This is a genomic window from Methylobacterium currus (assembly GCF_003058325.1).
Lineage (GTDB): Bacteria > Pseudomonadota > Alphaproteobacteria > Rhizobiales > Beijerinckiaceae > Methylobacterium > Methylobacterium currus.
This window is the reverse complement of record NZ_CP028843.1, coordinates 5,268,295-5,495,068: the sequence shown is the minus strand read 5'-3', so window position 1 is coordinate 5,495,068 and position 226,774 is coordinate 5,268,295. Positions and strand designations below refer to the sequence as shown.

The 226,774-nt window shown below is 69.5% G+C and carries 202 protein-coding genes, 2 tRNA genes and 9 pseudogenes (2 of these 213 running past the window's edge); 111 read left to right on the top strand and 102 right to left on the bottom strand.

From position 1 onward, the window contains the following. The 4 genes from DA075_RS25335 to DA075_RS25325 form a co-directional block, all read right to left on the bottom strand. A protein-coding gene (locus tag DA075_RS25335; protein WP_099955581.1) for a 3' terminal RNA ribose 2'-O-methyltransferase Hen1 crosses the window boundary here: on the bottom strand, positions 1–1,061 show its 5' portion. Its footprint begins 343 nt before the window's first position; the window shows 1,061 of its 1,404 coding nt (coding positions 1–1,061); it begins with the start codon at positions 1,059–1,061; the stop codon falls past the left edge of the window. Between the two features lie 1,100 nt (positions 1,062–2,161). After that, positions 2,162–3,238, bottom strand: coding sequence for a right-handed parallel beta-helix repeat-containing protein (locus DA075_RS25330; protein ID WP_099955580.1), 1,077 nt, complete (start codon positions 3,236–3,238; stop codon positions 2,162–2,164). Beyond that, positions 3,216–3,773, bottom strand: a complete 558-nt coding sequence (locus tag DA075_RS38620; protein ID WP_123834422.1) for a hypothetical protein — start codon at positions 3,771–3,773, stop codon at positions 3,216–3,218. Before DA075_RS38620 ends, DA075_RS25330 begins: the two co-directional genes overlap by 23 nt. Before the next feature lie 377 nt (positions 3,774–4,150). Further along, the gene (locus tag DA075_RS25325) at positions 4,151–5,275 is read right to left on the bottom strand and encodes an IS630 family transposase (protein WP_164712485.1); all 1,125 of its coding nucleotides are present in this window, start codon (positions 5,273–5,275) and stop codon (positions 4,151–4,153) included. A gap of 640 nt (positions 5,276–5,915) precedes the next feature. Between DA075_RS25325 and DA075_RS25320 the strand changes: the two genes are divergently transcribed. Then, the gene (locus DA075_RS25320) at positions 5,916–7,082 is read left to right on the top strand and encodes a DUF1972 domain-containing protein (protein ID WP_099955579.1); all 1,167 of its coding nucleotides are present in this window, start codon (positions 5,916–5,918) and stop codon (positions 7,080–7,082) included. Here DA075_RS25320 and DA075_RS25315 read toward each other — a convergent pair. Then, the gene (locus DA075_RS25315; protein WP_164712484.1) at positions 7,069–7,524 is read right to left on the bottom strand and encodes a serine O-acetyltransferase; all 456 of its coding nucleotides are present in this window, start codon (positions 7,522–7,524) and stop codon (positions 7,069–7,071) included. The genes DA075_RS25320 and DA075_RS25315 overlap by 14 nt on opposite strands. Positions 7,525–7,673: 149 nt before the next feature. After that, positions 7,674–9,110 carry an oligosaccharide flippase family protein gene (locus tag DA075_RS25310; protein WP_099955577.1) on the bottom strand — a complete coding sequence of 479 codons (1,437 nt, stop codon included), beginning with the start codon at positions 9,108–9,110 and terminating at the stop codon, positions 7,674–7,676. 80 nt (positions 9,111–9,190) lie between these two features. Here DA075_RS25310 and DA075_RS38230 point away from each other — a divergent pair, with 80 nt between their 5' ends. After that, positions 9,191–10,018, top strand: a complete 828-nt coding sequence (locus DA075_RS38230; RefSeq protein WP_099955576.1) for a class I SAM-dependent methyltransferase — start codon at positions 9,191–9,193, stop codon at positions 10,016–10,018. Between the two features lie 527 nt (positions 10,019–10,545). Then, the gene (locus DA075_RS25300) at positions 10,546–11,616 is read left to right on the top strand and encodes a glycosyltransferase family 4 protein (protein WP_099955575.1); all 1,071 of its coding nucleotides are present in this window, start codon (positions 10,546–10,548) and stop codon (positions 11,614–11,616) included. A 357-nt stretch (positions 11,617–11,973) separates the two neighbouring features. On the opposite strand, the gene DA075_RS25295 is transcribed toward DA075_RS25300, so the two are convergent. Continuing rightward, positions 11,974–12,765: a GntR family transcriptional regulator gene (locus tag DA075_RS25295; protein ID WP_099955574.1), complete on the bottom strand. Its 792-nt coding sequence runs from the start codon at positions 12,763–12,765 to the stop codon at positions 11,974–11,976. A 177-nt stretch (positions 12,766–12,942) separates the two neighbouring features. On the opposite strand from DA075_RS25295, the gene DA075_RS25290 reads away from it, so the two are divergent. The 5 genes from DA075_RS25290 to DA075_RS25270 are packed head-to-tail and all read left to right on the top strand — an operon-like array spanning position 12,943 to position 16,395. Then, the gene (locus tag DA075_RS25290; protein WP_099955573.1) at positions 12,943–13,611 is read left to right on the top strand and encodes an amino acid ABC transporter permease; all 669 of its coding nucleotides are present in this window, start codon (positions 12,943–12,945) and stop codon (positions 13,609–13,611) included. Between the two features lie 10 nt (positions 13,612–13,621). Beyond that, the gene (locus DA075_RS25285) at positions 13,622–14,263 is read left to right on the top strand and encodes an amino acid ABC transporter permease (RefSeq protein WP_099955572.1); all 642 of its coding nucleotides are present in this window, start codon (positions 13,622–13,624) and stop codon (positions 14,261–14,263) included. Between the two features lie 34 nt (positions 14,264–14,297). Next, positions 14,298–15,131: a transporter substrate-binding domain-containing protein gene (locus DA075_RS25280; RefSeq protein ID WP_099955571.1), complete on the top strand. Its 834-nt coding sequence runs from the start codon at positions 14,298–14,300 to the stop codon at positions 15,129–15,131. Between the two features lie 10 nt (positions 15,132–15,141). Then, a complete protein-coding gene (locus tag DA075_RS25275) occupies positions 15,142–15,906 on the top strand; it encodes an amino acid ABC transporter ATP-binding protein (protein WP_174800120.1) in 765 nt (254 codons plus the stop codon). Between the two features lie 36 nt (positions 15,907–15,942). After that, positions 15,943–16,395 carry a type II 3-dehydroquinate dehydratase gene (locus DA075_RS25270; protein WP_099955569.1) on the top strand — a complete coding sequence of 151 codons (453 nt, stop codon included), beginning with the start codon at positions 15,943–15,945 and terminating at the stop codon, positions 16,393–16,395. A 352-nt stretch (positions 16,396–16,747) separates the two neighbouring features. On the opposite strand, the pseudogene DA075_RS25265 reads toward DA075_RS25270, so the two are convergent. Together DA075_RS25265 and DA075_RS38790 are read right to left on the bottom strand one after the other, a co-directional pair. Continuing rightward, a pseudogene (locus tag DA075_RS25265) lies at positions 16,748–17,152 on the bottom strand (chemotaxis protein CheW); the annotation flags it as partial. Between the two features lie 98 nt (positions 17,153–17,250). Next, a complete protein-coding gene (locus tag DA075_RS38790; RefSeq protein ID WP_123834420.1) occupies positions 17,251–17,535 on the bottom strand; it encodes a lyase family protein in 285 nt (94 codons plus the stop codon). Between the two features lie 217 nt (positions 17,536–17,752). On the opposite strand from DA075_RS38790, the gene DA075_RS25255 reads away from it, so the two are divergent. Continuing rightward, a complete protein-coding gene (locus DA075_RS25255) occupies positions 17,753–17,995 on the top strand; it encodes a hypothetical protein (RefSeq protein WP_099955567.1) in 243 nt (80 codons plus the stop codon). Positions 17,996–18,105: 110 nt separating this feature from the next. Here DA075_RS25255 and DA075_RS25250 read toward each other — a convergent pair whose 3' ends face one another. Beyond that, positions 18,106–18,315 (bottom strand): hypothetical protein, encoded by a 210-nt coding sequence (locus tag DA075_RS25250; RefSeq protein ID WP_099955566.1) that lies wholly within the window; start codon positions 18,313–18,315, stop codon positions 18,106–18,108. Between the two features lie 211 nt (positions 18,316–18,526). After that, complete coding sequence (locus DA075_RS25245; RefSeq protein WP_099955565.1) at positions 18,527–19,966, bottom strand: peptidoglycan-binding protein; 1,440 nt, start codon at positions 19,964–19,966, stop codon at positions 18,527–18,529. A gap of 269 nt (positions 19,967–20,235) precedes the next feature. Here DA075_RS25245 and DA075_RS25240 point away from each other — a divergent pair, with 269 nt between their 5' ends. Then, entirely contained in the window at positions 20,236–25,521 is a 5,286-nt protein-coding gene (locus tag DA075_RS25240; protein WP_099955564.1) for an alpha-2-macroglobulin family protein, read from the top strand. Positions 25,522–25,579: 58 nt separating this feature from the next. Here DA075_RS25240 and DA075_RS38225 read toward each other — a convergent pair whose 3' ends face one another. From DA075_RS38225 to DA075_RS38215, 3 genes and pseudogenes are all read right to left on the bottom strand, one after another. After that, entirely contained in the window at positions 25,580–25,825 is a 246-nt protein-coding gene (locus DA075_RS38225) for a DUF418 domain-containing protein (RefSeq protein ID WP_099955563.1), read from the bottom strand. Next, positions 25,788–25,997 (bottom strand): EAL domain-containing protein, encoded by a 210-nt coding sequence (locus tag DA075_RS38220; RefSeq protein WP_276330917.1) that lies wholly within the window; start codon positions 25,995–25,997, stop codon positions 25,788–25,790. The genes DA075_RS38225 and DA075_RS38220 overlap by 38 nt, the downstream gene beginning before the upstream one ends. Positions 25,998–26,185: 188 nt before the next feature. Further along, positions 26,186–26,638: pseudogene (locus DA075_RS38215) on the bottom strand (EAL domain-containing protein); the annotation flags it as partial. Positions 26,639–26,700: 62 nt separating this feature from the next. Here DA075_RS38215 and DA075_RS25225 point away from each other — a divergent pair. Next, positions 26,701–27,133 (top strand): annotated as a pseudogene (locus tag DA075_RS25225) (DDE-type integrase/transposase/recombinase); the annotation flags it as partial. Between the two features lie 142 nt (positions 27,134–27,275). Here the strand turns inward: DA075_RS25225 and DA075_RS25220 are convergent. Continuing rightward, a complete protein-coding gene (locus DA075_RS25220) occupies positions 27,276–28,112 on the bottom strand; it encodes an alpha/beta fold hydrolase (RefSeq protein WP_164712483.1) in 837 nt (278 codons plus the stop codon). A 258-nt stretch (positions 28,113–28,370) separates the two neighbouring features. On the opposite strand from DA075_RS25220, the pseudogene DA075_RS38615 reads away from it, so the two are divergent. The 4 genes and pseudogenes from DA075_RS38615 to DA075_RS25200 form a co-directional block, all read left to right on the top strand. After that, positions 28,371–28,448: pseudogene (locus DA075_RS38615) on the top strand (hypothetical protein); the annotation flags it as partial. Between the two features lie 282 nt (positions 28,449–28,730). After that, positions 28,731–28,806 (top strand) — tRNA-Thr (locus tag DA075_RS25210). A gap of 945 nt (positions 28,807–29,751) precedes the next feature. Further along, on the top strand, positions 29,752–31,134 hold the full coding sequence (locus DA075_RS25205) for an MFS transporter (RefSeq protein WP_099955561.1): 1,383 nt from the start codon (positions 29,752–29,754) through the stop codon (positions 31,132–31,134). A gap of 117 nt (positions 31,135–31,251) precedes the next feature. Further along, entirely contained in the window at positions 31,252–31,560 is a 309-nt protein-coding gene (locus DA075_RS25200) for a putative quinol monooxygenase (RefSeq protein ID WP_099955560.1), read from the top strand. Positions 31,561–31,590: 30 nt separating this feature from the next. Here the strand turns inward: DA075_RS25200 and DA075_RS25195 are convergent, their stop codons facing one another. After that, positions 31,591–32,508, bottom strand: a complete 918-nt coding sequence (locus DA075_RS25195) for an NAD(P)-dependent oxidoreductase (protein WP_099955559.1) — start codon at positions 32,506–32,508, stop codon at positions 31,591–31,593. Further along, positions 32,505–33,041, bottom strand: a complete 537-nt coding sequence (locus DA075_RS25190) for a carboxymuconolactone decarboxylase family protein (protein ID WP_099955558.1) — start codon at positions 33,039–33,041, stop codon at positions 32,505–32,507. Before DA075_RS25190 ends, DA075_RS25195 begins: the two co-directional genes overlap by 4 nt. A gap of 214 nt (positions 33,042–33,255) precedes the next feature. Between DA075_RS25190 and DA075_RS25185 the strand changes: the two genes are divergently transcribed. The 13 genes from DA075_RS25185 (at position 33,256) to DA075_RS25125 (ending at position 48,766) form a co-directional block, all read left to right on the top strand. After that, positions 33,256–34,524, top strand: coding sequence for an MFS transporter (locus tag DA075_RS25185; protein WP_099955557.1), 1,269 nt, complete (start codon positions 33,256–33,258; stop codon positions 34,522–34,524). A gap of 129 nt (positions 34,525–34,653) precedes the next feature. After that, on the top strand, positions 34,654–35,859 hold the full coding sequence (locus tag DA075_RS25180) for an ABC transporter substrate-binding protein (protein WP_099955556.1): 1,206 nt from the start codon (positions 34,654–34,656) through the stop codon (positions 35,857–35,859). A gap of 547 nt (positions 35,860–36,406) precedes the next feature. Next, on the top strand, positions 36,407–37,336 hold the full coding sequence (locus tag DA075_RS25175) for a MurR/RpiR family transcriptional regulator (RefSeq protein ID WP_099955555.1): 930 nt from the start codon (positions 36,407–36,409) through the stop codon (positions 37,334–37,336). Beyond that, positions 37,333–38,277 (top strand): isoaspartyl peptidase/L-asparaginase family protein, encoded by a 945-nt coding sequence (locus DA075_RS25170; protein ID WP_099955554.1) that lies wholly within the window; start codon positions 37,333–37,335, stop codon positions 38,275–38,277. Before DA075_RS25175 ends, DA075_RS25170 begins: the two co-directional genes overlap by 4 nt. A gap of 11 nt (positions 38,278–38,288) precedes the next feature. After that, positions 38,289–40,181 (top strand): dipeptide ABC transporter ATP-binding protein, encoded by a 1,893-nt coding sequence (locus DA075_RS25165; protein ID WP_232387187.1) that lies wholly within the window; start codon positions 38,289–38,291, stop codon positions 40,179–40,181. A gap of 24 nt (positions 40,182–40,205) precedes the next feature. Further along, complete coding sequence (gene gsiB / locus DA075_RS25160) at positions 40,206–41,735, top strand: glutathione ABC transporter substrate-binding protein GsiB (RefSeq protein ID WP_099955552.1); 1,530 nt, start codon at positions 40,206–40,208, stop codon at positions 41,733–41,735. A gap of 75 nt (positions 41,736–41,810) precedes the next feature. Beyond that, on the top strand, positions 41,811–42,731 hold the full coding sequence (gene gsiC / locus DA075_RS25155; RefSeq protein WP_099955551.1) for a glutathione ABC transporter permease GsiC: 921 nt from the start codon (positions 41,811–41,813) through the stop codon (positions 42,729–42,731). Positions 42,732–42,738: 7 nt separating this feature from the next. Further along, positions 42,739–43,641, top strand: coding sequence for a glutathione ABC transporter permease GsiD (gene gsiD, locus DA075_RS25150; RefSeq protein ID WP_099955550.1), 903 nt, complete (start codon positions 42,739–42,741; stop codon positions 43,639–43,641). After that, positions 43,638–44,714 carry a DmpA family aminopeptidase gene (locus DA075_RS25145; RefSeq protein ID WP_099955549.1) on the top strand — a complete coding sequence of 359 codons (1,077 nt, stop codon included), beginning with the start codon at positions 43,638–43,640 and terminating at the stop codon, positions 44,712–44,714. Before gsiD ends, DA075_RS25145 begins: the two co-directional genes overlap by 4 nt. After that, positions 44,711–45,526 (top strand): M55 family metallopeptidase, encoded by an 816-nt coding sequence (locus DA075_RS25140; RefSeq protein ID WP_099955548.1) that lies wholly within the window; start codon positions 44,711–44,713, stop codon positions 45,524–45,526. Before DA075_RS25145 ends, DA075_RS25140 begins: the two co-directional genes overlap by 4 nt. Positions 45,527–45,801: 275 nt before the next feature. Beyond that, a complete protein-coding gene (locus DA075_RS25135; RefSeq protein ID WP_164712556.1) occupies positions 45,802–47,028 on the top strand; it encodes a PQQ-dependent sugar dehydrogenase in 1,227 nt (408 codons plus the stop codon). Further along, the gene (locus DA075_RS25130) at positions 47,025–47,654 is read left to right on the top strand and encodes a c-type cytochrome (RefSeq protein ID WP_232387191.1); all 630 of its coding nucleotides are present in this window, start codon (positions 47,025–47,027) and stop codon (positions 47,652–47,654) included. Before DA075_RS25135 ends, DA075_RS25130 begins: the two co-directional genes overlap by 4 nt. Positions 47,655–47,770: 116 nt before the next feature. Continuing rightward, positions 47,771–48,766 carry an aldo/keto reductase gene (locus DA075_RS25125; protein WP_420813079.1) on the top strand — a complete coding sequence of 332 codons (996 nt, stop codon included), beginning with the start codon at positions 47,771–47,773 and terminating at the stop codon, positions 48,764–48,766. Between the two features lie 5 nt (positions 48,767–48,771). On the opposite strand, the gene fghA is transcribed toward DA075_RS25125, so the two are convergent. The 7 genes from fghA to DA075_RS25090 form a co-directional block, all read right to left on the bottom strand. Continuing rightward, complete coding sequence (fghA, locus tag DA075_RS25120; RefSeq protein WP_099955546.1) at positions 48,772–49,608, bottom strand: S-formylglutathione hydrolase; 837 nt, start codon at positions 49,606–49,608, stop codon at positions 48,772–48,774. Between the two features lie 152 nt (positions 49,609–49,760). After that, complete coding sequence (locus tag DA075_RS25115) at positions 49,761–50,894, bottom strand: S-(hydroxymethyl)glutathione dehydrogenase/class III alcohol dehydrogenase (protein ID WP_099955545.1); 1,134 nt, start codon at positions 50,892–50,894, stop codon at positions 49,761–49,763. 181 nt (positions 50,895–51,075) lie between these two features. Continuing rightward, positions 51,076–52,053 (bottom strand): plasmid partitioning protein RepB, encoded by a 978-nt coding sequence (gene repB, locus DA075_RS25110; protein WP_099955544.1) that lies wholly within the window; start codon positions 52,051–52,053, stop codon positions 51,076–51,078. Between the two features lie 57 nt (positions 52,054–52,110). Then, positions 52,111–53,316 (bottom strand): plasmid partitioning protein RepA, encoded by a 1,206-nt coding sequence (gene repA, locus DA075_RS25105; RefSeq protein ID WP_164712482.1) that lies wholly within the window; start codon positions 53,314–53,316, stop codon positions 52,111–52,113. Between the two features lie 249 nt (positions 53,317–53,565). Next, a complete protein-coding gene (locus DA075_RS25100) occupies positions 53,566–54,543 on the bottom strand; it encodes a GGDEF domain-containing protein (protein ID WP_164712481.1) in 978 nt (325 codons plus the stop codon). Between the two features lie 163 nt (positions 54,544–54,706). After that, positions 54,707–55,897 (bottom strand): N-methyl-L-tryptophan oxidase, encoded by a 1,191-nt coding sequence (gene solA / locus DA075_RS25095; protein ID WP_099955541.1) that lies wholly within the window; start codon positions 55,895–55,897, stop codon positions 54,707–54,709. 107 nt (positions 55,898–56,004) lie between these two features. Continuing rightward, the gene (locus DA075_RS25090) at positions 56,005–57,021 is read right to left on the bottom strand and encodes a TRAP transporter substrate-binding protein (protein WP_244936329.1); all 1,017 of its coding nucleotides are present in this window, start codon (positions 57,019–57,021) and stop codon (positions 56,005–56,007) included. Between the two features lie 521 nt (positions 57,022–57,542). Here DA075_RS25090 and DA075_RS25085 point away from each other — a divergent pair. Both DA075_RS25085 and repC read left to right on the top strand, forming a co-directional pair. Then, on the top strand, positions 57,543–57,740 hold the full coding sequence (locus DA075_RS25085) for a hypothetical protein (protein ID WP_099955540.1): 198 nt from the start codon (positions 57,543–57,545) through the stop codon (positions 57,738–57,740). A gap of 193 nt (positions 57,741–57,933) precedes the next feature. Continuing rightward, positions 57,934–59,079 carry a plasmid replication protein RepC gene (gene repC / locus DA075_RS25080; RefSeq protein ID WP_338067988.1) on the top strand — a complete coding sequence of 382 codons (1,146 nt, stop codon included), beginning with the start codon at positions 57,934–57,936 and terminating at the stop codon, positions 59,077–59,079. Between the two features lie 26 nt (positions 59,080–59,105). Here the strand turns inward: repC and DA075_RS25075 are convergent, their stop codons facing one another. Beyond that, positions 59,106–60,011: a LysR substrate-binding domain-containing protein gene (locus tag DA075_RS25075; protein ID WP_099955538.1), complete on the bottom strand. Its 906-nt coding sequence runs from the start codon at positions 60,009–60,011 to the stop codon at positions 59,106–59,108. 167 nt (positions 60,012–60,178) lie between these two features. On the opposite strand from DA075_RS25075, the gene DA075_RS25070 reads away from it, so the two are divergent. The 9 genes from DA075_RS25070 (at position 60,179) to DA075_RS25030 (ending at position 68,993) form a co-directional block, all read left to right on the top strand. After that, a complete protein-coding gene (locus DA075_RS25070; protein ID WP_099956798.1) occupies positions 60,179–61,216 on the top strand; it encodes an ABC transporter substrate-binding protein in 1,038 nt (345 codons plus the stop codon). Between the two features lie 390 nt (positions 61,217–61,606). Beyond that, complete coding sequence (locus tag DA075_RS25065; protein ID WP_099955537.1) at positions 61,607–62,668, top strand: ABC transporter ATP-binding protein; 1,062 nt, start codon at positions 61,607–61,609, stop codon at positions 62,666–62,668. Between the two features lie 23 nt (positions 62,669–62,691). Beyond that, positions 62,692–63,582: an ABC transporter permease gene (locus DA075_RS25060; protein ID WP_420813159.1), complete on the top strand. Its 891-nt coding sequence runs from the start codon at positions 62,692–62,694 to the stop codon at positions 63,580–63,582. After that, positions 63,579–64,379 carry an ABC transporter permease gene (locus tag DA075_RS25055; RefSeq protein ID WP_099955536.1) on the top strand — a complete coding sequence of 267 codons (801 nt, stop codon included), beginning with the start codon at positions 63,579–63,581 and terminating at the stop codon, positions 64,377–64,379. Before DA075_RS25060 ends, DA075_RS25055 begins: the two co-directional genes overlap by 4 nt. 38 nt (positions 64,380–64,417) lie before the next feature. Next, complete coding sequence (locus tag DA075_RS25050; protein WP_099955535.1) at positions 64,418–65,557, top strand: NAD(P)/FAD-dependent oxidoreductase; 1,140 nt, start codon at positions 64,418–64,420, stop codon at positions 65,555–65,557. A 233-nt stretch (positions 65,558–65,790) separates the two neighbouring features. Then, positions 65,791–66,087, top strand: coding sequence for a (2Fe-2S)-binding protein (locus DA075_RS25045; RefSeq protein WP_099955534.1), 297 nt, complete (start codon positions 65,791–65,793; stop codon positions 66,085–66,087). After that, positions 66,084–67,517, top strand: coding sequence for an FAD/NAD(P)-dependent oxidoreductase (locus DA075_RS25040; RefSeq protein ID WP_099955533.1), 1,434 nt, complete (start codon positions 66,084–66,086; stop codon positions 67,515–67,517). Before DA075_RS25045 ends, DA075_RS25040 begins: the two co-directional genes overlap by 4 nt. After that, a complete protein-coding gene (locus DA075_RS25035; protein WP_099955532.1) occupies positions 67,514–68,626 on the top strand; it encodes an NAD(P)/FAD-dependent oxidoreductase in 1,113 nt (370 codons plus the stop codon). Before DA075_RS25040 ends, DA075_RS25035 begins: the two co-directional genes overlap by 4 nt. A gap of 19 nt (positions 68,627–68,645) precedes the next feature. Beyond that, positions 68,646–68,993 (top strand): RidA family protein, encoded by a 348-nt coding sequence (locus tag DA075_RS25030; protein ID WP_099955531.1) that lies wholly within the window; start codon positions 68,646–68,648, stop codon positions 68,991–68,993. 165 nt (positions 68,994–69,158) lie between these two features. Here the strand turns inward: DA075_RS25030 and nadC are convergent, their stop codons facing one another. The 9 genes from nadC to DA075_RS24985 all read right to left on the bottom strand — a co-directional run bounded on the left by nadC (position 69,159) and on the right by DA075_RS24985 (position 79,079). Beyond that, positions 69,159–70,037, bottom strand: a complete 879-nt coding sequence (nadC, locus tag DA075_RS25025) for a carboxylating nicotinate-nucleotide diphosphorylase (protein WP_099955530.1) — start codon at positions 70,035–70,037, stop codon at positions 69,159–69,161. Continuing rightward, positions 70,034–71,566: an L-aspartate oxidase gene (locus DA075_RS25020; RefSeq protein ID WP_099955529.1), complete on the bottom strand. Its 1,533-nt coding sequence runs from the start codon at positions 71,564–71,566 to the stop codon at positions 70,034–70,036. The genes nadC and DA075_RS25020 overlap by 4 nt, the downstream gene beginning before the upstream one ends. A gap of 8 nt (positions 71,567–71,574) precedes the next feature. After that, entirely contained in the window at positions 71,575–72,576 is a 1,002-nt protein-coding gene (gene nadA, locus DA075_RS25015) for a quinolinate synthase NadA (RefSeq protein ID WP_099955528.1), read from the bottom strand. A gap of 135 nt (positions 72,577–72,711) precedes the next feature. Continuing rightward, positions 72,712–73,671, bottom strand: coding sequence for an NUDIX hydrolase (locus DA075_RS25010; RefSeq protein ID WP_099955527.1), 960 nt, complete (start codon positions 73,669–73,671; stop codon positions 72,712–72,714). An 83-nt stretch (positions 73,672–73,754) separates the two neighbouring features. Beyond that, complete coding sequence (locus DA075_RS25005) at positions 73,755–75,080, bottom strand: glycosyltransferase family 87 protein (RefSeq protein WP_099955526.1); 1,326 nt, start codon at positions 75,078–75,080, stop codon at positions 73,755–73,757. Next, complete coding sequence (locus tag DA075_RS25000) at positions 75,077–76,081, bottom strand: glycosyltransferase family 2 protein (protein WP_099955525.1); 1,005 nt, start codon at positions 76,079–76,081, stop codon at positions 75,077–75,079. Before DA075_RS25000 ends, DA075_RS25005 begins: the two co-directional genes overlap by 4 nt. A 135-nt stretch (positions 76,082–76,216) precedes the next feature. Then, positions 76,217–77,587: an ATP-binding protein gene (locus tag DA075_RS24995; RefSeq protein WP_099955524.1), complete on the bottom strand. Its 1,371-nt coding sequence runs from the start codon at positions 77,585–77,587 to the stop codon at positions 76,217–76,219. 77 nt (positions 77,588–77,664) lie between these two features. After that, positions 77,665–78,396 (bottom strand): response regulator, encoded by a 732-nt coding sequence (locus DA075_RS24990; protein WP_099955523.1) that lies wholly within the window; start codon positions 78,394–78,396, stop codon positions 77,665–77,667. Then, positions 78,393–79,079: a MarR family winged helix-turn-helix transcriptional regulator gene (locus DA075_RS24985; RefSeq protein WP_420813078.1), complete on the bottom strand. Its 687-nt coding sequence runs from the start codon at positions 79,077–79,079 to the stop codon at positions 78,393–78,395. Before DA075_RS24985 ends, DA075_RS24990 begins: the two co-directional genes overlap by 4 nt. A gap of 147 nt (positions 79,080–79,226) precedes the next feature. Between DA075_RS24985 and DA075_RS24980 the strand changes: the two genes are divergently transcribed. From DA075_RS24980 to DA075_RS24970, 3 genes are all read left to right on the top strand, one after another. Next, a complete protein-coding gene (locus DA075_RS24980) occupies positions 79,227–80,114 on the top strand; it encodes a branched-chain amino acid aminotransferase (RefSeq protein WP_099955522.1) in 888 nt (295 codons plus the stop codon). Between the two features lie 191 nt (positions 80,115–80,305). Then, positions 80,306–80,617: a DUF3072 domain-containing protein gene (locus DA075_RS24975; RefSeq protein WP_099955521.1), complete on the top strand. Its 312-nt coding sequence runs from the start codon at positions 80,306–80,308 to the stop codon at positions 80,615–80,617. 331 nt (positions 80,618–80,948) lie between these two features. Next, a complete protein-coding gene (locus DA075_RS24970) occupies positions 80,949–81,143 on the top strand; it encodes a Flp family type IVb pilin (RefSeq protein WP_414468086.1) in 195 nt (64 codons plus the stop codon). A gap of 63 nt (positions 81,144–81,206) precedes the next feature. Here the strand turns inward: DA075_RS24970 and DA075_RS24965 are convergent, their stop codons facing one another. Further along, complete coding sequence (locus tag DA075_RS24965) at positions 81,207–82,097, bottom strand: LysR substrate-binding domain-containing protein (protein ID WP_099955519.1); 891 nt, start codon at positions 82,095–82,097, stop codon at positions 81,207–81,209. A 146-nt stretch (positions 82,098–82,243) separates the two neighbouring features. On the opposite strand from DA075_RS24965, the gene DA075_RS24960 reads away from it, so the two are divergent. Beyond that, positions 82,244–82,576, top strand: a complete 333-nt coding sequence (locus DA075_RS24960) for a DUF1127 domain-containing protein (RefSeq protein WP_099955518.1) — start codon at positions 82,244–82,246, stop codon at positions 82,574–82,576. 308 nt (positions 82,577–82,884) lie between these two features. On the opposite strand, the gene DA075_RS24955 is transcribed toward DA075_RS24960, so the two are convergent. The 4 genes from DA075_RS24955 to DA075_RS24940 all read right to left on the bottom strand — a co-directional run bounded on the left by DA075_RS24955 (position 82,885) and on the right by DA075_RS24940 (position 87,888). Then, positions 82,885–83,286, bottom strand: coding sequence for a response regulator (locus DA075_RS24955; RefSeq protein ID WP_099955517.1), 402 nt, complete (start codon positions 83,284–83,286; stop codon positions 82,885–82,887). Between the two features lie 16 nt (positions 83,287–83,302). After that, complete coding sequence (locus DA075_RS24950; protein ID WP_099955516.1) at positions 83,303–84,535, bottom strand: HWE histidine kinase domain-containing protein; 1,233 nt, start codon at positions 84,533–84,535, stop codon at positions 83,303–83,305. Positions 84,536–84,614: 79 nt separating this feature from the next. Then, complete coding sequence (locus tag DA075_RS24945) at positions 84,615–86,036, bottom strand: MATE family efflux transporter (RefSeq protein WP_099955515.1); 1,422 nt, start codon at positions 86,034–86,036, stop codon at positions 84,615–84,617. Beyond that, complete coding sequence (locus DA075_RS24940; protein ID WP_099955514.1) at positions 86,029–87,888, bottom strand: monovalent cation:proton antiporter-2 (CPA2) family protein; 1,860 nt, start codon at positions 87,886–87,888, stop codon at positions 86,029–86,031. The genes DA075_RS24945 and DA075_RS24940 overlap by 8 nt, the downstream gene beginning before the upstream one ends. 177 nt (positions 87,889–88,065) lie before the next feature. On the opposite strand from DA075_RS24940, the gene DA075_RS24935 reads away from it, so the two are divergent. The 3 genes from DA075_RS24935 (at position 88,066) to DA075_RS24925 (ending at position 91,441) form a co-directional block, all read left to right on the top strand. Continuing rightward, complete coding sequence (locus DA075_RS24935; protein ID WP_099955513.1) at positions 88,066–89,259, top strand: MFS transporter; 1,194 nt, start codon at positions 88,066–88,068, stop codon at positions 89,257–89,259. A 63-nt stretch (positions 89,260–89,322) separates the two neighbouring features. Then, on the top strand, positions 89,323–90,324 hold the full coding sequence (gene ispH / locus DA075_RS24930; RefSeq protein WP_099955512.1) for a 4-hydroxy-3-methylbut-2-enyl diphosphate reductase: 1,002 nt from the start codon (positions 89,323–89,325) through the stop codon (positions 90,322–90,324). 142 nt (positions 90,325–90,466) lie between these two features. Then, positions 90,467–91,441 (top strand): homoserine kinase, encoded by a 975-nt coding sequence (locus tag DA075_RS24925; protein ID WP_099955511.1) that lies wholly within the window; start codon positions 90,467–90,469, stop codon positions 91,439–91,441. A 538-nt stretch (positions 91,442–91,979) separates the two neighbouring features. Here DA075_RS24925 and DA075_RS24915 read toward each other — a convergent pair. The 5 genes from DA075_RS24915 to DA075_RS24895 all read right to left on the bottom strand — a co-directional run bounded on the left by DA075_RS24915 (position 91,980) and on the right by DA075_RS24895 (position 96,624). After that, a complete protein-coding gene (locus DA075_RS24915) occupies positions 91,980–92,768 on the bottom strand; it encodes an SHOCT domain-containing protein (RefSeq protein WP_099955509.1) in 789 nt (262 codons plus the stop codon). A 90-nt stretch (positions 92,769–92,858) separates the two neighbouring features. After that, on the bottom strand, positions 92,859–94,016 hold the full coding sequence (locus DA075_RS24910; RefSeq protein WP_099955508.1) for a glycosyltransferase family 61 protein: 1,158 nt from the start codon (positions 94,014–94,016) through the stop codon (positions 92,859–92,861). A gap of 32 nt (positions 94,017–94,048) precedes the next feature. Continuing rightward, complete coding sequence (locus tag DA075_RS24905) at positions 94,049–95,425, bottom strand: sensor histidine kinase (RefSeq protein ID WP_232388525.1); 1,377 nt, start codon at positions 95,423–95,425, stop codon at positions 94,049–94,051. A gap of 113 nt (positions 95,426–95,538) precedes the next feature. Beyond that, positions 95,539–96,216: a response regulator transcription factor gene (locus tag DA075_RS24900; protein WP_048450520.1), complete on the bottom strand. Its 678-nt coding sequence runs from the start codon at positions 96,214–96,216 to the stop codon at positions 95,539–95,541. A gap of 30 nt (positions 96,217–96,246) precedes the next feature. Next, a complete protein-coding gene (locus DA075_RS24895; protein ID WP_099955507.1) occupies positions 96,247–96,624 on the bottom strand; it encodes a PepSY domain-containing protein in 378 nt (125 codons plus the stop codon). Between the two features lie 222 nt (positions 96,625–96,846). Between DA075_RS24895 and DA075_RS24890 the strand changes: the two genes are divergently transcribed. Continuing rightward, positions 96,847–97,260: a hypothetical protein gene (locus tag DA075_RS24890; protein WP_099955506.1), complete on the top strand. Its 414-nt coding sequence runs from the start codon at positions 96,847–96,849 to the stop codon at positions 97,258–97,260. Positions 97,261–97,356: 96 nt separating this feature from the next. Then, positions 97,357–97,974 carry an HAD family hydrolase gene (locus DA075_RS24885; RefSeq protein ID WP_099956794.1) on the top strand — a complete coding sequence of 206 codons (618 nt, stop codon included), beginning with the start codon at positions 97,357–97,359 and terminating at the stop codon, positions 97,972–97,974. A 30-nt stretch (positions 97,975–98,004) separates the two neighbouring features. Here the strand turns inward: DA075_RS24885 and DA075_RS37060 are convergent, their stop codons facing one another. After that, a complete protein-coding gene (locus DA075_RS37060) occupies positions 98,005–98,331 on the bottom strand; it encodes a BrnA antitoxin family protein (protein ID WP_099955505.1) in 327 nt (108 codons plus the stop codon). A 22-nt stretch (positions 98,332–98,353) separates the two neighbouring features. Then, positions 98,354–98,584 (bottom strand): annotated as a pseudogene (locus tag DA075_RS38210) (BrnT family toxin); the annotation flags it as partial. Positions 98,585–98,808: 224 nt separating this feature from the next. Here DA075_RS38210 and DA075_RS24870 point away from each other — a divergent pair. The 6 genes from DA075_RS24870 (at position 98,809) to DA075_RS24845 (ending at position 104,932) form a co-directional block, all read left to right on the top strand. Continuing rightward, positions 98,809–99,564 (top strand): S1 family peptidase, encoded by a 756-nt coding sequence (locus DA075_RS24870; protein ID WP_244936326.1) that lies wholly within the window; start codon positions 98,809–98,811, stop codon positions 99,562–99,564. Between the two features lie 131 nt (positions 99,565–99,695). Then, positions 99,696–100,577 (top strand): S1 family peptidase, encoded by an 882-nt coding sequence (locus DA075_RS24865; RefSeq protein ID WP_099955503.1) that lies wholly within the window; start codon positions 99,696–99,698, stop codon positions 100,575–100,577. 164 nt (positions 100,578–100,741) lie between these two features. Beyond that, a complete protein-coding gene (locus tag DA075_RS24860; RefSeq protein ID WP_099955502.1) occupies positions 100,742–101,131 on the top strand; it encodes a DoxX family protein in 390 nt (129 codons plus the stop codon). A 106-nt stretch (positions 101,132–101,237) separates the two neighbouring features. Further along, positions 101,238–102,230, top strand: a complete 993-nt coding sequence (locus DA075_RS24855; protein ID WP_099955501.1) for a sensor histidine kinase — start codon at positions 101,238–101,240, stop codon at positions 102,228–102,230. Positions 102,231–102,296: 66 nt separating this feature from the next. Then, complete coding sequence (locus DA075_RS24850) at positions 102,297–102,725, top strand: SufE family protein (protein ID WP_099955500.1); 429 nt, start codon at positions 102,297–102,299, stop codon at positions 102,723–102,725. Positions 102,726–102,796: 71 nt separating this feature from the next. Next, positions 102,797–104,932 (top strand): S9 family peptidase, encoded by a 2,136-nt coding sequence (locus DA075_RS24845; protein ID WP_099955499.1) that lies wholly within the window; start codon positions 102,797–102,799, stop codon positions 104,930–104,932. A 219-nt stretch (positions 104,933–105,151) separates the two neighbouring features. Here the strand turns inward: DA075_RS24845 and DA075_RS24840 are convergent, their stop codons facing one another. Beyond that, positions 105,152–105,802 (bottom strand): HdeD family acid-resistance protein, encoded by a 651-nt coding sequence (locus DA075_RS24840; RefSeq protein WP_099955498.1) that lies wholly within the window; start codon positions 105,800–105,802, stop codon positions 105,152–105,154. 258 nt (positions 105,803–106,060) lie between these two features. On the opposite strand from DA075_RS24840, the gene DA075_RS24835 reads away from it, so the two are divergent. The 3 genes from DA075_RS24835 (at position 106,061) to DA075_RS24825 (ending at position 110,015) form a co-directional block, all read left to right on the top strand. Further along, a complete protein-coding gene (locus DA075_RS24835; RefSeq protein WP_244936324.1) occupies positions 106,061–107,344 on the top strand; it encodes an HlyD family secretion protein in 1,284 nt (427 codons plus the stop codon). Positions 107,345–107,421: 77 nt separating this feature from the next. Beyond that, positions 107,422–108,957 (top strand): DHA2 family efflux MFS transporter permease subunit, encoded by a 1,536-nt coding sequence (locus DA075_RS24830; RefSeq protein ID WP_099956792.1) that lies wholly within the window; start codon positions 107,422–107,424, stop codon positions 108,955–108,957. A 116-nt stretch (positions 108,958–109,073) separates the two neighbouring features. Next, entirely contained in the window at positions 109,074–110,015 is a 942-nt protein-coding gene (locus DA075_RS24825; RefSeq protein WP_099955497.1) for a cation diffusion facilitator family transporter, read from the top strand. A 131-nt stretch (positions 110,016–110,146) separates the two neighbouring features. Here DA075_RS24825 and DA075_RS24820 read toward each other — a convergent pair whose 3' ends face one another. Then, positions 110,147–111,391 (bottom strand): transglycosylase SLT domain-containing protein, encoded by a 1,245-nt coding sequence (locus tag DA075_RS24820; RefSeq protein ID WP_099955496.1) that lies wholly within the window; start codon positions 111,389–111,391, stop codon positions 110,147–110,149. A gap of 333 nt (positions 111,392–111,724) precedes the next feature. Here DA075_RS24820 and DA075_RS24815 point away from each other — a divergent pair, with 333 nt between their 5' ends. The 11 genes from DA075_RS24815 (at position 111,725) to DA075_RS24765 (ending at position 124,006) form a co-directional block, all read left to right on the top strand. Next, entirely contained in the window at positions 111,725–112,915 is a 1,191-nt protein-coding gene (locus tag DA075_RS24815; RefSeq protein WP_099955495.1) for an inositol-3-phosphate synthase, read from the top strand. A gap of 2 nt (positions 112,916–112,917) precedes the next feature. Beyond that, positions 112,918–113,859, top strand: a complete 942-nt coding sequence (locus tag DA075_RS24810) for an HD domain-containing protein (RefSeq protein WP_174800119.1) — start codon at positions 112,918–112,920, stop codon at positions 113,857–113,859. Between the two features lie 109 nt (positions 113,860–113,968). Continuing rightward, positions 113,969–115,141 carry a class I SAM-dependent methyltransferase gene (locus DA075_RS24805; RefSeq protein WP_099955494.1) on the top strand — a complete coding sequence of 391 codons (1,173 nt, stop codon included), beginning with the start codon at positions 113,969–113,971 and terminating at the stop codon, positions 115,139–115,141. Then, complete coding sequence (locus DA075_RS24800) at positions 115,141–116,202, top strand: Gfo/Idh/MocA family protein (protein ID WP_099955493.1); 1,062 nt, start codon at positions 115,141–115,143, stop codon at positions 116,200–116,202. Before DA075_RS24805 ends, DA075_RS24800 begins: the two co-directional genes overlap by 1 nt. Before the next feature lie 24 nt (positions 116,203–116,226). After that, entirely contained in the window at positions 116,227–117,783 is a 1,557-nt protein-coding gene (locus tag DA075_RS24795) for a YcaO-like family protein (RefSeq protein ID WP_244936322.1), read from the top strand. Then, positions 117,780–118,604, top strand: a complete 825-nt coding sequence (locus DA075_RS24790; RefSeq protein WP_099955491.1) for a sugar phosphate isomerase/epimerase family protein — start codon at positions 117,780–117,782, stop codon at positions 118,602–118,604. The genes DA075_RS24795 and DA075_RS24790 overlap by 4 nt, the downstream gene beginning before the upstream one ends. Then, entirely contained in the window at positions 118,601–119,836 is a 1,236-nt protein-coding gene (locus tag DA075_RS24785; protein WP_099956790.1) for a glycosyltransferase family 4 protein, read from the top strand. The genes DA075_RS24790 and DA075_RS24785 overlap by 4 nt, the downstream gene beginning before the upstream one ends. 71 nt (positions 119,837–119,907) lie before the next feature. Continuing rightward, positions 119,908–120,657: a PIG-L deacetylase family protein gene (locus tag DA075_RS24780; RefSeq protein WP_099955490.1), complete on the top strand. Its 750-nt coding sequence runs from the start codon at positions 119,908–119,910 to the stop codon at positions 120,655–120,657. Then, positions 120,654–121,292, top strand: a complete 639-nt coding sequence (locus tag DA075_RS24775; protein ID WP_099955489.1) for a uracil-DNA glycosylase — start codon at positions 120,654–120,656, stop codon at positions 121,290–121,292. Before DA075_RS24780 ends, DA075_RS24775 begins: the two co-directional genes overlap by 4 nt. Positions 121,293–121,473: 181 nt before the next feature. Beyond that, entirely contained in the window at positions 121,474–122,613 is a 1,140-nt protein-coding gene (locus DA075_RS24770; RefSeq protein ID WP_099955488.1) for a lysylphosphatidylglycerol synthase domain-containing protein, read from the top strand. A gap of 55 nt (positions 122,614–122,668) precedes the next feature. Further along, the gene (locus tag DA075_RS24765; RefSeq protein WP_099956789.1) at positions 122,669–124,006 is read left to right on the top strand and encodes an ATP-binding protein; all 1,338 of its coding nucleotides are present in this window, start codon (positions 122,669–122,671) and stop codon (positions 124,004–124,006) included. A gap of 6 nt (positions 124,007–124,012) precedes the next feature. Here the strand turns inward: DA075_RS24765 and DA075_RS24760 are convergent, their stop codons facing one another. Next, positions 124,013–124,651, bottom strand: a complete 639-nt coding sequence (locus DA075_RS24760) for a DUF1007 family protein (RefSeq protein WP_099955487.1) — start codon at positions 124,649–124,651, stop codon at positions 124,013–124,015. A gap of 135 nt (positions 124,652–124,786) precedes the next feature. Between DA075_RS24760 and DA075_RS24755 the strand changes: the two genes are divergently transcribed. Both DA075_RS24755 and DA075_RS24750 read left to right on the top strand, forming a co-directional pair. Beyond that, positions 124,787–127,210 (top strand): heavy metal translocating P-type ATPase, encoded by a 2,424-nt coding sequence (locus DA075_RS24755; protein WP_099955486.1) that lies wholly within the window; start codon positions 124,787–124,789, stop codon positions 127,208–127,210. A gap of 270 nt (positions 127,211–127,480) precedes the next feature. Beyond that, on the top strand, positions 127,481–128,785 hold the full coding sequence (locus DA075_RS24750; protein ID WP_338067987.1) for a diguanylate cyclase domain-containing protein: 1,305 nt from the start codon (positions 127,481–127,483) through the stop codon (positions 128,783–128,785). A gap of 120 nt (positions 128,786–128,905) precedes the next feature. Here the strand turns inward: DA075_RS24750 and DA075_RS24745 are convergent, their stop codons facing one another. Further along, positions 128,906–129,994 (bottom strand): mandelate racemase/muconate lactonizing enzyme family protein, encoded by a 1,089-nt coding sequence (locus DA075_RS24745; RefSeq protein WP_099955484.1) that lies wholly within the window; start codon positions 129,992–129,994, stop codon positions 128,906–128,908. A gap of 316 nt (positions 129,995–130,310) precedes the next feature. On the opposite strand from DA075_RS24745, the gene DA075_RS24740 reads away from it, so the two are divergent. The 4 genes from DA075_RS24740 to DA075_RS36095 all read left to right on the top strand — a co-directional run bounded on the left by DA075_RS24740 (position 130,311) and on the right by DA075_RS36095 (position 135,823). Then, complete coding sequence (locus DA075_RS24740) at positions 130,311–131,690, top strand: ABC transporter substrate-binding protein (protein ID WP_099955483.1); 1,380 nt, start codon at positions 130,311–130,313, stop codon at positions 131,688–131,690. 193 nt (positions 131,691–131,883) lie between these two features. Beyond that, entirely contained in the window at positions 131,884–132,753 is an 870-nt protein-coding gene (locus DA075_RS24735; protein WP_099955482.1) for a carbohydrate ABC transporter permease, read from the top strand. After that, positions 132,750–133,664, top strand: a complete 915-nt coding sequence (locus DA075_RS24730; RefSeq protein ID WP_244936321.1) for a carbohydrate ABC transporter permease — start codon at positions 132,750–132,752, stop codon at positions 133,662–133,664. Before DA075_RS24735 ends, DA075_RS24730 begins: the two co-directional genes overlap by 4 nt. Before the next feature lie 419 nt (positions 133,665–134,083). Then, on the top strand, positions 134,084–135,823 hold the full coding sequence (locus DA075_RS36095; protein WP_123834418.1) for a hypothetical protein: 1,740 nt from the start codon (positions 134,084–134,086) through the stop codon (positions 135,821–135,823). Between the two features lie 229 nt (positions 135,824–136,052). Here the strand turns inward: DA075_RS36095 and DA075_RS24725 are convergent, their stop codons facing one another. The 5 genes from DA075_RS24725 to DA075_RS24705 form a co-directional block, all read right to left on the bottom strand. After that, positions 136,053–137,099: an ABC transporter ATP-binding protein gene (locus DA075_RS24725; RefSeq protein ID WP_420813077.1), complete on the bottom strand. Its 1,047-nt coding sequence runs from the start codon at positions 137,097–137,099 to the stop codon at positions 136,053–136,055. Next, on the bottom strand, positions 137,096–138,079 hold the full coding sequence (locus DA075_RS24720) for an ABC transporter ATP-binding protein (protein WP_099955481.1): 984 nt from the start codon (positions 138,077–138,079) through the stop codon (positions 137,096–137,098). The genes DA075_RS24725 and DA075_RS24720 overlap by 4 nt, the downstream gene beginning before the upstream one ends. 5 nt (positions 138,080–138,084) lie before the next feature. Further along, positions 138,085–139,041, bottom strand: a complete 957-nt coding sequence (locus DA075_RS24715; RefSeq protein WP_099955480.1) for an ABC transporter permease — start codon at positions 139,039–139,041, stop codon at positions 138,085–138,087. A gap of 15 nt (positions 139,042–139,056) precedes the next feature. Beyond that, entirely contained in the window at positions 139,057–140,037 is a 981-nt protein-coding gene (locus tag DA075_RS24710) for an ABC transporter permease (RefSeq protein ID WP_099955479.1), read from the bottom strand. A 132-nt stretch (positions 140,038–140,169) separates the two neighbouring features. Beyond that, positions 140,170–141,780, bottom strand: coding sequence for an ABC transporter substrate-binding protein (locus tag DA075_RS24705; protein WP_099955478.1), 1,611 nt, complete (start codon positions 141,778–141,780; stop codon positions 140,170–140,172). A 289-nt stretch (positions 141,781–142,069) separates the two neighbouring features. On the opposite strand from DA075_RS24705, the gene DA075_RS24700 reads away from it, so the two are divergent. Beyond that, positions 142,070–143,239, top strand: coding sequence for a M20 aminoacylase family protein (locus tag DA075_RS24700; protein ID WP_099955477.1), 1,170 nt, complete (start codon positions 142,070–142,072; stop codon positions 143,237–143,239). Positions 143,240–143,570: 331 nt separating this feature from the next. On the opposite strand, the gene amaB is transcribed toward DA075_RS24700, so the two are convergent. Further along, entirely contained in the window at positions 143,571–145,118 is a 1,548-nt protein-coding gene (gene amaB / locus DA075_RS24695; protein WP_099955476.1) for an L-piperidine-6-carboxylate dehydrogenase, read from the bottom strand. A gap of 106 nt (positions 145,119–145,224) precedes the next feature. Continuing rightward, positions 145,225–146,259, bottom strand: a complete 1,035-nt coding sequence (locus DA075_RS24690) for an aspartate-semialdehyde dehydrogenase (protein ID WP_099955475.1) — start codon at positions 146,257–146,259, stop codon at positions 145,225–145,227. A 427-nt stretch (positions 146,260–146,686) separates the two neighbouring features. On the opposite strand from DA075_RS24690, the gene DA075_RS24685 reads away from it, so the two are divergent. Then, on the top strand, positions 146,687–147,574 hold the full coding sequence (locus DA075_RS24685) for a hypothetical protein (protein WP_099955474.1): 888 nt from the start codon (positions 146,687–146,689) through the stop codon (positions 147,572–147,574). A gap of 97 nt (positions 147,575–147,671) precedes the next feature. Then, the gene (locus tag DA075_RS24680; protein WP_099955473.1) at positions 147,672–148,085 is read left to right on the top strand and encodes a hypothetical protein; all 414 of its coding nucleotides are present in this window, start codon (positions 147,672–147,674) and stop codon (positions 148,083–148,085) included. 147 nt (positions 148,086–148,232) lie between these two features. Here DA075_RS24680 and DA075_RS24675 read toward each other — a convergent pair whose 3' ends face one another. From DA075_RS24675 to DA075_RS24665, 3 genes are all read right to left on the bottom strand, one after another. Then, on the bottom strand, positions 148,233–148,811 hold the full coding sequence (locus DA075_RS24675; protein ID WP_099955472.1) for an LOG family protein: 579 nt from the start codon (positions 148,809–148,811) through the stop codon (positions 148,233–148,235). A gap of 31 nt (positions 148,812–148,842) precedes the next feature. Then, positions 148,843–149,949, bottom strand: a complete 1,107-nt coding sequence (gene leuB, locus DA075_RS24670) for a 3-isopropylmalate dehydrogenase (protein ID WP_099955471.1) — start codon at positions 149,947–149,949, stop codon at positions 148,843–148,845. Between the two features lie 67 nt (positions 149,950–150,016). Next, positions 150,017–150,958: a polyprenyl synthetase family protein gene (locus DA075_RS24665; protein ID WP_099955470.1), complete on the bottom strand. Its 942-nt coding sequence runs from the start codon at positions 150,956–150,958 to the stop codon at positions 150,017–150,019. Between the two features lie 134 nt (positions 150,959–151,092). On the opposite strand from DA075_RS24665, the gene mtgA reads away from it, so the two are divergent. From mtgA to DA075_RS24650, 3 genes are all read left to right on the top strand, one after another. Continuing rightward, the gene (gene mtgA, locus DA075_RS24660) at positions 151,093–151,812 is read left to right on the top strand and encodes a monofunctional biosynthetic peptidoglycan transglycosylase (RefSeq protein ID WP_099955469.1); all 720 of its coding nucleotides are present in this window, start codon (positions 151,093–151,095) and stop codon (positions 151,810–151,812) included. 200 nt (positions 151,813–152,012) lie between these two features. Continuing rightward, positions 152,013–152,984 (top strand): DUF4424 domain-containing protein, encoded by a 972-nt coding sequence (locus tag DA075_RS24655; protein WP_244936318.1) that lies wholly within the window; start codon positions 152,013–152,015, stop codon positions 152,982–152,984. A gap of 158 nt (positions 152,985–153,142) precedes the next feature. Further along, positions 153,143–153,484 carry a hypothetical protein gene (locus DA075_RS24650; RefSeq protein ID WP_099955467.1) on the top strand — a complete coding sequence of 114 codons (342 nt, stop codon included), beginning with the start codon at positions 153,143–153,145 and terminating at the stop codon, positions 153,482–153,484. A gap of 85 nt (positions 153,485–153,569) precedes the next feature. Here the strand turns inward: DA075_RS24650 and DA075_RS24645 are convergent, their stop codons facing one another. Next, the gene (locus DA075_RS24645) at positions 153,570–154,811 is read right to left on the bottom strand and encodes an argininosuccinate synthase (RefSeq protein WP_099955466.1); all 1,242 of its coding nucleotides are present in this window, start codon (positions 154,809–154,811) and stop codon (positions 153,570–153,572) included. Positions 154,812–155,000: 189 nt separating this feature from the next. Between DA075_RS24645 and DA075_RS24640 the strand changes: the two genes are divergently transcribed. Beyond that, on the top strand, positions 155,001–155,627 hold the full coding sequence (locus tag DA075_RS24640) for a 2-hydroxychromene-2-carboxylate isomerase (RefSeq protein WP_099955465.1): 627 nt from the start codon (positions 155,001–155,003) through the stop codon (positions 155,625–155,627). Between the two features lie 4 nt (positions 155,628–155,631). On the opposite strand, the gene DA075_RS24635 is transcribed toward DA075_RS24640, so the two are convergent. The 3 genes from DA075_RS24635 to DA075_RS24625 all read right to left on the bottom strand — a co-directional run bounded on the left by DA075_RS24635 (position 155,632) and on the right by DA075_RS24625 (position 159,331). Then, positions 155,632–156,999, bottom strand: a complete 1,368-nt coding sequence (locus DA075_RS24635; protein ID WP_099955464.1) for an MFS transporter — start codon at positions 156,997–156,999, stop codon at positions 155,632–155,634. A gap of 259 nt (positions 157,000–157,258) precedes the next feature. Further along, positions 157,259–158,230 (bottom strand): PDR/VanB family oxidoreductase, encoded by a 972-nt coding sequence (locus DA075_RS24630; protein ID WP_099955463.1) that lies wholly within the window; start codon positions 158,228–158,230, stop codon positions 157,259–157,261. 6 nt (positions 158,231–158,236) lie between these two features. Next, on the bottom strand, positions 158,237–159,331 hold the full coding sequence (locus DA075_RS24625) for an aromatic ring-hydroxylating dioxygenase subunit alpha (protein WP_099955462.1): 1,095 nt from the start codon (positions 159,329–159,331) through the stop codon (positions 158,237–158,239). 295 nt (positions 159,332–159,626) lie between these two features. Between DA075_RS24625 and DA075_RS24620 the strand changes: the two genes are divergently transcribed. After that, positions 159,627–160,532, top strand: a complete 906-nt coding sequence (locus tag DA075_RS24620; RefSeq protein WP_099955461.1) for a helix-turn-helix domain-containing protein — start codon at positions 159,627–159,629, stop codon at positions 160,530–160,532. A 70-nt stretch (positions 160,533–160,602) separates the two neighbouring features. On the opposite strand, the gene DA075_RS24615 is transcribed toward DA075_RS24620, so the two are convergent. Together DA075_RS24615 and DA075_RS24610 are read right to left on the bottom strand one after the other, a co-directional pair. Continuing rightward, a tRNA-Asn gene (locus DA075_RS24615) sits at positions 160,603–160,678 on the bottom strand. Between the two features lie 81 nt (positions 160,679–160,759). Beyond that, positions 160,760–161,194, bottom strand: a complete 435-nt coding sequence (locus tag DA075_RS24610) for a hypothetical protein (RefSeq protein ID WP_099955460.1) — start codon at positions 161,192–161,194, stop codon at positions 160,760–160,762. 224 nt (positions 161,195–161,418) lie between these two features. Here DA075_RS24610 and DA075_RS24605 point away from each other — a divergent pair, with 224 nt between their 5' ends. After that, positions 161,419–161,778, top strand: coding sequence for a hypothetical protein (locus DA075_RS24605; protein WP_099955459.1), 360 nt, complete (start codon positions 161,419–161,421; stop codon positions 161,776–161,778). A gap of 3 nt (positions 161,779–161,781) precedes the next feature. Then, positions 161,782–164,283 (top strand): PBP1A family penicillin-binding protein, encoded by a 2,502-nt coding sequence (locus DA075_RS24600; RefSeq protein ID WP_099955458.1) that lies wholly within the window; start codon positions 161,782–161,784, stop codon positions 164,281–164,283. A 59-nt stretch (positions 164,284–164,342) separates the two neighbouring features. On the opposite strand, the gene DA075_RS24595 is transcribed toward DA075_RS24600, so the two are convergent. From DA075_RS24595 to DA075_RS24590, 3 genes are all read right to left on the bottom strand, one after another. Beyond that, positions 164,343–164,897: a hypothetical protein gene (locus DA075_RS24595; protein ID WP_099955457.1), complete on the bottom strand. Its 555-nt coding sequence runs from the start codon at positions 164,895–164,897 to the stop codon at positions 164,343–164,345. A gap of 92 nt (positions 164,898–164,989) precedes the next feature. Continuing rightward, positions 164,990–165,136 (bottom strand): hypothetical protein, encoded by a 147-nt coding sequence (locus tag DA075_RS36760; RefSeq protein WP_164712169.1) that lies wholly within the window; start codon positions 165,134–165,136, stop codon positions 164,990–164,992. A 104-nt stretch (positions 165,137–165,240) separates the two neighbouring features. Further along, positions 165,241–165,474, bottom strand: coding sequence for a hypothetical protein (locus DA075_RS24590; protein ID WP_099955456.1), 234 nt, complete (start codon positions 165,472–165,474; stop codon positions 165,241–165,243). A 261-nt stretch (positions 165,475–165,735) separates the two neighbouring features. Here DA075_RS24590 and DA075_RS24585 point away from each other — a divergent pair, with 261 nt between their 5' ends. Beyond that, complete coding sequence (locus DA075_RS24585) at positions 165,736–165,954, top strand: DUF6894 family protein (protein ID WP_099956786.1); 219 nt, start codon at positions 165,736–165,738, stop codon at positions 165,952–165,954. A gap of 438 nt (positions 165,955–166,392) precedes the next feature. Here DA075_RS24585 and glyS read toward each other — a convergent pair whose 3' ends face one another. After that, positions 166,393–168,510, bottom strand: a complete 2,118-nt coding sequence (gene glyS / locus DA075_RS24580) for a glycine--tRNA ligase subunit beta (protein WP_099955455.1) — start codon at positions 168,508–168,510, stop codon at positions 166,393–166,395. A gap of 98 nt (positions 168,511–168,608) precedes the next feature. Next, on the bottom strand, positions 168,609–169,583 hold the full coding sequence (locus DA075_RS24575; protein ID WP_099955454.1) for a glycine--tRNA ligase subunit alpha: 975 nt from the start codon (positions 169,581–169,583) through the stop codon (positions 168,609–168,611). Between the two features lie 190 nt (positions 169,584–169,773). On the opposite strand from DA075_RS24575, the gene DA075_RS24570 reads away from it, so the two are divergent. Further along, positions 169,774–169,989 carry a hypothetical protein gene (locus DA075_RS24570; protein WP_099955453.1) on the top strand — a complete coding sequence of 72 codons (216 nt, stop codon included), beginning with the start codon at positions 169,774–169,776 and terminating at the stop codon, positions 169,987–169,989. Positions 169,990–170,219: 230 nt separating this feature from the next. On the opposite strand, the gene DA075_RS24565 is transcribed toward DA075_RS24570, so the two are convergent. From DA075_RS24565 to DA075_RS24555, 3 genes are all read right to left on the bottom strand, one after another. Further along, positions 170,220–171,104, bottom strand: a complete 885-nt coding sequence (locus DA075_RS24565; protein ID WP_099955452.1) for an SDR family oxidoreductase — start codon at positions 171,102–171,104, stop codon at positions 170,220–170,222. An 86-nt stretch (positions 171,105–171,190) separates the two neighbouring features. Beyond that, positions 171,191–171,385 carry a DNA gyrase inhibitor YacG gene (locus DA075_RS24560; protein WP_099955451.1) on the bottom strand — a complete coding sequence of 65 codons (195 nt, stop codon included), beginning with the start codon at positions 171,383–171,385 and terminating at the stop codon, positions 171,191–171,193. A 19-nt stretch (positions 171,386–171,404) separates the two neighbouring features. Next, a complete protein-coding gene (locus tag DA075_RS24555; RefSeq protein ID WP_099955450.1) occupies positions 171,405–172,052 on the bottom strand; it encodes a Maf-like protein in 648 nt (215 codons plus the stop codon). Here DA075_RS24555 and DA075_RS24550 point away from each other — a divergent pair. Both DA075_RS24550 and DA075_RS24545 read left to right on the top strand, forming a co-directional pair. Further along, complete coding sequence (locus tag DA075_RS24550; protein WP_099955449.1) at positions 172,051–172,248, top strand: hypothetical protein; 198 nt, start codon at positions 172,051–172,053, stop codon at positions 172,246–172,248. The genes DA075_RS24555 and DA075_RS24550 overlap by 2 nt on opposite strands. Positions 172,249–172,372: 124 nt before the next feature. Next, positions 172,373–173,269, top strand: a complete 897-nt coding sequence (locus tag DA075_RS24545; protein ID WP_099955448.1) for a GGDEF domain-containing protein — start codon at positions 172,373–172,375, stop codon at positions 173,267–173,269. A gap of 99 nt (positions 173,270–173,368) precedes the next feature. On the opposite strand, the gene DA075_RS24540 is transcribed toward DA075_RS24545, so the two are convergent. From DA075_RS24540 to DA075_RS24530, 3 genes are all read right to left on the bottom strand, one after another. Further along, positions 173,369–174,751 (bottom strand): MFS transporter, encoded by a 1,383-nt coding sequence (locus DA075_RS24540; protein WP_099955447.1) that lies wholly within the window; start codon positions 174,749–174,751, stop codon positions 173,369–173,371. A gap of 200 nt (positions 174,752–174,951) precedes the next feature. After that, positions 174,952–175,809: a shikimate dehydrogenase gene (locus DA075_RS24535; RefSeq protein WP_099955446.1), complete on the bottom strand. Its 858-nt coding sequence runs from the start codon at positions 175,807–175,809 to the stop codon at positions 174,952–174,954. A 112-nt stretch (positions 175,810–175,921) separates the two neighbouring features. Then, positions 175,922–176,854: a LysR family transcriptional regulator gene (locus tag DA075_RS24530; protein WP_099955445.1), complete on the bottom strand. Its 933-nt coding sequence runs from the start codon at positions 176,852–176,854 to the stop codon at positions 175,922–175,924. A 264-nt stretch (positions 176,855–177,118) separates the two neighbouring features. Between DA075_RS24530 and DA075_RS24525 the strand changes: the two genes are divergently transcribed. Together DA075_RS24525 and DA075_RS24520 are read left to right on the top strand one after the other, a co-directional pair. Beyond that, positions 177,119–178,345 (top strand): glycosyltransferase family 4 protein, encoded by a 1,227-nt coding sequence (locus DA075_RS24525; RefSeq protein WP_099955444.1) that lies wholly within the window; start codon positions 177,119–177,121, stop codon positions 178,343–178,345. A gap of 183 nt (positions 178,346–178,528) precedes the next feature. Continuing rightward, on the top strand, positions 178,529–179,887 hold the full coding sequence (locus DA075_RS24520) for an HD-GYP domain-containing protein (protein ID WP_099955443.1): 1,359 nt from the start codon (positions 178,529–178,531) through the stop codon (positions 179,885–179,887). Between the two features lie 16 nt (positions 179,888–179,903). Here DA075_RS24520 and DA075_RS24515 read toward each other — a convergent pair whose 3' ends face one another. Then, positions 179,904–180,272 (bottom strand): hypothetical protein, encoded by a 369-nt coding sequence (locus tag DA075_RS24515; RefSeq protein ID WP_099956785.1) that lies wholly within the window; start codon positions 180,270–180,272, stop codon positions 179,904–179,906. Positions 180,273–180,371: 99 nt separating this feature from the next. Between DA075_RS24515 and DA075_RS24510 the strand changes: the two genes are divergently transcribed. Together DA075_RS24510 and DA075_RS24505 are read left to right on the top strand one after the other, a co-directional pair. Beyond that, positions 180,372–181,331: a LysR family transcriptional regulator gene (locus DA075_RS24510; RefSeq protein WP_099955442.1), complete on the top strand. Its 960-nt coding sequence runs from the start codon at positions 180,372–180,374 to the stop codon at positions 181,329–181,331. A gap of 86 nt (positions 181,332–181,417) precedes the next feature. Continuing rightward, on the top strand, positions 181,418–182,599 hold the full coding sequence (locus DA075_RS24505) for a dimethylmenaquinone methyltransferase (RefSeq protein ID WP_099955441.1): 1,182 nt from the start codon (positions 181,418–181,420) through the stop codon (positions 182,597–182,599). A 74-nt stretch (positions 182,600–182,673) separates the two neighbouring features. Here DA075_RS24505 and DA075_RS24500 read toward each other — a convergent pair whose 3' ends face one another. From DA075_RS24500 to DA075_RS24490, 3 genes are all read right to left on the bottom strand, one after another. Further along, entirely contained in the window at positions 182,674–182,913 is a 240-nt protein-coding gene (locus tag DA075_RS24500) for a hypothetical protein (protein WP_099955440.1), read from the bottom strand. Between the two features lie 214 nt (positions 182,914–183,127). After that, on the bottom strand, positions 183,128–184,174 hold the full coding sequence (locus tag DA075_RS24495) for an AraC-like ligand-binding domain-containing protein (RefSeq protein WP_244936316.1): 1,047 nt from the start codon (positions 184,172–184,174) through the stop codon (positions 183,128–183,130). 169 nt (positions 184,175–184,343) lie between these two features. After that, on the bottom strand, positions 184,344–185,042 hold the full coding sequence (locus tag DA075_RS24490) for a spermidine synthase (RefSeq protein WP_099955439.1): 699 nt from the start codon (positions 185,040–185,042) through the stop codon (positions 184,344–184,346). Positions 185,043–185,324: 282 nt separating this feature from the next. Between DA075_RS24490 and DA075_RS24485 the strand changes: the two genes are divergently transcribed. Next, a complete protein-coding gene (locus tag DA075_RS24485) occupies positions 185,325–185,528 on the top strand; it encodes a hypothetical protein (RefSeq protein WP_099955438.1) in 204 nt (67 codons plus the stop codon). Positions 185,529–185,922: 394 nt separating this feature from the next. Further along, complete coding sequence (locus DA075_RS24480) at positions 185,923–186,120, top strand: hypothetical protein (protein ID WP_099955437.1); 198 nt, start codon at positions 185,923–185,925, stop codon at positions 186,118–186,120. 293 nt (positions 186,121–186,413) lie between these two features. Here the strand turns inward: DA075_RS24480 and DA075_RS37665 are convergent. The 6 genes and pseudogenes from DA075_RS37665 to DA075_RS24450 form a co-directional block, all read right to left on the bottom strand. Beyond that, positions 186,414–186,648, bottom strand: a pseudogene (locus DA075_RS37665) (IS21 family transposase); the annotation flags it as partial. A gap of 717 nt (positions 186,649–187,365) precedes the next feature. Then, complete coding sequence (locus tag DA075_RS24470) at positions 187,366–188,190, bottom strand: ParB N-terminal domain-containing protein (protein ID WP_099955435.1); 825 nt, start codon at positions 188,188–188,190, stop codon at positions 187,366–187,368. 932 nt (positions 188,191–189,122) lie between these two features. Then, the gene (locus DA075_RS24465) at positions 189,123–189,320 is read right to left on the bottom strand and encodes a hypothetical protein (RefSeq protein ID WP_099955434.1); all 198 of its coding nucleotides are present in this window, start codon (positions 189,318–189,320) and stop codon (positions 189,123–189,125) included. Positions 189,321–189,545: 225 nt separating this feature from the next. Further along, entirely contained in the window at positions 189,546–190,742 is a 1,197-nt protein-coding gene (locus DA075_RS24460; RefSeq protein WP_164712477.1) for an O-antigen ligase family protein, read from the bottom strand. Positions 190,743–191,341: 599 nt separating this feature from the next. Then, the gene (locus DA075_RS24455) at positions 191,342–193,582 is read right to left on the bottom strand and encodes a glycosyltransferase (RefSeq protein WP_164712476.1); all 2,241 of its coding nucleotides are present in this window, start codon (positions 193,580–193,582) and stop codon (positions 191,342–191,344) included. An 839-nt stretch (positions 193,583–194,421) separates the two neighbouring features. Further along, on the bottom strand, positions 194,422–194,766 hold the full coding sequence (locus DA075_RS24450; RefSeq protein WP_099955431.1) for a hypothetical protein: 345 nt from the start codon (positions 194,764–194,766) through the stop codon (positions 194,422–194,424). 333 nt (positions 194,767–195,099) lie between these two features. On the opposite strand from DA075_RS24450, the gene DA075_RS24445 reads away from it, so the two are divergent. From DA075_RS24445 to DA075_RS36090, 11 genes and pseudogenes are all read left to right on the top strand, one after another. Then, positions 195,100–197,376: a nucleotide-binding protein gene (locus DA075_RS24445; protein WP_099955430.1), complete on the top strand. Its 2,277-nt coding sequence runs from the start codon at positions 195,100–195,102 to the stop codon at positions 197,374–197,376. Positions 197,377–197,468: 92 nt separating this feature from the next. Next, a complete protein-coding gene (locus DA075_RS24440) occupies positions 197,469–198,497 on the top strand; it encodes a polysaccharide pyruvyl transferase family protein (protein ID WP_099955429.1) in 1,029 nt (342 codons plus the stop codon). 443 nt (positions 198,498–198,940) lie between these two features. Next, a complete protein-coding gene (locus tag DA075_RS24435) occupies positions 198,941–199,933 on the top strand; it encodes a glycosyltransferase family 2 protein (RefSeq protein ID WP_164712475.1) in 993 nt (330 codons plus the stop codon). A 271-nt stretch (positions 199,934–200,204) separates the two neighbouring features. Then, positions 200,205–200,411: pseudogene (locus DA075_RS38415) on the top strand (hypothetical protein); the annotation flags it as partial. Positions 200,412–200,471: 60 nt separating this feature from the next. Continuing rightward, complete coding sequence (locus DA075_RS37185) at positions 200,472–200,900, top strand: IS1/IS1595 family N-terminal zinc-binding domain-containing protein (protein ID WP_083461089.1); 429 nt, start codon at positions 200,472–200,474, stop codon at positions 200,898–200,900. Further along, the gene (locus DA075_RS37180; protein WP_053622179.1) at positions 200,852–201,175 is read left to right on the top strand and encodes an IS1 family transposase; all 324 of its coding nucleotides are present in this window, start codon (positions 200,852–200,854) and stop codon (positions 201,173–201,175) included. Before DA075_RS37185 ends, DA075_RS37180 begins: the two co-directional genes overlap by 49 nt. 43 nt (positions 201,176–201,218) lie before the next feature. Next, positions 201,219–202,514: a hypothetical protein gene (locus DA075_RS24420; RefSeq protein ID WP_123834413.1), complete on the top strand. Its 1,296-nt coding sequence runs from the start codon at positions 201,219–201,221 to the stop codon at positions 202,512–202,514. 524 nt (positions 202,515–203,038) lie between these two features. Beyond that, positions 203,039–204,262: a polysaccharide biosynthesis/export family protein gene (locus DA075_RS24415; protein WP_123834411.1), complete on the top strand. Its 1,224-nt coding sequence runs from the start codon at positions 203,039–203,041 to the stop codon at positions 204,260–204,262. Between the two features lie 555 nt (positions 204,263–204,817). After that, on the top strand, positions 204,818–205,036 hold the full coding sequence (locus DA075_RS24410) for a hypothetical protein (RefSeq protein ID WP_099955425.1): 219 nt from the start codon (positions 204,818–204,820) through the stop codon (positions 205,034–205,036). Positions 205,037–206,269: 1,233 nt separating this feature from the next. Next, on the top strand, positions 206,270–207,238 hold the full coding sequence (locus DA075_RS24405; protein WP_099955424.1) for a glycoside hydrolase family 16 protein: 969 nt from the start codon (positions 206,270–206,272) through the stop codon (positions 207,236–207,238). Between the two features lie 203 nt (positions 207,239–207,441). Further along, positions 207,442–207,714, top strand: coding sequence for a hypothetical protein (locus DA075_RS36090; protein WP_123834409.1), 273 nt, complete (start codon positions 207,442–207,444; stop codon positions 207,712–207,714). A 344-nt stretch (positions 207,715–208,058) separates the two neighbouring features. Here DA075_RS36090 and DA075_RS24400 read toward each other — a convergent pair. Together DA075_RS24400 and DA075_RS24395 are read right to left on the bottom strand one after the other, a co-directional pair. Further along, positions 208,059–208,331: pseudogene (locus tag DA075_RS24400) on the bottom strand (transposase); the annotation flags it as partial. Between the two features lie 100 nt (positions 208,332–208,431). Then, positions 208,432–209,055 carry a DsbA family oxidoreductase gene (locus DA075_RS24395; RefSeq protein WP_099956783.1) on the bottom strand — a complete coding sequence of 208 codons (624 nt, stop codon included), beginning with the start codon at positions 209,053–209,055 and terminating at the stop codon, positions 208,432–208,434. Positions 209,056–209,539: 484 nt separating this feature from the next. On the opposite strand from DA075_RS24395, the gene DA075_RS24390 reads away from it, so the two are divergent. Further along, on the top strand, positions 209,540–210,868 hold the full coding sequence (locus tag DA075_RS24390; protein WP_099955422.1) for an MFS transporter: 1,329 nt from the start codon (positions 209,540–209,542) through the stop codon (positions 210,866–210,868). 264 nt (positions 210,869–211,132) lie between these two features. Here the strand turns inward: DA075_RS24390 and DA075_RS24385 are convergent, their stop codons facing one another. After that, positions 211,133–212,089, bottom strand: a complete 957-nt coding sequence (locus DA075_RS24385) for a carbohydrate kinase family protein (protein ID WP_099955421.1) — start codon at positions 212,087–212,089, stop codon at positions 211,133–211,135. Positions 212,090–212,403: 314 nt separating this feature from the next. Here DA075_RS24385 and DA075_RS24380 point away from each other — a divergent pair, with 314 nt between their 5' ends. After that, entirely contained in the window at positions 212,404–213,279 is an 876-nt protein-coding gene (locus DA075_RS24380) for an alpha/beta fold hydrolase (RefSeq protein WP_099955420.1), read from the top strand. 14 nt (positions 213,280–213,293) lie between these two features. On the opposite strand, the gene DA075_RS24375 is transcribed toward DA075_RS24380, so the two are convergent. After that, positions 213,294–214,235, bottom strand: a complete 942-nt coding sequence (locus tag DA075_RS24375; protein ID WP_099955419.1) for a LysR family transcriptional regulator — start codon at positions 214,233–214,235, stop codon at positions 213,294–213,296. 125 nt (positions 214,236–214,360) lie between these two features. Between DA075_RS24375 and DA075_RS24370 the strand changes: the two genes are divergently transcribed. From DA075_RS24370 to DA075_RS24355, 4 genes are all read left to right on the top strand, one after another. Next, entirely contained in the window at positions 214,361–214,975 is a 615-nt protein-coding gene (locus DA075_RS24370; RefSeq protein WP_099955418.1) for a YceI family protein, read from the top strand. A 27-nt stretch (positions 214,976–215,002) separates the two neighbouring features. Then, entirely contained in the window at positions 215,003–215,608 is a 606-nt protein-coding gene (locus tag DA075_RS24365) for a cytochrome b (protein ID WP_099955417.1), read from the top strand. After that, positions 215,605–216,171, top strand: coding sequence for a YceI family protein (locus tag DA075_RS24360; protein ID WP_099955416.1), 567 nt, complete (start codon positions 215,605–215,607; stop codon positions 216,169–216,171). The genes DA075_RS24365 and DA075_RS24360 overlap by 4 nt, the downstream gene beginning before the upstream one ends. A 68-nt stretch (positions 216,172–216,239) precedes the next feature. After that, positions 216,240–217,157, top strand: a complete 918-nt coding sequence (locus tag DA075_RS24355) for a bestrophin family protein (protein WP_099955415.1) — start codon at positions 216,240–216,242, stop codon at positions 217,155–217,157. A 9-nt stretch (positions 217,158–217,166) separates the two neighbouring features. On the opposite strand, the gene map is transcribed toward DA075_RS24355, so the two are convergent. The 11 genes and pseudogenes from map to DA075_RS24305 form a co-directional block, all read right to left on the bottom strand. Then, the gene (gene map / locus DA075_RS24350) at positions 217,167–217,919 is read right to left on the bottom strand and encodes a type I methionyl aminopeptidase (RefSeq protein ID WP_099955414.1); all 753 of its coding nucleotides are present in this window, start codon (positions 217,917–217,919) and stop codon (positions 217,167–217,169) included. A 116-nt stretch (positions 217,920–218,035) separates the two neighbouring features. Further along, on the bottom strand, positions 218,036–218,893 hold the full coding sequence (locus tag DA075_RS24345; protein WP_099955413.1) for an alpha/beta hydrolase: 858 nt from the start codon (positions 218,891–218,893) through the stop codon (positions 218,036–218,038). After that, on the bottom strand, positions 218,893–219,336 hold the full coding sequence (locus DA075_RS24340; RefSeq protein WP_099955412.1) for a RidA family protein: 444 nt from the start codon (positions 219,334–219,336) through the stop codon (positions 218,893–218,895). Before DA075_RS24340 ends, DA075_RS24345 begins: the two co-directional genes overlap by 1 nt. After that, positions 219,333–220,919 (bottom strand): AMP-binding protein, encoded by a 1,587-nt coding sequence (locus DA075_RS24335; protein ID WP_244936632.1) that lies wholly within the window; start codon positions 220,917–220,919, stop codon positions 219,333–219,335. Before DA075_RS24335 ends, DA075_RS24340 begins: the two co-directional genes overlap by 4 nt. A gap of 186 nt (positions 220,920–221,105) precedes the next feature. Continuing rightward, positions 221,106–222,251: an acyl-CoA dehydrogenase family protein gene (locus DA075_RS24330; protein WP_099955411.1), complete on the bottom strand. Its 1,146-nt coding sequence runs from the start codon at positions 222,249–222,251 to the stop codon at positions 221,106–221,108. A 3-nt stretch (positions 222,252–222,254) separates the two neighbouring features. Next, the gene (locus DA075_RS36985; protein WP_167456067.1) at positions 222,255–223,088 is read right to left on the bottom strand and encodes an enoyl-CoA hydratase family protein; all 834 of its coding nucleotides are present in this window, start codon (positions 223,086–223,088) and stop codon (positions 222,255–222,257) included. Positions 223,089–223,298: 210 nt separating this feature from the next. Continuing rightward, positions 223,299–223,634 (bottom strand): annotated as a pseudogene (locus tag DA075_RS36980) (MarR family transcriptional regulator); the annotation flags it as partial. Continuing rightward, a complete protein-coding gene (locus DA075_RS24320; RefSeq protein WP_099955409.1) occupies positions 223,631–224,398 on the bottom strand; it encodes an SDR family NAD(P)-dependent oxidoreductase in 768 nt (255 codons plus the stop codon). The gene DA075_RS24320 and the pseudogene DA075_RS36980, both read right to left, overlap by 4 nt. Before the next feature lie 107 nt (positions 224,399–224,505). Beyond that, positions 224,506–225,762 carry a flavin-dependent oxidoreductase gene (locus DA075_RS24315; RefSeq protein ID WP_099955408.1) on the bottom strand — a complete coding sequence of 419 codons (1,257 nt, stop codon included), beginning with the start codon at positions 225,760–225,762 and terminating at the stop codon, positions 224,506–224,508. A 4-nt stretch (positions 225,763–225,766) separates the two neighbouring features. Further along, positions 225,767–226,225, bottom strand: coding sequence for a cupin domain-containing protein (locus DA075_RS24310; protein ID WP_099955407.1), 459 nt, complete (start codon positions 226,223–226,225; stop codon positions 225,767–225,769). A gap of 30 nt (positions 226,226–226,255) precedes the next feature. Then, on the bottom strand, positions 226,256–226,774 hold the 3' portion of the coding sequence (locus DA075_RS24305; RefSeq protein ID WP_099955406.1) for an ABC transporter ATP-binding protein. 177 nt of this gene lie beyond the right edge of the window; the window shows 519 of its 696 coding nt (coding positions 178–696); its start codon lies beyond the right edge, outside the window; it ends in the stop codon at positions 226,256–226,258.

Here is a 226,774-nt window from a genome sequence, read left to right as displayed (position 1 = left end):
CGCAGGCGCGCATCGCGGTAGATGAGCGAGCCCTGGAGCAGCACCAGCTTGCGGCGCAGCGTCTCCGGCAGCGCCTCGACCCGGCGTGCGGCCCGGGCGAGTTCGGCGCTCGACACCTCGATGCCGGTCACCTGCTCGACGGTCGGGTTGCGGATCAAACGGGCGATCAGCTTGCCGTCGCCGCAGCCGAGGTCGAGCACGCGCTTGGCTCCCTTCTCGGCGATCACCTGCGCCACGCGATCGAGGCGCCGCTCGTGAAGGCGCACCGGCTGCTCGATCGCCGCCTCCGGCTCCTCCTGCGCGGCGGGATCGAGGGTCGTCTCGTCCTCGGCCGTAGCCTCCACCAGTTGCGCGATGGCCTGCCGGACCAGCACTCTGCGCCGCTTGAGGGAGCGCGCGACGATCAGGTCGCGCTCGGGATGGCCCGGAAGCCAGCCTTCGCCGCGGGCAAGCAGCGTCTCAATCTCGTCCTCCCCGACGAAGTAGTGCTTGCGGTCGTCGAGCACCGGCATGAGCACGGAGAGGTGGGTGAGGAGCTCGGCGAGCCGGGCGGTGGCGCGCAGCCGCAGCGTGACGTGGGGCGCGTGACCCCACTCCGGGCGCTCGGGATCGAGCGGGTGACGCGTGACCTCGACCGCATAGCCGAGGGGCGCGAACAGGCGCTCGACGAGGTCGTGCGGACCGCGCACCGGCAGAGGCACGACCGTGACGTCGAGCGGAATCGCCGTCTCCGCAAGAGCGGGGCGGTCCTTGCTGCGTCCACCCATGGCGGCGCCGAGGCAGCGGCCGATCGCGACGCTCAGGAAGGACGAGGCGGCGTAGGGCCGGTCGTTGACGTACTGGTCGAGCAGGCCATCGCCGCCGGAGCGCCCGCGCACCAGGGCGACCGGGTCGATGTCGAGCGTGAGAACGAATTCGCAGCGCTCCTCCGACGCCTCCGGGTAGAACATCACGGCTCGTCCGAAGCCGAGATCGAGATCCTGCGTACGGACCGGGTTCTTGTGGAGCAGGAAGCCGAGGTCGGTGGCGGGTCGATGCGTGGTCATGACGGAGAGGAACACGAGCGTGGATCCCGGCAAGCGGCACAGCGCCCCCGATCATCTGGAGCGCCAGCATGGTCGTCGGACCGACCTCGCATTGCGCAACCGCCGACGTCAATTCGATCGGAAGTTCTTACGACGCGAATGCGCGCCAGCGCGGCTTCCCCGGAATCGGGGAACCCGTGTTCCACACCACGCACGAACGGGGGAGGGCCCCGCGACTGCATCGTGTGCGAGGTCGCTGCCGTCGTTGTCGAGCCACGTCTTCGAGGCACGTCTTCGAGGCACGTCTTCGAGGCACGTCTTGCGCGGATGGGCGACGGCACGCGGTCGTTGAAAGACGTCGACGCGCTCCCTGTCACCCGGGCGCACCATCCCGCTGGATCACAGCCTGTCCGACGATACGAGGAGGGCTGAGACGAGGAAGCCGGTCTCGATGCACACGACTGGCCCTGAAAACCGGTCCTAACGCCCCTCTCGAGAGAGTCCGAAAAGCGGCAAAAAAGCTCAATGACGGCGCCGCCTCGCACAGAGAGCCGAAGAATTGTGCCGCCTCGGCCGATGACATCGCTACCAGTGTTCTATAGTGACTTGCCTCAGCACGACTCGGGGATAATCCCTCGATACTTTTCACGTCGACGAAAAGCGCGACCACATCGACATGGAAGGAGTCGATCTCTCGGATTTCGAGGCGGCACTCGACCGGCAGCCCCCCGAGACGAGGAGCGCGTTCTGGGCTGCCGTCGACAGGCTTTGTCGGTCGCAGGATCAGGCTGGCGCGCAGCCCGCAACGGTGGCACCGGGGCCGAGCCTGGACGTCCGGCCTCCGGCGCAAGTCCGCTCGATATCGCCCTACGTATCATACCGCAGCGCCTTCGAACGGACTCGTTCGAAGGCGCTGGCTAAGCCCGAACGGGCGCCGGCGCTGATGCGCCGGATGCTTTCGCATCTACGTGTCGATGCGAAAGCGCGATGGTACCAGTGCACTAGGCCTCGATTTCATGTAGCGCCGCAGGTTCTTACCACCTGATAAAGACGCAGTGTAGGGCGAGCCGATTCGGATCGACGGACATACGCCTTCTCCCTATGAATCATTATCCTCCAAATTTTTTGGGACAATATCATCCATTCCATTCGAAAAAGTCCTGAACAGCCATAGGACCGACTGCGTTCGAAAGAAATGTCGCGTTCTTTCCATTTTCATCATTACTATAACCATTGTCTGTATAAATCGGCCAATCGAGAACCGTCCTCGGATCTATCAGATTTCCTGCAACTAAATTTCCAGATGCAAGATATGCCTGAGAGGCATTCGAAGAAACAGCTACCTCGGCATGAATGCCATGCTGCGCGAAAGTACCGGTTTGATTCTTAGAAATCAGATTGTGTAGAACCTGGCTGTTTTGAGCGCCGTACAGGCTGACGCCGACGCCGTCGTTTCCTGCGATCAAATTCCCGACAACCAAATTGTCGTGAGTCCATTCATCCAGCTGAATGCCATTGCCGTCACCACTGCCACTGTCACTCGTGTCCAGAACGGCATTGTGGGAGATGATGTTGTTATTACCAACGCTATCTGCTGAGTGCGTAAGGGTATGGATGCCGGATGAGCCGGGAATCAATTTTCCATTGTTCTGAACAAGACTGTGATGGACAATCGCGTTATTGCATTCAAGATGAATGCCGTCGCAACCATTGCCTTGAACGTTATTGTCTTGAATTAATTGGGATCCGCTCAGGTTTTCCAGCGTAATTCCAAAATAATTATTGTCATAAATATTATTGCCGATCACCATATTGTCTGATCCGGCGTCTTCTGCAATGGCGACACCGGAAATGGAATCGGAGATGTCGTTCCCGGAAATCGTAATGTGATGACTTCCTCGCGCGATAGCGACTGAAGCCCATTGAGTGTTGTGATCGACTTTGAAGCCAGAAAGCGTCGTATAGGAGGCGCCGTCAAACCAAAATCCCTTAGCCTCGGGCGATGATCCAGCGCCGTAAGACCCGATCGTGATCGGAGCGTCTGCGGTTCCCTGGCCGGTTACCATAATGTTTGCATCGAAACGCGTTCCGGACTTCTGAAGATAGATATTGCCAGGCACAAAAATCATTCCTAGCCACGTGTTGAGAGGGCTTTGGAGTGAGCCGTCTCCGTTTTCAACGGCACTTGGATCAACATAAACAATCTGTGTCATTCATTCTATCCATCAATAGAGAGGGCAAGCGGCACGGAAACCGGCTGAGTGCGGTCGAAGCGCTCAACGTCTTTTTCCATTTGCGCGATCGCACGGGTGCACTGATGGCCATGCAATCTGGAGTAAGCCCGACGCGGCCCCGAACGTCAATCAGCGTGAAAAGAATTGCCGATCTAAGCTCGACTTTGAGCGTTTCAGGCTGAGTAACAGGCGGCGTCGATGACGCGATCAACGAGGGCTCGGAAAACGTGGCCCTGTCGCGATCGGCCCAGGAGTCTGAGAAAACCTGCGCGATCCAGAATTCCTTGCGCAGGGCGCACCCGGCCAAGTTCCGCCGAAGCGCCTTCTGGCTCGTCTGCTGACGATCACGCTGGATGGCCCAACGAAAGCCGAGGCAGTGAGTGTGGCGATGGCCGAGGCGCCGGCGCTCGCGGAGGCTCGTTCTCTCGTGAGCGGCTTGCGGGCGATGGTTCGACAGCGGCGTCGCGCCGATCTGTATGGCTGGAGCGAGACGGCGGGTGCCAGCCTGCTGCATTCCTTGGCGGTCGGCCTCCTGGAGGGGAGCCCAGATGGCGGCTCGGCTAACGCAGTGCGCGCTCTCATAAATCGACCAGCTATACGAGCTTTTTTATTGCATTATATTTCTAAAAATAAGTCTTTTCGACAATTACTGTGCATCATAGTCACATTCTCGAATAGACTATCCGAGTGGTATCCCAGCCCGGATGCGGCATTGCATTGCGTTCACCTTAGAAAGTCTTGATGCGGCCTCGAACTGCTCGGCTTCCTCAGTAAGGCCATTCTCCCTGAGACATAGAGCGGCCCGCCACAAATTACCGGCAAGCAATTCCTGCTCAACGGCCTCTCGCACCAATGCTTCATAAGGGCCTTCTTGGAATCTAGTGCACTGACTCATTCGGATGGTGCAGCGTTGCCGTTGACGGCATTGAGGATGGCGGCGGCCGGCTTGGTCCAGACGAAGGGCTTTGGCCTGTCGTTGTGCTCGGTGATGTAGCGGTTGATCGCAGCCTGAAGGTCGACGATCCCGCTGAAGCTGCCACGTTTCAGCCTGCGCCGGGTCAAGGCCGAGAAGAAGCCCTCGACCGCGTTCATCCACGAGGCCGAGGTCGGAGTGAAGTGGAAGATCCAGCGCGGATGCCGGGCCAGCCAGGCTCGCACTTTCGGGTGCTTGTGGGTGGCGTAGTTGTCCAGGATCACGTGGATCAGTTTGCCGGCCGGCACCGCGGCCTCGATAGTGTTGAGGAAGCGCAGGAACTCGTCGTGGCGATGACGCTGCATGCAGCGACCGATCACGGTGCCCTCCAGCACGTCGAGCGCGGCAAACAGCGTCGTGGTACCGTGACGGACGTAGTCGTGGGTCTGGGTTTCGGGACGACCTGGCGTGACGGGACGACCTGGCGTGACGGGACGACCTGGCGTGACGGGACGACCTGGCGTGACGGGTCGGCTCGGACGGGTGCGTTCCAGGGCCTGGATCTGGCTCTTCTCGTCGAGCGAGAGCACGACGGCATGGCGCGGCGGATCCATGGAGAGGCCGACGATGTCCTCGACCTTCTCGGCGAAGGCTGGATCGTTCGAGCGCTTGAAGCTGCGGACCCGATGTGGCTGGAGGCGGTGTGCGTCCCAGATGCGCTGGACCGATCGTAAGGAGATCCCGACGGCCTGCGCCAGGGCGCGGCCGGTCCAGTGGGTGACCTCACCGGGCGGTTCGGAGCAGGTCAGCGCCAGCACCTCGGCGACGGTGTCGGTGGAGTGGGGCGGCTTGCCAGGCGGACGGGTCTTGTCGCGCAGCAGTCCCTCGACGCCTTCTTCGGCGTAGCGCTGTTGCCAGCGCCAGACGGCTGGCCGGCTGACGCCGGCCTGGCGGGCGACGTCGAGGACGGAGAGGCGTTCGGCCGAGAGCAGAACGATGCGGGCGCGCTGGATGTGCTTGAGGGGCTGCGCCCGATCGGCGACGATGGCGGACAGGTGCGCCAGGTCGGCGGCGCTGGGAATCACGCAGACAGTCTGAGCCATGCCTCAGACTCGCATGCCTCACGCCTGACGTGAATCATCTGAATGCGTCAATGCACTAGGCTCGTGGCCGGGCGACATGGCAGGCCCTCCTACCTGAATTCGGACCTCGACTCGCATCGGTCGAAGCGTCAAATACGACAAAGACAAACACGAGGAGCGTATCGCAAATTTGCAGTTTTACCCCGCATGGTTTGCTGCATCCTCAGTTTTACCTTCCGTTCCCAGCTACGAATCCAAAGTACGAAACAAGAGTGTGACTGTGTTCGTGAACGGCCAATGTGAATTTTCTTATTACGAAAAATGCTAAAATTCTAAATAAAAACTGCTGACAATGCAAAAATTACGGCCGAAATTCTTTTTGTGTGAGCCTTAATGACAATGGAAAATTGAACAATAAGCTCCTGTATAGGAGGAGCGGCGAACCATAATACTCGCCCAAGAGCTTCCAGTGAACTTCGGCTACTTGCGATACGATCTGATATCTGTCATCTATCACAAAATAGCAATTCATACAAGTAGAAGCGAATAGGGCGGATCCAAATAGCACGCAAGATGGACCGCCTATACTGGGAGTTTTTCATATTCCATCCGTTCTGCAGCGCTGCACTGTTGCGCGGGTTACCGATGGGAATTCTGCGACATGCCAAGAACCGATACAGTTCAGCAGCAAGTTTCAATCCTCGGCTGTCGCGGCGTGCCCGCGGCTCACGGCGGCTTTGAAACGTTCGCGGAGCAATTGTCACTCTATCTCACGGCGCGAGGTTGGGACATCAGTGTTTATTGTCAGGACGAGGCGGCGCCTGGTCGGAGCATCTCGGAGGACCGTTGGCGCGGCGTTCGGCGCATTCATATCGGCTCACGCGACGGCGGCTCCCTCGGGTCACTCGGGTTCGACTGCAGGTCGATGGTGCACGCCTGTCAGCGGCCTGGGATACTGCTCGTTCTGGGTTACAATACGGGCTTCCTGTCGCTGCTGCCGCGGATTCTCGGCAAGCCCACTGTCATCAACATGGACGGAATCGAATGGAAACGCTCAAAATGGTCGTCGATGGTGAAAATCTGGTTCTGGCTTAACGAGCACATCGCCGCCTTTGCTGGATCTGTGCTTATCGCCGATCATCCGGAAATTGCGGCCCATCTTGCCGACCGGTCCCATCCTGGCAAGATCGCAATGATCCCTTATGGATCGGAGCCAGTGGAGACTGCGCCGACCGAGCCGTTATCCGTGCATGGCCTCGCCCCTGATGGTTATGCGCTGACCGTCTGCCGGGTCGAGCCGGAGAACAGCGTCCTGGAGATCGTCCGCGCGTTCGGGATGGCGTCCGTGCAGGGGCGTCGTCTCGCCGTCGTTGGGTCGCTTGATCCAGGCAATGCCTACCACGCGGCCGTACGTGCGGCGGCTGGTTCAAACGTTGTTTTCCTCGGCAGCATTTACGACCGGGCTGTCATGGATAGTTTGCGCGTCCATGCCCGCGCCTATTGTCACGGACATACGGTAGGCGGGACGAATCCTTCGCTCGTCGAAGCACTGGCCGCGGGCTCCGCAGTTATTGCACACGACAACCGATTTAATCGATGGACTGCAGGCTGCAACCAGTTCTACTTCGCGGACGTCGACACCTGTGCTGCCATCTTCGATCGCGCCTTCGCCGACGACGCACTCATTGCCCAAGCTCGCGCCGCAGCCCGTGCGCGGTTCGAAGCCGCCTTCACGCTCCAGCCCAACCTGAGCCTCTATGAAGAGCTGATCGCGGAGGTCCAGCATCAAGGGCGAGCGGTTGCGTTTCCGCGGCTCACGCAGCCCTGATGGTCCGCATCAGCCGGTCGGGAACCTCGACGACCGTACCGGTTTCGATGTCGCTCATGACGATGCTGCCGGCACCAAGCACGCAGTCATCGCCGATCTGCACGGGGCCAAGCGCCATGGACCGGGGCTCGAACTCGACGCGGTCGCCGACGACCGGCAGGCCGGGACCTGCACCGATGTCCTCGCCCGAGCGTCCGCCACCGATACCTCCATGGCCCCACATCGTGCAGTCGGCACCGATCCGGCCAAAAATCTGAGTTGAGACCGGATGGAGGACGACGAGGCCGGGGCCGATTTCGCTGATCGGTGAGAAATCTGCTCCGGTCAAGAAAAGGTTTGCATGCCAGATTAGGCGTGCGAGAAATCGCCGGCCGTGCCGAAACAGATAGGTCGAAAGCCGATACAGAAGCACGCATTGATAGGATGGGTGGAGCCAGAGCACCCGCGGCACATCCATCCCATATGCGCGAAAACACCCCTCCAGTCGCTCGCGGTCCCGGGCGAGGCGAGCACGAACCTCCCTCCAAGTTAACGGCGCCACAGGCAGCGGAGTCGGGCCGCTCAAGGAATGCGTTGGTTCGGACTTCATGGTCATGGCGTACTCGCGGGCTGTCGTTCGGTCGTGAGAAGGCTCCGGAGGAGGTCGGCGTCGCCACGACGAACGCCTCGCAGTGCCAGCAGCAGCCCCCCGTAGGTGCCGAGCGCCATTGGATAGACCCAAGCGCCACCCGCACCGGCGAACACGATCAGGAGCGCAGCCAACCCGCCCAGGACCGGTCCGGCGAGTTCGCCTCGCGCGAGCGCAATCCCCCCCTGTCTGCGCAGCAGGCGCTCCCGTAGAACACACTGCGCGATCGTGCCGGCGAGGACGGCCATGCCCGCCCCCGTGATCCCGTAACGCGGCGCAAGGACGGCGATGCTCGCGAGGAGCACCGCACAGCCAATTGCGAGGCACGGGAGTTCGAGCCGTTGCAGGTTGCGCGCGAGCAGGGCGCAAGACATGAGCTGGTTCACGCCCGTCACCAGTGTCGCGACCAAGAGGAGGCGGAATGCGTCCGCTGCTGCAGCAAAGCGCGGGCCGAACACGATCGCCAGGGTTGGTCCGATCAGCCAAGCCGCGATGAGTGCGAGCGGTACACCAGTCCCGAGCGCGTAGCGAAGGACAAGCCGGGCCAGCATCTCCATCCGTGACTTGCACGGCACGTCCAGACGGGTGAAAACCGGAAGGAGCGCCATGACGAGTACTGCGGGAATCATAAGACAGAGGTCGTAGAGACGTGCGGCGATCCCGTAAATTCCGACATCCTCAAGGTCGAGGAAGAGCGGGAGAAGCGCCACGTCGATCCGGGAGAACGTCGAGGAGAGAACGAGCACCGCGAGAAGCACGGGGGCCCTGGCGAGTTGGGAACGGGCGACGGCCACGGTCGCGGCACGAGGAGCAGTGGCGTGCCGCACGACCGGATCGGCGAGGTAGAGAGCCAGTGCGACGCCACGAAGGACCACGAAGGCACCGAGCACGGTCAGGACGCCGGCGCCGGCGACGATCAGCCCACACAGCACGAGGCAGCGCAACACGCTCTCGCCGACATTGACGAGCGCGACGACACCGAGCCGCTCTCGGCCCAGCAGCGTCATCTCGGCGACGGTGATCGGCGCCGTCGGGATGAGGGCCACGGCCGCGAGGGCGAGGGCCGGAAGAAGCTCGGAGGGATACAGGAGAGCGCCGACGCCTACGAGAAGGGCAGCAGTCGGAAGGGCGCAGACCAGGCTCAAGAGCGCAGCGGCCGCGAGCTGTGGACGGACCGCTTCTGCATCTGCGGCAGCCTCCCGCGCCAGCTCAAAATGTAAGCCGAGCAGCGGGACGAGCTGCAGGAGCTGGAACCAGGAATAGGCGACAACGAAGCGCCCGAGGTTATCCGCGTCCCATAGGCGAGTCATCATCACGATGAGCGCGAGGCCAAGCGCAGCGGAGAGAAGCCGAGCTGCCGCGCCCGAACCGGCATTAGCGACAGTTCGCGCAACGCTCATGGTGCTCGCAACTCTGCCAAGGGCCGCTGAAGATCTCTTGTCGAGCTACCCACTCCACCGCCTCCGCTTAGACGGGCGTAATGCGCAGTGCGTCCTATAAGGACTATCATAGGCGCCCAGACTTGGCTACTTATACCAAGCCATTGCACGATCAGGAGCGCAACTTGCCTGAAAGACGTAGCGTCGAGAGCCGCCTCTACCCGGAAACCGCAGCTGGAGGCTTCTCCCGGGCCGATCACCGCATGGGATTTCTTATCCGGCTGCACGCGATCCTCGAGCCCTCAATGACGGTCCTCGATCTTGGGGCCGGCCGCGGAAAGTGGGGTGAAGATCCAGCTCAGTTCCGTGCAACGCTCGGCAATTTGCGCGGACGTTGCCTCCGGGTGGTCGGAGCAGACGTAGACCACGCGGTACTTGAGAACCCGACAGTCGATGAGAGGATCGTCATCGACCCGCATGCATCACTCCCCTTCCCGGACGCCTCGTTCGATGTGGTGACGGCCTTCTCCGTCCTCGAACACGTCGAAGATCCTCACCGGGCCACCACGGAGATTGCCCGCGTCCTTCGGCCTGGAGGATGGCTGATCGGGTGGACTCCCAACCGATTCGGCTATGTCGGGGTCGGCGCACGGCTTGTGCCGGACCATCTCAAAAGCAAGGTTCTGCGACGCCTCGAGCCGCATCGGGAAGAACATGACAGTTTCCCTCCAGTATATCGGTTAAACAGCCGCCACGCCTTCCGACGACACTTTCCATCCAGTCAATGGGAGGATTTCAGCTACACATATAATGGTATGCCGTTCTATCATGGTGAGAACATCACTCTCGCACGCCTCTGGTTAACTCTCTTCATGTTTCTCCCACCAGCATTGAGGGCCTACTGGATGGTGATCCTACGCCGTCGATAGTGCGGATATTTCGAATATTACGACGTTGAAATCTTTGATAGAATACGGATCGCCAGCCGGACATGCGCATATTCACGAGGGTGGCGAAGAGCATGAGGGATGATAAGATAATCAGGGCCAGATAATAAGGCCCATGAGCGAGGGATGATGTCGAATGTGCGTTGAGCCGCGAGGCTTGCACGCCAATCGTAGGATAAGCAGGCCACATCGGCGCCATCTGCCCTCGTGATATTCTGGTCCTGTCCGCGATCCGTTCAGAGCGGCGGGTGCAGGCTGGAGGCGCCAGTTTCCGGCGGCTCGATCCGAAAAACTCGGCGGCAAAGTCGCGGCGTTTTGCCGCATCTCAACCAGCTTTGGCAGCCCGTGCCATCATGGACACGCGCCCCGATTCGGCGCAATTGATTGAGCATATGGTTAGCTCAGTATTTCACAATGGAACCCATTATTCGAAAGAGCAGTCGGCATGCGCGCCGAAGCAAGCCATGGATCTAATGGTACAGCCCCTTCCTATCTAGAACGAGGAAACGGTGACTAAGAAGTCGGGACAGGTCGTCGGCATCGATGCCCACGTGCTAACTGGCAAGTATCAAGGATCTCGCACGTGGCTTCAAGGAGTCCTAGGCGAGCTTCCGCCATTGACACCTGAAAACAGCTACATCATCTACTCGCGTGACCCAGCGGTCGCCGAGCGAGTCTGCTCTGGACCAAATGTCGAGCACCGGCGCATTCCCATCGACGATCCAATCCGTCGGCTCTTACTCTACTGGCCCTTGGTGGCCCGACGGGATCGATTGGACGTTCTGCTCACTCAGTATATCGCTCCGCCGTTCTTCGCGCGTCGTCAAGTCGTCGTCGTCCACGACATTCTGTTCGAGAGCCATCCCCAATTCTTTCCGCCCGTGATGCGATGGCGTAACCGACTTCTGGTGCGGGCTTCCGTTCGTCGCGCGGCCCGCGTCCTGACAGTGTCGCGCTTCACGCGCGACGAGCTCGTGCGCCGCTATCGTGTTCCATCAGGCCATGTCCTGCTCGCGCCGAACGCCGTGCCGCCACCTGTGATGGCCGGTCCGAGGCCAGTCGATGGGCCCTACGTACTGTTCGTCGGTCGTATCGAACCTCGCAAGAATTTGGACCTTCTCCTCGATTCTCTCGAACTCTTAGATCGTCCCGGTCTCCATCTCGTCGTGGTCGGGCGTCCTGATTTCGGTGCCGCATCCACAGCGCGACGTCTCGCAGACAATCCCCGGGTCGTCCACCGGCTCGACATCCCGGCCGAGGAACTCGCTGCTCTATATTGTCATGCTGCAGTGCTTGTCTTTCCAAGCCAGGGGGAAGGCTTTGGCTTGCCGGTCTTGGAAGCCCTGAGATTCGGGACACCCGTCGTGTGTTCGAACACGACGGCGCTGCCGGAGGTTGCCGGCGCGTTTGCTCGCTATTTCAACCCGCTTGCGGCAAACGCCGTCGACGATCTGGCTCAGGCGATTGCGGCGACGCTCGACTCGCCCCTGGCGCTTGACCCGGAGTGCCTCGCCGAGCATCTGGCAGTTTTCACTTGGCGCAACGCAGCTCTTGCCGTCGCAGAAGCCGTGTCGGTCTGAAACGTGGGGCAACATGGGGTGACATCGCCGGATCGAGTCGGCGGATGTCGTTGCCGTTGCTGGTTTCGGGCCGACGCCAATCGGTTCGATTTATGCGCTCCGCGCCGACGCGGCGTCGAGTGGATCCGCTGCCGTGTCCTCATCGCCGGCAGCCCCGCGCGAGACCGCTAGAGCACGTTGCGACCGCGTTGCAATCGCGAAGTGCCCGAGGTGTTTAATTTTGCCGCATTTTCTTCGACGAACCGGTATCCACTTCGTCGGAAAATGCTCCAGCCCCCTCACGGAGACTTGCTACCGGACGTCACCAGCACCTGTCCCAAGGGTTTCGAGACCTGATCGACGACTGCTCCGCGGCGATCATCGGCGTCGCGTTGCCCGGACGGATTTCGTGCGCGCGGCGACGTCCCGTGCTGAAGGTGCATGGTCAGGCACGGCAGGCCCGGACGCCCATGCCGGTGGCCCGTCAGCCAGGGCGTAGTCGAGGCAGCTGTCGATGTGGACCTTCAGGATCCGGGTCGCCCGCTCGGCGTCGCGCGCAAGCGCGCAGGCGAGCAGGTCGGCATGCTCCTGGATCGACTGCTCGCCGCGGAAGATCGCGGCAAGCGACAGGTACCGCAGGTAGCGGTCGTGGATCGAGCCGAGCGTCTCCAACAGGACGCGCGAGCCGCAGGCCGAGGTCAGCGCCTGATGAAAGGCGCGGTCGCATTGTCGCACCAGGGTTGGATCGGAATCGGTCCGCGTCAGCATGCGGTGCTCGGTGACCGCGAGCTTGTGGTGGGCGGCGACGACCCGTGCCTCCCAGTCGAGGTCGCCAGTCGCGAAGGACAGGGCCAGCGCATGCCCCTCAAGGAGCTGGCGCAGGGCCGCGATCTCCCGGAACTCGGCGGCTGAGGCCGGCGCGACCTCGAATCCCCGCTGCGCCTCGGCCACGACGAGCCCTTCGGAGGCGAGGCGGTTCAGGAGCTCGCGCATCGTGCCGACGCTGACACCGTAGCGCCGGCTCGCCTCGTCCAGGCGCAGCCGCTCGCCCGGCGCGCGCTGGCCGAACAGGATGTCGGCCCGGATCCGGGCGTAGGCGACGTCGCCGACCGTCTCGCCGCCCGACACTGTGGCGCCGCCCTCGGCGCCGGTTTCTGAGGGAGCACCCATGAGACCTCTTCGATGAGGCCTCTTTGGCATCGTGGTACGGGCAATGCAACGTACGAGGGATTGCGTTGCATTGGATGATCCCATAATCATCGGATCATAAGAGCACCGGCCAGAGACGGCCAGGATGCTCCGGACGGCGGCGAAGCTCACCGGGCGTGCCGCAGGGGGAAACGCCACGTGAACTACACGCTCGATTTCGGGCCGGTCGTCGCGGGCCTGCCCGACCTCCTGAGGGGGTGTGCGGGCACGCTGTTCCTTGCTGTCGTGGGGATGGCGATCGCCCTCGTGATCGGCGTCGTCGGCGTCGTGCTGCGCGAGTCCCCCGTGCGCCCGCTGCGTTGGGCCGTCATCGCCTTCGTCGAGCTGATCCGGAACACGCCGTTCCTCGTCCAGATCTACTTCGTGTTCTTCGCCCTGCCGTTGATCGGCATCCGCCTCGCGCCGACGCCGACCGCCATCATCGCGCTCGGGCTGAACGGCGGCGCCTACGCGATCGAGATCATCCGCGGCGGCGTTCAGTCGATCCACAAGGGGCAAGTCGAAGCCGGCTTCGCCCTCGGGCTGCACAAGCGCGACGTGTTCCGCTTCGTCGTCCTGCGCCCGGCGCTCCGGGCCGTCTACCCGTCGCTGACCGGGCAGTTCGTCATGCTGACCCTGACCACCAGCATCGCCTCGGCGATCGCCGCCTACGAGCTCACCTCGGTCGCCAAGCTGATCGAGAACGAGTCGTTTCGCAGCTTCGAGGTCTACGGCACGATCACGGTCCTGTACTTCCTCATGTCCTGGCTGATGATGCGCGCCTTCGGGCTCGTCTCGCGCCGGTACTTCAGCTACCCCGTCAGATAAGGGCACGACGATGGGCTGGCCCGAATTCCTGTTCTTGCTCGAGGGCATGAAGTGGACGATCGCGCTCTCGGCGATCGGCTTTCTCGGCGGCGGCGCGGCCGGCCTCGCCGTCGCGCTCGCCCGCACCTCGGGCCGACCGGTGCTGGAGCGCGCGACGGCCGCCTATGTCAGCCTGTTCCAGGGCACGCCGCTCCTGATGCAGCTCTTCGTGGTCTATTTCGGCCTCGCCCTCGTCGGGCTGGATCTCGCCCCCTGGGAGGCGGTCGCGGTCGGCTTCACGCTGCATGCGAGCGCCTATCTCGGCGACATCTGGCGCGGCGGGATCGAGGCCGTGCCGCGCGGGCAGTCGGAGGCCGCCCGCGCGCTCAGCCTCGGCTACGTCTCGCGCATGAAGGACGTAATCCTGCCGCAGGCGCTGCGCGTCTCGCTGCCGGCGACGATCGGGTTCCTGGTCCAGCTCATCAAGGGGACGTCGCTCGCTTCCATCGTTGGCTTCACCGAGCTGGCGCGGGCCGGCAACATGGTCTCGAACCAAATCTTCAAGCCGCTCCTCGTCTTCGGCATCGTCGGGGCGATGTACTTCGCGCTCTGCTGGCCGCTGTCGCTCTACGGCTCCTGGATGGAGCGCCGCCTCGCGGCGCCCTCGCGCTGATCGGACATCTCACGAAACAACAGGGGAGGACACCATGGAACGCCACAGCCTCAGCCGCCGCACGCTCATCGCCGGAGCCGGCGCCGCCCTCGCCCTGCCGGCCCTCATGACCGGCCAGGCGCACGCCGTCACGCCCGACCAGATCAGGAAGCGGGGCCGCGTCATCATCGGCATCCAGGGCGACAACCCGCCCTGGGGTTTCGTCAACAGCACCGGCAAGCAGGAGGGCATCGACGCCGATATCGGCGAACTCTTCGCCAAGGAACTCGGCGTGCCGGTCCAGTTCATGCCGCTCGAAGTCGCCAACCGCATCCCGGCATTGACGTCTGGCCGCTGCGACGTGCTGTTCGCCACGATGGCGATGTTCCCCGATCGCGCTAAGGCGGTGCAGTTCTCCAAGCCCTACGTCGCCAACCAGATCGTGCTGCTCGCGCCCAAGACCGTCGCGGTGAAATCGAACGCCGACATGGGCAAGCTCACCATCGCGGTGGCCCGCGCCGCGGCCCAGGACACCGAGGTGACGCGCAACGCGCCGCCCGGCACCAACATCCTGCGGCTCGACGGCGACGCCGCATCGATCCAGGCCGTGGTCTCCGGTCAGGCGCAGGCGGTCGGCGGCAACATCTTCTACATCCGCCGCCTCGACGAGGCGAAGCCCGGCATCTTCGAGCAGAAACTGACCTTCACGAGCATCTACAACGGCGCCTGCACCCGGCTCGGCGAGAAGGAGATGAACGCGTTCATCAACACCTTCATCGACAAGATCAAGGCGAACGGCGAGCTGAAGACGATCACCGACAAGTGGATGAAGGCCGAGCAGCCGCCGATGCCCGAGCGCATCGAGGGCGTTCCCTTCACCGTCAGCTGAGCGCGAGGAGATGAATGTGTCACCGAACCCGGCGGCCGGCCCCCTCATCGCCATGCACGGCGTGGACAAGTGGTACGGTGACTTCCACGCCCTCAAGGGCGTGAATCTGGATGTCCGCCGTGGCGAGAAGATCGTCCTGTGCGGGCCGTCGGGCTCGGGCAAGTCGACGCTGATCCGCTGCATCAACCACCTCGAGACGATCCAGAAGGGGCGGATCGTGGTCGACGGCATCGCCCTCGACGATTCGGCGCGAGCCGTCGACGCGGTGCGCCGCGAGGTCGGCATGGTGTTCCAGAGCTTCAACCTGTTCCCGCACATGACGGTGCTGGAGAACTGCACCCTGGCGCCGATGCGGGTGCGCGGCGCGAAGAAGGCGGAGGCCGAGGCGATCGCGCGCCGCTACCTGGAGCGGGTGCGCATCGGCGAGCAGGCGCTGAAGTACCCGGCCCAGCTCTCGGGCGGCCAGCAGCAGCGCGTGGCGATCGCGCGAGCTTTGTGCATGGAGCCCAAGGTCATGCTGTTCGATGAGCCGACCTCGGCCCTCGACCCGGAGATGGTCAAGGAGGTGCTCGACACGATGATCGGGCTCGCCCGCGACGGCATGACCATGGTGTGCGTCACCCACGAGATGGGCTTTGCCCGCCAGGTCGCCGATCGCGTGATCTTCATGGCCGATGGCGCGATCCTCGAGGAGGCCGACCCTCACACTTTCTTCCGTAACCCGCAGCATCCGCGGGCGCGCGCGTTCCTGGGCGAAATCCTGGCGCATCACTGACCGCGGAAAGCCCAGCGCGAGAAGGAGAGGTCTATCATGAGCGAGCGAACCATCTTCATCCTGAACGGGCCCAACCTCAATCTGCTCGGCGAGCGGGAGCCGGAGATCTACGGACGCACGACGCTCGCCGAGATCGAGGCAGCCTGTCGTGCACGGGCCAAGACGCATGGTCTGGCCATCGAGTTCCGCCAGACCAATCTCGAAGGCGTGCTCATCGACAGTGTCCACGACGCCCGCAGGCATGCCGCGGGCCTCATCATCAACCCGGCGGGCTACACCTTCACTTCGATCGCGTTGCTCGATTCGCTCAAGATGTTCGACGGTCCGAAGATCGAGTTGCACATCTCGAACATCCACCGACGCGAGGAGATCTACCACCGCTCGCTCGTCTCGCGGGCCGCCACGGCGGTCATCGCCGGCCTCGGTCCGAGCGGCTATGGGGTGGCGCTGGACTCGATGCGCCTGCTGCTCGACGAGCGCAGGACCTGAGATCACCGCCACGTCGTCTCCCTCGCGTTGCGGACGCGCTCGCCGCAGCATCTCATGCGCCATGCTCGACGGTCATCGATCCTGCCTGCCCGCCTTGCCCCCTCTCCGCTCGGGCTTGCCGATGACGCCGCACGCTTCAGCCTCAGTCGGGCGGTCGTCCTGAAGCGAATCCAGGGAACCGGCACGTCGAGGCGACGATGCTCGTCGAGCCGTCGCACCCGACCCTGGCCTGAGGTGGGCAAACAACATCTCGACCTTCTTGCGCTTACGCCGTGAGGTGCGGCCCTCTTCCGAGGCGCGGAGGCGCGGAGGCGCGCCATCTGCCGGGCGCCCTCATGGATCGAGCGTGGGATCTTGCGGGCAGGCGGTGCACCCCGGAGGCGAGGCCGCGCCAGCGAGTGTCGAGGTTGACCGGCACCGCCTCGCGGGTGTGTCCACGGCTGGCCGCAGGACTTCGCCGACCGCGTCGACGAGGAGGCCGAAGGTCTCGCCGCCCTGCTCCAGGCCGACCGCCATCCCGGTTGCGGTCCCGGCCCGCGCCGACGGCGCAGGCACAGGGCGGTGACCACCCGGCCCCGCAGGTTGATCAAGCCGACCACCTCCGGCGGCGCAAGCGGCACGGCGGTGACCGAGGTCGGCTTGAACACGTCGTGCACGCGCGCGATGCTCAGTGCACGCGCGCGATGCTCAAGCCGAACAGGGCGTCGCCCACGGTCACGGTGACGTATCCTGCAGCCTCGCCGTGCGTGGCCGGGATTTCAACCGTACGCGTCATGGCTGAATTCCGTGGTCAGGCCGCGAGGCCGAGGGGCGCCGCCGTGACCGGGCGGGCCGTGGGGGCAGGGAGCGAAGCGGTCAGGTCTTCGGCTTCGCGCGCAGCGGCGTGCAACGACGAGCGGGGGCCAAGAGCGACGAGCGGGGGCCAAGAGCGACGAGCATCATCAGCCTGACGATGGTGGAGAACAGCAACTTCCGCGCGGTTTGCCGCTGGCGATGCTGGTCGAATACCTCGTCGACCCAACCGGCCGGCAGCGCATGTTCCAGCGCCGTGCGAGCCATCACGCTCGTTGGCGCATACTTCGCGAACCGCTCGACGACGGCAGACCAGAGCGGATCAACGCCCTGCAATGCTTCAGCCACTGCAAGGACATAACTACGAAGACTTCACCTTAAAAGGCATGAATCTCAATGAGATAAGCGACTTGCGGCCCTGGTTCTCAGGCAGCCGAAGGCGCTGGGGAAGCAATGAGTGTCACACCGTGCCTTGGTGCGGGTTGATGACAGAGGCTGCCTCGCCTCTGAGAATGGGTGTCCGGGCCCAGCGGCCGGACCGACCCTCGAAAGGATGACCCCCACGATGCCGATCAAGGCGCTCAACGACCGCAAGAAGCTCTCGTCCGACTTCAACGAGGCCAACGACGCCTTCATCGACGCGGTGCTCGGCGCGTTCCAGGCCGGCGAGATCCCGCTCGATCTCGCCCGGGCCTATCTCGCCCACCCGGTCGCGATGATGCACGCGAGCGGCGCGCAGGCCGTGGCCGATTACTTCGAGCGCATCCTGTCGCAGAAGCCCAAGATCGACTGGGCACCGGGCGGCTGAACAAGCCTGAGCACGACTCCGGCGGTCTGGCAAAGTGCGCCTCACCCATCCCGGCCGATGCACGGTCGCGGTCGCGGTCGGGATAACCGGCGGGACCTGCCGGCGATCGGTCACCGCCGCCGCTTGCGCTTCGTCTGCCCGGTGTCGCATTGCCGCGCGATGCAGCGGTCGTAGGCCGGCTGCCGCAGGTTGGTGGCGTCTCCGCATCGCCAGATGCAGCGCTGCACCTCCATGGCGTCGGCTGAGACGGCCTGCGCCGCCCCCGTGCCGGCCGGAAGAGCCAGACAACCCAGGATCACGCCCAGGATCACGCACCGCATCGCCCGCTCCCGCCCCGTCGCCCCGGGACGGAAGCGTAGCGCCTTCGCGGCACCGGGCCTTCCTCTCCGATGGGTCGCATTCCGGGAGCCCTGGCCTGTCCGAACGGGGTAGGCATGGTGCGGTCATGCGCCCGCCTCGGCGGCACGATCCGAGGATCGTCCATCGCACGCGGGCGGCACCGGCCCGGGCGGGAAGCCGTCGGGGAACCCCTCACCCCCCGCACCGCACCCCCACCACCGCCCCGGCGAAGCGGCCGGCGATCGCGCCGGCGGTGAGCGGGGGGGTGTCCCGCGCGGGCGTCGCCGGGGCGTCCGGGCCGAGGAGGGTCTTGAGCGCCGCCAGACCTACCAACGGATGGGTGAGCGGCGGCAACACGCCGGCGACGAGGCGGGGTTGCGCCGGCAGGCGGGCGACGAGGCCGAGGAGGCGGCCGGAGCGGTCGAGGACCGGGGCACCGGCGGCGCCGGGCTGGAGCGGGGCGAGGAGCCCCGCTGCCGCGACCTCGCCGGTCGTTACCGTCGGGCCGTCGGCGCCCGCAGCGAGCACGATCGCGGCCTCGCCCGGAGCGGCCGGTGCCGGCGCGAGGGCGGGCGAGGCGCCGGGCGGGGTGGCGCCGTCGAGGAGCGCGAGGCCGCTGGCGTCGTCGCGCCGCAGCACCCGGGCCGGCTCGCCGGCGACCCGGGGGCCCGCGCAGGAGCCAGGCAGCACCGCGACGATGCGGCGGGGCGCGACGACGAGGCCGGTGCCGGTCGCGGGCGCGGTCGGTTGCCCGGTCGGTGGTCCGGCCGTCGGCCTGGTCGCCGGCGCGGCCGGCTCCGCCCCCGTCGCGACCGGGCGCGGGGGCGCCGCCGGGGCCTCGCCCGGGAAGGGCAGGAAGCTGTTGGCGATGGCGATCACCAGCCGGTCCATGTCCCGCGAGGCCTTGTCGTAGGACAGGGTGAAGCCGCGCAGGCCGGCGGGGCCGGCGGCGTGGCGGATATAGAACTTTCCGCCCGCGGTCTCGCCGGTGACGACCGTGAAGTCCGGACGCTTGAGGGAGTAGGTCACCTTGCGCTCGGGCGTCGCCGCGGCGCTCTGCGCGAACAGGGCGTCGAGATCGGTCTCGCCGGGAGCGTAGGCCTTCGTGTCGAGGGTGATGCGCCCGTCCGGGCTCTGCCAGCGGGTGCCGCCGGCGATCCGGCTGCGCTTCGACAGGAGCCGCTCCGGCACGCCGATGACGAGGCCGGTGGCGGGATCCGGCGCGACGGTGAACCGGGCCGCCCGGCGCGCCGCCTCGCCGGCGGCCAGCAGGGCGGCGCGGGCGGGCTCGTCCAGGATTCCGGTGGCAGGGCCGCCCGCCTTGGCCTGCCAGGCGCCGATCGCCTCGTAGGTGCGCCGGCCGAAGGCGCCGGTGACGACGCTGTTGTAGCTGCCGGCCCAGACCAGGGCATCCTGCACGGCCCGGCGCTCCGCCTCCGGCCGGGCCTCGAAGGCGGCGCGGGCGGCCTCGAAGGCGGGGTCGGGCGTCGCCGGGCCGGCCGGACGCGGGGCCGGCGCCTTCGCGGCGGGCGCCCCGGGACCGGGTGTTTGCGCGACGGCCGCCGGTGCGAGGGGACCGCAGGCGAGGAGCGGCAGCAGGCCGGCGGCGAGCAGGCGGGCGGGTCGCGGCATCGGGCTCTCCGGAGACAGGCGCCGGACCTTGGCAGAGGCGGCGCCTGACTTCCAGGCGTCGTCCGCGTCGGTCCACCCCTCGAGGCCGAGGGACCGCCTCCCGCGAAGTCGAAGCCGGAGCGGCGCAAGACCGGGCGAGCAAGACCGGGCGAACAAGACCCGGCGACCAGGACCGGATGAAATCGATCGCTTCGGGGCGACGGCGGATTGCACCGCGATCGACCGCTGCTTAGGCTCCGCCCCCGCGGGGAATCGCTGCGAGGCCGGATATGTCGCTCATCACCCGGATCGGTCGCGTCGCCATCGGCTTGGCCGGAATCCTGACTCTGCTCCCCGGCGCAGAGGCCCAGCAGCCCCCGAACCCGGCGCCCCGCCGCGCCGCCCTGGTGCAGCCGGCGCCGAGAGCCAAGAGCTTCGTGCGCCAGACCCTCGCCAGCGAGGCGGTGCGGCTCGAGGCGCGGGTGAAGGAGGAGGGCGGCGCGGGCGGCAAGTCCGCCGCCCAGTGGCGCCGGGAGGCCGAGACCCTCAAGGCCAAGGACGACACCGACGGGGCGCTCGCCGCCACCCGCCGCGCCGCCTCGGCCGAGCCGGCGGAGTGGCGCAGCTGGTACGCCCTGGCGGAAACCGCCAACGACGCCGAGAACGACGATTACGACGCCAACCAGAAGCTGAAGGCGGAGGCCCGGGCCGGCGCCTACCTGGCCTATCAGCGGGCCGTCGCCCCCGCCGACGAGGCCCGGACGCTCGCGCTTCTCGGCGCGGTCTTGGCCAAGCAGGAGAGCTGGCGCCCGGCCCTCGAGGCCTACGCGGCGAGCCTCGCGCTCGCGGGCGACGCGGAGACCGCCAAGACCTACGAATCTCTCCGCGACGCGCACGGCTTCCGGGTGCTCGACTACAAGGTCGATTCCGACGCCGCCGCCCCGCGGGCCTGCTTCACCCTCTCGGAGACCGTCGACCCGAAGGCCGACGTGGCGCCCTTCGTCGCCGTCTCGGGCGGCGCCGACACCGCCGTGACCGCGCAGGGCCAGCAGGTCTGCGTCGACGGCCTGCGCCACGGCGAGCGCTACGGCGTGGTCCTGCGCCAGGGCCTGCCCTCCAGCGTGGGCGAAGCCTTACGCAAGGCGGCCGATTACGAGATCTATGTCCGCGACCGCAGCCCGCAGGTGCGCTTCACCGGCCGCAACTACGTGCTGCCCCGCACCGGCCAGGCCGGCGTTCCGCTGGTCTCGGTCAACGCCCCGAAGCTCGACGTCGCGCTCGTGCGCATCGGCGACCGCGGGCTGCTGCCGGCCCTGCGCAGCGACGAGTTCCTGTCCCAGCTCTCGGGGAGCGGCCTGCGCACCATCGCCCGCGAGCGCGGCGTCCAGGTCTGGAAGGGCACTCTCGACACGGCGCCGGCCGAGATCAACCGCGAGGCGGTGACCGCCTTCCCGGTGCTCCAGGCGGTCGGCAAGGTCGAGCCCGGCCTCTACGTGATGACGGCGCGGCCGAGCGGCAGCGCTCCCCTCGCCGACGAGGAGGGCGGCTACGAGAGCGAGGCGACGCAGTGGTTCGTGGTCTCGGACCTCGGGCTCACCGCCTTCAAGGGCCGGGACGGGATCCACGTGCTGGCCCGTTCCCTTGCCTCGGCCGGCGTGCTGCAGGGGGCGGAGATCCGCCTCGTCGCCCGCAACAACGAGGTGCTGGCGACCCGCAGCACCGACGGCCAGGGCTACGCCGCCTTCGATCCCGGCCTCGCCCGCGGCGAGGGCGGGGCGGCGCCGAGCCTGGTCGTGGCGCGCCTCGGCGACGATTACGGCTTCCTCGACCTCAGTTTGAGCGCCTTCGACCTCGCCGATCGCGGCGTGAAGGGCCGGCCGGCCCCGGGCGCGGCGGAGGCCTACCTGTTTCCCGAGCGCGGGGTCTACCGCTCGGGCGAGACGGTGCAGCTGACGGCCCTCCTGCGCGACGCCAGGGGCGCGGCGATCCCCGCCCTGCCTCTCACCCTGGTGGCCAAGCGCCCGGACGGGGTCGAGTATCGCCGGGCGCAGGTGACGGATGCGGGCCTCGGGGGCCGCGCCTTCTCGCTGCCGCTGCTTGCCGGCGTCCAGGCGGGCACGTGGCGGGTCGCGGCCTATACCGACCCGAAGGCGCCGCCTGTCGGCGAGGCGACGTTCCTCGTCGAGGATTACGTGCCGGAACGCCTCGACGTGACCCTGACGCCGGCCGAGGCCGCCTTGAAACCCGGCGAGCCGGCGACCGTCGCGGTCGCGGCGCGCTACCTCTACGGCGCGCCGGGCGCGGGCCTCAGCATCGGCGGCACGGTCGCGGTGCAGCCGGCCGGCCGCAGCGGCATCAAGGGCTTCGAGGAGTTCTCGACCGGCCTCGACGACGAGCGCGTCGAGCCGGTGACGGCGGAGCTCGACGCTCCCGTCACCACCGACGCGCAGGGCCGCGCCACCGTGCGGGCGCCGGTGCCGGCCACGAGCGGGCCGCGGCCCTTCGAGGCCAAGGTCTCGCTCCAGGTCGGCGAGCCCGGCGGCCGGGCGGTGCAGCGCAGCCTGACCCTGCCGATCCTGCCCGCCGGCCCGGTGATCGGAATCCGAAAGACCTTCGGCAGCTTGAGCGAGGGCGCGACCGCGACGTTCGAGGTGGCAGCCGCGCGGCCCGACGGCACGCGGCTGTCCGGCGACGCGACCTGGACCCTGCTGCGGGTCGACCGGCGCTACCAATGGTACCGCGCCGACGGGCGCTGGTCCTACGAGCCGGTCAAGACCACCGCCAAGATCGCCAACGGCCGCGTCGCGCTCGCAGCCGGCGCGCCGGCCAAGGTGGCGATGCCGGTCGAGCTCGGCAATTACCGCCTGGAGGTGCGCGGGTCCGGCGTCGAGGCGGCGAGCCTGTCGTTCAGCGTCGGCTGGAGCGGGTCCGAGAGCGCCGACGCGCCCGACCTCCTCGACCTCACTCTCGACCGCGACGCCTATGCGTCGGGCGACAGGCTGAGGGCGACCTTACGCCCGCGATTCGCCGGCACCGCGACCGTCGCGGTGGTGAGCGACCGGGTGCACGAGATCCGCACCCTCGACCTGCCGGCGGGTGGCGCCACGGTCGAGATCCCGGTCAAGCCGGATTGGGGCGCCGGCGCCTACCTCGTCGCCACCGCCTACCGGCCCCTCGACCAGGCGGCCAAGCGCCTGCCCGGCCGGGCGCTGGGCCTCGCCTGGTTCGGGATCGACCGTGACGCCCGCACCCTCGGCGTCACCGTGGAAGCGCCCGCGAAGGTCCGGCCGCGCGGCGAGCTGCGCCTGCCGATCCGCCTCGCGGGGCTCAGATCCGGCGAGGAGGCCCGGGTGACCGTGGCGGCGGTCGATGTCGGCATCCTCAACCTCACCCGCTACGCCAGCCCGGATCCGTTCGGGTTCTTCTTCGGCCAGAAGGCGCTCTCGGCCGAGATCCGCGACCTCTACGGCTACCTGATCGACGGCATGCAGGGCACGCTCGGTGCCATCCGCTCCGGCGGCGATGCCGGCGGGGCGGAGCTGGAGGGCGCGCCGCCGGCGCAGGAGCCGCTCGCGCGCTATTCGGGCGTCGTCACGGTCGGGCCCGACGGCCGGGCCGAGGTGAGCTTTCCCCTGCCGGCCTTCAACGGCACCGCCCGGGTGATGGTGACGGCCTGGAGCGCGGCCCGGGTCGGGGCGGCCTCGGCCGAGGTGGTGATCCGCGATCCCGTGGTGGCGAGCGGCACCCTGCCGCGCTTCCTCGACGTCGGCGACCGCTCGCGCCTGCACGTCGCCCTCGACAACGTCGAGGGACAGGCCGGCGACTACGCGGTGGATGTCGACCTCGCCGGGCCGGTGGTGGTGCCGGCCGGCGCGCTCAGCCGCTCGCTTCGCCTGGAGCCGGGCGGGCGCGGGGCGGTCGAGATCCCACTCACCGCCGCCGGCCCGGGCGTCGCCCGGATCGACCTGCGGCTGACAGGCCCGGGGCTCTCCGAGCCGGCCGGCCAGAGCTTCGCCCTGGGGATCCAGCCCGGCACCGGGGCGCTGCTGCGCCGCGAGGTGCGCAGCCTCGCGCCCGGCGCGAGCCTGACCGTGTCGAGCGACCTCCTGGCCGAGGTGATCCCGGGCACCGGCTCCGTCACGCTCGCGGCCTCGCCCTTCGGTGGGATCGACGTGCCGGCCCTGCTCCAGGCCCTCGACCGCTACCCCTACGGCTGCACCGAGCAGGTGGTGAGCCGGGCCCTGCCGCTCCTCTCGGTCAACCGCCTGGCGGCGCTCGCCCAGCTCGGCCTCGACGGCACCGCCGACGAGCGGGTGCGCGGTGCCATCGACCGGGTGCTGTCGCGCCAGGATGCGAGCGGCGCCTTCGGGCTGTGGTCGGCAGGCAATGCCGAGGACCTGTGGCTCACCGCCTACGCCACGGACTTCCTGACCCGGGCGCGGGAGCGCGGCTTCGCCGTGCCGCCGACGGCGCTCACCCTCGCCCTCGACCGGCTGCGCAACAGCGTGGCGAATGCCAACGAGGTCACCGATGGCGGCCTCGACCTCGCCTACGCGGCCTACGTGCTCGCCCGCAACGGCCGGCCGGTGATGGGCGACCTGCGCTACCTCGCCGACACCAAGCTCGCCTCCTTCGCGACGCCGCTCGCCCGCGGCCAGATCGCGGCGGCGCTCGCGCTGCTCGGCGACCGGACCCGGGCCCGCACCGCCTTCGAGGCCGCCGTGGCGGCGCTCCGGGCCGAGCGCGACAGCGGCGCCTACCGGGCCGACTACGGCTCGCGCCTGCGCGACGGCGCCGGGCTGATCGCGCTCGCGGCCGAAACCGGGGTGGCGCAGGATGCCCTCGGCTCCCTCGGCACGGTGGTGGGCGAGGAGCGGGAGACCGGCCGTCCGACCAGCACCCAGGAACAGGCCTGGATGGTGCTGGCCGCGGCGGAGCTCGCGAAGGACGCGGGCAAGGACGTGCCCTCGCTCGCCCTCGACGGCGCGCCGGTCCCGGGCGCGCTCTACCGCACTTTTCCGGGCGCCGCCCTGGAGGCGAAGCCGGTGACGGTGACGAATCGCGGCACCGCCCCGGTGCAGCTTGCGCTGGGCATCTCCGGCAACCCGGCGGTGCCGGAGCCCGCGGCGGCGAAGGGCTACACGATCGAGCGTAGCTACCACCGCCTCGACGGCGGTCCGGCCGACCTCGCCGCGTTGCGCCAGAACGACCGCCTGGTGGTGGTGGTGAAGGTGACCGAGGCCAAGGCCAGCGCCGGCCGCCTGCTCCTCGTCGACCGCCTGCCGGCGGGCCTCGAGATCGACAACCCGAAGCTCCTCGATGCGGACGCGACCGCCGGCCTCGCCTGGGCGAAATCCGACGTGAAGCCCACCCATACCGAGTTCCGCGACGACCGCTTCGTGGCGGCCTACGACCGCGACCCGAGCCAATCCGCCTTCTTCAGCGTCGCCTACACGGTGCGGGCGGTGACCCCCGGCCGCTACGTCCACCCGGCGGCGACGATCGAGGACATGTACCGGCCCGAGCGCTACGGGCGCACGGCGTTCGGGACGCTGGAGGTGGGGGCGGCGCGGTAACCCCGGAGACCTGGGGCCGCGCCCGTCGCGATCGACGGACGGAAGACGGCGGGTCGGCTCAGGCCCGCCGCATCGGCAGCCTGCGCCCGTCCATGAGGACGCGCCACAGCCATTCCAGTGGGCCGTAACGGGACGGCGCGAGCCAGAGCCGGCTGCCGGCGACCTGGGCGGCGTAGAGGGCGAGCACGATCCCCAATCCGGCCGTGAGGCCGAGCTTGCCGAACAGCCCGAGCCCGTAACCGTAGAGAAGCGCGCGCGCCGGCCCGTCAGCCGTTCGCCGCCAGCCTGCCCGTCTCCCCTCGATCCTCCGCGAATGCCCTCTCCCCGGCCATCAAGGCCGCGAGCTGCGCGACGGGCTGCGGCTTGCCGAACAGGTCGCCCTGCATCTCCGTGCATCCCTCCTCGATGAGGAAGCGCCTCTGCGCCTCGGTCTCGACGCCCTCGGCCACCACCCCGATGCCGAGGCTGCGCCCCAAGGCCGAGCACGGCCCGCACGATCACGGCCGCGGCCGGGCGCCGCTCGAGCTGGCGACGAAGGAGCGGTCGATCTTGATCGCGTCAAACGGGAATGCCTGCAGGGTCGCCAGCGACGAGTAGCCGGTGCCGAATCGTCCATGGCGATCCGGATCCCGAACGATTTCAGGCGGCGCAGGACCGTCATGGCGCGGGCCAAGTCGTCGATGATGACCGTCTCGGTGACCTCGATCTCGAGCCGGTCCGTCGACAGGCCGGTCTCGGTCAGGATCGCCAGGACGCGCTCGGGCAGGTCGACCTGCTGGAACTGGCGCGGCGACAGGTCGACCGCGACCTTGAGCGGACGCGCCCAGCAAGCCGCCTCGCGGCAGGCGGCGCGCAGGACCCACTCGCCAAGGGCGACGACGAGGCCGGTCTCCTCGGCGAGCGGGATGAACACGCCCGGCGGCACCAGACCGCGCGACGGGTGCTGCCAGCGCACCGGCGCCTCGAACCCGACGAGCTGCCCTCCGAGGGGCGGTCCCTCGAAGTGCGGTCCTTGGCCGGGCCTTACCTGCGGCTGGTAATGCAGCACCAATTCGTCCCGCGCGACGGCGCGGCGCAGGTCGGCCTCCAGCCGTCGCTCCGCGAGCGCCAGGTCCATCGCGGGGTCGAAGGCGCGGGCCGCGCTCCTGCCGTCCGCCTTCGCCTTGGAGAGGGCGAGGTCGGCGCGCCGTCGGCTGGCGGGCTTCCCGTCGTGCAACACGCGCGCTTCGTGCTGGATGCGCTGGAACAGGCCCTGCACGAGCGTCGCCCTGTGCAAGGCAGCGGGCTGGTGCACCACTCGGACCGCGGCTCGCCATACTTAGCTCTACGGTACACCGAGCGTCTGGCCGGAGCAGGGATCGAGTCGTCGGTCGGCAGCGTCGGCGACAGCGACGACAACGCCTTGGCGGAGACGATCAACGGCCTGTTCAAGGCGGAGGTCATCCACCGGCGCGGCCCATGGCGCTCCGTGAAAGCCGTCGAGTACGCCACCCCGGAGTGGGTCGACTGGTGCAACCACCGTCGCCTCCTCGCGCCGATCGGCCACGTCCCTCCCGCCGAGGCCGAAGCGCGCTATGATGCTCACGTCGGCGACCGGGCCTTGGCCGCCTGACCCAAGCCAATCAGCCTCCGAAAAACCCGGAGCGGCTCACTGGCGAACGCCGAGAGGTTCCGGGCGCAGGGCCGGGGCGCGGCCTGACCCCGTGACGGGACCGGACGGCCCGGGGCTGGTGGGGCCGGATCGTCCGGATCGGTCACGCCGTCACGAAGGCGAGAAGGTCGGCGTTGAGGGTCTCGGCATGGGTCGTCAGCATGCCGTGCGGCAGGCCCGGATAGGTCTTGAGCGTGCCATTGCGCAGAAGCGTCACCGACTTGCGGCCGGCCGCGTCGATCGGGACGATCTGGTCGTCCTCGCCGTGGAGCACCAGGGTCGGCACCGAGATCGCCCGCAGGTCCTCGGTCTGGTCGGTCTCGGAGAAGGCTTTGATGCCGTCGTAATGCGCCTTGGCAGAGCCCATCATGCCCTGGCGCCACCAGTTGCGGATGACACCCTCCTGGACCGGCGCGCCCGGCCGGTTGAAGCCGTAGAACGGCCCGGTCGGGACATCGAGGAAGAACTGGGCCCGGTTGGCGGCGAGGGCGGCGCGGAACCCGTCGAAGACCTCGATCGGCAAGCCCCCGGGATTGGCCTCGGTCCTGAGCATCAGGGGCGGCACGGCGCTGACGAGGACGGCCTTGGCGACCCGTCCCTGCGGCTCGCCGTGCCGCGCGACGTAGCGGGCGACCTCGCCGCCGCCGGTCGAGTGGCCGATATGGATCGCGTTCACGAGGCCGAGCTGGTGCACCACCGCCGCCGCATCCGCGGCGTAGTGATCCATGTCGTGCCCGTCGGCGACCTGCGACGAACGGCCGTGGCCGCGCCGGTCATGCGCCACGACCCGGTAGCCGCGACCCACGAAGAACAGCATCTGCGCGTCCCAGTCGTCGGAGGAGAGCGGCCAGCCGTGATGGAACACGATGGCCTGCGCCTCCCGCGGCCCCCAATCCTTGTAGTAGATTTGAACGCCGTCGCCGGTGGTCACGAAGCTCATCGGGGGCTCTCCTGCCGCGGAGCCGGCGCGCCGTGCCGGCCAGTAGGATCTAACATACCTGGGCAACATTCCGCCGGCCACGGACGCCCGATGCCGAAGGGACCACCGGTTCGGCGGCAGACACGATGCGAGAACTAGGAATGGGGCGGAGTCGCCCCTGCGGTCCGCGGCACAGGGCGGCCTGGTCGTGGGCGGTGCGCCGAGCACAACCCGATCTGCGGCCCCGAGGGGCGCCCTCCGAATCTCGGCGAGCATGTCGTGACGGTCGAAGGGCCGGTGCACGTCGACGAGGTCACCGCATGCCTGCGCGCGGCGTGGGACCCGGAGCGCAAAGGAGCCTCCATCCGGGTGGTCATCGAGTACGTCATAGGGGCGACTCGCGCGCAGGAGAGGATCGCGCGTGACGGCGCGTTTCCCCGCAATCCCGGGCAGACCGATCCAACGACGACCTCCAGGCCGCCCCGCCTCCCAAACCCGTGCACCCCGCCTCGTGGTCCTGCGAGGTTTGCCGAGAGCCTTGCCGAGAGCCTTGCCGAGAGCCTTGCCGAGAGCCTTGCCAAGCCAGCGCTCCGCAGGTATGAGGGCGCCACTGACCGCCGGCCCCGCCGGCCCGTCGGAGCCGCAATAGCTCAGCTGGTAGAGCACCTCATTCGTAATGAGGGGGTCGGGGGTTCGAATCCCTCTTGCGGCACCATTATTATTTTTCAAAGACCTAAAGCCGCTCGTTCAGCGTTGTCAGGCACTGGCCGGCCGTCTCCGATCATCTGACCTGCCGTCCTCAAAAAACATCGCGCGGGATGCTTGCGTTCGCGCGTAGGACACATGCCTACGGCAAGCCTTGGTGCGTGTGCTGAAGAATTATGAATTCGACGCATGCCGTTTCACTCCGGCCCATCGCTCGTTACAACCTGTCTCTATCGGGATGCGTACTGATTCTCTCACATCAATCTTAAAATTAATCAAGAGCGAGCCTTGGATAAAACCAAGATAATAGAATCATGAGCCAAAGGCGCAAATCTTGGGATTGCATTAATATATAAGCTTGAATTCTTTGTCATAAATTCGGATATAAGTAAGCTTGGTACATCAGGCTTTAATTTGACGATCCATCGACTTGTATTTGCGTGCGCCTTGTGCATCACCTATCCGTTTCTTTGATGGTTTGTTGTCGGCACCTTGCTGGCCGATCCGAACAGGAATATCTCTCAAATACCCCTGTCGTGACGGGGTGATGCGCCAGTAACTATCGTCACATCAAGGTGGCATCCGCCTTGTTGCGACATAGGCTCAAGCGTGTCGCCGATAGATATGTGACGGGGTCATTCGCTGGCCACAAGCGGGTCGTGATTCGCGCCGGACTAACGGTTGACGATAGCAGGGGCACGAGGCGGGCCCTGATGATCGGAGCGCGGCGGGTAGAGGCAAAGTGGCCAGTCCTTGTCGAAGCGGGCCGACGAAGCGGCGGCGACGCTCCGCCTGTACCCCATTCCGCCACGCACAACGCCACGTGCACCTCTAGGCCCGTCCCAGCGGACGCGCCGTTCTGTCGGGCGCTCTCAAACCGCTTGCCAGCCGGCCCTCCGGGACACATTCAGGGCCGGTGTCGCACCCTGCCCCCTCCCCCCGTCCCGCTCCGGACATGACGCAACCCGAACCGCCCCCCCGCGAGGGCCTGCCGCCGGCCCAGCGCCGGCAGGCGATGGCCGCGGTGCTCGCCGGCGTGGCCCTTGCCACGCTCGACACCGCCATCGCCAACACCGCGCTGCCGACCATCGCGGCGGATCTCGGCGTCGATCCGGCCGATTCGGTCTGGATCGTGAATGCCTACCAGCTCGCCGTGGTGGCGACGCTCTTGCCGATCGCGGCCCTCGGCGAGATCGTCGGGCAGCGGCGGGTCTACGTCGCAGGCCTCGCGCTGTTCACCCTGGCCTCGCTCGTCTGCGCCCTCGCCTGGTCGCTGCCGGCGCTCGTCGCCGCCCGGGTCCTGCAGGGGGTCGGCGCGAGCGCGCTCATGGCGGTCAACGTCGCGCTGATCCGCTTCATCTACCCGATCCACGAGCTCGGGCGGGGCTTGGGCCTCAACGCCTTCGTGGTCGGCGTCGGCTTCGCGCTCGGGCCGACCGTGGCCTCGCTGATCCTGGTGGCGGCGCCCTGGCCGTGGCTGTTCGCCGTCAACCTGCCGATCGGCCTCGCGGCCCTGGCGCTGGCTCGGCGCGCGCTGCCGGAGACCGGGCGGGCCGGCCACGCCTTCGACTACGGCGGCGCGCTCCTCAACGCCGCCACCTTCGCGCTGTTCGTGCTCGGCCTCGGCGAGGCGGCCCATGCCGGGCCGCTCTGGCGCGTGCTGGCGGAATTCGCCGGCGCGCTCGCCTGCGGCGTGGCGCTCCTGCGCCGCCAGGCCGATCACCCGGCCCCGATGCTCGCGGTCGACCTGCTCAAGCGCCCGCTCTTCGCGCTGTCGGCCGCGACCTCGGTCTGCTCCTTCGCCGCGCAGGGGCTCGCCTTCGTGTCGCTGCCGTTCCTGTTCCAGCACGCGCTCGGGCGCTCGCAGGTCGAGACCGGCTTCCTGATGACCCCCTGGCCGGTGGTGGTCGCCCTGATGGCGCCGATCGCCGGGCGCCTCTCCGACCGCTACCCGCCGGGCCTGCTCGGCGGGATCGGGCTCGCGATCCTGGCGCTGGGCATGGCCTCCCTGGCGGCCTTGCCGGCCGAGCCGAGCGTCGTCGAACTCACCTGGCGGATGGCCCTGTGCGGGGCCGGCTTCGGCTTCTTCCAGGCGCCGAACCTGCGCGCCATCATGACGAGCGCGCCGCCATCCCGCGCCGGCGGCGCGAGCGGCATCGTGGCGACCTCGCGGCTCCTCGGCCAGACCACCGGGGCGGCCCTGGTGGCGGCCTGCTTCGCGGTCGCGGCGGCCCACGGCCCGGCCCTGGCGCTCGGGCTCGGCGCCGCCTTCGCGGGGGTCGCCAGCGTGGTCAGCGTGTCGCGGCTGGTCGTGCGGCCGGGACAGGGCGCGGCGTGATCCCCGGCGTCCCAGCCCGCCGATCACCGTTTCCCTCCCGGGCGGGAGGGGAGATCCGGCGACGTGACGTCGTCCGGGTGCATCAAGCGACGAACGCTCACCACGGAGGAGACCGCCATGATCCACGTCCTCGCCATCATCACCACCAAGCCCGGTCAGCGGGACACGGTGCTGGAGGCCTTCCGGGCCAACGTGCCCGCCGTCCATGCCGAGGAGGGCTGCATCGAGTACGGGGCGGCGATCGACACGGAGGGCGTGGGCCCGTTCCAGGCGCCGTTCGGGCCGGACACCTTCGTGGTGATCGAGAAATGGGCCAGCCTCGATGCCCTGATGGCGCACGCGGCCGCGCCCCACATGGCGGCCTACGGGGCCAAGACCAAGGACCACATCGTCCACCGGGCGATCCACGTGCTGTCGCCGACCTGAGGCAGGCCGGGCGCCCGCATCCCGGCGCCCTCAACCCTCGCCTCGCTCCGAGGGCGCCCGGACCTTGACCCCCAGCATCGCCTCGAAGGGCAGCACCATCGCGCCCTTGTCGCGCTCGCCATGGCCGGCGCGCAGGGCCATCTGGTACGTCGCGGTGGCTGCCGCCGTGACCGGCATGGGGAAGCCGCGCCCGACCGAGACCGCGGCGGCGCTGACGAGGTCCTTGTAGGCCTTGCCCAGCGGGTAGCCCTCGTCGAACTCGCCGCGCAGGATCCGCGGCACGAAGTATTGCGAGGCGTAGCTGCGGCTCGTGCCCGTCGTCACCACGTTCGCCAGCAGCGAAGGGTCGAGACCCATCGCCACCGCCATCGGCAGCACCTCGGCGAGCGCCGCGATGTTGATGTCGTAGATCACGTTGTTGATCGTCTTGGTGAGCTGGCCGCTGCCGAGCGGCCCCATATGCAGCACCTGGGCGCCGATGCGCGCGAGCAGCGGCTTCATCGCCGCGAAGGTCTCTTCCGTGCCGCCGCACATCACCGTGAGCGTCCCGGCCTCGGCCCCGGCCGGCGCCCCGGAGACCGGCGCGTCGAGGACACACAATCCCCGCGCCTCGAGCGCCTGGCCGAGGCGAACCGCCTGCCCGTGCGCGATGGTGCTGAGATCGACCACCGTCGCGCCCGGCGCGAGGTGCGGGACGAGTCCCCCGGGGCCGAACAGCACCGCCTCCACCACGTCGCCGTCGGGCAGGCACAGGAACAGCACGTCGGCGCCCGCGACCGCCCCGGTGTCGGTCGTGACGGTGATCCCCGGCGCCGCGAGGCCGGCGATCCTCTCCGGATCGGCATCGACCGCCACGATCGTCTCGGTGCCGTCGCCCTTGCGGGCGAGGTTGACGGCGATCGGCCAGCCCATCTGGCCGAGGCCCATCACGGCGATGCGGCGGCTCATCGGCCCCCTCCCTTGTCGTCGGCGGAGTCGATCCCGATCGCCTCCAGGAACCGCGACACCATGTTGTAGGCGCCGATCGTGGCCGTGAGCTCGACGATCGCCCGCGGGTCGAAATGCTCGCGCAACGCCGCGAAGATCGCGGGCTCGACGTGGATTGTCCGGGTCATCGCGTCGCAATAGGCCAGGACCGCCCGCTCGCGCGGGTCGAACACCTCCGCCGTCTGCCAGTCCGGCAGCGCATCGAGCTGGGCCTGCGTCACGCCTTCGCGCAGGGCGATCGGCACGTGCTGCTCGGCCTCGTAGCGGGCGCCGTTCAGATGCGCGACCTGGACGATCACCAGCTCGCGCACGTCGCCGGGCAGCTCGCAGCGCTGGCGGATCGCGGTCAGGAAGGCGAGCCAGCCCTCGGCGACCGGCGGGCTGTGCAACAGCATCGCGTAGAGGTGCAGGATCTCGCCCCGCTCGGCGACGATCCGCTCGGCGAGCGCGGCCGTGTCCGGCCGGGTGGTGTCGGCGTAGGGGATGCGGGCCATTCTGGTTGTCTCCTCCCGTGGATCCGGCATCGGTACACCAGGAACCGCGCGCGGCGGAGGGGGAACGGGCCCGGGAATGGGAGCCTTGGCGGGGGACCTTCGAACAAGGAGACTCCGGACAAGGAGACTTGGACGGGAGCCGTGGCGGGGAACCTTGGCGGGGTTCGCGGTTCGATAGGCGGACGGCCCGCCCGGGACGATCGGGAACCGACGGATGCATCAGGAACCGCCGAGCTTGCGGCGATCGCGCTGGCGGTTCTGCCTGTTCACGCTCCTCTATCTCGATCAGGGGCTCGTGGCCGGCTTCGGCCTGACGGCCCTCGCCAACCACTTCGCCGCGTCCGGCGCCTCCACGGCGGAGATCGGCCGCCACCTCGCGCTGGTCGGCCTGCCGTGGATCCTGCAACCGCTGCTCTGGGGACCGGTGATCGACCGGGCGATGCCCCACCGCATGGGTCCGCGCCGGGCCTGGCTGGTCCTCGCGCTCCTCGGCGCGCAGGCGAGCCTCGCCGGCCTGCTCCTCCTCGGCGCCAGCGCGGGCCTGACCGCGATCAGCCTCGTCCTCGCCCTGCACAGCCTCGCCGCGTCGCTCGCCGACACCGCGACCGACCGCATGATCGCCGACAGCGTGCCGACCGACGAACTGGGACGCATCAGCGCCGCGACCCGGGCCGGCTTCGTGATCGGCAGCGCCGCCGGGAGCGCGGTCTTCGCCGGGATCCTCGCGGCGCAGGGCTTTCCGGCGGCGGCCGGCGCGCTCCTCGGCCTGACTACGCCGCTCGCCCTCGCCGCCGTCCTCGTGCGAGAAGCGCCGGGCGACGCGCTCCTCGCCCTGCGCTGGCGCATGCCGGAGCGGAGGCGGGCTCCAACGACCGTCGCCGTCGCGCAGCGGCTCCTCGCCTCGTTCCGGCGGCGCGACGCGGCGCTGCTGCTGGCGATGTGCTTCTGCATCGATCTCGGGCTCGCGCTGTTCCAGGTGCCCTTCGCCGTCGCGCTGGTGCAGGTCCATGGCTGGGACGCGGAAAGCCTCTCGCGCCTGCAGGCGCTGCTCGCGCTCCTCGGCGGCACAATCGGGGCGGCGGGGCTCGGCGCCACCATCGACCGCATCGGGCCGGGGCGGGCCCTGCGCCTCCTCCTCCTCGCCTGCGCGGCGGCGTTCGGGATCGCGGGCGCGCTGATCGCGGCCGGACTGGAGACCGCCTTGGGCCCCGTGATCCTGGGTCTCGCCAGCGTGGTGCCGGCCCTGCTCTACGTCGCGCTGCTGCCGGCGGTGCTGCTGGCGAGCCGCACGGGATCCGCCTCGGCGACGCAGTTCCAGATCTACATGGCGGCAATGAATCTCGGCGACGTCGCCGGCGCGGCCCTCGCCGGCCCGCTCGCCGCTCTGCTCGCCTCGACGCTGGTCGCGTTCGGCGTCGCGGGCCTGTTCCTGGTCTGCGCGCGGATCGCGCCGGGTACGGATCACGGATGGCCGAGGCATTAGTTCCGCGTCAAGTGCCGGACGGCACGCCGATGAAGGCAGACCATACGACGTCCGATCGTCGAGCTTGACGATCACCGTCGAAAGCCGCCTTCTGCGCCGATAACACAGATCGACCGGGAGGAAATCTTGATGCTCACGAAGCGGTTGCTCTTGTCCGCCGGGTGCCTCGTGCTGTCGGTGCTGCCGGCCCTGGCGCAGACCAAGGTCAAGATCGGCGTCCTGAACGATATGTCGGGCGTCTATTCGGATATCGGCGGCAAGGGCTCGGTCGCCGCGGCGCAGCTGGCGGCGGAGGATTTCGCGGCGATCAGCAAGGACGTCACCGTCGAGATCGTGGCCGCCGACCACCAGAACAAGCCGGATATCGGCGCCGGAATCGCCCGGCAATGGTACGACCGGGACGGCGTCGACGCCATCTTCGACGTACCGACCTCGTCGGTCGCCCTCGCGGTGAGCCAGGTCACGCGCGAGAAGAACAAGATCTTCATCAATTCGGGCGCCGGTACCACCGACCTCACCGGCCCGCAATGCTCGCCCAACACCATCCACTGGACCTACGACACTTACGCGCTGGCGAACGGCACGGGCGGTGCCATGGTCAAGCGCGGCGGCGACACCTGGTTCTTCCTGACCGCCGATTACGCCTTCGGGCAGTCGCTCCAGAACGAGACCGCCGCCGTGGTCACGCGCAGCGGCGGCAAGGTCCTCGGCTCGGCGAAGGTGCCGTTCCCGGCGAGCGACTTCTCGTCTTTCCTGCTGCAGGCGCAGGCCTCCCGCGCCAAGGTGATCGGGCTCGCCAATGCCGGCGGCGACACGATCAACGCCGTCAAGCAGGCCCACGAGTTCGGCATCACGGAGGGCGGGCAGAAGCTCGCGGCGTTGCTGTTCTACGCGCAGGACGCCAAGGCGCTCGGCCTCGAGATCGCCAAGGGGCTGGTGCTCACCGAAGCCTTCTACTGGGACCTGAACGACGGGACCCGGGCCTTCTCGGAGCGCTTCGCCAAGCGGGCGAACGGCACCATGCCGAGCATGAACCAGGCCGGCGTCTATGGCGGGCTGATGCACTACCTGAAGGCGGTCGCGGCGACGAAGTCGAAGGACCCCAAGACCGTCATGGAGTGGATGAAGGCCAACCCGACCGACGATCCGCTGTTCGGCAAGGGCATGGTCCGGGCCGACGGCCGCACGATCCACGACATGTACCTGTTCGAGGTCAAGAAGCCGTCGGAGTCGAAGGGACCCTGGGACGTCTACAACACGCTCGCCACGATCCCCGGCGAGCAGGCCTTCAAGCCGATGAACCAGGGCGGCTGCCCGCTCGTGGGCAAGAGCTGACGGCATAGGCCCGGCGATGATGAGCTGACGAAACTTGCCCGCGCGGTCCGTCGGGATCGCGCGGGCTCCCGGACGCGCCGCGTGGGCCGGGCCAGGGACGAGTCCGCCGGTGGCGAAACCCACGCAGGAACAGGACAGGGCCGCCAGCCCGCGGCAAGGCGCGACGACCGCACCATGCGGACGAGCAGCGTCGCCTCGCGAACGGTGACCGCAGCGGCCTCCACGGCTTGAACGAAGGCGCCGCCGCCGCGCGCCCTCGCGATGGCAGGCCCGTCGCTCCGGGACGAGCGGGAGCCTCGCTGGAGGTGCACGGGACGCACCGCCAGTCGCACAGGCTTCCAGACCGGCACCGAAACACCGGAACCTCCATCCGCAGCACTCCGAAATGACCGGGAGAGCAGCAGCCTTCGCCTGTTTGCGCGGCGGGCGAAGCGTGCCTGCAATCCAGGCACTCACAGGCTTGCATTCGGCATAAAAATCTCGCCACTATCGCGCCCATGAGATTTTTTGATCACCTGGGCGGGAGAGCGGGCGGGAGAGCGGCATCGTGACGGCGCCTTCCGACGACGCCTCGGTCGCGCAGCGGATCGCCCGCAGCTTCCCGAGCCTGAGCCAGTCCCACCGGGAGGTGGCGCGCTACGTGCTCGCCCACCCGCTGAAAGCCGCGACCCTGCCGGTCGCCGAGCTGGCCGAGCTTGTCGGCGTCTCGGTGGCGACCGCCAACCGCTTCGCCCGCGCCCTCGGTTTCGAGGGCTACGCGCAGTTCCGCGCCGCCCTGGTCCTCGGTTTCGAGGGGGCTCTGGCGCCGGTGGAGAAGCTGCGCGGCGACCTGGAGCGGCCGGCCGATCCGGCGAGCGTGATCGACGCGACCTTCGCGGCGATCGCGCGCAACCTGGAGGCGACGCGGAGCAGCCTCGATGCCGGGGCCTGCGAGCGGGCGGTGGCGGCGATCAGGTCGGCGCGGCGGGTCTACGTCGTCGGATTCGGCAGCTCGTCCTGGCCGGCGGGGCTGCTCGCCCGCAACCTCGACCTCACCCGCCAGGACGTCCACCTGCTCGCCACGGTCGAGGGGCCGGCCTTCGCGGCCCGCGCCTTGAGGCGTCTGACGGCGGACGACCTCGTGATCGTGCTCGCCACGCCGCGCTACTTCGCCGACACGGTGCGGCTGGCCTCCCAGGCGCGAGAGAGCGGCGCGAGCGTGCTGGCGCTCACCGACGGGCCGCACTCGCCGGTCGCGGCGCGCGCCACGATCATGCTCTGCGTTCGCACCGACAGCCGCTACTTCGCCGCCTCCGACGCCAGCCTCGCCGCCCTGGTCGAGGCCCTGTCGAGCGCCGTGGCGCATGCCTCGGGCGAACTCGTCGCCGCGGCGACCCGGCTCACCGAATCGGTCCTGCCTTGGCTCGATGGCGATTACGCAGCATGGCCTCCCAAGGGCGGCTTCACCCCCTCCTCCGACCCGGATCCCGAGCCATGACCGACACCCGCCCCGTCCTCGTCATCCATGGCGGCGCCGGCACGATCGCGCGGCCCGCCGCCGGCAGCACCGACGAGGCGCCCTACCACGCGGCCCTCGCCGAGATCCTGGCCGCCGGCGAACGCTGCCTGCGCGACGGCGGCAGCGCGCTCGAAGCGGTCGCCATCGCGGTCGATCGCCTCGAGGAGTGCCCGCTGTTCAATGCCGGCTACGGCGCGGTCTTCACCAGCGCCGGCACCCACGAGCTCGACGCCTCGGTCATGGACGGCGCCACCTTACGCGCCGGGGCGGTCGCGGGCCTCGCCCGGGTGCGCCGGCCCGGCCGCGCGGCGCGGGCCGTGATGGAGGACGGCGCGCACGTGCTGCTGGCCGGGGCGGGGGCGGAGGCGTTCTGCCGTGCCCATGGGCTCGAGATGGTCGAGCCCGGCTTCTTCTCGACCGAGGCGCGCCGCCGCCAGCTCGAGGCCGCACAGGCCGGCGGGCGGGTCAGCCTCGACCACGACGAGCGCGCGCCCCTCGACGAGCGGCAGAAATTCGGCACCGTCGGCGCGGTGGCGCTCGACCGCAACGGTCACCTCGCGGCGCTGACCTCGACCGGCGGCATGACCAACAAGCGGCCCGGCCGCATCGGCGATGCGCCGCTGATCGGCGCCGGCACCTACGCGGACGACCGCACCGCCGCGGTCTCCTGCACCGGCACCGGCGAGGTCTTCATCCGGGCTGCCGCCGCCTACGACGTCTGCGCCCGCATGGCCTATGCGGGGCTCGACCTGGAGGCCGCCGCTGCGGCCGTGGTGCGCGACGCGCTCACCCCCCTCGGCGGGCAGGGCGGCCTGATCGCCGTCGATGCGCGCGGCCACGTCGCCATGCCGTTCAACACCACGGGGATGTATCGCGGCCTCGTCCGGGCCGGCGACGCTCCCACGACCGCCATCTTCTGACGGTGACGGCCGTGCCCCCCTCCCCTCCCGCGTCGCTGATCCTGCCCGACCGGCGCATCCTGTCGGTCTCCGATCTGAGCGTGCGCTTCACCACCTCCGAGCGGAGTGTCGAGGCGGTGCGCCACCTGTCCTTCCACGTCGAGGCCGGGGAGACCCTGGCGATCGTCGGCGAATCGGGCTCGGGCAAGTCCGTCACCTCGCTGGCGCTGATGCGCCTCGTCGAGCATGGCGGCGGCAAGCTCGCCGCCGGGCGCCTGCTGTTCCGCCGCCGCTCCGGCGCGATCCTCGACCTCGCCACCGCCTCGAATGCCGAGATGCGGGACATGCGCGGCGCCGAGATCGCGATGATCTTCCAGGAGCCGATGACCTCGCTGAACCCGGTCTTCACCGCCGGCGAGCAGATCGCGGAATCGATCCGGGTGCACCAGGGCAAGGGGCACGCGGCGGCCCGCGCGGAAGCCCTGCGGATGCTCGACCTCGTGCGCATCCCGGAGGCCCGCAACGTCCTGACGCGCTTCCCCCACCAGCTCTCCGGGGGCATGCGCCAGCGGGTGATGATCGCGATGGCGCTCGCCTGCCGGCCGCAGCTCCTCATCGCCGATGAGCCGACGACCGCGCTCGACGTCACCATCCAGGCCCAGATCCTCGAGCTGATCCGCAGCCTGCAGGCCGAGATGAGGATGGGCGTCGTCTTCATCACCCACGACATGGGCGTGGTGGCCGAGATCGCCGACCGGGTGCTGGTGATGTTCCGCGGCGACAAGGTCGAGGAGGGCGCGGCGGCGCCCCTCTTCGCCGCGCCGCGCCACGCCTATACGCGGGCGCTGCTCGCCGCCGTGCCGCGCCTCGGCGCCATGGCGGGCACCGACCTGCCGCGCAAGTTCGACCTGCTGCGGCCCGAGGCGCCGACGGCGACACCCGCAGAGGAAGCGCCGCAGGATCCGTCACAGGACACCCGGCGCCCCGGCCCCCCGATCCTGCGGGTGCGCGACCTCGTCACCCGGTTCGACATCCGCGGCGGCCTGCTCAACCGTGTGCGGCGGCGGGTCCACGCGGTCGAGCGGATCAGCTTCGATCTCGCCTCCGGCGAGACCCTGGCCCTCGTCGGCGAATCGGGCTGCGGCAAGTCGACGACCGGCCGCTCGCTCCTGCGCCTCGTCGAGAGCCAGAGCGGCCTGATCGAGTTCGCGGGCGAGAACATCCGCGACCTCGCCCCGAGCAAGCTCCAGGCACTAAGAAAAAACATCCAGTTCATCTTCCAGGACCCGTACGCCTCCCTCGATCCGCGCCTGACCGTCGGCTTCTCGATCATGGAGCCGCTCCTGGTGCACGGCACGCCCCGGCGCCAGGCCGAGGCGCGGGTGGGCTGGCTCCTGGAGCGGGTCGGCCTGTCGCCGGCGCAAGGGTCGCGCTACCCGCATGAATTCTCCGGCGGCCAGCGCCAGCGCATCGCCATCGCGCGGGCGCTGGCGCTGAACCCGAAGGTGATCGTCGCCGACGAGGCGGTCTCGGCCCTCGACGTCTCGATCCAGGCCCAGATCGTCAACCTGATGCTCGACCTGCAGCGCGAGCTGGGTCTCTCCTACCTGTTCATCTCGCACGACATGGCGGTGGTGGAGCGGGTGAGCCACCGGGTCGCCGTGATGTTCCTCGGCCAGATCGTCGAGATCGGGCCGCGCCGGGCGATCTTCGAGAATCCGCAGCACCCCTACACGAAGAAGCTGATGGCCGCTGTGCCGGTGGCCGATCCGGCCCGGCGCCACGCGACGCCGCGCGGTCTCCTCACCGGCGAGATCCCGAGCCCGGTCCGGGCGCTCGGCGACGAGCCGGAGGTGGCGCCCCTCGTCGAGGTCGGCCCCGGCCACTGGGCCGCCCGCCACGCCGTCGGCGGCCTCGCGGCCTGACAGATCCCATAAGGAAGGAAGCCCATGATCCTGCGTTCGCTTCTCGCCACCGGCCTGCTCTGCGGCCTTCTCGGCCCCGCGCTCGCCGCCGGCGACCCCATTCTCGTCCTCGGCAACCAGCCCGAGACGCTCGACCCCTACAACACCAACACCACGCTCACGACCGCGGTCACCAAGTCGTTCTACGAAGGCCTGTTCGAGTTCGACAAGGACCTGAAGGTCCAGAACGTGCTGGCCGAGAGCTACGAGGTCTCGCCCGACGGGCTCACCTACACCTTCAAGCTGCGCGAGGGCGTGAAATTCCACGACGGGACGCCGTTCGACGGCAATGCCGTGAAGGCGAACCTGGAGCGGGTGCTGAACCCCGAGAATCGCCTGGCGCGCTACAACCAGTTCAACCGGATCAAGACGATCGAGGTCGTCTCGCCGGTCTCGGTGCGCATCACCCTGAAGGAACCCTTCGGCCCCTTCATCAACTCGCTCGCCCACGCCTCCGCGGCGATGATCTCGCCGGCCGCGCTGCAGAAATGGGGCAAGGACATCGCCTTCCATCCGGTCGGAACCGGTCCCTTCACCTTCGTCGAGTGGAAGCAGACCGATTCGGTCAAGGGCGCGAAGTTCGCCGGCTACTGGCAGGCCGGCCTGCCGAAGGTCGACAGCATCACCTGGAAGCCGGTGACGGAGAACGGCACCCGCGCGGCGATGCTCCAGACCGGCGAGGCCGATTTCGCCTTCCCGCTCCCCTACGAGCAGGCCAAGGCCCTCGGTGACAACAAGAAGCTGAAGGTCATCGCGCAGGATTCGATCATCGAGCGCTACATCAGCATGAACATGCTGCAAAAGCCGTTCGACGATCCGCGCGTGCGCCAGGCGATCAACTACGCCATCAACAAGGAGGCCTTGGCCAAGGTGGCGTTCAGCGGCTACGCCAGTCCGGCCAAGGGCATCGTGCCGGCCGGCGTTCTGTACGCCCACCCGATGCAGGCCTGGCCCTACGACCCGGCCAAGGCACGCCAGCTCCTGAAGGAGGCCGGCTACGGCAACGGCTTCGAGACCACCCTGTGGAGCGCCTACACCACCAGCACGGCGCAGAAGGCGATCCAGTTCGTGCAGCAGCAGCTCGCCCAGGTCGGCATCAAGGTGCAGACCCAGGCCCTCGAGCCCGGCCAGCGCGTCGAGTGGGTGCAGACCGCCCCCGACCCGAAGACCGCGCGCGTCCGCCTCTACTACGCCGGCTGGTCGTCCTCGACCGGCGAGGCCGATTGGGCCCTGCGGCCGCTGCTGTCGACGGAGGCTTGGCCGCCGAAGCTCAACAACACCGCCTATTACAGCAACCAGGAAGTCGACGCCCTGATCGCCAAGGCCCTGGTCTCGACGAGCGACGCCGAGAAGGCCGGCCTCTACGCCAAGGCGCAGGAGCAGATCATGAAGGACGCGCCCTGGGCGCCCCTCGTCGTCGAGCAGAACCTCTATGCCACCTCGTCCCGCCTGTCGGGCGTGGTGGTCATGCCGGACGGCAACATCGACAGCCGCCAGGTCGCGGTCGCACCGTAAGGACGTTCGGGGGCTGCGCAGCGGCGCCCACGGCCGCTGCGCAGCCCCCTCCCCCTCCCTCCCCGTTCCGGCGCCATGCTGACCTTCTTCCTCAAACGGCTCCTCGGCCTCCTGCCGACGCTCGCGATCGTCGCGGTGCTGGTCTTCCTGTTCGTGCATATGCTGCCGGGCGACCCCGCGCGGCTGGCCGCCGGACAGGATGCCGACCAGCAGACGGTGGAGCTGGTGCGCGCCGAGCTCGGCCTCGACCGCTCGCTGCCGGAGCAGTTCGGCCGCTATTTCCTCAACATGGCGCGGGGCGATGTCGGCGTCTCGATCCGCACCCGCCGCCCGGTCTCGGCCGAGATCGGCGAGCGCTTCATGCCGACGCTGCTGCTGACGCTGACCAGCATGGCCTGGGCGGTCGCCTTCGGGCTCGTCATCGGGATCGTCTCGGCGGTCTACCGCAACGAGTGGCCGGACCGGCTCGGGATGACGCTCGCGGTCTCGGGCATCTCGTTCCCGGCCTTCGCCCTCGGAATGCTCCTGATGCAGATCTTCTCCGTCGGCCTGGGCTGGCTGCCGACCGTCGGCGCCGGCTCGTGGAAGCACTACGTCCTGCCCTCGCTGACCCTCGGGGCGGCGGTGGCCGCCGTGATGGCGCGCTTCACCCGCGCTTCGTTCGTGGAGGTTCTGGGCGAGGACTTCGTTCGCACCGCCCGGGCCAAGGGCTTGAGGGAACGGGTCGTCATCGCCAAGCACTGCCTGCGCAACGCGCTGATCCCCGTCGTCACCATGATGGGCCTGCAATTCGGCTTCCTGCTCGGCGGCTCGATCGTGGTCGAGGCGGTGTTCAACTGGCCGGGCGTCGGCCGCCTCCTCGTCGATTCCGTCAATCAGCGCGACTATCCGGTGATCCAGGCCCTGGTGCTGATGTTCTCGCTGGAATTCATCCTGATCAACCTCGTCGTCGACCTGCTCTACGGGCTGATCAACCCGACCATCCGCTACAAGTGAGCCGGCCGTGACCGATACCGCTCTCACCGCCACCCAAGCCGTCGCCGCCACGTCCGGCGCCATCCGCACCCCCTGGTCTGAGTTCTGGCGCAAGTTCCGCCGCCAGCCCGTCGCCGTCCTGGCGCTGGCCTTCGTGGTGGTGCTGGTGGCGCTCGCCATCCTCGCCCCCTGGATCGCCCCCTACGACGCCGAGAATTTCTTCGATTACGACCGGATCAACGAGGGTCCGTCCTTCGCCCACTGGCTCGGCGTCGATCCCTTGGGGCGCGACATCCTGAGCCGCATCCTGCTCGGCGGGCGGATCTCGCTCGCCACCGGCTTCCTGTCCGTCGCCATCGGCGGGCTCGTCGGCACGGTGCTGGGGCTGCTCGCCGGCTATTACGAGGGCTGGTGGGACCGCATCGTGATGCGCCTGTCCGACGTGCTGTTCGCCTTTCCGGGCATCCTGCTCGCCCTCGGCGTCGTCGCGATCCTCGGCAGCAGCCTCGTCAACGTCGTGGTGGCGGTGTCGGTCTTCAGCGTGCCGGCCTTCGCGCGGCTGGTGCGCGGCAACACCCTCGTGCTCAAGCACGCCACCTATGTCGAGGCCGCCCGCAGCATCGGCGCCTCCGACCGCACGATCCTCCTGCGCCACATCCTGCCGGGCACGGTCTCGTCGATCGTCGTCTATTTCACGATGCGGCTCGGCACCTCGATCATCACCGCGGCGAGCCTGTCCTTCCTCGGCATGGGTGCGCAGCCGCCGACGCCCGAATGGGGCGCGATGCTGAACGACGCCCGGGCCGACATGGTCTCCTCGCCCCATGTGGCGATCTTCCCGAGCCTCGCGATCTTCCTGACCGTGCTCGCCTTCAACCTCCTCGGCGACGGCTTGCGCGACGCCCTCGACCCCAAGCTCGACCGCGCATGAACGACACCCTTCCGCGCGTCGGCCTGCTGCCGAGCGGCCCGCGCGACGCGATCACCGACGTGCCCGGCGTCACCGTCGGCCACTGCACCCTGGCCGAGGGCGCGATCCAGACCGGCGTGACGGTGATCCGTCCCCATGCGGGCGACCTCTACCATGACCGCGTGCCGGCAGCCGCCGCGGTGCTGAACGGCTTCGGCAAGTCGATCGGCCTGATGCAGCTCGACGAACTCGGCGTGCTCGAGACGCCGGTCGCGCTCACCAACACCTTCGGGGTGCCGGCGGTGGCCGCCGCCCAGATCCGGGCGGCTTTGGCGGTGAATCCCGGCATCGGCCGCGAGTTGCCGACCGTGAACCCGCTCGTCTTCGAGTGCAACGACGGCCACCTCAACGACATGGCCCGGATGGTCGTGGCCGAGGCGCATTACCGTCAGGCCCACGATTCCGCCGACGTGGCGGTGGCCGAGGGCGCGGTCGGCGCCGGGCGCGGCATGTCGTGCTTCGGCGTGAAGGGCGGCATCGGCACAGCCTCGCGGCAGGTCGAGGCGGGCGGGCGCGCCGTCACGGTCGGCACGCTGGTGCTGGCGAATTTCGGCCGGCCGTCGCAGCTGCGCGTCGGCGGCCGGGCGATCGGGCCCATCCTCGCCGAGCGGCTGGAGGCCGCGCCGGCGGTCGCGAAACCGGAGAAGGGCTCGATCATCCTGATCGCCGCCACCGACGCGCCCCTCGACGCGCGCCAGCTCCGGCGCCTCGCGCTCCGGGCGGGAGCGGGCCTCGCCCGCACCGGCTCGGTCTTCGGCCATGGCAGCGGCGACATCGCGCTGGCCTTCTCGACCGCCTACACCCTGCCGCAGGATCCGGGCGCCCCGATGCCGGCGATCGCGATGCTGCACGAGAGCCATCTCGACCCGCTGTTCGAGGCGGTCGCCGACGGGATCGAGCAGGCGATCCTCCACGCGCTCTGGCGCGCCGAGACGGTGACCGGGCGCAACGGCCACACCCGCCAGGCCCTCACCGAGGTGCTGCCCGGGATCCTGTCCGACCCGGCCGCCCTCCCCTCCCGAGGATCGCCATGAAGGTCCTGATCTCCACCGACATCGAGGGCGTCGCCGGCATCGTGCACCCCGACCAGACCCGCCGGGGGGCGCCCGATTACGAGCGGGCGCGGCTCTGGATGGTGCAGGAGGCCAACTCGGCCATCGCCGGCGCCTTCGCGGCCGGGGCGGACGAGGTCTGGATCAACGATTCGCACGGCGATTTTCGCAACATGCCGGCGGACCTCCTCGATCCCCGCGCTCGAGCGATCCAGGGCAAGCCGCGTCCCCTCGGGATGATGGCGGGGGTGGATCTCGGGGTCGCCGCGGTCTGCCTCGTCGGCTACCACTCCCGCGCCCACGGCCGGGGCATCCTCGCCCACACGATCAACGGCTTCGCCTTCGCGTCGATCGCGATCAACGGGCAGGAACTCGGCGAGGCCGGAATCTACGGCGCGCTCGCCGGCGAGTTCGGCGTGCCGGTCGCGATGGCGAGCGGCGACGACGTGTTCATCGCCGAGAACCGGGCGCTCTTCCCCGACACGCTCTTCGTCGAGACCAAGCGGGCGACCGGCTGCCACGGCGGCATCAGCCTCGCGCCCGAGGCGTCCTGCGCGGCGATCCAGGCGGGCGTCGCAGCCGCCCTCGGCCGGCCGCTCCCGCCGCCCTTCCGGATTCCGGCGCCGCTCACCGTGACGGTGCGCGCCCAGACACCCGCCCTCGCCGACCTGTTCTGCCAGTGGCCGAGCCTGCACCGCCTCGACGGCAGCGCCTTCCATTTCGAGGCCGGCAGCGTCGCGGATGCGGTGCGGATGATCAACGGCCTGTCGGCGATGTCGAGCCTGTTGCGCTGAGGGCCGTTCATCCGTCCGCAAGCGCGACAGCGTTTCACCTTTCTGGCCGGCAAGCGGGCCCTGCGAACCGTCTTCCCCTCACGCGATCGTGGCCTTGCGCTTGACAGAGGGTCATGTCCAACTCGACGTTGTGCGGACCGACGCCCGACGGGCGAGCGCCACGCGGGTCGGCCACGAGACGAACAGCCCACAAGGGCGAAGACGACCTCAGGGGAGGAAGCAGGATGACGGCGAGCAAGGGATTGCGCCCGCGGATCGCGCGTGGCGCCCGTGGCATGGCCGCCGCCCTCGTGGCGGCCGGGCTTCTCACCGGGACCGCCGGTGCGCAAGGCCTCAAGCAGTACGATTCGAGCGGCAAGGCGTTCTGGAAGAACCCGCCGCCGGACTGGTTCCTCGGCGACGAGACCTCGGCGCAGAAAGGCCTGGCGCCGCCCGCGAACCCGGCCCTGCCGGCCTCGGACGAGGAGCTGGCGGAGAACCTGAAGGGGGTGAAGCTGCCGCCGGGCTTCACGATCAGCGTCTATGCCAGCGGCGTGCCCGAGGCGCGGCAGATGGCCTTCGGTGACAAGGGCACGCTGTTCGTCGGCTCGTTCGGCGCGACCAACGTCTATGCCATCGTCGACCAGGGCGGCAAGAAGGTCGTCAAGACGATCCTCAAGGGCCTCAACATGCCCACCGGCCTCGCCTTCCGCGACGGCGCGCTCTACGTCGTGGCGATCGACAAGATCTTCCGCTACGACAACATCGAGGCCAACCTCGACAAGCCGCCGGAGCCGGTCGTCGTCTATGACGACATGCCGTCCTATGTCGCCCATGGCTGGAAATACCTGACCTTCGACAAGGACGGCTGGGTCTACGTGCCGTTCGGCCCGCCCTTCAACATCGGCAACCCGCCGAGCAGCGTGTCGCAGGTGCGCCGCGTCGACCTGAAGACCGGCGCCGCGGAGATCGTGGCGCTCGGCGTGCGCAACAGCGTCGGCGGCGACATCGACCCGCGCACCGGCCGGTACTGGTTCACCGAGAACGCCCGCGACTGGATGAGCGACGACATCCCGAGCGACAAGCTCAACATGATCTCGAAGGTGGTCGAGCATTTCGGCTATCCGTATTGCCACCAGGGCGACATGCCGGATCCGAAATTCGCGCAAGGGCGCACCTGCGCCGAGTTCACCCCGCCGGTGGCGAAGCTCGGCGCGCACGTGGCGCCGCTCGGCATGAAGTTCTATACCGGCTCGTCCTTTCCGGCCGAGTACAAGAACAACATCTTCATTGCCGAGCACGGCTCCTGGAACCGCCACAAGTACCAGGGTGGTCGCATCGAGCGGGTGATCGTCGATCCGGACGGCAAGAACGCCAAGATGGAGACCTTCGCCTCCGGCTGGCTCAAGGGCGACCGCGACTATACCGGCCGGCCGGCCGACATCCTGGTCGCACCGGACGGCGCGCTCCTCGTCGCCGACGACTGGGCCGGTGCGATCTATCGCATCGCCTACACCAAGTGAGCGGCGCGAACACCCGCGCCCGCCAGCCGGCCCGGAGGATCTCCGGGCCGGCCCGCGCCGCGCTCAGCCTCCTCACCCTCCTCGCCGGCGCCTCGGCTCAAACCACATTCGCCCAAGCCGCCGAGGCGCCGGAGGTGGCGCAGGCCTGCCTCGCCTGCCACGGCGAAGCGCTGGCGGAGGGCGCCCCGCCGATCGCCGGCCATTCCAGCAACTACATCCAGTTGCAGTTGGTGTTCTTCCGGGCCGGCCGGCGCAAGAACGAGATCATGCAGGGCGTGGCGGAAGGCCTGTCGGACAACGACATCCGGGCGCTCGGCAAGTACTTCGCCTCCCTGCCCGTCCCGGACACCAAGCCGCCAGCCGACACGCAAGGCGACCTCACCAAGGCCGGCGAGACGGCGGCGCTCCAGCACCGCTGCGCCGCCTGCCACGGCGATACCTATCTGGGCATCCAGGCGGCCCCTCGCGTCGCAAGGCTGCCCGAGGCCTATCTCGCCAAGGCGCTCGGCGATTACCGCGCCAATACCCGCCCAAGCTCGGGCGGCGCGGCGATGACCGAGGTCGCGGGCTCGCTGTCGGATGCCGACATCAAGGCGCTGGCGCATTACCTCGCGGTGCTGCCCTGACGCCCGTCCCGCGGGCTTTCACCAGAGCATGCGGCAATGCGCGCTCCGGCCATCGCGGGGCCCGGACTGTCCCGCAACCTAGTTAGAGCCCGACACGGGTACGGGAGACGCGAGAGATGACCGCTTTGCCTCATCGCCGCCTCGGCAGCGCCGGCCCCCTCGTCTCGACGCTCGGCCTCGGTTGCATGTCGCTCTCGGGCGTCTACGGCGAGGCGGACGAGGCCGCCTCGATCGACCTGATCCGCCGGTCGGTCGAGGCCGGCATCGATTTCTTCGACAGCGCGGACATGTACGGCTGGGGCCAGAACGAGGAGGTGGTCGGCCGCGCGCTGAAAGGTTTGCGCGACCGGGTGGTGCTGGCCACCAAGTTCGGCCAGGTCCAGAACCCGGGCGGGCCCAACGGGGTGAACGGCACGCCGGCCTATGTGCAGCAGGCCTGCGAGGCGTCGCTGAAGCGGCTCGGCGTCGAGGTGATCGACCTCTACTACCAGCACCGGGTCGATCCGGCCGTGCCGATCGAGGACACGGTCGGCGCGATGGCGCGCCTCATCGCACAGGGCAAGGTGCGCTTCCTCGGCCTCAGCGAGGCCTCGCCCGACACGATCCGCCGGGCCCACGCCGTGCATCCGATCGCGGCGGTGCAGACCGAGTACTCGCTGCTCTACCGCCAGGAGGCTGAGGCGACCCGGGCGACCACCCGCGAACTCGGCATCGGCTTCGTCGCCTACAGCCCGCTCGGGCGCGGCTTCCTCACCGGGGCGATCCAGGATCTCTCCCAGGTCGACGGAAGGCGCGCGGCGCATCCCCGCTTCCAGGCGGAGAACTTTACCGCCAACCGGGCCCTGGTGGCACGGGTCGAGGAGATCGCCCGCGAGAAGGGCTGCACGCCCTCGCAACTGGCACTCGCCTGGGTGCTCGCGCAGGGCGACGACGTGGTGGCGATCCCCGGCACGCGCCGCTTCGACCGGGTCGAGGAGAATCTCGGGAGCCTTCGGATCGTGCTCTCGCCCGAGGACGTCGCCCGCATCGCCGCCGCCGTGCCGGCGGGTGCCGCGTCGGGGACGCGCTACCCGGCCGGTGCCATGGGGGCGGTGTATAGCGTAGGGACCTGAGCGGGTTATTTGCGCATCCGCTCCGCCGCCCAGGCGATGTGGTCGTCCATGAAGGTCGAGATGAAGAAGTAGGAATGGTCGTAGCCCTCACGCATGGTCAGCGTGAGCCCGATACCAGCCTTCTGGCACGCCTCCTCGAGGAGCCAGGGACGAAGGCCGTCATCGAGGAAGGAATCGGCCGTGCCCTGATCGACGAGGAATTCGGGGAAGCGGTGGCCGTCCTCGATCAGAGCGGTGGCGTCGTGGCGCCGCCACGCAGCCTCGTCCTCGCCGAGGTATTTGGCGAGGGCGGGCTTCGACCAGCCGGCGGTCGAGGGCTGGACGATCGGCGCGAAGGCGCTGCACGAGCGGAAGCGGTCGGGGTGGCGCAGCGCGATGGTGAGCGCACCGTGGCCGCCCATCGAGTGGCCGAAGATGCCCTGGCGTTCCATGTCGACCGGGAATTCGCGGGCGACGAGGGCCGGCAGCTCCTCGGTGACGTAGGACCACATGCGATAGTTGCGGTCGTACGGCGCCTGCGTGGCGTCGACGTAGAAGCCGGCGCCGCAGCCGAACTGCCAGTTGTCGGGCTCGTCCGGCACCTCCGGCCCGCGCGGGCTGGTATCGGGGGCGACGATGGCGATGCCGTGCCGGGCGGCGGCGCGGCGGTACTCGCCCTTGTCCATCACGTTGGCATGGGTGCAGGTCAGGCCGGACAGGTACCAGAGCACCGGCACCTTTTCCGTCTCGGCCTGCGGCGGCAGGTAGACCGCGAAGGTCATCGGACAGCGCGTGGTCTCGGCCTCGTGCCGGTACACGCCCTGGATGCCGCCATGCGAACGGGCCTTCGAGACTGTTTCCATGACGCCGTGATCTCCCCTCGCCTCTCGCCGTACCCGGCGGCACCATCAGACGCCGCCGGGCTCATGGACGTTCAGTGTCTCTCACAAAATCCCGGTCGCCATCGTCGCTCACCGTAGTGGCGTCGGCGCAGCGGGAGTTTTGTGAGGTGCACTTAGTACACCACCACCGAGCGGATCGACTTGCCCTCGTGCATCAGGTCGAAGCCGTGGTTGATGTCCTCGAGCGGCATGGTGTGGGTGATCAGGTCGTCGATGTTGATCTTCCCCTCCATGTACCAGTCGACGATCTTCGGCACGTCGGTCCGGCCGCGGGCGCCGCCGAAGGCCGAGCCCTTCCAGACCCGGCCGGTGACGAGCTGGAACGGACGGGTCGAGATCTCGCGCCCGGCCTCGGCCACGCCGATGATGATCGACTCGCCCCAGCCGCGGTGGCAGCATTCGAGCGCCTGGCGCATCACGTTGACGTTGCCGGTGCAGTCGAACGAGAAGTCGGCGCCGCCGCCGGTCACGTCGAGGATCGCCTGCACGACCTTGTCGCTGCCGACCTCGTTCGGGTTGATGAAATGGGTCATGCCGAACTTCTCGGCCATGGCCCGCTTGTCGGGGTTGATGTCGACGCCGATGATCTTGTCGGCGCCGACCATGCGGGCGCCCTGGAGCACGTTGAGGCCGATGCCGCCGAGACCGAACACCACCACGTTGGCGCCCGGCCACACCTTGGCGGTGTAGATCACCGCGCCGATGCCGGTGGTGACGCCGCAGCCGATGTAGCAGATCTTGTCGAAGGGGGCGTCCTCGCGGACCTTCGCGAGCGCGATCTCGGGCAGCACCGTGAAGTTGGAGAAGGTCGAGCAGCCCATGTAGTGGTACACGGTGTTCGCGCCCGGGCTCGCACCGGTCGAGTCGCAGCGGAAGCGGCTGGTGCCGTCCGGCATCACGCCCTGCCCCTGCGTCGCGCGGATCGCCGTGCAGAGGTTCGTCCGCCGCGACAGGCAGGACTTACAATTGCGGCATTCCGGCGTGTAGAGCGGGATGACGTGGTCGCCGGGTTTCAGCGTCGTCACGCCGGCCCCGACCTCGCGCACGATGCCGGCGCCCTCGTGGCCCAGGATCGCCGGGAACTTGCCCTCGGAATCGAGGCCCGACAGCGTGTAGGCGTCGGTGTGGCAGATGCCGGTCGCCATCACCTCGACCAGGACCTCGCCGGGCTTCGGCCCTTCGAGGTCGATGGTCTCGATGGTGAGGGGCTTCTTGGCTTCCCAGGCAACGGCCGCGCGCGTCTTCATATCGTCTCCAACCGGATCGTTTTCGCGTGAGAGCGTGGCGCCCCGCATGGCGGGGCCGCGGCTCGGACCGCTCGCTGAATGGCCCGATCTGTGCTTCGAATTGGTGAAGGTCGCAACGGCACGAGAGAGCAGACTTTAGTCCAGGGTCGCAAGGCGCGTCCGCAACGGGCCATGCCGCACGTCACTTTCCCGGCCGGTCGCGGATCCTCGCCTCCTGGAATGCGCCGTAGAGCTCCTCCAGATGAGACGCGATGTACTCGCCGAAGGCGCCGGCGTCCTTCGCGGTCAGGGACAGGCTGAAGCTCTTCCCCGATCGCCGGCAGGTCGCCTCGACGGATCGGTCGGGCGCCGCCCAGGTGACGGCCTGTGGCTCGAGGTTCCGGCGAACCTGCGGCCTGCGCCCGGCCTTGATCGCTGCCAGGAGGTGGCCGAAGCGCTCCGGCCCGTCCTTCGCCAGGAAGTCGGCCGATTGCACCACCTCGCGGGCGAGCTCCGCCTTGGCGGGGAAAGCCACCAGCTTCTTCAGCTCCTCCCAGCGGTCGCGGCCGACGCCCCGGGCCGCGCCGAGCGCGTCGATCACCGGACCCGGCACCGTCTCGGCCACCGACAGCATCCGTGACAGCAGCGTGTCGTCCACCGTCAGGGCCGCCTTGATCGTCGCCTTGCTCTGCCCCATGCCGGAGAGCTTGCGGGCGAACAACGCCTTCTCGATGAAGGACAGGTTGGCGCGCGCGGCGTTCTCCTGGCCCTGGGCGACGATGTGGGCGATGTCCTCGATCGTCTTGACGACCGCCCGGACCTCGCGCCCGAGCTCGCGCGCCACCCGCACCCGGCGGTGGCCGTAGACGATCATGAACCGCCCGTCCCGTTCCGGATGCGGCCGCACCAGGATCGGGGTCGACTGGCCGTGCTCGGCGATCGCGTCGCGCAGGCGCGCGTAATCCTCGTCGTCCTCGTCGATCCGGTCGGAGACGAAGGACGCATCGACGAGGCCGGGATCGAGGCCGACGATCGCCTCGCCGTGCGACATCCGCCTCGTGTTCTCCGCCATCTCCTCGATCGAGCGCGTCATCGACCGGGCGGCGCCGCGCCGCGCGACGTCGGTGCTCGGCTCGGAGACCGGCGCATCGAGAATGTTGGCGAGGAGGTTCTTACGCATCGCGCATGGCTCCTATCCTGTTGCGGTCACGCGGGAATCCGGCGTTCTGCACGGCTGTCAAACCCGCCGCCCCCAGGCCTGGTGGATCAGCCCGGCGATCTCCTCGTTGACGGCGTTCACCGATTCGATGGCGCGGTCGTAGGTCGAGCGGATCATCTGCCCGCGCTCGACCTCGTAGAGCGACTGGTTGGTGATGCCCGCATCCGAGATCGCGGTCGATTTCAGCATCTGGGTCCGCAGCATGTTCTTGGGGAACAGCACCTGCATGAAGCCGACCATCTGGGCCTGCGGTCCGTCGGTCGGCTCGTAGCGGGTGACGAGGTAGCGGAACCATTGCAGGTTCACCGCCGCCCCGGCCTCGGCGATCGATTTCAGGATGCCGCCCAGCATCAGCAGGAACTGGCTCATCGACATCACGTCGAGCATCTGCGGATGGATGGTGACGAGGACCGAGGTCGAGGCGGTGAGCGCCGTCAGGGTCAGGTAGCCGAGCTGCGGCGGGCAGTCGATCACCACCACGTCGTAGCGGTCGTCGACCTCCTTGAGCGCATTGGTGATGCGGGTGAAGAAGGTGCGCCCCTCCGGGTTGCGGTTCGAGGCGGCGAGCGGCGTGTCGTACTCGTATTCCTGCAGGTCCAGGCTCGCCGGCACGATGTCGAGGCCCGGGAAATTGGTCGGCCGGATGATCTCGGAGAGCGGCCGCTTCATGTCGTCGTAGCGCAGGGCCTCGTAGATCGACGGCGCCTTGTCGAGTTCCGGCTGGATGCCGTGCAGGGCCGAGAGCGAGGCCTGCGGGTCGAGATCGATGGCGAGCACCCGGTGCCCGGTCAGCGCCAGGAACTGGGCGAGATGCGCCGCCGTCGTGGTCTTGCCGCTGCCGCCCTTGAAGTTCACCGTCGAGATGATCTGCATCCGCTCGCCGGCGCGGCGATGCGGCACGTATTGCTTGAGGTCGGAGCGCCCGTGCCGGTCGAGGTAGGTGCGAAGCTCCAGCATCTGCTCGGCGGAATAGGAGCGCCGGCCGGAGGTGGAGGTGGCCGGGACCGGCCCTTTGCCCTCGAGATGGAGCTTCTTGATGTTGGAAGGCGTGACGCCGAGGAAATACGCGACCTCCGCCAGCGAGAACGGCCTCAAGGCCTTGGTGGCGTTCGGCGGATGATGCTCCATGCGGAGCATGCTCAACTTGTCGGAGATGAGGCCGCCCTGACGGAGAATGGTCTCGTGGAAGCTGACCGCCTCCATTCCCTCTGCTGGCACCGACATATCCATCCGCACTGCGCCCCGAGTAACGCTTTTCCGGGCCGATCCCCGTTACAAGCGTTATTATGCGCGATTCCCGCTTTGCGGCCAAGCTTTTTAAGGTTGACAAACCGTTAACGGCGAACCCGGCAGGATTCACTACCGCCGATCCGACCGGCCGGTCTGCGGCCAGGGTCGTGGCGATCCACGCCAAGGCTCGATAATATCAAGGGTTTTGCCCGATCTGCACGGCTGTCAAACCCGACGCCCGGGTCAATGAGCGCGCGGCAGGCGGCCTGGGGCGTCGGCGGGGTTCCAGGGGGCGTCGGGTGCGGTGTCGTAATGGCGGCGCTTGGCCGCGTACATCTGCGCGTCCGCCCGGGCGATCGCTGCCTTGAGCGGTCCTTCGCCGGTCCAGGTCTCGACGCCGAGGGCGGCGCTGAGCGGGGAGGGTCCCGCTTCGAGCGCCGCCACGATCCGCCGCACCAGGGCCGCGGCCTCATCACGTTCCGTCACGGGAAGCAGGAGCACGAACTCGTCGCCGCCGATCCGGGCGACGCGGGCCGGCGCCGGAGCCTGCTGCTCCAGGATGGCCGCGAAGGCGCGGATCAGGGCGTCGCCCGCTTCGTGGCCCAGGAGGTCGTTGGCCTCCTTGAGTCCGTTGAGGTCGGCCACGATCACCGAGACCGGCACGGGGGAGACGCCTTCGAACCGGCCGAGATCCGCCTCGTAGCCCGCGCGGTTGCGGAGGCCGGTCAGCGGGTCGGTGAGGCTCAAGGTCTCGAGGCGGGCCTCCTCCTGGCGGCGCTGCTCCTCGCGCGCGGTGATGTCCTCGATCGAGATCAGGTAGCGGTCCCAGGCTGCCTCGGATCCCGGCAGCATCTGGCCGGCATAGCTCACGTCGATCACCCGGCCGGCGACGGTCCGGTTGCGGGTGACGAGCCGCGCCTGGGTCGCGCCGCTCCAGAGCTGGCACAGAACCTCGACCAGCGCGGTGGCGTGAGGATCGTGGAAGAGGGTGGGGATATGCGCGAACAGCTCGGCCTCGTCCCGCGCCTCGTAGGTCAGAAGCGTCTGGCGGTTGATCCGGACGATCCGGATCAGCCTCTGGCAGGTCAGGAGATGCTCGGGGTCGCTCAGCCAGAGGCGTAGATCGGTCATGCCCTCGCTCGCCCACCCGTCCAGGCGGGTCTTCAAGGCACTGAGGTCCTGCAGCCACAGCGACGTGGGTGCGAGGTCGAACAGTTGCATCGCGAGATCGCCACCCGGCGGCGTAGTCTGCATCATCGAAGCGGCGTGGTCGTGCGGTCGGTCGAGCCTGGGCGGCTCGACTTGATATCGCATTGCGACCTTGATGAAAGCTTCAGTCGTTAGGTCTTTGTGGAGCGGGGGCCGGCCCTCGGTTCCACGGCGATCAGCCGAGCCCGTGATCGGCGGAGGCGAATCGGCCGAGCGCGAAGGGCCGGGTGTCGATCCGGCTGCGCCCCTCGGTCAGAAGCTCGGCCGCGACGAGGCCGATGCCGGCCGAATGCTTGAAGCCGTGTCCGGAGCAGGCCGACACCACCAGGACCCGCCCCTGGGCCGGATGCCGGTCGATGATGAAGCCCCGGTCGGGCGTGACGGTATAGAGGCAGGCGGCGGCCTGAGCGACAAGCGGCGTCGCGCCGGCGAGGCGCCCGGCGACGTGGCGACGGTACATCTCGGCCGATTCCTCCGGCCGGACCACGCGGTCGGCCGTGTCGGCGGTCGTGCTGGCCGCGTATTGCTCGGTCGCGACCTTGACGCTGGCCTCGCCGGCCTGCGGCGGGAAGCCGTAGAAGTAATCGGCATCGCCGGTGCCGTGCATCCAGATATAGACCGGCGCGTCGGGGCCGTAGGCGCTGGCATCGTCGAGCGCGTACCAGTGCAGGAGCTGGCGCTTCACGGCGAGCAGGCGGTCGAAGGGCACGCCGAGGAGCGGCGCCGTCCAGGCACCGGCCGAGACGACGACCTCCCCGGCTCGGACCACGCCGGACGCGGTCTCGACGCGCACGCCGTCACCGTCCTCGGCGATCGACAGGATTTCGGTTCCGGTGCGGATCGTGGCGCCGAGCGCGGTCGCGCGGGCGAGTTGCGCGGCGATGCAGCGTTCTGGGCGGACAAGGCCGCCACCGGGCTCGTAATAGGCGATCTCGCTGCCGTCGAGGCCGAGGAATTGCGGGAAGCGGTGGCAGACCTCCCGTCCGTCCAGCACCTCGTGCGGGATGCCGAACGCGCGGGCGGCGTCGATCGAGTTCTGCACGAAATTCGGCTTGCCGTGATGCGAGTTCACGCCGGTTCCGGGCGCCATCACCAGCGCGCCGCAGGCGTTGAGCAGGCTCTCGCCGGTCTCGGCCTCCAGCTCGCGCCAGATCCGGTGCGATTCGAGGACGAGCGGCACGTAATCGCGCCCCTCGCCGATCGCCTGCCGGGTGATGCGCGTCTCGCCGTGGCTCGATCCCATCGTATGCGGCGGTGCGAACCGGTCGAGCCCGATCACCGACGCACCCCTCTTGGCCAGCTGGTAGAGAGCCGCGCTGCCCATGGCCCCGAGGCCGATCACCACAAAATCCGCCCGCTCACCCATCACGGCCCCGCTCGTTCGCTTCACGGTGAGGCTGCCCGAGCGGAGAACCGCCCGGCAAGCATCTCATCGGCAGGGCAGGGGACGCGACAGGGCAGGGCTCGGTCCGGTCACGCCCCGAGCGGGCCGGTATGGCGCTCCAGCGCCGTCCAGGCTTCCGCGCCGAACCGGCCCTTCCACTCGGCATAATAGCCCGCGCGTTCCAGGGCCGCCCGGAAGGGCGCGCGGTCCGGGGTGTTGACGACGAGCCCCTTGGCGCGCAGCCGCGCCTCGCCCTGCGTGTTCATCTGGACGAAGGCCTGGCGCTGGCGCTCGACCGCGGCGTCGAAATGGCGCGCGATCAGGGCACGCGCATCGGCCGGCAGGCCGTCCCAGGTCCGGCCATGGGCGAGGATCCACAGCCCGTCCCAGCTGTGGCCGGTGCGCGAGAGGTACTTTTGAACTTCGTAGACCCGCGTCGCCTCGATCTGCGGCAGCGAGTTCTCCATCCCGTCGGCCACCCGCGTCTGCAACGCGGCGTAGGTCTCCGCGAGGTTGATGGTGGTGGGCGAGGCGCCGAGCGCCCGGAACAAGGAGGTCAGGAGCGGGCTCGGCGGCACCCGGATCTTGAGGCCCTGGAGATCGGAGACCGTCGCGATCGGCCGCACGCTGGTGATCACATCGCGAAACCCGTTATCGACGAGCCGGAACGCCTTGAGTCCGAACTTGGCGAGGGAGTCGCGGATGCGCTCGCTCAGCGGCCCGCTGTCGAGGGCGGCCCAGAGCGGCACGTAGCCCGAGAAGGCGTAGGCCACGCCCGGGATGCCGGCCAGCGGCGCCAGGGTCTGGAGCGAACTCGCCGAGGTGAGGGTGAAGGCGATCGCGCCGGAGCGCAGCTGCGACTGCATGCTCAGCTCGTTGCCGAGCTGGCTGTCGGGATAGAGCGTGATGTCGATCCGGCCGTCGCTCTCGGCCCGGATCGCGTCGAGCGCCTCGACCAGGCAGGTGGTGGCCGGATGGGCTTGCGGCATCGGCGAGCCCATGCTCAGCCGCAGCGCATCGGCTCCCGCCTGCACCCGTCGGAAGGGGAGGGGACTCAGCAGCAGGCCAAGTCCTGCACCCCGCACGATCGTCCTGCGCGTCGGCATCCTGTCCCATTCCCTCGGCCATGCCGGTGTCGCCCCGGCCTGGATGGGACAATATCCCGGTGCGGGCAGCTCCGACAGGTGTGTCGAGAGTTACGTCCGTGCCTCGCACAACGCCGCGGCAGCGCGCCGGCCCACTGCCGATGAGCACGCGTGGAATTTTCATCGTTGAATGGCATTCAGCCCGCGAAATGCCGCAGCCGGCAGGCAGGGGGCCGGCCGGTATGCCGGAGCCGTCATCAACCCCTCTTGACCCCGGTGAAACCCAAGGCCCGCAAGACGAACCCACCGATTCGAAGCTATTGCCACCGATTCTCTCGAATCCCGCACGGAACTCTTCACGAATCGCCCGGTGCAGCCGCGCGACACGGCCAGATCACCCCGAATCGGCGGCGAGCGCGGTCCGGCGCCCGATTCGTCTGTGAATCGAATTTAACATCCACCGCCGAATCTCGACTCCGCATTGCAGGGCCGGCCCGAGTCGTGACACGACTCGTAACGTTACGAGTCGTGGAGCCGAAGCGATGGCCGATACCCCGTCTCAGCGCGTCAAGAAGCTCCGCGAGGCCCGCAAGGCCTCCGGGGAGACGGAGACGAATGTCTGGGTGCCGGCACAGGTGCAGCAGGCGATCGACGCGGCGGTGCGTGAGGGCAAGTTCCCGAACCGGCGCCTCGCGATCATCCACGCGCTCGAGCAGGTATTCGTGGGACAGAGCATGTAGACGCAGCAAAGCAAAAAAGCGCCGAGGTGGGGACCTCGGCGCTTTTTGGGATCTCATAACGGGGGCTGGGGAAGCCGCCGCTGGAAGACCGGATTGACACCCTCCTTCTAGCGGTTCCCGACCTTCTCGTCAATGACGCCCTCTCGGGCGAACGGTCCCGCTTTGCCTCCGTCCAAGGAGGTGTGGAGTGGAGATGGTTCAGACCGGGGGCCGGCCGCTGACGCGCGCCGCCCTCGCCGGACAGCGACGCGCCCTCGAGGACGGGCGCACGGTCACGCGCAAGGAATTGTCCGCCTCCGCCCGGGAAGCCGCGAAGGCGCTCGGACTGCGTCCGGCCCTCCGGCTGGTCCTGTCCGAACTCGTCGCCGCCTGGGGCGAGCAGGATTGGTCGCGCCTGATCGTGTGGCCGTCGAACGAGTACCTGGTCTCGCGCACCGGACTGTCTGAGCGCGCGGTGCGCTATGCCTTGCGCGATCTCGTCGGCCTGGAGATCATCACGCCGAAGGATTCCGCCAACGGCAAGCGCTACGCGATCCGCTCCCGCGACGGGACGATCCTCGACGCCTTCGGGTTCGACCTGACGCCGCTCTACGCCCGAAGGGGCGACTGGGCGCTCGCGATCCAGGCCCGGGCCGAGGCGCGGGAGCGGCGCCGGCGTGCCTTCGATCTCGTGACGATGCACCGGCGCGCCGTGGCGGAGGCGTTGCAGGCCCTCACCACACGTCATCCCGACACGACCGTCGCCGATCTCGTCGCGGCGCAAGGCGCGCTCGAGGCGAGCACGCCCGAGCGGCGCGGCGCCGGCGATCCCGACCTCGTGCTCGACGCCTGGAGCGAGCTGCGCCGGATGGTGGAGGATCGCTTCTACGCAGCCGGCTGTGACGGCAACACATGCCCGCACGTAGAAACAGAGAAAGGATCTCCTACCGAGGCTTGGAGCAAGGACTCGTCGGGGATCGCCGAGACGCCTCGCCGGATCGAGCAACCGGAGATGGCTCCGACACCGGCGCTGGTCGTCGAGGCCTGCCCGGTGGTGCGCGATCTGGTGAGCGGCGACATCCGCGAGGAGCACGAGATCCTCGATGCCGGACGGCGGGTGAGAGCGTCGATCGGCGCCCATCCGAGCGCCTGGGCCGAGGCCTGCGCGGTTCTCGGGCCCTACGAGGCGGCGGTGCTGGTGCTGATCGTGGCGCAAGCTCACGATGACGACGTCCGAACGGGCCAGAACCGGATTCGCAATCCGGGCGGCTACTTCCGGCGCCTCGTCCGCCTGGCAGGGGAGGGGAGGTACCAGACCGGGACCGAACTCCTGGCGATGCGCCGGCGACGGTTGTCGTGACGGAGGATCGGACGGCGCACCTGTCGTCAACCGGAGAAGGGCGGCGCCAGGAGCGAGTCGCGCACCGCCGCGACGAGGTCGAGGGCGACCGGCGACGGGCTGCGCTGGGGCGGAAACACCGCCGCGAACTCGAACTCGATCCGAGGCAGGAAGGGCCGCACCACCACGCCGCGGCCCTCGAATTCCCGCGCCGTGAACGGATCGGAGATCGACACCCCGATTCCCGACGAGACCAGCCCGCAGATGATCTCCGACAGGGCGGTCTCGATGCGCAGGATCCGCCGCACGCCGTCGCGGTGGAAGGCCTGGTCGACGAGATGGCGCCCGGTCGAACCGGCAGTGAGCGACACGAAGGTCTCGCCCTCGAAGTCGCGCGGTCCCAGCTCGGGCTTCTCGGCCAACCGGTGGCCCTCCGGCAGCACCGCGACCCGGGCCACCGCCGGCAGGCGCTGGCTCGGTACGCCCTCATGGGCGATCGGCACTTCGGCGAACCCGACATCGCACTGGTTGTTCGTCACCCAGTCGACCACCAGGGGCGAGATCACGCCGAACAGCGACAGGTTCAGGTTCGGCCGATCCTTGAGGAAGTGTCCGGTCAGCCGCGGCAGGTAGCCGTTGGCGAGCGCCGGCAGGGCCGCGACCCGCAGGAATCCGGTGCGCCGGGCGCGAATCTCCTCCGCCGCCGCCCCGATCCGCTCGAGCCCGACGAAGGAGCGCTCGACCTCGGTGTAGAGCGCGGTCGCGGCGGCATTCGGCACCAGGCCGGTGCCGCGCTTCTCGAACAGCGGCATGTTGAGGAGCGCCTGGAGATCGCGCAGGAGCCGGCTCACCGCCGGTTGCGTCACTCCCATCAGGGCGGCGGCCTCGGTGACGCTGCCGGTGAGCATCGTGGCGCGGAAGGCCTCGACCTGCCGCAGGTTGATCCGTGCCATCCGGCCTCCCGTTGCATCCGCGTCGAACCATAACATTTCGACATGAATGGCGCGCCATTTCGCATTGGACGATCGTCGGCCGGCCCGGCACCTTTTTGCCTATCGCGGCGCCATGGCACATTCTTGTGCAACGCCGCATCGCGTCCGCGAGAGGAGACAGGTCCTTGGTGAAGAAGCTCGGCCTCCTGACCGCCCTCGGCCTCACGGCCCTGGCCACCTCCCTCGCTCCCGCGACGGCGCAGCAGACGACGCTCTACGTCGCCGGCTATGGCGGCTCGTTCGAGAAGACGATCCGCACCGAGGTGATCCCGGCCTTCGAGAAGGCCAACAACGTCAAGGTCGAGTACGTCGCCGGCAACTCCACCGACACGCTTGCCAAGCTCCAGGCACAGAAGGGCAACCAGCAGATCGACGTCGCCATCGTCGATGACGGCCCGATGTACCAGGCGATCCAGCTCGGATTCTGCGATAAGGTCGAGGGCGTGCCGACCGGCGACCTTTACGACCTCGCCCGGTTCACCGACGACAAGGCGGTGGCGACCGGCCTCGTCGCCACCGGGCTCATGTACAACACCAAGGTGTTTGCGGAGAAGGGCTGGGCGCCGCCGACATCCTGGAACGACCTCAAGGACCCGAAATACCGCCAAAAGCTCGTCATCCCGCCGATCAACAACACCTACGGGCTCAACGTCCTGGTGATGCTGGCGAAGATGAACGGCGGCAGCGAGAAGAACGTCGATTCCGCGTTCAAGATCTTCAAGTCCGAGATCAACCCGAACGTGCTCGCCTACGAGCCGTCGCCCGGCAAGATGACCGAACTATTCCAGTCCGGCCAGGCGGTGATCGCGGTGTGGGGCACCGGCCGGGTGCAGGGGCTGGCCAATACCGGCTTCCCGGTCGATTTCGTCTATCCGAAGGAGGGCGCGGTCGCGCTCCTCACCGCCGCCTGCCCGATCGCCAAGCCGAAGGGGTCGCCGCTCGCCAACGCCTTCATCAAGGCGCTGCTCGACCCCAAGGTGCAGCTGACGATGCTGAAGGAATACGGCTACGGCCCGGTGCTGAAATCGATCGAGGTGCCGCCGGAGATCATCAAGATGGCCCCCGTCGGCCCCCGCGCCGCCGCTTTGTACACGCCGGACTGGACCGTGGTGAACGAGAAGCGCGAGGAATGGACGAAAAGGTGGAACCGGGAGGTCGAGCGCTAAGTCTGCCGGATCCTGAAAGAATCAAGCTTCGCCGTGAAAGGCGCGGGTTTCCTCCGCTCCCCGCTCGCGGAGAGAGGGCTTCACCACCCTCGTCGGGGGTGAAGCAAGCGGAGGCTTAGCGCACCTCACGAGACTCCCGCTGCACCGGCGCCGCCACGGCGAGCGACGAAAGGGACCGGGAGTTTTGTGAGAGACACTTAGCCGGAGCGAGGGTGAGGGGGGCTCGACGAATGAGACTCCTCCGGCACCACCCCCTCACCCTCGCGGCGAACCTCCGATTCGCTGCGTGAGCTTGCTGTTCCCCTGAACGGCGGAACAGCCCTCTCCCCGCCCGCGGGAAGAGGTGAAATCCGCGCCTCTTCCTTCCCCGGACAGCCCCGGATCCTGCCTATGACGACACCCTCCCGCTCCGCCGCGCCTTTGCTCGAGCTCGAGCACGTCGCCAAGGCCTTCGGCACCCATGTCGCGGTCGAGGATTTCAACCTCGCGGTCGCGCCCGGCGAGTTCATCTCGTTCCTCGGCCCCTCGGGCTGCGGCAAGACCACGACGCTGCAGATGATCGCCGGCTTCCTCCAGCCCTCCCGGGGGACGATCCGCCTGGAGGGCCGCGACCTGACGCAGGTCCACCCCGCGAAGCGCGGCCTCGGCATCGTCTTCCAGAGCTACGCCCTGTTTCCGCACATGACAGCGGCCGAGAACGTCGCGTTCGGCCTGGAGATGCAGCGCGTCAGCAAGGCCGAGCGCACCGAGCGGGTCCGCGCGGCGCTGGCGATGGTGGGGCTCGCCGGCTACGAGGACCGCCATCCGCGCCGGATGTCCGGCGGCCAGCAGCAGCGCGTCGCGCTCGCCCGCGCCCTCGTGATCCGGCCGAGCGTGCTGCTCCTCGACGAGCCGCTGTCGAATCTCGATGCCAAGCTGCGCGAGGAGATGCAGATCGAGCTGCGCCAGATCCAGCGCAACCTCGGCACCACCACGATTCTCGTCACCCACGACCAGACCGAGGCGCTGTCGCTCTCCGACCGGATCGTCGTGATGAGCAAGGGCCGCATCGAGCAGATCGGCACGCCGCAGGACACCTACGAGCGGCCCGCCTCCGCCTTCGTCGCCCAGTTCCTCGGCAAGACCAACGACTTCGCCGCCCGGATCGAGGGGGCCAGCCCGGCCCGGATCGTCGCCGGCGGCTGGAGCGCGCCGGCGCCCGCAGGCCTGCGCGGCCCGGTGACGATCAGCGTGCGGCCCGAGCGGATCGGATTCGCCGAATCCGGCCTGCCGGGCCGGGTTTCCGCCCGCATCTTCCAGGGCAACCACTGGCTCTTCCAATGCGAGACCGAGTGCGGCCCGGCCATCGTGGTGCGCCCGAATGACGGCCTAGGCTTGCCCGGAGAGGGCGAGGCGGTGCGCCTCGCCTGGAAGCCTGAGGACATGAGCCTGCGCGCCGGAGCCGCCGCGTGAACGCCGCCGCGACCACGACCACTTTGCCGGCCGCGACGCCGGAAGCGGCCCCGGAGCCCCGAGCCAGCCGCGTGCCGCTCTGGCTGATCCTGCCGGCCGTGATGCTGTTCGCCGGCATCGTCCTGGTGCCGCTGGCGATGACGGTGCTGCTCTCGTTCCACGACTGGGGTCAGTACAAGGGCATCGAGCCGGTCCTGATCCTGAAGAACTGGCAGGAGATCGCCACCGACCCGTACTACGCCGAGATGTTCGGGCGCACGCTCCGCATCGCGCTGATCACGACCCTGGCCACGGCTCTGCTCGGCGCGCCGGAAGCCTACATCCTCAACCGGATGAGCGGGCGCTGGCGTGGAATCTTCCTGCTCCTGATCCTCGGGCCGCTCCTCATCTCGGTGGTGGCGCGGACCCTCGGCTGGGCGCTGCTGTTCGGGGGCTCGAACGGGCTCGCCAACAAGCTCCTGATGTCGCTCGGGCTGATCGCCTCGCCGCTGCCGTTCCTGTTCACCGAGACCGGCGTCGTCATCGCGCTGGTCCACGTGATGATGCCGTTCATGGTGCTGTCGGTCTGGGCCGCGCTGCAGCGCCTCGACCCGCAGGTCGAGCATGCGGCGATGTCGCTGGGGGCGGGTCCCGTCACCATCATCCGCCGCATCGTCCTGCCGCAGATCATGCCGGGCGTGCTGTCGGGCGCGATCATCGTGTTCTCGCTCTCGGCGAGCGCCTTCGCGACCCCGGCGATCATCGGCGGGCGCCGGCTCAAGGTCGCGGCGACGCTCGCCTACGACGAGTTCCTCAACACGCTGAACTGGCCGCTCGGCGCCGCGGTGGCGGTGCTGCTGCTCGTCGGCCTCATCCTGATCGTCGTCGGCGCCAACGCGCTGGTCGAGCGGGCTTACGCGGAGGTGTCCCAGTGAGCCGCAACGGCCCCCTCGCGCTCGCCTTCCACGGCCTGTTCGTGACCTTCATGCTGGCGCCGATCGTCGTCGTCTGCCTCGTCGCCTTCACGCCGGAGGGCTTCCTGTCGCTGCCGACGAACGGATTCTCGCTGCGCTGGTTCAGGGCGATCGCGGATTACCCTGAATTCGTCCACGCCTTCTGGGTCAGCCTCGGGCTCGGCGCGCTGTCGTCGCTCATCGCCCTGCTCTTCGCGGTGCCGGCGGCGCTCGCGCTCACCCGCTACAAGGTGCCGGGCCGGAGCGCGCTCCAGGCCCTGTTCCTGTCGCCGCTGATGATCCCGCACGTGGTGCTGGGCGTCGCCTTCCTGCGCTTCTTCACGGCGCTGAACCTCGGCGGCACCTTCCTGGCGCTGCTCGCCGCCCACATCGTCGTGGTGTTTCCGTTCGCGTTCCGGCTGACGCTGGCCGCCGCCGCCGGGCTCGACCCGTCGGTGGAGCGGGCGGCGGTCTCGCTCGGGGCCGGCGGGTTCACGCTGTTTCGCCGGGTGACGCTGCCGCTCATCCTGCCCGGCGTGGTGAGCGGCTGGGCGCTCGCCTTCATCCAGTCCTTCGACGATCTGACCATGACGGTCTTCCTCGCCGCGCCCGGCACCGAGACGCTGCCGGTGCGCATGTTCCTCTACATCCAGGACAACATCGACCCGCTGGTGACCTCGGTCTCGGCCTGCGTGATCGCCGTCACCATGGTGTGTCTCGCCATCCTCGACCGCCTCTACGGCCTCGACCGCGTGCTCGCGGGCAAAGGGACCCACTGAGGGCAGTCACTGACCGCGAGCCGCGTACAGGAGCTCACATGTCCAAGGACTACGACGTCGCCGTCGTCGGCGGCGGCCTGCTCGGCTCGGCCATCGCCTGGGGCCTCGGCCGGCTCGGGCAGCGGGTGGCCGTCCTCGACGAGGGCGACATCACCAAGCGCGCCTCGCGGGCGAACTTCGCCCTCGTCTGGGTGCAGAGCAAGGGCCTCGGCATGCCGGCCTATACCGGCTGGACCGTGCGCGCGGCGAAGAGCTGGGGAGACCTCGCCGCCGCCTTGCGCGAGCAGAGCGGGCTCGACGTCTCGTTGCAGCAGAATGGCGGCTTTCACATCACCCTCGGCGAGGACGAGTACGGCCGGCGCACCGACCTCGTCGCCCGGATGCACAACCAGATCGGTGCCGCCGACTACGAGATGCGGATGGTCTCCCGGGCGGAGGTCGAGCGGGCGCTGCCGGGCATCGGCCCGGAGGTCTCCGGCGGCAGCTTCTGCCCGCTCGACGGCCACGTGAACTCGCTGCGCACCTACCGGGCGTTCCATGCCGGGCTGAAGGCGTTCGGCGTCGATTACCTGCCGGAGCGGCCGGTCTCCGCCATCACCCGCGAGGGGGCCGAGTTCCGGCTGACGACCCCTGCCGGCGAGGTGCGGGCGGCCAAGGTGGTGCTCGCCGCCGGCAACGCCAACCAGGCGCTGGCCCCGATGGTCGGCCTCTCGGCGCCGATGGGCCCGACGCGAGGCCAGATCGTCGTCACCGAGCGCACGCAGCCCTTCCTGCCCCACCCGCTCTCGACCCTGCGCCAGACCGACGAGGGCACGGTGATGATCGGCGACAGCAAGGAAGACGTGCTCGACGATCGCTCCATGCGCCAGGGCATCAACGCCGTGATGGCCGACCGGGCGCAGCGCACCTTCCCGCATCTCGCCCGGCTCAACGTGGTCCGCAGCTGGTCCGGCATCCGGGTGATGCCGCGGGACGGCTTCCCGATCTACGACCAGTCGGAGACCCATCCCGGCGCCTTCGTGGCCTGCTGCCACTCGGGCGTGACGCTCGCTTCCAACCACGCCTTCGAGATCGCCCGGATGGTGGCGGCAGGCAGCCTGGAGCCGGAGCTGGTGGGGGCGTTCACGGCGAAGCGCTTCGAGGCGGCCGAGGCGAAGACCGGTAGCGGATACTATTGAGGACAGGAAAGTCTTCCGACGATCTTCCCATTCTGAACCTCATCCTGAGGCGCGACCAACGGGAGCCTCGAAGGAGGGCTCCAGGATTCACAGAGCCTTCTGGAGGCCTCCTTCGAGGCTGAGCGATCTTCGATCGCCCGGCACCTCAGGATGAGGTTGCGGGTGGGATGCTTCGAAAGACTCTCCGAAAACGATTCCAAGATTCTACGAGGGCCCCGGGCCCGGAGACGCCCATGTTCAAGCGATCCGACCACGACACCAGACCCATCGTCCGCATCCTCGTCGAGGGCGCAGCCGTCGAGGCGCGGGCGGGCGACACCGTGTCGGCCGCGCTGCTGGCCTCCGGCCGCGACGTGCGCCGGCTCACCGCGGTCAGCGGGGCGCCGCGGCTGCCCTACTGCATGATGGGGGTGTGCTTCGACTGCCTCGTCACCATCGACGGGGTCGGCAACCGCCAGGGCTGCCTCGTGCCGGTGGCCGAGGGCATGCGCATCGAGATCCAGAAGGGCAAGCGGGAGATCGGCCGATGAGCAGCGCCCCGACGATCAAGGGACCTCAGCGCGACGCCTACGACGTCGTGGTGATCGGCGCCGGCCCGGCGGGCCTCGCCGCCGCCGCCACCGCCGCGAAGGCCGGCCTCACGGTCCTGCTCCTCGACGAGAATGCCGGCCCCGGCGGCCAGGTCTGGCGCGCCATCACCTCGACGCCGCTCGCCGATCGCCGGCAGCTCGGGCCCGATTTCTGGAGCGGCGAGGAGCTGGTGCGCACCTTGCGCGCGAGCCGCGCCGAGGTGATCCACCGCGCCACGGTCTGGAGCCTCGACACGGCGCTCGAGATCGGCGTCTCGGTCGGCGGCGGCTCGGCCTTCGTGACGGCGCGGCGCGTGATCCTGGCGACCGGTGCCCTCGAACGTCCGTTCCCGATTCCGGGCTGGACGCTGCCCGGCGTGATGACCGCCGGCGCGGCCCAGACGATGCTCAAATCCTCCGGCCTGGTGCCGGACGAGCCCACGGTGATCGCCGGGCAGGGGCCGCTGCTCTGGCTCCTCTCGGCGCAGATCCTGCGCCTCGGCGGCCGGATCGACCGGATCCTCGACACCACCGACCGCCGGAACATCGTCGGCGCCCTGCCGCACGCGTTCGCCTTCGCGACCTCGCCGTATTTCCGAAAAGGGCTCGCCCTGATGCGCGAGGTGCGCGCGAAGGTGGGTGTCGTCTCGGGCGTCACCGATCTCGCGGCGCGAGGCGAGGGGAGGCTCACGAGCGTCACCTACAAGGTCGGTGCGCGGGAAGAGACCCTGCCGGCCTCGCTGCTGCTCCTGCACCAGGGCGTGGTGCCGAACGTCAACCTCGCCATGGCGGCGGGCGTCGAGCATGCCTGGGACGACGTGCAGCTCGCCTGGCTGCCGGTGCTGGGCAAGGACGGCGCGACCTCGGTCGAGGGGATCGCGGTGGCGGGCGACGGCGCCGGGATCGGCGGTGCGGAGGCCGCGGCGTTGCGCGGTCGCCTCGCGGCACTCGCGGCGGTCGAGGCCCTGGCGCCGGCGGCGCTCGCCAAGCTCGAATCGGCGGCGAGCGTGCGGGCCGAACTCGCCCGGGCCGAGCGCGGCCGGCCGTTCCTCGACCTGCTGTTCCGGCCGGGGAAGCAGTTCCGCATTCCCGCCGACGACACCATCGTCTGCCGCTGCGAGGAGATCACCGCCCGCGACATCCGCGAGGCGGTCGCCATCGGGGCGACGGGGCCGAACCAGCTCAAGGCCTATCGCCGCACCGGCATGGGCCCGTGCCAGGGCCGGCTCTGCGGCCTCACCGTCACCGAGCTGATGGCCGAGGCGCGGGGGAAGACGCCGCAGGAGATCGGCTATTACCGCCTGCGCGCCCCGGTGAAGCCGATCGCGCTGTCCGAGCTCGCCGCCCTGCCGAAATCGCAGGCCGAGACCGAGGCGGTGGTGCGCGGATGACGCGGCTCGCCGACGCCATCGTGGTCGGGGGCGGGATCCATGGCTGCTCGACCGCGCTCCATCTCTGCCGGGCCGGGCTCAAGCCCGTCCTGATCGAGAAGGACTATGCCGGGCGCCACGCCTCGGGCGTCAATGCCGGCGGGGTGCGCCAGCTCGCCCGCCACGTCGCCGAGATTCCGCTCTCGATCCGCTCGATGGACCTGTGGGAGCGCATCGGCGACCTCGTCGACGACGATTGCGGCTTCGAGAGCCACGGCCAGGTGCTGGTCGCCGAGGATGACGGGGAGCTCGCGGCCTGCGCCGAGCGGGTCGAGGACCTTCAGGGCCGCGGCTTTACCCACGAGGAGCTGATCGACGGGCCCGAACTCCGCCGGCTGGTGCCGGCGGTGGCCGAGATCTGCCCGGGCGGCGTCGTCTCGCGCCGCGACGGCGCGGCCCAGCCCGCCCGCACCGTGGCGGCGTTCCGGCGGAAGGCGGAGAATCTGGGCGCCATCGTGCGCGAGGGCGAGCCGGCGAGGCACGTGCGCCGGGAGGACGGGCTGTGGCGGGTCGATGTCGGCTCCGACACGTATGCGGCGCCGGTGCTCGTCAACGCCGCCGGCGCCTGGGCCGGGCGTATCGCGGCGAGCTTGGGCGAGCCGGTGCCGGTCGAGACCGTGGCGCCGATGCTAATGATTACATCAAAGGTGCCGCACTTCATCGATCCCGTCGTGATCCTGCGCGGCCGCAAGCTGTCGTTCAAGCAGTTTTCCAACGGCACGGTGCTGATCGGCGGCGGCCACCTCGCGGTGCCGGATCAGGACAGGGGCACGACGGTGCTGGACTGGCGGCGCCTCGCCGAGAGCGCCCGTACGGTGTTCGAACTCTTCCCGGTGATGCGCGAGGCCCAGATCCTGCGCGCCTGGGCCGGGATCGAGGCGAAGATGAAGGACGACCTGCCGGTCCTCGGGCCCAGCGCCCGGCATCCGGGCCTCTATCACCAGTTCGGCTTCTCGCTGCACGGCTTCCAGCTCGGGCCGGCGGCGGGCGCCGTCATGGCCGAGCTCATCGTCGAGGGCGGCACCCAGACCCGGATCGGCGCGCTCGGCATCGAGCGATTCCGGTCCTGACCCTCCAAGGAGATTCTTGATGACCATCACCCGCCAGATCCGCACCCCGATCATGCACCGCGCCGTCGAGGTGAATGGCCTCGTCTTCGTCGGCGGCACCATCGCGGACGACACCTCTGTGTCGATGGGCGCCCAGACCGAGAACATCTTAGGCAAGATCGCCGGCTACCTGAAGGAGGCCGGGACGGATGCCTCGCGCATCGTCTCCGCCACGATCTTCGTGACCGACCTGTCGCACAAGAAGGAGATGGACGCTGCCTGGACCCGCTTCTTCGGCGACGACCTGCCGGCCCGCGCCACCGTCGGCGTGGCCGATCTCGGCGGCGGCGCGCTCATCGAGGTCGTGGTGACGGCGGCCAAGGGCTGAAGTCAGGCCCGGAACGGACAAGTCTGTCCGGGAAAAACCTCCGGGACGAGAAGGGCGCGGGCTCTCCCTTCTCCCCGCGGGCGGGGAGAGGAGGATCCAGCGCCTTTTTCTTTTCCCCGCACAGCCCTGAGACCGGGGCCGCGCACCGGCCGTTCCTGTCCCGCCCTACGCGACGTCGAGGCCCAGATCGACGATCGGCGCGCTGTGGGTGATCCAGCCGGCCGAGATCAGGTCGACCCCGGTGGCCGCAACGGCGCCGACCGTCTCGCGGGTGATGCGGCCCGAGGCCTCGCTCACCGCCCGCCCGTCGATCATCGCCACCGCCCGGCGCAGGGTGTCCGGATTCATGTTGTCGAGGAGGACCGCGTCGGCGCCGACCGCCAGCGCCTCCTCGAGCTGCGCCAGGGTATCGACCTCGACCTCGATCTTCACGAGATGGCCGACGCCCGCGCGGGCGCGGCGCACCGCCGGGGCGACGCCGCCCGCCACCGCCACGTGGTTGTCCTTGATCAGCACCGCGTCGTCGAGGCCGAAGCGGTGGTTGGCGCCGCCGCCGGCCCGCACCGCGTGCTTCTCCAGGGCCCGCAGGCCCGGCGTCGTCTTGCGGGTGCAGACGATGCGAGCCTTGCCGTGCGGCCGTGCGGCCTCGACCAGCGAGGCGGTCGCGGTGGCGACGCCCGACAGGCGGCAGAGCAGGTTGAGGGCGACGCGCTCGGCCGAGAGGATCGCCCGGGCCGGGCCGTCGAGGGCGATCACCGTGTCGCCCGGAGAGATCGGGCTGCCGTCCGGCCGCAGGATCCGGACGGTCACCGCCGGGTCGAGGAGGCCGAAGGCGAGGGCCGCCGCCTCCGTGCCCGCCACCGTGCCGGCCTGGCGGGACACGATCGCGCCGGAGAACCGCGCCGTAGCCGGGACGATGCTGTCGGTGGTGAGGTCGCCGGCGCGGCCGAGATCCTCGAGGAGGGCGGCCCGCACGATCGGCTCGACCAGCAGGCGGGGCAGGGGAGGGAGGGTTTGCGGAGGGAGAAGGATGGTGTCGGTCATCGGGCGTCCTGAAGGCTGACGGGCATCGGGCGGTCCCGGACGGCATCCGCCGTCGCCAGGGCCTGGCTCAAGGTGATCTCGGTCGCGCGGGGCTCGCGCTGCCCGGGATGGTCGGCGCGCCAATGCGCGCCGCGGCTCTCCTCCCGGCCGAGGGCGGCGGCGGCCACGAGCAGGCCCGCGGTCGCCGCCGCCGAGCCGGCCCGCGCGAGGGCGGCGAGGCGCGCGACCGCAGGCTTGAGGCCGGCGGCATCGCGCACCAGCCCGACCTGCACCTCCATCAGGGCGCGGATCTCCGGCAGCGCCTCAGGGGCATGGGTCTCCTCCGGGGCACGGCCCGGGCCGGCGGCGCGGCCCTCCGTGCCCTGGATGTCCGCCGCGATCGATGCCGCGAAGGCCATCGCCTCGAGGAGCGAGTTGCTGGCGAGACGGTTGGCGCCGTGCAGACCCGTCGCGGCGACCTCGCCGCAGGCCCACAAGCCCGGGAGCGAGCTGCGCCCGCGCCCGTCCACCCGGATTCCGCCCATGTGGTAATGGGCGGCCGGCCGCACCGGGATCGGCTCCGCCGCCGGATCGAGCCCCGCGGCGCGGCAGAGCGCGGTCACGGTCGGGAAGCGGCGCGCGACGTCGAGGCGGCGCGCATCGAGGAAGACCGCCTCGCCGTGCCCCGTGCGGAGCGCGATGGCCCGGGCGACCACGTCGCGGGGGGCCAGCTCGGCCCCGGTGATGCCGGCCATCACCCGGTGACCGCCCGCGTCGATCAGGACCGCCCCCTCGCCGCGCAGGGCCTCGGTGGCGAGCGGCAGGGGGCCCTCCGTGGGGGCCTCCGTCGCCAGCGCGATCGCCGTCGGGTGGAACTGCACGAACTCCACGTCGCGGAGCACCGCGCCGGCCCGCGCGGCCAGGACGAGGCCGGAGCCGGTCGCACCGGCCGGATTCGTGGTCGAGCGGTAGAGCCCGCCGAGGCCGCCGGTCGCCAGCACCACCCCCCGCGCCGGCAGGGCGACGCGGCCCCGGTCGGTCCGGGCGACGAGGCCGGTCACCCGGCCCTCGCCGTCCTGCATCAGGGCCGTCGCCCGCCCGACCACCACCGTCACCGACGGGCAGGACGACACCGCGCGGGCGAGGGTCCGCAACACCGCCGCGCCGGTGGCGTCGCCCCCCGCCTTCACGATCCGGCGCCGGCTGTGCGCCGCCTCCAGGCCCAGCGCCAGCGTGCCGTCGGGCCCGCGGTCGAAGGCGAGGCCGAGGCCGCAGAGCCAGTGCACCAGGCCGGGCCCGGCCTCGGCGACGCGCCGCGCCACCGCGGGATCGCTCAGGCCCGCCCCGGCGCCAAGCGTGTCGGCGGCGTGGAAGGCCGGCGCATCGTCCGCTCCGATCGCCGCCGCGATGCCGCCCTGCGCCCAGGCGGTCGCGGTCTCCTCGCCCAGCGGCGCGGCGCTGAGCAGCGTCACGGGGAGCGGCGCGAGGCGCAGGGCCGTGGCGAGGCCGGCGACGCCGGCCCCGACCACGATGACGCTGTCGGAGGTCATGTCCGTTCTCATGCCCGCACCGCCAGCATGCGCTCAACCGCGCGCCTTGCCGGAACGATCAGGTCGTCCGGCACCGTCACCTCGTGGGTCAGGGTCTCCAGGCTGCGCCGGATCTTTCCCAAGCTGATCCGCTTCATATGCGGGCAGAGGTTGCACGGCTTGACGAACGCGACGTCCGGATTGCGCAGGGCCAGGTTGTCGGCCATCGCGCATTCGGTGATCATCACCACCTGCGCCGGCCGGCGCGTCTCGACAAAGGCCTGCATCGCCGCGGTCGAGCCGGCGAAATCCGCCTCCGCCACCACGGCGGGCGGGCATTCGGGGTGGGCCAGCACCGTCACCCCCGGATAGGCCTCCCGCGCCTCGCGGATGTCCGCGGCCGTGAAGCGCTCGTGCACCTCGCAATGGCCGGCCCAGGTCAGGATCTCGATGTCCGGCAGCTCGGCCTGGACGTTCTGCGCCAGGTACTCGTCCGGGATCATCAGAACCCGCTTCGCGCCGAGGGATTCGACCACGGCCCGCGCATTGCCCGAGGTGCAGCAGAGGTCCGATTCCGCCTTCACGGCGGCGGAGGTGTTGACGTAGGTGACCACCGGCACGCCGGGGTAGCGGCGGCGCAACGCCCGCACGTCGGCGGCCGTGATCGAGTCGGCCAGCGAGCAGCCGGCCGCCGGGTCGGGGATCAGGACGGTCTTGCCCGGGTTCAGGATCTTCGCGGTCTCGGCCATGAAGTGCACGCCCGCGAGGACGATCACGTCGGCATCGGTGCGGGCCGCCTCGCGGGCGAGCGCCAGGCTGTCGCCGACGATGTCCGCCACGGTGTGGAAGATCTCCGGCGCCTGGTAGTTGTGGGCCAGCACCACGGCGTTGCGCTCGCGCTTGAGCGCCTGGATTGCCGCCACGTCCTCGGCGAAGGCCGGCCACTCGATCGCCGGCACGTGGTGGCGCACCCGCTCGTAGAGCTCCGCCTGGGACGGGCCTTGCACCCGGTCGAGGGCTGCCGCATCCATTCTCGCCTCCCGATTTATGCTCAAATTGAGCATTTACCCGGCTAGGCTAATCTTCGGAGTCCCGTCTGTCCAGATATATTGGGTCTGAGCATAAGTGTGGCAGAATGACGCAGAACGGCGGCCCGGCTGCGCCTGTCAGCCCGCCCGGTTCGACGGCAGCCGCAGGCCGGGGGCGGGGCGTTCCAGCAGCACCTCGCGGCGGAAGCGCATCAGCCGGGCCGGCCGGCCGCCGGTCTCGGCGGTGACGGCCTCCGTTTCTTCGACGAGGCCCTGCTGGGCGACGAGGCGGCGAAAGTTCTGCTTGTGCAGCAGGATGCCGGACAGGGCCTCGACCACGCGCTGGAGCTGGCCCAGGGTGAAGGTCGGCGGCATCAGCTCGAAGACGACGGGCCGGTACTTGATCTTGCCGCGCAGGCGCCCGAGGGCGGTGGCGAGCATGCGCCGGTGGTCGAAGGCCATGGCGTGGCCGGCGAGGGTATCGGGCGCCCCCGCCTCCGGCACCAGGCCGGCCTCGAACAGGAGCTCGTAGCGCTCCAGCACCCGCTCCTCGTTCCAGCCGCTCCCGGCCGCCCCGAAGGTGAGGCCGATCCGGTCGCCGCGGCGCCGGCGCTCCTCGGGATCGGGGGCGGACTCGGCCCAGGCCTCGAGCCGGGGGCTCAGCGCGTCGAGGCCGGCCGGCCGTCCCGCCCGCCGATCCTCGTAGGGAAAGTAGCGGTACCAGCTCTGCCAGACCGAATCGGCGGCGGGCCGCGCCTCCCGCACCAGGGCCAGGTAGGCGACCGAGAGGGCGTGCTGGCCGCCCTCGCCCTGTGCCTCGCCCTCTCCCCCCGGCCGGCGGTTGCGGTCGCCGAAGGTGTAGAGCTGCTCGACATAGCCGAGGCTCTGGCCGGTCTGACGCTCGACCCAGGCGCGCAAGCCCCGCTCCAGGGTCGGATGCGCCGGCTCCAGCGGGCCGGCCGGCAGGCCCTCGGCCCGGCCCTCGGGCTGGCCCGCCACCGGCACGGTGAGGACCCGCGGCTCGTCCAGCGTGGCCGCCAGGATCACCGCCGCAAGGCCGACCTGAGGGGCCGGCGCAGGCGGGTCCGTCTCGCTCATCGTCGCTCTCCCCGGTCCGCCGGGGCTTTAGCACGGCCCAGGCCCACCGCCAGGCCTGTTGTGAGATCCTCGTAAGGCCCGACTCACCCCGTTGCGGCGAGCGCTTGTGCGTCCTGCCGGGCCGGCGCCGTCCCGACCGCCTCGCGCACCAGGAGCCCGAACAGGGCGACCAGCATCAGCGGCGTGCCGCCGAAGCCGACCATCTGCAGCGGCATCATCAGGGTGGGGGCGAGCCAGGCGAAGACCGTGACCCGGCCGGGCTGCGCCCCAGGCTCCGCGGCCGCGAGCCGCCAGACCAGCACGGCCGCCAGGGCGGTCAGGTCGTAGTTGAAGGCGTATGGGGTCAGGAGCGGCGCGGCGGCGGCGAGCATGCCGGCCCGCTGCGCCGGGTCGCGGATCCGCCGAACGGCCCAGACAGAAACGGCGAGGACCGGGACGGCGACGAAGGCCTGCGCGAGCCAGGCCGCGTCCATTCCCAGCCCGAAGGTGCGGGCGCCCGCCAAGACCGACGCCATCATGAGCGGGTAGAAGCCGGTGAAGCGCTCCAGCAGGCCATACTGGTAGGCGCCGGTCTCGACGAGGTAGTGCCGCCAGGGCTCGACCCCGAAGGCCAGGAGCGAGGCGCCGACGAGCGCCAGGGCGGTCGCCGCCGCCGCCGCGATGGTCCGCCACGCTCCGAGGGCGAGGAGAGCCAGCGGCAGCACCAGGCCGAGATGCGGCTTGCCGGTGAGGAGGCCGAACAGGATCCCCGCCAGGACCGGGCGGCGATCGAGGGCGAGCAGCCCGCCGAGGAACAGGGCGGCGGTGAGGAAGCCGTTCTGCCCGCCGACGGCGTTGACGAGGCAGGCCGGCGCCAGGGCGAGGAGCACCAGGGCCCGCACGCGCCGCCCCGGCGCGACCCGGCTCAGCGTCACGCCGGCGAAGACGGCGAACAGCCCGACGGTCCAGACGGCGAGGGCGGCGAAGTAGGGCAGCTGCGCCAGCGGCCACAGCAGCAGCAGCGTGAAGGGCGGGTAGCCCCAGTTGTGGAACGCCAGCGGGGCGCCGAAGAGGGCGCCGATCGCCGCGTGATAGGCATCGAGGTCGAACAGGGTGGCGAGCCGGCCCGAGGCCGCGAGCTGCGGCCCGGCCCAGTAGTTGATGAAGTCGCGCCCGATCGGGTGGCCGGTGACGTCGAGGCCGCCTCCGGCCGGCCAGTAGAACCGCATGACGAGGGGCAGCGCGCTCAGGACCCCGAGGAGCGCCAGGACCACGGCCGGGTCGAGGGCCCGCCGGCGGGCGGGAACCAGGGACATCGGGTCCTCAGACCAGGAGGACGAGGCCCGAGCCCGGCGGGCCGGGGCGGTCGGTCGGTCGCCGCGGGGGGCCGCCTCGTCGCGCGTGTCGTCGAGGGTGGCGGGGGCAGTCACGGCCGGGCCTCCGGCGCCGGCAGGTCGAGGTAGCGCATGCGCTTGAACTCCCGCTGGCTCGCGCCCACCGCGTCGACGATGACGCCGCAGGTCAGGCTGATGAAGGCGAGCTGCATCAGGGCGGCGGCGAGCACGGCGGTCGGCAGCCGGGGCACCAGGCCGGTCTCCAGGAAGGTGACGGCCACCGGCAGCCCGAGGACGAGGCCGGCCGCGGAGAGGAGCGCCGCGAGGCCGCCGAAGAAGCGCAGCGGCCGCACCGCCTTGTACATCAGCGCGATCTTGCCGAGGATGCGCGCCCCGTCCCGCCACGTGCTGAGCTTGCTCGCCGAGCCCTCCGGCCGGGCCCGGTAGGGCAGGGGGATCTCGACCGTGGCGAGGCGCAGGTCGAGGGCGTGGACCGACAGCTCGGCCTCGATCTCGAAGCCCGACGACGAGGCCGGGAACGACTTGGCGAAGCGCCGCGAGACGACGCGGTAGCCCGACAGGATGTCGGTGAAGCCGTCGCCGAACAGGCGCATCACCAGCCGGTTGAACAGCCAGTTGCCGAAGCGGTGGCCGCGCGCGAAGGCGTCGGCGGCCCCCGCGCGGGCGCCCACCACCATGTCGACCTGCTCGGTCACCAGCGCGTCGATCAGGCGGCCGGCGGCGGCGGCGTCGTAGGTCAGGTCGCCGTCGGCGAGCACGTAGAGGTCGGCCTCGATGTCGGCGAACATCCGCCTCACGACGTTGCCCTTGCCGGGCCGCTGCTCGCGCCGCACCACCGCGCCCGCCGCCGCCGCGACCGCCGCGGTGCGGTCGGTGGAGTTGTTGTCGTAGACATAGATGGTCGCGCCCGGCAGGACGCGGCGGAACTCCGCCACCACCTGCCCGATCGTCGCCTCCTCGTTGAGGCAAGGCAGGAGCACCGCGATGGCGCGGTTGCGCATGAAGGCGGCCTGCGGCAGCAGGTCCATCAGCTCGCGCCGGATCTCGGGATCCTGGATTCTGGCGGCCTGGCTCATGAGCGTTCCCGCGGATCGTCCGCCGGGGCCGCGCTCCTGCGCCCCGCCCCGGCCCGAAGGCTAGGGAGGGATGACTTAACTTCGTATTACGCTGCGTCAGGTTTCTTCGCGTCGGGTTTCCCTGTGCCGGCCGGGTCAGGCCGGCACCCGCACCGTCGCCCGCAAGCCCCCGAGCGGAGAATCGTGCAACGCCACGTCGCCGCCATGGGCCCGGGCGATGTCGAGGGCGATGGCGAGGCCGAGGCCCGACCCGCCGGCATCCTGGCGGGCATCGTCGAGGCGCACGAAAGGCTTGAACACCTCCTCGCGCAGCTCGGGCGGAATCCCGGGGCCGTCGTCGTCGATCGAGACGGCGAGCCAGCGCGCCTCCTGGCGGGCGGTGATCGCGATGGTGTCGCCGTAGCGGGCGGCGTTGGAGGCGAGGTTGAACAGGCAGCGCCGGAACGCGTCGGGCCGGACCGTCACGGTCGACTGGCCCTCCAGCGTCACCTCGGAGACGTGGCCCCCCAAGCGCTCCACGTCGGTGCGCACGTCCTCGAGCAGCGCCCTGAGGTCGATGGCCGCGGCCGGCTCGCCGGAATCGCCCTTCGCGAAGGCGAGATAGGCCTCGAGCATCCGGCTCATCTCGTCGACGTCGCGCTGCAGGTCCTCGATCTCGGGCGTCTGCGGCAGCAGCACCAGGGAGAGCCGGAAGCGGGTGATGATGGTGCGCAGGTCGTGGCTCACCCCGTTGAGCATCGTGGTGCGCTGCTCCATCGCCCGCTCGATGCGCCGCTTCATCTCGATGAAGGCGTGGCCGGCCTTGCGCACCTCGCGGGCGCCGCGGGGGCGGAAATCGAGCTCGCGGCCCTTGCCGAAGCTCTCGGCGACGTCGGCCAGCCGCAGGATCGGCCGGATCTGGTTGCGCAGGAACAGGATCGCGACGCCGAGGAGCACCAGCGACGAGCCGCCCATCCAGAGCAGGAAGATGTGCGAGTTCGAGGCGTAGGCCTGGCTGCGCCGGGCGATCACCCGCATCACCCCGCCGGGGATCTCGACCCGGATCTCGATCAGGCTGGAGCGGCCGACCGTGTCGATCCAGAACGGCCGGGCGATCTGGCGGCGCAGCTCGTCGGACAGGGCCTCGTCGAGGAGCGAGAAGAACGGCCGCGGGCCGGGCGCCGGCAGGGTGGCGCCCTCCAGGATGTCGATGTCGAGGTTCAGCCGCTCGCTGGCGATGCGCTCCAGGGTCTCGGAGCCCTTCTCCTGCGGATAGCTCTCGTAGATGTCGATGAGCGCCGCGACGTCGGCGGTCACGGCGGCCGACAGGCGCCGTGTCACCAGTTGCCAGTGCCGCTCCATGAAGGTGTAGGCGATCACCGATTGCAGCAGCACCATCGGGGCGATGATGATGATGAGCGAGCGGGCGTAGAGCCCCTTCGGCAGCCGGTCGCCGATCAGGCGGCCGAGCCGGCGCCAGGCCCGCCGGGGCGTCGGCAGCGTCCCGGCGAGGGTCGGGGCGGCCATCGGCCTGAGCAGGTTTCGCAAGGAGGGCCTCCGGTTTTGCGATCAAAACCTGCGACACGACGAGAAGCCGAGCCGGCTCAGTCCAGGACCAGCCGGTAGCCGACGCCGCGCACCGTCTGCACGTAGCGCGGGTTGGCCGGGTCGTCCTCGATGCGCCGGCGCAGGCGGTTCATCTGTACGTCGACGGTGCGCTCGTTGGCGGCGCCGTTGGTGCCGGTCAGCGCCTCGCGCTCGACATTGCCGCCGCGGGCGAGCGCCAGGATGGTCAGGATCTCGCGCTCGCGCTCGGAGAGGCGGATCGCCTCGTCGTCGCGGGTGAGCTCGCCGCGCTCGATGCGGAACTGGAACGGCCCGAAGCGCACGGCGTCGAGGGGGGCGGCCGTGCCGTCGGCCGGCCCGCGGGCGCTGCGGCGCAGGATGTTGTTGAGGCGCAGGATCAGTTCCCGCGGCTCGAAGGGCTTCGGCAGGTAGTCGTCGGCGCCGATCTCGAGCCCGGTGACCCGGTCGTTCGGGTTCGAGCGGGCGGTGAGCATCAGGATCGGCACCTGCGAGGTCAGGCGGATCTGGCGGGCATAGTCGAAGCCGGTCTCGCCCGGCATCATCACGTCGAGCACCACCGCGTCGAAGACGAGGCTGCGGCCCCGCGCCCGCGCCTCGGCGGCGCTGGCGGCGGCGGTGACGCGGTAGCCGTTCTCGCCGAGGAAGCGGGCCAGCAGGTCGCGCAGGCGGCGGTCGTCGTCGACCACCAGGACGTGGGGGGCGTGGTCGGGCAGTTCCGCCCGGGGGCTGAGGGCCGGGCCGGCGCTCACGGGCGGGCCTCGCTCTCGGCCGCGGACTCGCCGCCGGCGATGAGCCGGCTCACCCCGGCGCGCTCCTCCGGCTCGATCATGGCGAGCAGGAAGCGGCTCGCCGGCTCCCGGAGCGCCGGGCCTGCCTCCGCCAGCGCCCGGCGGACCCGGCGGCCCTGGACGCCGGCGAGGCGCTGGGCGAGCTGCCGGCCTTCCGGCGTGCAGGTGAGGAGGCGGTGGCGGCGGTCGCTCGTGCCCGTCCGCTGCGCGATGTAGCCCTGCTCGATCAATTCCTTCAGCACCCGGTTCAGGCTCTGCTTGGTGATCCGCAGGATATCCAGGAGTTCGGCGATGGTGAGGCCGGGATGGCGGTCGACGAAGTGCAGCACCCGGTGATGGGCGCGGCCGAAGCCGTACTCGGCGAGAATCCGGTCCGGATCGGCGACGAAGTCGCGATAGGCGAAGAACAGGAGCTCGATCAGGTCGTAGGCCGGGGCCTCGCCGGCGCCGGCCGTGGCGTCGTCGGAGAGGTCCTGCTCGGAGAGCTCTTGCGCGGGCGTGTCCGGGGAGTAGCCTACCTTCGGCAGGTCCTCGTTGGCGGCGTCCGGGATGGGGGCCGGACGGGTCCGGGCGGCCTTGGTCACGGGTCGCACCTCTTCACAGGGACAAGCTGGCGAGAATCCGGCCTTCGCGGCCCTCGTCATTTATGTCAGTCTTGTTGACATATCTCAGCCCCATTGATACCCGTCAACCCCGCCGGCGAAACGAACGAACGCCCCGCGCCCCGCTCAAGCACGAACGTTGCGCGAGAACCAGCCAGGCGGAAACGAACGCATACGAGGATCATCGTCATGTCCGTCATTCCCTTCGACCAGCGTGAAGGCCACATCTGGTTCGACGGCCGCATGGTGCCGTGGGCGGACGCGAAGATTCACGTACTCAGCCACGGCCTGCACTACGGCTCCAGCGTGTTCGAGGGCGAGCGCGCCTATGGCGGCCAGATCTTCAAGTGCACCGAGCACTCGCAGCGCCTGCGCCGCTCGGCCGAGCTCCTCGACTTCGAGGTCCCGTACTCGGTGGCCGAGATCGACGCCGCCAAGCGGCTGGTGCTGAAGGAGAGCGGCCTGCAGGACGCGTATCTCCGCCCGGTCGCCTGGCGCGGCTCGGAGATGATGGGCGTCTCGGCGCAACACAACACCATCCATCTCGCCATCGCGGCGTGGGAGTGGCCGAGCTACTTCGACCCGGCGACCAAGATGAAGGGCATCCGGCTCGATCTCGCCGATTACCGCCGGCCCGATCCGCGCACCGCGCCGTCCGCCTCGAAGGCGGCGGGCCTGTACATGATCTGCACGATCTCCAAGCACCGGGCCGAGAACAAGGGCTATGCCGACGCCCTGATGCTCGACTGGGAGGACAACGTCGCCGAGTGCACCGGCGCCAACGTGTTCTTCATCCAGGACGGGGTGATCCACACCCCGACGGCGGACCGCTTCCTCAACGGCATCACCCGCCAGACCGTGATCGAGCTGGCGCGGCGGCGCGGCTACGAGGTGGTCGAGCGGCGCATCCGCCCCGAGGAGATGGCGGGCTTCACCGAGTGCTTCATCACCGGCTCGGCCGCCGAGGTCACCCCGGTCTCGGAGATCGCCCAGTACCGCTTCACCCCGGCCGCGATGACCAAGACCCTGATGGACGACTACACCGCCGAGGTGCAGCCGCGGGCCAAGGCTGCCTGAAACGCGGCGGCCTGAGCCTCGCATCCATCGCGTGACCCTGAAGGCCCCGGGCGGGAGACCGCCCGGGGCCTTCGTGCGTCGGCGCCGCGGTTTTGCGGGGACAAGCCGTGCCTGCGGCGGTCGGGCCGGGAACGCGGGCCGGGGCTTCCCCGTTGTCTGGCCGGAACATTCAGAGAACATGTAGGGCCCTCATGACTGCGACCGCCAAGGCTACCACCGCCAAGACCCAGAAGGCCGAGACCGAGGATCACGACACCAAGCATCACGACACCAAGCATCACGAGACCGAGAACCCGAAGCAGGACCCGAAGGACACCTCGAACCGGATCAAGGACCCGAAGGACTGGACCACCGGCTCCGAGCCGATGACCGGGGCGCAGGCCTCCTATCTCAAGACCCTGGCCGAGCAGGCCAAGGACGAGGACGCGTTCGATCCCGACCTCGACAAGGCCGAGGCCTCGCAGCGCATCGACGCTCTGCGCAAGGAGACGGGCAAGGCCTGAGGCGGGCTTTCGTCCCGCCGCGCGCGGGACGTGTCGGAGGAAAGTCCGGTTTGAGATCGAGCGCGGGCTCCCCTCTCCCCCACGGGACAGGGGAGCCCGCGCTACGCCTCGTCCTCAGGCGGCCCTGCGCTGCGCGGGACGGGGCATCGTCCGAGGATATGGCTCTGGGTCGCTGTTCCTCCGATCGGGGGGGAAGCGGTGCCTCGTCTCGCTTCCGGATGTCCGCGCCCGCTCCGCGATCGCGCGTCCGGCGTCGTATTCATCCGTCGGATTAACCCCCGGTGAGGAGGTCTGCCGTAGAGTCGGGGGTGGCGGACCGGGAGACATCGACGTGCGTGGCAGATCGCGGGTGACGGAGGTGATCCGGCGCTTCCGTCGTGAGCAATCCGGCGCGACGGCGATCGAGTACGCGCTAATCGCGACCCTGATCTTCCTCGCGCTGACCGGCGCGCTCGCCGTCTACGGCAATTCGGCCGGCGGCCTGTACAGCAACCTGAGCAACCGCTTCATCTCCGCCCTCCACTGAAGGCAGGTGTTGCGAAGGCAGGTGTTGCGAAGGCAGGTCTTGCGAAGGCAGGTCTTGCGCGCCTCATTCCGCCGCCAGGCCGAGATTGTCCAGGCATTGCCGGATCTGCCCGGCCAGGATGTCCGCGAGCGGATTGGGCTCTCCGGAACGGTGTCGCATCAGCCCGATGCGGCAGGCCGGCAGGGTCGCGAAGCCTTCCTGCGGCCCGAGCACCCGCATGCCGGGACGCAGCGCGCTCTCGGGCAGCACCGAGACGGCGAGCCCGGCCAGCACCGCGGCGCCGACCGCGGTCGAGTTCCAGCTCACGAACAGGATCCGGCTGTCGCGTCCGCCGCGCTCAAGGGCCTCGATGGCGGCCCGGCGCCAGTTGCAGGCGGGCCGCCCGAGGGCGAGGGGCACCGGGTGCTCGGCATGGACGGCGTGGCGGCTCGACGTGACCCAGAGCAGGGCCTCGGTGCGGACCGTCTCGATGGTGCGCCGCCCCTTGTCCTTCGGGGAACCCTTGGCTTCCGTCACGATGGCGAGGTCGATGTCGCCGGCGGCGATCCGCTCGGCCAGCATGTCGGTGGGTTCGCAGATCACCGTCACCTCGGCCCGGGGATGGGTCCGGGCGAAGCGCCCGAGGATCTCCGGCAGGTAGCGGTCGACGTAGTCGTCGGGCAGGCCGAGGCGCACCCGTCCGGCGAGGTCGCCCTCGTCGAAGGTCGCGAGGCATTCGGTCTGGAGCCGCACGATGCGCCGGGCGTAGTCGAGGAGGCGCTCGCCGTCGTCAGTCAGCCGCACGCCGCGCCCCGCCTTGGCGAAGATCTCGCGCCCGATCCGCTCCTCGAGCCGCTTCATCTGCATCGAGACCGCGGACTGGGTCTTGTTCACCGCCTCCGCAGCGCGGGTGAACGAGCCGCTCTCGGCGATCGCCACCAGGGTCCGGAGCTGGTCGATGTCGAGGGGATGCACCGGCTCGCTCCATCATCAATCCGTGTGATGTGACACATCTCAATCATTCGCTCAACGCATCAGCCGAGCGGGGCTATGACGACGCAGCGGAAGAGCGATGGCCGGCGCATGACGAGGTTCGCCGACAGCTCCCGCCGGAGACCACGATGACGATCAGCTTTGCCCCCCTCTTCGGTGTCCTCTCGCTGGCGCTCGGCGTCGGCCGCAAGGCCGCGCAGATCGTGGCCCGGATCGTCACCCTCTGGATCAACCGCCGCGCCGCCTACCGCCTCGCCGAGCTCGACGACCGGGCGCTCAAAGACATCGGCCTCACCCGCAACGACGTGGAGAGCGTGCTCGACCTGCCCTTTCGGCAGGACCCGACCGTGCCCCTGGTGCTTCGACGCCGCGCGCGGCGCCAGCCCCCGCCGCCGGCCGTGAGCATGCGGCTCGCCGCCCGGGACGGGCGCGCGGTGGAGGGGCGGGCGCGGGACGCGTGAGGCGCCCGCGCGATCCCTGATCGACGCACCCCGTCCGAGCCCCGGCCCCCTCCTCCACACGGGAGAGGGGGTTTCGGGATTCCGCACGATGGCCGGTGGATCCGGCTCGCGGCGACGCGACGGCTCAAGCCCGCCCGTGTCCGAGGGCTGCGGCGTCCCGCCGTTCATCGCAGGGCCGCCATTCCCTGTCCGGCCCGCTCCCGATGGCGACGGATCCTTCACCGGATACGCCGTGGCGGCCGTTCCGAAAGGCGAGGTGGGGTCGGTGCGGCCGAGTTGCGAGGCGAGGGAGCGCAGAGGCAGGGGGCCTACCCGCCTGCCTCATCTCCCAGATGTCCCGCAATATCGAGAAGCGTGCGCAGGATGGCCTCCGGCGGATAGGGCTTGGCGAAGAACAGGCCGTTCTCGGGCATGTCGTCCTTGCCGACCGTGATGCGGCCCGACGTGACGATGATGGAGATGGGCGGCCAGCGATCCTGCACGCCATGCGCCAGCTTCAATCCATCCATCGTACCGGGCATCTCGATATCGGTGAACAGGACACGGATGTCGGAATGGCTCTCCAGCTGACCGATCGCCTGATCGGCGTTCCGGGCCTCGTAGGTGGTGAAGCCGGCCTCCGCGCAGAGATCGACCGCCTCCGCGCGCACCAGGGCGTCATCCTCGACGATCAGGACGGCGAAGCGGGACGGGGTGAGAGACTGAGCCATGGCCTGCGATCCGCCCCTACGCCGTCACGGGCAGACGGTCCGATTTCCCGACCAGCCTGAACCGGATGCCTTCGGGAGCGAAGTCGATGCGGCCCTCGCCATTGAAGTAGGACGCCACGATCCGCTCGATGAGCTTCGAGCCGAACCCTCGCCTGTCCGGCGCGACGACGGCGGGACCGCCGCGTTCGGTCCAGTCGAAGACGAACGCGTTGTCCTCGTCGGTCCAGGCGACGTCGACGGTGCCGTCATCGTTCGACAGGGCGCCGTATTTTGCCGCATTGGTCGCGAGTTCGTGGACGGCCAGCGACAGGCCGAGCGCCTGCTGCGAGGTCAGGAGCGTACCGGGACCGTTCAGGCGGATGCGGCGGTCGCTGGTCTGATGGGGGGCGATCGTGGCCGCCACGACCTCGCACACGTCCGCGGCCTTGAAGTCCGCCTGCAACAGGATGTCCTGCGCCCGGGCCAGGGCCGTCAGACGGTGCGAGATCGCCAGCCGCCCCTCCTCCATCGAGGTCGCCTGCCGGAGGGTCTGCGTCGCCACGGCCTGGACCATGGAGAGCAGGTTCTTCATCCGGTGCGCCATCTCATGCGCCAGATCCCGGCGACGCGCCTCGGCGGCGCGGGCTTCCGCGAGGAGGCGGTCGCGCGTGGCGACGGAGCGCCGCAATTCCATCTGGGTCATCGCCTGGCGGGCCAGAAAGCGCAGCATGTCGATCTGCAGCTCGCTGAGATGACGCGGCTTGGTATCGAGCACACACATGGTGCCGATGGGCTGGCCATCGGGGGTCTTCAGCACCGCGCCGGCATAGAATTGCAGGCCGGCCGTCCCATGGACGAGCGGGTTGCCGTCGAAGCGGGGATCCTGCCGGGCATCCGGGATGACCAGCAGGTCCTCTTCGAGGATGGCATGGCCGCAGAACGAGGTTTCGAGCGGCGTTTCGCGCACCCCGAGCCCCACCTCGGCGAGGAAGAACTGCCGGTGGGTGTCGACGAGGTTCACGACCGCCATGGGAGTCCCGCAGATCCGCGAGGCCATCCGGGCGATGTCGTCGAAATCCTGCTCGCGCGGGGCATCGAGCAGCTTGTAGGCATGCAGGGCCGCCGACCGCTCGACTTCCGCACCACACTGGGGATCGATCATTCTCGACAAGGGCGTGTGGTTTCCGCTGGGTTCGTACGGCCGTACCACGCTTCTATAGCAATCAGCCCGGCCCTTCGCAAAACGCCGAGAGTGGGTGATCCGCGTCATCGGCCGCCGACATCGACGTCACCCGGCACGCGGTGCGGGAGCACGACCCGTGCCGGGTCGGGCCGAGCGGTCGCGGAGTCTAGGGCCGCCGAGCCTCGGCGGACCGCCCCGCCTCCGTCCCGAGGCTCGCCGCCTCCCGTCGCTCCAGGACGCCGACGACCCGGAATGCCAGGGCGAGCCCCAGCACGCCGAACAGGGCCGAGCCGATCCCCGTCCCGGCCATCGCTCCTTCCGGCCCGGCGAGGTGGGCGCCGACGAGGGCCGGCGGCATCGTGCCGAGCGTCGCCCGGCCCCAGTTGAGGGCGCTCGCCGCGAGCGGGAAGCCGAGATTGTTGAACGACGCGTTGCCGAGGAAGAGCAGCCCGTTGAAGAACCAGATCGCGCCGCCGGCATGGCAGAAGAAGCCGAGGAGGTCGGCGCCCGCGCCGTCGAGCCCGAACAGGGCGGTGAGCGGCCCGCGGGCGAGGACGAGGGCGAGCCAGACCGCCGCGACGTAGAGACCGGTCACCAGGGCGGCATCCCGCAGGCTCGCCCGCATCCGGTCGAATCGCCCCGCGCCCCAGTTCTGGCCGAGGATCGGCCCGACCGCGCCGGAGAGGGCGAACAACCCGCCGAAGGCCACCGGCACCACGCGATCGACCACCGCGTTGCCGGCGACCGTCGCGGTGCCGAACCCCGCCATGACGTGGGCGAGGAAGGCGCTCGCCACCGGAGGCGCGAGATTCGTGAGCACCGTCGGCAGCGCGACCCGCAGGATCGGCCCGGCATCGGTGAGCACCGCCGCGAGGCTCGGCCGCGCCACCATCCGGTGGATGCGGACCGCACCGGAATAGCCCACCCACGCGAAGGCGAGGCGGGCGATCACGATCGTGACCGCCGCCCCCTCGATCCCGAGATGCAGGCCGAAGATCAGGAGCGGGTCGAGGGCGGCGGTGACCGCGGCGCCGGCGAGCGTCACGTTCATGCTCCGCCGCGCGTCGCCCACCGCCCGCAGCACGCCGGAGAACCCCATGCCGAGCGCCATCAGCAGGGTCGAGGGCAGGGCGATCCACAGGAAGGTCCGGGCCGCCGGCACGGTCTCGGGCCCCGCGCCGATCAGCGTCAGGAACGGCGTCAGCAGCGGCAGCAGGAGCGCCGCCACCAGCCCCGAAGCGGCCATCGACAGGACCAGGGCCGAGGCGGCGAGCCGCCGCGCCTCCCCGACATCGCCGCGCCCGAGGGCCCGCGAGACCAGGGCGCCGACCGCGATCATCATCCCGATATTGATCGAGACCGCGAAGATCTGGACGATGGTGGCGAAGCCCACCGCCGCCGTCAGGACCGGGTCGCCGAGCCGGGCGATGTAGAGCAGCGACAGGAGGTCGACGACGAAGATCGCCATCAGGCCGACCGAGCCCGTCGCCGCCATCACCACGACGTGGCGGAAGGTGGAGCCGGTGACGAAGCGGGCAGTCGGGGCGGCGTCGGCGAGGCCCGGTGCGGGCGGTCGGGCCTCACCCATCGGCGCCGGCCCGCTCGCGGGCGATGATGTCCTCGGTCTCGGGGTTCAGGCCGTGCGAGGCATGGAGCGGCGCGGTCAGGGGCTCGGGCTTGATCCGCACCAGGCTGCGCAGGGGGTCGGCCCGGTCGAGGGGCTCGCCGGCCTGCTGCAGCACCAGCCGGGCGAGGTCGCGCTTGCGCACGTCGTCGACCGTGCGGGCCGCCTCCTCTGGGGAGAGGCCGAGCGCCTCCAGGGTGGCGCGGCCGAAGGCGAGGGCCGATTCGAAGGTCTCGCGGATCTGGTAGTCGACGTCCCGGCCCATCGCCTCGATCGCCTGGACTCGGTCGAACACCCGCACATAGGTGCGGGCGGCCGGGAACTCGGCATGGACGAGGTCGACGATCTTGAGGGTCGCCTCCGGGTCGTCGATGCAGATGCAGACCACCTCGGCCTTGCCGGCGCCGGAGGAGCGCAGCACGTCGAGGCGGGTGCCGTCGCCGTAATAGACCCGGAAGCCGAAGCGGGCGGCGCTGCGGATCTGCTCCACGTCCTTGTCGATCACCGTGACGCTCAGCCCTTGCGCCAGCAGCACCTGGTTGAGGATGTGGCCGAAGCGGCCGAAGCCGATCACCAGCACCCGCGCCTCGGCACCCTCGATCGCCTCGTGCTCCGGTTCGAGCGGGGCGGTGGCGCGACGCGACAGCACCCCGTCGAGGACCTTGGCGCCGATCGGGCCGATCAGCATGGTGATGGCGGCGAGCGCGATGGCGAGCCGCCCCGAGGGGCCGTCGACGAGGCCGAGCTCCTGGCCCACCGGCAGCAGCACGAAGGCGAACTCGCCCGCCGGCGCCAGCACGGCGGCGCCGCGGAGCGCATCGAGCCAGGACGAGCCGAACAGCCGGAAGAGCCCGGCCACCAGCGCGACCTTGATCAGGATCGCCCCCACCGTGGCGACGGACAGGCCGAGCCAGTTCTGCATGACGAGGGTGAGGTCGATCGACATGCCGACGCTCATGAAGAACAGGCCGAGCAGCATGCCGCGGAACGGCTCGATATCGGCCTCGAGCTGGTGGCGGAAGTTCGATTCGGCCAGCAGCAGGCCGGCGAGGAACGCCCCCATCGCCATCGACAGCCCGACCTCCTCCATCAGAAGCGCGGTGCCGAGGACGACGAGGAGCGCGGCGGCCGTCATCACCTCGCGGGCGCCGCTCGCCGCGAGCAGGCGGAAGAACGGGTTGAGGCCGTAGCGGCCGACCAGCACCACCCCGATCACCGCGGCGACCGCGGTGCCGGCCGATTGCAGGGCGGTGCCGAGCCAGGCCTCGCCGCCCTCGCCCGTGCCCGTCTGGGCGATCAGCGGCAGGAGGGCGAGGATGCCGACGATCGACAGGTCCTGGAACAGCAGCACCGCGAAGGCCCGCTGGCCGTAAGGAGACGCGAGGTCGCGGCGCTCCTCCAGGAGTTGCAGCGCGACCGCCGTCGCCGAGAGGGCAAGCGCGATGCCGATCACGGTGGCGGCGCCCCCCGAGAGGCCGGAGAGGAATCCGAGTCCTCCGAGAGCCAGGGCGCAGAGCCCGAGCTGGAGCGTGCCGAGACCTAAGATGTCGCGCCGGAGCGAGATCAGGCGCGAGATCTCCAGCTCCAGCCCGACGATGAACAGGAGCAGCACCACCCCGAGTTCCGAGACGCTGCGGGCGGTCTCCGGCTCCGTGATGAGCGAGAGGCCCGACGGGCCGATGACGACGCCGGCCACGAGGTAGCCGAGCACCGCGCTCTGCCCGAGCAGGCGGAAGATCGGCACGCCGATCACCGCGGCGGACAGGAAGGTCAGGACCGGCGGCAGGAAGCTGGCGTGGTCGGCGGCGGTCGCCATCGGGCGGCTGTCTCCCAGACTGTCGCGGGAATTCTCCTTAACCCGAGGTTGGTCCGCGAGGCGAGCCGGTCCACTCGGACTTCGTCACGCGCCGGCGCATTCCGGCCGTGGTGCCATCCGTCATCCCCTCGTCGTACCGAGGTCGACATGATGGCGGGACGCCTCGAAAGCCCTTCCATGAAGCCCGACATCGCCCGTCCCGTCGCAGTTCTCGCTGTCATCCAGGTCGTCGCCTGGGGCGTCATCAGCCTGCCGCCGGTGATCGGCGCGCAGATGGGCTCGTCCCTCGGCCTCGATCTTCCCACCATCCTCGTCGGCTCGTCGCTGATCATGGTCGTGTCCGGCCTGGCCTCGCCGCCGCTCGGCCAGGCTTATGCCCGGTTCGGTGCCCGGCGGGTCATGATGGCGGGCACTCTCGTCGGAGCTTTCGGCCTGGTCCTGCTGGCTCTGGCGCAGGGTCTGGCGAGCTACGTCCTGGCCTGGATCGTGCTCGGCCTCTACGGCGCCGCCGTGTTGACGACGAGCGCCTACGCCTACTTGAACGAGTGCCTGGGGGCCCGGGCCAAGGGAGCGATCGGCCTCCTGATGCTGGCGACCGGGCTCGCAACCGGGCTCTTCTGGCCGATCACCGCGATCCTGACCGTGCAGCTCGGCTGGCGCGGGACCGTCCTCCTCTACGCGCTGCTGCTGGCCGGCCTCGTCCTGCCGCTGCTCGCCTTCGGGCTGCCGGCCGCGCGGGACGCCGCGGCGCCGGGTGCTGCGGCAGCGCCGCGTGCATTGGGCTTTGGTGCGCCGTTCTGGCTGATGGTCGCGGCGATCGGGTTCAGCGGCTTCGTCACTTTCGGCTTCGAGGCTGTCGCCATCTCGCTGTTCAGATCTCTCGGCTACACCGAGCAGGCCTCCATCGCGGTCGCGTCGGCGCTGAGCGTCCTCAAGGTCGGCGGGCGCCTGCTCGACCTCGCCGGGGGCGAGCGGTGGGATGGCCTGACGACGGCCGTCGCCGCCGGCGGCATCATGCCGCTCGGCATCGCGGTCCTTCTGCTGGGCGACGGCGAGGCGGCCGTCTGGCTGTTCGCCGGGCTGTTCGGGGTGGCCAGCGGAGCCTTCGCGATCGCCCGGGCGACGATGCCGCTCGTCTTCTACGACAAGGCAGCCTACGGCGCCGCCCTGGCGCGACTCGCGCTGCCCCTGAACCTGGCTTACGCCGCGTCGCCTCCGATCCTCGCGGCCGCCCTCGTGGCAACCGGCCCGCGGGGGACCATCGGGATCGCGCTCGGCTGCTCGCTCGCGGCGTTTCTGCTGCTGCTGCTCCTGATGCGCTTGCGGCCTGTACCCCATGCCGGGCCTGCCGGCCACGTCCGGGGCTATTGATCGTCATCATTCGGTGCGATGATAGGTTGACAGGGGCCGCCCCGCCTCGCCACATCCCGGATCATGAGCGCCTCCGTGAACCAGACCGACGCCGGTGCCGCCGCGCCCGCGAAGCCGCCCCTCGAGATCCTCCTCTGCGCGCCGCGCGGGTTCTGCGCCGGCGTGGTGCGGGCCATCGACGTGGTCGAGCGGGCGCTGGCCCTCTACGGCCCGCCCGTCTACGTGCGGCACGAGATCGTGCACAACAAGTACGTGGTCGAGAGCCTGAAGCGCAAAGGCGCGGTCTTCGTCGCCGAGCTCGACGAGGTGCCGGACGGCAAGGCCCCGGTGATCTTCTCGGCCCACGGCGTCGCCAAGACCGTGCCGCAGAACGCGGTCGCCCGCGGGCTGACCACGATCGACGCGACCTGCCCGCTGGTGACCAAGGTCCACCGCGAGGCCGAGATCCACCACAAGCGCGGCCGCCACGTGCTGCTGGTCGGCCATTCCGGCCACCCGGAGGTCGTCGGCACCATGGGCCAGCTGCCCAAGGGCTCGATCACCCTGGTGGAGGATGTCGAGCAGATCGAGGCGCTGGAGCCCGAAACCCGCGACAACCTCGCCTGGGTGACCCAGACGACCCTCTCGGTCGACGACACCCACCACATTGTTGAGGCGCTGAAGCGCAAGTTTCCGAAGATCGTCGGCCCGCACAAGGACGACATCTGCTACGCCACCACCAACCGCCAGGAGGCGGTGAAGCAGGTGGCTCCCCTCGTCGACGCGCTGATCGTCGTCGGCTCCTCGAACTCCTCGAACTCGCAGCGCCTGCGCGAGGTCGCCGAGCGGGTCGGCTGCCCGATCACCCGGCTCGTCAACCGCGCCGAGGACGTGGATTGGGAGGCCTTCTCCAACATCCGGCGTCTGGGCCTCACCGCCGGCGCCTCGGCCCCCGAGGTGCTGGTCGAGGAGATCATCGACGCCTTCGCGACCCGCTACGAGGTCACGGTCGACACCGTCTCGACCACCACCGAGGACATGGTGTTCCCGCTGCCGCGCGAGCTGCGCAGCGAGGCGGCGGAGTAGGACCCAGTCGTCCTTCCGCGGATATCGGCGTCTCGAGGCGAAGCGCGGTCCCCCCTCCTCAATGGGAGGGGGGACCGCGCCTGTGTTTGAAGCGCCTTCTTCCCGTTTCTTCATCCATTTCCCAGAGAAAAGCAGAACGGCCGTGGCGGTCTACACCGAGGTTCTGGACGAGGCGCTCGCCGCCTTTCTCGCCGCCTACGAGATCGGCGATCTCCTGTCCTACAAGGGCATCGCCGAGGGGGTGGAGAACACCAACTTCATCCTGCACACCACCACCGGCTCCTACATCCTGACGCTCTACGAGAAGCGGGTGAAGGAGGGCGACCTGCCGTTCTTCCTCGGGCTGATGCAGCACCTGGCCGCGAACGGCCTCGCCTGCCCGCAGCCGATCCGCACCCGCGACGGCGCCACCCTGGGGCGGCTCTGCGGCCGGCCGGCGGTGATCGTGTCGTTCCTGGAGGGTGTGTCCGTGCGCCGGCCCGGCGTGCGGCATTGCCGGGCGCTCGGCGCCGCGCTCGCCGGCCTGCACGCCGCCGGGGCCGATTTCCCGATGCAGCGGCCGAACGCTCTCTCGGTCGCGGGCTGGCGCCCGCTCTTCGAGGCGGCGGAGGCCCAGGCCGACCGCGTCGCCTCAGGCCTTGCCGCCCGCACCCGCGCGGATCTGACGCTCCTCGAGGAATCCTGGCCGCAGGACCTGCCCGGCGGCGTCATCCACGCCGACCTGTTCACCGACAATGTGTTCTTCCTCGGCGACGAGGTCTCGGGCCTGATCGACTTCTACTTCGCCTGCACCGACGCCTTCGCGTACGACTTGGCGATCTGCCTCAACGCCTGGTGCTTCGAGGCGGATTACGCGTTCAACCGCACCAAGGGCCAGGCGATGATCGCCGCCTACCAGGCCGTGCGCCCGCTCGAGCCCCGCGAGGTGGAGGCGCTGCCGCTCCTCGCCCGCGGCGCGGCCCTGCGCTTCATGCTGACCCGCCTCGTCGACTGGCTCAACGTGCCGCCCGGCGCCCTGGTGAAGCCGAAGGACCCGCTCGAATACGACCGCCGGCTCGCCTTCCACCGGAAGGTCGCGGCGGCGGAGGAATATGGGTGGAGCCCGGTGACGGGGTGAACGGCCCATTCCACGGACGGAGAGTTCGGGGAAAGCGCGATGCCGCGACCGAGGCTTGGCTGCGCAACGAGGTCGTGAAGACCGATGATGCGATATGCGCGATCCGGATCGTCGCCGGTCTGGGGACGATGTGCGCGCTGGTCTTCGCTCACGCCATGCAACTCGGCTGTGCGGAGCGGTGAGTACGCCGATCGCGGCTGGGGCGATCGCAGATGGCGATACACAGGCGGCCTGCAATTCCATCTCTGCAGAGATGTCTGATAAGCTCCAGATTATCCCACTCACGACCTCATCCTCAAGTGCTGGCGACCGGAGATCGCACCGAAGAGGGTCTTGAAGGAGGCCTCCAGAAGTCTCCAAGGTATCTGGAGGCCTCCTTTGAGGTTAGTTGATCTTCAACCGACTAACATCTCAGGATGAGGTCGTGGGGGGATGGAACGGATTTCGAGACATTCAGTTTCTGAAAATCTGCCTCCATGAATGGCGAGGCAGCCGCTTATGCGGGGATGCGCCGTGAACGGAGCTGCTGCGATCCGCCTCACAACCGCGCCAGCAGCTCCGTCTTCTTCGCGGCGAATTCGGCCTCGGTCAGCACGCCCTTGCGGTGCAGCTCCGACAGGCGCTCGATCATCCCGAACACGTCCCCGGTCGGTGCACCGGCCGGCTCGGATTGCGGCGTCGATGCGTGAGATTCCGGCGCGGGCATCGGCGCCGCCTGCGGGGCCGGGCTCGCGTCCGGCTGAGGCGATCCCACCACCGGCAGCTCCTCCAGCCGCACCGGGCCGTACTGGCTGGTGAAGCTCAAGGAATGCGACGAGCCCTGCTGCTGCGAGACGCCGCCGATCTGATGATCGCCGGTGTCGTAGAGCGTCACCCGGCCGCCGGTCTCGATGGCGAGGCGCCGGGAATCGGGGAAGAAGGCGTAGCGCGCGTCGTTCTGCGATCCGGAGCTGGCCGGCTGGCCGAGGCCGTCCGGCCACCAGGACCCGCCGAATCCCTGCCCCGAGAATCCCTGCCCCGAGAATCCCTGCCCCGAGAATCCCTGCCCCGAGAACCCCTGGGCCTGGAAGCCCTGGCTCTCCACCGGCCTCGCCGTGGCGAGCGGCGCCAGCTCGTCGCAGAGCGCGACGACCCGGGCCTTGAGGCCGGAATTGAACATGTCGCCGATCATCGTCATCCCGCCGGCGGACCACTGGCCCATGCCGCCGAGGTCGGGATGGTTGAACTGCGCCATCCGGCCGTGGCCGCGGGCCAGCGCGTCGAGGAGGTGGCGGACGGCGTCGGGGCCGACGCCGTGGCGGGCGGCGATCGCGTCGAGGTCGGGCATCGGTCAGGTCGCTCCGGAGCAGCGCCTGGGCTTAGCGCACTCCCTGCCCGAGGGGAACGCCCCCGGGACCGCCTCGGCGGAGCCTCGGAGTCAGCCGAGCCCCGGCAGCGCCCTGCGCAGGCGCTCCAGCAGCCCCCCCGGCCGGCGCGGCAGGGGCGGGATCGTCGGCGAGAGGTGCCAGGAGCCTGGATCGGCCCGCAGGTCGCTCTCCCGCAGGGTGTCGATCCGGGCGATCTTGCGGAGGAGTTCCGCCGCCACGGTCTCCGGCTCCCGCAGCACGAAGTTGACGGTGAAGCCGGCGCCGGTGTGGCTGCTGGTTCCGACCGGGTAGTAGTAATGCGCCTGCGTGCCGGTGATGAGGTCGATCAACCGGTAGGTCGCGCTCAGCTTGAGCCGATCGGCGAGGGTGATCACCCGCCGGCCCGGCGGCGCGAAGAGCAGGGTGTGGAAGGCCGAGCCGTTGGCCCCGAGGATCACCCGGTGGCGGGCGAAGAGGCGCACCTGCTCGGGGAAACTCAGGAGCTCGGGGTGGACGATCCGCACCCCCTCGCGCTCCAGCACGTCTGTCACCGCCTCCTCGTTGGAGAAGCGCCGCACGCCACCGGTCAGGCGCGTCTTCGACAGGTAGACCGGCTGCGGATCGGCATCGACCTCCTCGGGCGCGTAGTAGCCGCGCCCGATCTCCCGGCACAGCTCGGCCATGACCGGGAAGGCGTAATCGTCCTGCTGCAGGGCGGCCTGGGGCACCAGGAGGCTCGGGATCCGCACCGGCCGGCCGAAGGTGGTGAGATCCATCACGCTCAGGCCCAGCCGGCCCAGGATCTCCGGGATGAACGGGGTCCCGCTCCAATCCGCGTCGGGCCCCGGCCCGTGACAGAGCAGGGTCGGGCGCAGGCCCCTCTCGTCGACATCGAGGAGCGGCCAGAACCGCCCCAGGGTGTTGATGACGAAGTGACCGTAATGCGGGTGGATCGCCCCGACATAGAGGTAGGTGCCGTCCGGCGCCGCATCGGTCACCGGGCCCTGATGATCCGGCCACGTCGTGGTCTGCCAGGTCGGCGTACGGTCGCCGCTGTGATGGTCGAGGGATTCGGGCACCATCCGGCGCGCGGCGTCGAAGATCACCGGGACCTTGTCGAGCTGGGGCACCCGCATGAGGTAGTGGGCGTCCTCGACCAGGCGCAGGGCCGGCCGGCCCTCCCGCACCTCGGCACGGCCGTAGAACGCTTCACTCCGCTGCAGGATCATGCCGAACTTGGGTTCCCGTCGCGCGCCGGCCGTCAGGCCTGCGCTGCCGGGCTCGCATCCCCCGGCACTTCGATCACTGCCCTTAAGCCGCCGAGGGTGGCGGCGTCGAGGCGCAGGCGCCCGCGATACAGGGCGGCGAGGTCCGAGACGATGGACAGCCCGAGGCCGGAGCCGGGCTTGGTCTCGTCGAGGCGCCGGCCGCGCTCCAGCACGGCGGCCCGGGCCTCGGGCGGCAGGCCGGGCCCGTCATCCTCCACCGTGACGATGAGGTGCGGGTACTCGCCCTGGCCGATCACCTCGGCGCGGATCGAGACCCGCGACTGCGCCCACTTGGCGGCGTTGTCGACGAGGTTGCCGATCATCTCCTCGAAATCCTGGCGCTCGCCGCGAAAGCGCAGGCCCGGGGTGACGCTGGTGTCGAAGGTCAGGTCCTTGTCGTAGAAAATCTTGCCGAAGGTGCGCACCAGGGCCGCCACTACCGGCTCGACGTCGGTGAAGGTGCCGAGTGCCCCGGCCAGAGCCGCGGCGCGGGCGCGGTCGAGGTGGTAGTTCACCTGGTCGCGCATCACCGCGGCCTGCTCGCGCACCTTCACGGCGAGCTCGCTGTGCGCGTCTCCCGCCGAGGCCTCGTTGACGATGATGCTCAACGGGGTCTTCAGCGCGTGGGCGAGGTTGCCGACCTGGGTGCGGGCCCGCTCCAGGATCTCGCGGTTGGTCTCGAGCAGGAGGTTCACCTCGCCGGCGAGCGGGGCGATGTCCCGCGGGTACTCGCCCGAGATGCGGTCCGCCTCGCCGCGGCGGATCGCGCCCAACGCCGCCCGCAGCTTGATGAGCGGCGCGAGGCCGAAGCGGATCTGCAGCAGGGTGGTGAGGCCGAGCGAGAGGCCGAGCAGCGCGAAGGTGGTGGTGAGCGCGAAGGTGAAGCGGCGCATGTCGGCGGCGATCTCGTCCGACGGGCCGGCGACCCGCACGAGGTAGCGGCCCTCCTCGCCGAGATCGACGGTGCGCTCGATGATGCGCAGCGGCCGGTCGTCCTGCGCCTTGCCGTAGCCCTTGCGCAATTGCCCGGCCCCGGCCTCGCCGACCGCGTTGTCGGGGGGCTGGAGCGGCACGCCGACGAGCGAGCGCGAGGTGCGCAGGTCCCGCGGGCGGGCGTTCGGCCGGCCGACCTGCCAGTACCAGCCCGACAAGGGCAGGTCGAAGCGCGGGTCGCCCAGCGCCCCGAAGCTGCGCGCCTCGGAATCGGAGGGCGAGACGAGGTTGGTGGCGAGGTCGTTGGCGTAGACGAGGAGCCGGCTGTCGAAGGCCCGCTCGGTGGTCTCGCGGTAGAGGGTCGAGAGGATCAGCCCGGCGATCAGCAGGATCAGCGCGCTGGAGATCATCGACGAGACCGCCAGGCGCACCGCGATCGAGCGCTTGCGCCACGGCCGCCAGCCGAGCCAGCGGCGGGGCGAGGCCGAGGCGACGCCGCCGGCGAGGCCGGTCTCCGTCGGCGTCTCGGCCGTGGCCCGGCCGGGACCGGTCACGGTTGCGGTCCGCCGGCGCCCGCGTCGATCAGGTAGCCGAGGCCGCGCACGGTCTGGATCAGGTCGACCGCGAGCTTCTTGCGCAGGCGCCCGACGAAGACCTCGATGGTGTTCGAGTCGCGGTCGAAATCCTGGTCGTAGAGGTGCTCGGTCAATTCGGCCCGGGAGACGACCCGGCCGGTATGATGCATCAGGTAGGAGAGCAGCCGGTACTCGTGCGAGGTGAGCTTGACCGGGCTGCCATCGACGAAGACGCGGCCGGAGCGGGTATCGAGCACCACGGGGCCGACACTGATCTGGCTCGTGGCGTGGCCGGCGGTGCGGCGCAGGAGCGCGCGCACCCGGGCCAGCAGCTCCTCCATGTGGAAGGGCTTGGTGACGTAGTCGTCGGCGCCGGCATCGAAGCCGTTGACCTTGTCGCTCCAGCGGTCGCGGGCGGTGAGGATGATCACCGGCGTCTTCACCTGCGCCCGGCGCCAGCCCGACAGGACCGAGACGCCGTCGGCCTTCGGCAGGCCCATGTCGAGGATGATGCAGTCATAGGGCTCGGTCTCGCCGAGGAACGCGCCCTCCTCGCCATCGAACGCCTTGTCGACGGCATAGCCCGCCTCTTCCAGGGCGCTCACGACCTGGCGATTGAGATCCCGGTCATCCTCGACCACGAGCAGACGCACGACCCGAACCCCTTCATCTTCAGACCTGGATCACCATTGTCCGGCGACTTGTCCCGACCGGGCATCCACCATCACGTGCACGAACTGGCCGTCCTTGCGCAAGGCCGTCAACATGTAGACCAGGGCTTCGTCCCGTCGACAGAGATTGGCCCGCACGATGTCGGCGCGCGGCACGGCGGCCCGCGCCGCGCGGATCGCCGCCACCGGCTCGACCACGCGCTTCTCCGCCACCGCCTCGCGCAGGTCGCCGGAGGAGAGGCAGGTCTGGGTCGGTTCCGCCGCCTTGACCGGCCGGGCCGGCACCGCCCCGGTGGCGGTCTCGTCCCGCTCCTCCGCGGCCGCGAGCCAGCCCGAGGCGCCGGCGAGGCCGACGAGGGCGGGGAGCAGGAGGAGGGCGAGCTGGCGCATGCCGGGGACCATCGTCTCCGGGCACTGAATGCACCCTGAATGCGAGAATGGCAGGGTCCCGGGCGCCGGCCGGTCACATCCTCGTGTGCCGCTCGAGCTCGGGCGGTCCTCGCGGTGTGGCGCGGGCGACGCAGATGAACCGATCCGGCCGCGCGGCCGTTATGGTTAAGGCCACGCTAACCGCACCGGCCGACCCTGCCGGCCGCCAGCCAGGGAGTTGCCATGCGCCCCGCCGCGTTCCCGTTCCTCGCCGCCGCGTGGTGCCTCGCCGGCGCGGCCCACGCGCAGGATGCCGCGCAGGACGTGGCGCCCGAGCCCGTGTCCGTCGCCGCGGCGATGGGGAGCGCGCCCCTGCTGCTGCGCATCCGCCCCCGGGACGAGGCGCCGGAGGACGGGTCGGGCATCGATGCCGCCGCGGCCGCCCGCGAGGCGGAGGTCGCGCGGCAAGCGGCGCTCGCCCGCGCCGTCGCGGCCCGCGAGGCGTTCGAGGCGCGGATCACCGCCCGGGCCAACCGGGCGATCGCCTCGGTCTGCACGGGGTGCCTCGGACCGGTGCCGCCGTCGGTGGCGCTGGCGCCGCCGGACACGGTGGCCGCGCCGATGCGACCGACGCCCGTCGCGATGACGGAGCCCTGATCGGCAAGGTTGACGAACGGTCAGAGTTCGCCACCGATATCGGTGGCGGAGCGGCCCTCCGTCTCGGTCGCCTTGGAGCAGGGGGCATCGGCGAGCATGGTCGCTGACATCGAACTCGTCTTGTTCGACCTCGACAACGTCCTGTACCACTATGATCGCCGCCGGCGCGTCGAACACCTGTCGGAGATCACCGGCATCCCTGCCGACGACATCGACGCCGCGATCTGGGACAGCGGTCTGGAGTTCCAGGGCGATAGCGGGGCTCTCGCGCCGCAGGCCTATCTTCAGGCCTTCGGCGACCGGATCGGGTACCCGGTCAGTCTGACGGAGTGGCTGGAGGCGCGTCGTGCCTCCGTCGCGCCGAACGACCAGATGCTGGCGCTCGTCGAGCGGCTGCGGGCCTCGACGGAGGTCGCCATTCTGACGAACAACTCGGAGTTGTTGACCCGCCACATCGACGTCATCTGCCCGGAGCTCAGGCCCCTGTTCGGAGACCGGATCTACGCATCGGCGGCGTTTCGCTCGGCGAAGCCCGAGATTGCATGCTTCCAGCGCTGCCTCGCGGGTCTCGGGGTGGGGCCGTCATCCGTGCTGTTCGTGGACGATCTCCCGGAGAACGTCGCCGGAGCGCGGGCGGCAGGGCTCCACGCCCATCACTTCACGTCGGTCGACGCGTTTCGCCGGGACCTCGCGGCGCGGGGTGTGGATGGGTAACGGCGTCCGATCGGGCAGGCGCGGATTGCCTCACCGTGGGCCGAGCCGCTTCGCCGCCCGCTTGAGGGTATCATTCACCCGGGTTTGCCACCCCTCGCCCGTCGCCTTGAACGCCTCGACCACGTCCCGGTCCAGGCGGATCGTGACGGGCACCTTCGTCACGTCGGCCTTGGGCCGGCCGCGCGGGCGCGTCAGGGCGGCGTAGAGCGCGGGCGGCAGCACTTCGGCGGCAGGGCGCATTCGGGCGAACTGTTCCGCCGTGATCTCCGGATTGTCGGGATCCTGCGCGATCCCGGCCTGGATCTCCGCCTCCTCGGCGTCGGTGAGGGGCGGCAGGCTCGCCTTGCGTGTCGTCATAGCGGCTCCTCTCGCTTCGGCTGGCGCGCCGCAGGCTGATGACCGAGATGGCCTCGCTGCGGACGGGGGCGAAGACCAGGGTTACGAGTTGCCCGTCGAGGAAGCCGGCGGCGAGAAAGCGCGGGCGGCCATCCGATGCTGGCTTGGCCGCTTCGACCATCGCGCCCGCCCACCCGAACCGGTCGCGCGCATCGGCGAAGTCCATCCGGTGCTTGCGGATGTTGCTCTCGCGCTTCGGCTCGTCCCAGGGCATCCGCGTGACCCGTCTGGCCACGCAAGACCCTCGCGAGCACGATCTGTCGTCTATACATAACGGCGGATATCACGTGGGTCGCCGATGGATCGGACGCGATCATGCGAACTCCCGACCGATCGCCGGGCTGCGCAGCTCGACCGGGTACCGGGGTTCGCCGCCCTGGACCTTCCGCGCTGGATCGGGCAGGGCAGGGACTTCCGGTCCCGTGCCCCGAGAGCGCCGTGATCCGCTTGAGCCTCCCGTTCCTCGCCGCCTGCCTCATCCTCGCCACCCCCGCCCGCGCGGTCGTCGGCGGCACCGAGGCGCCCGATACCCCACTCGCCCGTTCCAGCGTGATGGTGCTCTCATCCCGCGGCGGGGTCTGCACCGGCATCGTGCTCGCCCGCGACGTGGTGCTCACCGCCGCCCATTGCGCCGCCCCGGGGGCCGAGCACCGGGTGCATTTTCGCGACGAATCCGGGGCGCCGGTGCTCCTCGGCGTCGCCGCCCGGGCGGTGCATCCGGGCTACGATGCGGGGGCCATCGCCGGGCGGCGGCGCTCGATCGACCTCGCGCTGCTGCGCACCGATTCCGCCCTGCCGGCCCGCTTCGTCCCGGCGAGCCTCACCGAGGCTCCGGTTGCCGCCGGCACGCCGTTGACGCTCGGCGGCTACGGCGTGGCCCGCCCGGGCGACCACCGCAGCACCGGCACCTTCCGCACCACGACCCTGCCGCTGGTCGAGCCCTACGGCCCGAGCCGCATCCTGGTCTGGCTGAAAGGCCCTGCGGCGTCCGGCGCCTGCGAGGGCGATTCGGGTGGGCCGATCACCGGCGCGGGCGGGAGCGTGCTCGCGGTGACCACCTGGGCGAGCGGATCGGGCCAGGGAGCGGCCAAGTCGGCCTGTGGCGGCGTCTCGCAGGGCGTGCTGGTCGGGCCGCAGCGGGCCTGGATCGCCCGCATGACCGCCGCGTGGGGCACCGAGACGCGCTGGGAGTGAGCCCGGTCCCCCACGAACGAGCGCCGCGCTCACGGCGTCGTTCCCGGAGAGAGCCCGTGCCGGTGCGGAACCACACGCTCGGCGCGAGACTTCACTTGTCGAGCGTGGCCGCACGCTTCTAGGGTGGTCCCATGCGCGTCTCTCCGTCCCGCCTCCGTCCCGTCCTGCGCTCCCTCTCGGCCGCCCTCGCGGTGGCCGCGCCCCTCGGCCTGTGGAGCGGCGCCGCCGGCGCCGTGGTCCGGGGCGAGGTGACCCGCGATCCCAACGGCCTGCGCGGCTCGGTGGTGCGGATCGAGAGCACCACCGGCGAGATGTGCTCCGGCTCGCTCATCGGCCCCGACCTGGTGCTCACCGCGGCCCATTGCGTGATGCGCAAGGCCGGCTACTGGATCGTGGTCGTCGATCGCGGCTTCCGCCAGCGCCGCCTGCGGGCGATCGCGGCGGCGATGCACCCGGATTTCGTGCCCGGCACCACACCCGAGACCCAGCCCGGCACCGACCTCGCCATCCTGAAGCTCAGCGAGCGCCTCGGCCCCGATTTCCGCCCCCTCGACACGCGCAATGGTGGCGAGATCGCGCAGGGCGACAATGTGGCGATCGCCGGGTACGGCGTGGTGGCGGAGAACCGCCGCAGCACCGCCCGGGTGCTGCGCCAGGCCCGCCTCGTCTCCCTCGGCGAGCTTCAGGTCGCCAACACCGTGACGGTGGTGGCCGACCGGTCCACGCTCGCCGAGACCGCCGGGGCCGGCGCCTGCCTCGGCGATTCCGGCGGGCCGATCCTGCGCGGCGGCCCGGGCGGCTACCAGCTCGTCGGCGTGGTGAGCTGGTCGAGCGGCGCCGCCCAGCAGGGGCGGGTCCGCACCGCCTGCGGCGGCTTCACCGCCGTGACGCCGATCGGCCAGCATTCCGGCTGGATCAACGCCCGTGCCGCCGAACTCTCCCGCTTCGAGCCCGGCGAGGCGATGCCGGCCGGCCCCCGCCCCAGCCGGGCGGACTGGACCGGGGGGCGCTAAGCAGACTTGCGTTGGCAAGCCAACGCTTCGTCCGCTCAGGGTCTTGTTGTGTCGCAGATTTTTGTCGCAAAACCGGCCGCCGCTTTCGCGGAATCGGCTCAGCGGAAGCTTGACTGTCGCACGGCCAAGCTCTCCAACGGGTTTCATCAGACCCGGAGATCCCGATGAGCCAAGCCGTCTTCAGCCTCGCCCGCATCCTCGTCGTCGTGCTGTTCTGCGTCTCCGGCGCCCAGAAGCTGATGAACCCGGCCGGTGTCGTCGGGGCCGTCTCGGGCAAGGGGCTGCCCTATCCGGAGGTGCTGGCCTGGCTCACCATCGCGGCCGAGCTGGGCCTCGGCCTCCTGATCGCGCTGGGCTTCTACGCCCGGGCGGCCTCCGTGCTCCTCGCCGTCTTCACCCTGGCGACGATCCTGTTTTTCCACAATTTCTGGACGATGTCGGGGGATGCCGCCCGCATGAACCAGATCCAGGCGATGAAGAACCTCTCGATCATCGGCGGACTACTGATGATCGCCGCCGCCGGCCCTGGCCGCTTCGCCCTCAACCGGCGCTGACCAGGAAGCTTTTTTGTCCTAACACGTACGCCGGAACGGCGCCGCGCCCGGTACGTTGACCGGCCCTGAAGGGGTGCGATCGGCGACGAAGGAGCAGGCGAGGGCCATGGCCGCGGACACGACATTGCCGGACGCGGCCTTCCGCAGCTTCGCCGAGGGCGCCGGACTGATGATCTGGCGCGCCGACCAGGAGGCGCGCCTGATCTACGTCAACCCGGCCTGGACGACGTTCCGCGGCCGCGCGGCGGAGGACGAACTCGGCCACGGCTGGAAGGATGGCTTGCATCCCGAGGACCGGGCCGGGCACGAGGCCGCTCTCGCTGCGGCCTATGCCGGGCGCCGGCCGCACAGCGCCGAGTACCGGCTGCGCCGCCACGACGGCGCCTTCCGGTGGATCCACGGCCACGCCTATCCGCTGCACGAGGGCGAGACCTTCGCGGGCTTCGCCGGCTCCTGCTTCGACATCACCGAGCGCAAGGAGGCCGAGGAGCATGCCGCCCTCGCCATGGCCGAGCAGGATGCGCTGCTGGCCGAGATCTATCACCGGGTGCGCAACAACCTGCAGGTCACGGTGAGCCTGATCGGGCTCTTCGGCCGCGCCGCCGCCGCGCCCTGCCGCCCGGCCTTCGATGCGCTCGGCCAGCGGGTGCGGGCGATCGCCCTGGTGCAGCAGCATCTGCACGAGGCGCCGCAGATCGCCAGCGTCGACCTCGCCGAGTACCTGACTCGCCTCGCCGAGGGCCTGGGCCAGCTGCGCCGGGCCGGGCGGGTCACCGTCACGGTCGAGGCCGGGCGCACGGTCCTGCTGGAGCCGCGCCGGGTCAACGCGCTCGGCATGATCCTGGCCGAGATCGTCGCCGAATGCCTCGACGGCACCGACGAGGGCGCTCCTTGCGTCACGAGGGTCGAGGTGCCGGCGGGCTCGGGCACCGATCCGGTGCGGGTGCGGATCACGTCGGGCGGCGTCGCCGGCGATCCGCCGCCCGGCGTGCCGCGGCTCGGCCCGCGCCTGATCGCCGCCTATGCGGGCCAGGCCGAGATCGCGGTCTCGGGCACCGGCACCCCGGAGGCGCCGCTCGAGCTGACGCTGCCGGCCTGAGGCGGTGGCGGTTGGCGGCCCGCCCGCCTATATGCCGGGTCTCACCTCACTTTTCCTTCGGGTCCCATGCTGCCGCCCATCGACGAGATCGTCTCCAACTTCGAGTTCCTGGACGAGTGGGACGACCGCCATCACTACCTGATGGAGCTCGGCCGCAAGCTGCCGCCCCTGCCGGAGGAGGCCCATAGCGAGGCCAACCGGGTGCGCGGCTGCGTCAGCCAGGTCTGGCTCGAGACGCAGGTCGACCGCTCCGGCCCGGAGCCGCGGCTGCATTTCCGCGGCGACAGCGACGCCCACATCACCAAGGGCGTGGTGGCGGTGCTGATCGCGTTCTTCGACGGCCGCACGGCGTCCGACGCCGCCCGGGCCGATGCCCTCGGGCTCTTTCAGAAGCTCGGCCTCTCCGAGCACCTGACGGCGCAGCGCTCGAACGGCGCCCGGGCGATGATGGACCGCATCCGGGCCGATGCCGAGGGCGTCGCCGCCGCGGCCTGAAGCCCACTCTTGCGGCGGCGGCCCCGGGACGGCACATCCCTGTGCCTGACGCCATCGTCCCGGGGAGCCGCATGACCCTTCGCCTGAGCCCGCCTGCCGCCGCGCCGACGGCGCCCGTCCGGCCCGTCACCGTCACGGTCCATGGCCGCGCGGTGACCGATCCCTATGCCTGGCTCAAGGCGGAGAACTGGAAGGACGTGCTGAAGGACCCCTCCGCCCTGCCGGCGGAGATCCGCGACCTCCTCACCGCCGAGAACGCCTACGCAGAGGCCGCCCTCGCCGGCACCGCTCGCTTGCGCGAGACCCTGGTCGCCGAGATGCGCGGGCGCATCCGCGAGGATGACGGCAGCGTGCCCGACCGCGACGGGCCCTTCGCCTATTACACCCGCTACCGCGAGGGCGGGCAGCACCCGCTGGTCTGCCGCCGCCCGGCCGATCGCGTGGCCCCGGGCCTGGTGGGCGACCTCGCCGGCGAGGGCGAGCAGATCCTGATCGACGGCGACCGGGAAGGGGAGGGGCACGCCTTCTTCAGCCTGGAGGGCGCTGCCCATTCGGACGACCACACCCTGGTGGCCTGGAGCGCCGACACCAAGGGCTCCGAGCTCTACACGATCCGGGTCCGCGACCTCGCGACGGGGAAGGACCGCGAGGACCAGGTGCTCGCCACCACCGGCGACGTGGTGTGGAGTGCCGACGGCCGCGCCTTCTGGTACGTCGCGGTCGACGAGAACCACCGCCCCGCCACGGTGATGCTGCACCGCCTCGGCACGCCGCAGAGCGACGACGAGACGATCTACGAGGAAGCCGATGCGGGCTTCTTCGTCGGCATCGGCGAGACCCAGTCCGGCGCCTACCTGGTGGTGACGGCGAACGACCACGAGACCTCCGAGGTCCACCTCGCCGACCGCGCCACGCCCTTCTCCGCCCTGCGGGTCGTGGCGCCGCGGGAGCCGAAGCTGATCTACTCCGTCGAGCACCGGGGCGACGAGCTGTTCGTGCTCACCAACGCCGACGGCGCCGAGGACTTCAAGATCGCGGTGGCCCCGCTCGACGACCCGGGCCGCGCGAACTGGCGCGACCTGATTCCGCACCGGGCCGGCGTGATGATCCGCTTCCAGCACGTGCTCGCCCGCCACCTCGTCCGGCTGGAACTGGAGAATGCCCGGCCCCGCCTGATCGTGCGCGAGGCCGAGAGCGGCGCCGAGCATACCGTCGCCTTCGCGGAGGAGGCCTATTCGCTCGGCCTCTCGCCGGGCCACGCCTTCGACACCGATCTCATCCGCTTCACCTACTCGTCGATGACGACGCCGGCGGAGACCTACGACTACCACGCCACGACCCGCGAGCGGACCTTGCGCAAGCGCCAGGACGTGCCGAGCGGCCACGACCCGGCTTCCTACGTCACGCGCCGCCTGTTCGCGACCGCGCCGGACGGGGAGCAGGTACCGATCTCGCTGCTGCACCGGCGCGACCTGGCCCTCGACGGCACCGCCCCGCTCCTCCTCTACGGCTACGGCTCCTACGGCTCGCTGATGTCGGCGGCCTTCCGCACCAACCCGCTCTCGCTCGTCGATCGCGGCTTCGTCTACGCCATCGCGCATGTCCGCGGCGGCACCGAGAAGGGCTGGCGCTGGTACATCGACGGCAAGCGCGAGAGGAAGCCCAATACCTTCACGGATTTCGTCGCCTGCGCGCGCGCCCTGATCGAGGCCCGCTACACGGGGGCGGGGCGCATCGTGGCGCATGGCGGCAGCGCCGGCGGCATGCTGATGGGCGCGGTGGCGAACCTCGCGCCGGAGCTCTTCGCCGGCATCGTCGCCGACGTGCCCTTCGTCGACGTGCTCAACACCATGCTCGACGGCGACCTGCCGCTCACCCCGCCGGAATGGCCCGAATGGGGCAACCCGGGCGCCGACATCCAGGCTTTCGAGACCATCCTGTCCTACTCGCCCTACGACAACATCGCGGCGAAGGCCTATCCGGCGATCCTGGCGCTCGGCGGCCTCACCGACCCCCGGGTGACCTATTGGGAGCCGGCCAAATGGGTCGCGCGCCTGCGCGCCACCATGACGGGAGGCGGGCCGGTGCTCCTGCGCACCAACATGGAGGCCGGCCATGGCGGGGCGGCCGGCCGGTTCGACCGGCTGGAGGAGGTGGCGCTGATCTACGCCTTCGCGCTGGCGGCGGTGGGGGCGGAGGCGGCGTAGGCTCCATCGCTGCGATGCGACGTAGGCTGAACCCTCCCCCCTCCGCGGGGGAGGGTGCCCCACGGAGGGGGGCGGGAGAGGGGAACCACGTTTCCGGAGAGGTCGGGCGCTTCATGAAGGACGCCACATCCTTCATCGTCGCGCGACCCCTCTCCCGGCCCCTGCTGACGCAGGGACCACCCTCCCCCGCAGAGGGGGGAGGGTTCAGGGTGGTGACCTTCACACCGCCCGCATCGACCCGCCCGTTCCGACATGCCGGCTGCGCAGCCGGAAGGCGAGGATCAGCATGAATACCCCGAAGGCGATGGCGTAGCCGCCCATCCAGTAGGTCAGGACGAGGAGCGACAGGACCGGGCTCACGATCAGCGCGATCGCGAACAGCACCGAGAGCACGCCGCCGATCGCCAGCCACCAGCGGCCGTGATCGAGGTGGAGCCGGAAGGCGGCGGCGATCATCAGGCCGCCGGTCACCAGGGCCCAGGCGGCGATGAGGTAGATGAAGGCGACGAGCGTACTGCCCGGCATCAGGAAGGCGAGCACGCCGACCAGGATGTTGAGCACGCCGGCGGCGAGCAGGTAGCCCCAGCGCTCGTGCCGCTCCGCCGCCCGCACCGCCGCCACGATCTCGGCGATGCCGTCGACCAGCATGTAGGCCGAGAAGAAGATCACCAGGGTCAGCAGCGTGGCGCCGGGCGCGATCAGCGCCACGATCCCGAACAGGATCGCGAACACGCCGCGCAGCGCGATCAGCCACCAGTTGCGGGCGAGCACCGCGCTCATCGCGGACAGGCGCGCGAGCGGATCGGGCGGCGCACCGTAGGAGGACGAAGCGCCCGGGTCGGTATTGGGCAACGGCGTACCAGTACTCATCGCAGCATCCTCCGGGACGACGCGCGTAGGGGTGTCGCGAAAGGCCCCGCTTTTCCTGTCCCAACGTCCACGGAGCGTAGCCGTTCCCGGGATCATCGCTTGCGTTCGGTGCGGACGACGCACGGTCGCGTTTCATCCCGGCGGCGTCGCGGGTTTTTTGCCGCATTGCGGAACCCGCGCCTTCGCCCCGGCGTCTTCCACGCCGAGGCGGGCGCCTTGTCCGGTCGGCTCATCCGACCGTCGCGTGGAATTCACGACATGCTGGACGATCAGTCGCGGGCGGAGGCCCCCGTGGGGCGGGACGCGCCGGCGCCCGTCATGGCGCGGCAAGACTCGGCGCAAGAAAATTCGACGCGTCAAGAAAATTCGGCGCGCGACGAGAACACGCGTGCCCTGCGGGAGAACACCCGTGCCCTGCGCGAGCAGCCGTCGCAGGACGAGGCCCGGAGCAAGGACCCGGACGCCGGCGACACGCAATCGGACGAGAAGGACGCCGAGGGCGAGACGAAGAAGCCGGGCCTGATCCGGCGCCATCCGCTCTGGTTCGTCCTCGGGGCGGTCCTGCTGCTCCTCGCCGCGGCCGGCGGCTACTGGTACTGGCTCACCTTCATCCACCCCTACGAGAGCACCGACGACGCCTTCGTGGATGCGCGCCAGTTCGCGGTCTCGCCGAAGGTGTCGGGCTACGTCACCGCCGTGCCGGTCACCGACAACCAGCACGTCGAGGCCGGGACGGTGCTGTTCCAGATCGACAAGCGCGATTACGAGGTGGCGCTCCGGCAGGCGCAGGCGCAGATCCAGTCGGCCCAGGCCCAGATCCAGGGCTTCGACGCGCAGATCCAGGCGCAGCAGGGGAGCATCCAGGAGGCCAAGGCCCAGGTCGAGCAGGCCAAGGCGGCACTGCAATTCGCCAAGCAGGACGCGGCCCGCTACCAGGACCTCGCCCAGCGCGGCGCCGGCTCGGTGCAGCAATCGCAGCAATCGACCTCGAACCTGCAGCAGCAGCAGGCGAATCTCGACCGCGCGAACGCCGCCGTGACGGTGGCGCAGCGCCAGATCGGCTCCTTGCAGGCGCAGCGGGCCGGCGCCGAGGCGAGCCTCGCCCAGGCTCGCGCCCAGGAAGCGCAGGCCAAGCTGAACCTCGAATACACGACCGTGACGACGGCTCAAGGAGGCCGGGTGGTGCGCCTCACCGGCGCGGTCGGGCAGTTCGCGCAGGCCGGCCAGGCACTCAGCATGTTCGTGCCGGACGACATCTGGGTCACGGCGAACTTCAAGGAGACCCAGATCACCGACATGCGCCCGGGTCAGCCGGTCGATGTCGAGATCGACGCCTATCCAGACCACAAGATCACCGGCAAGGTCGATTCTGTGCAGCCGGGTTCGGGCACCGCCTTCAGCCTGCTGCCGGCCGAGAACGCCACCGGCAACTACGTCAAGGTGGTGCAGCGCGTACCGGTGAAGATCGCGGTCGACAACTGGCCGACCGACGTCTCGATCGGCCCCGGGATGTCGATCGTCCCGACGGTGCGCGTGCGCTAGGCGCGGGAGACGGCACCGTGAGCGCCAAGAACCCCGCCGACAGCGCCGCCGGCGACCACAACCCGTGGATCATCGCCATGGTGGTGGCGATCGCCACCTTCATGGAGGTGCTCGACACCACCATCGCCAACGTCGCCCTGCGCTACATCTCGGGCGGGCTCGCGGTCGGCCCCGACGAGGCGGCCTGGGTGGTGACGAGCTATCTCGTCGCCAACGCGATCGTGCTCACCGCCTCGAGCTTCCTCGCCAAGCGCTACGGGCGAAAAGCCTTCTTCATGGCGGCGATCGCGCTGTTCACCGTCTCCTCGGTCCTGTGCGGCTTTGCCTGGAGTCTCGAATCGCTCCTGTTCTTCCGGGTGCTGCAGGGGCTCGGCGGCGGCGGCATGGCGCCGCTGGCGCAATCGATCCTGGCGGATTCCTTCCCGCCGGAGAAGCGCGGCCAGGCCTTCGCCCTCTACGGCGTCGCCATCGTGGTGGCGCCGGTCGTCGGGCCGACGCTCGGCGGCTGGCTCTCCGACCAGTATTCCTGGCACTGGTGCTTCCTCATCAACGCGCCCGTCGGCCTGATCGCCCTGTTCCTGATCTGGTGGCTGGTCCAGGACCCGAAATCGGCGATCGAGGAGAGGAAGCGCCTGCGCCGGGACGGCGTGCGCTTCGACATCGTCGGCTTCATCCTGGTGGCGACCTTCCTGGGCTCGCTCGAGGTCGTCCTCGACGAGGGCCAGCGCAAGGACTGGTTCGGCTCGAACCTGATCGTGGTCTTCGCCTGCCTGACGGTGCTGTCCTTCGTGGCGATGATCCCGTGGGAATTGAACCACAAGAACCCGGTCATCGACCTGCGCCTCCTCGGCCAGCGCCAGTTCGGCTCCTGCTTCCTGGTGATGCTCGCGACCGGCGCCATCCTGATCGCGACGACGCAGTTCCTGCCGCAGCTCCTGCAGGATTATTTCGGCTACACCGCCACCTGGGCCGGCCTCGCGCTGTCGCCCGGCGGCGTCGTCACCTGCCTGATGATGTTCGTGATCGGCCGCGTCTCCGCTTACGTCCAGCCGAAATACCTGATCGCCACGGGCGCTACCATCATCGCCTTCGCGATGGTCGACCTCACCAACCTCTACGGCGACCTCAACTTCGGGTTTTTCGTCTGGTCGCGCATCTATATCGGTATCGGTCTGCCGATGATCTTCCTGTCGATCACCGCCGCCTCCTACGAGGGGATCACCAAGGACCAGACCGACCAAGCCTCGGCGCTGATCAACGTCGCCCGCAACGTCGGCGGCTCGATGGGGGTGTCGCTCGCCCAGAACATCCTGGCCTACCGCCAGCAATTCCACACCAGCCGGCTGGTCGAGCACATCGTCCCCTCGGAGCCGGCCTACCAGGAGAGCCTGCGGGCCGCGACGCAGTTCTTCTCCACCCGCGGCGCCAGCATGGTCGATGCCCAGAACCAGGCGATCGCCTGGATCGGCCGGCAGGTCCAGACCCAGTCCGCCTTCCTCGCCTATATCGACGTCTTCTGGGCGCTCGCCCTGGTCTCGGCCTGCGCGGTGCCGCTCGCGATGATCCTCAAGAACGTGAAGCGCGGCGGCGAGGCGCCGGCGGGCGGGCATTAGGCGGGTCCCGTGGGGAACGCCCGCGCCGCGGGCGCCTTTCCCTCGTCCCACCCACGACCTCATCCTGAGGTCGTGGGTGGAATCCGCGCTGTATGGCTTGCGACAGGTATCGAGAGTTGGCACCCACGGGATCGAAGCTCGTCGTCTACGCCGCCCTGGCCGGCAACCTCGCCATCGCGGTCACCAAGCTCGCGGCGGCGTCCTATACCGGGTCGGGGGCGATGTTCACCGAGGCGGTGCATTCCTTCGTCGATACCGGCAACCAGGGCCTCCTGCTCTACGGGATGCGGCGCGCGGCCCGGCCGGCCGACGACAGCCACAATTTCGGGCACGGGCTGGAGCTGTATTTCTGGTCCTTCGTCGTCGCGCTGCTGATCTTCACCCTGGGCGGCGCCTACGCGGTCTACGAGGGTGTCGAGAAGCTGCGCCATCCCGAGCCGGTGACGGCGCCGTGGGTCAATGTCGGGGTGATCGCGCTCTCAGGGATCTTCGAGGGACTGTCGTTCCGCACCGCCCGGCGCGAGATGCGGGCCCGCTTCGCCCGCGAATCGCTCTGGACGGCGGTCACCCGCAGCAAGGACCCGAGCACCTTCGCGATCATCCTGGAGGACGGGGCAGCGCTGATCGGCCTCGGCCTCGCGCTCGCCGGCATCGTCGCGAGCGGCTTCCTGGGCTGGTCCCGGGGCGACGGCGTCGCCTCGGTGGCGATCGGGTGCCTGCTCATCGCCACGGCGGGCGTGCTGTTTCGCGAGACCCGCAGCCTGCTGACCGGCGAAAGCGCCTCGCCGCGCGTGATCGAGCAGGCGAAGGGAATTCTCACGGCCGACCCACGGGTGGTGCGGATCGAGCGGATGCGCAGCCTCCAGCTTGGCCCCGGCACGGTGCTGCTCGCCGTCACCCTCGACCTCGCCCCTCACCTCTCCGGCGCGGAGTTGCGTCGCGCCACCGCGGATCTGCGTGCCGCCATCCGCCACGGCCTGCCGGGCGTCGCCCATCTGTATGTCCAGCTGCCGGTGCGGGAGCACGAGGGCCAGGAGGCGGCACGAAGAACCGGTTAAAAAATTCCGAATGGGCCGGAACCGGCGCGCGCCTCCGATGTTGTCGCAGTGTCGGAGGTGCCGGGCCGTCCTTCCCGTGCGCCATCCCCGCGGCCGCTTCGCTCAAGCTGAGGCCTCGGGGGAGGGAAGAGTCAGGGCAGTTGGCTCAGGGCTGCGGGCAGGGTGTCGCTCGGGCGCCGGGTGTCGATCTGCTCCGCGATCGCCGCGACCGGCTGGTACAGGTCGAGGCGCTGGTCGATCATGCCGTCCAGACGATCATAGACCTCGGCGACCGTCAGGCTGCGCGTCTTTCGGCCCTCGCGGCGGAAAAACAGGCTGCGATTGGCTTTCGCGGCCGCCCGGAACGAGGCCTGGGCTGGCTGGTGCGGCTTCTCGGCCGTCAATTCCATGAACTTGCCGGCGCTCGCAGCGCCCAGGAAGTGGGCGAAGTAGCATTCCGTCGGCTTCAGGTCGCGCCCGAGGCGCTGCTCCACGCGGCTACGGTCGCGCTTCATCATCTCGCCGGCCATCAGGCTCGCCGCGTAGGGGTCGCGCCGCAGGGCCAGCACCCTGCGCCGGTCGGCCTCCTTCAGGACCACCAGCGTGCCGCCGCGCTTCTCGATCATCTCGGCCTCGGCCGCGTAGCCGTGCTTGGCGCCGAAGCTGCGCAGGAGCTCGAGCCACGTGCCGGTGAGGAACTGGAACAGCCCCTCCGCCGTCGAGGTCGCGGCCCGAACGCTCGGCTGGAAGCTCGATTCCTTGTCGGCCAGCGCCATCAGGTAGACCGGGTCGGTCTCGGTGTCGCGGGCGGCCCGCACGATGGTCTCGACCAGAGCCCGGGGCACCTTCTTGTCGCCGAAGATTACCAGCCCGTCCGGGGTCTCCTCGGGCAGGGCGGTCACCTCGGGGAGGGAAATCTCCTCGGACACGGTCGCGTCCCGGGACAGCGAAGCCTCCCGGGGCAGCGCGGTCTGGGTGTCGGATGCGTCACCGCCCAGGGCCGTCTCCCCCCGCATCTCCTGGCTCAGGCGCTCGAGGTCGTCGCGGATCAGGGCCGTGGTGCTCGGGGTCTCCTCGACCAGCGCCGGGCCTGGCCAGTCCGGCGTCACGCCGCGGGACATCCCGGGGAGGCGCGGGGCGGAGAAGTCGATCCGGTCATGCGCCTCCGCCGCCGGGGCGACGGCGTCCTGCGGCAGGCAGGCCGCGAAGGCGACGCCGACCGCGAGCGCCGCGGCGGCCTTGCGGCTCAGAGAGGCGGCCACGGACAGGGTCCGGCCGCGCGTTCCAGAATGGTGGCCTTCGCGGGCATCGAGCCAGCGGATGGTGTCGGTGCCCGCCTCGGGCACGAGTCGGCCAGCGTCGTCGGCGCAGGGCGCCGGCTCCGGGTAAACCCCCATCTCCAACCTTTTGTCCTTGGCGCGGGTCCGGTCCTGAAGAACCGCGTCGTGTTTCGTGCTTCGCTCGCCGGCACCTCTGGCCGTCCGGTGTGTCCAGAATGGGACGAGGCCGAGGCGAGCCCTGAGGCCATTTTGCGGCACCGTTTCTCTCGGGATGGTTAACGAGGCGTTCCGCGGGCCCGCCGGGACGGATCGCGAGGGCGCGAAAAAATCGTGCGTGGTCTGGAACCAAATACCCCCCGGGGCATTTCCAGTCGCCACGCGGAGTGGGCGAACGATTGCCCCGGTGCCCCGCCCGGGGTCCGCGGGTCTGAAAGAGGACAATCCCTACCGATGAGCATTCAGCCCGGTCGGCGCGTCGGCGTCGCTTTCGTCGGGATGGGTGGGGCTGTCGCCACCACCGCCATCGCCGGCATCGAGATGATCAAGTCCGGCTCGAACCGTCTCGATGGACTGCCCCTTGCGGGCCACGCGGTGGCCGGGATGGTCGGGTACAAGGATCTCGTCTTCGGCGGCTGGGATCTCAACGGCGACGATCTGGGCGCCGCGGCGACCGGTCACGGCGTGCTCACCAAGCAGGACATCGAGAACGGCGCCCAGGTGCTCAACGGCATGAAGCCGTGGCCGGCGGTCGGCAGCGCCAAGTTCTGCAAGAACATCGACGGCGGCAACCGCATCGTCGCCAAGGACCACCGCGAGGCGGTCGATTGCATCGCCGACGATCTCAAGCGCTTCCGCGAGGAATCGGGCGTCGACGACGTGGTGGTCGTCAACCTCGCCTCGACCGAGCGCTGGCCCGACCTCGACGACCCGACGCTGAACTCGGCCGCCGCCTTCGAGCGCGGGCTCGATTCGAGCGACGAGGCGATCAGCCCGGCGATGCTCTACGCGTACGCGGCGATCAAGAACGGCATTCCATATGCCAACTTCACGCCCTCCGTCGCCGCCGACGTGCCGGCGCTCGTCGATCTCGCCAAGCAGATGAACGTCCCGGTCGCCGGCAAGGACGGCAAGACCGGCCAGACCATGATGAAGACGGTGCTCGCCCCGGCGCTCAAGTCGCGGGCTCTGCACGTCGACGGCTGGTTCTCCACCAACATCCTCGGCAACCGCGACGGCCTGGCGCTGAACGACAAGGACTCGCTCCAGTCCAAGCTCAACACCAAGGGCACGGTGCTGGATTCGATCCTCGGCTACCCGGTCGAGGATCACCTGGTCCACATCCACTATTACCGCCCGCGCGGCGACGACAAGGAAGCCTGGGACAATATCGACGTCACCGGCTTCCTCGGCCAGCGGATGCAGATCAAGGTCAACTTCCTCTGCAAGGACTCGATCCTGGCCGCTCCGCTGGTGATCGAGATCGCCCGCGTCCTGGACCTCGCCAAGAAGCGCGGCGACGGCGGCGTGCAGGAGCAGCTGTCGCTGTTCTTCAAGGCGCCAATGGTCAAGAACGGTCACAGCCCCGAACACGCCTTCGGCGTGCAGGAGCGCATGCTGCTCGACTGGCTCGGCGTCCACTAGGGATGGCCGGCAGCCAAATTCCCGCCAACCAGCTTGCGGCGGGCGGGGCTCACGCCCCGCTCACCCAGCGCGAGCTCCTGGTCGAGCTCAACGACATCAAGCGCATCCGGTCCGCCGGGCGCGACGGCTCGATCGCCGAGCGGCTCTTCCTCCAGGCTTGGTCGGCCCTGGCCGGCGGGGCCGACCCGGCGGCCCTCGCCCTCGACATCACCGCCAAGGCGCTGGCCGCCTCGCGCCTCGGCGATCTCGACGCCGCCTTCCTCTCGGTCGCCGGCCTCTCGCCGGATCAGGCTTCCGCCGTGCTGGTGCGGAGCTTCGACGAGGTGGCGGGCCCGCTCGATCCGGTTCTCGCGACCCGTCTGCGCGCCTGCCTCGCTGTGCCGCGGGACTGGACGCCCGGCCCGGTGCCGCACTTCGCCCGGCTCCAGGCCGACCAGCCGCGGGCCGGCGTCACCTGCCCGGGCAAGCCGCGCATCCTGCTGGAGCCGCCGGAGAACCACGCCGAGCATTGCCTGACGGTGGCGGTCTATGGTGTCGCCCTGAGCCCGTTCTACGGCGCCGACCCGACCACGGTCTTCGTCGCAGGGCTGGCCCACCACCTGCACAACGCCCTGATGCCGGATGCGGGCTTCACCGGCGAGATCCTGCTCGGCGACCATCTCGATTCGGTCATCGCGACCCTGAGCGAGCGGGCGCTCTCCGAGCTGGATGCGCCGCTGCGCGAGGTCGTCGCCTCATCGCGAAAAATCCTGCCGGATGATCGCACGGCGGAGGGCCGCGCCTTCCACGCCGCCGACGTGATCGACCGGGTGCTGCAGATCGCCCAGCACCTGCGGGCCGCCTCGCTCACCATGGACACGGTGCTGGGCGAGATGGCCCTCGTCCATGACGGCCCGGTGAAGGGCTTTCACGACCGGGTGCTCGCCGACATGCGGCTGCCGTGACGAGGATCGCGGACACCCTTGGGGGTCCGCACGTCCTTGGGCGTCCGCGCCCGCGCTCTATCTCACGTCAGAGCCTGCCGCAGGGCGGGCGCCGCGAGGAAACGCATCCGTGATCCCGTTCGGGCTCCTCTCGCCGGTCACCGGCGAGGCGCTGCACCACGACACGCCCCATTCCCTGCGCGAGGGCAAGCGCGGCCCGCGCTGGCCGGTGGTCGACGGCATTCCCTATCTGCGGGTCGGCCGCGACGGTCTGGTGGGCGAGGTCCTGGGCCATCTCGACAAGGGGGCGCCCGGCCACGCCCTCGAACTCCTGCTCGCCGACCAGGACGATTGGTGGACCGGCCCGCCCGCCGATCCCGCGACCCTGCGCGACCTCGTGCGCGAGATGAAGTACGTGTCCTTACGCGAGGCCTGCGCCCGCCTCGGCTGGGGCCGGGTCGGAGACTACTTCGTACATCGCTGGAGCGACCCGACCTATCTGGCCGGCCTCGCCCTCTTGGAAGCGCACTGGAACAAGCCGGCTTGCGCCTTCGAGCTCGCCTGCGGCATCGGCCACTACCTGCGCGAGTTGCAGGGCCGCGGCGTGCGGGTCTCGGGGGGAGACGTCGTCTTCGCCAAGCTCTGGGTCGCCCGCCACTGGGTCGCCGGGCAGAGGCCACAGCTCGTCTGCTTCGACGCCGCCGGCCCGCATTGGCCGATCGACCAGGCGCCCGTCGATCTCGTGATGTGCCACGACGCGTTCTACTTCCTCCCCGAGAAGGCCCGCATCCTCGACTCCTTGCGCAAGACGGCCGGCGAGGAGGGATGGCTGGCCTTGAGCCACGTCCATAACAGCGCCCGGCCCGGCTTGTCGGCCGGGCACGCGGTCTCCTCGGCGGAGATCGAGGAGCTGTTTCCCGACGGGCTCGTCTATGACGACGACGAATTGACCCGGGCCCTCGTCGAGGCCCGCGCACCCGTTCCGGCCGCGCCCGCCGCCCTCGACCATGTCGAGGCCTTCTCGGTCGTCTGCGGCCCCGGCATGCGCCCGGCGCCCCGGCCCCTCGTCGACGGGCTGACCCTGCCGCGGGAGGGCGCGCACTTACGCCTGAATCCGCTCTACCGGCCCGATCCGACCGGGGGCTACGTGATCGCCTGGCCGTCCGAGCGCTACCGCGACGAGTACGCGGCCCGCGCCACCTATCCGCGGCACTCCGAGGGCCCCGAGACCCTGGAGGCTGGCCCTGAGACCGTCGATCGCGCCCGCATCCGCGAGTTCGTCGACCTGCCGGAGCGCTGGTGATGCGGGATGCGATCGGCTGGGGCATCGTCGGATTCGGCTGGGTCGCCCGGGACTTCATGGCCCCGGCGATCCAGGCCGCCGACCACCGCCTCGTCGCGGTCTGCGATCCCGGACCTGAGGCCCGCGCCGCCGCTGCCGATCTCGGCGCGCGGGGCCATGCCGACCTTGCCGGGCTCCTCGCGGAGCCGGAGGTCGAGGCGGTCTACGTCGCGACCCCCAACCACCTCCACCGCGGCGCCGTCGAGGCCCTGGCCCAGGCCGGCAAGGCGATCCTGTGCGAGAAGCCGATGGCGGCCTCCCTCGACGACGCCGAGGCGATGGCGGCGGCTTTGGCGCGCACCGGCGCCCTCTACGGCACCGCCTTCGACCAGCGCCACCACCCGGCCCACAGGCTCCTGCGCGACGAGATCCGGGCCGGCCGTGTCGGCACCGTCACGGCGATCCGCATCGTCTATGCGTGCTGGCTCGACCGGGGCTGGACGGCGATTCCGGGGCAGCAGAACTGGCGCATCGACCAGGCTCAGGCCGGCGGCGGCGCGCTGATGGACCTCGCCCCCCACGGCCTCGACCTGACCGACTTCCTCCTCGACGAGCCGATCCTCGACGTCACGGCGCTGACCCAGGCCCGGGCGCAGGACTACGCCGTCGACGACGGCGCGCTCCTGATCGGCCGCACCGGGTCGGGCGTGCTGGCGAGCCTGCACGTCGCCTATAACTGCCCCGACGCGCTGCCGCGCCGGCGGCTGGAGATCGCCGGCACCCAGGGCCTGCTGGTCGCCCGGAACACGATGGGCCAGGAGGCGGGCGGGAGCGTGACCTTCACCGACGGCGCCACCGGCGCGACCGTGCCGCTTCCCTTCGACGGGGAGGCCTCGCCGTTCCTGGAGCAGGTGCGGGCCTTCGGGCGGTCCTTGCGCGATCCGGCGGGACGGGATGCCTGGTCGGCCGCGCGCGACCTGCACACGATGCGGCTGCTGGCCCGCGCCTACGCCGCCTCCCCGTCGCATCTCCCTGAACAATCCCGTCTCCCTGAACAATCCCCTGCCGCGCCGGCCGCCTGACGGCCCCGAGGAGTGTCATCGCTCGTGGACAGACCCGCCGCACCCCGCCCCTATCCTTACGGCCAGACGCGCGTCATCGAGGGACTCCCTGAGCGCCTGCCGGACGCCGTCCGCGCCTATCTCGACGTGCTGCCGCCGGGCCGGATCGTCGGCTTCCCGCTGGCGCCCCTCGACCGGACCGGGGTGCCGTGCTGGTTCGTCTCGCTGTTCCTCGACGATCCCTATTTCGTCGGCGCGATGCCGAGCGGCATCGGCTACGGCGCCACCGACGACGAGGCGATCATCGGCTCGGTGGCCGAGATCGCCGAGAACCTGATGCCGAGCCTGGCGCTGATCCCGCGCAAGAAGGAGCGCGGCAGCTACCACGACCTGGTGCGGGTCTTCGGCGCGAACTCGGTCGCCGATCCGCTCACCCTCGGGCTGCCGGCGGGCAGCCCGGTGAATCGCGACACCGTGCTCGAATGGACCGGCACGGTCCGGGCGCGGACCGGCGAGACGGTGCTGATGCCGCTCGACCTCGCGGCGACCGATTATTTCGAGCTGTCGCCGGGCTACCAGCCCTTCACCAACCTGATCACCAACGGGCTCGGCGCCGGGCCGGACGTGGACTTCGCCCTCGGGCACGGGCTCCTGGAGCTGCTCCAGCGCGACGGCAACGGCCTCTTGTTCCGCGCCCTCGACCAGGGCGTGATGCTCGACACCTCGCAGGGCCTCGGCCCCGAGACGAAGGGCATGCTCGACCGGCTGGAATCCTTAGGGATTCGGGCGATGCCGAAATTCGCCACCGACCAGTTCGGCTTCACCAACGTCTACTGCGTCGGCTACGACGTCGATCCGTCCCGCGCCCCGGCCCCGATCGCGCTCTCGGCCTGCGGCGAGGCCTGCGATCCGGACCGCGAGCGGGCCCTGCGCAAGGCGATCCTGGAATTCCAGGCCGCGCGGGTGCGCAAGACCTTCGGCCACGGACCCCTCGACCTCGCCCGCTCGATCACCCCGCCGGGCTACGTCGACGCCTTCATCGAGAAGGCGCTGCCGAGCCTCGACCTGGAGGAGGGGAGGGCGCTCGCCGCGATGCTCGACTGGATCGGCGAGCCGGCCGAGACCCTGCGGGGCTTCCTCAGCCAGACGGTCTATTCCGAGCGCGCGACCAAGCGGTTCACCGACCTGCCGACGCAAGCGGCCCCGACGGGCCAGGACCGCGGCCGCATCGCCCGCGAGCGGCTGGAGGCGGAGGGGTTCGACGTGCTCTACGTCGACGCCTCGCCGCCGGGCGGCGGCGTCGGCATCGTCAAGGCGATCGTGCCGGGCCTCGAGGTCGAGACCATGAGCTACTACCGCATCGGCGAGCGCAACACGCGAAAACTCATCGAGCGCGACCACCCGCTGATCCGCTTCGGCGAGGAGAGCGAGAGCTTGCGCCCGGTGCGCCTGACCCCGGAGGCCCTGGAGCGCTTCGGCGGCCAGCCATTGTTCGACGTCGCGCTGGCGGAAACCATCGTCGGCCCGCTCTATCCTCTCTACCGCGAGCCGGAATCGCACCACGCGCCGTTCCGCCTGGAGCGCCGGGGGAGGGCGGCATGACACTCCGCTTCGCCTACAACACCAACGGGGCGGCCAACCACCGCCTCGACGACGCGCTCGATCTCATCGCCGAGGCCGGCTACGATGGCGTCGCGCTCACCCTCGACATCCACCATCTCGACCCCTTCGCCGAGGACTGGGCGCAAGCGGCCGAGCGGGTCCGCGGCCGCCTCTACAGCTTGAGCCTCGGCTCGGTGATCGAGACCGGGGCCCGCTTCCTCCTCGATCCGCGCGCCAAGCACGAGCCGACCCTGGTGACGGCCGATCCCGCCGGCCGCGCCCGCCGGGTCGCGTTCCTGCACCGCGCCGTCGACATCGCGGCGATCCTCGGCTCGGAGGCGGTGTCGTTCTGGGCCGGGGTGCCGAAGCCCGGCGTCGATCCGGCGGAGGCCCGGACCTGGCTGCGGGCCGGCCTCGAGGAGGTCGTGGCCTACGCCGCCGAGCGCCGGGTCGTGGCGGCCCTCGAACCCGAGCCCGGCATGCTGATCGAGACCCTGGACGACTACGCCGCCCTCGACCTGCCCGGCCTTCAGCTCGCCCTCGATACCGGCCATTGCCTGGTGACCCAGGAGCGCGAGCCCGCCGCGGCGGTGAGGGAATTCGCCGACCGGCTCGGCACCGTGGCGATCGAGGACATGGCGCGGGGCACCCATATCCACCTGCCTTTCGGCGAGGGCGACATGGATGTGCCGGGTGTGCTCGACGCGCTCGAATCGATCGACTTCGACAGGCTCGTCTGCGTCGAGCTGTCCCGCGAGAGCCACCGGGCCGACCGGATGATCCCGGATTCGCTCCGCTATTTGCGGGAGTGCCGCCGATGAGGGTGTGCTTCGTCAGCCGGCGCTACTTCCCGGCCATCTCCGGCATGAGCGTTTACGCCCAGAACCTCCTGCGCGAGCTCGTCGGCGCCGGCCACGACGTGACGATGGTGAGCCAATACCGGGGCGACGCCTTCGGCACCAGGGTCTATGGCGGCGGCCCGCCGCCGCCGGTGCCCGGCGTGCGGGTGATCGGCCTCGAACAGGTCGGCGAGCAGGCGAGCGGCGACTTCGAGCGCGACATCGCCACCATGGTCGAGACGATCGCGGCGGAGCACGCGAGAAAGCCCTTCGACGTGCTGCACGCGCAGTACGGCTACCCCACGGGCTTCGCCACGCTGATCGCCTCGAAAGCCTTGGGCGTGCCGAACGTCGTCTCGATCCAGGGCGGCGACGGCCACTGGGTCGGTTCGTGCTGCGAGACCCACCGCCTCGCCATGGTGCGGGTGCTGGCCCACGCCAACGCGCTGCTGATCGGCGGGCGCTCTTTCGTGGCCGAGGTCTGCGACCGGCTCGGCAGCGATCCCGATCGCTTCACCATCGTGCCGGGCGCCGTCGACACCGCGCGCTTCCGCCCGCCGCAAGGATGGATGCCGGGCGACGCCGCCGATCCGGTGCGGCTGTTCTATCACGGCCGGGTCGACCGCCGGAAAGGCGTGCTCGACTTCCTCGATGCGTTGAGCCTGCTGCGCCTGCGCGGCACGCCGTTCTCGGCGATCATCTCCGGCATCGGCCCCGACGTGGAGCCGGCCCGGGCGCTCGCCGCCGACCTCGGCTTCCCGGACGATCAGGTGCGCTTCACCGGCTACGCCGATTACGATGCGGTGCCGGGCCTCTACGCCATGGGCGACGTGTTCGTCTCGCCGACTTACGCCGAGGGGTTCTCCAACACGATCCTGGAGGCGATGGCAGCGGGACAGGCGGTGGTCTCGACCCACTCGGTCGGCGTCTCGGATTGCCTGCGCGACGGCGAGAACGGCCTCCTGGTCCAGCCCGGCGACGTGACGGCCCTGGCCGAGGCGCTGCACCGGATCATCGCCGACCGCCCCTTGCGCGCCCGCCTCGCGGCGGCGGCGTTGGAGGAGTGCCGCCGGGTCTATTCGTGGCAGGCGGTGGGGCGGCAGATCATGGAGGTTTACGCGTCGGTGCAGGGCGCGCGGCCGGACCCGGCCTTCGATCCTGACCTGCCGCACGACCCGAGCTGCCGCTTCCGCGCCGAGCCGCATCTGTTGTGAGGTTCACTCCCCCTCTCCCACATGGGAGAGGGATTCCGCGGTCCACTGGTTTTCTCTGAGTATTTCAGTCGATGCCCACAGCCCTCGCCCTCTCGCCCCATCTCGACGACGCCGCCTTCTCCTGCGGCGGCACCCTGGCGCAGCTCGCACAGGGGGGATGGCGGGTGGTGATGGTGACGCTGCTCACTGCCAGCGTGCCGGAGCCGGCGGGCTTCGCCCTCGCCTGCCAGCTCGACAAGGGGCTCGGGCCGGAGGTCGACTACATGGCCCTGCGCCGCGAGGAGGACCGGGCGGCGGCGGCGGCGCTCGGCCTCAACCCGTCGGTCCACGTCGCGCTCCCGGAAGCGCCGCATCGCGGCTACGCCTCGGCCCCCGAGCTCTTCGCCGAGACCCGGCCCGACGATCCCCTCGCCGGCGACCTCGCCCCGGTCCTCGCCCGCCTGATGGCGGACGCGGCGCCCGACCTGCTGCTGGCGCCGCAAGGAGTGGGCGGCCACGTCGATCACGTCCAGCTGGTGCGGGCTCTGACAGCTCTGGCCCCGGCCTGCCCGATCATGTGGTGGCGCGACTTCCCCTATACCGTGCGCCATCCCGACCCGAAGGAGCCGTTCCGCGAGGTCTTCGCGGATCTCCCCGCCGTCACCGTGCGCCTGTCACCCGAGGACGAGGCGGCCAAGCACGCGGCCTGCGGATCTTACGCGAGCCAGATCGGCTTCCAGTTCGGCGGCCCCGCCGGCCTGGCCGAGCGACTGCGCGAGGAGGGCGGGCGCGAAACCTTCCGGCTCGCCGGCGCCCTGCCGGACGGTCTCACCCTGGCGTGACCCCGGCAGCGCCCACGATCTCCGGCCCGAAAAGCCTGGCCGATCCCGGCGCCATCGCGGCACGCCACGCCCTGGTGGAGGTCAGCCCTCACCTCGCATCCCTGCGCCGTCTGGCCGAGCGGATCCGGGCCGAGCAGGACAGGCCGGTGCCGGAGGCCGATCCCCTCGACGGCGGCGTGAGCGCCCGCCTGCTGCTGCTGCTCGAGACCCCGGGCCCGGCCACTGGCCGCACCGCCTTCGTCTCCCGCGACAACCCCACCGGCACCGCCGCCAACCTCTTCCGCTTCCTGTCGCAGGCCGGCATCCCGCGCGCCGACACCCTGATCTGGAACGCCGTGCCCTGGGTGATCCACGCCCCCGGCGCCCGCAACCGCGCGCCGCGCACCGGCGAGATCCGGGCGGCCCGGGCCTACCTGCCGCCGCTGCTGGCCCTGATGCCGGGGCTCGCCGCCGTGGTCCTGTCCGGCCGGGTCTCCCAGACCCTGGCTCCCGACCTCGCCGCGGCGCGGCCCGGCCTGCCCGTGGTGGCGATCCCGCATCCGAGCCCGACCTACGTCTGCACCAGCCCCCTGGTCTCCCGGCGCATCGCCGCCGGCCTCACCGAGGCCGCCCGTCATCTCGGCCTCTCCGGTTGATTTCTGGCCTGCCCCCTTGGCCTGCCCCATGGTTCGGCTGGTCATTCGCCGGCAGAGGGCCTACATGGCCCCCATGCGAGCGGGGCTCGGTCGGAGTGCCGCCGGGCACCTTTGTGCGCGAGCCTGGCCGCGATCGGCCGTGGGCTCGCGCCGGCGACCAGCGGGGTCGGACGCCGACGCGATGAATTTCGCCACGCAGGACAAGAACGTCGCGCAGGCCAGACCCCTGCGCGATGCCGGCGCCGGGACGCCGCGCGACGAGGATCCCGCCGGACAGGATCCGGGCAGCGAACCCGCGCCTCAAGACCCCCGGCGAGATCCGCATGCCGCGCGCCAGGCCCGCCACCGGCGGCGCTACGCCTGGATCGGCACGCTCGCCAGCGTCGTGCTGTTCGTCATCTCCCTCGGGGTGCTGGGCAAGCTCGTCTCCACCGTCACCTGGGCCGAGCTGCGCACCGCCTTCCTGGCGGCGACGCCGGAGCAGATCGGGCTCGCCATCGCGCTGGTGGTGGTGAGCTACCTCTTCCTCACCTGCTACGACGCCCTGGCCCTGCGCCAGCTCAAGCTCAAGGTGCCCTACCGCACCACCGCGCTCGCCTCCTTCACCAGCTACGCGGTGAGCTTCAACCTCGGCTTCCCGCTCTTCACCGCCGGCACGGTGCGCTACTGGATCTATTCGGGCCAGGGCCTCAGCCCCGGGCGCATCGCGGCGCTGACCATCGTCGCCGGCTTCACCTTCTGGCTCGGCATGGGGGCGGTGCTCGGCATCAGCCTGATCCGGGAGGCCGAGCCGCTCTCGCACCTCACCTATACCAGCGTGCTCTTGAACCAGGGGCTCGGAGCCGCGACGCTCGCCGCGGTGATCGCCTATCTGGCCTGGGTCACCGTGAAGCGCCGCAGCGTGAAGGTGCGGGGCTGGCGCCTGGAGCTGCCGGGCCTGAAGCTGTCCTTGAGCCAGATGCTCGTCGGCGCCGGCGACGTCTGCGCAGCGGCCGGCGTGCTCTACGTGCTGCTGCCCGCCGGCCACGGCGTCAGCTTCGAGGCCTTCGTGGCGATCTACGTGCTGGCCGCGATGCTCGGCATCGCCAGCCACGCGCCGGGCGGGCTCGGGGTGTTCGAGGCCACGGTGCTGCTGGCCCTCTCCGGCCTGCCGCGCGAATCGGTGCTCGGCGCGCTGCTGCTGTTCCGGGTCTGCTACTACCTGGTCCCGTTCGTGGTGGCGCTCGCCGCCCTCGGCGCCTATGAGATCGCCAAGCGGGCGCGCCTCACCCCGCGGGAGGCGCCCGACGATGATGCCGCCGAGAGCGATCCGACGCCCTGACCTCGGCGGCCCGCTCGCTTCGCCCGACGATTCGCCGCCCGACGACCCGACGACGATGCCGCCGTTCCTGCCCGGCGCCTCCGGCGCCCTCACCTCCGCCCGGCGGGCGGCCTGGCGGGGCGCGCTCTGCGCCGTGCTGGTCTTCCTGGCCATCCATGGCTGGTATCACGGGTTCGACCTCGGCAGCGGGCTCGCCGGGCTCGTCGCCCTCCTGGCCGGGGGCCTCGTCGCCGCGCCGCGCCGGGGCGAGCCGGTCCCGCGTGCCGACACCCCGCCGGGCCGGGGCCGCCACGGCCTCGCCGAGGCGCTGCTCGCCAACATCCCCGATCCCGTCATCCTGATCGACCGCCGCGCCCTGGTGATCGAGTCGAACGCCGCCGCCCGGGCGCTCCTGCCCTCCTTGCGGCCCCGCCATCCGCTCTCCTTCGCCCTGCGCGACCCCGACGTGCTCGACGGCATCGAGACGGTGCTGCGCACCGGCGAGCCGCTGAAGACGCTCTATTCCCCGCGGGTGCCGACCGAGCGCACCTTCGAGGTGCAGATCGGCGCCATGCAGGGCGGCGAGGCCGGGCGGGCCGGGCCGAACGTGGTGCTGTTCCTGCGCGACCTCACCTCGGCCCAGCGCCTGGAGACGATGCGGGTCGATTTCGTCGCCAATGCCAGCCACGAGCTGCGCACGCCGCTCGCCTCGCTCCTCGGCTTCATCGAGACCCTGCAGGGCCCGGCCCGGGACGACACCAAGGCGCGCGAGCGCTTCCTCGGCATCATGCGGGTCCAGGCCCTGCGCATGACCCGGCTGATCGACGACCTCCTGTCGCTCTCCCGCATCGAGCTGCGCGCCCACGTGCCGCCGACCCAGGTGGTCGATGTCGGCCCGCTCGTCCGTCAGATCGCCGATGCGCTCGGGGTGATCGCCCGCGAGCGCGGCGTCGCCATCACCCTCGATGCCGGGCCGGGGCCGCACCGCGTGCTCGGCGACCGCGACGAGATCCTGCGGGTGATCGAGAACCTGGTCGAGAACGCCGTGAAGTATGGCGGCGACGGCGGACGGGTCGAGCTGCGGCTGGCGACCCGTCCGGTGGAGGACGGAAGGCCCCCCCAGGTCGAGATCGCGGTGCGCGACGAGGGACCGGGCATCGCCCCCGAGCACCTGCCGCGCCTGACCGAGCGGTTCTACCGGGTCGACGCCGCGTCGAGCCGCCAGCAGGGCGGCACGGGCTTGGGGCTGGCCATCGTCAAGCACATCCTCAACCGCCATCGCGGCCGGCTGGTGATCGAGAGCACCCCGGGGGAGGGGGCGACCTTCCGCGCGCTCATCCCGGCGCTCGGCGAGGCCAAGAAAAGCGATCCCAAGAGCGGCGATTCTCAGAAAGGCGAGCCGACGAAGGGCTGAGCGCCCTCAGGGGCAGGCGACGAGCAGGCGCCCGGTATAGTCCGCGGCCGTGGCCGCCGCCGCGCCCGGCGTGCCGGTGGCCTCCTCGTCGGGGATCAGCTGCTCGCCCTCCTGCGCCTGCCGGGCCGGGCGGTTGAGCTTCAGCACGCACTCCGTGCTGCCTGACAGCTTGACCGGATCCCCCGGCGGCAGCCCGAAGGCGACGTAGAAGTCCGGATCGTCGAAGCTCACCACCAGGTTGCGCACCGGGCCGGCGGGGCCTTGCGGCACCAGAGTGAAATCGAGGGTGAGGCGCCCGCCCGAGAAGCTCGCCTTCGGGGCGGGCCCGCCCTTCAGCGCCAGCGGGCGCCCGTTGAGCTTTCCCTGCGTGAAGAAGGCCGTCTCGGCCATCGCTTCCAGGCGCTCGACCGCCATCGCGTCGAGCTTGGCCGGGTCCGGCACGCCGTCGCGCTTCGAATCGAGGTTCAGCACCGCGAAGGCGGAGTATTCCGGATCGAAGGTCCAGGATTCGCGGATCGCCACCAGGTTGCGCTTCTGGTCGAGCACCAGCTCGGCCCGGGCCTGCACCCAGACATGGGGATGCGCCAGCGCCGCTCCCGCCCCGCCGCACAGCATCGCCACAGCCGCCAGAACCCGCCCGATCATCGCCCGCTCCCGCTTCGCCGTGCCCTCTGAGGCTCGAGCGCGGCGAAACCATGTTCGGGACGCAACCTGCGCCATCGATCCAAGCCGTATCGCGGCGGCGCCCCGCACCCCACATCAGATGTGGGAGACCGCACCATGACCGCACCCGCCCGCCGCCTCACCCTGCCCGTCGAGGGCATGACCTGCGCGTCCTGCACCAGCCGGGTCGAGCGGGTGCTGAAGCAGGTGCCGGGCGTGCAGGCGGTCGCCGTCAATCTCGCCACCGGCCGCGCCACCCTCGACCTCGCCCCCGACAACGACCCGACCGCGCTCACCGAGGCGGTCGAGGGCGCCGGCTACGCCGTGCCGGAGGCGGTGAGCGAGCTCGCCGTCGAGGGCATGACCTGCGCGTCCTGCACCGGCCGGGTCGAGCGGGTGCTGAAGGCGGTGCCCGGCGTGCGCGAGGCGAGCGCCAACCTCGCCACCGGCCGGGTCACCGTGCGCCACCCCGCCGGCCTCGTGCCGCTCGAAGCCCTCGAAGCCGCTATCCGGGAGGCGGGCTACGAGCCCCGCCCGGTGCCGGCGGCGGCGACTGCGCCGGCAAGCCCCCGCGAGGCCGAGACGCTCACCCGGGACCTGATCCTCGCCGCCCTGCTCTCGCTCCCCGTCGTGGTGCTCGACATGGGGAGCCATCTGGGGAGCCATCTCGCCGGCCGCGGCCTGTTGCCCGGACCCTGGAGCGCCGGCATCCAGGCCGTGTTCGCCACCCTGGTGCTGTTCGGCCCCGGCCGGCGCTTCTTCGCCCGCGGCCTGCCCGGCCTGGTGCGCGGCCATCCGGACATGAACGCCCTCGTGGCGCTCGGCGCCGGCGCCGCCTACCTGTACTCCCTGGTGGCGACGATCGCCCCCGGCCTGCTGCCGGCGGGGGCAGCCCACGTCTATTTCGAGGCCTCGGTCCTCATCGTCACCCTGATCCTCACCGGCCGCAGCCTGGAGGCGCGGGCCCGGGGCCGCACCGGCGCGGCGGTGGCCCGCCTCGTCGGCCTCGCGCCGAAGACCGCCCTCCTCCTGCGCGACGGCGCCGAGACCGAAGTGCCGGCGGCGGACCTCGCGGTCGGCGACCACGTCCGCGTCCGGCCCGGCGAGCGCCTGCCGGCGGACGGACGGGTGATCGAGGGCCGGTCCCGCGTCGACGAGAGCATGCTCACCGGCGAGCCGATGCCGGTGGCGAAGGAACCGGGCGATGCCGTGACCGGCGGCACCGTCAACGGCACCGGCGCGCTGACCGTCGCGGTCGAGCGGGTCGGGGCCGATACGGCGCTCGCCCAGATCGTCCGCATGGTCGAGGCGGCTCAAGGAGCCAAGCTTCCGATCCAGGCCCTCGCCGACCGGGTCACGGCCTGGTTCGTGCCGGCGGTGCTGGCCTTGGCCCTCGTGACGGGCCTCGCCTGGCTCGCCTTCGCGCCGGCCCCCGCCCTCGGCGAGGCCCTGGTCCACGCCGTCGCGGTGCTGATCATCGCCTGCCCCTGCGCCATGGGCCTCGCCACCCCGACCTCGATCATGGTCGGCACCGGCCGGGCGGCGGAAAGCGGCGTGCTGTTTCGCAGCGGTCAGGCGCTCCAGGCCCTGGAGGAGGTGCGCGTCGTCGCCTTCGACAAGACCGGCACCCTGACCGCGGGCCATCCGAGCCTCACCGACCTGATTCCCGCCCCCGGCTTCGATCCCGACACGGTGCTGGCCGCCGCCGCCGCCCTCGAGACCCGCTCCGAGCACCCGATCGCCCGGGCGATCGTGGCCGCCGCCGCCGAGAAGGCTCTGGCGCTGCCGCCTGTGAGCGCGTTCGTGGCGGTGCCGGGCCACGGCATCAGCGGCCGGGCCGGCGGCCGGGCCGTGGCGGTCGGCGCGGCGCGCCACCTCGCCGGCCTCGACCTGTCGGGGCTGGCGCCTCAGGCCGAGCGCCTGGCGGCGCAAGGGCGCTCGCCGCTCTACGTCGCCCTCGACGGCGTGCCGGCCGCCGTGCTGGCCGTGTCCGATCCGATCAAGCCCGGGGCGGCCGAGGCCGTGCGGGCGCTGACCGCCCAGGGCCTCGCGGTCGCCCTCGTCACCGGCGACGACCGGCGCACCGCCGAGGGCGTCGCCCGGACCCTCGGCATCGCCACGGTGCTCGCCGAGGTGTTGCCCCAGGGCAAGCGCGACGCGGTCCAGGCTCTGCGCGCGCAATACGGCCCGGTCGCCTTCGTGGGCGACGGCATCAACGACGCCCCGGCGCTGGCCGAGGCGGAGATCGGCCTCGCCCTCGGCACCGGCACCGACGTGGCGGTGGAGAGCGCCGACGTGGTGCTGATGGCCGGCGACCCCGCCACCGTCGCCGAGGCCCTGAGGTTGTCGCGGTCGGTGATGCGCAACATCCGCCAGAACCTGTTCTGGGCCTTCGCCTACAACGTGGCGCTGATCCCGGTGGCGGCGGGCCTGCTGCGGGCGGTCGGCGGGCCGTCCCTGTCGCCGGTCCTGGCGGCGGGCGCGATGGCGCTGTCGAGCGTGTTCGTGCTGGGGAACGCGCTGCGGTTGCGGAGCGTGTGAGCGGCGCACCTGTGGCCTTCCCTGTGCCGCGAGAGCACGCGTATCCGTGCCTGACACGTCCGCCATCGTCAGCTTGACCGTGAGTATCGGAATGATCAACGATGCCTTAAATCCAGGCTGTCATGTTCTGCCGGGATCGACGGAAGGTGACAGTCACCTGCAATGCCTGCGAGCGTTGGACTGAAAAATACAACTGATTTTTGTTCGATCCTGGATTCCGGGGCGGAAGTCTTGGGGGCGTTTCTCGAACGGGTCCGGGACGCTTTCGCCGTGCACGCCGTTCTTCTGCTTGGACCCGATGACGGCCCGCCGCTCGGCGTGGCCGGCAGCGCGGGCCTGCCCGCCGGCATCGTCGGTCTGTGCCGGGCCGTGTCGGGCCGAAATCCGGATGATGCACTGCGCGTCGTCGCGGATCTCGGCGCCGCCCCGCGGTGGCGTACCCATCCCGCCGTGACCGGCACGCCGGGTTGCCGCTTCCTCGCGACCCAGACCCTCGGCCCCGGATCGGGACTCCTCGCCCTCGTCGATCGCGAGCCTCGGCGCCTGACCGGGGCCCAGCGCCGGCGCCTGGCCGATTTCGCCGTCGCCGCGGAGTGCCTCGCCCGCGCCACCCGGGCGAATGCGGGCCTGAGCGAGGCCCTCGTCGTCCAGGGGAGGGCGCTGACGCATAGCCGCAAGCTCTTCGATCGCGCTTCGGCGGCGGCGCAGATCGGGGTCTGGGTCTGCGACCTGCCGGACGAGACCCTGACCTGGACCGATCAGGTCTATGCGATGTTCGATCTGCCGCGTGACGCATCCCTCGATCGGGACCGGATCGTCGCCTGCTACGCGCCGGAATCCCGGCAGGCGCTGGCCGCCACCCGCAGCCGCGCCATCGCCGAGCGCGGCGGCTTCACGCTCGACGCCGAGATCGTCACCTTCGCCGGCCGCCGCCGCTGGATCCGCATCACCGCATCGGTCGAGTGCGAGGGCGACGTGCCGGTGCGGATCTTCGGGATGAAGCAGGACATCACCGAGGAGAAGCTGCTCGCCGACCGGACCCGTTACCTGGCCGAGTTCGACGCCATGACGGGGCTTGCCAACCGGGCGACCTTCCAGGACCGGTTCGGGGCGCTGGACCAGGCCGCGCCCGGGCGTCCCCCGTTCGGCGCCCTGCTGCTGGTGGACCTCGACGGCTTCAAGCCGGTCAACGACACCCTCGGCCACGCCGCCGGCGATGCCTGTCTGGTCGAGGTCGCGCGCCGGCTGCGCCGCGCGTGCCGCGACGGCGACCTCGTGGCCCGGATCGGCGGCGACGAGTTCGCGATCCTGCTCGCCACCTCGGCTCCCGGCATCGCCGAGGAGGTGGCGGCCCGGCTCATCGCGACCTTGAGCCGGCCCATGACCTGGGCCGGCCGGATCTTCACCATCGGCGCCTCGGTCGGGATCGCCCGCATCGACGGCCGTTCCGCCGCCGACCTGTTCATCGCGGCGGATATGGCGCTCTACGCGGCGAAGGCGGAGGGCCGGGGGCGGTTCCGGGTGGCGGGGGAAGCGCGTCCGGGCGGGCCGCAGCCCTATGCATCCGCCTCCTAAGCGGACTCGCGTTGGCGGGCCGACGCTTCGTCCGCTTAGGTTCTTGTTTTGTCGCAGATTTTCGTCGCAAAACCGGCAACCACTTTTGCGAAATCTGCTTAGGCCGGCGGCAGCGACGGGTCAGGCGCGGATCGCGCCGAGCCCCTTCCAGTCGAAGGCGATGCCGTGGCCCGGCCGGTCGGGCGCCACCGCGAAGCCCTCCTCGATCGTCAGCGGCTCGGCGATGTAGGCGTCGAGGCCGAAGCCGTGCGCCTCCAGGTAGGAGCGGTTCGGGCTCGCGGCGAGCAGGTGCACGGTGACGTCGTGCGCGCCGTGGGACGTGACCGGCAGGTTGAAGGCTTCCGCCAGGTGGGCGATCTTCATGAACGGGGTCACGCCGCCGCAATTGGTCACGTCGGGCTCTGGATAAGTGACGCCGCCCGCCGCGATCAGCTGCTTGAAGTCCCACAGGGAGCGCAGGTTCTCGCCGGCGGCGATCGGCAGGCCGCCCTCGCGCACGACCCGGGCCTGGCCGGCGACGTCGTCGGGGATGACCGGCTCCTCCAGCCAGGTCGGCTCGAAGGGCTGCAGCGCCCGGGCGGCGCGGATCGCCTCGTCGGCGCTCCAGCGCATGTTGGCGTCGACCATCAGCGGAAAACCCTCGCCCAGGTGCTCACGCATCGCGCGCACCCGCTCGACATCCTCGGAGAGCTTCGGCCGGCCGACCTTCATCTTGATGGCGCGAAAGCCCTTCCTGAGGTTGTCGTCGGTCTGCCGGAGCAGCTGGTCGAGGGGCAGCTGAAGGTCGATGCCGCCGGCATAGCACGGCACCTTGGCGTCGTTTCCGCCGAGCAGCGTCCAGAGCGGCTGGCCGAGGCGCTTGGCCTTCAGGTCCCACAACGCCATGTCGATCGCCGACTGGGCCAGCACCGCCGCGCCGCCGCGGCCGCCGTAATGCTGACCCCACCAGATCCGCTGCCACAGGTGCTCGATCCGGTCGGCCTCCTCCCCGACGATCTGTTCGGGGATGTCGCGCCGCAGGATCGCGTCGATGGCCGCGCCGTTGCGGCCGCAGGTATAGGTGTAGCCCATGCCCTCGGCGCCGTCCGCGTCGCGCAACTGCACGGTGTTGAGCTCGAAGGCCGGCATGTCGCCGTGCATGCTGTCGCTGAGGGTCACGGCCAGCGGCACGCGGTAGTAGCCAGCCTCCAGCGAAACGATGCGGGGCATGGTGCTCCTCCCTTTTGTCACGGCTCGTCGGCCGCTTATCGACACGCCGGTGTCGTGTTGCGGGCCTTGTATGGTAGTCGGTCGCTGGATCGTCAAGGCGGGATTGTCGTGTATTGTCGAAGACGAGAGCGATACTATTATGGGAAGGCTTTTACGATTTGCGCGAAGGTTGTCAGCGGCTGACCCTGTAGCGCGCAATATGATCCCGCTTGACTCATACCATGTGCTGATCGTCTGCGAATTGCTTCAGAGGCCGTCCCGTGCTGATATGCCGGAAAGCCGCCCGACCAACGGGGCGCGTGGGAGGAATAGATCGATGAAGCGGGTGATCGCGGGAGCGTTGTCGCTGGGCGGCCTGATAATGGCAGCGCTGCCGGCCGTGGCGCAGGACAACAAGACGCTCACCGTCTGGTTCAGCAAGGGCTTCTACCGGTCCGAGGACGAGTCGCTCTGGGCGACGATCAAGAAGTTCGAGCAGAAGACCGGGATCAAGGTCGAGCTGTCGCAATACGCGATCCAGGACATGATCCCGAAGACGGTGGCGGCGCTCGATTCCGGCTCGCCGCCGGATGTCGGCTATTCCGACACCTACAACAACCAGGCCGCCGGCAAGTGGGCCTACGAGGGCAAGCTCGAGGACCTCACCGACATCCTCCAGCCGATGATGCCGCGCTTCGCGCCCCAGACCGTCGAGCACGTGCTGCTCATGAACGGCCAGACCGGCAAGAAGGCCTATTACGGCTTCCCGCTCAAGCGCCAGACGCTCCACACCGAGATCTGGGGCGACATGCTGGAGAAGGCCGGCTTCAAGCAGGCCGACATCCCGGCGAAGTGGTCGGATTACTGGGCGTTCTGGTGCGACAAGGTCCAGCCCGCCTACCGCAAGGCCTCGGGCACCCGCACCTACGGCATCGGCGCGCCGATGGGCGTGGAATCGACCGACAGCTTCCAGTCCTTCTACGCCTTCATGGACGCCTACGACGCCCGGCTCGTCGACAACGACGGCAAGCTGACCGTCGACGATCCGAAGACCCGCGAGGGCCTGGTCAAGGCGCTGAAGGACTACACCGATCCCTACATCAAGGGCTGCGTGCCGCCCTCGGCCACGACCTGGAAGGACCCCGACAACAACGTCGCCTTCCACAACCGCACCACGGTGATGACGCACAACTTCACCATCTCGATCGCCGCGAAGTGGTACGAGGACAGCGTCAACCCGAACAACACGCCCGAGCAGCGCGAGGCCTCGAAGAAGGCTTATGAGGAGACGATCATCACCGCGCCGTTCCCGGCCCGGCCGGACGGCAAGCCGATGACCTATCGCGCCGACGTCAAGCAGGGCGTCGTCTTCTCCGGCGCCAAGAACAAGGCGGCGGCCAAGGAGTTCGTGAAGTTCATCATGGAGGAGGACAACCTCCGTCCCTACGTCGAGGGTGCGATCGGCCGCTGGTTCCCGGTCACCACCGCCTCGATCGAGAGCCCGTTCTGGCAGGCCGACAAGCACCGCAAGGCGGTCTACAACCAGTTCAAGTCGGGCACCGAGCCGTTCGACTATGTGAAGAACTACAAGTTCACGCTGGTCAACAACGAGAACGTGTTCGCCAAGGCGATGAACCGGGTGGTGAGCGAGAAGGTCCCGGTCGAGAAGGCCGCCGACGAGATGCTGGCCCGCATCAAGCAGATCGCCGCGCAGTAACCGCCCGATCGCCACGATGATCCCGGGAGCCGGGTCCGGACCGTGACGGTCGGGATCCGGCTCACCGTTTTCGAGAGTGCCGCCTGTCCCGCCCTGATCCGTCAGGCGGGACAGGCTCCATCCGCTATCGCCCGCCCGCGGCAGGGCCTCAGGCAGGATCCCCTCATGCAGGGTCCCTTGGAGGAGACAGACCATGTCCGCAACGGTCGCTGAGGCAGCGCCGGTCGCCGCGGCCCAGCCCTTCCGCCTGACCTCCTGGCAGGCCTGGGGGCTGATCCTGATCGCGCCCTACCTGCTCGTCTTCCTGTTCTTCGTCATCTACCCGATCGGCTACGGCCTGTGGCTCGCCCGCAGCCCGGCGAGCTACGAGCATCTCGCCGCCGATCCGATCTTCGCCCGCGCCGTCGTCAACACGCTGGTCTTCCTGATCATCGGCATCAACGTGAAGATGGCGATCGCGCTGATGCTGTCGGGCTTCTTCACCAACGAGCGGCGCTGGATCCGCTGGCTGTCGGTGCTGTTTATCCTGCCCTGGGCGGTGCCGTCGATCCCGACGATCCTGTCGGTGCGGTTCATGCTCAACCCCGAATGGGGCGTGGTGAACTCGCTGATCTTCCGCTTCACCGGCGAGGACGGCCCGAACTGGCTCAACGACCCGTGGCTGGCGCTGACGCTCGCCATCGGGGTCCATATCTGGAAGTCGCTGCCGTTCTGGACGCTGATCCTGCTCGCCGGCCGCCTCGCCATCTCGGCCGACCTCTACGAGGCGGCGTCCGTCGACGGCGCCACGAAATGGCAGAAGTTCCTGCACGTCACCTGGCCGTCGATGCGGACGCTCTACGTGACCTGCACCATCCTGTCGATGATCTGGACGCTGGGCGACTTCAACTCGGTCTACCTGCTCACCGGCGGCGGGCCCGCGGACCTGACCCACGTGCTGGCGACGCTCGGCATCCGGTATCTCCGCCTCGATCAGGTCGACGCCTCGATGGCGGCGGTGGTCTGCGCGATGCCCTTCGTGCTGCCGCTGGTCTACGTGCTGATGAAGAGGCTCTCGAAATGAGCACGACCACCACAGCCCGCGCCCCGCTGGCCGCTCCTTCAGCGGAAGAGCGCTCCGCCGCCCGGACCAACTGGCTGCGCGCCGCCGGGACGGAGGCCAAGCTCCTCCTCGTCGGCATCCCGGTCCTGCTCTGGACCGTGATCCCGATCTACCACCTCGTCCTGTTCGCGATCTCGCCGAAGCAGGACGCGATGTCGGGGGCGCTGTTTCCGGCCCACCCGACGCTGCAGAACTTCAAGATCGTGTTCGGGCAGAATCACTACTTCCTGTCGAACTTCTGGCAGCAATTCTGGAACTCGGCGGTCATCGCCTTCGCGACCGGGGTGCTGACGCTGCTCATCGCCACCGCGGCGGCCTTCGCGATCAGCCGCCTGAAGGTGAAGGGCGGCCGGACCGTGATGAACATGGCCCTGTTCACCTACTTCATCCCGGCCGCGTTCCTGGCCGTGCCGATGTACAAGACGATGGGGGCCTACGGGCTGCTCAACTCGAAATGGGCGCTGATCCTCGCGATGGTGACGATCGCCAGCCCCTACGCGATCTGGGTGCTGAAGCAGGCCTCCGACAAGCTGCCGGTGGAGCTGGACGAGGCGGCGATCATGGACGGCGCCTCGCCACCCCAGCTCTTCCGCTTCGTCTACCTGCCGCTGATGGTCCCGTCGCTGGTCGCGATCGGCGTCTACGCGCTGCTGCTCGCCTGGAACGAGTACCTGTTCGCGTTTCTGCTCCTCTCCCGCGACACCGACGTGACCCTGCCGGTGGCCCTGGGGAGCTTCCTGGCGGCGGATGACTCGCCGTGGGAGCTGCTGATGACCACCGGGTTGATCTACGCCCTGCCGCCTGCCGCGATCTATTATGTGTTCAAGCGGTATATGGTGGGTGGGTTGACGGCTGGGGCGGTGAAGAGCTGACGGATAGATTGTTTTGATGTGGGTTGCCGGTCACGCACGATATGTCCGTGACCGGACTTTTCGTGTATGCACCTTTGTTGACCGCTTACAGCTTTTGCTTTAAATAATTTAGTGTCATAGGTAGGAAATTTATGTTTATTGATAGTTCTGTGCGGAAAGCAGCCAGGAGTCTAAAATCTCCTACCAGTCCAAATTTTGCTCCGCTTGAATGGAGTTCACTTGTTGATAAATTCAAATGCGATCTTTCCGATTACAGATTAATAACTACGGCAATTTGGATTGCTAGCCAGAGCGCGCGGCTTCGTGTCTCAAGGCTCTCGCTCGACCCTTGTGTGCTTGGGCCAGCCTCTTCGACAATATTAGCGGTTGCGTCACTCAACAGGCAGGCCGACGTCGCGTTGCGAAGGCAAATAAAAAGTATGCGCCGTGCTTCGAGAAAGGATCCAGGATTTATTCCTTCGACGGACGAACTGGCTAGTCGCCCGATTAATTTTCACGAAACCGGACAATCTCTTGCTCTTGAGGATGTCATTGATGCTGCGGGCGATCTTATCGAAGGTTGGCTTTTTGACGCTGCGAAAGAAATCGCAAGCCACAACAAGCGACATGATGGCTTTTCGTTGATTGATATAGCGAGGCGTGCAGTCGCTTATTATTCTGTTCAGAGAGGTTTACACAATTTATGGCAGCAAGCTCTTTGGGAGGCATGGCACATTGACGGTGCAAAAGGTAAAATGCTATGGATGCCAGAAGATCCTAAACTAGCTACTATGTTTCATGCTTGGTTGATTCGTGCTCGCTCGAATTCAGCCGAACAATATTTTCTTGAAGAAGATATTTGGAGAAATTTTCCACGCGAGGTTCGGCGGAAACTTAGCCTTCGCCGAACAGTTGTGCGTCTTGAGCGACAGCGTGGGAAAAGTTCACGACTTATTGTTGATCGCCCTCGCGCGCTCGATAAAGTACCGCATTATGCAATGTCTAGAGCAAATCTCGAAGCGTCCTATTTAGGCGATTTCCTTGATCAACGTTTTCCTAAAAATCCTGAACTGAGTTGCGAAATACTTTTGCGGGCTTGGTATATAATTGCGGATGCCGTACAGTTTTTGCTGGGAGATGTCGCTGGTAGAGAATTTGATAATGTGAATGATGTTAGGGGGTGGGCTTGTGTTCTTCGAAGGTCCGATCTTGTTTCAGTTTTGATTGATGCTCTTGAGTGTACTAAGCAGGTATCGGAGTGTGTAGTCGAATTTCTTACGTGGGCTCCGGGTGTTTATAAAGGCCTATGGGGCGCGCCAATTGTACAAATTCCGGGTCGTCAGGAAGTATGCTTGGCAGGCGCTATTTTAAAAGGTGCTAATATGATACGGAGTGCTGAAATATGGATGGAGAAGGGTGGCCTCTCCGACAGTCTAGCCGCTCATTCTCGAGGGGAAAGCTATGAGGCTGGCCTTAGGAAAAAAATGCTCGCGAAACTGCAAGGCAACATTCTACTTAATGATTACTCTATGGTGAATTTTGCAATCAAAAAAAGTAAAAATTTTCCTGAGGAAATAGACTTGCTCATTAGATTAGGCTCTCTACTGATAGTTGGTGAAGTAAAATGTTTTTTATTTCCTTCAGATCCAAGAGAGAAGTTTAATCATTTGAAAAAACTGGAAAAAGCCGCCGGTCAAGCCTTAAATAAGGCTTCGGCTGTAAAAAGCAATAAGCATTACATTGCGTCTTTGCTTGGGGTTGACCGATCAAAGATGGAGAATATGAAAATTGTACCACTTGTGGTGGTCAATCAGGGATTCGGCACGTCTTTGATGATTGGTGGATGCCGTATTACAGATGAAAAATTTCTCAGTCTTTATCTTGGCTCGGGTTCGTATTATGGGAATGCAATCAAAGTTGCAAATGAAGGGCTCTATCCGATTTCAGAAGATATTTATTCAAGCCAACGTGAAGCCGAAGAAACTTTTGAGGCGATGCTCGAAAATCCTCCTCCTCTAAAAAGATTCATTGATCGCCTTCAATGGAGTTCATTCCCGTTTCCTACGGCGTCGGGAGAGCCGTTGAAGTGCGCAACAACAATACTCAGCGATCTTTCGGTTGAAGAGCGTAGATTTGCTGAAAATACAGTCCGTGCAATAAAGCAGTCGTCACATCAATAATTTGTTATATAAATTCCTCACGCCTTTGCATCGACACGTCCATGCCAAGGCGTCCGGCGCATCAGCACCGACGTCCATCCGGGCTTACCTTACGTCTTCAAACGGATCTGTTCGAAGGCGCGGCGGTATAATATATTAACCGGACATACAAAATTGATTTCGACTAGGGCACAAGTAATTCTATAAACTATTTGTGCCCTAACTCAGTGCGGCTCTTTTGGTTGAAGCTTTACGCCACCGCCGCCACACCCCCCGGCATCAACCGCCCTTCCTCCACCGCATGACACGCCACCCCATCCCGGAACACCGGCACTTCCGCCTTGCACCGCTCATTCGCGAACGGGCAGCGCGGGTGAAACGTGCACCCTGACGGCGGGTTGATCGGGTTGGGGATCTCGCCCTGCACCGGCACGCGCTGCCGTCCGACATGCGCAAGGTCCGGAACCGCATCGAGGAGCATGCGGGTGTAGGGGTGCTTCGGGGCGGTGAAGAGCTCGCGGCCGCCGCCGATCTCGACGATGCGGCCGAGATACATCACGCCGATGCGGTTCGCCATGTGGCGCACCACGGCGAGGTTGTGGCTGATGAACAGGTAGGTCAGGCCGAGCCGGTCCTGCAGGTCGCGCATCAGGTTCAGGATCTGGGCCTGGACCGAGACGTCGAGGGCCGAGGTCGGCTCGTCGGCGACCAGGAACTCGGCCTCGGAGGCGAGCGCCCGCGCGATGGCGATGCGCTGGCGCTGGCCGCCCGAGAAGGCGTGGGGGTAGCGCTTGCCGTCGTCCGGGTGCAGGCCGACCAGGGTCAGCAGCTCGCCGACCCGGGCCTGGATCTCGCGCTCGCCGGTGAGGAGCCCGAAGGCGCGGATCGGCTCGGAGACGATCCGGTCGACCCGCCAGCGCGGGTTCATCGAGGCGTAGGGGTCCTGGAAGATCATCTGGATGCGCCGGCGCAGCTGCCGCCGCTCGGCGGCCTGGCGCGGGTCGGTCATCGAGATGCCGGCAATCGTCACCTCGCCGTCGGAGGGCGGCATCAGGCCGACCACCATGCGGGCGACCGTCGACTTGCCGGAGCCGGATTCGCCGACGATCGCCAGCGTCTCGCCCTTGGCGACCGAGAACGAGACGTGGTCGACGGCGCGCAGGTATTGGCGCGGCTGGCGCTCGATCACCCGGTTGAGCCAGGGGCGGGAGACGTCGAACAGGCGGCGCAGGTCGCGGACCTGCACGTAGTCGGGCTGGGGAGACATCACGGGCTTCAAGGAGATGTGGGGCTTCATGCGGCGGCCTGTCCGGACGCGTCGTAGAGGTGGCAGGCGACCCGGTGCGAGCCGACCGTCAGGGGCTCGGGCCGGTCGACCGTGCAGCGGGAAAAGACGTTGGGGCAGCGCGGGTTGAAGGCGCAGCCGGGCGGGATCGCCGAGAGCCGCGGCATCGCGCCGGGGATCTGGGCCAGCCGCTCGGCCTCGTGCGACAGCGAGGGAATCGCCCCCATCAGGCCCTTGGCGTAAGGGTGGAGCGGATCGCCCACGAGCGCCGCCACCGGGCCGATCTCGGCCACGCGGCCGGCATACATCACCGCCACCCGGTCGGCGGCCTCGGCGATCACCCCCATGTCGTGGGTGATCAGCATCACGGCGGTGCCGTGGTCGCGCCCGAGGCGCTTCAGCAGCGTGATGATCTGGGCCTGGACCGAAACGTCGAGCGCCGTGGTCGGCTCGTCGGCGATGATCAGCTCCGGCTCGGCGGCCAGCGCCAGCGCGATGACCACGCGCTGCCGCATGCCGCCCGAGAATTCGTGCGGGAAGCCGTCGATGCGCCGCTCCGGCGCCGGGATGCCCACCTCGGCCAGGAGATCGATCGCCCGCTGGCGGGCGGCTTTCGCCGAAAGGTCGGTGTGGGTGCGGATCGTCTCCTCGATCTGCCGGCCGACCCGGTAGAGCGGGTTGAGGCTGGTCAGCGGGTCCTGGAAGATCATGCCGATGCGCCGGCCGCGCACCTTGCGCATCGCCTCCGGCGACAGGTTGTCGATGCGCTCGCCGTTGAGGCGGATCTCGCCGCCGGCGATGCGGCCGGGCGGGTCGATCAGGCCGATCACCGCCGAGCCGGTCACCGACTTGCCGGCGCCGGACTCGCCGACGACGCCGAGCACCTCGCCGCGGTTGATCTCGAAGGAGACGCCGTCGAGCGCGGTCAGCACGCCGCGGCGGGTGGCGAACTCGACCCGCAGGTCGCGCACCGAGAGGACGGGTTGGGTCATGGGAATTACTGCAGCTTGGGGTTCAGGGCGTCGCGCAGCCAGTCGCCGAGCAGGTTGATCGCGAGCACCAGGCCGGCGAGCGCCAGGCCCGGGAAGGCGACGATCCACCACTCGCCGGAGAACAGGAAGCGGTTGCCGGTGCGGATCAGGGTGCCCAGCGACGGCATCGTCTCCGGCAGGCCGGTGCCGAGGAAGGAGAGCGTCGCCTCGGTGATGATGGCGAGCGCGAGGTTGATGGTGGCGATGACGAAGACCGGGCCGGTGACGTTCGGCAGGATGTGGCGGGTGAGGATCACCGGCGCCGAGAGGCCGATGAGCCGGCCGGCCTGGACGTAGTCCTTGTTCTTCTCGACCAGCACCGAGCCGCGCACGGTGCGGGCGTACTGGACCCAGAACGACAGGCCGATCGCCACCACGATCAGGGCGATCTGCGCGTTCGCCTCCATGTGGCCGCCGGCCACCGCCTTCGCGACGCCGTCGACGATGAGGGCGATCAGGATCGCCGGGAAGGTCAGCTGCACGTCGGCGACGCGCATGATGACCGTGTCGACCCATCCGCCGGCATAGCCCGCGATCAGCCCGAGGCCGATGCCGATGAAGCCGGAGAGCAGCACGCCGAGCACCCCGACGAGGAGCGACAGGCGCATGCCGTAGAAGACCGCCGACAGCACGTCGCGGCCCTGGTCGTCGGTGCCGATCAGGAACGGCGCCTGGCCGTCGGCGTACCAGAGCGGCGGCAGGTTGGCGTTCATCAGCTCGAGCTGCGCCGGGTCGTAGGGGTTCTGCGGCGAGATGAGGGGGGCGAGCAGCGCCAGCGCGATGAACAGCACCGTCGCCGCGAAGGCGGCGATCGCGAGCTTGGAGCGCCGGAAATTGGCGAACAGGTCGGAATCGAGGAAGCGCGCGAGGCGCGAGGGCGGCGCCTCGACCACCAGGGCCGGCGCGGGAGCGGAGGAGGCCATGTTACAAAACAATCCTCACGCCGCCCGCCGCACCGAGAGGCGCAGGCGCGGGTCGACGATGGTGTAGAGAAGATCGACCGCGAGGTTGATCGACACGAAGATAAGGGCGACGAGCAGCAGGTAGGCGGCCATGATCGGCACGTCGACGTTCTGCACCGCCTGCACGAAGAGCAGGCCCATGCCGGGCCACTGGAACACCGTCTCGGTGATGATCGAGAAGGCGATGATCGAGCCGAGCTGGAGGCCCGCGACCGTGATGACCGGGACCAGCGTGTTCTTGAGCGCGTGGCCGAAATGGATCGACCGGGTGGTGAGGCCCCGCGCCCGCGCGAAGCGGATGTAGTCGGTGCGCAGCACCTCCAGCATCTCGGCCCGGACGAGGCGCATGATCAGCGTCATCTGGAACAGCCCCAGCGTGATCGAGGGCAGGATCAGGGCCTTCCAGCCTGACACGGTCAGGAAGCCGGTGGTCCACCAGCCGATCCGCACCGTGTCGCCGCGGCCATACGAGGGCAGCCAGCCGAGCGTCACCGAGAACAGGAAGATCAGCAGGATGCCGATCAGGAAGGTCGGCAGCGAGACGCCGATGAGCGAGATGGCTTGCAGGAGCTTCGCCGCCGCGCTGTGGCGGTGGAGCGCCGAGTACACCCCCATCAGGATGCCGGCGGTGAGCGCGAACAGGGTGGCGCAGAGCGCGAGTTCGAGCGTCGCGGGCATGCGCTCGGCGAGCAGCGTCGAGACCGGCTGGCGAAACTGGTACGAGTTGCCGAACTGGCCGCGCACCGCGTTGCCGGCGTAGCGGGCGAACTGCACCAGCACCGGATCGTCGAGGCCGAGGCTCTGGCGGATCTGCAGCCGCTCGGCATAGGGCGTGTCCGGGGCGACGAGCTGGTTCACCGGATCGCCGGCGAAGCGGAACATCGCGAAGGCGATCAGCCCGACCGCCAGCAGCACCCCGACGGATTGCAGCAGGCGGCGGAGAATGAAGGCGAGCATGGGGTTTTTCTTGTGTTGGTGTGGTCCGAGGCCGTGTCCCGGACCCGGTTCTTCGTCTGGAAAGCAGTGAGGGCTCGATCCTACCCGCGCGGGATGGGATCGAGCCCGGTCACCCAGGAGTGTTGGAGCGCCTTATTGCTCCTTCGACACCCAGTACAGCATCATCTGGTTGTCGGCGCGGGGCACCAGCTTGACCTTCTTCGACACGCCCCAGGCCAGCGCCTGCTGGTGGAGCGGGATGTAGCCCCAATCGGCCATCACGATGTCGTAGGCCTGCTTGATCATCAGGTTGCGGGCCTCCTGGTCGGTCTCGCGCTCGATCTTGTCGGCGAGCGCATCCACCTTGGGGTTGCAGTAATTCCCGAGGTTGGTGGTGCCGCGCGGCGAGGACTTGTCGTTGCGGCAGCCGGTGATCTCGTACAGGATGTTGTGCGAGTCCATCGACGACGGCGTCCACCCGAGCAGGTAGAACGACGTATCGTAGGCGGGCTTGAGGATCTTGGCGAAGTACTTCGCCTTGGGCTGGGCGATCAGGTTCACCTTGACGCCGACGCGGGCGAGCATCGAGGTGATGGCCTGGCAGATCGCCTCGTCGTTGACGTAGCGGTCGTTCGGGCAGTCGAGCGGCACCTCGAAGCCGTTGGGGTAGCCGGCTTCGGCGAGCAGCGCCTTGGCCTTGTTCGGGTCGTAGGCCGGGCGCTTGAACTCGCCGGCCAGCGGGAAGAGCGGCGGGGCGATCAGCAGGGCCGCCGGGGTGGCCTGGCCGCGCATGACGCGCTTGACGATGGCGTCCTCGTCGATGGCGCGGAAGAACGCCTCGCGCACCCGCACGTCCTTGAACGGGTTCTTGCCCTTGACGTTGGAGCCGCGCAGCTCGTCGCTGGTCTGGTCCATGCCGAGATAGATCGTGCGCAGCTCGGGCGCGTTCACCACCACGGCGTTGGCGCTCGAGCTGACGCGGCTCTGGTCCTGGAGCGGCACCGGATCGACCCAGTCGACCTCGCCCGAGAGGAGCGCGGCGACGCGGGTGGCGTCGTTGCCGATCGTGGTGAAGATCGCCTCGTCGATGTTCGACTCGACCTTGCCCCAGTAGCCGTCGAACTTCTTGAACACCGTGCGCACGCCGGGCTGGTGCTCGGTGATGGTGAACGGGCCGGTGCCGTTCTCGTGGAGCGCCGCGTAGCTCGGGGTCGAGGCCGAGACCGGGGTGGGCTTCAGGGCGTCGTGCTTCTCGGCCCAGGCCTTCGACATGATGTACCAGCCGCCGAACTGGTACAGGGCGATCGGGTTCGGGTTCTTCAGCACCATGTCGACGGTGTGGTCGTCCACCTTCACGAAGGTGGCGTCGGCCGGGACGTTGGTCTGGAAGTTCGAGCCCGGCGCGCGCACGCGCTCGGCGGAGAAGATCACGTCGTCGGCGGTGAACGGCGTGCCGTCGTGGAACTTGACGTTCTTGCGTAAGCGGAAGCGGTAGCGGGTCGGCTCCGGGGTCTCCCAGGACTCGGCGAGGCCGGGGACCAGCTTCAGGTCCTTGTCGCGGGTGACGAGCGACTCGTAGACCGCGCCGTGCGCGGCGATCGTGAACGTCTCTTTCAGGGTGTACGGGTCGAGGGACTTGAGGTCGCCCTGGAAAGCGAACCGGAAGGTGTTGGCGGCCGAGGCCGGCGCGGCGCTCAAGCCCGCCGCGAGGGCGGTGGCGGCGGCGAGGCAGGCCAGCAGCGGACGAAACTTCACAGGCGACATCGACAGGCACACTCCGCGGGGGAATCAAGCTCTTACTAGAGCCTTCCGGCGCCACAGGCGACGCCGGAATGATGAAAAATGATGCATCATCCCCGTCCTTCCCGCCAGACGACGGAAGGGTCGGGATCGATCATGCAACCCTAACAAGTCCCGGGCCAACCGGCCCCGGGCCATGCGCCCGGCGCCGGGCCCGCGACATTCGCGAGCCGTGCGAGGGAGTTGACCGCGCGACGGTCTGCCTGTTGCATCCTGCGCGTCCGTTCCCGCCCCGATATGAGCGTATTGTCACATGCCCGTCATCAACCGCGTCGCCGCCCTCGCCGACGAGATCACCGCCTGGCGCCGCGACTTCCACCAGCATCCCGAGCTGCTGTTCGCCCTCGACCGCACCTCCGGCCTGGTGGCCGAGCGGCTGCGGGCCTTCGGCTGCGACGAGGTGGTGACGGGTCTCGGCAAGACCGGCGTCGTCGGCGTCATCCGCGGCCGCGATACCGGCTCGGGCAAGGTGATCGGCCTGCGGGCCGACATGGACGCCCTGCCGATCGAGGAGACGAGCGGCGTGCCGCACCGCTCCACCGTGCCGGGCAAGATGCACGCCTGCGGCCATGACGGCCACACGGCGATGCTGCTGGGTGCGGCCAAGTACCTGGCCGAGACCCGCAACTTCGACGGCACGGCGATCGTCATCTTCCAGCCGGCGGAGGAGGGCGGCGGCGGTGCCGACGTGATGCTGAAGGACGGCCTGATGGAGCGCTTCGGCATCCAGGAGGTTTACGGCCTGCACAACAAGCCGGGCCTTCCCCTCGGCAGCTTCGCGATCCGCCCCGGCGCGATCATGGCGGCGGCCGACCGGATCACCATCACGGTCACCGGCAAGGGCGGCCACGCGGCGGCCCCCCACGATTGCATCGATCCGGTGCTGGTCGCCTCCCACATCGTCACCGCCCTGCAATCGATCGCCTCCCGCACCGTCGACCCGGTGCAGTCGGCGGTGATCTCGATCACGCAGGTCAAGGCCGGCGACGCCTTCAACGTCATCCCGGAATTCGCGATCCTCAACGGCACGGTGCGCACCCTGTCCGAGAGCGTCCGCGACCTGTGCGAGGCGCGCATCGCGCAGGTGGCCTCGAACGTCGCCGCCGCCTTCGGCGCCACCGCGACCGCCGATTACGGCCGTGGCTACCCGGTGACCGCCAACGATCCGGGACGGGCGAGCTTCATGGCCGATGTCGCCGCCGAGGTCTCGGGCGAGGGCGCGGTGGAGCGCGCGGTCCAGCCGATGATGGGCGCGGAGGATTTCTCCTACATGCTGAACGCCCGGCCCGGCGCCTACATCTTCCTCGGCACCGGCCCCGGCGCCGGCCTGCACCACCCGGCCTACGACTTCAACGACGAGGCGGCGCCCTACGGCGTATCGCTGTTCGCCCGGGTGATCGAGCGGGCGATGCCGGCGGCGTAGGATCGCGAGACCGTCAAGCGCGGCGTGACGAGACGCAAAGATGGTCCGCGCGCCTCGCTCCCGCGGTCTCCCGGAGCTCGCCGAAAGGCGAGAACCCGGGATCGCTAGCCGCTGATGATGCAGGACAGGGCTGACGGCGTTTCGACGTCTTCGAGAGCGTCAGCTTTCATGGATCCCGGGTTCGGCTGCGCGGGCCCGGGACGATATGGTGGGCGTTATACCGCCGCGCCTTCGAATGGGCGCCGGCGCTGATGCGCCGGACGCTTTCGCATCGACACGTCGATGCGAAAGCGCGATGGTATCAGTCCCATCGAGGGAAGGCTAACTCCACTCACACCTCGAACGTCACGCCCTGCGCCAGCGGCAGGGTCTTGCCGTAATTGATGGTGTTGGTGGCCCGGCGCATATAGGCCTTCCAGGAATCCGAGCCCGCCTCGCGCCCGCCGCCGGTCTCCTTCTCGCCGCCGAAGGCCCCGCCGATCTCGGCGCCCGAGGGCCCGATATTGACGTTGGCGATGCCGCAATCGGAGCCGGACGCCGACAGGAAGGTCTCGGCCTCGGACAGGTCCCGGGTGAAGATCGAGGAGGAGAGGCCGGCCGCCACCGCGTTCTGCTGCGCGATCGCCTCCTCCAGCTCGGTGTAGCGGGTCACGTAGAGGATCGGCGCGAAGGTCTCGCGGCGCATCGGGCCGGCCTGCTCGGGCATCTCGACGAGGGCCGGGCGGACATAGGCCGCCGCCTCGCCGCGGATGTCGCGCAGGCGCTCGCCGCCATGCACGGTGCCGCCGATCGCCCGCGCCTCGTCGAGGGCGCGGGCCATGCCGTCGGCCGCCGTGCCGTCGATCAGCGGGCCGATCAGGGTGGCGGGATCCCGCGGATCGCCGATCCGCACTGAGCCGTAGGCTGCCTTCAGCCGCGGCACGAGCGCGTCGTAGACGCTGTCATGCACGAACAGCCGCCGCAGGGTGGTGCAGCGCTGGCCGGCGGTGCCCATCGCCGCGAAGGCGATGGCGCGCAAGGCGAGGTCGAGATCGGCGGAAGGCGCCACGATCGCGGCGTTGTTGCCGCCGAGCTCCAGGATCGCCCGGGCGAAGCGGGCGGCGAGCTTCGGCGCCACCTGCCGGCCCATCGCGGTCGAGCCGGTGGCGGAGACGAGTGCGACGCGCTCGTCCTCGACCAGCCGCTCGCCGAGTTCCCGGCCGCCGATGAGGAGCCCGAGCAGGCCGTCCGGCGCGTCCGCACCGAAGCGCTTCACCGCCTTGGTGGCGAGCGCATGGACGGCGAGCGCGGTGAGCGGCGTCTTCTCGGAGGGCTTCCAGATGACGGAATCGCCGCAGACGAGGGCGAGCGCCGCGTTCCACGACCACACCGCCACGGGGAAATTGAACGCCGTGATGACGCCGCAAAGCCCAAGCGGATGCCACACCTCCATCATCCGATGGTCCGGCCGCTCGGTGGCGATGGTGAGCCCGTGCAATTGCCGCGACAGGCCGACGGCGAAATCGCAGATGTCGATCATCTCCTGGACCTCGCCGAGGCCTTCCGAGAGGATCTTGCCGGCCTCGAGCGTCACCAGCCGGCCGAGATCGTCCTTGTGCGCGCGCAGCTCCTCAGCCAGCAGCCGCACCAGCTCGCCCCGGCGCGGGCCCGGCACCCGGCGCCAGGCGAGGAAGGCCTGATGCGCCCTAGCCAGCGTCGCCTCGGCCTCGTCGGCCGTGGTCTGGCGCAGGCCCGTTACCACCCCGCCGTCGATCGGCGAGCGCGCCGGCAATCCGGTTTCTCCGCCACCCTCCGCAAAGGCCGAGGCCGAGGCCGGGACGCCGAGGCGCTCCAGCACCGCCAGGGTGTCGTCGCGGACGGACAGGATGGTGGGGGCCATGGACGTCAATCTCCGCTTTGACGAAAGACGGCCCGCCTCCGAGGGAGGCGGGCCGGACAGATCTCGCGATCTTAACGGATTCGATCCCGTTGCACAGCGCCGACGCTTACGCCGCCTTCTGCTTCGGCTGGATCAGCTTGCGGTTGACCAGGACCTCGGCGATCTGGACCGTGTTCAGCGCCGCGCCCTTGCGCAGGTTGTCCGACACGCACCAGAACGACAGGCCGTTCTCGACCGTGATGTCCTCGCGGATGCGCGAGATGTAGGTCGCGTCCTCGCCCGCCGCCTCGTGCGGGGTGATGTAGCCGCCGGGCTCGCGCTTGTCGTCGACCAGGATGCCGGGCGCCGAGCGCAGGATCTGAGTCGCCTCCTCGGCCGAGAGCGGGCGCTCGAACTCGACGTTCACCGCCTCCGAGTGGCCGATGAACACCGGCACGCGCACGCAGGTCGCCGTCAGCTTGATCTTGGGGTCGAGCATCTTCTTGGTCTCGGCCACCATCTTCCACTCTTCCTTGGTGGACCCGTCCTCCATGAAGACGTCGATGTGCGGGATGACGTTGAAGGCGATGCGCTTGGGGAACTTCTGGACCTTGACCTCGCCGGCGGTGAACACCGCGCGGGTCTGGTTGAACAGCTCGTCCATCGCGTCCTTGCCGGCGCCGGAGACCGACTGGTAGGTCGCGACGACGACGCGCTTGATGGTGGCGGCCTCGTGCAGGGGCTTCAGGGCCACGACGAGCTGCGCGGTCGAGCAGTTCGGGTTGGCGATGATGTTCTTCTTGGTGAAGCCCACGACGGCGTCGGCATTCACCTCCGGCACGATCAGCGGCACGTCGGAATCGTAGCGGAAGGCCGACGAGTTATCGATGACGACGCAGCCCTGCTGGCCGATGCGGGGCGACCACTCCTTCGAGGTCTCGCCGCCGGCCGACATCAGGCAGATGTCGGTGTCGGAGAAGTCGTACTGGTCGAGGGCCTGGACCTTCAGGGTCTTGTCGCCGAAGGACACCTCTTGCCCGAGGCTGCGGCGGGAGGCGAGCGCCACCACCGTATCGGCCGGGAAGGCGCGCTCGGCCAGGATGTCGAGCATCTCGCGGCCCACATTGCCGGTGGCTCCGACGACGGCAACCTTGTAACCCATCTCAATCGCTCCAGTTCGGACTAACTCCTCCCCGGACGATCTCAGGCGGGCTCGTGGAGCCCGGCCTCCGTCCGCCACGGACGGGGAGGGATCCGAGGACGACGCGAGGCTTCAGCCGGCGGCGGTGATCGCCGTCGTGGCTTTGCGTTTCGTCGTGGTCGACGCAGGCCGCATGGCGCGGTCAGTCCTCGGAAAAGGCGACACCCGAGATGGGGTGCGCGAGCGCGGGAAGCAACAGCCCGAACGGGTCTGTCTGTCAAGGGCCGGGGTCGGTCGCCGGCAACAGATTCTGCGTCCCGTCACTCGTTAGGGCTTTCTTCACCCTGACTCGGCCCGCCTGAGGACAAGCTGGGACGGATCAACGAAATCGCTAAAATGCGATGCGACTCTGGAAGCGCCATCCATGCGCGACCGGAGGAGCGACCCCGTGCGGCACAGGCCGGACTTCGACGCCGCCGCCCTGGCGCGGGCGGCTGACGCGCTCGCCCGGGAGATCGGCCCGGTCGAGCCGCTCCTGCCGCGGCCGCTGCCCCGCGCGGTCCCGCGCCGGTCCTGGCGCGGGCGCGCCGCCGGGCGGACGATCGCCGCCGCGGCGGTTATCGCGCTGCTCAGCGTGCTCGCGAGCGAGCGGCGCCTCGCCGACCCGCCGCTCGCCGACGAGGCCGCCTTCGTGCCGCGCTACGCCGCCCCCGCGGTGGCGGCTCCCCTGTGGAGCGAGGCCGCCGCCGACCGCTACCGCCTCGGCGACGCGACCGGCAGCGCCCGGATGCAACCGGGCCTGCGGGAAGACACGCTGACCGCCGGCGCCTTCGCGGTGCAGGAGGCGCCGTTCCTGCACCTCGTCGCCGTCGAGACGTCCGAGCCGGACGGGGAGGGGAGCCTGTTCGTCACCCTGGCCCGCCGGGCCGCGGAGGCCGGCGGCCTCGCGGTGGTGCGCACCGGGGAGCGCGGGCAGCTCGCGACGCGGTTCGGCGCGCTCGACACCGTCGACGCGACCCTCGTCGATGCGGAGAGCCGCCGCGCCTGCACGGCATTCCGCCTCAATGCCTCCTTGGCTGCCTTGCGGCTCGAAGGCTGGCTCTGTGCGCCGCTCGGACAATTGCCCGAGCCGCAGGCCGTGGCCTGCACGGTCGACCGCCTCAGCCCCCTGCCGGGGGCTCCGCTGTCCCCGGTCGTCGCCGCGATGCTGGCCCAGCCGCGGGCGGCAGCCTGTCCGCCGGAGGAGCCGGCGACCACCGCGGCCGTGCCGGCGCCCCGCAGGCCGGTTCGAAAGAATGCGGCGAGAGTGCGGCATTCGCGACCAGCTTCGCCGTGATGTGGAACCTCGGCCGCGCTCGCACGTCTCTTTCCACAACGGCGTCGTTTCTTAACGAGTGCGGCGCTACCCTGGCGACGTTCATCAAAGGTGCGTCATGCGCTTCCAGACTCTCGCCCTGACCGGGCTTCTCTCCCTCGCGGCCCTGGGCGCCGGCACCGCTGCCTCGCAGGCGCAGGACAGCTACGTCATCCGCAGCACCCGGGACGGCCAGGGCCTCGCGATCCGCGTGCGCCCGCGCAGCTGGCTCGATGCCGGCAACGTCGTGGAGGCCAATTCGGGCGCGGTGAGCAACCCGGCCACCAACCCGCACTTCATCACCGCGTCCTACCTGAACTCGCCGCCCTATATCGGCCAGCGCGAGCGCTGGGGCGGCGCCGGCGTCCTGCCCGACCCGATCACCAACGGCCCGTTCATCGGCGCCCGGCGCAGCGCGGTCACGGTGGATCTGTCGGCGATCGACTATCTCGACCCGACCTCGCCGCTGTCGCGGGCCCGCTACGGGTACTGAGCGAACCGCACCGGCCGGCTGTGCGACGGGCCCCGAGAGGGGCCCGTTTCCGTTTGAAGGCTCGTTCCGCGTCGGAGGACGGGGCGACACCCGTTCTCGGGTCACCGTCCGCTGACGCGACGATCGTCCGGGACGGGGGCAGACCCCCTACCGCTCCTCCGCCTTCACCCACTTGATCACCCGCGGCGGCTCATAGGCCCGGATGCGGGCCACGAGGTCCGCCGGCTCGGTGCCGACGATCAGCATGGCCCGATGCGGCTCGCGCACGAAGCCTTCGGCCACCACCGAATCGAGAAAGCCGAGCAACCCGTCGAAGAAGCCGCCGGCGTTGAACACCGCGAGCGGCTTCCTGTGGTAGCCGAGCTGGGCCCAGGTCCAGACCTCGAACATCTCCTCGAAGGTGCCGAGGCCCCCCGGCAGAGCCACGAACCCGTCGGCGAGGTCGGCCATCAGGGCCTTGCGCTCGTGCATCGAGGCGACGACGCGAAGCTCCGTCAGGCCGAGATGCGCGGTCTCCTTCTCGACGAGGGACTGGGGGATGATGCCGGTGACCCGGCCGCCGGCACTGAGCGCGCCATCCGCGACGGCCCCCATCAGCCCGACCTTGCCGCCGCCATAGACGAGCTCGATGCCGCTGTCGGCGAAGTGGCGCCCGAGCGCGGTCGCCGCCTCGCGGTAGAGCGGGCGGGCCCCGTCGCTGGAGCCGCAGAACACGCACAGGCGCATGGTTGGTCTCCCCGGCCTCAGGCCGTCCTGCTCAGTTCGCCCCGGCCTGCAGCTCGCGCAGGATGGCGTCGCCCATCTCGGCGGTGCCGACCGCGTTGGTACCCGGCGCGGCGATGTCGCGGGTGCGGGTGCCGGCGGCCAGCGTGCGGGTGATGGCGCTCTCGAGCTGGTCGGCCGCCTCGACGAGGCCGAAGGAGTAGCGCAGGGCCATCGCCAGCGAGCCGATCATGGCGATCGGGTTGGCGAGGTTCTGGCCGGCGATGTCCGGGGCCGAACCGTGGACCGGCTCGTAGAGGGCGCGCCGCGTGCCGTTCTCGACCGCGCCGAGGGAGGCCGAGGGCAGCATCCCGAGCGAGCCGGTCAGCATCGCCGCCACGTCCGACAGGATGTCGCCGAACAGGTTGTCGGTGACCAGCACGTCGTACTGCTTGGGGTTGCGCACCAGCTGCATGGCGCAATTGTCCGCCAGCACGTGCTCCAGCCCGACATCCGAGTACTGCTCGGCGTGGAGGCGGGTGACGGTCTCCTTCCACAAGACGCCGGTCTTCATCACGTTGTGCTTCTCGGCCGAGGCGACCTTGTTGCGGCGCTTGCGGGCGAGGTCGAAGGCGACCGCGGCGATCCGCTCGATCTCGCCGGTCGTGTACACTTGCGTGTCGACGGCGCGCTTCTGGCCGTCCTCCAGGGTCACGATCTCCTTCGGCTCGCCGAAATACACGCCGCCGGTGAGCTCGCGCACGATGACGATGTCGAGGCCCTCGACCAGCTCGCGCTTGAGCGCGGACGCATCGGCCAGCGCCGGGTAGCAGATCGCCGGGCGGAGATTGGCGAACAGGCCGAGATCCTTGCGCAGGCGGAGCAGACCCGCCTCAGGGCGCTTGGCATAAGAGACGCCGGCCCATTTCGGCCCGCCGACGGCGCCGAACAAGACCGCGTCGGCGGCCTTGGCGCGGTCCATCGCGGCTTCCGAGAGCGGCACGCCGTGGGCGTCGATGGCGGCACCGCCGACGAGGTCGGTCTCGGTCTCGAACTGGGCGATACCGGCGCGGGTGAACCAGGCCAGCACCTTGGAGACTTCCCGGGCCACCTCCGGGCCGATGCCGTCGCCGGGCAGGAGCAGGATCTTGTACGTGGCCATGGCGTGACCTTCTTCGATTCACGGGCGGATGGGCGGAGGGCGCATCCCCCCACCGGGATTGGACGGGTTACGACTTGCGCGCGACGGTGAAGCGGGCGGCCTCGCACAGGGTGGCGGCGGCCGCGCCCCAGGGCTTGAGGGCGTTCTCGCACTCGGCCACCAGGCGCTCGCACTCGGCGCGGGCGCCGTCGAGGCCGAGGCGATCGACGAGGGTCGCCTTGCCGGCATCCTTGTCCTTGCCGGTGCGCTTGCCCATCGCCTCCGAGGAGGCCTCGCGGTCGAGGATGTCGTCGGCGACCTGGAAGGCCTGGCCCAGCGCCCGGCCGTAAGCGAGGAGCGCGCGGCGCTCGTCCGGAGAGGCGCCGCCCACGAGGGCGCCGGCGTCGACCGAGAAGGCCAGGATCGCGCCGGTCTTCATCGCCTGAAGCTGGAGCGTCGCGTCGACGTCGAGGTTGGACGGGCCGAAGCGCCCCTCCGCCCCGAGATCGAGGAGCTGGCCGCCGACCATGCCGCCGAGGCCGGACGCCCGGGCGAGACCGAGCACCAGCTCGGAGCGGATCAGCGGGTCGGCCTGCCAGGCCGGATCGGCGACGATCTCGAAGGCGAGGGTCTGGAGGGCGTCGCCGACCAGGATCGCGGTGGCCTCGTCGTACTTCTTGTGCACGGTCGGCTGGCCGCGGCGCAGGTCGTCGTCGTCCATCGCCGGCAGGTCGTCGTGGACGAGCGAGTAGCAATGCACCAGCTCGACGCCGGCGCCGGCCGCCATCGCGCCCTCGAACGGGCCGCCGAGCATCCGGGCGGTCTCGATGGCGAGGAACGGACGCAGGCGCTTGCCGCCGTTGAGCACGGCGTGGCGCATCGCCTCCATCAGCCGGGACGGCCGGGCGATCTCGCCGGCCTGCACCGCGTCGCCGAGACGCTCGGCGAGGAAGCCTTCGACGGTCTTGGCCACGGCCGAGAGCCGCGCCGTGAAATCGCCTGCCTGCGGGTATCCTGTGGTGCCGGCCATCGTATTTTCCTGGGGACGGCCCGGCGTCGTATCCTGCGGGGCCCGCGTTGACGTCATGGTGGCCTCGCCGACGGGCACGCCGAGAGGAGGATCGAATTCAGGAGCCGCGCGTCACGGCGGACAGCCAGGGAGGCATGCCGCAGCCGCTGCGGGGCTTGGTCCCGGCGAGCGCGCCGCCGGTCCGGGCCCGCGGGCGGCGGGTCTTGCGCGCCGTGCTCCTGGTGCCCGTCATGGTGGTCGCCCTCGTCCTGGTCCTGGCGCTCGTCTATCGCGCGCTGACCCCGCCCTCAACCCTGATGCTCGGCCGCTGGGCCACGCTCCAGCCGGTGACCCGCGAGGTCGTGCCGCTGGAATCCATATCCCCGGCCCTGGTCGCCGGCGTCGTCGCCTCCGAGGACCAGCGGCTGTGCCTGCATCACGGCGTCGACTGGGACGCCCTGTGGAGCGTGGTCGACGACGAGGACGGCCCGAGCCGCGGCGCCTCGACGGTGACGATGCAGACGGTGAAGAACGTGTTCCTGTGGCCGGGCCGCTCCTACCTGCGAAAAGCGCTCGAGATCCCGCTGGCGCTGTTGGTCGACCTGGTCTGGGGCAAGCGCCGGACGATGGAGATCTATCTCAACGTCGCCGAGTGGGGGGAGGGGATTTTCGGCGCCGAGGCGGCGGCCCGGCACTGGTTCGGCAAGTCCGCCCGCGATCTCACCAGGGGCGAGGCGGCCCTGCTGGTAGCCTCCCTGCCGAACCCGATCGCCCGCAACCCGCGCCGGCCGACCCGGGCGCTGCGGGCGCTCGCCGGTCGCATCCAGGGGCGGACGGCGGGAATCGGGGGGTTGAGCCAGTGCGTGCGGCCGTGACGACGGTTGAAGCAGGATTTCGAGAGTAAAGCGCGCTTCCCTTCTCCCACACGGGAGCGGGGAAGCGCGCTTTTCCTGTGACAGGGTGAGACCTGCAAAAGTCTTGGTGCTTCGATTGCGGACGTCACTCGGTCTGCCGTAAGCGGGGCCGTGCCAACGGCGGGGGGACGGCGATGACAGGCAGCGGGGTTCGGTCGGTCTTGGCCGCGTGCGTCCTGGCGCTCTCCCTGTGCGCGCCAGCCCGCGCCAACGACAGCGCCGCCGCCCTCGATGCCGGCGGCCTGGTGCTGGTCCGCGACCCGGACATCGCGCTCGTCAGCGAGGACCTGCGCATCGGTCTCGACCGCATCGCGGTCGATTACGTCTTCCGCAACGGCTCGGCGGCGGCAAAGACCCTGCGGATCGCCTTCCCGCTGCCGGCGATCGACGGGGCGCAACTCTCGGGCAGCGCGCTCAGCCTGCCCTTCGGGGACCGGGCGAACTTCGTCGGCTTCACGGTGACGGTGGACGGGGCGCCGGTGACGCCGCAGCTGGAGGAGCGGGCCTATCTCGGCACCAACGAGGTGACCGGCCTGCTCACCCGCCACGGCCTGCCCCTCAACCCGCTCCGGCGCGGCGACCTGGAGGCGGCGCTCAAGCGCCTCTCGCCGGCGGCGTTGCAGGAACTGGGACGAGCCGGCCTCCTGTCCGAGCCCTCGGCCGATGCCGAGTCCCTGTGGCGCAGCGAGGCCAAGTTCCACTGGGAGCAGACCTTTCCGGCGGGCCGCGAGCTTCGCGTCTCCCACGCCTATGCCCCCGTGAAGGGCAACCACCTGCTCTCGGCCGAGGAAGCGGCCACGCCCGCCTACCGGGCCCGCTACTGCCTCGACGCGGCCGGCCTCGCCGGGGTGCGGCGCCTGATCGCCGCCTCCCCCATGAAGGGGCAGGGCCTGACCCGGGCGGTCGAGGTGCCCTACATCGTGACGACCGCGCGCAACTGGGCCGGCCGCATCGGCCGCTTCATCCTGACGGTGGACAAGGGCAGCCCGGCGGCGCTCGTGAGCGTCTGCCGCACGGGCGTGCGCAAGACGGGGCCCACCACCTTCGTGTGGGAGGCGACGAACTACGTGCCGGACGCCGACCTGCGCATCCTGATCGTCGCCAACGACGACGCGCTGCTCGGCCTGCGGTAGGCGCGCGCCCGCGAAGTTCCGCGTGAGCCGGCGAACCATCTCGGGCCCACGCGACTTTCCCGTCCGGCCGCCCGGAACGGGACTGGCGCGGCGGCCTTTCCCCCCGTAACACCGGCCCCGCCCGCCCTTTGCGGCGCGGCCCTTACAAGGGAAGCACGATGTTCACTCTCGAGATCGACGGCACGCCCGTCGCCATCATCCGGTCGAACGAGGAACGGGCCCGGGAGCTTCTCGAGGTCGAGGGCTTTCAGGACGACCTGCGCACCATGAAGAGCGACGGCCGGCCGCTGTGGTCGGGCAAGGCCGAGTCGCTGAAGCTGCGCCCCGCCACCGAGGACGAGGTCGAGACCTTCGAGGACTCGATGGACGAGGAGGATTTCGAGGACGAGGACGAGCCCAAGGCCGCCAATGACAGCCAGGGCGGGACCGACGACGAGGACGAGGAGGACGACGTCGACATCCTGTTCCTGGTCGACATCGACGACGAGGACGAGGCGTAGGCGCAACGCCTCGCGCGGCCGGCCTCGAGGCCGGCCGCCATCTGGTCGCGAGGCCCGCTCCGGCGACGGAGCGGGCTTTTTTGTCTTAGGCGCCCAGCTTGCGCTTGCGCTGGCCGAGCGTGCGCAGGCGCAGGGCGTTGAGCTTGATGAAGCCCGCCGCGTCGCGGTGGTCGTAGGCCACGGCGCCCTCCTCGAAGGTGACGAGGTCCTGGTCGTAGAGGGAGTTCGGGCTCTCGCGGCCGATGACGTGGACACCGCCCTTGTAGAGCTTCAGCCGCACCGTGCCGGTGACCATCTCCTGGCTCTTGTCGATCAGGGCCTGAAGCATCTCGCGCTCCGGCGAGAACCAGAAGCCGTTATAGATCAGCTCGGCGTAGCGCGGCATCAGCTCGTCCTTGAGATGGGCCGCGCCGCGGTCGAGGGTGATCGATTCGATCGCCCGGTGGGCCGGCAGCAGGATGGTGCCGCCGGGGGTCTCGTACATGCCGCGGCTCTTCATGCCGACGAAGCGGTTCTCGACCAGGTCCAGGCGGCCGATGCCGTTGGCCCGTCCCAGCTCGTTGAGCTTGGCGAGCAGGGTCGCCGGCGACAGGCGCTCGCCGTCGATCGAGACCGCGTCGCCGCGCTCGAAGCCGATGGTGATCAGGGTCGGCGTGTCGGGCGCCTCCTCGGGCGACAGGGTGCGCGAGTAGACGTAGTCGGGCACCACCTCGGCGGGATCCTCCAGCACCTTGCCCTCCGAGGAGGCGTGCAGGAGGTTGGCGTCGACCGAGAACGGCGCCTCGCCGCGCTTGTCCTTGGAGATCGGAATCTGGTGCTGCTCGGCGAAGGCCAGGAGCGACTCGCGGGAGCGGAAATCCCACTCGCGCCAGGGGGCGATCACCGTGACGTCGGGCTTCAGCGCGTAGTAGCCGAGCTCGAACCGGACCTGGTCGTTGCCCTTGCCGGTGGCGCCGTGGGACACCGCGTCGGCCCCGACCCTCTCGGCGATCTCGATCTGCTTCTTGGCGATCAGGGGCCGGGCGATCGAGGTGCCGAGGAGATAGACGCCCTCGTACTGGGCGTTCGCCCGGAACATCGGGAAGACGTAGTCGCGAACGAATTCCTCGCGCAGGTCCTCGATGAAGATGTTCTCCGGCTTGATGCCGAGCAGCTCGGCCTTGGCGCGGGCCGGCTCCAGCTCCTCGCCCTGGCCCAGATCGGCGGTGAACGTCACCACCTCGCAGCCGTAGGTGGTCTGGAGCCACTTGAGGATGATCGAGGTGTCGAGGCCGCCCGAGTAGGCGAGCACGACCTTCTTCACGCGCTTCTGGGGCTGGTCGGACATGCGGGGCGGGCCTCGAATGGAGTGGGAACCGAACGAATGCGCGGGGGCTTAACAGCCTGCCCCGGCCCCGTGCAACCGCGCTGCCAAAGTTCCATCCTCCGCCCGTGGCGATGCGACGCCCGGTGCGGCGCTTGTGGGGGGAGCGCGCGGACGCGAAGGTGCCACATCAGTCCGATAGAGAGGGGTGCGATGCCGCGCCGGCCCACGCTCGAATTCTGGTTCGAGTTCGCCTCCACCTATTCGTACCTCGCCGCATCGCGGATCGAGGCGCTGGCCGACGCGGCCGGCGTCGCGGTGCGCTGGCGGCCGTTCCTGCTCGGGCCGGTCTTCGCCGCTCAAGGGTGGACCTCCTCGCCCTTCAACCTCTACCCGGCCAAGGGCCGCCACATGTGGCGCGACCTCGCCCGGGAGGCCGCCCGCCTCGGCCTGCCGCCGGTGGTGCGGCCGGCGAGCTTCCCGCAGAACAGCCTGGCGGCGACCCGGGTCGCGGTCCACGGCGCCGAGGAGCCGTGGATCGGCGCCTATGTGCGGGCAGTCTACGCGGCGGAGTTCGCGCAAGGACTCTCGATCGCCGAGCCCGCGGCGATCTCCGCCCTCCTCAACGGCCTCGGCCTCGACGGTCCGGCGCTCATCCGCGCCTCGACCCAGGAACCGGTGAAGAACCGCCTGCGCTCGATCGGCGAGGAGGCGAAGTCCCGCGGCCTGTTCGGCGCCCCGAGCTTCCTCACCGAGGACGGGGAACTGTTCTGGGGCAACGACCGGCTGGAGCAGGCGCTGGACTGGGCGGTGGGAGAGCGGTCGGCGGGGCTGCGGTAGCCCGTCAGCTCCGCGCCGCCGACACGATGCCCGGCACCACGCGCGCCGGTTCCGCCGGCTCCCGCGCCGCGACCCAGCGCAGGCAGAGAGCCGCCACGAGCATCGGCAGGGCCAGCGCCACGCAGTAATCCGGCCGCTCCCAGCCCGCCGCCATCAGCATCCCGGCGAGACCTGGGCCGGTGACGGCGCCGAGGCGGCCGACGCTCATGGCCAGCCCGGTGCCGGTGGTGCGCACCGGGGCCGGGAAGACCGGCGGCACCGCCGCGTACATCGCGTTGATCGAGCCGTAGAGGCAGAAGCCGATGGCGAGGGTGGCGGCCAGCAGCGCCGCGGGCGTCGCCGGCACGTGCCCGAAGGCGGTGGCGGCGACGAAGAGCCCGGCCATGAAGGCGGCGGCGAGCTTGCGTGTCCCGGCCCGGCGGGCGACGAACCCGAACACCAGGCAGCCGGCGGCGCCGCCGAGATTCATCAGCATCGCCCCCGAGATGCCGCCGCTGACGCCGAGGCCCAGCTCGGTCAGCACCTTCGGGGTCCAGCTCAGGAAGAAGTAGCAGGTCGTCATCACGCAGAAATACGCCGCGCAGGCGGCGAGCGTCCGGGTGCGGTAGGGCGGGCGCGCGATGGCCGAGAGGCTGGCGCCGGTCTCGGCCTCCGCCCGCGACGGCGCCGGCAGGGCTTCGAGCGCCGGGCGCCCGAGGCGGGCCAGCACCCCGTTGACCTTGGGCAGCGCGCCGGCCGGGCGGCGGGCGATGAGGTAGTCGAGGGATTCCGGCAGGGCAGCCAGCACCGCCGGCACCAGCGCGAGCGCCACGAGGCCGCCGAAGACGTAGACCGCGCGCCAGCCGTAAGCTGCGATCAGGTAGACCGAGAACGCCCCGCCCAACGTCGCGCCGATCGGATAGCCCAGCGACATCAGCGAGATCGACAGGTTGCGCCAGCGGTCGGTGGCGTATTCGGCCACCACGATGTTGACGGTGGCGAGCCCCCCGCCGATGCCGAGCCCGGTGAACAGCCGCACCAGGGCGAGCTCGGCGAGGGTTCGGGTCGCGGCGGCCGCCAGCATCCCGACGCACAGGATGGCGAGGCAGACGAGCACCGTGGTGCGCCGGCCGAACCTGTCGCTCAACGGCGCGATCAGCAGGGCGCCGAGCCCCATCCCGGCGAGGCCGGCGCTGAACAGGAGCCCGAGATCGGTCGGCTTCAGGGCGAAATCCTTGGCGATCGAGGCGGCCGTGAAGGCGACGACCAGCACGTCGAACCCGTCGAGGGCGCAGATCAGCACGCAGACCGCGACGGCGGCGATCTGGAACGAGGTCATGGCGCCCTGGCGGATTGATGCGCGAGGATGGGAGGGGTCGGATGTGGTGGACATGGCGTTCCTCCCAAGAGTTGTGGTTGTCGTTTTTCGATGAGGCCCAGGCTTGCCGGCATCCTTCGCGTCGTCCCGGGGCCGCGCAGCGGAACCCGGGATCCATCACCGCCGGCGTCGCAAGACGAGGCGGGACGCGACTCGTGTTATTCTTGGGTTTCAGCGGTGATGGATCTCGTTCTCTCGACTGCGGCAAGCCCCGGGATGACGATGGATGGTGTTCGACAGGCCGGATCGAATGACCGAGCCGGCTTGTCCTGCCTCACCCCGCCCGGTCCGCCGTATCGATGGTGATCCCGCCGCCCACCACCCGCGACACGCAGGTGCAGAGCTGGGCGTTCGTCGCCTTCTGGGCCTCGCTGAAGAACACGTCCCGGTGGTCGACCGTGCCGTCGGCCGCGAGAATCGTCACCGTGCACAGGCCGCATTCGCCGCGCCGGCAATCGTGGATCATGCCGACGCCCGCCGCCTCCAGCGCCTCCAGCATGGTCTGGTTGCGGGGGACGACGATCTCCTTGGACAGCCGCGGGATGCGGACCGTGAACGCCTCGGTGGCGTGGCGGCCGCCGGTGCCGAAGGTCTCGAAGCGAAGGCCTTGCGCCGGGCGGCCGGTCTCGGCCCAGACCCGGCGGGCCGCCTCCATCATGCCGAACGGCCCGCAGACATACGCCTCGGCCCCGGGCGCGAGGCCGGCGATCGCCGCGGTCATGTCGATCCGCCGGTGATCCTCGTCGGTGAAGGTTTCGAGCCGGTCGCCGATCCGTGCCTGCAACGCGTCGGCCAGTGCCAGATCCTGCCGGGTCCGGGCGGCGTAGAGCAGGCGGAACGGGGCGCCGGCCTGGTGCAAGGCGAGCGCCATGGCGTGGAGCGGGGTGATGCCGATGCCGCCGGCGACGAGCAGGTAGCCAGGCTTGCCCAGGGTGAGGCCGAAATGGTTGCGCGGGCCCGAGATGCTCAGCCGAGCGCCCGCCTCCAGCCCGTGCATGTAGGCCGAGCCGCCGCGGCTGTGGGCCAAGCGCTTCACGGCGATGCGGTAGAGCCCGTCCGCCCCGGAATCGAGGAGCGAGTAGGAGCGGGTATCCGGCCGCTCGCCGATCATCACCGCCACCCCGAGATGGCTGCCGGGCGGGGCCGGCGCGCCGCGCACGGATGGCTCGATCTCCAGGAGGCGGATGTCGGGCGTCAGCGCCCGGGTGGCGCGCAGGCGCGCGGGGAGCCAGTCGGTCTGGGCCATGGCGCGCTACTCGGCCGCCACGCCGACGGGCTTGGTCTCGGCCGTCTTGGCGTCGCTCGGGGCTTCCTTGGCGATCATCCCGTCGATCAGGCGGCGCGCCCACAGGGCGCCGGCATCGATGTTGAGGTTGTAGAACGGCTGGCGCGGCTGCCGGTCGATCGCCCGTTGCTGGGCCTCCAGCACGTCGTGATCCTGGTCGTAGACGCCCTTGCCGTCATTGACGTGGGCAAGGGTGAGGGACTCGGTCAGCGCCTCGTCGTCGGTGCGGAAGCTGCGCACGAAGTTCCAGAAATAGTGGCAGCTCGTGGCCGTCTCCGGCGTGATCGCCGCGAGGAAGAAGCCGTTGACGCCCTGGCTCCGGTCGCCCTGCCGCGCCCCGGTCCCGGCGATCGCCACCCCGACATCGCCCGCCACCACCGTCGGCGCCTCGAAGCGGATGATCTGCCAGCGGTCGACATGGTGGCCGGGCTTGCCCAGGTTCCGGGCCCAGAACGGCGGCGGCTCGATGTTCTCCATCCAGCGCTCCACCGTCACGCACCGGTCGGTGTGCGTCACCTCGAACGGGCTGCGGGTGATGGCGTCGTCGCCGATGCTGCCGGCATGCACATAGGTCTCGTGGGTCAGGTCCATCAGGTTGTCGATGACCAGCCGGTAATCGCATTTCAGGCTATAGAAGGTGCCGCCGTCGCCGACCCACGGCGCGTCGCTGTTCCAGTGGAAGTCCGGCACGAGGTCGGGATCGGCCAAGGCCGGGTCGCCCATCCAGAGCCAGATCAGGCGGTAGCGCTCCACCGCCGGGAAGGCGCGCACGCAGGCCGAGGGGTTGATGGTCTCCTGCGCCGGCATGAAGGTGCAGCGGCCGGCAGAATCGAAGACGAGGCCGTGATAGCCGCACATCACCTGGTCGCCCTTGAGATGGCCCAGCGACAGCGGCAGCAGCCGGTGCCAGCAGGCATCCTCCAGGGCCGCGACAATGCCGTCGGTGCGGCGGTAGAGCACCACGTCCTTGTCGCAGATCCGCCGCGGCGTCAGCGCCCGGCCGATCTCGTGGTCCCAGGCTGCGGCGTACCAGGCGTTCAAGGGAAAGGCCTTGTCGCTCATCGTTTCCTCCGTCGTCGTGGCCTCGCGGGTCTTTTCGCCGCGCGGAGGTCCACCCGTGCGGTGCCGGCTTGGCCGTATCCGGTCGCCGGCTCCGGTCTTCGCCGAAGCCCCGCCGGAGCACAGGTCCGTGTTGCGCCGCACAAGACTTTCGCCTGCCGGATCAGCCGTTTGGAACTGGTCCGGTTCGAGGCTTCGACGCTAGCCGGGGTGCCCGGCCCGGACCATGGACGCTCCCCGGAATCTCTTGGACGGATCTGGCGCCGCGGATTAGCCTTGAGGCGCGGAGGACACGGCGATGCAGACGCGGCGGGAGCGGCCGATCCCGGTCTTTCGCCTCTATGGCGAGACCGCCGAGACCACGGTGCCGAGCTTCGTCCATGCCGAGGGGATCGGCACCAGCGCGGCCCTGCACGATTGGGAGATCGCGCCCCACCGCCACGGCGCGCTGACGCAGGGGCTCGTCGTCACGAGCGGCCGCGGCGCCCTGTCGTTGGACGCAAGGCGCGAGGAGTTCTCCGCCCCCTGGATGGTCTGGGTGCCGTCCGGCGTGGTGCACGCCTTCTCGTTCCGGCCCGGGACCGACGGCGTGGTGCTGTCCCTCGCCGACGACTTCCTGGCCGCCGTGCTCGATCCCGACCCGGAGGCGGTCCCCTTGCGCGCCACCGCCGAGGCGACGTTCAGCGGGCGGCCCGGCTCGCCGGAGGAGATCGACCTCGATCTCGCGCGCCTCGTCGAGACGCTCAGGCGGGAGGCCGCCGGCGCCCTGCCGGGAGCGGCGAGCGCGGTGGCGGCGCTGGTCAAGCTCCTGGTGGTCGGCGTGCTGCGCACCCGTGCCGCCCGCGCCATCACCGAGCCGGCGGCGCTCGCCCGCGCCGACCTGCACCGCCGCTTCCGCCGCCTGGTCGAGGCGCATCTGCGCGAGGGCTGGCCGATCGCCCGCTTCGCCGCCGCACTCGGGGTCAGCCCCGACCGGCTGCACGCCGCCTGCACCGAGGCGGTGCGGCGCTCGCCGCAAGGGATCCTGCACGACCGCATGATGCTCGAGGCCAAGCGCAGCCTCGTCTACACCACGCTCCCGGTCTCGAAGATCGCCTTCGATCTCGGCTTCAACGATCCGGCGTATTTCTCGCGCTTCTTTGCGGCCCGCGCGGGCTTGAGCCCGGCGGCGTTCCGGCGTGCGAGTCGGGGGGAGAAGGTCTAACGGCCGGACTGCATCGCGGGCGACGAAAGCGTCGCCGGGGGGTCCAGGTGCATTGTCAGAAGAAGGAGAGTGGCTCCCCGAGTAGGACTCGAACCTACGACAAGGCGATTAACAGTCGCCTGCTCTACCAACTGAGCTATCGGGGAACGTCGCTGCCGGCCCTGATTCAGCGCCGACGGGGGCTTATTAGCCAGTTCATTCAGGGAGCGCAACCCCGATGTCGCGCGTCAGCGCGGCGGGCAGGCCGGACCGAACGGGCCGACCACGAGGTCGCCGTCGCGGGGGTTGTTGAGCACGAACGGCTCGGTGCCGCCCTGGCCGAAACCCATCAGGCCGAGATCGTAGTAGCAGCGGTCGAGGACCGCCGTGAACGTGTAGCTGTCCTGCGCCACCGGCGGCCCGACCGGGACGAGGCGCCCCCGCCGGCTCCGCGCGGCGCAATGGGCCGCGATGTCGACCCGGCCCGGCGCCAGCATGCGGATCGAGCGCGAGGAATGTGGTGGGATGCCGACGCTGGGGCCGCCGTTGCGGCTCGCCACCGCGAAATAGGGCGAGCGGTTGATGACGCGCCGGACGCAGCCGGCCTCCGCCGCGCTGATGCCGCCGGCGAGCAGGGCCGCCGCCGCCGACCACAGGTAGAGCCGTTTCATGCCCGGCCGCATGGCTTCCCGCCTCTCGTTATCGCGAAGGACCGCGTGACATCCGAAAACCTAACGCATCCGCGCGAAACGGCCAGGCTTCAGGCGGGCGCGAAAGTCCCGAACGGGAACGGAACGGCAGAGCTTGGCGTTGAGTTCCACCTCGTGTGGGGCGGCGGCATTCCGGTGCCGGGCCGCGCCATCGTTGCCTGGATATCCGCCCCGCCTGATCCTCGCCCGGAGCCCCGATGCGCATTCGTTCCCTGCTGCTGGCCCTCTTCCTGCTCACCGGACTCGGCGGTCTTGCCGGCGCCTCGCCGCTGATGCCGAGCGCCGCGGTCACCACCGCCCTCGACCAGCCCTCCACGGTCGAGACCGTGCGCTGGCGCCGCCATCGCCACTGGCACCGGCGGCACTGGCATCGCCGCCACTGGCACCACCGCCGCCACTACCGCCGCCACTGGCATCACCGGCGCCACTGGCATCATCGCCGTCATTACGGGCGCCATCATTACCGGCGCCACCGTCACGTGCACCGGCTGCATTTCAGCCGCCCGGCCGCCGCTCGCCCGGTGCGCTGGGTCGAGCCGCGCCAGGCCGGACGCTGAGCCTTGAGCGACCAGCCCCCAGAATCCGGACCTGACGGACGCTCCCGCGACTGGCTCGATCTCGGAGGCGCGCCGCGGCCCTCCGCCGAGGCGAAGGCCGCTGAGCCGCGTGCTGCGACGGCGGAGGCCCGGTTCTCGGGGGTTCGCCGCGCCGCCGCCGGGTTCGGCGCCCGCCTCGGCCCCGCCGCCCGGGACGGGGTCCGCCGCGCGCGGGCGACGGCCGGCCGTTTCGCGGACCATCCCGCCACCCGCCGCGCCGCCGCCGCGACAGCAGCGGCCTGGCGGCCCGCCATGGCCCTCGCCCGGCGGGTGCCGTGGCTGCGATTGACGGCCGCCACCGCCGCCCTCGTGGCCGGCCTCGTCCTCGCCTACACGGTCTACGCGCTCGTGACCCTGCCGGTGAATGGCGGGCTCACGGTCGAGCCCACCGCCTCCGCCCTGGTGGTGCGCGCCGCCGACGGTCAGGCCTTCGCCACCCGGGGCGTCATCAAGGGGGCGAAGCTCGCGCCCAAGGAGGTGCCGCCCGTCCTCGCCAAGGCGATCGTGTCGATCGAGGACCGGCGCTTCTACGAGCATCACGGCATCGACCTGCGCGGGCTCTTCCGCGCCGCCCTGCGCAACGCCGCCGCCGGCGGCACCCGCGAGGGCGGCTCGACCCTGACGCAGCAGCTCGTGCGGATGAGCTATCTGTCGCAGGACCGCACCCTGAAGCGGAAGGTGCAGGAGGCGGTGCTGTCCCTGTGGCTCGAATCGCAGCTGCCGAAGGACGAGATCCTCACCCGCTACCTCAACGCAGCCTATTTCGGCGCCGGCGTGTACGGCGCCGACGCGGCGGCGCAGCGCTATTTCGGCAAGCCGGCCAAGGACCTGAGCTTGAGCGAGGCCGCCATGCTGGCGGGCCTCGTCCGCGCGCCCTCGCAGCTCGCGCCCCATCGCAACCTCGACGGCGCCCGGGGCCGCGCCGCCCAGGTGCTCGACGCGATGGTGGAGACCGGCGCGGTCACGAAGGCGGAGGCCGACGCGGCGAAGCGCGCCCCCGCCACCGTGCGGGTGCCGACGGAGACGCCGGTCGGTACCAACTACTTCGTCGACAGCGTCGCCGATTCGGTCCGCACCCTCATCGGCACCGGGCCGGCCGACGCCACCGTGCGCACCACCCTCGACCTGACGCTCCAGAACATCGCCGAGAGCGTGATCGCCCGCCGCCTCGACCAGGACGGCGAGCGCCGCAAGGTCTCCCAAGGGGCGCTGGTAGCGATGTCCACGGACGGGGCGATCCTGGCGATGGTCGGCGGGCGCGACTATGCCGACAGCCAGTTCAACCGCGTCACCCAGGCCAAGCGCCAGCCGGGCTCGCTGTTCAAGCTGTTCGTCTACCTCACGGCGCTGCGCGAGGGTTATCGCCCGGATTCGACCCTCGTCGATCGCCCGACCCAGGTCGGCGAGTGGGAGCCGGAGAATTATGGCGGCCGCTACCGCGGCGCGGTCACCTTGCGCTCCGCCTTCGCGCACTCGATCAACACCGTAGCGGTGCAGCTCGCCGAGGCGGTGGGCATGCCGGCGGTGATCGAGACGGCGCGGGGCCTCGGCGTCACCTCGGACCTGCCGAACCTGCCGAGCCTCGCCCTCGGCTCGGCCGAGACCACGCTTCTCGAAATGACCCGCGCCTACGCGGCGGTGGCGGCGGGCGCCGAGACCATCGAGCCCTATAGCGTGCGCCAGATCCTCGCCCGCGACCAGGCGCTCTACACCCGGCCGCAGGCCGCACCGACGCCGGCCCGCGACCAGGCGGCGCGCACCGCGATGCTCGACCTGCTCAGCGCCGTGGTGCGGGAGGGCACCGGCAAGAACGCCCGTGTCTCGGTGCCGGCCGGGGGCAAGACCGGCACCACCCAGGACAGCCGCGACGCCTGGTTCGTCGGCTTTGCCGGCGACCTCGTGGTCGGGGTCTGGCTCGGCAACGACGACAATACCCCGATGGCCGGCGTCACCGGCGGCGACATGCCGGCCCAGATCTGGCACGATTTCGTCACCCAGGCCCTCGCCGCCCGCGCCAAGGCCAGCAAGAGCGAGACGGCCAGGCCCGAGGCGGCCCGCCAGGTCCCGGGGACCACCCCGGGGCCACGGCCCGAGACGGCGAGCATCGCCGAGCCGGAGGCCGATTCGCGGGCGCGGGATCTGGCGGGCCGCGCGGTGCTGCGGGGCAACCCGGCGGTGGTCGATACCGGCACCCTCGATTTCGACGGGCGCACGGTGCGGCTGATCGGGGTCGACGGCTTGTCCGGCCGCAACGCCCGCGAGCTCGGCCGCTACCTGCGCCGACGCGACGTCGCCTGCGCGCCGGCAGGGGAGGGGGGCGTCTATCGCTGCTCCCTCGACGGCCAGGACCTGTCCGAGCTGATCCTGTTCAACGGCGGCGGCCGCGCCAGCGCCGACGCCACGCCGGACCTGCTCGCCGCCGAGGAGCAGGCGCGCTCGAACCGGATCGGGATCTGGCGGCGCTGAGGCTCCGTCCGAGGCTCCTCGCTCCAGGGCTACTTGGGTGAGCGCTACTTGGCTGAGGGCTAGTTGGCCTTCAGGCAGGGAGCGAGGGCTGCCTTGAGCCTGTCGGCATCGGCGGCCGGGATCGGCACCGACACCAGGATCGGGACGTCGCCCTTGCGCGGGCTGTCCTGGCGCCAGCGCAGGTCTCCCGGCCCGGCGCTCGCGGCGCCCGCGATGGCCTTGAGCTTGCCCAGCTCGGCCGCCTGGCCGCGCAAGGACGCGCTGGCACCGAGGGAGAAGCTGGTGCCGTCGACCGCGACGGCACCGTTGGCCGGCAGGCGCACGCCCTGCACGACCGTGATCTCGGTCAACGGCTTGCGGGTGCCCGTGGGGCCCTCGAAGGCGCCGAAGTCGAACCGCTTCTCCAGGGCTTCGAAGTCGGGAACATCGAAGCCGATCGACAGGGCGCCGGTCTCGGTGCGCGACCGCGTCGTGGAGCAGCCGAACGTCATCGTGACGGCCCGGCTCTCGGGGCCGATCACTGCCTTGCCGGGCAGCTTCACCTCGATGGCCAGAGCGGCGCCGCTCCAGGTCACACACGTCGCCAGCAGGGCGGCTCTCAGCATCGTCGTCACCGGTCTCTCGTGCAGGAAACGCTGACGCTTTATCCGATCTGGCAGCCCCGGGAAGGACGGGGCGCTACGACAGCACCCCGCCGCCCGGCCGCTCAGATCAGCATCGTGTTGAGGGCCACCGTCAGGGCCGCGCCGACGACGGCGAAGCCGAGCAGCGTGACGCTGCTGACCTGATCGACCGAATCGACGTCATGGCCGGTGCGGTGCTCGGGGGAATTGGCGTTCATGAGGGTCTCCATGGGGATCTTCGTGTCGGGGGATCTTCGTGTCGGATGGTCCCCAACGTCCCCAGGTCGCCCCGGATCGATCCCAGCCCGATCGCGTTTTGCCGCAGGAGCGGACGTCACCCGATCTGCGACGGACCGTCGTGGCCGTGGCTCGTGCCGATCACGCAGAGCGCCAGGCCGGCGATGCCGCCGAGGGTGCCGATCGGGGTCTGGAAGCGCCACGAGGCGTAATAGCCGGCGCTGCCGATCACGACACCGAGGAGGGTGAGCACGATGCTGCGGGCCGAAGCCCCCGGCTTGTCCGGAAGTCCCCGCTTCTCGGGGTGCGCGCGGGCGGAATCGTGATGCATCGTCGGCCTGCCTTCGCCGCCCCGTGATCCGTCGACCGCCCGCGGGCGGTGGGAGCCGGGGGGCGGCCGCCCTCTCCCTTCGGAGGAACGCGGCAGGCGCGGAATCGCTCACGCTTTGGTGCGCAACTCGCCTTTTCCCTGACATGCCAGCCCGGAACCGGGCTGGTAACGTCCGGGGATCGCACCGCTCACAACCGACCGGGCGGGCCGACCGGTGACGCCCGAGCCGCGCCCGTCCCGTTCCCGACCGTGGTCAGCCTCATGACGCAGCGTTACTTCTTCAACCTGGTCGGCCCGGCGCGTGCGATCGAGGACCCGACGGGCGTCGAGGCCGGCACGCCGGACCAGGCTGAATCCGAGGCACGGGCGGTCATCGCCGAGATGCGGGCGAGCGGCGACCTGCCGCTCCTCGGGGCGGGCTGGCACCTCGAGATCCGCGACGGGGCGGGCCGGCTGTTGCGATCAATTTCCCTCGATTGAGGCGCGGGGTCCAGCCTGCTGCAGAACCTGTCGCACATGGGTGCGGATCTGGGCGCACGTCTCGGCGTCGCCCTGGCCATGCGTGCCCTCCGGGCCGCCCGCTTGCGGCGCGGATGTGTCCGGCGTCGGAGGAGCTGCCTGCTCCTTGGGTCGAGCCTTACCGCCGAGCGACATCGTGGCTTTCTCCTGCCTCAGGTCCCCGGTCCGGCTTCCGGGCGTCCGCGCTGGAGTGAACGACCGGTCGCGGCGCCACGCAGTGCGCTACGACACAGGCCGTTCCTCCCCGCCGACGCTCAGCGCCGAACTTGTCTGTTGATGAGAATCGAACCGGATCAGTTTGTACCGGTTCTCGGCGCCGACAAACAATGAAAAAGTCGTTAAACCGTTCCCTGGTGAAATGCTGAGGCTCTTGTGCAACGCAACTTATGTTAATGACTATCAGCGGCCCTCGCCGCCGATGCGGGAGAAATCCGCCACTTCCCGGGTCGCCGCCCGCAGGCCATTGAGCAGGGCGAGTCGGTTGGCACGCAAGGCGGCGTCCTCGGCATTCACCGTCACCGTGTCGAAGAAGGCATCGACCGGCGCGCGCAAGGTCGAGAGCGCCCGCATCGCGCCCTCGAAATCCTCCGCCGCGACCGCCCGGCCCGCCTCGGCGCCGGCTGTCCGCAGGGCGTCGGCCAGGGCCGATTCCTCGGTCAGGCTCAGCAGGGCCTGGTCGGGCGCCGCGTCGTAGGCGCGGCCGTCCTTCTTCTCCTCGATGCGCAGGATGTTGGCGGCGCGGCGATAGCCGGCGAGCAGGTTCCTGCCGTCCTCGGTGTCGAGGAAGCGCCCCAGCGCCTCGACGCGGCGCACCACCATCAGGAGGTCGTCCTGACCCGGCAGCGCGAAGACGGCGTCGATCAGGTCGTGGCGCGCGCCCTGGTCGCGCAGGTAGACCTTGAGCCGGTCGGCGAAGAAGGCCAGGAGGTCGCCCGCGAAGGAATCGGAATCCTGCTGCCCATGGCCGGCCGCGGCGGCGGCGATCTGCGCCCTCAGGGGAAGCCGCGCCTCGCTGGCGAGGATCAGCCGGATCACCCCGAGCGCCGCCCGCCGGAGGGCGTAGGGGTCCTTGCTCCCCGTCGGCGTCTCGCCGATCGCCCAGAAGCCCACCAGGGTGTCGAGCTTGTCGGCGAGCGCCACCGCCACCGAGACCGGCTCGGACGGCACCCGGTCGCTGGGGCCGAGGGGCTTGTAATGCTCCTCGATCGCCGCGGCGACCGCCGGGTCCTCGCCCTGCTCGGCCGCGTAGTAGCGGCCCATCAGGCCCTGCAATTCCGGGAATTCGCCGACCATCTCGGTGACGAGGTCGGCCTTGGCGAGACGCGCGGCGCGCGTCGCGAGATCAGGATCGGCCCCGACGGCCGGCGCCAGCGCCCGGGCGAGGGCCGCGATGCGCTCGACGCGCTTGGCCTGCGTGCCGAGCTTCTCGTGAAACACGATGTTCTCGAGCTTGGGCAGCCGGTCCTCCAGCCGCAGCTTGCGGTCGGTCTCCCAGAAGAAGGCCGCGTCGGAGAGGCGCGCGCGCACCACCCGCTCGTTGCCGGCGACGATCGCCGCGCCGCCGTCGGAGGCCACCAGGTTCGAGACCAGGATGAAGGCGTTGGCCAGGCGCTCGCGCCCGTCCGGGCCGGGGGCCCCGCGGAGCACGAAGCACTTCTGGTTCGCCCGGATCGTGGCGCGGATCACCTCCGGGGGAATGGCGAGGAAGCGCTCGTCGAAGGCGCCCATCAGGGTCACCGGCCACTCGACCAGGCCCGCCACCTCCTCCAGCAGGCCCTCGTCCTCGACGAGGTCGAGGCCGCGCGCGAAGGCGAGGTCGCGGGCGTCGTGCAGGATGATGTCCTTGCGCCGCTCGGAATCGAGCACCACGAAGGCCCGCTCCAGGGCCGGCAGGTAATCGGCGAAGCGGCGCACCTCGATCGGCTGCGGCGCCATGAAGCGGTGGCCGCGTGTGGTGAGCCCGGCCTCGATCCCGTCGACCGAGAAGGGCACCACCTCCGGCGTCTCGGTCTCGGGACCGAAGCTCGCGACGATCGAATGCAGCGGGCGCACCCAGCGCAGGGAGCCGGGCTCGCGCGAGGCGGCGCCCCAGCGCATCGATTTCGGCCAGGGGAAGCTCTTGACGATCGCCGGCAGGATCTCGGCCAGCACCTCGATCGTCTCGCGGCCCGGCCGCTCGATCACCGCGACGTAGAACTCGCCCTTCTTCGGGTCGGCGACGATCTTCGCCTCGTCGACGCTCGCCAGCCCCGCGCTCTTCAAGAAGCCCTGCACCGCGCCCTCGGGGGCGCCGACGCGCGGGCCTTTGCGCTCCTCGCGCACGTCCTGGCCGCGGGGCGGCAGGCCGGCGACGTGGAGGGCGAGGCGGCGGGGCGTCGCGAAGGCCTTGGCGCCCTCGTACAGGAAGCCGCGCTCCACCAGCGCGTCGGTGACGAGCTTGCGCAGGTCCTCGGCCGCGCGCCGCTGCATGCGGGCGGGGATTTCCTCGGAGAAGAGTTCGAGCAGCAGGTCGGGCATCGGGCGGCCTCAAGGCTCTCCGTCGGGAGGGCCAGGAATCGAGAAGGGATGATCGAGGAAGGGCGTGGCGGGGTGTTTCGTGCCGGGCGGCGCGGATGTCAGGCGGCCGGCGGCTCAGCCGCAAGGCCGCCCGCATCGGTGCGCCGCCAGGCCTCGCCGCAGGCCTTGGCGAGCTCGCGCACCCGCAGGATGTAGCTCTGGCGCTCGGTCACCGAGATCACCCCGCGCGCGTCGAGCAGGTTGAAGACGTGACTGGCCTTGATGCACTGGTCGTAGGCCGGCTGCGCCATGCGGTGGCGCGCATCGTCGCCACGTCGGTCGCCCTCGCCGACCGGCCCGGGCTCGCCGGCCTGGAGATAGGCGCGGCAGGCGGCCTCGGCGTCGCGGAACTGCCGGAAGAGCATCTCGGTGTCGGCGGCCTCGAAGTTGTGGCGCGAATATTCCTGCTCGGCCTGCAGGAACACGTCGCCGTAGGTGACCTTCTCGTCGCCCTCGCGGCCGTTGAAGTTGAGGTCGTAGACGTTCTCGACGCCCTGGACGTACATCGCCAGGCGCTCGAGCCCGTAGGTCAGCTCGCCCGCGACCGGGGCGCATTCGAAGCCGGCGACTTGCTGGAAGTAGGTGAACTGGCTCACCTCCATCCCGTCGCACCAGCATTCCCAGCCGAGGCCCCAGGCGCCGAGGGTCGGGCTCTCCCAGTCGTCCTCGACGAAGCGGATGTCGTGCAGGCCGAGATCGACCCCGATCGCCTTGAGCGAATCGAGATAGAGATCCTGAAGGTTCGGCGGGTTCGGCTTCAGGATCACCTGGAACTGGTAATAGTGCTGCAGCCGGTTCGGATTCTCGCCGTAGCGCCCGTCCTTCGGCCGGCGCGAGGGCTGGACATAGGCCGCCTTCCAGGGCTTCGGGCCGAGCGCCCGCAGGGTGGTGGCCGGATGGAACGTGCCCGCCCCGACCTCCATGTCGTAGGGCTGCAGGATCACGCAGCCCTGCGCGGCCCAGAACCGCTGGAGCGTCAGGATCAGCCCCTGGAACGAGCGGGTCGGCTGGAGGTCGGCGTCGGTGGCGGTCATGGTCTGAAGCTTGCGGCTCGGGCGGATCTCGCCGCGACCCTTGGGAACGGGCGGCGCCCGAGTCAAGCGCGGGTGCGCCCCCGCACGAACGCCAAGCGGGGCCGGAACCGAAAAACGGTCAAGCTCGTTGACAGTACAGATCAGAGCATCGCGACGCCCGCCGGGGCGCAAGACTTGAGGGAGACTGTCCGTGACCCACCGCCTGACCTTGGTCGCCGCTGCCGCGCTCCTGTCCCTGGTCGCGACCCCGCTGGTGGTGCGGGCGGGCTCGGACGCCGCGAAAGCCGAGCCGGCTTCCGCCGTCGCCGAGGCCGCCACGCCTGTCGCCGCCGAGGCGCCGGCGCCCGCCTGCCGGTCGGTGCGGGTGGTCTATGCGGGTTATGCGGCGCCGGCCTGCGGGCGGTGAGGGATTCCGCTGGCGCGACGCATCACGCATCGCGCCTCATCGTCTCCCACCCTCGGCCTCGTCCTGAGGTGCTGGCGATCGGCGATCGCACAGTGGGCCTCGGAGGAGGGCTCCGGAACTCTCAGCGATCCCAGGGGCCCTCCCTCGAGGCTGTGCGATCGTCGATCGCCCAGCCCCTCAGGATGAGGGTGTGGGTGGGATAAGGTGCAGGTTTCGGCACACTGCCGCGCTCACAGCACCGGCATCGCCCCCGCCACCGTCACCAGCGCCCCCGACGTGTAGCTGCTCTCGTCCGAGGCCAGCATGACATAGGCCGAGGCCAGCTCCGCCGGCTGGCCCGGGCGGCCGAACGGGACCTGGCTGCCGAACGACTTGACGGAGTCCTGCTCCATCCCCGACGGGATGAACGGGGTCCAGATCGGGCCCGGCAGCACGCCGTTCACCCGCACGCCCTTCTCGGCCAGGAGCTGCGCCAAGCTCAGCACCAGGTTGCTGAGCGCCCCCTTGGTGGCGCTGTAGGCCAGGAGCGACGGCATCGGGTGCTTGGAATTCACGGAGGAGGTGAAGATCACCGAGGCGCCGGGCTTCAGGTGCGCCATCGCCGCCTTGGTGACGTAGAACGACCCGAACACGTTGGTGCGGAAGTGGTCCTCGAACACCTGGTCGTCGATCGCGTCGAGGCCCTGGTTCGGCTGCTGGAAAGCGCCGTTATTCACCACCACGTCGAGGCGGCCGAAGGTCTCGACGGTACGGGCGACGATCTCGCGGCCGTAGGACCGCTCCTTGAGGTCGCCCGGCAGCAGCAGGGCACGGCGCCCGGCCTTCTCGACCCATTGCGCGACGGCCTCGGCATCGCCCTGCTCGGAAGGAAGGTAGGAGATCGCCACGTCGGCGCCCTCGCGGGCATACGCGATGGCGACCGCCCGGCCGATGCCGGAATCGCCCCCGGTGATCAGCGCCGCCCGGCCGGTGAGCTTGCCCGAGCCCTTGTAGCTCGCCTCGCCATGGTCGGGCTCCGGCTTCATCCGGCCGGTCAGGCCGGGAAAGCCCTGCGGCGGGCTCTCGAAGGGCGGACGGGGATGCTTGGTGAGGGGGTTCGGGAAATCGGACGACATGAGGGACGGCCCTTCGGCTGGCGGTGGGTCAGGCCGCGGTCAACTGAGGACGCCGCGGGCCGTTCCCTGCTCTCCCTCAGTATCCCTCACTCCTCCCGCGAGCCGTCATCGTCGCCCAGAGCGTCCTCCTCGCGGCCGGGGATGGCGTAGCGTCCGCTGAACCAGCGCTGCAGATCCACGTCGGCACAGCGCTTGGAGCAGAACGGCTTGAAGTCCGGCACTGCCGGCTTGCCGCAGATCGGGCAGGCCGGCGCCGGGGTATCGTCGTCGCGCGTCGTCAACCGCGCCTCCTGTTCGCTGTCAGGTCGCGTCGCGCCAGGCGCCGCGGACCGGGAAACCCTCGCCCTCGAGCAGCCCGACCGTCTCGTAGAGCGGCAGGCCGACCACGGCGCTGTAGGAGCCGACGAGCTTGACCACGAAGGAGCCGGCGAGCCCCTGGATCGCGTAGCCCCCGGCCTTGCCGCGCCACTCGCCGCTGGCGAGATACGCGTCGATCTCCCGGGCCGAGAGGCGCTTGAACCGCACCCGGGTCTCGACCAGGCGCTCCCGCGGCCGGTCCTTCGGGCCGACGACGCAGACCGCCGTGTAGACCCGGTGGGCCCGGCCGGAGAGCAGCCGCAGGCAGGCCGCCGCCTCGTCGGTCACCTCGGCCTTCGGCAGGATGCGCCGGCCCACCGCCACCACGGTGTCGGCCGCCACCACGTAGCCCTGGCGCAGCTCCTCGGTGCCGCGCGCCGCCGCCGCCGCCACGTCCAGCTTGGCCCGGGCCAGCCGGCGCACCAGGTCGCGGGGCTTCTCGGATTTCAGCGGCGCCTCGTCGAGGTCGGCCGGCAGCAGGGCGTCCGGTTCCAGCCCCGCCTGCTGCAGCAGGGCGAGGCGCCGCGGCGAGGCCGAGGCGAGGACGAGCTTCGGGCGCGCGGCCTGCGGGATCGGGGAGGTCTCGGTCATGGGCGCCCGTGTCTCGAAGGGGATGCATTGCCCGATGCCCTATCTGGCCGGCGAAATCCAGCATCGCGGGCGCGCGGCGCCGCCCGGCCGCCGCGCCGGGCGCCCGGAAGGTGAGCCGGCGCAGGATCGCTTCCTGGTCTATCGCGGGCAAGCTTCGAGGACAGCCAAAACGATCAATTTCGAACAATTCCAGTGACCCTGGGAGGTGCCAAGGTCCAGGCGGGTCTTTAACCACCTTTTATCGCCTCTGCCCTACGTCCGGGCGCCGAGATGTCCTCGTCGGCCGGGCGCGAGCACGGCCGGGTTCCCCGCAAGGTCCGATGCGCGTCGTCCTCGTCGAGCCCGGCTCGATCCTCCGCAACACCGTTGCCCGCCTCATCGAGGCGGGCGGGCATCGGGTCGATGCGTTCTCCGATTCCGAGCAGGCGCTCGCCCATGTCGCGGCGAACGAGGATGTGGCCTGCGTCGTCACCAGCCTCGACGTCCCGCCGGCCTGCGGCCTGGAGCTCTGCTGGTGCTTGCGCACCCTCGCCGGCACGACGCGGCCGCTCGCGGTGATCGCGATGTCGGCGGACCGGTCCGGACGGCGCCTCGGCGAGGTGCTCGACAGCGGCGCCGACGACGTCATCGTGACGCCCCCGGAGGCGCTCGAGCTGCGGGCCCGCCTGCGGGCGGTCGAGCGCGCCCTGACCCTGCAGCGCCAGCTGATCCGCGAGGCCGACACCGATGCGCTGACCCAGCTCCTCAGCCGCGGCGGCTTCACGCGGCGGGCGCGGGCCTGCCTCGCGGCGCTCGCGCCCGACGACCGGCTCACTGCGCTGATGATCGACATCGACCGCTTCAAGGCGATCAACGACCGGCACGGCCATGACGGCGGCGACCGGGTGATCCGCGCCGTCGCCGACCTGCTGAAGGAGTCCGGGCCGATCGCCGGCCGGATCGGCGGTGAGGAATTCGCCGTGCTGATGCCCGGCCACGGCCTCGGCAGCGCCGGCAGGGCGGCGGAATCGATCCGACAGGGCTGCGCCCGCCTCCAGGTGGCGGGCCGCCACGGCCCGATCCCGGTCACCTGCAGCCTCGGGCTGGCCGCCTGGGCCGAGGGCGACACCCTCGAGACCCTGCTCGCCCGCGCCGACGATGCGCTCTACGCCGCCAAGGCGGCCGGGCGCGACCGGGTGGTGTCGGCGACGGGACGGCCGCTCGATCCGGTGAGCTGAGGCCGCCTCCTGAACGGAACGGGCCGGACGCCTTCCGCGCCCGGCCCGCAGCTCTCCGTGCCCAGCCGGCCCGGGGCGCGCCCGGGCCGGTCGTCCTCCTCAGGCCATCGCCTCGTTGCGCAGCCGCTCGTAGTCCGATTTCGGCAGCGGCACCGCGCGGGGCTGGCCCAGCTCCTTCATCGGGATGCGGTAGGTCTCGCGGGCGGTATAGGCCGCGATCGCAGCCACCGCGGTGATGCCTAACGTGATGGCGCCGATGGTGAGCGGGATGTTGGTCGCGCCGGGAGGCGCCACGGTGGCGAACAGGGCCGGCAGCATCGCGGTCACGGCGGTGCCGACATTCTGCGAGATCGCCATCGCGGAGACGCGGGTGCGGGTCGGAAACAGCTCGGGGTAGAAGCTCGGGAAGACCGCGTTGTAGCCCTGGTAGACCACGCCCCACATCAGGAGCGACATCACGATCGCCAGCGGCACGTTGGCGATGCTGATCGCGTAGAGGTAGCCGAAGGACAGGAGGCCGGACCCGATCGCCCCGACGATGATCGGCGGGCGCCGGCCGATCTTGTCCGACAGGTTGCCGACATACGGGATCACCAACACCGCCAGGATGTTCCCCAGCACCGGGATCCACAGATAGACGTCCTTGTGGAAGCCGACGCCGTAGGCCGCCTGCACCGCATAGGCCGCGCCGAAGATGGTGGTGACCACCGGGATCACGTTCATCAGCGCCATGCACACCACCCGCAGCATGTCGGGCCAGGAGGTGGCGAAGGCCTCGACGATCGGGGCGCGGGCGACCTCGCCCTGCTTCTCCTCCTCGGCGAAGGCCGGGGTCTCCTCGACCTCGCGGCGGATGATGTAGCCGGCGATGATGACGAGGAAGCTCAGGAGGAACGGGATGCGCCAGCCCCAGGAGTTGAACGCCTCCGTCGGCATGTAGTGGGCGAGCGGCAGGAAGACCGCGGCCGCCAGGATCTGGCCGGCCTGGACGCCCTGCAGGGTGAAGCTGGCGAAGAAGCCGCGGCGGCCGAAGGGCGCGTGCTCCATCGTCATCGAGCTTGCGCCCGAGATCTCACCGGCGACGGCGAAGCCCTGGATCAGGCGCAGGATGACGAGCAGGATCGGGGCGAGGATGCCGACCTGGCTGTAGGTGGGGAGCAGGCCGACCGCGATGGTCGAGAAGCCCATCAGGAACATGCACACGATGAGCACGTGCTTGCGGCCGTGGGTGTCGCCCCAGTGGCCGAGCACGAAGGCGCCGATCGGCCGGCTGACATAGCCGACGCCGTAGGTGGCGAGCGAGGCCACGATCGCCACGGTCGGGTTGTTGGACGGGAAGAACAGCTGCGGGAAGATCAGCGAGGCTGCCGTCGCGTAGATGAAGAAGTCGTAATATTCCAGCGCCGAGCCGATCCAGCCGCTCGCAGCGGCCTTCTTCGATTGCTGTCGATCGTGGACGTGGTCGCTTGGTACCGCACTCATCGGGTGTTCCTCCGCCGTTTGACAGGATCTGTGCCGCCTTCGGAATCTGGGCGGCATTGGGTCAGCTTGGGTTTTCTTCGAGGGTAACGAGATGAATGGCGTACAGTAAAGATCAATCGAAATTCATTGCGCGCAATTCCATATCCGTCCCCGAAAAGCAAGGGCGGCCGAGCCTGCGCGCGGAATCCTGTGCGCGGGTGTCAGGCGGCGAGCGGCGCCACCGCGCGGTCGAAGGCCCGCTCCATGGCGGAGGCCGGCGCCTCGCGCCCGGTGAAGAGCGCGAAGGCGTCGAGCGCCTGGTGGATGGCGAGCTCGCGCCCCGTCATGGTGCGGGCGCCGATCCGGGCCGCCTCGGTCAGGAGCGGGGTCCAGAGCGGGGAATAGACCGCATCCGTCACCCACATCCCGGGGCGGAGCAGAGCGAGGGGCACCGGCGTGCCGCGATCCGGCAACATGCCGACCGGCGTGCCGTTGACGAGGCCGCGCGCGCCCTCGACCGCCTCCTCGACCCGGGGGCAGACGCGCACCCGCGCATGCCCTTCGAGCGCGGCCGCCACCGCCCCGGCCTTGGCCGGGTCGGCATCGACGAGGCGAACCTCGAGGCCGGGGAAACCCGCGAGCGCGACCGCCACCGCCTTGCCGACGCCGCCGGCACCGATCAGCGCCACCGGGCCCTCGGGATTCGGCCCGAAGGCCTGCCGCAGGGCGCGGGCAAAGCCCGTCATGTCGGTGTTGTGACCGGTCAGCCGCCCGTCCCGGACCACGATCGTGTTGACGGCGCCGACGGCGCGCGCACCCGGCGACAGGTCGTCGAGGAGCGGCAGCACCGATTCCTTGTAGGGATACGTGACGTTGACGCCCGAAAAGCCGATCGGCGCGAGGGACGACAGCAGGCCGCGCAAGCGTGCGGCATCGGCCCCGGCCACGTCGATGAGCTGGTAATGGGCCCGCAGGCCGACCGCCGCGGCGGCCGCCTCGTGCATCGCCGGCGAGGCGGAATGGGCGATCGGCGATCCGATCAGCCCGAGCAGGATGGGTCTGGCGTGTCCGTGAGCCATGGTGCGACGGCCCTTCCGTTTCAGCGCTCGCCCGTGGCGAGCTCCCCCTGGGCTGCACAATATCTCCACCGCGCCCGCGACCTGAGTACCAAGTTGCGCGCCGATCGTAACATCATGTTACGGTTTGCCGGGATGCATGGCCCGGAAGCGCGACCTGTCCCGGCCGCGCCATCTCCTGGCGCAGGAACCGCACGAAGCTCGCGGCGAACATGCTGAGCGCGGTCCCGGCCTTCATGGCGATCCAGGTCTCGAAGACCGGCCCCTCCTCGATCGGCAGCACGCGGATGCCCGGGAAGGCGTCGTCCGCGATGGTGAACTGGTCGATCACCGCGATGCCGAGGCCCGCCCGCACCAGCGAGCACACGGTCGAGCCGAACCGGGCCCGGATCGTGATCCGGTAGGACAGGCCGCGCGCGCGAAAAATGTCGGACATGATCCGGCCGTAGGGGTCGTTCGGATCGATGCCGATCAGGGGATGGCGGACGATCTCGTCGGCCGAGATCGAGGTCCGGGCGGCGAGCGGATGATCCAGCGGCACGATGCAGAACAGGCCGCCGCGGGCGAGCGGCTCGAAGGTGAGCGCCGGGTGGTCTAAGCGGTAGCTCATCGCCACCACCTCGCCCTTGCCGAGGAGCAGGTAGTCGATCGCCTCCTCGAGCTTGAGGATGTTGATGTCGATGACGAGGTGCGGATAGGCCGCGCGCACCCGCTCGATCGCCCGCGGCACCATCACGTGCGAGATCGACGGCACCGAGCCGATCAGCAATTCCTGGCCCCCGCCGCCCTGCGTGCGCTCCAGGACGAAGCGCAGGTCCTCGACCTTGTCGAACACGGCGTTGATCTGCTCGAAGACGTGGCGCGCCTGCTCGGAGGGCACCAGCCGCCCGGCCCGCCGGTCGAACAGGCGGATGCCGAGCGAGGCCTCGGTGTACTTCATCAGCCGGCTGATGCCCGGCGCCGAGACGTTGAGGAGCCGGGCCGCGCCCGCGATGGTCCCGGTCACCATCACGGCGCGGGCGACCTCGATCTGGCGCAGGGTCAGCATCCCGTGTCCTCGGTGTGGAGCGGCCTCGGCTCAGATGGGCGGAAAGGCCGGCCCGAGGCAAATGCCGCGCGGGCGCGTTCCGCGGCGGCCCCGGGCGGTGCTACACCCGGGGCCGCCTCAGCGTCATTCCGCCGGCCGGGTACGGCCAGTGCCGAAGCGGTCACCGGTTCGGTGATAAAATGATGCGAAATCAACGAACTCAGCAGCGCTGCGTCATGCGGCCCTGCTGAGCCTGCCGGCCCGAGGACCGACCCCGAAGCCCCGATGCGCGTCCTCTTCGTCCACCAGAACTTCCCTGGTCAGTACCGTCACGTCGCCCCGGCCCTGGCGGCGCGGCCCGGCACCGAGGTCGTGGCGCTCGGCATCAATCCCGCGCCCGCCCTGCCGGGGGTGCGCCATGTCCGCTACGCGGTGGCCGGCCGCTCCACCGCCGGCATCCATCCGCTCGCGGCGAATTTCGAGGCCGCGACCCTGCGCGGGGAGGCGGCGGCGCGGGCGGCGCTGGCGCTCAAGGCCGAGGGCTTCTCCCCCGATGTGATCTGCGGCCATTCGGGCTGGGGCGAGACCCTGTTTCTCAAGGATGTCTGGCCGCGGGCTCGGCTCCTGACCTTCGCGGAGTTCTTCTACAGCGCGTCCGGCGCCGATACCGGCTTCGATCCGGAATTCCCGGCGCGCGAGGGCGATGCCTTCCGCACGCGGGCCCGCAATGCCGGGCAGCTCGTCGCCTTCGAGGCCTCCGACCGGCTGGTCAGCCCCACCGCCTGGCAGGCGAGCCGCATCCCGGCCGCCTTCCGCGATCGGCTCAGCGTCATCCACGACGGCATCGACACCGATCTCCTGCGGCCCGATCCGGGCGCCCGCATCATCCTCGGCCGCGACCGGCTGTCCCTCGGCGCCGGCGACGAGGTCGTCACCTTCGTCAACCGCAACCTCGAACCCTATCGCGGCTATCACAGCTTCATGCGGGCGCTGCCCGAGATCCTGCGCCGGCGCCCGAAGGCCCGGGCGGTGATCGTCGGCGGCAGCGACACCAGCTACGGCGCCATGCCCCCCGGTGGCAGAACATGGCGCGAGATCTTCCTCGACGAGGTCAAAGCGGAACTCGACCCGGCGCGGGTCCACTTCGTCGGCAGAATTCCCTATCGCGACTATGTCGACCTGCTGCGGGTCGCGGCGGTCCACGTCTACCTGACCTACCCGTTCGTGCTGTCCTGGTCGATGCTGGAGGCGATGGCGCTCGGCGCCTGCGTCGTCGGCTCGGCGACGCCGCCGGTCGCGGAGGTGATCCGGCACCGTGAGAACGGGATCCTGGTCGACTTCTTCGCGAAGGATGCGATCGCCGAGGCGGTGGTCTCGGTCCTCGCCGATCCTGGTGCCGTGGCCCCGTTGCGGGCGGCGGCCCGGCAGACCGCCCTCGCCTACGACCTCAGGCGGGTCTGCCTGCCGGCGCATCTGCGCCTGATCGAGGCGGTCGCCGCCGGGGGCGGCTGACTCGGAGCACGGGCAGGTCTCGACGGGCATTGGCCGGGCGCGTGAATCAGTGGCGCGCCAACGACTCGGGCGCTCAGCAGATATTAGTCCTTTCGTGCCAACCTGCCCCGACGAAGAGGGGAGGGGCTCTTGACGACGCCGCCGCGCTTGCACGCCGTGGGGGATTCGCATTCTGTCGGGGACATGCCGACGGAGGGCATCCCGCTCTCCGAGCTGCTCGGCGCGCTGAGCCATGCCCTCGACCTCACCGAGGGTCAGCCGCCCGGACACTGCGTCCGCGCGACCTGGATCGGCATGCGGGTCGGCCTGGAGATGGGCCTGGATCCCGACCGGCTCTGGGAACTCTACTACACGGTGATGCTGAAGGACCTCGGCTGCTCCAGCAACGCGGCGCGGATCTGCGAGCTTTACCTATCCGACGATATCGGCTTCAAGCGCGACTTCAAGACGGTGAGCGACAGCCTGCCCCAGGTGCTGGGCTTCGTCTTCGCGCATACCGGGCTCAAGGCGGGGCTGGCCGAGCGTTTCCGGGCGGTCCTCAACATCCTGCAGAACGGCGGCGAGATCGTCGACGACCTGATCCAGACCCGCTGCCAGCGCGGGGCCGAGATCGCTGCGCGGCTGCGCTTCCCGCCGATCGTGTGCGCGGCGATCCACGCCCTCGACGAGCACTGGAACGGCAAGGGCCGGCCCGACCGGCGCGCCGGGCCCGAGATCCCGCTCTACGCCCGCATCGCGCTGCTGTCTCAGGTCGTCGACGTCTTCCACACCAGCGCCGGGCCGGCGGCGGCGCTCAATGAGGCACGGGCCCGAGCGGGCACCTGGTTCGACCCCGATGTCGTCGCGGCCTTCGAGCGGGCGGCGACGGCGCCGGGCTTCTGGGAGATTCTGGCCTCGGAGACCGTGGCGGATGCCGTCGCGGCCCTGGAGCCGGCGCGGGCCGGCCTCGTCGTCGACGAGAACTACCTCGACGACATCGCCCGCGCCTTCGCCCAGGTGATCGACGCCAAGAGCCCCTTCACCTCCGGCCATTCCGAGCGGGTCGCGGTCTATGCCGACCTGATCGCGGCCGAACTCGGCTACGACGCCCGAGCCCGGCGCTGGCTGCGCCGGGCGGCGCTGCTGCACGATGTCGGCAAGCTCGGGGTCTCGAACGCCATCCTCGACAAGGCGGCCAAGCTCGACGAGGCGGAGTGGCGCGACATGCGCAACCACGCCCTCCTGTCCGAGACGATCCTCGCCCGCGTCGCCGCCTTCCACACCATCGCGCGCATCGGCGGCGCGCATCACGAGCGCCTCGACGGCAAGGGCTATCCCCGCGGCCTCAAGGGTGACGCCATCGCGCCGGAGACGCGGATCGTCTCGGTGGCGGACGTGTTCGACGCGCTCACCGCGAACCGCCCCTATCGTGCCGCGATGCCGGTCCCGAAGGCCCTCGGCATCATGCGCGAGGAGGTCGGCACCGCCTTCGACCCGGCCTGCTTCGCGGCGCTGGAGCGGGTGATCGCCGGGCTCGACGGGGACCTGTCCCGGGCGGCCTGACGGCCGCCCGCGGCTGTCAGTCGATCGAGGCGGTCGCCTCGACGGTTTCCCCCGCCCGCGCCGGCGTCACCGTGACGGCATCGCCCGTGCGGGTGATGGTGACCATGCGCGCCGAGGCGCCGGCCTGGCGCGGCGTCGAGACGGTGACGCTCTGCCCGGAGGCCAGCACCGCCTCGAACCGGGAGGCGGGGGCGGCGGCCCGGGGGGCGAGGGTCACCACCACGTGGTAGCCCGCGGGCTCGGGGGTGTAGTAGGCCACCCCGGCGAGCGTGCCGAGGTCGAGGCTGGCCGCCCCGGCCGGGCGCAGCTCGCCGGCGGAGGCCGCGCCGGCGGCGAGCGTCGCGGCGGCGGCGACAAGGGTTCTGCGAAGGGTCGTTCCGGTCATGATCGTCGTCCAGTCCGTGGCGGGGTCCGGTGTCGGCCCCGCATCCATGGACGTGATATGCGCTGCGGTGCAGCATGGATCAAACAGATCGCATCGATAATGACTATTGATCATATCGATCTCGCCCGGGTCGATCTCAACCTCCTGGTCGCCCTCGACGCGCTGCTCGCCGAGCGCAGCGTGACGCGGGCGGCAACCCGGATCGGCATCGGCCAGTCGGCGATGAGCAGCGCGCTCTCGCGCCTGCGAACGCTGTTCGGCGACGAGCTCCTGACTCGCGCGCCTGAGGGGATGCGGCCGACCCCGCGGGCCCTTGCGCTCGCCGAGCCGCTGCGGATCGTGCTGCGGCAGGTCCAGGTCCTGGTGCGCCGGGACGAGGCCTTCGATCCCCGCACGGTGGTGCGCACCTTCACGATCAGCCTGCCCGACAGCACCGAGGTGCTGCTCGGCACGCGGCTGCTCGCCTATCTGCGGCAGGAAGCGCCGGGGATCAGCCTGCTGCTGCGCTCCGTCGACCGGGCGCATGTCCTCGAGGAGATCGACGCCGACCGGATCGACCTCGCCATCGACCTGTCGTTCCGCGGGCAGATGCACCACAAGCAGCGCTTGCTCTACCGCGACAGCTACGTCTGCCTGTTCAACGCCGCCCTGGTCGGGCTGACGCCGCCGATCTCGCTCGACGATTACCTGCGCTTTCCCCACGTGCTGACCAGCCTGCGCGAGACCGCCCACGGGGTGGTGGACGACGCCTTGGCCAAGATCGGCCGCAGCCGCACCCTCGCGGTCACCTCGCCGCGCTTCATCGCGGTGCCGTTCCTGGTGCGCAGCGCGCCGGTGCTCACCACCATGCATGCCCGCCTGGCGCTGCTCTTCGCCGAGACCCTCGGGCTGACGGTGAGCCCGGCCCCGATCCCGCTCGACGATGTGGCGATCGGGATGCTCTGGCACGCCTCCTACGATGACGATCCGGCCCATCGCTGGCTGCGCGACCTGCTGCGGCGCCTGGCCGACGAAGGCCGGCCGTTTCCTGATGCCGGCGAGGCGCCGGCCGTTTCCTGATCCCTGGGCCCTGCCGGTGCGGCGCGCGAGCCGCTATGCTGGCGGGGACTCCCTTCCCGACTCGAACCGATCCTGGACCTTTTCCCGTGCGCCTGACCCAGATCACCCACCACGACCTCGACGGCTACGGCGCCGCGACCCTCGTCGCGGCCTATGCCGAGCCGGCCCGGATCGTGCACGTGCCGCGCTACGGCGATGTCGGCCCGGTCGTCGACGACGAATTGAAGCGCTTAGGCAAAACCAAGGCGGCGGAGATGGTGCTGATCACCGATCTCGGCATCGAGGAGCCGACGATCGCCTTCCTGCGGCGCTTCGCCGCCATGAACCGCAAGCGCGCGCCCGAGGAGCCGCACCGGCTGGTGGTGCTCGACCACCACACCTCCTCGATCGACCAGATGCGCCGCCAGGGGCTGGAGCCGAAACCCGACGCGGACAACCCGCGCCTGTCGCGGTTCGATCTCGGCGACCCGGCGATCACCGTGCTGGTGGACGAGGCGTCGAGCGCGACGAAGATGGTCGAGACCCACCGCGCCCTGTTCGCCACCCGCGAGGCCGACCCGGCCAAAGCCTCGTCCGGGATCGTGGCCGAGGACCTCGCGCTCCTCGTCGCCTCCGTCGACGCCCTCGACCTCTGGCGCAAGGACGATCCGCATTTCCCCGGCGGCTTCGCCCTCGACGAGATCTTCTGGGACAATGTCGGCACCCTGGTGCCGGTCGGGCATCCGGCGCACGACCCCTTCGTGGCCCGCCTGCTGATCGAGGCGACCGCGAAGCTCCGCGCCGGCGCCACCCCGGCCGAGCTGGAGCGCGCCGTGCCGGCGATCCGCGGCGCGATCGTCGACGACCTGATGCGCGACGCGCCCGACGACGATGCCAGCCTCACCACCCGGCAGCGGATGGCCCGGGCGCTCGCCCGCTCCGACGCGCTGTTCCACGCGCTCCCGGACGGCACGCTCCTGTCCTTCGCCCTCGATGCCGGCACCTTCCAGCGGGTCTCGGACCTGGTGATGGCGAGCGGGCGGGCCAAGCGCCTCGTCAACGTGCAGCGCGCCGGCACCCTGTCCTTCCGCTCGATCGACGGCACCGCCCTCGACGGCGCCCGCCTCTTCCGCGGCGGCGGCCACCAGGACGCCGCCGGCGGCAAGCTTCCGAGCGGCACCGCCTTCTCCCTCGCCGACGCCGTGGCCCAGGTCGAGCCGGTGCTGAACCCGCCAAAGAGCGCGGCCGCCGACAGCCCCTTCGCGGCGCTGAAGAACTGGAAGGGATAGCGCGGATCACGAGAGGCCGGCTCTCACTCGCCCGCGCCCGGGGGGCGGGGATCGGCCCCGCCCCCCGGGACGCCTCAGGAGCCCGGCAGCCCCTCGCCGAGACCGACGACCCCGCCCGGCCGCCCGCCTTCCCGGTCCCGCACGGCACCCGGCTCCGGGGACGCGATCCCCCGGCCGAAGGTCTGGGCCCAAGTCAGCGTGATGATCTCGGCCCCGGCACCGTGCGCGTCGCCGCGCTTGCGGGACGCGCGGCGGCGCCGTGCGCCGATCCAGCGCTTCACGAGGCGCGCGCCGTCATGCGGCATCCCCTGCATGCCGACAGGCCTCCGTCGCCCCCCGTTCCCTTGCCGCACCCGCCGCCTCCCGTTCCACGGTGATGCGGCAACATCTCGCGCTGGAACGGCGCCGGGACGACCGCCCTGCGTCTCAATTCCTTCCGCCAGCGTCCCAATCTGCGGGAATCCGACTTCGCTCAAGCGCCGCGCGGGCTTGAGACACGGGAGCCGGAGGCGTCTTCCGGCTTTCATGTCAGGCGTCGAGCGTCAGGACCCAGTCGTAGAAGCCGTCCCAGCCAGTGCCCGACAGCTCCGGCAGCCCGCGCCGCTCGGGCGACGCGCCCTCGGCCCGCGCCCCGGCCTTCACGTCGGCCGGGCTCACGCCGAACTCGGCGCGGAAGGCGGTGGTGAAGCTCGCCGGGCTGCCGTAGCCGTACCGGTAGGCGATCTCGGAGATCCGCGCGGCTGGCCCGCTCCTCTCGGCGAGATCCCGGTAGGCGCGGGCGAGCCGGCGGCGGCGGATATACTCGATCACGCCCCCCAAGGGTGCGAACAGGCGGTAGAGCGCGCTGCGCGAGACGCCGAAGCGACGGCAGATCTGCTCCACGCTCAGGTCGGCGGACCCGATCTCGACATCGATGTGGCTGCGGATGGCGAGAAGGGCCGGCGCACGCTCCGACGAACGCCCGATCGGGTCGGTCTCGATCGTGGTGCCCGCCGCCGCGGACAGGAGGCACGCTGTGGCCTGCGCGGCGACCCGTGCCTCCGCGGGGGTGAAATGCGCCACGTTCCGGCCGAGTGAGCGCAGGTGATCGCTGACCAGCGCCCCGAACGGGTTGCGGGCGCGCAGGACGGTCCCGTGCGCCTCGCCGAGCCGCGCCCCGCCCTCCGGAAACAGGCCGCGCGGGATGATGACGGTGATGGCGCGGTAATCGGTCGAGTCCAGGAGGAGGGGCTGCGACAGGTCGAGCAGGGCGACGTCCCCGGGGCCGATCGGCGCCTCGTCCCCCGCAGCCCGGATCGTCGCCTGCCCCTCCATCCGGAGCTGCGCCGCCACGTGATCGACGCCCATGCGGGCGACGAGCCGGCGCGACCGCTCGTTGCGCAGGCCGGAGGCCGCGGTCAGGCCGATGATCGCGTTCCCCAGGTGGTAGACCTCGGACCGGCCGCGGAAATCCGGGGTATCCTCCTTGCGGATCTCGACGTCCCAGAACGGCGCCACGGCCTCGCGCCAGGCCGAGATCGTCCGCGGCCCGAAGGTGGTTCCTTCCAGACGCAGGTTGGGGCCGCGCAGGGTCATGTCAGGCGGTCATGTCAGGCTCGAAGCGGGGGCGGCACGCCGCCCCTGAGTTGCATCAGGCTCGCATGCTGGCCGAGGTTGTGCAAATCGACGTGTCCGAGACGTCGGGCGTCCCGCCCGCACGACGCTGCGGCCTCCGCCGGATCCGGCCGGAAGGGCCGCCCGGCTGCTACCTCGTGCCCGCGGCCGCTGCCGCCCCTTCCATCCTCTCCCCGATCCAGACCACGTGGCGCCCGCCGCTCCCAGCCGAGCGCACCTTGTGCTCCTCGACCGCGAAGCCGCCGCGTTGCAGGCGGGACTTGAACTTGCGGTCGGGGCTCTCCGACCACACGCCGAGGAGCCCGCCCGGCCGCAGCGCCCGCCGGGCGCGGCCGAGGCCCGCGACGTCGTAGAGCCGGTCGTTGCTGCGCTGGACCAGCCCTTCCGGCCCGTTATCGACGTCGAGCAGGATGGCGTCGTAGCCGCCGGGGCTCGCCGCGATGAGGTGGTGGACGTCGGTCTCGTGCAGGGTCACCCGGGGGTCGTCGAGGCTGCCGGCGAACAGATGCGCGAGCGGACCCCGCGCCCAGGCGGCGACGGCCGGGATCAGCTCGGCGACCACGATCCGGGCGCCCGGCCCGAGCTCCCCTAAGGCGGCCCGCAGGGTGAAGCCCATGCCGAGGCCGCCGATCAGCACCCGCGGCGCCGGCCGGTCGCGCAGGCGCGCGCAGGCGAGGCTGGCGAGCGCCCGCTCCGAGCCGCTGCGGCGGCTGTTCATCAGCTCGATCGAATCGACCACGATCGCGTACTCGTCGCCCCGGCGCATCAGGCGCAGGGACGCGGTCTCGCCGGGGATGGCGCTGGTGTCGAGGTGAACCCAGGGAATCAAGAATCGAACTCCATCGGGACCGCGCCGTGTGGGGGAACGGCCTCGTCTTCGCGATCGGGAACGGGACGAGCGGGACGCAACGCGAGCAGGGCGGCTCCACCGGAGGATCCGCCGGGCATCGGCCGGCGGCCGCGACGGCCTGCCGACGGAACACCGGAATCGCGCCGGCTATCGCACGCGCAAGGGCACCGCGTCGAGGGCACCGCGCGAGGGTCGCATCACCGGGGGATGGAGTAGGAGGACGTTTGTCCTCCGCAGGCGTTCCGTGCCATAGTTCCGAGGATGAGCGACAACGAATTCTATCCCTTCACCATCGAGGTAGCCCCGCTGAGCAGCCCGAAAGGAAAATTCGGCTGGGCGATCCGCAAGCACGGCAAGCTGCTCGAGCGGTCCGACCGGCCGCACGACAGCGAAGAGCGGGCCTATGCCAGCGCCACCGCCGCCGTGGAGCGCGCCTTCCGCCCGGCCGACCCGCGTCGCCGCTAAGCATCGATCCGCCGGCCGCGAAAGGCCGGTGCCGAAGGGGTCGCCGGTTCGGCGACGACAATGATGCGAAAACAGGAAGCTCGGCAGAGTCGCCCGGTGCCGCTCTGCTTGGGGCGGCGCGATCGGGTTTTTCGGAATCAGGCCACCGGCCGGCTCTTCGGCCGGGCGGTGCCGAGACGATGATCGAAGGCGAGGACGAATTCACCTTGTCGGCGAGGGCAAAACCGTTCATCGTCGAACAGTCGATCATCGGCTGTCCGTTCCGCGCCTCGTAATCCGAGAGATGCGGCTTCGGCACATTCGTCCGATGTGATCGCGAAATCTGTCCAGCGGCACCGATCGCGGGCAGAAGCGCCTCCGGCGGGTCCGCTGATCCCGCACGAGAGGATCGGCCATGGCCAAGATGTTCATCACCGGATCGGCCCGCAGCCCATCGAACGAGGAGTTCAAGGCGCGCGTCGCGCGGCTGGCGGAGATGCCGGCCCACACGGCCTCGCCCGCGACGGCGCGCCGGAACAAGCCCGCGAAGCCCACCTTCCAGCAGACGCCGCCCGCGCCGTCGCCGGACGGGACCGCCGAGGAGACGGACTGAGCGCGCCGGGCCGCTTCCCCCCTCGCTGAAGCTCCAGGCGGACTCGAACCGCTCCGAGCCTCCCGGAGGCTCCCCTTCTGTGAGGATGGAGCCGTGGCGAGGAGAACAGCCCCGATTTCGCCCGGGATGCGCGAGCGGCGCGGTGCGGATGGTGCGCGACCAGGAGAGCGGGCGCGGCACGCAAGGGTGGGCGATCCGTTTGAGCGGGGCCATGATCGCCTTCATCACCGAGCACCGGGAGGCTTCCGTTGCGAGCGCGTGGCGACGCCGCGGTGACGATCGAGATCCAACGCGTGTTCGCGCCGGTCGGCTACCTCGCGGGTCCAGGCATCGAGATGCGCTTCCGGGCCGGCAAAGCTCATGAAGGAGCGTCCAGCCACGGCGCTCCTCTTGACGTGGCCGCTCCCGCGTTCGTCCTCGCCCTTCGAGCGGGCGCGATACGGTGCACAAGCTCTGCCCCCGGACGCCCCGTTGCCGGGCGAAGGCCGGCAGGCGCGGGTGGGGCACGACCTCGCGGCTGACGATGTCCTGGCGCAGGGGAGCCACGGGGCGCTCGACCGTGCGCAGGCTGCCATGGAGGCCCTGTTCGGTCGCCAGGGGATCGTGTCCCAGGGGCTGGCGCACGATGTCGGCATGGCCCCAGGCTGCCGGAAGCGGGCGGCCAGCCACGCGGTGAGGCCGTCGCGCTCCTTCGAGCGCGAGAGGTCGGCGCAGTGACGGCGCTCGCCCCCCGGCAGCCAGTCCTTCACGCCGTCTTCGACCAGCCAAGCTTCGCCGCGAACGCTTGGCGCCCCAGCCGTGAGCCGCCGCATCGCCGTCTCGTCATCCGGTGTCTTCATCTCGGCACTCCGCGGATCGTCCATCCGCAGCGCAGCCTAAGCCGCGGTCCTCGACGTCGCGACCTTCTCGCTCAGCGAGGGGCCAGTTCCTCATGGCGGCAGGGGGGCAGCTCGTCGTGACGCCCGACAACGCCGCGGCCCATCCTGGGTCTTGCGTGACTTCGGGCGCTACATGGCGAGAGAGCAGACGATGGACACCAAAAACACGCGGGTGGCGAGGCGGCACTCGCTGTGCGCATTCATAGAGTCCGGGCAGGCCCACGGCCTCGCCGGCGCCACGCTGCGCGCCCAAGGCGAGGATGGCCTTGCAGTCTTCCCCGGCCGTCGAACAAGGTCGGTCGACGCCGCAACCGTTCCGTCGGCGGCCGGACGCCCATGGGGCGGCATTGCTGCAAAAGCGAAGGTTCTATTCCGCGGCCAGTGGCATCATCTGGAAGCACAGAGCGGATTGAATGGCTTGGCACAGCCGCTCGGTTTGCTCGCTCAGCGACGCATCCCGCTGAACTCGCCGCTGGATGGCCGCGAGATCGATGTGGTCGAAAGCGTCGAGCAAGGCCAGGCCGCTGTCTCTCCATTCCGGCGTCCGGTCGATGACCTCGCACAAAGCCTTGATCATGCGAGGGTTGAGCAGTCCCGGATCGATATTGGACGTCTGGGTGACAGATTGAAGCGCCGTGATCAAGGTGTCACGCCCATAGCGTTTCAAGCAGAGGCGCAGCGCCATGACCGCCCTCGTCGTGACAAAGGAAGATTTGTCCGAGGGAGGACCCTGATTGGATAGACGAACGTCGGCACAAGAGCAGATATAATCGAGTTCAACTGCCCAGATCTCTCCAGCGGCCTTGGCGGCGACGAAAAGATCGCCAGTCGTCACCGGCGTCCTGTTGGCGTTGATCGCCTTGAATGCGGCGGCCTGCTCTGTTTCGCCGGCAATGACGATCTGACAGGGAACGCTGTCATGGCCGCATAGGGCGGCGGCAGTGGTGCGATGCTGGCCATCAATGATGGCGAACCGGTCCTGCTCGATCGGCGATATCACGACCGGAGCGAAATACGCCCAACGGAAGTTTGCGGCGATGCGCGCAATGTTGGTGCGCGACCGCGGCGTGATGTTGCGCTGGTAGGATGTATCGACGACGAGCTTGGCTATATTAACCCATTGAAGCATGGGCGCAGGCCCCGGATCGGGGTTGCAGCGACATCCAAGTCCTTCGATGGAGATTGGTTTCATCCGGATAAGCTCCAGCCTGTCACCGCAGAACCGCAGGAATCATGCCAAGTCAGCCAACTAGGTAAGAGATGGGGCAAAAATGTGAAAGATGCACTGCCATTCACGTGAGCGAGATTGCTTGACTCGATAATTCCTGTTAAGCTTACACGAAAGACACGTGTTGATTGACGCGTGACCAGCGCGGCCGCGCTCGTCGCTCAACCGGGGGATTGGTGTCGCATTGATCGGTACTGCAAGCGAAAGCATTGGATCGGGCGGATCTTTGTGGCCGCCAGGCCAAGTCTCAATGCGATGCCAGAGGCACGACTGATCCACCCTCCGGCCCCCGAAGGCGCAACGTGACGGTGGTGGATTCGCGCTCGTGAGAGTGGGCGATAGGGCGGAGCCGGCCAGACGATCCGCGCTTCCTTCCAACTCGGCCGGTCGTCCTCGCCGGCGCGCGTTGCCGCAGGGTGCAGACGCCATAACGTCGAGTCGGTCGGGGAGCATTCGTCAGGTCGGTGACTGCAACGCGTCCCAAAACGGGTCAGTCTTGTGCCGCCCGAGCATGCCGTTCTTCCCGAATCGTTGGCAGACCATGCCGCGGTAGCCGCTGGTGGATTGCGGTGGCGCACCGGCGGCCCTCCGAGCGACGGTATGCAGGGTGCCAGAGCGAGCACCTGCCGGTCATCCCCTGTGCGCGGTCCGAGCGCGCTCTCCGGCAGGAGCGGTTCGATCACTTGCCACTGGAGGGTCCGAGAGCCAGAGCAGGTTCGCTGCCACCGCTTTCCTGACCGCAAATAGCGGCCTTGCTTCGCGAAACGATAGGCTTTTCGACGCTGACCTCAAGTCTCGCTCTGGCATTCGCGGGCGAACCGCGCCTTCGTTTGCTGATTACGTGAAACTATAAAGGGGTTCGCAGAGCGAAATACATTTTCGAGAGCGTTTGCCCACTAGAGCATGAAGAATAAGACCAGAGCGGCAATCAAGCATGCCCCGCTCGCTGCGAGCATCCCGACGAGGATCGTCGCCACAAGGCCCATGGTCAGCGATCGGGATACCCATACCACCGTGACGAGGCCGGCGACGAGGGAGACGGCCAGGAGCACCACCACAGCGTTGCGCCGGGGCGCACTCGGCCGATCCTGCATGCCCGTGTCGTCTCCGCACCCACGCCCGTCACCATGCCCAGGTGTCCCCATTTCGGCGAGTGAGGGCAAGAGACGAATTGGTGCTTACCCGAACGAAGATGCCTATACCGTCCGATCGCACTGGGGCGTTCGTGTCCTGCGGTCGCGGGATCGGACCCGTACGGCCGGCTCCCGATCGCGAAGGGTGGGCGCATCCGGAACCTCGCCGAGGTGCGGCACTGCTTTTTACCAGCTGAGGATGCGGTCCCGGGCCGGCACGACCAATTTCGGTCGAGGATGAGCGTAGGCCGCGAGGGCGACGAAGATCAGAAACATCGGATTGAACACGCCGAACAACTGGACGTCCTGGGTTTGGGTAATCAGCGCCATGACCACGAGCGCCAAGCCGAAGCCCGTGACGGCGTCGGGAGCAGCGCGGAGGCGGCGATACGACCGGACGACCGTCACCACGATGGTGAAGACCGTGAGGGACAGGCCGGTGACCCCGAGCTCGACCCAGGTCTCGATGAAGAGATTATGGAAATGAAAACCCATCCGGCTCGCAATATGAAGCAAGTGCCAGAGGAACTCCGCCATCGGGCGTCCCTGAACCCAGAAACCGGCATAGCCGTGCCCGAGCCAGACCGCATCCGGGATGACGCGCCCGGCCCAGAACCAAAGAACGGTACGCCCGGTCAGCGTCGGATCCTTGTTGACGAGGGCGAGAAGCTCGTTGCTATACCGCAGGACGACGATCGTCGCTAACGTCCCCAGGATAAGCAGGACGATCGACGCAATCTCGACGTAATGTGCCCGTGCCGTCCGGCTCACCGAGCTGGCCGAGTGGGCGAAGACGATCAACCCCATGGCGATGGTCATGGCCAGGATGGTGGCGACCGAGCGCGCCCTGAAACAGATGATGTAGGCCAGCACAACCCCGAGGGCTGCCATGCCTCTCGCCGCCGGCGGGGATTTCGGCGAGATAGCGAGCGCGACGCAACACAGCGCCAAGTAGGCGCCCGTGTAGCACATCGTGTTCTTGTTTGCGAATAGTCCGGACCAATTGACCGTGCTCGTCATGCCATCGATGACGTAGTTATTTTTCAAAAGACTGAGAATGACAATTATTGTACTGGCGGTGGCAAGCGCGTAAATGAAGTCCTTCGGCCGCACGAGCCAAGCCAGAAGGAGGCCCATCAATGTCGTCAGGCCGAGTTGAAGGCCTGCTCGCAGCGTATCGAGGGGGACCGACGACCAGATCGACGATGCGGTTGCGAAGCCGGGCACGAGCCAGAGGTACCAGACGCCCCTGGATATCGCAGTCTTGAGCAGGAGCCGTGGCCAGGCGGCAAATATTCCGATCATCACCAGCAATACTAAGTACAAAAATATTGATCCGTACGCCTCCGCAATCATGACGGAAAGTATGATAAATACCGACAAGAAAAAGCAAATTTTCCTTATATTTGGAAATATCAATTCGCTTGAGTGATCAGACATGGTAGGAGATATTGATGGATAATGGGACATGAAAGATGAGGCCTTGATTTCGAATGAGTTGAAAGATCCGCCGTGAGTCACTGAGAGATCGGAAACGGAATGCCGGCCGACGCGGTCGTTCGCGGACGCGCCTCCGGTTGATGCCGCGCCCAATCGGCACCAAGACGACGCGGAGACATGGACGAGGCGGCCTTCGGATAGAGGAAATGATACGCCTGGTCGCGATGATATCGTCCCGATGATCGCCTGGCCAGAGTTCGGCACTGTCAATCAGGCGCCGGCCGCGTCTTTCGTCGACTGCGATCACCGGCGCGAATGCGGGCGTCCCGCGCCGGCTTGGAATGCACCGTTCGACGCAGGCAACACCGGCCCTCGTCATAGGTGATCTAAAGAAAGTCCGTTGGTCGACCGCGCGCAGTCGACATACTCTCCCGCACCGCGGCGCTATCGCGGCGATGCGAAAGCGTTCGGCGCATCAGCGCCGCCACCCGTCCGGGCTTACCTTGCACCTTCGAACAAGTCCGTTCGAAGGCGCGGCGCTATCAGAGCGCGGCGAGCCGGACGGCTTGAGGCGGTGACGCGTCGTCCGGCGCGAGCGCCCGCACGATCGGGCCGTAGCAGGCCTCGCTCGAGAACGCCGCCCGAGCGGCGCCATGAGCGGCTGTGGCGAGGCGGGTGCGCGCAGCGTCGTCGGCAAGCAGGGTGACGACGGCCTCCGCGAAGCCGGCGGCGTCGTCATGGACCCTGACGCAGCCCGCCACCTCCCGCTCGACACCCTCGATTGTCGTGGACGTGGCGACGATGGCCTTGCCCCAGCTGAGCGCCTCGACGAGCTTGATCTTTAGCCCACTGCCGACGCGAAGCGGCGAGATGACGACCGCCGCCTCCCGATAGAGCGGGGCCAGATCCGGCACGACGCCGAGAAAGGACACGCCGGGAGGGGGGCCTTGAAGGTCCCGCGTGACCGAGCCGGCGACCTGAAGGACCGCTGTCGGGCAGCGCTGCCGCACGAGCGGCAGGATCTCGTCGCAGAACCATTGCAGGCCGTCACGGTTCGGTGCGGCGCTGCTGCCAACGAACAGGATGGAATCGCCGCGCCCCGGATGCGGTTCACGCACGACTGCCGCCATAGGGGCGACGATCACCGGCCGGGTCAGTCCCCCGGCGACGAGGTCGGCGGCTTCCTGAGCCTGGATCGCGATCACCGCGTCCGCCACGCTTAACCGTCCCGCCTCCTCGTCGAAGGCGAGATGGCTGATCGAGTCGTCCTGACCGATGCGCGCGAAACGCTGCTGCCGCGTCGACACGAGATCGTGCATCAGGACCAGGGTCCGGCCTTCCCTCCCCAGGAGGTAGGGTCGCGTCTCGGTAAGATAGGCGTAGTCGAACAGCACGTGATCCGAGAGGCCGGCGCCCTGCGCGGCGACGAAGAGCCGGTCGGCCCGGGTCAGGGGAGCGGCAACCGCGTAGGGTGCCCGGGCGGAGAGGAGGCGCCGCGTCACACGCAGTTTGAATAGAACGAGATCGAGGGCGCCCAGCACCATGCGCAGGAGGACGCGCGGATCCGTGGTGATGATGACGTTGCCGATCCGCGTTCCTCCCCTGACCTCGAACGACGCGAAGGCTTCGGCGGCCGCTCCGAGACGGATGAACGGCGTGCGCCCGAACGTCGTCGACGACGGTGACCGGAAGTGTGGGGTGAAGCCCTGCTGCTTGAGATAGGCGACGATGCTGAGGAGATAGGCCGAACTCCCGTTCGTCGCCCCCTCCAGCCGCTGGCGCGACAGCACCAGCAGGGGCCGCCCCGGTTCGATCGCGGCCGGCCGCCGCCGGCGTGGCACCAGCGACGCGAGCCGCCGCCGCACGATGCCCCCCAACAGCAGGGCCGACGACGGCGAGGCAGACAGCGTACGGATCGCCGCGCCCGGCGACCGCGCCTTGAGCGCTGCCACGAGCCGCTCATAGTACAGCGTCCGGCGCGCCGACGCCGCCCGCAGCCGTGACGCCAGATGGACCTGGTCGTTGCCAGGCGGGATCAGCGCCCGGAAGCGTTCCTCGGCCTCCTCGATGGCGACGCACTGCGCTTCGGTGATCCGGTGCGACACGGATGCGGAATGGCGGCGATAGAAGTAGGTGAGGTCGGGATAGATGCGCATCCGCGCCCCACCGACCAGCAAACGCGCGATTAGATCGCTATCCTCGCCGATGATCAGCCGCTCGTCGTAGCGGGCCTCGCCGAGAGCGGAGCGGCGCAGGACGGGCTTGCAGTAACCGAGCGCCGGCAAGTGACCGAAGATGACGTTCGACCGAATATAGGTCGCCGCGTCGATCCAATGGGGCGCCCTCGCCCAGCCGCCCCGGAAGAGCGGCCGGGCCGGCTCTCGGGCATCGTCGTCGAACAGAATCAGGTCGTCGGCAACGATGTCGGCGCCGTCCCGCTCCGCGTGGGCGACGAGGGTCTCGAGGCGGCGCGGATGGATGAGGTCGTCCGAGTCGACCACCGCGATCCAGTCGCCGCGGGCGACCGTCAAGGCTTGATTCCGGGCCGCCGCCGGCCCGCGATTGACCTGCGAGCGCAGCATCCGCAGGCGGCGGTCCCCGCGCGCCAGGTTCTCCGCGATCGCGATACTGTCGTCAGCGGATGCGTCGTCGGCGAGAATGATTTCCAGGTCGGACAGGGTCTGTGCCTGCACCGCCCGTATCGCCTCGGCCAAGTAGGGCCCACCATTGTAGTTGGCCATGATGACCGACACGAGCGGGCGTCGATCGGACTGGTCGGTCACACCTGAGCTCCACTCGGACTTCACGAATCTTCGCGGACGCCCGTGTAGCGCAAACTGATCCAGTGTGACCACCTCTCCTGTCCGGAAAATCATCACAGCGAAGGAGATGCTGATGGTCCGCATCGACTTGCTGTGCCGATTCATCCATCGTCACCACAGTCCTGTCGCATAGGCGCATGCGGAAGGCCGAGTTGTGCACGGGGTCGCCGAGCATGGGCTCGATTGTCACCGCCGCTCCCGATGGCGGATGCTGCTGACTCACCGACGCCGTTCGAGCGGAGTGGACCCGAGCCAGCCAATATCGGAGGAGACCCTGCTTGATAGACGCCCACAGAGTTGACGCGCTTCTCGCCATGCCGGGGCTCCGCTACGAGGTCCTGGCATGACGAAAGGGATAAGAACGCTGTTGGAGGAATTTGAACGGGATTTTAGACGTTCGGCGTGCGATTCAGGGCAATGCAAGCCGTATAATAATATTATATCTCACGGCGATGCAAGTTTAATATTGCATACTAGCTCGAATTAGATCTTAGTTCGACATTGAATATGTATTGATATCGACGATTATCTTCGCTTGATTTAACGTTAAGAGCGATCACGACGCGCAAGCCGGCGAACAGGCGCTAAAGATTGCTGGCCATCGGATCGCAATTGGGGGCTCGGAAGAGTCTCGTCGCACCGCCGGCTTTCGGAGGGAGAACCCCATCCTTCAAGTCATCCCGCCCCTGTTCCAGCTGTGACCAACCGCGCGCGCCCGCGGGACCTGCGGACATTCCTTTAGATCGGCGGAGCGGACCATGCCGCCGTCATCCGCGATCGGCCAACGCGAGGTCGCCGTCTCAAAGCCGATCGCGAGCGAGGGTCAGGTATCCGGGCTTTCCCGCTTGGGTGATCGTCAGCGTTCCGGCGCCGAGAAGGCCGATGAATCGATCGTGGCCGATATCGAAGACAACCATCCGTCCGTCGGTCGCGACGATCCACAGGCTCTCCCACTCGAACGGATGGGCTGGATTACGGTTCACCTGCATCGCGTCCTGGTCGATCGTCCACGTGGTTCCGGTCCCGAGCCACCGGCCCTCGAGAGCCTGCCGCAAGGACAAAGCGAGGGCGGGCGAGGAGAGTGCGGCGATGGCAACGCATCCGCCGACGACCGGCCCGAGCGCCGTGGGAAAGCGCCGGGTCATCTAACGCTTCTCCAGACAGGTCGCGCCGCCATCGTCGCTGAGTCGACTCGATCTCGGGACCGGCCTGCGCGATCAGGCTGTCGCAGGGATCGGGCGATCGAAACGCGCGCGGCATGCCATGCCACGCCGGAGCCTGACCTGATGTCCTCGCTGGCGACCGTCCGCCGCAAACAACATCCGCGCATCTATTTTTTCTCTTTCGAAGATGTCGCTTGCCGGAAACCATAGGAGCAGTGATTGTCAGGATGCGGCATTGCGGATCGATGGTCTCTCACGTATCTGTCCGACACTGTCACCGATGACATAGGGCGGTTGGCCCTGCCGGATAAGACGATGCTCCAAATCAAAGAGAACCCGCTCACCTTCGTGGGCGCGGAGCATGGCCCTGCCGAAGAGCCTTTTGCATGGGTTCCCTCGGTCATTGAGTTCATCGGTCGCGCAAGGCGCACGATTATCGTTTCGATGATGGTCTGCGTCGCACTCGCCATACTTTACTTGGTGCTGGTGACGCCTAAATTCGATGCCACTACGCAGGTTTTGATCGATCTCCGTCAGTCCGAGCTCTTCCGGCAGCAATCCTCGCCGACCGACTCCCAGGTCCTGAACTCTCTCGTTGAGAGCCAAGTCGAAATCCTTCGCTCGGACGCGACCGCCCTCGCGGCCGTGAATGCGCTCGGTGCCGCGACGGTGGAGGCCGAGCTGGCCCAAGAAGGCTCGATATTGAGCCCGGGAAACCTCATCGCGCTCCTGGTCAGTCCTGATGCGCCGAAGGACGCGCGACAAGTGCGACTCGCGCTGGCCGAGCGGTTGATGAAGATGACGACCGTGCGCCGTGTCGGGATCACCAACCTGATCGAGATCACGGTTCGCAGCACGTCGCCGGATCGCTCCGCACGTCTCGCCGACGCGCTCGCCGACGCGTTCATCGCCGGACAGCTCGAAGCGAAATACGAGACCACGCGCCGCGGCGGCATCTGGCTCCAGACTCGGCTTCAAGAGCTTCGCGAGCAGGCGACGGCCGCCGACCGGGCAGTCCAAAAGTTCAAGGCGGATCGGAACATCATCGACACCGACAAGGGACTGATGAGCGAGCGACAGGTCGGTGACCTCAACGCCAACCTCATCGTGGCCCAGTCCAAAACCGCTGAAGCGAAGGCGCGCTACGATCGCATCAACGACATCCTGAAGAGCGACGTCCGCGATGGCGCCGTCGCGGAGGTCGCCCAGAACCCCGTCATCGTCCGCCTGCGGCAGCAATACCTCGATACCGCGAAGCGCGAGGCCGACATCGCGTCGAAATACGGCAGCAGCCACATCGCGGCGGTCAACGCACGTGCCGAAATGGCCGAGATCGAACGCTCGCTGCGGGGCGAACTCACCCGCATCGCCGAGATCTACAAGAGCGACTACGAGGTGGCGCGCGCCGGAGAGACGGCGCTCAAGCGTCAACTCGACCGTCTCATTGCGGAAGCGGGCACCAACAACCAAGCGCGCGTCGAGCTGCGCTCGCTGGAAAGCTCGTCTCAGACCTACCGTGCGCTCTACGAGAACTTTCTCCAGAAATACACGCAGGCCGTTCAGGATCAATCCTTCCCGATCTCCGAAGCGCGCGTGGTCGCCGCAGCACAGCCGCCCTTGCGCAAGTCGGCCCCGAAATCGACCTTGATTCTGCTCGCGGCTATTGTGGCGAGCCTCGCGGTCGGAATGGTCCTGTCTTTCATCGGCGAACTGATCCGCCGCGGCGTCCGGAGCGTGACCGCCGTGGAGCAGGTGACGGGACTGCCTTGCATCGCCGTGATCCCGACCGTGGGTCAGCGCCGCACGCGATGGCAGCGGCTTGCCGACCTCGTCGGCGTGACGAACGTCAAGCCCGCGCGCGCCGTAATGCGGGACAGCGTGGCCAGGCCCCATGCGGCCACGGCCGACGAGATGCACCGGATCAAGTTCACGCTTGACCGACGTGTCCTCAAGGACGGGGCCTGTTCGGTCATCGGCATCGTGTCGGCGATCTCCGGCGAGGGCAAAACCACTCTTGCGTCGAATCTTGCGCACTACCTGGCCCGAAGTGGCCGGCGCGCGTTGCTGCTCGACTGGGACCTGCGCCATCCCCTCCTGTCCCGCAGCCTGGTTCCTGAGGCGGAGGTCGGATTGATCGAGGCGCTCTCCAAAGCGACCACGTCAGGGCTGCAGGCGCTGGAGGCAGGGGGAGGCCACTTGCACATCCTTCCGACCGTCGTCACTGGTCACGTGGAGCATACCGCGGAGCTTCTTACCGGCGGCGTCAACCAGCAATTGATGGCGGTCTTCCGGAAACAGTACGACGTCATCATCGTCGATCTTCCGCCGATGGCCGACTTTATCGATACGCGAGCTGCCGACAACATGATCGATGCTTATCTCCTGGTCGTGCGATACGACTACGCCGATCGGAACGTCATCCGTGACTGCCTGGCGCAAGACAAGTTCGATGCCAAGCGCGCGATCGGTGCTGTTCTGAACAGGGTGAGTCGGCGCCAGCACGAGATGAGAGCGAGCCGCATCTCGCGTTATCTGCCCTGGCGGGATAGCTACTCGTCGCGATATGCGATCGGCGGCGACACGGGCGCGTGATCGCGCCGTTCGCGAACGAAACATGGCCGAACGGTTGTCGAAGGCAGCTGTCGTTCCGGTTCACGACGCCGCGCCGCCCGACCTGACGCTTCGTGGACACCTCCCTTTCTCCTGCCCGGCTGCGAGGTCTCGTGCGGCTTGCGTACTACGTCACCGACGTGCCGAATTTCGGCGACGATCTCAATGCGATCGTGTGGCCGTCTCGTCTCGACGGCATCCTCGACGAGCGGCCCGACGAGGCGTTCGTTGGCATCGGTACGATCATCGGGCGTCCCGAGGTCCGGGCCAATCGGCTTCACGTCTTCTCGAGCGGGGCCGGGAACGACCGGCTCTCCAACTGGGACGGGTGCAAGGTCGTTTACTGGTGCGTGCGGGGACCGTTGACCGCTCGCCTGCTCGGCCTCGATCCCGATGCAGCCCTGGCCGACGGTGCGGTGCTCGCGCCGTTGTCCCCAGCGCTGCCACGCGAGCGGCTCGTGGGCGATCGCATCGTCATCATCCCGCACTGGGAAACGTTAGATTATCCAGGCTGGGACGAGGTGGCGCGTCTTACGGGCTTCGACCTTGTCGATCCGAGGGAGAACCCGGTCTCCGTGATCACCCGGATCGCCAGCGCGAAAGCCGTCCTGACAGAGTCGATGCACGGGGCGATCCTGGCGGATATCTACGGTGTGCCCTGGGCTGGCTTTGCCACGACCGCCAACATATTGCCTGCGAAGTGGCTCGACTGGGCTTTGTCGTGCGGGCGCGCGCTCGACCTCATGGCCGTGCCACCGCCCAGTGCCGCACCTGTTTTCGATCGGGGGCGTCCGCCGGCCGCTTTCGGGCAGCGTTTCGCCGTCGATCTCGAGCATGCCCTCGCGTTTCTACGCGCTCGAACGATCGATCAGCCGCGTGCACCGACGCTGTGGCAGCGGGGTAAGTCAGTTGCGAAGAAGAGTGCACTGGCCCGCGCCTATATTACCAGCTCGGGCATCCTCTCCATGTCGTCGGAGCGGACAGCCGACGCCCTCGCGCAGCTCACCTCCCGGTTGGAAACTCCGACGGATCCGGCGGTCATCTTGCGTCAGCAGGAACGGATGTTGGAGCGGCTCGACACGTTCCGGCGGGCGGTGAGGTGAGGGAACCTGGTCCTGTGTCCACGGCGCCACTCGAGCCTGCGCTGCAGATTCGGGATCATCTCCGCGCTAGGGTCGCCCATCCACGATCACGCCTCGCACATGGCCGGCGCCCGAAGGCGCGAGAGAATCGTTAGATTGCCGCCGCTGCGAGCATCACCGAGCCGCCCTCATAATCGTACGGCCACTGCATGCGGCACTACGGGAACCGGGATTCTGATACGGAGGGGACGTCGTGGCCGGGTCGGATGGGCTGGACCTGACCACCGGTCGTCCGCCTAAATCCAGTTCGACTTGAAAAACCACTAGCAACGGCGTCTTCGAAAGCCGAACTGAAAATATTTATCAGCTAAGCTGTGGTCTATTCGAGTTAAAAATCGGTAAAAACCTTGACGACCGCAGCCCGAATGCGTAAATCGATTCTTATGCATTCAGAGGACTATCCGATGAGCGACGGAACGCGCGGCGTATTGATTGCCGTCCCTGTGCTTAATGAGGAATATCATTTAAGAAAGTGCATCCAATCGTTGCTAGACCAAGATTTTGAGGGCGATACCAAAATCGTCGTCATTGATGGCGGCAGCACCGATCGCACTCGCGAGATTGCGCATAGTCTGTCACGACAAAGCGACAGAATTTATTACATCGATAATCCGGGACGTATCCAATCGAAGGCAATCAATCTGGCTGCGCGATCGAATCTTCCCGGTGATATTCTGGTCAGGGCTGACGCTCATGCCGATTACGGCCGCGACTTCGTGCGGAACTGTGTCTCGATCCTTGTGCAGGGCAAGGCCGAAACGGTCGTCGTTCCGATGCGCACCGTCGGCCGCCGACCGTTCCAGCGTGCGGTCGCGGCCGCACAGAATAGCTTACTCGGCAATGGCGGCGCGGCGCATCGACGGAACGCGACCTCCCGCTTCGTCGATCATGGTCATCATGCAGCGTTTCGGCGGGAGTTCTTTCTGGCGCTCGGCGGCTATGACGAGACGTTCACCCATAACGAAGATGCGGAATTCGATCTACGCGCCCGTGCCGCCGGAGGCCGGGTTTGGCTGTGCGCCGAAGCAGTGATCACTTATTACCCGCGGGCAAAAATAGGCAGCCTTTCTCGCCAATACTTCAACTACGGGCGTGGTCGGGCTCGTAACATGCTCATGCACCGATCCATTCCGAAGCTGCGTCAGGTTGCGCCGCTTTTCATTACGCTGACGTCGCTGGTCTGCATCGTCGGAGCCTTACTATACCCGCCGTCGATCGTATTGCCGCTGGCCTATGGGGCGGTCTACTGCTTGTGGTCGTTCGCTGCTACGCTACGGACCAGGGATCCCGCCGTTCTAGCGATGGGAGTCGCTGCCGCGGCCATGCATATCAGCTGGTCGGCGGGTTTCCTCAAGACGGCCGCGGACGTGCTGCTGGCCCGACATACCCCCGCGTGATTGACTGCTCCGCATCCGGTCACGGCGTCGTTCCGGTATCCGGCCGCGACGCTGGACCGTAGAGATCACCTCACCCTCGTTGCCCGTGAACGGCTTCAAGTTGTAGAAGAAAGTTTACGAAAGCTTCGGATCATAGCATCTCAAACCAGGTCGATTCCTTCTCAGGCCGATTGCCGGTGGGCTCGTCACGGTGTGAATAATTAGCCGGTCAACGAACAAAACATGACGATCCGCGCGTAGCCAGCGGCGGCACCGCACTTGCGGTCGCCTGATGTGCGGGCGTGGACACGAGGGCGACACAGTGCAGGTATCGGATACGAATGACATCGGAGCGGCCCTGAGCCGTTGCCGAACCGCCTTCATCGGTGTCGCCGCTCTCAGCGGCTTGGTGAACGTGCTCTATCTGACGGGCTCGTTCTTCATGCTCGAGGTCTACGATCGGGTGATTCCGAGCCGGTCGGTGCCGACGCTCCGAGGGTTTTAGGGCTGCATAGATGACCTATCTTCCTCGCCGAGCGCATTCGGCGGGAGGTGGGTCATGGGTCTGCAGTGCAAGCGTTGTGGCAGTGAGGAGCACGTCAAAAATGGGCTGATGCGCTCCAAGCAGCGGTATCGGTGCAAGGCCTGTGGCCTGAACTTCACCGACACGCCCGCCCGCGGCAAGCCGCTGGCCATGAAGGCCACCGCGGTCCTGCTGTATGTCAGCGGCTTGTCGATGAACCGCACCGCCAAGCTGCTCGGTGTCTCGACACCGACGATCCAGGCTTGGCTGGAGCAGTTCGCCGCCGCCTACGCGCACAAGCCCGAGCCGGAAGGCCGGGCGGTGGTGATCGAGCTTGATGAGATGTGGCACTATGTGAAAAAAAGTCCGAGCCGCTCTGGATCTGGAAAGCTTGGGATCGTGCTTCAGGGCAGTTGGTGGACTGGGAATGCGGCGGTCGTGACAAGGCCACCTGCGAGCGCCTGATCCAACGGCTGCAGCGCTGGCGCACCCGGCTCTACTGCACGGACGCCTACGCTGCCTACACCGCGCTGTTGCCGATCGGGCAGCACTATACGGGCAAGGACGAGACCCACAGCATCGAGCGGGACAACGCCCGGCAGCGGCATTGGCTCGCCCGCTTTCGACGCCGCTCAATCGTGGTCTCGAAAGCCAAGCGCATGGTGGACGTCAGCCTCGCCCTCTTCGCCCGTTTCGCCGGAAACTGCAGGATCAGCGACCTGCTCTCTATGCTAACCTAAAACCCTCGGGGCGAAAATCGGCCTCTACGACGGCAAGACCTTGGTGGCGACGGTCACGGCCGATGCCGTCACGGGCACCTTCTCGGTTCCCGTGAGCAAGCTCGACGCGGGGATCCACGTCCTCACCGCGCAGATCGGCGACACGGTCGTGGGCAACAGCCTGACGGTCGCGGTCGGCACGGCCGCCGACATCGTCGCGAAGCTGCCGGTGCTGCAGGCGAGCACCGGCCTGAGCGGGATCTATCTCACCGACACCCATGTCCTGCAGGTCGACTCGGCCTCGGCGATGCGGTCGCTCCTGGCCAGCAACGGCGACGCCCTCGCAGCCATCCAGGGCGGCTTCTCGTTCGCCGTCACGAAGGTCTCCGGAGGGACCACGACCGTCGCGAGCTACACCGCCGGCGGCTCGCTCGTCGACACCACCGCCTCGACCATGACCGGCAGCGTTCTCGCCTCCAAGACGATCACCAAGCCCGACGGCTCCAGCGCCGCCTACGTCTACAAGGACGGTGTGGTCACCAGCGAGACCCAGATCCATGCCGACAAGACCAAGGATGTCTACCTGACCGGCATCACTGGAACCACCTACGTCAGCGAGCATGACGCGTACGACTCGACGAATACCTTGATCTCGTCCGTCCGCACCCACGCGGATGGCACGACGGATTACAAGTTCAACTTCAACACCGCGACAGGGGAAAAGGTGACCGAAACCTACACCGCAGCCGGCGATCTGGCGGTGCGGACGATGGTCACGACGACCAAGGACACGATTCAGCTGAAATACGATGGTGGAGTCATTTCTTCCGAGTATACGTATTATGCGGCCGGCTCGGACGATATCGCTGCACTCAAGACCTATACCAATGGCACACTGACGCGCATGAATGTCCGCCATGCCGACCAGTCGAGTGACACGTTCGTTTACAACATCAGCGGGAAGGCCAACATCGCGCAGCACGATGCCCTCGACGCTTCCGGGAAAGTGAAGTTCATCGATCTCACCATGCAGGATGGGTCGCACCAGATCACGGCGAGCCAAGCCCACCAGACCTTGGTCTCGACCACCCATGCGGCGGACACGTTCAAGGGCCTCGGCGGCGACACGTTCGTCTTCCACAAGGATTTCGGTGTGGATCAGATCCTCGGGTTCCATAGTGGCAGCGGCATGGGCCACGACGTCATCCAGATCGACAAGTCGATGGCCGTTGACAAGGCTCACCTATCGATCACCTCGGTCGGCGTTGATACGCTCATCCACGTGACAGACGTCGACTCCATCCTTCTCAAGAGCGTCGCTGCGGCAAGCCTGACCAAGGACAACTTCCTGTTCTTGTAATCACGCAGGTCGTGATCACCATGCCCGTCGGCGCGAAGGTGCCGGCGGGCATGGTGCGTTGTGCGGGCTGGGTGACGGTTCCGTACACCGTGGCCTGCTGTCGAGCCATCCGGCACGCGGCCTGTCCAGTCCGTCACGAAGGCCGAGTGCCGGCGGCGGCCAGGCAGCCGCATCGTGATGGAGCGGCGGCACTGAACGTTCGGGGAGAACAGGTCAGCAACGTCTACGCCGCGGACTTCGAACGGCTGGACCGTCCCGGATGCGGCTGGTGCTGACGAAAGGCGTCGCCCGTGGCCTCGGCGGTGCAACGGCTCCCGACAGGACCGGAGGTGGCAATCGGTCTTGGGTAAGTGAGCCACACGGACTGTCGATCAACAAATATTGCCATAATCCTGAGGACAGAGAAGAGGGTCTGCTGTACGAGTTGCGGCGCGCCGCACCGTAGTCCTGGCCGGTCGCACGCGATCGCAAGAGTGTCGGAGAGCGAACGCTCCGCAGCAGCGGTCGAATCGGAGAAGTAATTCGTGCCGTCGAAACGCGTCAAACCAGTTTTGCCAGTCCGGCGAGTTCCGTTCGCGGCGGCAATTGCCGCAACGCTCGCTGCCTGCAACGTCGTGTCGCGCGACGGTCCGAACGGTAACGAGATCCGCAGCGGCGCAACAGCGATCCTGACCCAGCCCGGCCAAGCGGTCGCTTTCGTCATGCTCGATCTAAATCCTGCCGTGGTGCAGGCGGCAAACTCCCGGACCCGTGGCCTCGGCCCGCTCTTCGGCCGGATCCGCAGCGGTGCGGCCAGCGGTCAGGGCTCCGTGGGCGTCGGCGATATCGTGACCATCACGATTTTCGAAGCCACGTCGGGCGGCCTGTTCATCCCGCCGGAGGGTGCGGCGACCCGGGGCGGCAACTTTGTCCCGATCCCGCCGCAACAGGTCGAAGCGAGCGGGTTCATCACGGTTCCGTTCGCCGGCGCCGTGCGGGCGGCAGGCCGCACGCCGCAGCAGATTGCCAAGGACATCGCGCAACGTCTGTCACAACGCGCCGTCGAGCCGCAGGTCGTCGTCTCCCTCGCCGATCGCCGGTCCGGCAGCGTCAGCGTCCTGGGCGACGTCAGCGCGCCGACGCGCCTGATGATCGATCCGGGCGGCCTGCGGATGCTCGAGGCGATCGCACGGGCCGGCGGACCGCGCAGCGCACCCTACGAAACAATCGTCACCCTCAAGCGGGGCGATCAGACCACTCAGGCTCTCCTCAGCGCCATCGTCAAGCGCCCCGACCAGAATCCGTACCTCGCCCCGGGCGATACGGTCTTCGTCTCGAAGGAGCCGCGCTACTACATCGCTCTCGGATCCACCCCGACCCCGGGCTCGATCGGCGGCACAAACAATCGCCGGTTCTCCTTCGACAACGAGTCGATGACCTTGGCCGAGGCAGCCGCCAAGGCCGGGGGCCTGGAGCCGAACAGGGCCGATCCCGGCGCCGTCTTCCTCTACCGGATGGAATCACGGCAGGTCCTAGAGCAACTGGGGGTCGACGTCTCGGGCTATACCGGCCTCGAAGTGCCGACGATCTATTCCAGCAATCTAGGGCGCGGCGACGGCTTCTTCATCGCCAACGACTTTACGATCCGCAACGGCGATATCATCTACGTCGCAGAGGCGCCGAGTGTCGGCCTGCAACGGTTCACCGGCATGCTCTCGGGCTTGACCGGCAACGCGACGGCCATCGCGACGACCCGCGCAGCCTATTAGAGGGGAGGGGGGACGCCGCCGCCTCGCGACGGTTGGAGCGGTCCAGGCCCCGTCGGGGTCTGGCGGGGGCTCTCCGCACATGCCTGGCCCGGCGCCGCCCTGCCGCAGCGGGACGCGGCGCGGGCGTCGGACGGCACGTCTAACGTTTCGGACAAGGGTCTCTCACCGAAGCCGGCGGGCAGGGATCTTCGTGCGCGACCGGACGATACGGTCGCCGCGCGAGGCTCCGCTTTGTCCCCCCGCACGTGTCAAGGGTCGAGCCGCAAGCGGCGGTGTCGACGCCCGAGTCGTATCCGCCGCGGCCGGCGGACGTTAGATCAGCCCCGCGCATGCCAGCCCAAGCCCCGGGTTTGGGGGAGCGCTGCGCTGACCGGCCTGCCGCCTGGCCCGGCGTGACGCGTGCGGGGAGGGCCGCGCACGCTCGGCAGCGTCATCCGCACGGACCCGGACGGCCGGTCGTCGCACCGATCGTTAACATCTTATTGAGCAATTGGAGCTGCATAGTACCGGAGCCAACCGCGCTTGCCTGATGCCCTGCATTGGAGAGAGTGTCTCGTGCTCATCATCGTCTTTGCCGCTCTGGGTTTCGGATCCATCGCGGGCGCTGCCGCGCTCTGCGCGTCCGGTCCGGTCGCGGCCGGCGTGGCGGCGATGCTCGGTGGCAGCCTTGCCGGGCTCGTGGCAGGTCTGTGCCTGATGCGAGAGACTTCCGAGCAGGGAACCCGTGCCGACGGTGTTCCTGCAAAGACCGTCGCGGCCTCCCGGGCTGCGTGAGCGCCCGCGGCGCGGGATCGCTCCACGCGCCATGCGTCGCGGCGACGATCCAGCACCCGTTCCCGCAATGCGTCCCAAAGTGAGCCGGCTCCCGGCGAGTGCGCCTTTGCAAACGCACGTGAGCCGGAGCATGGTCATAGCGAGGGCGACCATGGCGAGGTCAGGCGGACGCGGCTGATCCTTGCGCTCCGGGAGGGCCGGGTCGACCCGTTGCTGCTCGAGCTGGCGGCGGGCGGGTGGGCCGGACTTACGGCAAGCCGTTGAGTCCCTCGCTTTCATCCTCCGCAGGCCGGCCGGTGCAGGGCTTCTGCGCAGGCAGCCGCGGAGCGATCTGGTCCGGCCGCGCGTCCAGCTGTCGAAGCGTCCCATGCTGCCGGCATCGACGCCCACCCCGCCCCTTTGAACACTTCGCAGAGACGCCCCGCAGGACGACCCCGCGCCTCGCCACGCGCGGTGCGGTATCCGATCGCGTTGTCCCGGGTCTAGCCTCGTCTTGATACAGTTTCGTCTTGATTCGATATTTAATACAATGTTAATGATTCCCATAATGCGACAGGTGCTCAAATGTGTTCTGATTTCGATCCGCTTTGGTACGATCGTGAAACGGCCGACGAGGAGCCGGGCCCGATCTTAAGATTGATGGCGAATCTCCTGGTGGTGGTCATGACGACGGCGGCGTGCACATCGAAGCTGCGCACGCGCCTGCTCAGCCGGGCATGAGCCGAGGGCGGTGCCCTCTGCGCCGACGGTCGTTCGTCACGCATATCGGATGTGATTGCCCATGAAGCGGCACAACGGCGCGGCCTGATCGCGGTCGAGGCGGCGTCTTGCCTTGGCTCCATCGTCTGCGACGAGTGAGAGGCCCCTGGTCCAATAATACCCTTGCGCCTTGGCATCGACACGTCGATGCCAAGGCGTCCGGCGCATCAGCGCCGACGCCCGTTCGGGCTTAGCCAGCGCCTTCGAACGGGTCCGTTCGAAGGCGCGGCGGTATAACGCGCAAGTCCCACGGTCGGGAGGCGGGATTGGCGCCTCACCTGCTTCACAGGCCGAAGCACGACTGTTCCGGACCCGCGAGGCCCGGCCTTCGGTCCGCAGGATCCGCCATCGAGGGCGGCGCGGGTAGCGCGAGGAACCGTCTCGGGCAGTAAGTAGCAAACATCTGCTCCGCTTCAGAACTACGGCGGACAAGCAGTAGCTTGCAAATTCTCTCATGAAAGGGTGCGGCGGATCATGGTAAACTCCCCTCGTGATGGGTTGAATGCGATCGGGCAATACCATGAGGTTGGTGGTTGGGGCCGTGCGGTTGCGCTGCCGTTCCGCGCCGCATTCATCGGCTTCGTCACATTGATGAGCGGGACGACGGCGTCCGGCACGCCGTTGCCGCGCAGCATCGATCCTGCCGGCTTCGGGAAGCCGACCTTTGAGGAGACGTGGCAGAAGCTCGATGCCGGAACCGATCAGGTCAGGCCGTCCGTGCCGCATCGATGGCGCACGGTCCTTGGGCACGGCTCCGCGACATCCGTCTTCAACCGCAAGGGATCGGATGCGAGCCAGTACGTCGACAAGGACTTTCCCGGTGTCGAGAATGGCAAGCTGGGCAGCACGCCGCTGGGGCTGGACCCCTTCGAGCTGACGCCCGGCTCCCACGTGACGATTAAGGGCATGCCGGCGCCCGCGGATCTGAAGCCGAAGCTGTTCGGCGCTTCGTATGTCGGGGGCGTCCTCACGACGCGCTTCAGCTTCTCGCAACTGTTCGGCTACTTCGAGATTTCGGCCAGGCTTCCGACCGGCAAGGGCATCTGGCCGGCGTGGTGGCTGATGCCGATCTCCGGACAGTGGCCGCAAAACGGCGAGCTCGATATTCTCGAGGGGCTCGGAGCCTCGAACGAGATCTACTGTTCCGTGCATTCCTCGGCGTTGCCCGGCAAGCAGCTGTCGCAGAAGGTCACGCTCCCGTTCGACGTCTCGTCCGGCTGGCACCGCTACGGCGTCGCGTGGTCGGCCGACGAGATCGTCTGGTACGTCGATCGCCAGGAGGTCCATCGCGTGGCGACGCCCGCCGATATGAAGCAGGTACCGATGTACCTGTTGCTCAACGTCGCGGTCGGCGGGTCATGGGGCGGCTATCCGGATGCCTCGACGCGATTTCCGGCGCGGTTCGACATCCAGCGTGTGACCGTCTGGAAATTACCGGGTTGACGACGCCACAGGAGATGCCCCCGGCCTGATCGGCATCGACGCCTTCCTCCGTAGAAACTGCCGAATCGTTTTCCTGGTCTGTTGATTGTGAGTATAGTGGCCATCGCAGGCCCACAAGCGTCGAGCGTTTCATGAATCGTCAACGGCGAAGAGCAGTATCCTGACCAGAGCCGGTTTTCTGCCGGGCTGCGAAGGAGGTCGCGATGAATCACCGCGTGAGGCACAGCGATGGGGGGAGCATCGCTGGCGCGCCGCTCTGGGCAACCAACATTGCCGGATTGGCTGTGCGCGTCGTAGGATTTCAGTTGATAGCGGCTCTGTCTATTGGCTGCTGCCTTGCCTACGTCGTGCGCTCTCAGCCGGTCGCTGCGGATGCAGGTCTTAGCGATCTGTCATTGCGTCTGACCACCTTTTCGGACGAGACTTCTGTCTTGCCGACCTCGATCAAGGACGGATTCAGCCTGCGCCCGCGTTGAATGCCGGGGCCACGGACGCGGGGCGGGTGCGGCGGCGATTGCTCCTGCGGGCCTCTATTGGTGCCTTGCAGCCGGTCGCCACACTGCAGTCGGACTCGACCGGGCTTTGTCACAATGCAAGGCGCCAGACACAACGGACTCGCGACGCGACCAAGTCCTTGGACCAGCGAAACCGTGCTGCCGTCGCGTCGGACCGTTCCGCCCGGACCCTCGCCACAGCCGCAGATGGTGCTTGCTGCGCCGCGGCCGGCGCGAGAGCCTCGGGTCCCGCCAATCGTGCTCCTGCATCAGCGAAGGAGTTGGCGCACTCGTCGGGCGTCATCGTGTCAACGCGCCGACCGATCCTTGAAGTCAGTCTCCTCCGACATCGCCACGAAGAGGCGCCACCATACCTCTTTCCGGCTCCAGCAGCTGAAGCGGCGAAACGCGCTGTTTCACGCGCCAAACACGACGGGCAGGTCGCGCACCGGCGCGCCGGTGCGCACGATCCAGAGGACGCCCTCCACGAACAGGCGGCCGTCGCGCCCGGTCGGACCGCGCTGGCCTGGCCGGCCGATGAGGGAGGCTATGCGTTCCCATCGAGCGTCGCTGCGAACGAGGTGGTTCAGGAGGCCGATGGTTACCCTCCCACAGCGGCCTTGAGGCACTCCTCATGGAACCGGAAACATCCAAGAGGCCACAGGTTCTGATGCCTTCACGAGGCCCTGTGGCAGCATCTCATGCCGCGCTCAGGGCCGCGAGCCACTGCTCGGTCGTCTGCGCTCCCGAGACCGCCCACTTGCGATCGACGATGAAGAACGGGACACCCGCGATCCGCATCTCGGCGGCCTGCTGCTCGACGGCCTCGACGAGCTGTCTCAGCTGTTCGTTGCCGAGCGCATCGTCGACGATCTCGCGCTCAAGCCCTGCTGCGACGCCGATCTGACGCAGAACGTCAGGATCGCCGACATCCCGGCCTTCCTCGAAGTAAGCGCGGAACAAGGCATCCACGGCCTGGTCGGCCCGGCCGTGCCGCGTCGCGGCCGCGATCAGCATGTGGGCGCGCCGCGTGCTCGGCGTGCGCGTCATCCGCTCGAACGCGAAGCCGATGCCCTCCTGCCGCCCGAGCTCGGCCATCTGCGCGTCGAGCTGCGCGCTGCGCTCCGCCCCGAACTTGCGGGCGCGGTAGTGCGCGCGCTCGATGCCGCCGGCGGGCATGTCGGGGTTCAGCTCGAACGGCAGCCACTCGATCGTGGTGCTCTCGCGCTGGCCAAGCTGGTCGAGGGCGCGTTCGAGCCGGCGCTTGCCGACGTAGCACCACGGGCAGATCACGTCGGAGAACACGGAGATGGTCAGCGGCATGGCGCGCTCCTGGTTGCGCATGGCATCGCGCATCGCGATCCCGCGCGCCAGTCCTGCTCGGTGACGGTGTGAGCCTGCATAGGATGAGCCGGGATCGTCACGGGGCGGTCCCGGAGGATCGGGTGCTGCATGTCGCGGCCGTGGAAGTGGCCCGCCGGTGGGCGTCCCGACGCGGTGCAACGTCGTCTCCGCACCGTTGCGCCCCGACCACCGGAGATCCGCCCCTCGACCGCTTGCGGTACATGCCTCGCCGTGACGGTGGCCTCTGGTCCGAATCCGAGCCCGGTGACGAAGCGGTTCCAGGTCTCCCGCGTCACCTGCCCGCCCGCAGCGGATCAGCGCGACAGGGCCCGCGGTCCGGCGCCGCGCGCCATCTTCCCGTTGATCGGATTCCGCTTTGGACTCCCCTCGATGCCCCTGTCTCTGCTAGAGAGCCCCGGGAGCAGTGGCTCTGCAAAAATACCCTCAGGGCAGGAAATTTACCGTGGAAGAGATCGAAACCAGGACGATCCGCAAGGTCATGTGGCGGCTGATGCCGTTTCTGGTCGTTTGCTACTTCGTTGCCTACCTCGACCGAGTCAACGTCGGTTTCGCCAAGCTGCAGATGAATGCGGCCCTCGGATTGTCCGAGGCGGCCTACGGCTTCGGTGCCGGACTGTTCTTCATCGCCTATTTCCTGCTTGAGGTGCCGTCGAATCTCGCGCTGGACAAGTTCGGCGCCCGACTCTGGATCGCCCGCATCATGTTCAGCTGGGGCCTCATCTCGGCCCTGTTCGCCTTCATCGCGCCCATCTCGCGGGCGACCGGCGTTTCGAGCGAGTGGGTGTTCTATATCCTGCGCTTCCTGCTCGGCATCGCCGAGGCGGGCTTCTTCCCGGGCATCATCTTCTATCTCACGCTCTGGTTCCCGTCGGTCTACCGCGCCCGCGTCGTGGCGATGTTCATGCTGGCGATCCCGTTCTCGTCGATCGTCGGCGCGCCGGTCTCGGGCGCCCTCCTGAACATCACCGGGGCCGGGCTCGACGGCTGGCAGTGGCTGTTCATCCTCGAGGCCCTGCCGTCGATCGTGATGGCGGTCGTCGTCATCTTCTACCTCACCGACCGGCCGAGCCTGGCGACCTGGCTACAGGCCGACGAGAAGACCTGGCTCGAGACGCGCCTGGAGACCGAGCGCAAGCAGAAGGTCGCCGTCGAGCACATGAGCATCGGCAAGGCGCTCTCCGACCCGCGGGTGCTGGCCTGCTCGTTCGTGTATTTCTGCCTGAACGCGGCGAGCTACGGCGTGGCGTTCTTCCTGCCGACGATCGTCAAGGGCTTCGGCGTCAGCAACTTCCAGACCGGCCTGCTCTCCGCGCTGCCCTTCGTGTTCGGGGCATTCGGGATGATCCTCCTGGGCCGCAGCTCCGACCGCACCCTGAAGCGCCGCGAGCACGTCTGCTTCGCCATGATCATCGCGGCGGTCGGCGTCGCGGGGGCGGGGCTGGTCTCGAGCCCGGTCCTGGTGCTCGGGCTGCTCTGCCTGAGCCAGATCGGGGTGTCGGCGACGCCGCCGCTGCTCTGGCCGATCCCGAGCGCCTTCCTGACCGGCAGCTCGGCCGCCGCGGGCATCGCGGCGATCAACTCGATCGGCAACCTGTCGGGCTTCGCGGGGCCCTACGTCATGGGCTACCTCAAGGACCTGACGGGCACCTTCACCGCAGGTCTCCTGGTCCTCGGCGCCGTCACCCTCGCGGGCGGTATCGTCGCGATGACCCTGAAGGTCAGCCGGGACCTGGAGGACGCGGCGGCCCGCAAGGCGGCGCCGGCGGAGTGAGGCGGGATGCGGGCGGCCAGACCGTGACGGTTCCCGCCCGCGCCCAGTTCCCTGGCAGCACCCCTGTCGCGCCCGGTGCCGATGGCCGGCATCGGGCGTCTTCGCTGACGGGTCCTCCCTCGCGAGCCTCAATCCGCGGGTGCCCGCAGGGCCGGATGCCGCCGGCCGACGGTGAGCGCCGCGGTGCGCTGCGGATGACGGCTTGCGCCCCGGCGACCAGGACGGCCTCGAGGCCGGAAGTCCCGAGATCGACACCGAGATCCATCACGACAGAACCGACAGGAGGGCGTCGCGGGTCGGCAGGTCGGCGCCGCGGCGGGTGCAGGTGAGGCTCGCTGCCGCCACCGCCTCGGACAGGAGATCCCGCAGGGCGTCGGTGTCGAGGCTCAGGAGCGCGTCGCGCGTGAGCCGGCCGGTCCGGTCGAGGCGGGCCAGGAGCGCGGCGTGGAAGCTGTCGCCGGCGCCCACCGTGTCGATCACCGCGACCCGGCGGCCCGGGACGGCGACCGGCCCGGCGGCGTGGTAGGCCCGGGCTCCCTCCGGCCCGGCGGTGACGACGACGAGTGCCACCCCCGCCGTGAGCCAGCCCTGCGCGAGTGCGCCCTCGTCGGCCTCCGGCCCGTAGGCGGCGCGCAGGTCCTCGTCGGAGAGCTTGACGATGTCGGCGTTGGCCACGAGCTCGCTGAACCGCCCGTGCCAGCGGGCCAGGTCGGGGATCAGGCCGAGGCGCAGGTTGGGATCGAGGCTGATCACCCGCCGCCGTGCCTCCCGGGCGACGAGCGCCGCGTAGGCGGTGCCGACCGGCTCGGCCACCAGCGAGAACGAGCCCAGGGCGATCGCCCGCACCGCCTCGGGCAGGACAGCCGGCAGGTCGGCGGGCGTGAGGTCGGCATGCGCACAGGATTCGGCGTGGAACGTGTAGGCGGGCTGGCCGTCCGCCCCGGTCGACACGATGGCGAGGGGCGTCGGCCGGGCGCTGTCCTTGGCGAAGGCGAGGTCGACGCCCTCCGCCGCCAGCCGGCCGGCCAGCATCCGCCCGAAGGCGTCGGCGGACAGGCCGCCGAGGAAGCCGCTTCCCGCCCCGAGCCGGGAAAGCCCGACCGCCAGGTTGAACGGCGAGCCCCCCGCCACCGCCAGCGCCGGCAGGCCGCCGCGCTCGGGGCTCGAACGCCCGGTCTCGACGAAGAGGTCGATCAGGGCTTCGCCGCAGACCAGGATCATGGGGCCTCCCTCGGACGGCTTGGTCGTTCGACCTGAGGATACATCAAACGACGTCCTCCCGCGGGCGGCAGGTCTGCCCGGGAGCAGAAGGAGGTGGGGCCCCTCTCCCGTGTGGCAGAGGAGCCTTGGCGGTCTGAGGGTGACACTCTGTCCGGATCGGGCTCGGGGCGTCGCGCTCGCGAGCGGATCCGACGACGCACGGAAATCGCCTCGATGCCCAGTCGCGCGGCCGCGGACGGATATGGGCGTGCCATCCTGCCGTAGGGTAGCCTGGGCGCCGCGTCCCGATTCGCTGTCCTCGGGGAGACGGTCGAATGCATATCCTGGTGAACGGCGTGCGTCTCTTCGTCGACGTGGCGAATTTCGGCCTCGTTCCGGGTCCGCATGGCCTGCACGAGAGGCCGACCCTGCTGATGCTGCACGGTGGGCCGGGCTTCGACCATGTCGCCTTCAAGGAGGCCTTCGCGCAACTCGCCGACGTCGCCCAGGTCGTGTTCTACGACCATCGCGGCAATGGCCGCAGCGAGGGCGACGATCCCGCGACCTGGACCCTCGCCCAATGGGCGGACGACGTGAAGGGGCTGTGCGACGCGCTCGGCATCGTCCGGCCGATCGTGTGCGGCCTGTCGTTCGGGGGCGTCGTCGCGCAAGCTTACGCCACCCGCCATCCCGACCACCCGGGCAAGCTCATCCTTCTGAGCACGGCGGCCCGGACCGATTTCCCGACCATCGTCGCCGCCTTCGCGCGCGTCGGCGGCCCGGAGGTCGCGGCCGTGGCCGAGAGCTACTGGATGAACCCGACCGCCGAGGGGCGGGCGCGCTACTTCGAACGCTGCGTGCCCTTCTACCGGCACCGCCGGGACCGCCCGCCAGCCGATCTCTCGCGCGTGATCATGCGCCCGGAGGTGTCGCTGCATTTCAACGGCCCGCGCAACGAGCACGGCCGGTTCGATTTCCGCGCCGATCTCGGCCGCTTGCGCTGCCCCGTGCTGCTGATGGCGGGCGAGCACGACCCGATCGTGCCGATGCCGCTCGCCGAGGAGACCGCCGCCGCGATCCCTTCGCACCTGTTGCGGTTCGAGCGGTTGATCGGGTGCGGCCACCAGATCCACGGCGACGACCCGGAGCGGGTGTTCGGGGCGATGCGGGCGTTCATCAGCGGCCCGGACGCGCCGGTCATGGCGGGGTGACCGGGTCGAGGCCGTCAACCCGGCCCCGCCTCCTCCCGCATCGCCGCGAGGCCGAGGCGGACGTGGTCGCGAAACAGCCGCACCCGGGCCGGCAATTCGCGGCCGGCGAGGCTGACGGCGCGCAGGACGCCGCCGCGGCTCGCCCAGTCGGGCAGCACGGGCACCAGGGCGCCCTCCTTGAGGGCGCGGGCCGCCACCAGGCTCGGGATGTGGCCGATGCCGGCGCCGGCCCGGGTCAGGCGCAGCACCGTGGCGTAGTCGGTGGCGCGGATCGCCGGCTGAGCGGTGACGTGGCCCTCGCGGCCCTGCCCGTCGGAGAGCCGCACCGAGGCCGACCCCAGGCGCTCGCGCGACAGAATCAGGTCGTGGGCGCCGAGATCGTCGAGGGATTCGGGGATTCCGCGGGCGGCCAGATAGGACGGCGCCGCATAGAGGCCGATCATCAGGTGCGCCAGGACCGGCGCGCGGTAGCCGCCGTCCTGCCCCTCGCCGCTGCCCAGGCGGAGCGCCAGGTCGATGCGGTTGGCGGCGAGGTCGAGCCGCGCGTCGGTGATGAGCAGGTCGATCGTGACCTGCGGGTAGAGGACCCGGAAGCCGGCGACGAGGTCGGGCATCACCTCGATCCCGAAATCGATCGAGGTGGTGACCCGCAGGTGGCCCCGCGGCAGGGTGCGGGCGTTCCGCGCGGTTTCGAGCGCGCCGTCGAGGAGGCCGAGGCTCTCCTGCGCCTTGGCGTGGAAGGCCAGCCCCTCCACCGTCGGCGAGACCGCCCGCGGCGTGCGGGCGAGCAGGGTGACGCCGAGCTCCTGCTCCAGCCGCGAGATCCGGCGCGAGATGCTGCCCTTTGTCTCCCCCAGAATTTCCGCCGCCTGGGTCACGGTTCCGTGATCGACCACGGCGCAGAACGCCCGCACGTCAGAGAGAACGCCCCGGAAGGTTTCCGATCCAGCAACCATGTGTCCCGGTTTAGCTGTCTTACGCCCGCGACGGAACCGGCTTAATCCGTGCGCCGACCGCAGGGTGCGGTGCGGGAGGCCTGAGCACAGGCCCCGCCCGGCCCTGCCGACACGGAGTTGTTCTCGTGAAGCTGTCCGTTCTCGCCCTCGGCCTCGCCGCCGGCCTCGCTCTTGCCGCCCCGGCGGGCGCTCAAGGAGCGGCGACCCGTGACCCTGCCCAGATCCAGGCGGGCACCTACGCGGTCGATCCCAGCCACACCCAGGCGGTGTTCACCGTCACGCATTTCGGCTTCTCGCCGTATACGGGCATCTTCTCGGACGTCTCCGGCTCCCTGGAGCTGCAGCCGAGCAAGCCCGCCGAGAGCCGTCTGAAGGTCACCATCCCGGTGAAGTCGCTCTACACTCCGAGCCAGCACATGATGGACTCGCTGAAGAGCGACAAGTGGCTCGACGTCGCCCAGTTTCCGGAGATGACCTTCACCTCCACCAAGGTGACGCCCGAGGGCAAGGACAAGGCCAAGGTCACCGGCGACCTGACCCTGCACGGCGTGACCAAGCCCGTGACCCTCGACGTGACGCTGGTCGGCGCCGGCGCCAACCCGATCAACAAGAAGGTCACGGTCGGCTTCGAGGCCAAGGGCACGATCAAGCGCTCGGATTTCGGCGTGAAGACCTTCGTGCCGGCGATCAGCGACGAGGTCCACCTGGTCCTCAACGGCGCCTTCGAGCGCAAGGACTAACGCCCCGCGGCCGAAGGGTCTCAAATCATGCACACGGTCGCGACGCCCCGTCGCTACACCCTCGTCGCGATCGTGCTGCACTGGCTGATCGCCCTCGGCATCCTGGCCCTCCTAGGGTTGGGCCTCGCGATGACGCGGGGACCGCTCGCGCCGATGGATCGCTTCGCGTTCTACCAGTGGCACAAGTCCATCGGCCTCACCGTGCTGGTGCTGATGGCCGTGCGGGTCGTCTGGCGCCTGTTCCACCGGCCGCCGCCGCTGCCCGACACGATGCCGAAGGCCGAGCGGCGGGCGGCGGGGGCGGCGCATCTGGCGCTCTACGGGCTGCTTCTCGCCATGCCGCTCGTCGGCTGGGCGATGGTCTCGGCCTCGCCCTACAACATCCCGACGGTGCTCTACGGGGTGATCCCGTGGCCGCATCTGCCGGTCCTGCCCGAGCTGCCGAACAAGGCGGCGATCGAGGGCGTGCTGAAGCTCGTGCACAGCACCGGCGCCTGGCTGCTGATGGCTCTCCTGCTCCTGCATATCGGCGCGGCCCTGCGCCACCACCTCGCGCTGCGCGACGACACCCTGTGGCGGATGCTGCCCCTGGTGCCGCGGCCGGCTGCGAAACCCGAGGTTTCCTCGCGATGACGTTCCTCCGCCTCGCCCTCGCTGCCGGCCTGCTCGCCGCTCCCGTCGCCGCGCACGCCGCCGACTGGACCGTCGATCCGGGGAAGAGCCGCATCGGCTTCTCGGGCATCCAGGTCGGCGCGCCCTTCAAGGGCCGCTTCACCCGCTACGACGCGCAGATCAGCTTCGATCCGCAGAAGCCCGAGGCCGGCAGGGCCGTCGTGCTCGTCGACCTGACCAGCGCCGAGACCGGCGACAAGCAGCGCGACGAGGCTCTGCCGCAGGCCGACTGGTTCAACGCCTCCAAGGACAAGCAGGCCCGCTTCGAGGCGACCCGCTTCGTCGCGAAGGGTGGCGACGCCTACGACGCGGTCGGCACGCTCACGATCCGCGGGATGCGCAAGGACGTGACCCTGCCGTTCCGCCTCACGGTCTCGGGCGGCACCGCCCACGCGGTCGGCCATCTCGACCTCGTGCGCACCGATTACGGCGTCGGCCAGGGCCCCTGGGCCAACGACTCGATGGTCGCCCTGCAGGTCGGGGTCGATATCGACGTGACGGCGAATGCGAAGTCGGGCGGCTGACGAGCGCTTGACCTCGGCTCCCCGGGGGCGGATGACCGCGCCCCCGGTCCCGGCCAGCGTGTCCCGTCATGATCGTCCGTCCCCGTCCCGGCGCCTTCGCGATCCTGTTCGCGCTGCGCGGGTCGATCCTGCCGCAGATCGCCCCGCAGGTGATCGGCCTCACGGCGGTCGCCTGCCTGGTCGTCGCGACGGAGCAGGGCTGGGCCCATGCGATCCCGCTCAACGCGGGCATCGGGCCGTTCACCCTGATCGGCCTCGCCCTGTCGATCTTCCTCAGCTTCCGCAACAACGCCTGCTACGACCGCTGGTGGGAGGCCCGGAAGGTCTGGGGCTCCCTGATCGTCGAGGCGCGGAGCCTCGCCCGCCTGCTCGGGGCGCTCTTGCCCGAGGGCGAGGAGGCGCGCCGCCGGCGCTGCCTCAACCGCCTCGCGGGCTTCGCCCATGCGCTCCATGCCCGCCTGCGCGGGCGCGACGCGGCCGTGGCGGCGGCCCATTTCCTGCCGGAGGCCGAGCGCGGGCGGCTGCCGGCCTGCGCCAGCCCGGCCGATGCGGCCTTGTCGAACCTCGCCGCCGACCTCGGCGAGGCGCTCCGTCAGGGGACGTTGAGCGACGTGTCCTTCGGCCTGATGGAGCAGAAGCTCGCCGGGCTCTCGGGCGTGCAGGCGGCCTGCGAGCGCATCCAGGGCACGCCCTTGCCCTTCGCCTATACGCTGCTCCTCTACCGGACCGCCTGGCTCTACTGCCTGCTCCTGCCCTTCGGGCTGGCCGCTTCCCTCGGCTGGGGCACACCGGTGGCCACGGCACTCGTCGCCTACACGTTCTTCGGCCTCGACGCGCTCGGCGACGAGCTGGAGGAGCCATTCGGCGCCGCCGCCAACGACCTGCCCCTCGACGCGCTGCTGCGCACCGTCGATCGCGTCGTGCAGGATGCCCTCGGCGAGCCGGTGCCGCCGCCGCTCGAGCCCGAGCGCTACTGGCTGCGCTGACGGCGGCGCCTACTGCCCCGGCATGGTGAGGACGAGCGGCCCGTTGCGGGTCGCCACTACCGTGTGCTCGTACTGGACCGTCGGCGCCCGCGGCCGGCTGTAGAGGGTCCAGGGATCGTCGCCGTTCTCGGCGAAGTCGGCGCCCAGAGACAGGAACGGCTCGACGGTGAAGACCAGCCCCTCCGCCATGATCCGGCGCTCGGAGGCGTCGGGCCAGGTCGCGATCTCGGTCGGCTCCTCGTGCAGCGAGGCGCCGACCCCGTGGCTGGCGAGGTTGCGCACCAGGGTGTAGCCGTTCTTCTTGGCGAAGGCGCCGACCGCCCGGCCGATGCCGGCGAGCGGCTTGCCGGCTCCGACCTGGCGCAGCCCGGTCCACATCGCCCGGCGCCCGTCCCGGCACAGGCGCTCGACCGCCCGGGTCACCGGCGGCACCGCGAAGGAGGCGCCGGTATCGGAGAACCAGCCGTCCTTCTCGGCCGAGACGTCGATGTTGACGAGGTCGCCCGGAGAAATCCGGCGCTCGCCCGGGATGCCGTGGGCGACCTCCTCGTTGACGCTGATGCAGGTCGCGCCGGGAAAGCCGTAGACCGTCTCGGGCGCCGACCGGGCGCCCGCCCGCTCCAGGCAATCGCGCCCGATCCGGTCGAGTTCGGCCGTGGTCATGCCGGGCTCGATCGCCCGGCCCATCGTCTCCAGGGTCTCGGCGACGATGCGACCGATCCGGCGCAGGCTTTCCAGTTCCTCGTCGCTCGACACTGTCATGTCGTCATCCCTCGCGCGGCCGATCGGCATTCCCTGCTGCAGGACTTGCCCTGATGCAGGACCTGCCCTGATGCGGGGCTTGTGCCATCGCGGCGGGAGATCGGCAAAGCCTGCGGTCAGCCGCCGGCCAGCGCCCGCGTCAGCGCGCTGCCGGGATCGGTCAGGTCCTCGATGACGCTGAAATGATGCCGGTCCGCGATCTCGAACGCCTGCGTCTCCGCCCCGAGCCCATGCCAGACCGTCGGCAGCAGCAGGTTCTGGCGCCGGAACTCCGGCAGTTCGTCGCTCCCTGCGACGGCGACCAGCCGGGCGCCCGGGCGCGGTTCGCGCAAGGCAGGGCTCTCGGCCCGGGCCTCGGCGGGATCGAGATGCAGCACCTCGTTCATCCCCGTGCCGAGGAGCGGGCGCAGGTCGTGGACGCCGCTGATCGACACGACCCGCGCGATGCGCTCCGCACAGGCGAGGTCGACGTCGGCGCAGAGCATCCGGGTGACGAGGTGGCCGCCGGCGGAGTGGCCGGAGAGGCGGACCGGTCCCGCCACCTCGGCGGCAGCACGGTCGAGGAAGGCGGCGATCTCGGCCGTGATGGCGGCGATGCGCGCCTCCGGGCACAAAGTGTAGCTCGGCAGCGCGACGGCGAGGCCGTGGGCGAGGGGGCCCGCGGCGAGATGCGACCAGACCGAGCGGTCGAAGGCCTTCCAGTAGCCGCCATGGACGAACACCGCGAGGCCCCGCGGCGTGCCGTCGGGCAGGAACAGGTCGTAGGCGTGGCGCGGGCCGGCCCCGTAAAGCAGGCCGAGGCGGGCGCGTCCTTCCGCCGACAGGCGCTCGCGGAAGGAGGCGGCGGCCTCGCTCCAGCGCGCCGGGTAGCTCCTGGCGTCGGGGATCGCCCCGACATTGTCGTAGGCGCGGTCGCGATCCCCCAGGGCACCGCCGGTGGTCCAGGATACTGGTTGCAGGGAGACCGGCTGCATCAGGCTTCGTCCGGCACGATCGCGGTCGCCTCGATCTCGACCAGCGCGCCCGGCTCGACGAGGTCGGCGACGCCGACGAGGGCCATGGCCGGAAAGTTCCGGCCCATCACCCGGCGGTAGACGGGGCCGAGCTCGGCCAGCGACGCGCGGTAGGTGTCGACGCTGCGCACGTACCAGGTCAGGCGGGCGACGTGCTCCGGCCCGGCGCCGGCCTCGGCCAGCACGGCGAGGATGTTGCGCAGGATCTGCTCGACCTGAGGGATGAAGCCCTCGGCCAGCACCTCGTCCGCGTCCCAGCCGATCAGGCCACCGGTCATCACCACGGTGCCGCGGCCGGCCATGCCGTTGGCATAGCCCTTCGGCTTCTTCCAGCCCGGGGGCTGGAGGGTGGTCAGGGCAGGCGCTTCCGTTTCGGGACGGAGCGGGATCGGGCTGGCGGTCATGCGGTCTCTCCCTGAATGGTCGCGGCCTCCGCCTCGGCCTGCTTGCGCAAGGCGAAGCGTTGCAGCTTGCCGGATTCGGTCTTGGGCAGGGCCGGCACGTAATGCACCGCCCGCGGATACTTGTAGGGCGCGAGGTCCTGCTTGACGTGCTCCTGCAGCGCCTTCGTCAGCGCCGCGTCGCCGGCGAAGCCGGGATTCAGCACCACGTAGGCGGCGACGATGCGGCCGCGCTCGGGGCAGGGCGCCGCGACGACGCCGCATTCGGCCACCGCCGTGTGGGCGAGCAGGCTCGCCTCCACCTCCGGCCCGGCGATGTTGTAGCCGGCCGAGACGATCATGTCGTCGTTGCGGGCCTGGAACCAGAAATAGCCGTCCTCGTCCTGGAGGTAGGTGTCGCCGGTGACGTTCCAGCCGTCCTGCACGTAAACCGTCTGGCGCTCGTCGGCGAGGTAGCGGCAGCCGATCGGCCCGCGCACCGCGAGCCGCCCCGGCACCCCGGGCGGGCAGGGTCGGCCCTCGGCGTCGATCACCCTTGCCTCGTAGCCCGGCACCGGCTTGCCGGTGGCGCCGGGCCGGATCTCGTCCTCGGGCGAGGCGATGAAGATGTGCAGCATCTCGGTCGCGCCGATGCCGTCCATCAGCGTCAGGCCCGTGGCCTTCTGCCAGGCATGGAAGGTCGGCGCCGGCAGGGTCTCGCCGGCCGAGACGCATTTTCGCAAGGACGACAGGTCGTGCTGGCCGATCAGCCCCAGCATCGCCCGGTACGCGGTCGGTGCCGTGAACAGGATCGTGGCGCGGTGGCGGGCGATCGCGGCGGCAAGGTCCGCCGGCCCGGCCTTCTCGAGCAAGACCGCCCGGGCGCCGACCCGGAACGGAAACAGCACCAGGCCGCCGAGGCCGAAGGTGAAGGCGAGGGGCGGCGAGCCGATGAACACGTCGTCTTGGGTCGCCCGCAGCACCTCGCGGGCGTAACAGTCGCAGATCACCAGGAGGTCGCGCTGGTAGTGGATCGTCGCCTTCGGCAGGCCGGTCGTGCCGGAGGTGAAGCCGAGGAGGCAGGGATCGTCGGCCCGGGTCGGGGCCGCCTCGAAGCTGTCGGAGGCGGTGCTGAGGAGATCTCCGAGTTCGCCCCCGGCGGCGCCGCGCCAGGTCACGACCCGCACCGGCGCGGCCCGTCCGTCCGCCGCCTTCGCCATCTCGTCGATGAGCCCGGCGTCGCAGAGCGCCAGCGGGATCCGGGCCTTGTCGAGGATCTGGGTCAGTTCCTTCGCCCGCAGCAGCGGCATCGTCGCCACCACGATGCCGCCCGCCTTGATGATCGCGAGGTAGAGCGCGACCTTGGTCGGGTTGTTGGCCGAGCGCAGCAGCACCCGGCCACCCGGCACCAGCCCGAGCCGGTCGGTGAGGACGTTCGCCATCCGGTCGATCTGCCGCTTCAGCTCGGCATAGGTCCAGGTGACGGTCTCGCCGACGAGGGCCACCCGCTCGCCGCGCCCCTCCGCGACGTGGCGGTCGACCAACTCGACGGTGGCGTTCAGGTGCTCGGGATAGCCGAGCCGGTCGAGATTGATGAAGTCCGGCATCCGGTCCGGCGGCGGCAGGTTGTCCCGCACGAACGTGTCGGGACGCCGCGTCCAGGGGCTGGCACCGGGGCCGGATTCGGTCCCGAGGGCAGCCTCCTGATGCGCGAACGTGACGGTCTGCGGCATACGGGTCTCCGGCACGGCAGCCTCCATCGGACACTCCTCTCCTCTGGCGAGACTCCGCCCTCAGGCGAGAATCTGGCGGGCGATGACGAGCTTCTGGACCTCGGTGGCGCCCTCGTAGATCCGCAGCGCGCGGATCTCGCGGTAGAGCGTCTCCGGCACCGAGCCGGAGCGGACGCCCTCGCCGCCGTGGAGCTGCACCGCCCGGTCGATCACCTCTTGCGCGGCTTCCGTCGCCACCATCTTGGCCATCGCGGCCTCGCGGGTGATGCGGGGCGCGCCGGAATCCCGGGTCCAGGCGGCGCGGTAGACATGGAGCGCCGCGGAATCGATCGCCGTCGCCATCTCGGCGAGGCTGGTCTGGGTCAGCTGCATCGCGGAAAGCGGCGCCCCGAACAACTTGCGGGATTGCGCCCGCTCCAGGGAGGCGTCGAGGGCGCGGCGGGCAAAGCCCAAAGCCGCGGCGCCGACGGTCGAGCGGAAGACGTCGAGCGTCGCCATCGCGACCTTGAACCCGGCCCCGGCCTCGCCGATGCGGTTCTCCTCCGGCACCCGGCAATCCTCGAAGCGCAGGCGCGCGAGCGGATGGGGCGCGATGGTGTCGAGGCGCTCGGCGATCGTCAGGCCGGGCGTGTCCGCCGGCACCCAATAGGCCGAGAGGCCCCGCGCACCCGGCGCCTCGCCGCTGCGGGCGAAGACGACGTAATGGTCGGCGATGCCGCCATTCGAGATCCAGGTCTTCTCGCCGTCGAGCCGCACCCTTCCATCATCGGTCGGCATCGCCGACAGCGCGATCTGGGCCACGTCCGAGCCCGCCTCCGGCTCGGTCAGCGCGAAGGCGGCGATGCGGCGCCCGGCCCGCACCCCGGGCAGCACCGCCTCGCGATGCGCCGCCGTGCCGGACAGCGTCAGCGCCCCGGTGCCGAGGCCCTGCATGGCGAAGGCGAAATCGGCGAGCCCGTCGTGGCGGGCGAAGGTCTCGCGCAGCAGGCACAGCGCGCGCACGTCGAACACCCCGTCCTCGGGGGCGGCGAAGCGCAGGAAACCCGCCTCGCCGAGGGCCGCGACGAGGCGCCGGCACGAGCCGTCGACGTCGTGGTGGTCGACGAGGCCGGGAACGGTGCGGGCGGCCCAATCGTCGGCTTCCGCCGCGAGGTCGCGGTGGCGGGGCTCGAAGAACGGCCAGTCGAGGAACGTCCGGTCCGGCATCGCTCAGTTTCCCTCGAAGACCGGCTTCGTCTTCGCCGCAAAGGCCTCGAAGGCGCGGCGGAAATCCTGGGTCTTCATGCAGAGCGCCTGGGCCATCGCCTCGGCGTCGATGGCGGCATCCACCCCCATCGCCCATTCCATGTGCAGCATCCGCTTGGTCAGGCCGTTGGCGTAGGCCGGCCCCTGCACCAGGGCGCGGGCGGTCTCGCGGCCCGCCTTCAAGGATTCTCCCGCCGGCACCAGGCGGTTGAAGAAGCCCCAGCGCTCGCCCTCCTCGGCGCTCATGAAGCGGCCGGTATAGAGGAGTTCGGAGGCCCGGCCCTGGCCGATGATCCGGGGCAGGATCGCGCAGGCGCCCATGTCGCAGCCGGCGAGCCCCACCCGGTTGAACAGGAACGCCACCTTGGCGCCAGCCGCAGCCACCCGCAGGTCGGAGGCCATGGCGATGATCGCGCCCGCTCCCGCGCAGACGCCCTCGACGGCGGCCACGACCGGCTGCGGGCAGGCCCGCATCTCCTTGACGAGGTCGCCGGTCATCGTCGTGAAGGCGTGGAGGTCGGCGGCCCCCATGGTGGTCAGCGGCTCGATGATCTCGAACACGTCGCCGCCGCTCGAGAAATTGCCGCCGGCGCCGGTGATGACCACCGCGGTCACGCTCTCCTCGAAGCGCAGGGCCCGGAAGGTGTCGCGCAGCTCGGCGTAGCTCTCGAAGGTGAGCGGGTTCTTCTTCTCCGGCCGGTTCAAGGTCACGGTCGCGATGCCGTCTTCGATCGCGAAGCCGAAATGCTGTGGCGTGAACCCGGCGAGCGGGGCCGCGATGGCGTTCTGGCGCCTCATGGTACCTCCCTGACGTTTCTGCTTGGGTTTTGCTGGAGCGCCGCCCGGCCGCACCGAGGCCTTGAGGGCGGAGAGCTGCGCCGAGAGCGCCTCCTGCTCGGCCGGATCGAGGGCGCCGACGAGTTCGGCGATCCAGTCGGCATGGGCGCGGGCCATCTCGGTGAAGACCGCGCGGCCTTGGCGGGTCAGGCGCACCTGCACCGCCCGGCGGTCGGATTCCGAGACCTGGCGGTCGATCAGCTCCTCCTGCGCCAACCGCTCGACGAGGCCGGTGACGTTGCCGTTCGAGACCATCATCCGGCGCGACAATTCCCCGAGCTGGATGCCGTCGGGCGCACGTTCGAGCTGCGCCATCAGGTCGAAGCGCGGAAGCGTGGTGTTGAAGCGGTCGCGCAGGCGCCGGCGGATCTCCGCCTCGATGGTGTTGGCGGTGGTGAGCAGGCGCAGCCACAGCCGCAATTCGCTGCGGTGGGCGGGGATCTCGGCAGGGATCTCGGCAGGGATCTCGGCAAGCCCCCCGGCAGGACGCTCGACGGATGCGTTCACAGCTCGCCTCCCGCCACCGCGACGGCCTGGCCGGTGACGGCGCCGGCCCCTGTCCCTGCGAGCCACAGCACGGCGTCGGCCACCTCCTCGGGACGGATCAGGCGGCCCATCGGGTTGTGGCGGGTGAACTCGGTGAGGAGATCGTCGCGGGTGCGGCCGGTCCTGGCCTCCAGCCCGCCAATGGCGTTGCCCACGAGGTCGGTGTCGGTGAATCCGGGGCAGACCGCGTTGACGGTGATGCCGGTGGCGGCGAGCTCCAGCGCCAGCGCCCGGGTGAGCCCGACGACGGCGTGCTTGGCCGCGCAATAGGCGCTCACGTAGCCGTAGCCCTTGAGGCCGGCGGTGGAGGCGACCGTGACGATCCGGCCGCCGCCCGCCGCCTTCATGGCCGGGACGACGGCGCGGGCCGCGACCAGCACCGGCTCGACGTTGAGCGCCATCATCCGGCGCAAGGTCTCGACGTCGCTGCGGGCGAGCGGCGCGGTCTCGGCCCCGCCGGCATTGTTGACCAGCACCGCGACCGGGCCGGCCTGCGCGGCGGCTTGGCCGAGCGCCGCCTCAAGGGCCGTCCCGTCGGTGACGTCGGCCGCGACGGCGTGGGCCGCGCCGATCTCCTGGCGGGCCCGCTCGGCGCTCTCCGGCATACGCCCGAGCACCGTCACCCGCTCCCCCGCCGCCACGAACGCCGCCGCGATCGTCCGACCGATGCCGCGGGTCGCGCCGGTGACGACGACGTGGCGGGGAAGGGGAGGGGTGTGGGGCATGGATATTTCAACCTTAAAGGATTTGGGCGCGGGTCGTTCTTGCTGAGGCGCTGTCCCTCCCCAGGCGATCTCGGGCGTGCCCGAGATCGCCTGGGGCGAGGACCGAGCTAGACTGCCACCCGGAGCGGGCTCACATTCCCCGCCACCGCGAACCCGGCCTTGCCGGCGTACCCATTCACGATCGCCTGGCGCTCGGCATGGCTCAGCACGTCCTCGATCCGGGCGAACCCCGCCGGCGCCCGCTTCTCGACCTCGTCGATCACCCGCTCCGGCCCGCCCTTGCGGTTCAGGAGCACGATCTCGGCGGTCTTCGGCCGGCGCTCGGCCTCATAAGAATGGAGCGCCTGCATCGGATGCTCGGCCCGCGCCAGCGCGTCGCCGAGCGCCCGGGCGTCGAGGATCGCCTGCGAGGCGCCGTTCGAGCCGACCGGATACATCGGGTGGGCGGCGTCGCCGAGCAGCGTCACCCGGCCGTGGGTCCAGCGCGGCAGCGGATCGCGGTCGCACATCGGGTATTCGAAGATCTGCGGGGTCGCCTCGACCAGGGCCGCGAGGTCGAAATCCGGCAGGGCGAAGCGCCTTGCGTAGGGCAGCACCTGCGAGCGGTGGGCAGGGCGCGACCAGCTCTCCTTCGGGGGCGGTGAGATCGTGCCGTCCGCCATCTTCACGAACACCACCCAGTTCATCAGCTGGCGCCCGCCCTCGGCCTCGGCGATCGGGTAGAGGACGCACTTCGCCCCCATCCCGCCGCCGATCGCCATCGTGCGGCCGTCGCCCCAGGGCGCCCATTCGGTGGCGCCGCGCCACATCAGCACCCCGTCCCAGCGCGGCGGACCTTCGTCGGGGAAGAACTTTTTCCGCACCACCGAGTGGATGCCGTCGCAGGCGATCAGCACGTCGCCCCGGATCGTGCGGCCGGCATCGCCCCGAAGGGAATCGGTGAAGTGGGCCGTGACCCCGCCCTCGTCCTGCAGGAAGCCGGCGAGCGACAGGCCGGTCTGCACCGCCTCAGACCCCAGCCGCTCGCGCACCGCGTCGTAGAGCACGGCTTGCAGCCGCCCGCGATGGATCGAGAATTGCGGCACCGGGTGGCCGGCATCGATCCCGCGCGGCTCGCGCCACACCTCCTGGCCCTGGCGGTTGAAGTAGGCGAGTTCCTTCGTGCGGATCGCCACCCGGTCGAGGGCCGGCAGCAGGTCGAGCTCGGCAAGCTCGCGGATCGCGTGCGGCAGGGTGTTGATGCCGACGCCGACCTCGCGCACCTCTGCGGCCTGCTCGACGATCGTGGCGCGGATGCCGCGCCGGTGAAGCATCAGGGCGGTGGCGAGCCCGCCGATCCCGGCGCCGACGATGATGACGCGCATCCGTTCACTCCGCATCCGGGGGCGGGAGGAAGTCGACCTCGTGCTTGGCCGAGATCGCCACCACGTCGGCGGGGTTCGCCTGCGGCCCGAGATTGTGCAGGGCCCAGAACAGGTCGTAGAGGCGGCGCGCCGGCGAGACCCAGAAGAAGCACTTCACGTCGGAATCCGAGCGGTTGAACAGCCCGTGCGGCTGGCCCCGCGGCAGCCGGATCGTGTCGCCGGGCTCGGCCACGCTCTCCTGCCCGTCGAGCACGGCGGTGAGGCGCCCTTGCAGGATGTACAGGAACTCGTCCTGCGTCGGGTGGATGTGCGGCGGCACGAAGGTGCCCGGCGGGAAGGTGGCGTGCCAGGACAGCGAGCTCTCGGAGAGCTGCTTGGGGATGTAGGTCTGGCCGAGGATGTTCCAGCGGACGCCCTCGATGCCCTCACCGGCGCGGGTAATGCCTGCGGTCATGGGTGTCATGCGGTTGCTCCTTCGAGACAGACAGATGTTTCACACATGAAGGAACCGGTCCTTCACCTCCGGCGCCTGCCGGAGCGCGGCGCTGGTGCCGGTCCAGACCACGCGGCCCTTCTCGATCACCACGTGACGGTCGGCGAAGCGGGCCAGCGCGTCGACGTTCTTGTCGATCACCAGGATCGCCTCGCCCTCGTCCTTGATCGCCCGCAGGCAGGTCCAGATCTCCTCGCGGATCAGCGGCGCCAGCCCTTCCGTCGCCTCGTCGAGGACGACGAGGCGCGGGTTGGTCATCAGAGCTCGTCCGATCGCCAGCATCTGCTGCTCGCCGCCCGAGAGCTGGTCGCCGCCATTGCGGCGCCGCTCCTTCAGCCGCGGAAACAGGCGGTAGACCGAATCCAGATTCCACTTCGCGCCCCGCCCGCCCCGATGGGTGGCGACCAGGTTCTCCTCGACCGAGAGGGTCGGGAAGACCTGCCGGCCCTCCGGCACCAGGCCGAGGCCGCGGCGGGCGACGAGGTGGGACGGGCGCCCGGCCATGTCCTCGCCGTCGAT

Excerpts from the sequence above, each read along its gene's own strand:
- DA075_RS25145 (WP_099955549.1), top strand. The coding sequence starts at position 43,638 with ATGAACGACACCCTTCCGCGCGTCGGCCTGCTGCCGAGCGGCCCGCGC.
- DA075_RS24360 (WP_099955416.1), top strand. The coding sequence starts at position 215,605 with ATGACGTTCCTCCGCCTCGCCCTCGCTGCCGGCCTGCTCGCCGCTCCC.
- DA075_RS24375 (WP_099955419.1), bottom strand. The coding sequence starts at position 214,235 with ATGGTTGCTGGATCGGAAACCTTCCGGGGCGTTCTCTCTGACGTGCGG.
- DA075_RS24975 (WP_099955521.1), top strand. The coding sequence starts at position 80,306 with ATGACTGCGACCGCCAAGGCTACCACCGCCAAGACCCAGAAGGCCGAG.
- DA075_RS24845 (WP_099955499.1), top strand. The coding sequence starts at position 102,797 with ATGACCCTTCGCCTGAGCCCGCCTGCCGCCGCGCCGACGGCGCCCGTC.
- DA075_RS36985 (WP_167456067.1), bottom strand. The coding sequence starts at position 223,088 with ATGAGGCGCCAGAACGCCATCGCGGCCCCGCTCGCCGGGTTCACGCCA.
- solA (WP_099955541.1), bottom strand. The coding sequence starts at position 55,897 with ATGGGTGAGCGGGCGGATTTTGTGGTGATCGGCCTCGGGGCCATGGGC.
- DA075_RS25310 (WP_099955577.1), bottom strand. The coding sequence starts at position 9,110 with ATGAGCGTTGCGCGAACTGTCGCTAATGCCGGTTCGGGCGCGGCAGCT.
- DA075_RS24690 (WP_099955475.1), bottom strand. The coding sequence starts at position 146,259 with ATGGGTTACAAGGTTGCCGTCGTCGGAGCCACCGGCAATGTGGGCCGC.
- DA075_RS24610 (WP_099955460.1), bottom strand. The coding sequence starts at position 161,194 with ATGCGGCCGGGCATGAAACGGCTCTACCTGTGGTCGGCGGCGGCGGCC.
- DA075_RS24810 (WP_174800119.1), top strand. The coding sequence starts at position 112,918 with ATGGCCGGCAGCCAAATTCCCGCCAACCAGCTTGCGGCGGGCGGGGCT.
- repB (WP_099955544.1), bottom strand. The coding sequence starts at position 52,053 with ATGCGTAAGAACCTCCTCGCCAACATTCTCGATGCGCCGGTCTCCGAG.
- DA075_RS25050 (WP_099955535.1), top strand. The coding sequence starts at position 64,418 with ATGTCCAAGGACTACGACGTCGCCGTCGTCGGCGGCGGCCTGCTCGGC.
- glyS (WP_099955455.1), bottom strand. The coding sequence starts at position 168,510 with ATGCCCGACCTGCTGCTCGAACTCTTCTCCGAGGAAATCCCCGCCCGC.
- DA075_RS36760 (WP_164712169.1), bottom strand. The coding sequence starts at position 165,136 with ATGGAGACCCTCATGAACGCCAATTCCCCCGAGCACCGCACCGGCCAT.
- DA075_RS24865 (WP_099955503.1), top strand. The coding sequence starts at position 99,696 with ATGCGCGTCTCTCCGTCCCGCCTCCGTCCCGTCCTGCGCTCCCTCTCG.
- DA075_RS25100 (WP_164712481.1), bottom strand. The coding sequence starts at position 54,543 with ATGCAACTGTTCGACCTCGCACCCACGTCGCTGTGGCTGCAGGACCTC.
- DA075_RS24860 (WP_099955502.1), top strand. The coding sequence starts at position 100,742 with ATGAGCCAAGCCGTCTTCAGCCTCGCCCGCATCCTCGTCGTCGTGCTG.
- DA075_RS25180 (WP_099955556.1), top strand. The coding sequence starts at position 34,654 with ATGCTCACGAAGCGGTTGCTCTTGTCCGCCGGGTGCCTCGTGCTGTCG.
- DA075_RS25275 (WP_174800120.1), top strand. The coding sequence starts at position 15,142 with ATGAATGTGTCACCGAACCCGGCGGCCGGCCCCCTCATCGCCATGCAC.
- DA075_RS24950 (WP_099955516.1), bottom strand. The coding sequence starts at position 84,535 with ATGACGCGGATCACCCACTCTCGGCGTTTTGCGAAGGGCCGGGCTGAT.
- DA075_RS25085 (WP_099955540.1), top strand. The coding sequence starts at position 57,543 with ATGGCCGATACCCCGTCTCAGCGCGTCAAGAAGCTCCGCGAGGCCCGC.
- DA075_RS36090 (WP_123834409.1), top strand. The coding sequence starts at position 207,442 with ATGAATCACCGCGTGAGGCACAGCGATGGGGGGAGCATCGCTGGCGCG.
- DA075_RS25030 (WP_099955531.1), top strand. The coding sequence starts at position 68,646 with ATGACCATCACCCGCCAGATCCGCACCCCGATCATGCACCGCGCCGTC.
- DA075_RS25195 (WP_099955559.1), bottom strand. The coding sequence starts at position 32,508 with ATGAGCCGCCGCATCGCCGTGATGGGCCTCGGCCAGATGGGCTGGCCG.
- DA075_RS24635 (WP_099955464.1), bottom strand. The coding sequence starts at position 156,999 with ATGTCCACCACATCCGACCCCTCCCATCCTCGCGCATCAATCCGCCAG.
- DA075_RS24665 (WP_099955470.1), bottom strand. The coding sequence starts at position 150,958 with ATGGCCGGCACCACAGGATACCCGCAGGCAGGCGATTTCACGGCGCGG.
- DA075_RS24755 (WP_099955486.1), top strand. The coding sequence starts at position 124,787 with ATGACCGCACCCGCCCGCCGCCTCACCCTGCCCGTCGAGGGCATGACC.
- DA075_RS24995 (WP_099955524.1), bottom strand. The coding sequence starts at position 77,587 with ATGGCCGCCCCGACCCTCGCCGGGACGCTGCCGACGCCCCGGCGGGCC.
- nadC (WP_099955530.1), bottom strand. The coding sequence starts at position 70,037 with ATGACCGACACCATCCTTCTCCCTCCGCAAACCCTCCCTCCCCTGCCC.
- DA075_RS24630 (WP_099955463.1), bottom strand. The coding sequence starts at position 158,230 with ATGGCCCAGACCGACTGGCTCCCCGCGCGCCTGCGCGCCACCCGGGCG.
- DA075_RS24985 (WP_420813078.1), bottom strand. The coding sequence starts at position 79,079 with ATGACGAGGGCCGCGAAGGCCGGATTCTCGCCAGCTTGTCCCTGTGAA.
- DA075_RS25280 (WP_099955571.1), top strand. The coding sequence starts at position 14,298 with ATGGAACGCCACAGCCTCAGCCGCCGCACGCTCATCGCCGGAGCCGGC.
- DA075_RS36095 (WP_123834418.1), top strand. The coding sequence starts at position 134,084 with ATGCGCCGTGCTTCGAGAAAGGATCCAGGATTTATTCCTTCGACGGAC.
- DA075_RS24405 (WP_099955424.1), top strand. The coding sequence starts at position 206,270 with ATGGTAAACTCCCCTCGTGATGGGTTGAATGCGATCGGGCAATACCAT.
- DA075_RS24470 (WP_099955435.1), bottom strand. The coding sequence starts at position 188,190 with ATGAAACCAATCTCCATCGAAGGACTTGGATGTCGCTGCAACCCCGAT.
- DA075_RS24955 (WP_099955517.1), bottom strand. The coding sequence starts at position 83,286 with ATGGCTCAGTCTCTCACCCCGTCCCGCTTCGCCGTCCTGATCGTCGAG.
- DA075_RS24815 (WP_099955495.1), top strand. The coding sequence starts at position 111,725 with ATGAGCATTCAGCCCGGTCGGCGCGTCGGCGTCGCTTTCGTCGGGATG.
- DA075_RS24895 (WP_099955507.1), bottom strand. The coding sequence starts at position 96,624 with ATGCGCCAGCTCGCCCTCCTCCTGCTCCCCGCCCTCGTCGGCCTCGCC.
- map (WP_099955414.1), bottom strand. The coding sequence starts at position 217,919 with ATGACAGTGTCGAGCGACGAGGAACTGGAAAGCCTGCGCCGGATCGGT.
- DA075_RS24820 (WP_099955496.1), bottom strand. The coding sequence starts at position 111,391 with ATGGGGGTTTACCCGGAGCCGGCGCCCTGCGCCGACGACGCTGGCCGA.
- DA075_RS25190 (WP_099955558.1), bottom strand. The coding sequence starts at position 33,041 with ATGGCCCGCATCCCCTACGCCGACACCACCCGGCCGGACACGGCCGCG.
- DA075_RS25115 (WP_099955545.1), bottom strand. The coding sequence starts at position 50,894 with ATGAAGACGCGCGCGGCCGTTGCCTGGGAAGCCAAGAAGCCCCTCACC.
- DA075_RS24530 (WP_099955445.1), bottom strand. The coding sequence starts at position 176,854 with ATGCTGACCCTGCGCCAGATCGAGGTCGCCCGCGCCGTGATGGTGACC.
- DA075_RS24590 (WP_099955456.1), bottom strand. The coding sequence starts at position 165,474 with ATGCATCACGATTCCGCCCGCGCGCACCCCGAGAAGCGGGGACTTCCG.
- DA075_RS37060 (WP_099955505.1), bottom strand. The coding sequence starts at position 98,331 with ATGACGACACGCAAGGCGAGCCTGCCGCCCCTCACCGACGCCGAGGAG.
- DA075_RS24510 (WP_099955442.1), top strand. The coding sequence starts at position 180,372 with ATGACTATTGATCATATCGATCTCGCCCGGGTCGATCTCAACCTCCTG.
- DA075_RS24910 (WP_099955508.1), bottom strand. The coding sequence starts at position 94,016 with ATGATCCTGCAGCGGAGTGAAGCGTTCTACGGCCGTGCCGAGGTGCGG.
- DA075_RS25255 (WP_099955567.1), top strand. The coding sequence starts at position 17,753 with ATGCCGATCAAGGCGCTCAACGACCGCAAGAAGCTCTCGTCCGACTTC.
- DA075_RS24625 (WP_099955462.1), bottom strand. The coding sequence starts at position 159,331 with ATGAGCGACAAGGCCTTTCCCTTGAACGCCTGGTACGCCGCAGCCTGG.
- DA075_RS24790 (WP_099955491.1), top strand. The coding sequence starts at position 117,780 with ATGACACTCCGCTTCGCCTACAACACCAACGGGGCGGCCAACCACCGC.
- DA075_RS24620 (WP_099955461.1), top strand. The coding sequence starts at position 159,627 with ATGCAGACGCGGCGGGAGCGGCCGATCCCGGTCTTTCGCCTCTATGGC.
- ispH (WP_099955512.1), top strand. The coding sequence starts at position 89,323 with ATGAGCGCCTCCGTGAACCAGACCGACGCCGGTGCCGCCGCGCCCGCG.
- leuB (WP_099955471.1), bottom strand. The coding sequence starts at position 149,949 with ATGGCCACGTACAAGATCCTGCTCCTGCCCGGCGACGGCATCGGCCCG.
- DA075_RS24765 (WP_099956789.1), top strand. The coding sequence starts at position 122,669 with ATGCCGCCGTTCCTGCCCGGCGCCTCCGGCGCCCTCACCTCCGCCCGG.
- DA075_RS24835 (WP_244936324.1), top strand. The coding sequence starts at position 106,061 with ATGCTGGACGATCAGTCGCGGGCGGAGGCCCCCGTGGGGCGGGACGCG.
- amaB (WP_099955476.1), bottom strand. The coding sequence starts at position 145,118 with ATGGCCCCCACCATCCTGTCCGTCCGCGACGACACCCTGGCGGTGCTG.
- DA075_RS24885 (WP_099956794.1), top strand. The coding sequence starts at position 97,357 with ATGGTCGCTGACATCGAACTCGTCTTGTTCGACCTCGACAACGTCCTG.
- DA075_RS24365 (WP_099955417.1), top strand. The coding sequence starts at position 215,003 with ATGCACACGGTCGCGACGCCCCGTCGCTACACCCTCGTCGCGATCGTG.
- DA075_RS24715 (WP_099955480.1), bottom strand. The coding sequence starts at position 139,041 with ATGGCCTCCTCCGCTCCCGCGCCGGCCCTGGTGGTCGAGGCGCCGCCC.
- DA075_RS24680 (WP_099955473.1), top strand. The coding sequence starts at position 147,672 with ATGCGCTTCCAGACTCTCGCCCTGACCGGGCTTCTCTCCCTCGCGGCC.
- DA075_RS24575 (WP_099955454.1), bottom strand. The coding sequence starts at position 169,583 with ATGACCGCCACCGACGCCGACCTCCAGCCGACCCGCTCGTTCCAGGGG.
- DA075_RS24650 (WP_099955467.1), top strand. The coding sequence starts at position 153,143 with ATGTTCACTCTCGAGATCGACGGCACGCCCGTCGCCATCATCCGGTCG.
- DA075_RS25200 (WP_099955560.1), top strand. The coding sequence starts at position 31,252 with ATGATCCACGTCCTCGCCATCATCACCACCAAGCCCGGTCAGCGGGAC.
- DA075_RS24840 (WP_099955498.1), bottom strand. The coding sequence starts at position 105,802 with ATGAGTACTGGTACGCCGTTGCCCAATACCGACCCGGGCGCTTCGTCC.
- DA075_RS24890 (WP_099955506.1), top strand. The coding sequence starts at position 96,847 with ATGCGCCCCGCCGCGTTCCCGTTCCTCGCCGCCGCGTGGTGCCTCGCC.
- DA075_RS24605 (WP_099955459.1), top strand. The coding sequence starts at position 161,419 with ATGCGCATTCGTTCCCTGCTGCTGGCCCTCTTCCTGCTCACCGGACTC.
- DA075_RS25090 (WP_244936329.1), bottom strand. The coding sequence starts at position 57,021 with ATGCCGACGCGCAGGACGATCGTGCGGGGTGCAGGACTTGGCCTGCTG.
- DA075_RS25245 (WP_099955565.1), bottom strand. The coding sequence starts at position 19,966 with ATGCCGCGACCCGCCCGCCTGCTCGCCGCCGGCCTGCTGCCGCTCCTC.
- DA075_RS24495 (WP_244936316.1), bottom strand. The coding sequence starts at position 184,174 with ATGACCCTGCGCGGCCCCAACCTGCGTCTGGAAGGAACCACCTTCGGG.
- DA075_RS24465 (WP_099955434.1), bottom strand. The coding sequence starts at position 189,320 with ATGCAGGATCGGCCGAGTGCGCCCCGGCGCAACGCTGTGGTGGTGCTC.
- DA075_RS25325 (WP_164712485.1), bottom strand. The coding sequence starts at position 5,275 with ATGGCTCAGACTGTCTGCGTGATTCCCAGCGCCGCCGACCTGGCGCAC.
- DA075_RS24320 (WP_099955409.1), bottom strand. The coding sequence starts at position 224,398 with ATGCCCCACACCCCTCCCCTTCCCCGCCACGTCGTCGTCACCGGCGCG.
- DA075_RS24735 (WP_099955482.1), top strand. The coding sequence starts at position 131,884 with ATGTCCGCAACGGTCGCTGAGGCAGCGCCGGTCGCCGCGGCCCAGCCC.
- DA075_RS24355 (WP_099955415.1), top strand. The coding sequence starts at position 216,240 with ATGATCGTCCGTCCCCGTCCCGGCGCCTTCGCGATCCTGTTCGCGCTG.
- DA075_RS24520 (WP_099955443.1), top strand. The coding sequence starts at position 178,529 with ATGCCGACGGAGGGCATCCCGCTCTCCGAGCTGCTCGGCGCGCTGAGC.
- DA075_RS24485 (WP_099955438.1), top strand. The coding sequence starts at position 185,325 with ATGAGCGACAACGAATTCTATCCCTTCACCATCGAGGTAGCCCCGCTG.
- DA075_RS25250 (WP_099955566.1), bottom strand. The coding sequence starts at position 18,315 with ATGCGGTGCGTGATCCTGGGCGTGATCCTGGGTTGTCTGGCTCTTCCG.
- DA075_RS25065 (WP_099955537.1), top strand. The coding sequence starts at position 61,607 with ATGACGACACCCTCCCGCTCCGCCGCGCCTTTGCTCGAGCTCGAGCAC.
- DA075_RS25135 (WP_164712556.1), top strand. The coding sequence starts at position 45,802 with ATGGCCGCCGCCCTCGTGGCGGCCGGGCTTCTCACCGGGACCGCCGGT.
- DA075_RS25035 (WP_099955532.1), top strand. The coding sequence starts at position 67,514 with ATGACGCGGCTCGCCGACGCCATCGTGGTCGGGGGCGGGATCCATGGC.
- DA075_RS37185 (WP_083461089.1), top strand. The coding sequence starts at position 200,472 with ATGGGTCTGCAGTGCAAGCGTTGTGGCAGTGAGGAGCACGTCAAAAAT.
- DA075_RS24705 (WP_099955478.1), bottom strand. The coding sequence starts at position 141,780 with ATGTCGCCTGTGAAGTTTCGTCCGCTGCTGGCCTGCCTCGCCGCCGCC.
- DA075_RS25285 (WP_099955572.1), top strand. The coding sequence starts at position 13,622 with ATGGGCTGGCCCGAATTCCTGTTCTTGCTCGAGGGCATGAAGTGGACG.
- nadA (WP_099955528.1), bottom strand. The coding sequence starts at position 72,576 with ATGGATGCGGCAGCCCTCGACCGGGTGCAAGGCCCGTCCCAGGCGGAG.
- DA075_RS24855 (WP_099955501.1), top strand. The coding sequence starts at position 101,238 with ATGGCCGCGGACACGACATTGCCGGACGCGGCCTTCCGCAGCTTCGCC.
- DA075_RS24435 (WP_164712475.1), top strand. The coding sequence starts at position 198,941 with ATGAGCGACGGAACGCGCGGCGTATTGATTGCCGTCCCTGTGCTTAAT.
- DA075_RS25320 (WP_099955579.1), top strand. The coding sequence starts at position 5,916 with ATGCCAAGAACCGATACAGTTCAGCAGCAAGTTTCAATCCTCGGCTGT.
- DA075_RS24960 (WP_099955518.1), top strand. The coding sequence starts at position 82,244 with ATGACGATCAGCTTTGCCCCCCTCTTCGGTGTCCTCTCGCTGGCGCTC.
- DA075_RS24720 (WP_099955481.1), bottom strand. The coding sequence starts at position 138,079 with ATGACCCAACCCGTCCTCTCGGTGCGCGACCTGCGGGTCGAGTTCGCC.
- DA075_RS24935 (WP_099955513.1), top strand. The coding sequence starts at position 88,066 with ATGAAGCCCGACATCGCCCGTCCCGTCGCAGTTCTCGCTGTCATCCAG.
- DA075_RS24385 (WP_099955421.1), bottom strand. The coding sequence starts at position 212,089 with ATGATCCTGGTCTGCGGCGAAGCCCTGATCGACCTCTTCGTCGAGACC.
- gsiC (WP_099955551.1), top strand. The coding sequence starts at position 41,811 with ATGCTGACCTTCTTCCTCAAACGGCTCCTCGGCCTCCTGCCGACGCTC.
- gsiB (WP_099955552.1), top strand. The coding sequence starts at position 40,206 with ATGATCCTGCGTTCGCTTCTCGCCACCGGCCTGCTCTGCGGCCTTCTC.
- DA075_RS24330 (WP_099955411.1), bottom strand. The coding sequence starts at position 222,251 with ATGCCGGACCGGACGTTCCTCGACTGGCCGTTCTTCGAGCCCCGCCAC.
- DA075_RS24640 (WP_099955465.1), top strand. The coding sequence starts at position 155,001 with ATGCCGCGCCGGCCCACGCTCGAATTCTGGTTCGAGTTCGCCTCCACC.
- DA075_RS24380 (WP_099955420.1), top strand. The coding sequence starts at position 212,404 with ATGCATATCCTGGTGAACGGCGTGCGTCTCTTCGTCGACGTGGCGAAT.
- DA075_RS24395 (WP_099956783.1), bottom strand. The coding sequence starts at position 209,055 with ATGCCGCTGACCATCTCCGTGTTCTCCGACGTGATCTGCCCGTGGTGC.
- DA075_RS25000 (WP_099955525.1), bottom strand. The coding sequence starts at position 76,081 with ATGAGCCAGGCCGCCAGAATCCAGGATCCCGAGATCCGGCGCGAGCTG.
- DA075_RS25010 (WP_099955527.1), bottom strand. The coding sequence starts at position 73,671 with ATGAGCGAGACGGACCCGCCTGCGCCGGCCCCTCAGGTCGGCCTTGCG.
- DA075_RS25020 (WP_099955529.1), bottom strand. The coding sequence starts at position 71,566 with ATGACCTCCGACAGCGTCATCGTGGTCGGGGCCGGCGTCGCCGGCCTC.
- DA075_RS24760 (WP_099955487.1), bottom strand. The coding sequence starts at position 124,651 with ATGATCGGGCGGGTTCTGGCGGCTGTGGCGATGCTGTGCGGCGGGGCG.
- DA075_RS24585 (WP_099956786.1), top strand. The coding sequence starts at position 165,736 with ATGACGCAGCGTTACTTCTTCAACCTGGTCGGCCCGGCGCGTGCGATC.
- DA075_RS24730 (WP_244936321.1), top strand. The coding sequence starts at position 132,750 with ATGAGCACGACCACCACAGCCCGCGCCCCGCTGGCCGCTCCTTCAGCG.
- DA075_RS24800 (WP_099955493.1), top strand. The coding sequence starts at position 115,141 with ATGCGGGATGCGATCGGCTGGGGCATCGTCGGATTCGGCTGGGTCGCC.
- DA075_RS25295 (WP_099955574.1), bottom strand. The coding sequence starts at position 12,765 with ATGGGTGCTCCCTCAGAAACCGGCGCCGAGGGCGGCGCCACAGTGTCG.
- DA075_RS24480 (WP_099955437.1), top strand. The coding sequence starts at position 185,923 with ATGGCCAAGATGTTCATCACCGGATCGGCCCGCAGCCCATCGAACGAG.
- DA075_RS24535 (WP_099955446.1), bottom strand. The coding sequence starts at position 175,809 with ATGGCTCACGGACACGCCAGACCCATCCTGCTCGGGCTGATCGGATCG.
- DA075_RS24785 (WP_099956790.1), top strand. The coding sequence starts at position 118,601 with ATGAGGGTGTGCTTCGTCAGCCGGCGCTACTTCCCGGCCATCTCCGGC.
- DA075_RS24545 (WP_099955448.1), top strand. The coding sequence starts at position 172,373 with ATGCGCGTCGTCCTCGTCGAGCCCGGCTCGATCCTCCGCAACACCGTT.
- DA075_RS25125 (WP_420813079.1), top strand. The coding sequence starts at position 47,771 with ATGACCGCTTTGCCTCATCGCCGCCTCGGCAGCGCCGGCCCCCTCGTC.
- DA075_RS38620 (WP_123834422.1), bottom strand. The coding sequence starts at position 3,773 with ATGCAGCAGGCTGGCACCCGCCGTCTCGCTCCAGCCATACAGATCGGC.
- DA075_RS24830 (WP_099956792.1), top strand. The coding sequence starts at position 107,422 with ATGGTGGTGGCGATCGCCACCTTCATGGAGGTGCTCGACACCACCATC.
- DA075_RS24745 (WP_099955484.1), bottom strand. The coding sequence starts at position 129,994 with ATGCCCCGCATCGTTTCGCTGGAGGCTGGCTACTACCGCGTGCCGCTG.
- DA075_RS25270 (WP_099955569.1), top strand. The coding sequence starts at position 15,943 with ATGAGCGAGCGAACCATCTTCATCCTGAACGGGCCCAACCTCAATCTG.
- mtgA (WP_099955469.1), top strand. The coding sequence starts at position 151,093 with ATGCCGCAGCCGCTGCGGGGCTTGGTCCCGGCGAGCGCGCCGCCGGTC.
- DA075_RS25075 (WP_099955538.1), bottom strand. The coding sequence starts at position 60,011 with ATGGCACGGATCAACCTGCGGCAGGTCGAGGCCTTCCGCGCCACGATG.
- DA075_RS24725 (WP_420813077.1), bottom strand. The coding sequence starts at position 137,099 with ATGAAGCCCCACATCTCCTTGAAGCCCGTGATGTCTCCCCAGCCCGAC.
- DA075_RS24645 (WP_099955466.1), bottom strand. The coding sequence starts at position 154,811 with ATGTCCGACCAGCCCCAGAAGCGCGTGAAGAAGGTCGTGCTCGCCTAC.
- DA075_RS24340 (WP_099955412.1), bottom strand. The coding sequence starts at position 219,336 with ATGACCGCCAGCCCGATCCCGCTCCGTCCCGAAACGGAAGCGCCTGCC.
- DA075_RS24940 (WP_099955514.1), bottom strand. The coding sequence starts at position 87,888 with ATGGCGACCGCCGCCGACCACGCCAGCTTCCTGCCGCCGGTCCTGACC.
- DA075_RS24740 (WP_099955483.1), top strand. The coding sequence starts at position 130,311 with ATGAAGCGGGTGATCGCGGGAGCGTTGTCGCTGGGCGGCCTGATAATG.
- DA075_RS25140 (WP_099955548.1), top strand. The coding sequence starts at position 44,711 with ATGAAGGTCCTGATCTCCACCGACATCGAGGGCGTCGCCGGCATCGTG.
- fghA (WP_099955546.1), bottom strand. The coding sequence starts at position 49,608 with ATGGAAACAGTCTCGAAGGCCCGTTCGCATGGCGGCATCCAGGGCGTG.
- DA075_RS38230 (WP_099955576.1), top strand. The coding sequence starts at position 9,191 with ATGCGCAGTGCGTCCTATAAGGACTATCATAGGCGCCCAGACTTGGCT.
- DA075_RS24700 (WP_099955477.1), top strand. The coding sequence starts at position 142,070 with ATGCCCGTCATCAACCGCGTCGCCGCCCTCGCCGACGAGATCACCGCC.
- repC (WP_338067988.1), top strand. The coding sequence starts at position 57,934 with ATGGTTCAGACCGGGGGCCGGCCGCTGACGCGCGCCGCCCTCGCCGGA.
- DA075_RS25045 (WP_099955534.1), top strand. The coding sequence starts at position 65,791 with ATGTTCAAGCGATCCGACCACGACACCAGACCCATCGTCCGCATCCTC.
- DA075_RS24710 (WP_099955479.1), bottom strand. The coding sequence starts at position 140,037 with ATGCTCGCCTTCATTCTCCGCCGCCTGCTGCAATCCGTCGGGGTGCTG.
- DA075_RS24980 (WP_099955522.1), top strand. The coding sequence starts at position 79,227 with ATGTCCGTCATTCCCTTCGACCAGCGTGAAGGCCACATCTGGTTCGAC.
- DA075_RS24525 (WP_099955444.1), top strand. The coding sequence starts at position 177,119 with ATGCGCGTCCTCTTCGTCCACCAGAACTTCCCTGGTCAGTACCGTCAC.
- DA075_RS25330 (WP_099955580.1), bottom strand. The coding sequence starts at position 3,238 with ATGACACAGATTGTTTATGTTGATCCAAGTGCCGTTGAAAACGGAGAC.
- DA075_RS24335 (WP_244936632.1), bottom strand. The coding sequence starts at position 220,919 with ATGCCGGACTTCATCAATCTCGACCGGCTCGGCTATCCCGAGCACCTG.
- DA075_RS25040 (WP_099955533.1), top strand. The coding sequence starts at position 66,084 with ATGAGCAGCGCCCCGACGATCAAGGGACCTCAGCGCGACGCCTACGAC.
- DA075_RS25185 (WP_099955557.1), top strand. The coding sequence starts at position 33,256 with ATGCATCAGGAACCGCCGAGCTTGCGGCGATCGCGCTGGCGGTTCTGC.
- DA075_RS24565 (WP_099955452.1), bottom strand. The coding sequence starts at position 171,104 with ATGTCGTCCGATTTCCCGAACCCCCTCACCAAGCATCCCCGTCCGCCC.
- DA075_RS24500 (WP_099955440.1), bottom strand. The coding sequence starts at position 182,913 with ATGCAGGGGATGCCGCATGACGGCGCGCGCCTCGTGAAGCGCTGGATC.
- DA075_RS24310 (WP_099955407.1), bottom strand. The coding sequence starts at position 226,225 with ATGACACCCATGACCGCAGGCATTACCCGCGCCGGTGAGGGCATCGAG.
- DA075_RS24915 (WP_099955509.1), bottom strand. The coding sequence starts at position 92,768 with ATGCCCGACCTCGACGCGATCGCCGCCCGCCACGGCGTCGGCCCCGAC.
- DA075_RS24540 (WP_099955447.1), bottom strand. The coding sequence starts at position 174,751 with ATGAGTGCGGTACCAAGCGACCACGTCCACGATCGACAGCAATCGAAG.
- DA075_RS24315 (WP_099955408.1), bottom strand. The coding sequence starts at position 225,762 with ATGCGCGTCATCATCGTCGGCGCCGGGATCGGCGGGCTCGCCACCGCC.
- DA075_RS25170 (WP_099955554.1), top strand. The coding sequence starts at position 37,333 with ATGACCGACACCCGCCCCGTCCTCGTCATCCATGGCGGCGCCGGCACG.
- DA075_RS24445 (WP_099955430.1), top strand. The coding sequence starts at position 195,100 with ATGCTCCAAATCAAAGAGAACCCGCTCACCTTCGTGGGCGCGGAGCAT.
- repA (WP_164712482.1), bottom strand. The coding sequence starts at position 53,316 with ATGTCGGTGCCAGCAGAGGGAATGGAGGCGGTCAGCTTCCACGAGACC.
- DA075_RS24780 (WP_099955490.1), top strand. The coding sequence starts at position 119,908 with ATGCCCACAGCCCTCGCCCTCTCGCCCCATCTCGACGACGCCGCCTTC.
- DA075_RS25205 (WP_099955561.1), top strand. The coding sequence starts at position 29,752 with ATGACGCAACCCGAACCGCCCCCCCGCGAGGGCCTGCCGCCGGCCCAG.
- DA075_RS24345 (WP_099955413.1), bottom strand. The coding sequence starts at position 218,893 with ATGCAGCCGGTCTCCCTGCAACCAGTATCCTGGACCACCGGCGGTGCC.
- DA075_RS24515 (WP_099956785.1), bottom strand. The coding sequence starts at position 180,272 with ATGACCGGAACGACCCTTCGCAGAACCCTTGTCGCCGCCGCCGCGACG.
- DA075_RS24850 (WP_099955500.1), top strand. The coding sequence starts at position 102,297 with ATGCTGCCGCCCATCGACGAGATCGTCTCCAACTTCGAGTTCCTGGAC.
- DA075_RS24555 (WP_099955450.1), bottom strand. The coding sequence starts at position 172,052 with ATGACCGAGACCTCCCCGATCCCGCAGGCCGCGCGCCCGAAGCTCGTC.
- DA075_RS24450 (WP_099955431.1), bottom strand. The coding sequence starts at position 194,766 with ATGACCCGGCGCTTTCCCACGGCGCTCGGGCCGGTCGTCGGCGGATGC.
- DA075_RS25240 (WP_099955564.1), top strand. The coding sequence starts at position 20,236 with ATGTCGCTCATCACCCGGATCGGTCGCGTCGCCATCGGCTTGGCCGGA.
- DA075_RS24770 (WP_099955488.1), top strand. The coding sequence starts at position 121,474 with ATGAATTTCGCCACGCAGGACAAGAACGTCGCGCAGGCCAGACCCCTG.
- DA075_RS25220 (WP_164712483.1), bottom strand. The coding sequence starts at position 28,112 with ATGAGCTTCGTGACCACCGGCGACGGCGTTCAAATCTACTACAAGGAT.
- DA075_RS24945 (WP_099955515.1), bottom strand. The coding sequence starts at position 86,036 with ATGGGTGAGGCCCGACCGCCCGCACCGGGCCTCGCCGACGCCGCCCCG.
- DA075_RS24675 (WP_099955472.1), bottom strand. The coding sequence starts at position 148,811 with ATGCGCCTGTGCGTGTTCTGCGGCTCCAGCGACGGGGCCCGCCCGCTC.
- DA075_RS24550 (WP_099955449.1), top strand. The coding sequence starts at position 172,051 with ATGGGCGCCCGTGTCTCGAAGGGGATGCATTGCCCGATGCCCTATCTG.